This window comes from Vibrio sp. Vb1729, assembly GCF_033338655.1.
In the GTDB taxonomy this organism is placed as follows: Bacteria; Pseudomonadota; Gammaproteobacteria; order Enterobacterales; family Vibrionaceae; genus Vibrio; species Vibrio alginolyticus.
The window spans coordinates 230,687-430,760 of the sequence record NZ_JAWOTB010000011.1 but is presented as its reverse complement, the minus strand read 5'-3'; the positions used below and the strand labels follow the sequence as shown (position 1 = coordinate 430,760).

The 200,074-nt window shown below is 44.2% G+C and carries 164 protein-coding genes, 3 pseudogenes and 2 riboswitches (1 of these 169 only partly in view); of the genes and pseudogenes, 86 read left to right on the top strand and 81 right to left on the bottom strand.

Going from position 1 to position 200,074, the window contains the following annotated elements; genetic code table 11:
• A partial coding sequence (locus R7E29_RS06765; RefSeq protein ID WP_318082595.1) for a hypothetical protein occupies window positions 1-7,934 on the bottom strand: 7,934 nt, incomplete at its 3' end.
• A 253-nt stretch (window positions 7,935-8,187) separates the two neighbouring features.
• On the opposite strand from R7E29_RS06765, the gene R7E29_RS06760 reads away from it, so the two are divergent.
• Window positions 8,188-9,162 (top strand): peptidoglycan DD-metalloendopeptidase family protein, encoded by a 975-nt coding sequence (locus R7E29_RS06760; RefSeq protein ID WP_053304503.1) that lies wholly within the window; start codon window positions 8,188-8,190, stop codon window positions 9,160-9,162.
• Between the two features lie 335 nt (window positions 9,163-9,497).
• On the opposite strand, the gene R7E29_RS06755 is transcribed toward R7E29_RS06760, so the two are convergent.
• Together R7E29_RS06755 and ampC are read right to left on the bottom strand one after the other, a co-directional pair.
• Window positions 9,498-10,142 (bottom strand): CatB-related O-acetyltransferase, encoded by a 645-nt coding sequence (locus R7E29_RS06755; protein WP_085569132.1) that lies wholly within the window; start codon window positions 10,140-10,142, stop codon window positions 9,498-9,500.
• A 94-nt stretch (window positions 10,143-10,236) separates the two neighbouring features.
• The gene (gene ampC / locus R7E29_RS06750) at window positions 10,237-11,388 is read right to left on the bottom strand and encodes a class C beta-lactamase (protein WP_005373435.1); all 1,152 of its coding nucleotides are present in this window, start codon (window positions 11,386-11,388) and stop codon (window positions 10,237-10,239) included.
• 360 nt (window positions 11,389-11,748) lie between these two features.
• Here ampC and R7E29_RS06745 point away from each other — a divergent pair, with 360 nt between their 5' ends.
• Window positions 11,749-13,152: a PLP-dependent aminotransferase family protein gene (locus tag R7E29_RS06745; RefSeq protein ID WP_054574689.1), complete on the top strand. Its 1,404-nt coding sequence runs from the start codon at window positions 11,749-11,751 to the stop codon at window positions 13,150-13,152.
• 514 nt (window positions 13,153-13,666) lie between these two features.
• Here R7E29_RS06745 and R7E29_RS06740 read toward each other — a convergent pair.
• The 4 genes from R7E29_RS06740 to R7E29_RS06725 all read right to left on the bottom strand — a co-directional run bounded on the left by R7E29_RS06740 (window position 13,667) and on the right by R7E29_RS06725 (window position 26,434).
• Window positions 13,667-23,104, bottom strand: coding sequence for an Ig-like domain-containing protein (locus tag R7E29_RS06740; RefSeq protein WP_374041328.1), 9,438 nt, complete (start codon window positions 23,102-23,104; stop codon window positions 13,667-13,669).
• Between the two features lie 315 nt (window positions 23,105-23,419).
• Entirely contained in the window at window positions 23,420-24,034 is a 615-nt protein-coding gene (locus R7E29_RS06735; RefSeq protein WP_054576103.1) for a phage tail protein, read from the bottom strand.
• Between the two features lie 146 nt (window positions 24,035-24,180).
• A complete protein-coding gene (locus R7E29_RS06730) occupies window positions 24,181-25,128 on the bottom strand; it encodes a formyltransferase family protein (RefSeq protein ID WP_224721233.1) in 948 nt (315 codons plus the stop codon).
• 7 nt (window positions 25,129-25,135) lie between these two features.
• Window positions 25,136-26,434, bottom strand: a complete 1,299-nt coding sequence (locus tag R7E29_RS06725; protein WP_054576104.1) for a hypothetical protein — start codon at window positions 26,432-26,434, stop codon at window positions 25,136-25,138.
• An 871-nt stretch (window positions 26,435-27,305) separates the two neighbouring features.
• Here R7E29_RS06725 and R7E29_RS06720 point away from each other — a divergent pair.
• The gene (locus R7E29_RS06720) at window positions 27,306-30,479 is read left to right on the top strand and encodes an AAA family ATPase (protein WP_054576105.1); all 3,174 of its coding nucleotides are present in this window, start codon (window positions 27,306-27,308) and stop codon (window positions 30,477-30,479) included.
• 134 nt (window positions 30,480-30,613) lie between these two features.
• Here R7E29_RS06720 and R7E29_RS06715 read toward each other — a convergent pair whose 3' ends face one another.
• Window positions 30,614-31,087, bottom strand: coding sequence for a DUF1842 domain-containing protein (locus tag R7E29_RS06715; protein ID WP_017635215.1), 474 nt, complete (start codon window positions 31,085-31,087; stop codon window positions 30,614-30,616).
• A 283-nt stretch (window positions 31,088-31,370) separates the two neighbouring features.
• Here R7E29_RS06715 and R7E29_RS06710 point away from each other — a divergent pair, with 283 nt between their 5' ends.
• From R7E29_RS06710 to R7E29_RS06700, 3 genes are all read left to right on the top strand, one after another.
• Window positions 31,371-33,062 carry an FAD-binding oxidoreductase gene (locus R7E29_RS06710; protein ID WP_005373452.1) on the top strand — a complete coding sequence of 564 codons (1,692 nt, stop codon included), beginning with the start codon at window positions 31,371-31,373 and terminating at the stop codon, window positions 33,060-33,062.
• 87 nt (window positions 33,063-33,149) lie between these two features.
• Window positions 33,150-33,476 carry a hypothetical protein gene (locus tag R7E29_RS06705; protein ID WP_005373454.1) on the top strand — a complete coding sequence of 109 codons (327 nt, stop codon included), beginning with the start codon at window positions 33,150-33,152 and terminating at the stop codon, window positions 33,474-33,476.
• A gap of 470 nt (window positions 33,477-33,946) precedes the next feature.
• A complete protein-coding gene (locus tag R7E29_RS06700) occupies window positions 33,947-35,236 on the top strand; it encodes a linear amide C-N hydrolase (protein ID WP_017635214.1) in 1,290 nt (429 codons plus the stop codon).
• A 146-nt stretch (window positions 35,237-35,382) separates the two neighbouring features.
• Here the strand turns inward: R7E29_RS06700 and R7E29_RS06695 are convergent, their stop codons facing one another.
• The 5 genes from R7E29_RS06695 to R7E29_RS06675 all read right to left on the bottom strand — a co-directional run bounded on the left by R7E29_RS06695 (window position 35,383) and on the right by R7E29_RS06675 (window position 41,208).
• On the bottom strand, window positions 35,383-36,426 hold the full coding sequence (locus R7E29_RS06695) for a GMP reductase (RefSeq protein WP_005373458.1): 1,044 nt from the start codon (window positions 36,424-36,426) through the stop codon (window positions 35,383-35,385).
• 436 nt (window positions 36,427-36,862) lie between these two features.
• On the bottom strand, window positions 36,863-38,404 hold the full coding sequence (locus R7E29_RS06690) for a bifunctional ADP-dependent NAD(P)H-hydrate dehydratase/NAD(P)H-hydrate epimerase (protein WP_054576106.1): 1,542 nt from the start codon (window positions 38,402-38,404) through the stop codon (window positions 36,863-36,865).
• Between the two features lie 86 nt (window positions 38,405-38,490).
• On the bottom strand, window positions 38,491-38,928 hold the full coding sequence (locus tag R7E29_RS06685; protein ID WP_005373463.1) for a PAS domain-containing protein: 438 nt from the start codon (window positions 38,926-38,928) through the stop codon (window positions 38,491-38,493).
• A complete protein-coding gene (locus R7E29_RS06680; protein ID WP_054576107.1) occupies window positions 38,928-39,932 on the bottom strand; it encodes a response regulator in 1,005 nt (334 codons plus the stop codon). Before R7E29_RS06680 ends, R7E29_RS06685 begins: the two co-directional genes overlap by 1 nt.
• 367 nt (window positions 39,933-40,299) lie before the next feature.
• Window positions 40,300-41,208, bottom strand: a complete 909-nt coding sequence (locus R7E29_RS06675) for an aldo/keto reductase family oxidoreductase (RefSeq protein WP_054576108.1) — start codon at window positions 41,206-41,208, stop codon at window positions 40,300-40,302.
• Window positions 41,209-41,303: 95 nt separating this feature from the next.
• Between R7E29_RS06675 and R7E29_RS06670 the strand changes: the two genes are divergently transcribed.
• Window positions 41,304-41,717 (top strand): helix-turn-helix domain-containing protein, encoded by a 414-nt coding sequence (locus R7E29_RS06670; protein ID WP_005387686.1) that lies wholly within the window; start codon window positions 41,304-41,306, stop codon window positions 41,715-41,717.
• Here the strand turns inward: R7E29_RS06670 and R7E29_RS06665 are convergent.
• Entirely contained in the window at window positions 41,698-42,276 is a 579-nt protein-coding gene (locus R7E29_RS06665; protein ID WP_054576109.1) for a hypothetical protein, read from the bottom strand. The genes R7E29_RS06670 and R7E29_RS06665 overlap by 20 nt on opposite strands.
• Window positions 42,277-42,767: 491 nt before the next feature.
• Here R7E29_RS06665 and clcA point away from each other — a divergent pair, with 491 nt between their 5' ends.
• Complete coding sequence (gene clcA / locus R7E29_RS06660) at window positions 42,768-44,171, top strand: H(+)/Cl(-) exchange transporter ClcA (protein ID WP_005373473.1); 1,404 nt, start codon at window positions 42,768-42,770, stop codon at window positions 44,169-44,171.
• Window positions 44,172-44,432: 261 nt separating this feature from the next.
• Complete coding sequence (locus R7E29_RS06655; RefSeq protein ID WP_005373475.1) at window positions 44,433-45,380, top strand: TDT family transporter; 948 nt, start codon at window positions 44,433-44,435, stop codon at window positions 45,378-45,380.
• 45 nt (window positions 45,381-45,425) lie between these two features.
• Here the strand turns inward: R7E29_RS06655 and folE are convergent, their stop codons facing one another.
• Window positions 45,426-46,079 (bottom strand): GTP cyclohydrolase I FolE, encoded by a 654-nt coding sequence (gene folE, locus R7E29_RS06650; RefSeq protein ID WP_005373478.1) that lies wholly within the window; start codon window positions 46,077-46,079, stop codon window positions 45,426-45,428.
• Window positions 46,080-46,366: 287 nt separating this feature from the next.
• Between folE and moeA the strand changes: the two genes are divergently transcribed.
• The 5 genes from moeA (at window position 46,367) to R7E29_RS06625 (ending at window position 52,111) form a co-directional block, all read left to right on the top strand.
• Window positions 46,367-47,602 (top strand): molybdopterin molybdotransferase MoeA, encoded by a 1,236-nt coding sequence (moeA, locus tag R7E29_RS06645; protein ID WP_054576110.1) that lies wholly within the window; start codon window positions 46,367-46,369, stop codon window positions 47,600-47,602.
• A gap of 9 nt (window positions 47,603-47,611) precedes the next feature.
• The gene (gene moeB, locus R7E29_RS06640) at window positions 47,612-48,361 is read left to right on the top strand and encodes a molybdopterin-synthase adenylyltransferase MoeB (RefSeq protein ID WP_054576111.1); all 750 of its coding nucleotides are present in this window, start codon (window positions 47,612-47,614) and stop codon (window positions 48,359-48,361) included.
• A 177-nt stretch (window positions 48,362-48,538) separates the two neighbouring features.
• Window positions 48,539-50,644 (top strand): LruC domain-containing protein, encoded by a 2,106-nt coding sequence (locus R7E29_RS06635; protein WP_213906753.1) that lies wholly within the window; start codon window positions 48,539-48,541, stop codon window positions 50,642-50,644.
• A 12-nt stretch (window positions 50,645-50,656) separates the two neighbouring features.
• Window positions 50,657-51,151, top strand: coding sequence for a hypothetical protein (locus tag R7E29_RS06630; protein WP_054576113.1), 495 nt, complete (start codon window positions 50,657-50,659; stop codon window positions 51,149-51,151).
• Between the two features lie 129 nt (window positions 51,152-51,280).
• The gene (locus tag R7E29_RS06625; protein WP_042522665.1) at window positions 51,281-52,111 is read left to right on the top strand and encodes a sulfurtransferase; all 831 of its coding nucleotides are present in this window, start codon (window positions 51,281-51,283) and stop codon (window positions 52,109-52,111) included.
• A gap of 165 nt (window positions 52,112-52,276) precedes the next feature.
• Here R7E29_RS06625 and R7E29_RS06620 read toward each other — a convergent pair whose 3' ends face one another.
• On the bottom strand, window positions 52,277-53,278 hold the full coding sequence (locus tag R7E29_RS06620; protein ID WP_042522666.1) for a sugar-binding transcriptional regulator: 1,002 nt from the start codon (window positions 53,276-53,278) through the stop codon (window positions 52,277-52,279).
• Window positions 53,279-53,744: 466 nt separating this feature from the next.
• On the opposite strand from R7E29_RS06620, the gene tal reads away from it, so the two are divergent.
• Both tal and tkt read left to right on the top strand, forming a co-directional pair.
• Window positions 53,745-54,695 carry a transaldolase gene (gene tal / locus R7E29_RS06615; protein WP_005373488.1) on the top strand — a complete coding sequence of 317 codons (951 nt, stop codon included), beginning with the start codon at window positions 53,745-53,747 and terminating at the stop codon, window positions 54,693-54,695.
• Between the two features lie 125 nt (window positions 54,696-54,820).
• The gene (tkt, locus tag R7E29_RS06610; protein ID WP_042522667.1) at window positions 54,821-56,812 is read left to right on the top strand and encodes a transketolase; all 1,992 of its coding nucleotides are present in this window, start codon (window positions 54,821-54,823) and stop codon (window positions 56,810-56,812) included.
• Between the two features lie 141 nt (window positions 56,813-56,953).
• Here tkt and R7E29_RS06605 read toward each other — a convergent pair whose 3' ends face one another.
• The 3 genes from R7E29_RS06605 to aroG all read right to left on the bottom strand — a co-directional run bounded on the left by R7E29_RS06605 (window position 56,954) and on the right by aroG (window position 61,110).
• Window positions 56,954-58,516, bottom strand: coding sequence for a methyl-accepting chemotaxis protein (locus tag R7E29_RS06605; protein WP_005389027.1), 1,563 nt, complete (start codon window positions 58,514-58,516; stop codon window positions 56,954-56,956).
• 209 nt (window positions 58,517-58,725) lie between these two features.
• Entirely contained in the window at window positions 58,726-59,898 is a 1,173-nt protein-coding gene (locus R7E29_RS06600) for an MFS transporter (protein ID WP_025767923.1), read from the bottom strand.
• 159 nt (window positions 59,899-60,057) lie between these two features.
• Entirely contained in the window at window positions 60,058-61,110 is a 1,053-nt protein-coding gene (gene aroG, locus R7E29_RS06595; RefSeq protein ID WP_005389030.1) for a 3-deoxy-7-phosphoheptulonate synthase AroG, read from the bottom strand.
• A 459-nt stretch (window positions 61,111-61,569) separates the two neighbouring features.
• Between aroG and R7E29_RS06590 the strand changes: the two genes are divergently transcribed.
• Window positions 61,570-62,562: an OmpA family protein gene (locus tag R7E29_RS06590; protein WP_042522668.1), complete on the top strand. Its 993-nt coding sequence runs from the start codon at window positions 61,570-61,572 to the stop codon at window positions 62,560-62,562.
• A gap of 88 nt (window positions 62,563-62,650) precedes the next feature.
• On the opposite strand, the gene R7E29_RS06585 is transcribed toward R7E29_RS06590, so the two are convergent.
• Window positions 62,651-63,253, bottom strand: coding sequence for a beta-phosphoglucomutase family hydrolase (locus tag R7E29_RS06585; RefSeq protein ID WP_005389034.1), 603 nt, complete (start codon window positions 63,251-63,253; stop codon window positions 62,651-62,653).
• A 76-nt stretch (window positions 63,254-63,329) separates the two neighbouring features.
• On the opposite strand from R7E29_RS06585, the gene arfB reads away from it, so the two are divergent.
• Both arfB and R7E29_RS06575 read left to right on the top strand, forming a co-directional pair.
• Complete coding sequence (arfB, locus tag R7E29_RS06580) at window positions 63,330-63,743, top strand: alternative ribosome rescue aminoacyl-tRNA hydrolase ArfB (protein ID WP_318082497.1); 414 nt, start codon at window positions 63,330-63,332, stop codon at window positions 63,741-63,743.
• Between the two features lie 100 nt (window positions 63,744-63,843).
• Window positions 63,844-65,613: a methyl-accepting chemotaxis protein gene (locus tag R7E29_RS06575; protein ID WP_025767924.1), complete on the top strand. Its 1,770-nt coding sequence runs from the start codon at window positions 63,844-63,846 to the stop codon at window positions 65,611-65,613.
• An 89-nt stretch (window positions 65,614-65,702) separates the two neighbouring features.
• Here R7E29_RS06575 and vmeZ read toward each other — a convergent pair whose 3' ends face one another.
• Together vmeZ and vmeY are read right to left on the bottom strand one after the other, a co-directional pair.
• Window positions 65,703-68,855 (bottom strand): multidrug efflux RND transporter permease subunit VmeZ, encoded by a 3,153-nt coding sequence (vmeZ, locus tag R7E29_RS06570; RefSeq protein ID WP_086047498.1) that lies wholly within the window; start codon window positions 68,853-68,855, stop codon window positions 65,703-65,705.
• Between the two features lie 8 nt (window positions 68,856-68,863).
• Window positions 68,864-69,991 carry a multidrug efflux RND transporter periplasmic adaptor subunit VmeY gene (gene vmeY, locus R7E29_RS06565; RefSeq protein WP_042522670.1) on the bottom strand — a complete coding sequence of 376 codons (1,128 nt, stop codon included), beginning with the start codon at window positions 69,989-69,991 and terminating at the stop codon, window positions 68,864-68,866.
• Between the two features lie 419 nt (window positions 69,992-70,410).
• Between vmeY and R7E29_RS06560 the strand changes: the two genes are divergently transcribed.
• Entirely contained in the window at window positions 70,411-70,875 is a 465-nt protein-coding gene (locus R7E29_RS06560; protein ID WP_005373515.1) for a dCMP deaminase family protein, read from the top strand.
• Window positions 70,876-70,957: 82 nt separating this feature from the next.
• On the opposite strand, the gene pepT is transcribed toward R7E29_RS06560, so the two are convergent.
• On the bottom strand, window positions 70,958-72,187 hold the full coding sequence (gene pepT / locus R7E29_RS06555; RefSeq protein WP_042522671.1) for a peptidase T: 1,230 nt from the start codon (window positions 72,185-72,187) through the stop codon (window positions 70,958-70,960).
• Window positions 72,188-72,357: 170 nt separating this feature from the next.
• A complete protein-coding gene (locus R7E29_RS06550) occupies window positions 72,358-73,221 on the bottom strand; it encodes a DUF6279 family lipoprotein (protein WP_042522672.1) in 864 nt (287 codons plus the stop codon).
• Window positions 73,222-73,482: 261 nt separating this feature from the next.
• Between R7E29_RS06550 and R7E29_RS06545 the strand changes: the two genes are divergently transcribed.
• Window positions 73,483-73,656, top strand: a complete 174-nt coding sequence (locus tag R7E29_RS06545; protein WP_005373524.1) for a hypothetical protein — start codon at window positions 73,483-73,485, stop codon at window positions 73,654-73,656.
• Window positions 73,657-73,746: 90 nt separating this feature from the next.
• On the opposite strand, the gene R7E29_RS06540 is transcribed toward R7E29_RS06545, so the two are convergent.
• Both R7E29_RS06540 and narQ read right to left on the bottom strand, forming a co-directional pair.
• Entirely contained in the window at window positions 73,747-74,361 is a 615-nt protein-coding gene (locus tag R7E29_RS06540) for a response regulator (protein WP_031777156.1), read from the bottom strand.
• A 4-nt stretch (window positions 74,362-74,365) separates the two neighbouring features.
• Entirely contained in the window at window positions 74,366-76,102 is a 1,737-nt protein-coding gene (gene narQ, locus R7E29_RS06535) for a nitrate/nitrite two-component system sensor histidine kinase NarQ (protein WP_042522694.1), read from the bottom strand.
• A gap of 247 nt (window positions 76,103-76,349) precedes the next feature.
• Between narQ and napF the strand changes: the two genes are divergently transcribed.
• The 6 genes from napF to R7E29_RS06505 all read left to right on the top strand — a co-directional run bounded on the left by napF (window position 76,350) and on the right by R7E29_RS06505 (window position 80,964).
• Window positions 76,350-76,835: a ferredoxin-type protein NapF gene (gene napF, locus R7E29_RS06530; protein WP_005373529.1), complete on the top strand. Its 486-nt coding sequence runs from the start codon at window positions 76,350-76,352 to the stop codon at window positions 76,833-76,835.
• 47 nt (window positions 76,836-76,882) lie between these two features.
• Window positions 76,883-77,191 (top strand): chaperone NapD, encoded by a 309-nt coding sequence (locus tag R7E29_RS06525; RefSeq protein WP_005373535.1) that lies wholly within the window; start codon window positions 76,883-76,885, stop codon window positions 77,189-77,191.
• Window positions 77,188-79,677, top strand: coding sequence for a periplasmic nitrate reductase subunit alpha (gene napA, locus R7E29_RS06520; RefSeq protein ID WP_005389060.1), 2,490 nt, complete (start codon window positions 77,188-77,190; stop codon window positions 79,675-79,677). The genes R7E29_RS06525 and napA overlap by 4 nt, the downstream gene beginning before the upstream one ends.
• A gap of 78 nt (window positions 79,678-79,755) precedes the next feature.
• Window positions 79,756-80,211 (top strand): nitrate reductase cytochrome c-type subunit, encoded by a 456-nt coding sequence (locus R7E29_RS06515; RefSeq protein WP_005389061.1) that lies wholly within the window; start codon window positions 79,756-79,758, stop codon window positions 80,209-80,211.
• A 28-nt stretch (window positions 80,212-80,239) separates the two neighbouring features.
• On the top strand, window positions 80,240-80,818 hold the full coding sequence (locus R7E29_RS06510) for a NapC/NirT family cytochrome c (protein ID WP_005373542.1): 579 nt from the start codon (window positions 80,240-80,242) through the stop codon (window positions 80,816-80,818).
• 11 nt (window positions 80,819-80,829) lie between these two features.
• The gene (locus tag R7E29_RS06505) at window positions 80,830-80,964 is read left to right on the top strand and encodes a TIGR02808 family protein (RefSeq protein WP_005373546.1); all 135 of its coding nucleotides are present in this window, start codon (window positions 80,830-80,832) and stop codon (window positions 80,962-80,964) included.
• A gap of 170 nt (window positions 80,965-81,134) precedes the next feature.
• On the opposite strand, the gene phaC is transcribed toward R7E29_RS06505, so the two are convergent.
• From phaC to R7E29_RS06485, 4 genes are all read right to left on the bottom strand, one after another.
• Window positions 81,135-82,910, bottom strand: a complete 1,776-nt coding sequence (phaC, locus tag R7E29_RS06500) for a class I poly(R)-hydroxyalkanoic acid synthase (RefSeq protein ID WP_017819891.1) — start codon at window positions 82,908-82,910, stop codon at window positions 81,135-81,137.
• Between the two features lie 66 nt (window positions 82,911-82,976).
• Window positions 82,977-83,324, bottom strand: coding sequence for a phasin family protein (locus R7E29_RS06495; RefSeq protein WP_005373550.1), 348 nt, complete (start codon window positions 83,322-83,324; stop codon window positions 82,977-82,979).
• 44 nt (window positions 83,325-83,368) lie between these two features.
• Window positions 83,369-84,577, bottom strand: a complete 1,209-nt coding sequence (locus R7E29_RS06490) for an acetyl-CoA C-acetyltransferase (RefSeq protein ID WP_042522695.1) — start codon at window positions 84,575-84,577, stop codon at window positions 83,369-83,371.
• A 12-nt stretch (window positions 84,578-84,589) separates the two neighbouring features.
• Window positions 84,590-85,330, bottom strand: a complete 741-nt coding sequence (locus tag R7E29_RS06485) for an SDR family oxidoreductase (RefSeq protein ID WP_005373555.1) — start codon at window positions 85,328-85,330, stop codon at window positions 84,590-84,592.
• A 739-nt stretch (window positions 85,331-86,069) separates the two neighbouring features.
• On the opposite strand from R7E29_RS06485, the gene R7E29_RS06480 reads away from it, so the two are divergent.
• On the top strand, window positions 86,070-86,690 hold the full coding sequence (locus R7E29_RS06480) for a LysE family translocator (protein ID WP_021035942.1): 621 nt from the start codon (window positions 86,070-86,072) through the stop codon (window positions 86,688-86,690).
• 15 nt (window positions 86,691-86,705) lie between these two features.
• On the top strand, window positions 86,706-86,972 hold the full coding sequence (locus R7E29_RS06475; RefSeq protein ID WP_005373566.1) for a hypothetical protein: 267 nt from the start codon (window positions 86,706-86,708) through the stop codon (window positions 86,970-86,972).
• 58 nt (window positions 86,973-87,030) lie between these two features.
• On the opposite strand, the gene secF is transcribed toward R7E29_RS06475, so the two are convergent.
• From secF to R7E29_RS06455, 4 genes are all read right to left on the bottom strand, one after another.
• On the bottom strand, window positions 87,031-87,933 hold the full coding sequence (gene secF, locus R7E29_RS06470; RefSeq protein WP_054576116.1) for a protein translocase subunit SecF: 903 nt from the start codon (window positions 87,931-87,933) through the stop codon (window positions 87,031-87,033).
• A gap of 2 nt (window positions 87,934-87,935) precedes the next feature.
• A complete protein-coding gene (gene secD / locus R7E29_RS06465) occupies window positions 87,936-89,774 on the bottom strand; it encodes a protein translocase subunit SecD (RefSeq protein WP_017635185.1) in 1,839 nt (612 codons plus the stop codon).
• Window positions 89,775-89,938: 164 nt separating this feature from the next.
• Window positions 89,939-90,418 carry a hypothetical protein gene (locus R7E29_RS06460; protein WP_005373572.1) on the bottom strand — a complete coding sequence of 160 codons (480 nt, stop codon included), beginning with the start codon at window positions 90,416-90,418 and terminating at the stop codon, window positions 89,939-89,941.
• Window positions 90,419-90,586: 168 nt separating this feature from the next.
• Window positions 90,587-91,255, bottom strand: a complete 669-nt coding sequence (locus R7E29_RS06455) for an SH3 domain-containing protein (protein ID WP_017635184.1) — start codon at window positions 91,253-91,255, stop codon at window positions 90,587-90,589.
• Window positions 91,256-91,358: 103 nt separating this feature from the next.
• Between R7E29_RS06455 and R7E29_RS06450 the strand changes: the two genes are divergently transcribed.
• Window positions 91,359-91,907, top strand: coding sequence for a hypothetical protein (locus R7E29_RS06450; RefSeq protein ID WP_017635183.1), 549 nt, complete (start codon window positions 91,359-91,361; stop codon window positions 91,905-91,907).
• A 526-nt stretch (window positions 91,908-92,433) separates the two neighbouring features.
• Here R7E29_RS06450 and R7E29_RS06440 read toward each other — a convergent pair.
• Window positions 92,434-93,057: a class I SAM-dependent methyltransferase gene (locus tag R7E29_RS06440; protein WP_054576117.1), complete on the bottom strand. Its 624-nt coding sequence runs from the start codon at window positions 93,055-93,057 to the stop codon at window positions 92,434-92,436.
• 5 nt (window positions 93,058-93,062) lie between these two features.
• The gene (locus R7E29_RS06435) at window positions 93,063-93,518 is read right to left on the bottom strand and encodes an Lrp/AsnC family transcriptional regulator (protein ID WP_005373581.1); all 456 of its coding nucleotides are present in this window, start codon (window positions 93,516-93,518) and stop codon (window positions 93,063-93,065) included.
• 148 nt (window positions 93,519-93,666) lie between these two features.
• Here R7E29_RS06435 and R7E29_RS06430 point away from each other — a divergent pair, with 148 nt between their 5' ends.
• A complete protein-coding gene (locus R7E29_RS06430) occupies window positions 93,667-94,593 on the top strand; it encodes a DMT family transporter (RefSeq protein ID WP_017635181.1) in 927 nt (308 codons plus the stop codon).
• A gap of 94 nt (window positions 94,594-94,687) precedes the next feature.
• A complete protein-coding gene (locus R7E29_RS06425; RefSeq protein ID WP_054576118.1) occupies window positions 94,688-95,350 on the top strand; it encodes a flagellar brake protein in 663 nt (220 codons plus the stop codon).
• A 2-nt stretch (window positions 95,351-95,352) separates the two neighbouring features.
• Here the strand turns inward: R7E29_RS06425 and R7E29_RS06420 are convergent, their stop codons facing one another.
• From R7E29_RS06420 to R7E29_RS06385, 8 genes are all read right to left on the bottom strand, one after another.
• Window positions 95,353-96,390: a DUF2955 domain-containing protein gene (locus R7E29_RS06420; protein ID WP_017635179.1), complete on the bottom strand. Its 1,038-nt coding sequence runs from the start codon at window positions 96,388-96,390 to the stop codon at window positions 95,353-95,355.
• A 12-nt stretch (window positions 96,391-96,402) separates the two neighbouring features.
• Window positions 96,403-97,461 carry an HlyD family secretion protein gene (locus R7E29_RS06415; protein WP_005373588.1) on the bottom strand — a complete coding sequence of 353 codons (1,059 nt, stop codon included), beginning with the start codon at window positions 97,459-97,461 and terminating at the stop codon, window positions 96,403-96,405.
• Window positions 97,462-97,496: 35 nt separating this feature from the next.
• The gene (slyA, locus tag R7E29_RS06410; protein WP_017635177.1) at window positions 97,497-97,952 is read right to left on the bottom strand and encodes a transcriptional regulator SlyA; all 456 of its coding nucleotides are present in this window, start codon (window positions 97,950-97,952) and stop codon (window positions 97,497-97,499) included.
• A 295-nt stretch (window positions 97,953-98,247) separates the two neighbouring features.
• Window positions 98,248-100,824 carry a quorum-sensing autoinducer 2 sensor kinase/phosphatase LuxQ gene (gene luxQ / locus R7E29_RS06405; RefSeq protein WP_017635176.1) on the bottom strand — a complete coding sequence of 859 codons (2,577 nt, stop codon included), beginning with the start codon at window positions 100,822-100,824 and terminating at the stop codon, window positions 98,248-98,250.
• Complete coding sequence (locus R7E29_RS06400) at window positions 100,824-101,921, bottom strand: autoinducer 2-binding periplasmic protein LuxP (RefSeq protein ID WP_005385634.1); 1,098 nt, start codon at window positions 101,919-101,921, stop codon at window positions 100,824-100,826. Before R7E29_RS06400 ends, luxQ begins: the two co-directional genes overlap by 1 nt.
• 330 nt (window positions 101,922-102,251) lie before the next feature.
• Window positions 102,252-102,569: a GIY-YIG nuclease family protein gene (locus R7E29_RS06395; protein ID WP_053304534.1), complete on the bottom strand. Its 318-nt coding sequence runs from the start codon at window positions 102,567-102,569 to the stop codon at window positions 102,252-102,254.
• On the bottom strand, window positions 102,566-103,216 hold the full coding sequence (locus R7E29_RS06390) for a YceH family protein (RefSeq protein WP_005373594.1): 651 nt from the start codon (window positions 103,214-103,216) through the stop codon (window positions 102,566-102,568). The genes R7E29_RS06395 and R7E29_RS06390 overlap by 4 nt, the downstream gene beginning before the upstream one ends.
• Before the next feature lie 165 nt (window positions 103,217-103,381).
• Window positions 103,382-103,606, bottom strand: coding sequence for a hypothetical protein (locus R7E29_RS06385; RefSeq protein ID WP_005385630.1), 225 nt, complete (start codon window positions 103,604-103,606; stop codon window positions 103,382-103,384).
• 220 nt (window positions 103,607-103,826) lie between these two features.
• On the opposite strand from R7E29_RS06385, the gene R7E29_RS06380 reads away from it, so the two are divergent.
• Both R7E29_RS06380 and R7E29_RS06375 read left to right on the top strand, forming a co-directional pair.
• Window positions 103,827-104,141 carry a DUF496 family protein gene (locus tag R7E29_RS06380; RefSeq protein WP_005373603.1) on the top strand — a complete coding sequence of 105 codons (315 nt, stop codon included), beginning with the start codon at window positions 103,827-103,829 and terminating at the stop codon, window positions 104,139-104,141.
• Between the two features lie 121 nt (window positions 104,142-104,262).
• Window positions 104,263-105,606: an MATE family efflux transporter gene (locus R7E29_RS06375; protein ID WP_025767935.1), complete on the top strand. Its 1,344-nt coding sequence runs from the start codon at window positions 104,263-104,265 to the stop codon at window positions 105,604-105,606.
• Window positions 105,607-105,674: 68 nt separating this feature from the next.
• Here R7E29_RS06375 and R7E29_RS06370 read toward each other — a convergent pair whose 3' ends face one another.
• Window positions 105,675-108,311: an ATP-binding protein gene (locus R7E29_RS06370; protein ID WP_170896919.1), complete on the bottom strand. Its 2,637-nt coding sequence runs from the start codon at window positions 108,309-108,311 to the stop codon at window positions 105,675-105,677.
• Window positions 108,312-108,926: 615 nt separating this feature from the next.
• Here R7E29_RS06370 and R7E29_RS06365 point away from each other — a divergent pair.
• Together R7E29_RS06365 and R7E29_RS06360 are read left to right on the top strand one after the other, a co-directional pair.
• Window positions 108,927-110,360: a glyceraldehyde-3-phosphate dehydrogenase gene (locus R7E29_RS06365; protein WP_025767937.1), complete on the top strand. Its 1,434-nt coding sequence runs from the start codon at window positions 108,927-108,929 to the stop codon at window positions 110,358-110,360.
• A gap of 240 nt (window positions 110,361-110,600) precedes the next feature.
• Entirely contained in the window at window positions 110,601-110,822 is a 222-nt protein-coding gene (locus R7E29_RS06360; protein WP_021035939.1) for a hypothetical protein, read from the top strand.
• 142 nt (window positions 110,823-110,964) lie between these two features.
• On the opposite strand, the gene R7E29_RS06355 is transcribed toward R7E29_RS06360, so the two are convergent.
• The 3 genes from R7E29_RS06355 to R7E29_RS06345 form a co-directional block, all read right to left on the bottom strand.
• Window positions 110,965-111,579 (bottom strand): LysE family translocator, encoded by a 615-nt coding sequence (locus R7E29_RS06355; protein ID WP_005373611.1) that lies wholly within the window; start codon window positions 111,577-111,579, stop codon window positions 110,965-110,967.
• A gap of 109 nt (window positions 111,580-111,688) precedes the next feature.
• Window positions 111,689-112,603, bottom strand: coding sequence for a LysR family transcriptional regulator (locus R7E29_RS06350; protein WP_017819875.1), 915 nt, complete (start codon window positions 112,601-112,603; stop codon window positions 111,689-111,691).
• A gap of 40 nt (window positions 112,604-112,643) precedes the next feature.
• Entirely contained in the window at window positions 112,644-113,099 is a 456-nt protein-coding gene (locus R7E29_RS06345) for an Lrp/AsnC family transcriptional regulator (protein ID WP_005373615.1), read from the bottom strand.
• Window positions 113,100-113,426: 327 nt separating this feature from the next.
• Between R7E29_RS06345 and yjeH the strand changes: the two genes are divergently transcribed.
• Window positions 113,427-114,689, top strand: coding sequence for an L-methionine/branched-chain amino acid transporter (yjeH, locus tag R7E29_RS06340; RefSeq protein ID WP_017635168.1), 1,263 nt, complete (start codon window positions 113,427-113,429; stop codon window positions 114,687-114,689).
• On the opposite strand, the gene R7E29_RS06335 is transcribed toward yjeH, so the two are convergent.
• Complete coding sequence (locus R7E29_RS06335; protein ID WP_318082494.1) at window positions 114,690-116,135, bottom strand: PLP-dependent aminotransferase family protein; 1,446 nt, start codon at window positions 116,133-116,135, stop codon at window positions 114,690-114,692.
• A gap of 100 nt (window positions 116,136-116,235) precedes the next feature.
• Here R7E29_RS06335 and R7E29_RS06330 point away from each other — a divergent pair, with 100 nt between their 5' ends.
• Complete coding sequence (locus tag R7E29_RS06330) at window positions 116,236-116,892, top strand: pyridoxamine 5'-phosphate oxidase family protein (protein ID WP_017635166.1); 657 nt, start codon at window positions 116,236-116,238, stop codon at window positions 116,890-116,892.
• On the opposite strand, the gene R7E29_RS06325 is transcribed toward R7E29_RS06330, so the two are convergent.
• Together R7E29_RS06325 and R7E29_RS06320 are read right to left on the bottom strand one after the other, a co-directional pair.
• Window positions 116,873-118,195, bottom strand: a complete 1,323-nt coding sequence (locus R7E29_RS06325) for an ATP-binding protein (protein ID WP_047101179.1) — start codon at window positions 118,193-118,195, stop codon at window positions 116,873-116,875. The two genes, R7E29_RS06330 and R7E29_RS06325, sit on opposite strands and share 20 nt — an antisense overlap.
• Window positions 118,196-118,198: 3 nt before the next feature.
• Entirely contained in the window at window positions 118,199-118,891 is a 693-nt protein-coding gene (locus R7E29_RS06320) for a response regulator transcription factor (RefSeq protein ID WP_005373624.1), read from the bottom strand.
• A 366-nt stretch (window positions 118,892-119,257) separates the two neighbouring features.
• Here R7E29_RS06320 and R7E29_RS06315 point away from each other — a divergent pair, with 366 nt between their 5' ends.
• Window positions 119,258-120,799, top strand: coding sequence for a hypothetical protein (locus R7E29_RS06315; protein WP_318082491.1), 1,542 nt, complete (start codon window positions 119,258-119,260; stop codon window positions 120,797-120,799).
• Between the two features lie 12 nt (window positions 120,800-120,811).
• The gene (locus R7E29_RS06310) at window positions 120,812-121,501 is read left to right on the top strand and encodes a hypothetical protein (RefSeq protein ID WP_017635164.1); all 690 of its coding nucleotides are present in this window, start codon (window positions 120,812-120,814) and stop codon (window positions 121,499-121,501) included.
• Window positions 121,502-121,591: 90 nt separating this feature from the next.
• Here R7E29_RS06310 and R7E29_RS06305 read toward each other — a convergent pair whose 3' ends face one another.
• Window positions 121,592-122,593: an AraC family transcriptional regulator gene (locus tag R7E29_RS06305; RefSeq protein ID WP_017635163.1), complete on the bottom strand. Its 1,002-nt coding sequence runs from the start codon at window positions 122,591-122,593 to the stop codon at window positions 121,592-121,594.
• 107 nt (window positions 122,594-122,700) lie between these two features.
• Here R7E29_RS06305 and R7E29_RS06300 point away from each other — a divergent pair, with 107 nt between their 5' ends.
• From R7E29_RS06300 to R7E29_RS06235, 14 genes are all read left to right on the top strand, one after another.
• Window positions 122,701-123,027, top strand: coding sequence for an MFS transporter (locus R7E29_RS06300; RefSeq protein ID WP_017635162.1), 327 nt, complete (start codon window positions 122,701-122,703; stop codon window positions 123,025-123,027).
• Window positions 123,027-124,250, top strand: a complete 1,224-nt coding sequence (locus tag R7E29_RS06295; RefSeq protein ID WP_017635161.1) for an HlyD family secretion protein — start codon at window positions 123,027-123,029, stop codon at window positions 124,248-124,250. Before R7E29_RS06300 ends, R7E29_RS06295 begins: the two co-directional genes overlap by 1 nt.
• Before the next feature lie 101 nt (window positions 124,251-124,351).
• A complete protein-coding gene (locus R7E29_RS06290) occupies window positions 124,352-125,674 on the top strand; it encodes an ABC1 kinase family protein (RefSeq protein ID WP_017635160.1) in 1,323 nt (440 codons plus the stop codon).
• Window positions 125,675-125,786: 112 nt separating this feature from the next.
• Entirely contained in the window at window positions 125,787-127,133 is a 1,347-nt protein-coding gene (locus tag R7E29_RS06285) for a magnesium transporter (protein ID WP_017635159.1), read from the top strand.
• Window positions 127,134-127,939: 806 nt separating this feature from the next.
• The gene (gene codB / locus R7E29_RS06280; RefSeq protein WP_258631836.1) at window positions 127,940-129,178 is read left to right on the top strand and encodes a cytosine permease; all 1,239 of its coding nucleotides are present in this window, start codon (window positions 127,940-127,942) and stop codon (window positions 129,176-129,178) included.
• A gap of 9 nt (window positions 129,179-129,187) precedes the next feature.
• The gene (locus R7E29_RS06275; protein ID WP_258631834.1) at window positions 129,188-130,465 is read left to right on the top strand and encodes a cytosine deaminase; all 1,278 of its coding nucleotides are present in this window, start codon (window positions 129,188-129,190) and stop codon (window positions 130,463-130,465) included.
• A 248-nt stretch (window positions 130,466-130,713) separates the two neighbouring features.
• Entirely contained in the window at window positions 130,714-131,352 is a 639-nt protein-coding gene (locus tag R7E29_RS06270; RefSeq protein ID WP_017819864.1) for an HD domain-containing protein, read from the top strand.
• Window positions 131,353-132,111 (top strand): helix-turn-helix domain-containing protein, encoded by a 759-nt coding sequence (locus R7E29_RS06265; RefSeq protein ID WP_053304542.1) that lies wholly within the window; start codon window positions 131,353-131,355, stop codon window positions 132,109-132,111.
• A gap of 146 nt (window positions 132,112-132,257) precedes the next feature.
• Window positions 132,258-134,111 (top strand): MFS transporter, encoded by a 1,854-nt coding sequence (locus tag R7E29_RS06260; RefSeq protein ID WP_170893120.1) that lies wholly within the window; start codon window positions 132,258-132,260, stop codon window positions 134,109-134,111.
• Window positions 134,112-134,228: 117 nt separating this feature from the next.
• Complete coding sequence (locus R7E29_RS06255; protein ID WP_005373653.1) at window positions 134,229-134,846, top strand: hypothetical protein; 618 nt, start codon at window positions 134,229-134,231, stop codon at window positions 134,844-134,846.
• Between the two features lie 104 nt (window positions 134,847-134,950).
• A riboswitch (FMN riboswitch) is annotated at window positions 134,951-135,091 on the top strand.
• 113 nt (window positions 135,092-135,204) lie between these two features.
• Window positions 135,205-135,861: a 3,4-dihydroxy-2-butanone-4-phosphate synthase gene (gene ribB / locus R7E29_RS06250; RefSeq protein ID WP_005385579.1), complete on the top strand. Its 657-nt coding sequence runs from the start codon at window positions 135,205-135,207 to the stop codon at window positions 135,859-135,861.
• A gap of 105 nt (window positions 135,862-135,966) precedes the next feature.
• Window positions 135,967-136,512 (top strand): glutathione peroxidase, encoded by a 546-nt coding sequence (locus R7E29_RS06245; RefSeq protein WP_033906358.1) that lies wholly within the window; start codon window positions 135,967-135,969, stop codon window positions 136,510-136,512.
• 10 nt (window positions 136,513-136,522) lie between these two features.
• Window positions 136,523-136,966: a DUF3429 domain-containing protein gene (locus R7E29_RS06240; protein WP_017819861.1), complete on the top strand. Its 444-nt coding sequence runs from the start codon at window positions 136,523-136,525 to the stop codon at window positions 136,964-136,966.
• Window positions 136,967-137,118: 152 nt separating this feature from the next.
• The gene (locus R7E29_RS06235; RefSeq protein WP_005373664.1) at window positions 137,119-137,364 is read left to right on the top strand and encodes a hypothetical protein; all 246 of its coding nucleotides are present in this window, start codon (window positions 137,119-137,121) and stop codon (window positions 137,362-137,364) included.
• Window positions 137,365-137,434: 70 nt separating this feature from the next.
• Here R7E29_RS06235 and R7E29_RS06230 read toward each other — a convergent pair whose 3' ends face one another.
• Window positions 137,435-138,034 carry a thiol:disulfide interchange protein DsbA/DsbL gene (locus tag R7E29_RS06230; RefSeq protein ID WP_238855354.1) on the bottom strand — a complete coding sequence of 200 codons (600 nt, stop codon included), beginning with the start codon at window positions 138,032-138,034 and terminating at the stop codon, window positions 137,435-137,437.
• A gap of 83 nt (window positions 138,035-138,117) precedes the next feature.
• Window positions 138,118-138,498 carry a hypothetical protein gene (locus R7E29_RS06225; RefSeq protein ID WP_017635152.1) on the bottom strand — a complete coding sequence of 127 codons (381 nt, stop codon included), beginning with the start codon at window positions 138,496-138,498 and terminating at the stop codon, window positions 138,118-138,120.
• A 278-nt stretch (window positions 138,499-138,776) separates the two neighbouring features.
• Between R7E29_RS06225 and R7E29_RS06220 the strand changes: the two genes are divergently transcribed.
• The 10 genes from R7E29_RS06220 (at window position 138,777) to R7E29_RS06175 (ending at window position 147,813) form a co-directional block, all read left to right on the top strand.
• A complete protein-coding gene (locus tag R7E29_RS06220) occupies window positions 138,777-139,073 on the top strand; it encodes an isoamylase early set domain-containing protein (RefSeq protein WP_017635151.1) in 297 nt (98 codons plus the stop codon).
• 213 nt (window positions 139,074-139,286) lie between these two features.
• Entirely contained in the window at window positions 139,287-140,000 is a 714-nt protein-coding gene (locus R7E29_RS06215) for a response regulator (RefSeq protein ID WP_005373673.1), read from the top strand.
• Window positions 140,000-141,298, top strand: coding sequence for an ATP-binding protein (locus tag R7E29_RS06210; protein WP_005373675.1), 1,299 nt, complete (start codon window positions 140,000-140,002; stop codon window positions 141,296-141,298). Before R7E29_RS06215 ends, R7E29_RS06210 begins: the two co-directional genes overlap by 1 nt.
• Window positions 141,299-141,417: 119 nt before the next feature.
• Window positions 141,418-141,810, top strand: a complete 393-nt coding sequence (locus tag R7E29_RS06205) for a hypothetical protein (protein WP_053304549.1) — start codon at window positions 141,418-141,420, stop codon at window positions 141,808-141,810.
• Window positions 141,811-141,937: 127 nt separating this feature from the next.
• A complete protein-coding gene (locus R7E29_RS06200) occupies window positions 141,938-142,294 on the top strand; it encodes a diacylglycerol kinase (RefSeq protein ID WP_309474432.1) in 357 nt (118 codons plus the stop codon).
• A gap of 21 nt (window positions 142,295-142,315) precedes the next feature.
• Window positions 142,316-143,971: a phosphoethanolamine transferase gene (locus R7E29_RS06195; RefSeq protein WP_053304551.1), complete on the top strand. Its 1,656-nt coding sequence runs from the start codon at window positions 142,316-142,318 to the stop codon at window positions 143,969-143,971.
• A 123-nt stretch (window positions 143,972-144,094) separates the two neighbouring features.
• On the top strand, window positions 144,095-145,027 hold the full coding sequence (locus R7E29_RS06190) for a Gfo/Idh/MocA family protein (protein ID WP_053304552.1): 933 nt from the start codon (window positions 144,095-144,097) through the stop codon (window positions 145,025-145,027).
• A 218-nt stretch (window positions 145,028-145,245) separates the two neighbouring features.
• Complete coding sequence (locus R7E29_RS06185) at window positions 145,246-145,677, top strand: YccF domain-containing protein (protein ID WP_005373685.1); 432 nt, start codon at window positions 145,246-145,248, stop codon at window positions 145,675-145,677.
• 691 nt (window positions 145,678-146,368) lie between these two features.
• Window positions 146,369-146,707 (top strand): hypothetical protein, encoded by a 339-nt coding sequence (locus R7E29_RS06180; protein ID WP_053304554.1) that lies wholly within the window; start codon window positions 146,369-146,371, stop codon window positions 146,705-146,707.
• 257 nt (window positions 146,708-146,964) lie between these two features.
• Window positions 146,965-147,813, top strand: a complete 849-nt coding sequence (locus tag R7E29_RS06175) for a patatin family protein (protein WP_054576131.1) — start codon at window positions 146,965-146,967, stop codon at window positions 147,811-147,813.
• A 142-nt stretch (window positions 147,814-147,955) separates the two neighbouring features.
• Here the strand turns inward: R7E29_RS06175 and R7E29_RS06170 are convergent, their stop codons facing one another.
• Window positions 147,956-148,804: a pirin family protein gene (locus R7E29_RS06170; protein WP_017635146.1), complete on the bottom strand. Its 849-nt coding sequence runs from the start codon at window positions 148,802-148,804 to the stop codon at window positions 147,956-147,958.
• A 401-nt stretch (window positions 148,805-149,205) separates the two neighbouring features.
• Between R7E29_RS06170 and R7E29_RS06165 the strand changes: the two genes are divergently transcribed.
• The 5 genes from R7E29_RS06165 (at window position 149,206) to R7E29_RS06145 (ending at window position 152,099) form a co-directional block, all read left to right on the top strand.
• Window positions 149,206-149,415, top strand: coding sequence for a cold-shock protein (locus tag R7E29_RS06165; protein WP_005373691.1), 210 nt, complete (start codon window positions 149,206-149,208; stop codon window positions 149,413-149,415).
• 240 nt (window positions 149,416-149,655) lie between these two features.
• Entirely contained in the window at window positions 149,656-149,865 is a 210-nt protein-coding gene (locus R7E29_RS06160) for a hypothetical protein (RefSeq protein ID WP_005373692.1), read from the top strand.
• A gap of 50 nt (window positions 149,866-149,915) precedes the next feature.
• Window positions 149,916-150,056, top strand: coding sequence for a PA3496 family putative envelope integrity protein (locus R7E29_RS06155; protein ID WP_005373694.1), 141 nt, complete (start codon window positions 149,916-149,918; stop codon window positions 150,054-150,056).
• A gap of 237 nt (window positions 150,057-150,293) precedes the next feature.
• Window positions 150,294-150,393, top strand: a riboswitch (purine riboswitch).
• A gap of 89 nt (window positions 150,394-150,482) precedes the next feature.
• Window positions 150,483-151,499 carry an adenosine deaminase gene (locus R7E29_RS06150; protein ID WP_017819853.1) on the top strand — a complete coding sequence of 339 codons (1,017 nt, stop codon included), beginning with the start codon at window positions 150,483-150,485 and terminating at the stop codon, window positions 151,497-151,499.
• A 126-nt stretch (window positions 151,500-151,625) separates the two neighbouring features.
• Window positions 151,626-152,099 (top strand): peroxiredoxin, encoded by a 474-nt coding sequence (locus R7E29_RS06145; protein WP_005373699.1) that lies wholly within the window; start codon window positions 151,626-151,628, stop codon window positions 152,097-152,099.
• Window positions 152,100-152,149: 50 nt separating this feature from the next.
• Here R7E29_RS06145 and R7E29_RS06140 read toward each other — a convergent pair whose 3' ends face one another.
• The 3 genes from R7E29_RS06140 to yghU form a co-directional block, all read right to left on the bottom strand.
• On the bottom strand, window positions 152,150-152,557 hold the full coding sequence (locus R7E29_RS06140; protein WP_005373701.1) for an SPOR domain-containing protein: 408 nt from the start codon (window positions 152,555-152,557) through the stop codon (window positions 152,150-152,152).
• A 212-nt stretch (window positions 152,558-152,769) separates the two neighbouring features.
• Window positions 152,770-153,939, bottom strand: coding sequence for a D-alanyl-D-alanine carboxypeptidase family protein (locus tag R7E29_RS06135; RefSeq protein ID WP_017819852.1), 1,170 nt, complete (start codon window positions 153,937-153,939; stop codon window positions 152,770-152,772).
• A gap of 1,184 nt (window positions 153,940-155,123) precedes the next feature.
• On the bottom strand, window positions 155,124-155,981 hold the full coding sequence (yghU, locus tag R7E29_RS06130; protein ID WP_053349291.1) for a glutathione-dependent disulfide-bond oxidoreductase: 858 nt from the start codon (window positions 155,979-155,981) through the stop codon (window positions 155,124-155,126).
• A 253-nt stretch (window positions 155,982-156,234) separates the two neighbouring features.
• On the opposite strand from yghU, the pseudogene R7E29_RS06125 reads away from it, so the two are divergent.
• Window positions 156,235-156,354 (top strand): annotated as a pseudogene (locus R7E29_RS06125) (dihydrofolate reductase); the annotation flags it as partial.
• 64 nt (window positions 156,355-156,418) lie between these two features.
• Here the strand turns inward: R7E29_RS06125 and R7E29_RS06120 are convergent.
• The 3 genes from R7E29_RS06120 to R7E29_RS06110 all read right to left on the bottom strand — a co-directional run bounded on the left by R7E29_RS06120 (window position 156,419) and on the right by R7E29_RS06110 (window position 160,433).
• The gene (locus R7E29_RS06120) at window positions 156,419-157,873 is read right to left on the bottom strand and encodes a sucrose-6-phosphate hydrolase (protein WP_213906688.1); all 1,455 of its coding nucleotides are present in this window, start codon (window positions 157,871-157,873) and stop codon (window positions 156,419-156,421) included.
• A gap of 31 nt (window positions 157,874-157,904) precedes the next feature.
• Window positions 157,905-158,828, bottom strand: coding sequence for an aminoimidazole riboside kinase (locus R7E29_RS06115; RefSeq protein ID WP_053349293.1), 924 nt, complete (start codon window positions 158,826-158,828; stop codon window positions 157,905-157,907).
• A gap of 165 nt (window positions 158,829-158,993) precedes the next feature.
• Complete coding sequence (locus tag R7E29_RS06110) at window positions 158,994-160,433, bottom strand: sucrose-specific PTS transporter subunit IIBC (protein ID WP_213906689.1); 1,440 nt, start codon at window positions 160,431-160,433, stop codon at window positions 158,994-158,996.
• 235 nt (window positions 160,434-160,668) lie between these two features.
• Between R7E29_RS06110 and R7E29_RS06105 the strand changes: the two genes are divergently transcribed.
• Window positions 160,669-161,655, top strand: coding sequence for a LacI family DNA-binding transcriptional regulator (locus R7E29_RS06105; RefSeq protein WP_170890199.1), 987 nt, complete (start codon window positions 160,669-160,671; stop codon window positions 161,653-161,655).
• 63 nt (window positions 161,656-161,718) lie between these two features.
• On the opposite strand, the gene R7E29_RS06100 is transcribed toward R7E29_RS06105, so the two are convergent.
• From R7E29_RS06100 to R7E29_RS06080, 5 genes and pseudogenes are all read right to left on the bottom strand, one after another.
• Entirely contained in the window at window positions 161,719-163,092 is a 1,374-nt protein-coding gene (locus R7E29_RS06100) for a carbohydrate porin (RefSeq protein WP_136976638.1), read from the bottom strand.
• Between the two features lie 739 nt (window positions 163,093-163,831).
• Window positions 163,832-164,710, bottom strand: coding sequence for an alpha/beta hydrolase (locus tag R7E29_RS06095; protein ID WP_017819845.1), 879 nt, complete (start codon window positions 164,708-164,710; stop codon window positions 163,832-163,834).
• Window positions 164,711-164,742: 32 nt separating this feature from the next.
• Window positions 164,743-166,686: a TonB-dependent receptor domain-containing protein gene (locus R7E29_RS06090; RefSeq protein ID WP_213906690.1), complete on the bottom strand. Its 1,944-nt coding sequence runs from the start codon at window positions 166,684-166,686 to the stop codon at window positions 164,743-164,745.
• 151 nt (window positions 166,687-166,837) lie between these two features.
• Window positions 166,838-167,791, bottom strand: a complete 954-nt coding sequence (locus tag R7E29_RS06085; RefSeq protein WP_017819843.1) for a LysR family transcriptional regulator — start codon at window positions 167,789-167,791, stop codon at window positions 166,838-166,840.
• A 197-nt stretch (window positions 167,792-167,988) separates the two neighbouring features.
• Window positions 167,989-168,312: pseudogene (locus R7E29_RS06080) on the bottom strand (IS1-like element transposase); the annotation flags it as partial.
• Window positions 168,313-168,706: 394 nt separating this feature from the next.
• Between R7E29_RS06080 and R7E29_RS06075 the strand changes: the two are divergent.
• Window positions 168,707-170,311, top strand: a complete 1,605-nt coding sequence (locus tag R7E29_RS06075) for a S8 family peptidase (RefSeq protein ID WP_213906691.1) — start codon at window positions 168,707-168,709, stop codon at window positions 170,309-170,311.
• A 260-nt stretch (window positions 170,312-170,571) separates the two neighbouring features.
• Here the strand turns inward: R7E29_RS06075 and fabG are convergent, their stop codons facing one another.
• The 4 genes from fabG to R7E29_RS06055 form a co-directional block, all read right to left on the bottom strand.
• A complete protein-coding gene (fabG, locus tag R7E29_RS06070) occupies window positions 170,572-171,291 on the bottom strand; it encodes a 3-oxoacyl-ACP reductase FabG (RefSeq protein WP_042523233.1) in 720 nt (239 codons plus the stop codon).
• Window positions 171,292-171,591: 300 nt separating this feature from the next.
• Complete coding sequence (locus tag R7E29_RS06065; protein WP_005373725.1) at window positions 171,592-172,386, bottom strand: metal ABC transporter permease; 795 nt, start codon at window positions 172,384-172,386, stop codon at window positions 171,592-171,594.
• Between the two features lie 2 nt (window positions 172,387-172,388).
• Window positions 172,389-173,342: a metal ABC transporter solute-binding protein, Zn/Mn family gene (locus tag R7E29_RS06060; RefSeq protein WP_318082476.1), complete on the bottom strand. Its 954-nt coding sequence runs from the start codon at window positions 173,340-173,342 to the stop codon at window positions 172,389-172,391.
• Complete coding sequence (locus tag R7E29_RS06055; RefSeq protein ID WP_017633595.1) at window positions 173,332-174,474, bottom strand: hypothetical protein; 1,143 nt, start codon at window positions 174,472-174,474, stop codon at window positions 173,332-173,334. The genes R7E29_RS06060 and R7E29_RS06055 overlap by 11 nt, the downstream gene beginning before the upstream one ends.
• A gap of 208 nt (window positions 174,475-174,682) precedes the next feature.
• Between R7E29_RS06055 and R7E29_RS06050 the strand changes: the two genes are divergently transcribed.
• On the top strand, window positions 174,683-175,354 hold the full coding sequence (locus R7E29_RS06050; RefSeq protein WP_054574565.1) for a cupin domain-containing protein: 672 nt from the start codon (window positions 174,683-174,685) through the stop codon (window positions 175,352-175,354).
• A 73-nt stretch (window positions 175,355-175,427) separates the two neighbouring features.
• Here the strand turns inward: R7E29_RS06050 and R7E29_RS06045 are convergent, their stop codons facing one another.
• Window positions 175,428-175,667, bottom strand: coding sequence for a YdcH family protein (locus R7E29_RS06045; protein WP_005373737.1), 240 nt, complete (start codon window positions 175,665-175,667; stop codon window positions 175,428-175,430).
• Between the two features lie 228 nt (window positions 175,668-175,895).
• Here R7E29_RS06045 and R7E29_RS06040 point away from each other — a divergent pair, with 228 nt between their 5' ends.
• On the top strand, window positions 175,896-176,699 hold the full coding sequence (locus R7E29_RS06040) for an SDR family NAD(P)-dependent oxidoreductase (protein ID WP_213906693.1): 804 nt from the start codon (window positions 175,896-175,898) through the stop codon (window positions 176,697-176,699).
• A 77-nt stretch (window positions 176,700-176,776) separates the two neighbouring features.
• On the opposite strand, the gene R7E29_RS06035 is transcribed toward R7E29_RS06040, so the two are convergent.
• Together R7E29_RS06035 and R7E29_RS06030 are read right to left on the bottom strand one after the other, a co-directional pair.
• The gene (locus R7E29_RS06035; RefSeq protein WP_017633593.1) at window positions 176,777-177,679 is read right to left on the bottom strand and encodes a LysR family transcriptional regulator; all 903 of its coding nucleotides are present in this window, start codon (window positions 177,677-177,679) and stop codon (window positions 176,777-176,779) included.
• A 113-nt stretch (window positions 177,680-177,792) separates the two neighbouring features.
• Window positions 177,793-178,662, bottom strand: coding sequence for a GyrI-like domain-containing protein (locus R7E29_RS06030; RefSeq protein WP_025767964.1), 870 nt, complete (start codon window positions 178,660-178,662; stop codon window positions 177,793-177,795).
• Window positions 178,663-178,786: 124 nt separating this feature from the next.
• Between R7E29_RS06030 and R7E29_RS06025 the strand changes: the two genes are divergently transcribed.
• Together R7E29_RS06025 and R7E29_RS06020 are read left to right on the top strand one after the other, a co-directional pair.
• Window positions 178,787-179,935, top strand: coding sequence for a PLP-dependent aminotransferase family protein (locus tag R7E29_RS06025; RefSeq protein ID WP_017819834.1), 1,149 nt, complete (start codon window positions 178,787-178,789; stop codon window positions 179,933-179,935).
• 411 nt (window positions 179,936-180,346) lie between these two features.
• Window positions 180,347-181,375, top strand: a complete 1,029-nt coding sequence (locus tag R7E29_RS06020; protein ID WP_213906694.1) for a hypothetical protein — start codon at window positions 180,347-180,349, stop codon at window positions 181,373-181,375.
• A gap of 79 nt (window positions 181,376-181,454) precedes the next feature.
• Here R7E29_RS06020 and R7E29_RS06015 read toward each other — a convergent pair whose 3' ends face one another.
• Window positions 181,455-181,781: a DUF4156 domain-containing protein gene (locus R7E29_RS06015; protein ID WP_025767966.1), complete on the bottom strand. Its 327-nt coding sequence runs from the start codon at window positions 181,779-181,781 to the stop codon at window positions 181,455-181,457.
• A 225-nt stretch (window positions 181,782-182,006) separates the two neighbouring features.
• On the opposite strand from R7E29_RS06015, the gene R7E29_RS06010 reads away from it, so the two are divergent.
• The gene (locus tag R7E29_RS06010; RefSeq protein ID WP_213906695.1) at window positions 182,007-182,714 is read left to right on the top strand and encodes a biotin/lipoate A/B protein ligase family protein; all 708 of its coding nucleotides are present in this window, start codon (window positions 182,007-182,009) and stop codon (window positions 182,712-182,714) included.
• A 63-nt stretch (window positions 182,715-182,777) separates the two neighbouring features.
• Here R7E29_RS06010 and R7E29_RS06005 read toward each other — a convergent pair.
• Window positions 182,778-182,855: pseudogene (locus tag R7E29_RS06005) on the bottom strand (VOC family protein); the annotation flags it as partial.
• Window positions 182,856-183,003: 148 nt separating this feature from the next.
• Between R7E29_RS06005 and R7E29_RS06000 the strand changes: the two are divergent.
• A complete protein-coding gene (locus tag R7E29_RS06000; RefSeq protein WP_115386517.1) occupies window positions 183,004-184,572 on the top strand; it encodes a DEAD/DEAH box helicase in 1,569 nt (522 codons plus the stop codon).
• A 106-nt stretch (window positions 184,573-184,678) separates the two neighbouring features.
• On the opposite strand, the gene R7E29_RS05995 is transcribed toward R7E29_RS06000, so the two are convergent.
• Entirely contained in the window at window positions 184,679-187,558 is a 2,880-nt protein-coding gene (locus R7E29_RS05995) for an amylo-alpha-1,6-glucosidase (protein ID WP_213906696.1), read from the bottom strand.
• 220 nt (window positions 187,559-187,778) lie between these two features.
• Here R7E29_RS05995 and R7E29_RS05990 point away from each other — a divergent pair, with 220 nt between their 5' ends.
• Window positions 187,779-188,690, top strand: coding sequence for a LysR family transcriptional regulator (locus tag R7E29_RS05990; protein ID WP_069494270.1), 912 nt, complete (start codon window positions 187,779-187,781; stop codon window positions 188,688-188,690).
• On the opposite strand, the gene R7E29_RS05985 is transcribed toward R7E29_RS05990, so the two are convergent.
• Window positions 188,643-189,578, bottom strand: a complete 936-nt coding sequence (locus R7E29_RS05985) for a LysR family transcriptional regulator (protein WP_213906697.1) — start codon at window positions 189,576-189,578, stop codon at window positions 188,643-188,645. The two genes, R7E29_RS05990 and R7E29_RS05985, sit on opposite strands and share 48 nt — an antisense overlap.
• Window positions 189,579-189,776: 198 nt before the next feature.
• On the opposite strand from R7E29_RS05985, the gene grxB reads away from it, so the two are divergent.
• Window positions 189,777-190,406, top strand: a complete 630-nt coding sequence (gene grxB / locus R7E29_RS05980) for a glutaredoxin 2 (protein WP_137282799.1) — start codon at window positions 189,777-189,779, stop codon at window positions 190,404-190,406.
• Between the two features lie 10 nt (window positions 190,407-190,416).
• Entirely contained in the window at window positions 190,417-191,541 is a 1,125-nt protein-coding gene (locus R7E29_RS05975; protein ID WP_047008063.1) for an alkene reductase, read from the top strand.
• A gap of 83 nt (window positions 191,542-191,624) precedes the next feature.
• Here the strand turns inward: R7E29_RS05975 and R7E29_RS05970 are convergent, their stop codons facing one another.
• From R7E29_RS05970 to R7E29_RS05960, 3 genes are read right to left on the bottom strand one after another with little or no spacing between them, the layout of a single operon-like run.
• Window positions 191,625-192,683: a zinc-binding dehydrogenase gene (locus R7E29_RS05970; protein WP_017633585.1), complete on the bottom strand. Its 1,059-nt coding sequence runs from the start codon at window positions 192,681-192,683 to the stop codon at window positions 191,625-191,627.
• Window positions 192,684-192,687: 4 nt separating this feature from the next.
• Window positions 192,688-193,200, bottom strand: a complete 513-nt coding sequence (locus R7E29_RS05965; protein ID WP_064376198.1) for a 2,4'-dihydroxyacetophenone dioxygenase family protein — start codon at window positions 193,198-193,200, stop codon at window positions 192,688-192,690.
• A gap of 40 nt (window positions 193,201-193,240) precedes the next feature.
• Entirely contained in the window at window positions 193,241-194,002 is a 762-nt protein-coding gene (locus R7E29_RS05960) for an SDR family NAD(P)-dependent oxidoreductase (protein ID WP_179001530.1), read from the bottom strand.
• A gap of 131 nt (window positions 194,003-194,133) precedes the next feature.
• Here R7E29_RS05960 and R7E29_RS05955 point away from each other — a divergent pair, with 131 nt between their 5' ends.
• A complete protein-coding gene (locus tag R7E29_RS05955; protein WP_213906698.1) occupies window positions 194,134-195,156 on the top strand; it encodes an AraC family transcriptional regulator in 1,023 nt (340 codons plus the stop codon).
• 20 nt (window positions 195,157-195,176) lie between these two features.
• On the opposite strand, the gene R7E29_RS05950 is transcribed toward R7E29_RS05955, so the two are convergent.
• The gene (locus R7E29_RS05950) at window positions 195,177-196,610 is read right to left on the bottom strand and encodes a PLP-dependent aminotransferase family protein (RefSeq protein ID WP_080996812.1); all 1,434 of its coding nucleotides are present in this window, start codon (window positions 196,608-196,610) and stop codon (window positions 195,177-195,179) included.
• A gap of 271 nt (window positions 196,611-196,881) precedes the next feature.
• Between R7E29_RS05950 and doeA the strand changes: the two genes are divergently transcribed.
• The 4 genes from doeA to R7E29_RS05930 form a co-directional block, all read left to right on the top strand.
• On the top strand, window positions 196,882-198,069 hold the full coding sequence (gene doeA / locus R7E29_RS05945) for an ectoine hydrolase DoeA (protein WP_005373780.1): 1,188 nt from the start codon (window positions 196,882-196,884) through the stop codon (window positions 198,067-198,069).
• A 54-nt stretch (window positions 198,070-198,123) separates the two neighbouring features.
• Window positions 198,124-199,131, top strand: coding sequence for a N(2)-acetyl-L-2,4-diaminobutanoate deacetylase DoeB (gene doeB / locus R7E29_RS05940; protein ID WP_017819818.1), 1,008 nt, complete (start codon window positions 198,124-198,126; stop codon window positions 199,129-199,131).
• Between the two features lie 123 nt (window positions 199,132-199,254).
• Window positions 199,255-199,734, top strand: a complete 480-nt coding sequence (locus R7E29_RS05935) for an Lrp/AsnC family transcriptional regulator (protein WP_005387046.1) — start codon at window positions 199,255-199,257, stop codon at window positions 199,732-199,734.
• Window positions 199,735-199,889: 155 nt separating this feature from the next.
• Window positions 199,890-200,074, top strand: partial view of an NAD-dependent succinate-semialdehyde dehydrogenase gene (locus tag R7E29_RS05930; protein WP_213906699.1) — the start only. The gene runs 1,336 nt beyond the window's last position; only the first 185 of its 1,521 coding nucleotides appear in the window; the start codon lies at window positions 199,890-199,892; the stop codon falls past the right edge of the window.

Below are 200,074 nucleotides of genomic sequence, written 5' to 3'. Positions count from 1 at the left end.
CCTTCGAATTGTAGCGTGGCGGCATGCGTTTCATCCACATTGCCCACTGGCGTGATGGCTAAGGTTGGCGTGATCGGTAATTCGTGAGCGGTGTTATCCTCACCTATGTTGCCAGTCAAATCTTTAAATTGACTAACAACCAAGTCGACACTTAACAGCGCGGTGCTCGGAACTTGTACATCACCAACCCAGACCTTTTTATCTGCCGTTGCTGACAGAGAACTAATGCGATTGCCGCCAAGCGTAGCGGTCGCCTCTTGGAGCTCTTTATCAAACTCAAGCGATACATTCACGCTTTGACCCACACTCTGATGCTCGGGGTTAAATGTCACATTGGTTAGTTTTGGTAAGATTCCTTCAACCGCGATACTTAAGCTGCTTCCTTTTCCAGGAATTGTGTTGGTACTTTGATAGCTATTGTCTTCTACCTGAATAGTGATATTTTTATCTTGTTTTTCTGGGCTGACATAGTTAACCGTCCACGTAATATTGTCTGAAGTCGACCAAGTATCTTGTTTTAACGTTCCTGTTGCACCGCTATCACTAGCGACAAGATGGACATCTGAGATATCAAAGTTCGTAACTTCTTCTGTAAAGTTAAACGCAAGCGTAATCTCTTCGCCTCCAAAAAGAGGGGCGCTTGAGGCGGTAGAGATACTTAGCCCGGGAACGGTTGCCGCTTCCACATGCGCGTCAATAGAACTTTCACTCTTGTTATCCACCTTGTCTGTTGCTGCCACCGTGATCGTATGATCGCCTTTCGGTAACAAATAGCTTATGACATAAGGCCCCGCTTCGGTTGTCGGCTCAGTAATCGCTTGAGGAGCCACAGTGCTGCCACCACTCACCGCTTTTGACGTGACGAGATTTAAATTTTTATCTGTAATGTATGCACTAATTTCTAGTTGATACTTATCGTTTGTCGGCACCTTAGAGGTTTGATTAGCACTTAAGCCGGAAATACTTGGAGCGTCATAATCAACAATAGACTCGATAACCTTTCCATCATAACTTTTTCCTAGTAATTCAAAGCTTGTATTCTCTCTTCCAACTGAGTCCGTCACTGTCACTTTAAGGGTATATGCCCCTTGGTTATCGACGGCAAAGTTCATCATTCCATTGCCACTGGATGAAACAATATCACCAGAGTAACGTAAGGAATCACCGAGACTTGGAATAAGCTCCACAGAGTATTGTGAAGCTTTCACTCTTTCTCCTTCCACCGTAGATACCGTAAACGGCTGGCTCGCCTTGGTTAAAAACAGTTTCCCACCCTGCAAACTCGTAATTCCATCGAAATCAATCGTGACTTTAGGAACACTAATATCAATGACTTTTCTGATGTCTGAATATAGCCCAACACTATCTGTTGCTTTGATATCAACTGTGATTGAACCACGCCCCTCTAACTGAGATTTTGATAGTTCAAAGTACGTAGATGAACCGTTCCCATCCTCTACTCTTTCTTCTTGATAGCTTGGGTTTAAAACCGAATAGTTTACTTTTGCCAGGCTGCTACCAGTGTCCGTTATGTCGAAACGAAAACGAACATTATCTGGATTTGTTGGCGATTCAGTTACGATAATCTCATCGCCAACACTTGGAGATGTATTGTCAACTTTAATATCAACGGTCGCTTCACCGACTCTCGACCAAACATCCGTTGCTGTAATCGTTGTCCTGATCGTTTTTCCATCCGCATCGCTAGGAAGTTCACTTGTAAATGTTGAACACTTGTAGGTTGGATCATCTGCACACACCTCTAATTGTGCAAACTTCTCCGGATTATCTTTATAGTTGTAGGATTCCGTTCCAAATCTGGCCATCACATTGTCTAGCCTAGAGTTTTCATACAGCTTAATTCTGAACTTGGCGACAAGCTGCTGACCATTAATGGTTGTGTTTCCAACCGGATCAGTAATTTCAACGACTACCGAACCTTTAGGTAATTCAAGCAATAGATCGTGCTCTGGCGTCAAGTTTCCTGCTAAATCAGATAAGTTCTTGATTTTGTATTCTTGAGTTGTACTCAGGCCATCAATAATATCGGCATAGGATTCAGAATACGTACACTTGATATTTCCAACACCTTTGGCACAAGTCGTTGGTGTATAAGCTTTGTTGCCAAGATTACGAACCAACTTTGGATATTCATCTGAACTTTCGGTATTCACGCCTGATAAAGCATCATTAAAAGAGAGCTCAAATGTGAGCATCTTCTTCTTCAAAGCTTCATCAAACCAAACATCACTTCCTTTAAAACTGTATGAGTTACCATCTACGACTGTCGGTGCATCAATATCCACCATCGAGAAATTGAACTTGTTGATCGTTTCACGCCCATTTGTACCCAAGGTTTTAGTGATCAAAGTAACAGGTGCTTTCGTCATGTTTTGCCCAACATTGACACTACAACTGTAAGGTTCTTGCGATACGTTGATAACACCAGAAGTTGGTTGCTCATTAGTTGGTGGCGCATCCAGAGAGTTGTATTCTTCACGAACCCAACACTCTAACGTTTTGGCCTTGACCGCACTCAATGTAGTAAAGGTGACATCAAGAACACCATCAGATAAGTAATTTTGGAAGTCCAGCGGGCTTTCAACTGTTAGAACCACGCCTTCACGCTGTACGCTAAAGGTTTGGTTTACTTTTCCAACCTTTCGGTCTTTTTCATCAAGGTAACGAACTTTGTTATAAACTTTGATATCAAGTTCATAATTACCATCTTTGGCAATTTGTGTAGAAAGCAACGTTGCAGTCCAAGTGCCATCTGCGGTTTCTGAGAACGTAAAGTTAGTCCCGTTTTGCTCTCCAGAGAATCTATACGTTGAGTCAATTCGATCAACGCCACTATCATCAACAATATCAAGCGTAAGTACGATATTCCCATCTTGATAGATGGTGTTGTTTGTAATTGGCGTTCCATCCGTGTAACTCATCGCCAGCGTCACCTGCGGGATTGAGTTGTACACTTTGACGGTAAAATCTTGCTCATCACTGGTTAAGGTTGTGTTGCCACGAACATCAGACCCTTTTAAACGAATCTTGTGTGTACCCGTACCTAAATCACCAAGGCTCACTTTGAGATCCTCATTGATTTTTGTACCAGGAGAGCCAGGTAATGGTTCCAGATCGCTAAACGTCCAATACACTAGGCTTTCTCTATTTACGCCATTAATTGAAACATCACCGTTAGCATTTAGGTCTAGCGCCGTTAGGTCAAAGACATAGTTACCTAAGTAGTAGTCATTCGCATTGAAACCACTTAATCCTAATGTTGGCCCATCACGATCAAGAATAACCTTGTGCGTGTTAGAACTAGACTCAAAACCATATATATCGGTTGCTTTTACATACAATGACGTTGTTTTTTCATCTTCAGAAATGTCTATTTTATCTGTGTCACTCTTGATAAGAGACATGACAAACTCTTTAGATGAATCCGTTGGCACAATTGTCTTAATTGGCGAATCTTTACCACTTTGATACAGCGAGACTTGCTCAAGGTCTGAATCGTCTATTACGGATTTAAATCGCACATTGAACTCACGCCCTATGACATAGTTCTCTTTAGACAATGTGTCTTCAACCCAAGGCGTGTTTAGGATGATTTCAGGGCCTTTGTTATCGACTTGGAAGGTAAATTTCCCTGTTGTACTAACATTGGCAGGGTAAGCGTTGTCCGTCGCAGTGACGTAAAACTCATTCCATTCATCGTAATCAAATGCTTTTGAAACCAGTTGGACTTTGACGTCAGGCTGTTCACCAACTAGGTATGGTACGTCACACTCCTCTGTTAGAGGGTCACAGCTTTCTAATGTCAGAGCCTGACCAGATCCGCGGCGCAAATCTATTTTTACGTTATTGCCAGAGCTTAACGTCCCCCAATCAATGACAGGTGTCCATTGGTTATTACCACCTAAACGGCTTTGAACCTGCTCACTTTTTACAATAGGAGCTTCAGAGTCGATACGAATATTGAATCTCGGAGCGGTGCTAGTTAACTCTGAAACGGAGTTACCTAAGTTGTCCTCTGCTGCGGCAACAACTAACCAATCTCCATCACCAGGATAAATCGTAGAGCCTTGATTTGAACAAATCTCTCCCGTACATAGTTTGACTTTAAACGCGTCTTTCGAGTTACTTGCAAAGTTTTCTGGTGTGTATGTTACTTTTTCACCGGTTTGCTGGTAGAAAACAAGGCCCCTCGAGGCAAGCTTATCACCAACAATATCCTCAACCTTGAAGGTTAATTCATGAGTATTGTTCGCATTTAAATAAATACCGTTTTCTACAGGTTTACCATCGACATCATTCGGTGGAAGGTAACTGGCCTTAGGGAAGTCGTTATCAATAAACACCGATTCTATAAACGGAGATTTACCATTGTAACCATACGCATTGCCATGTGGGTCCATAGCACTGGTCTCCACGGCAAACTCTATAATATCTTTTAGTTCACTAGACTGGGAGTTAAGGGTGAAGAAGTACTCTTTTCGATAAGCATTGCTGCTGTCTGAGTTTTCTACGATGTTGATGTCCAGTGGTATTTCAATATTTGGCTCATTAGCTTGATACCACATCGTGCTAAACTTCGGACCGTAAGCGTCGGTTCCTACAATACCAGAAGGATCGTCTAGGACAATTTTAGAAACAACCTCGCCAGCGATATAAAGCCTATTACCAACCATCGTCTCTCTACCGCTTTCAATGGTTAATTTTGGCTGCGGCGGCAAGGTATCGATACTGCTACCCTCTGTATCAAAAATGTTCTTACCATTTAAGTCAGGATTAGCCATCGAAATATCATCAGCATAGAGCTGCGCGATATTGGTCTCAATACCGTATTTGCTCGCCATGATTTCATAATAGGATTGCGCCAGATCTTTTCGGTAAGTTTCAGCGCCAAACGTGTAAGAATCGAGCGTAACTTGACTTCCTCCGGCCCCTATACCATTTGCTTTTCCATCGTAGCTAAAATCATCGTAAATAGCAGATGCAAAATCTAATGAGTTATTTCTTGGCATTCTCTCGGCAATACTATCAATTGCTTCAACAAGGAATCGGTGTAGATAGTCATTTGATGGCTTGTCTGGAATCGCTTTAGTCGTAAGCATTTCATTGGTTGCATAAGACACAACCGTTGGATCAAACCCAAAGAATGAGTTGTTATTCGTACCTGATAACGCGTAGCGCACCTCATCAAGAATTTGAATCGCACGTTCTGAAGTTTTCTCTCCCGCTGTCACTTGATCCCACTGGAAATCAAACAAACCAGTCTGATATGTCGATAGTTCAGTAATATAGTAAGTTTGAGAACCTTTGAGCTTAAAATACACACCAATATTGGCCTTGTTTAAGTCAACCGTTACTTTCTTGGTCCCTGGATCTCTTTTCCATTGGTAATAGTATGGCTCACTACCTTCGATACCAATTAAACGAACACGCATGAAATCATAATTCACTACGTCAGTTGTGGTTTCACAGCTCGCTACGTCAAGAGCCATAGACTGGTCACTTTCCAGTTGCTGGATAGTGGTACAACTTGCAAGTGAAGTGAATTCACCACTTGGGCTCAACCCTTCAAGTTGAGCTCGCGCACCAATAAATGGTGTCACCACTTTTATGGTTGGTAGGTCAAAGCTACTTCTAAAATATACTTCTCTTGGAGTGCTTTCGTTATCAGACTCATCGACGGTTTGAATGACTAACTTTTGACTACTGTTTTCTGATACCGATTTAAAGCTGTCACCCAAAATATCTCTTACAAAAGGAATGTAATAGATGACATCCTCTACTCGCCCATTGCTATCTAACAGCGTTTCGTGCGGAATTTTTGCGATGTAATCGTCATCGGATGCGGTTGTGTCAATAACTTGCTGAAGTGAGTAGTTGTTATCGTTGTTTTGGCTTACGAAGTACTTGACGACGAGCTTAAGCTTATTAGCGTTGGAGCCTAAAACCGTATCGGTGTTTACGTCTGAAACTTTCACACGAACATAAGGGATTTTATTCTCTTTCAATAAATTAGCGTTGAAGTTACTAAAATCTATCCCTTTTAATGAGTTCTGAATCCCTAAACTTGCGTACGCATAATCAATCTTCAGGAAATCGCGGCTTGCTTGAACATTGTCTGGGGTGTACGTATCTTGAGAGTAGATACCATCGTAAGTGGTTCGTTCACCATCTAAACCCACATTTACGTACGTCATTGAGGTACCTTCAGGATAGGTTATCGTCTGTGCTGGCGCTTGATCGTCACGACTTACTGCATGCTGCGCAGAGCCCGTATTGCCTTTGCTATCCCTCGCTCGAACCTCAAAGACCGTCGTAGATAGGAATTCATCAGTTGGGTAAGCCTTACTAAACTCACAAGCATTTCCAGACTCTACAGTGACAGGAGAACATGTGACGCCCTCATGTAAGCCATCTTTAAATGAAATACTGACCGAACTAATCTCTTGCGAGCTTTCTTTTACAACCCCTTTCAGAACGTATTCTTTAAGTTGGTTATTAATTGCACTCGCCGATGTAATATCGATAACAGGCGCATCGTTATCCCATTCAAAGTTGATATGAAGACCCGAATGGCTGCCTGGAATTAACTCATTACCCAGTACATCCGCTGTATATAAGACTAACCGTGCTGCTGTTACGTTTGAGAGCCCTGTGGCAGGGTTCATATCTACACTATCGATCTCTTTGGTATTAATGTTAACTTTAACGTTGGTCTCTCGAAGGCCAACTTCAAAATCATCAAATTCAACCGAACAGAATGTGCTTCCAAAATCTTGTATGTCGTTACATTGAAATTCACCAGACCAAGAGCCATTAATCTGATACTGAATAAAGGCGGATACGTCTTCTACACCGATGTCATCAACAATTTTTAGATCAACTTTATCGGTGCCAGCAAGTACATCACGGTCAATGCGTGTCACGATAGGCGCTGTGGTATCGATCTCCGTCCCATCTCGCGGTGGAATGACGCCATCTGTACTGCCATATGTACCTAAGTCATTAAGCTTCTTACTAAAGTCGACATAGTCGGCAGCATCAGTACCAGAAATATTGATACTTGGGTCGTTTACCACGATCAAAACATGTTGAGATAAGTCACGTGTATAAACGTCGCTGTTTATCTTTTTCTGTCCAAAGCTGAGGGGAGTCACTGCTCCGGAAGTCTGGCTCACTTCAAGACCATCAAGAACACCATCTGCAATAACATCCCGATATTGGATGTCAGCGAAGTGCATCGAAGTGTAGACGTTATCGCTGTTGCCGTATTTTTTAATAAGATCGTAAGAGTAAGACGAGTATGCTGTTAATAAAGCGCCGTATTGATGCCCTACACTAGCAAAGCTGCTTTGCCCACCTTTGGTAATATCAATAGGTTTGGTCTCATTTACGTCAAAGCCATACATGCTATTGATACTATCCAAAGCAGTTGAAAAGGCACTTTCATCTGTGGCCCCCTGAGAAATTTTGTACTTTGCCAAGCCTGCTGCCAAGTTCGACAGCGGAGTAAGCATTAACTTTTGCTCACTCCCCTCTTTAAAGTTCACAACACCTTCAAATTTAAGTGTCTTCGCATTACTCACAGATACCGTTTCATTTGTAAACGGATCGGTATAACTCCCCTCTTTTGCAACAACAAAAAGAGGCATTGACGACGATTCAAACTCTAGCAGATAGTTTCCGAAGGCATCAGACGTCGTGTTAGCCAACTTCCGACCTAAGTTTCCATTTTTGAACTCGAAAACCTCAATCTTGGCGCCATTGACTGGGGCGTCAAACACCATACCGGAAATGCTTCCTTTGCTTCTAGCTGGAGGTGTGTTGTCTCCTCCATCACCACCACCACATGCACTCAATAAAAGAGATGTAAGCGTAAGACCTAATGTTAATTTCAGCGTATTTTTAGCGAACATAGTAATTTGGCAAAATATATTTTCCCGAGATTATATTATTGAAAAATATTTTCTCAACGTGACATTAACACCAACAAAATAGGCATAAACACCAAGCCAACCGTCACTTTGACTGAATTATTAAAATTATTATCACATCCTATAATTATTAACTTAGTTAAAACAGAGGAATTACTCATGCTTTAATGCTAGTTTTTATTTAAAATATTATACTCTACGCACAACTGTCAGTATTGATAAATCAACAAAACTAATGACTATTTTAATAATAAAAAGGAGTGTGCAAGCTCCTACCGTAGCCCTTATCACTACTGCGTTAATCATATTGATTAGCGTATCGCTTTCTCACTACTTCCTCACTCCTGTGGATAGGCTACCTACCATCAAGCCTTTAGAATTCGAAAGTGAGAATGTGCAGCCACCAATTAAAAAGAATACTCGTAGGCAAAAAATCACTATCGGTGTGGTTGAATACTCTTTTGTCGCTTCATTATTAAAATCAGGAGTGAGTCAAAAAGAGATCAACTTGCTATTAGCACTGATCAAAAGCAAGTTTAATATTATTGACTCTATTAAAAGAGGTGATAACTTTATCTTAAGAACTAAATTAAATAGTAAAAATGAAACTTACATTAGTTCTTTTTACTATTTAGGCAGTAAAACTGATTTATTTATTATCAATGATGGTCACGGCAACGTATTTGATGAGCATGGTGTGTCGATAAATAATCAGTTCATGTTTTCTTCACCCTTTGATAAAAACTACAGAGTGAGCTCTGACTATGACTTAAAGCGAACACATCCAGTGACCAATATAACGACTCCGCACTTAGGCACTGATTATGCCACACCTGTAGGTACACCGATTCGTAGTATTGCTGATGGCATCGTTTTAAAGTCCCGCTACAACCGTTTTGCCGGCAACTACATTAATATCCGCCACACAAATGGCTCTGTATCACGCTATCTACACTTATCTCAGCGCAACGTCCATGTTGGTGAGAAGATCAGCCGAGGACAAGTGATAGGGAAAACGGGTAACACAGGAAGAACAACAGGGCCGCATTTACATCTTGAACTGCACATCAATGGTGTTCCGGTTGATTACGAGCGATACATTCAAAGGCACCCAAACACTGACGTAAATATAGAAATGCTGATTGCAGCGAGAAAAGAAAAAGCAGAGTTAACAGCGGAATGGCAACGGTATGAGCAGTCAAATAGGTAACAACATCCACTTCGATTCGCTCTTTCTTCATTTATCTGAAGCGAGTCCTCGTAACCCTCTGAGCGCTTCGTAGTCTGTCGCCACTAACCAATTTCAGGATCAAAAAGAGCCGCTACATGCGGCTCTTAATAATTATAGTTTCCCGATATTCCATCGGTTTCCCCTTTACCAAGCACGTTGTCCTCTTGTTCTTGAACGCAAGTGGTACGCGCCGTTATCATATTCACATAAAAAATCAATAAAAGAATAAAATGATTACTCATTGTATTGGCTAGATATTTAATACAAAGAGGCCCAACAATGGCCTCTTTCTGACCTTTTAAATGGTGACGTTGTCATGATGCTGAATGGTTTCTATCATATTCAGCGCTTGCCTTTCTCAGCCCTTCTAAATCGTCTGAACATAAAAATCTCTTCAGGCTGTCGATTTTCTTATCAGGCCAATCATATATCCTAAGAGCAAGCAGTTCGTCTATCGTCTCTCGAGAAAAGCGATATTTGACATGCTTAGCTGGTGACCCCGCAACCATGCTGTAAGGCTCAACATCTTTCGTCACCACACTGTTTGCCGCAACGATTGCTCCTTCTCCGATAGTCACACCCGGCATTATCATGGATCGCATACCGAGCCAGGCGCCATCGCCAATATGAGTATCTCCTTTCCCGACGTACGCTTCTTCAATAAAGTCCATAAATGGGTACAAGGAGAACCAATCAGCTCTATGTGTACTGTTTCCCCCCATAACAATCACAACTTCCGCTGCAATACAGACAAAGTCACCTATATGTAACTTATCAATCTTCCATTTTGGTTCCCAATCTCGGCTGAACTCATCGCCTTGTAGATATCTTACAACAGACTCCTCAAAACCGGCGTCCCAACAATCACTGTAATAACTATGTTTACCTTTAATCGTTATATTTGGGTTCGTAACAGCTTCATGTAGCAAAGTCACCTTAGACCAATGCTTAGTTTTCATGAATACTCCTATAAATACTATCGAATAAAACACTGCAGATAGTATGTATCTAAATAAGCTCTAATAATTACGTAGTGCCTATTACCACTAAAATTTACTTCACCACTGAGCTAATAATATGGTAAGCAGCCTCTACTCTTTCTGCATTAGGGTAGTTTTTATTCGCCAGAATCACTATGCCTATTTTTTCAGAGGGTACATACGCGACATATGCCCCAAAGCCACCTGTTGAGCCCGTTTTGTTATACCAAACGTCACGACCGAGAGTACCAGATACACTTGCTTGAACCGGTTTAGCTTTGAGAATTACATCGCTGGAGTTACCCTTCAATAATTGCGAAAGTGAAACGGGGTAATCATAACCCTCCCATCCTACGGCTTGTGTAAACGTGTCGGTATCAAAATACTTAGTATGAGTTCTCTCTAGCGCATTTTCTATATCAGTATTAAGTTGCGCTTGACCCATATTTGCTTCGATATATTGAAGCATATCTAAGCTTGTTGATTTAATACCATAGGCTTGTGCATCAAGAATACCTGGATTAACTCTAACGGGTTTTCCCTCAGAACTATAACCAAAAGCATAGTTGTTAAGCTTATCCTTTGGTACATCGACAAAGGTATTGGTCATACCGAGCTCAGGCAGGATGACGGTTTCCATCATTTCCGTATAGTCTGACTTCATACTCAAGGCACCGATGTAGCCAAATAGACCAATACTAGGGTTTGAGTACTTCCTCTTAGTACCGGCTTCGTACTCCGGTTTCCACGTTTTGTAGTACTGCATCATTTCAGCGTCGTTCGTTACTTCGCTAGGGAATTGCAATGGTAGACCACCTGCAGTGTAGGTGGCGACATTAACTAGCTTGGTATTACCCAGAGCACTATTCTCTAATTCTGGAATATAATCTTTGACCTTGTCATCCATGTCTAGCTTACCTTTTTCTTGGGCGTACCCAGTCAAAGTAGCAGCAAAAGTTTTACTGATAGAGCCGAGTTCAAAAATTGTGTCGTTGGTGACTAAACTCCCCTTACTTACGTCAGCCAAACCGTAATTATAAAAATAACGTTTACCATCAATCGTTACTGCAACAGCCAACCCCGGAATGTCGTATTCGTTGATTAATCCTTTAGCGCATTCATCAACTACGCTCTTTAATTGACTGCTAACCGTTAACTCCGTTTTCGCAAACGTGACGAAAGAAGTGAGCGATAAAATGGCCAGCAAGGCATTGTTTAACTTCATTGAACCCTCAATTTTTTAATTTTAACTTATAATTAATTTCTAGTTTATTCCAAGGCTTTTAACTTTTTATATAAAAGTAATCCTGACTTGAAGAACTCCAATCGTTAACCCTCGATGAATAACACTGTGTCTTCAAATTTTTAGTGCGATATAAACAGGTCTAAACCTGATCACCGTTGATAGGTAGGCCGGTTAGATACGAATGTAAGTAACATCCGTTTCCAAAATGGGGAAATAGTGTACTCAATTACGCTTTCTCCATATCACGATAACGGTATACTAGGTAGATATACTTGGTATATACAGATCCACATCCTCACAACGCTTTAGAACCACTTTTCAACGTCTACAGAGAAAACGATGCCATTTTCACTACACTTCGAAACTGGAAAAGTCACCAGCCAACAACTTTACTCCGAGATATACCAAGGGATATTAGAAGGCAGATTACGATCAAATGAGAGATTACCATCAACTCGCATGCTGTCGAAAAAGTTAGGCATAGCAAGAAACACTGTCATTTCGGTGTATGAGCGACTTCAGTTCGAGGGGTGGATAGTAAAAAAGGCAGGGTCTGGCACGTACGTAAGTAATGCTCTAGAACAAACGGTGAATCAAGATAAGAGACCAATAAAACACTACCAACTAGGGGTGTTTGGCACTAACGCAGCGAAGAAGCCAGAGATCATCGCACCAAAGAATCTAGACTATGACTTCACTTTAGGCGTTCCTGATCATCAGAGAATAGCAAAGCATATTTGGCGACACTCAAGACTGAGTAGGCTCAATGCATTAACTCCAGAGTTTGCACATGGCGGTGATTTGCAAGGGTTAGCTTGTTTACGAGAGTCTATCTGCGAGTATGTGAGACACTCGAGAGGCGTAATCTGTGACCCTGAAGACATCATCATTACTCAAGGGTGCCAGCAGGCAATAATGACGACTCTCCTTACATTACTCTCTCCCGGGGATCTCGTGTCGACGGAAGATCCAGGATATCCTGTTTTTCGAAATCAAGCTCGATTACTTGGCGCGCAAATAGGCTCCGTGCCGATGGACGACCAAGGTGTTGTCGTTGAATCAATCCCTTCTAATGCCAAAATTATTTATACAACGCCTAGTCATCAGTTCCCTTTAGGCTTTAGCTACTCAGCTGACAGGAAGTTAGAACTGCTGAGATGGGCAGAAGTTAATAACGCAATCATTATCGAAGATGATTATGATTCGGAATATCACTATCTCAATACCAGTAAGAAAGCTCTCAAGTCACAAGACAAAAATGACTGCGTCGTTATGATAGGCAGTTTCTCTAAAATACTATTTCCCGGCATACGCATTGGCTATATGATTCCGCCAAAGTCTTTAATAGAGCCAATTTCAAATATGTTATGGCACTTGGGAAGAAGTACATCTGTAGTGTCTCAAATCCTACTTGACGAATTCATGCGTGACGGTCATTTCTCTCACCATTTACTCAATATGAATAAAATCTACAGCGAAAGGTATAATAAGCTAACTCAATTAATTGACAACATAGATTGCTTACAACGTATTCCAAGCCAAGGTGGATTGCATATAGCAGCTGAAGTATCGGGATGCGCGACACAAATGATGAATAAATTTGCTTCATCAAATGTAGCGGTTTACCCATCATCGCATTTTTCTATCAACAATCATTCTAATGCCCTCTTATTTGGATTTGGCATTATTCCTACCCAAAAAATAGAAAAAGCATTTGATATTATTCAATCAATATTGGATTAAAACAGATATAAAATTATCGTTTTGCTCGGTATCAATTTATCGTCGCAGTTATCAGCATCAGGGCGACAGCCAGCGTGGAACGCTTTTCAACCCAATAAGGGTTCAATACGAACTGTGTCGCTCTGACACGCTTGGTTTGGCTTCAGCCCCAACACTATATTTCTTCGCCTGTAAACGTACTAGGTTCAAAGTAAAGCGACGTATCACGCTGACATTTGCAGCACTACCAACAACCCTATTGCGTAAATCATCTTCTTTTAAGTTAAGTTCACATCGAGCATTCAATGAACCTTATTTTTCTAATATCGAACCGTAAGTTCTGTTTAACACTCTATCAAAACACTATCTTTCGCTAGATGTTAAAGAAGAAAAGACTTCAAGGTAATTAAGGATTTGTTATAGACTATTGACCTACATAATAAAGAGCACAATCACGACATTAATCTCCAGTGATTTACCATACCGCTTCATGAGCAATTGGGATATAAATTATCGAAAAATACCAAACCATAAGTTAATACGCTGCTAACGGCTCAAAAAAATAACGAAGTTGTAGCGCAATTATATCAACATCATTTTCATGTAAAAAATAACGAGCGCCTTGGACACCGATCTCCCAATTATCTGAGAAGTTGTAGCCAACTTCTGCACCAATATATCCATCAAAACCATCCACTTCCGTCGTTATCTTGCTGCCTTGATACGTACTTTCAATATCGGTTTCCCAGAACAAGCCCCCCAAACTCAGTTTTGCGGACCATGAATTGTATTGCCAGAACTTATAACCGATGTCGAAGCCCATGCCCTTAACAAGGAGTGGTGCTATCGATGCGACATTGGCGTGATAGTCTTCTGGTGAAGTAGTAGCACTACGCAATGTAGCACTACCTTCACCCATATCAATATAACGAATAGTTCCAGACCATTGCTCAGAAAAAGTATATCCAAACCCGACAGAGCGATAGAGCCCGGTGTTGTCAGTAGAGATTACGTTATCACCTTTAACAGCATCACGCTCATCTGCATGGCTTGACCCCATTTGAACATCAACATACCAACCCGCTTGACTACTAAAACTAAACACAGCAATTAGTGCTAAAGCACTGTTTCTTCCATAACGTTGCATGGCTCCTAACAAAATCAAAAGCATCAACACTATGCCACCCAATGATCCTGCTGAAGTATTTTCAACCTTTACATCTCTTACCAACTTAACGGTCACTATAACTTTCCCCGCGTCTTGCAGGCCTTGGCTATCCTGAATGATATATGTCAACACATCATTGCCTTCAAACCCTGAGGTAGGGGTATAGGTCACGCTCTGATCTGCATTCATGACCGACTGCCCATACTGCGCTTGGACTGAAACCAACTTCAATGTGTCGTTATCCGGATCGGTATCGTTAGCAAGGACATAAACCGTGACAGGGGTACGATCATCGGTGGTAATATTATCGTCCACCGCATTCGGATTCTGACTGTTTACCACATTTACCGTCACCTTCGCCGATCCCGTTCCACCATTACCATCCGTTACGCTATAAGTGATCAAAGCCTCCCCGTAGTACTGTGGTTGAGTGACATAACTTAGTTTGTTATCAACCACACTAACACTACCAATATCTACAGAAGCGCGACTTACCTTCAGCCCATCACCATCAGCATCGGTATCATTGCTCAATACATCGATCGTCACCGTACCATTGAGACTAACAAACGCATTGTCGTCAATCGCTTGAGGGAGTGTATTATTGCTTACACGAGCGGCAACGACGCCAGGGTCAACGACACTGCCATTAGCCAATCCGTCATCATCGTTCGGGCCACCGTCTTCAATGGTAAGTTGTACACACCAGTCACCTTCAGTCAGACCCTGTGACCATGAACTGTGCCCTGGTGGCGGACAATAACCAGCCTCGCCAGCACTAGAAGAAACTGTGTTTTGAGCATCCTCAATAAAGTCTATCCACCCCTGTTCAGCGTTATACTTTCGGTACACTGCATTTGCTGGAACAGGTAAACGCTGAGGCAAAACTAATTGATAGCTTTGGCCGGGCAGCGGCAAATTAGTTACTACAAAATCAAAGATTCCCCCTATGCTCTTCATGTTGATATCTTTAGGAAGCTCCTCATCCAGCAATAAAGCTCCTCCTGTTGCGTTAGTCAGAATGGTTATTCCTTTGCGTAAACAGACACCTGGCTGCCCCTCAATGAGGAAGCGATCTTTTTCTGACACAACCTGTTGAATTACGTTACAGTCAGAAATTGCATCAAGATAATCAGGAATACCATCACCATCACTATCATTATGACCTTCTTGATCATCCGGGATTAAGTCGCCATCACTGTCTTCACTCCCGAGCTCCGCCAATGTTTCTACCACTTCTAAATAGACATTCCGTGTCACTGATAATGGTGGAGTGCCATTGTCAGTAACTGTCAATTGCAAATTGTAAATCGCTGAACTCAGTAATTGCGGAGAGAAAGTCAATGTTTCGCTGTACATCTGCCCCGCAATCGCTTGGTTAAGTACATCGCTATCACTACTCCATCTGAAACTGTGTATATCGGACATATTGGCATCACTAACACTGCTCGTGATTGTGACCGGTTCAACACCATTTTCAATTTGGCTCCGCTGCTCCCCCGCCTGAGATACACTTACCATGACCTTCGGAGCCACATTCTCTTCAAAGATTGTCAAGGTGTAACGACGCTTACTACCTAGATTAAGGGTGCTGTCCAGATCAATCACTAAGGTTTCAACGCCCTCATTTTGTCCATCATTAAGTAGTTCGAACGAAAGTTTGCCTTCGGTACCACTAGGTATCACCACTTCACCAGAGGTGAGCGTGTGGTCATCACTGTCCGTGCTTCCTGAAACCGTATAAGGTATGATTACTGGGTAGCTCGGCGAAGGACCGTTAAGGTGTATCGATACGCTATGATTGGTGCCTTCCGTGGTTTGCGCATCTTTGGAGATACTTATCAGTGGATACACTGTTACCGTTTGACTAGCCTCAGCGACGTTTCCATCAGAGTCTTGAGTGCGCCAATAGACCGTATTAGTTCCAGGTCGGAAAAAGGTCGTGCTGTCGACCAATGAAACAGGTAATAGCTTGCCTGTACTATCTCGTGCCACAGCAGAGCCTAATGCAACTTTAGTAAAGAGCGAAGTTGCGTTCACTTCGATATCTGAAGGTGCGACTATTGTTGGTGCGTCCAATTGCGCACTTTTAATTGTCACGATTGCTTTCGCGGTGGCCTTTCCACCATTACCATCTTTCACACTGTATTGCACTGCCACTGTACCAATTGAGGTCGTTACCAATTGGATTTGACTGCCCACAATCGTTGCCGTTCCAGATGTAGGTTTAACCCATTCCAGTTGTAATGTATCTAGGTCAATATCGCTGTCGTTGCTGAGTACATCCAATAAGTAGCTACCATCGTTACTCTCGGTAAAGACATAGGTATCATTAACCGCCACTGGCTCATCATTGACGTTGATTACCGTGATGCTAAACGCTGCTAGAGATGTGCTTAGCTCACCGTCTGAGACACTAATAACAATATTATTGGTGCTGCCAACATGCTCATTTGCCGGCGTACCACTTAGCAACCCAGTTACTCTATCAAAGGTTGCCCATGATGGTTTATTGCGGATTGAAAAGCTCAAGCTACTACTATCAACATCCGATGCCTGCAGTGCAAAGCGATACGTACTGCCTTCGTTGACGGTAAGAGCAGGAGTGCCACTGATCATCGGCGCGTCATTGACATTGTTAACCACAATACTGAATCTATTGAGCATTGTTGTCGTGAGACCATCAGAAACCGAGATAACAATGCCCTGATATTTGCCAACATCACCATTATCTGGAGTACCACTGAGCGTGCCTGTTGATGCATCAAAGCTAGCCCAAGATGGCTTGTTCACGATACTGAAGGTGAAGGCTTGGCTGTCAACATCTGACACTTGTGGCGTGAACAAATAGGTGCTGTCTTCATTCACTTGTGTTGCTGGTGAGCCAGAGATAACGGGTGCATCGTTAACGTTATTCACAGTAATCGAAAACGCTGACAATGAGGAAGAAATAGTGCCATCGGATACGCTAATCACGATATCTGGATAAGTCCCCACATAACGGTTACTTGGCGTGCCAGAAAGCGCTCCTGTTGTATTGTCAAATGTAGCCCAAGGTGGCTTGTTAGCTATCAAGTAGGTCAGAGTATCCGCTGGGTCATTATCCAATGCGGCGGGCACAAACTGATACACACTATCTTCATCCACTTGCGCCGATGGAGTACCCGTAATCACTGGCGAGTCATTAACGTTATTCACTGTGATGGTCACTAACGCCACTACAGAGGTAAGCTCTCCGTCACTTACGCTGTAAGTGAAACTGTCCTGACCAAAGAAGTTACTGTTACCCGTATAAACCGCGTGATTGCCTGTGACGGTAACATTACCGTTGACTGGCGATTTTACAATTTGATAGCTCAAAGATGAGCCTTCTGCATCGTTACCATTTAAAGTAATGGTCAGCGGTATTTCTTCCTCTCCCGTAGCACTGACACTGGTCGCGGTTGGTGTATCGTTGACTGCATTAACCGTCAAATCGACACGAACCTCTGTCGAGTCGAGATCACCGTCGTTGACCTTGAACAAGAAGAAGTCGGAGCCATTGAAGTCCGCTTCTGGTGTATAGCGCCAACGATTATTGGTCAACTGCTCTAGCACGCCATGACTGACTTGCTCAGTGATAAGATACTGCAGAGTGTCATCATCGTTATCAATATCTGAACCAACCAGCGTGATCACCAAACTATTGTCTTCATCAAGCGTTTGTGACTGTGCTTGCGCCATTGGTGCGTCGTTGACTGGTGTTACTGTCATGGTCACTGTTGCGGCGTTAGATACAGCACCTGCTAAGTCTGCCACCGTATAGGTGAAGCTATCTTCACCGAAGTAGTTCTCATTGGGGTTGTAAACAATCGCTCCTGACGCCGTCACGTTCACACTGCCATGTGCTGGCGTATCGACGACTGTGACACTAGTGAGTTCAAAACTGTCTCCAACATCGGCATCACTATCATTGCCTAATACATTGACCTCGAAGGAGCCTCCCTCTAGTAGTTGTGCACTGTTATCAACAGCAACGGGGGCATCATTCACTGGCGTAATATTGAGCGTGACGGTTGCAGGCATTGAGGCTGCTTGACCACTATCGGTTAGCATGTAGGTAAAGCTATGTTGACCATTAACGTTCGCTGTTGGCACAATCTTTAAGGTCCCATCGACATTGACACTGACCGTGGCAAAACTGTATACCCCCTCTCCTTGACCAAGATCTTGCAGGGTAATACTACTCGGGGTGAATGACCCATCTTCAATATCACTGTCGTTACTTAAAATATCGAGTGTCGATGTGATATCTTCATCAAAAGTAAAACTGTCTTCCTCCGCTACTGGTGAGTCATTGACGGAACCGATATTGACGCTGACCGTGGCCGCAAGAGAAACGCCGCCTTCACTGTCTGCGATCGTGTAAGTAAAGCTATCGCTACCATTTTCATTCGGATTCGGCGTATATACAAAAGTGCCTACAGTTTGATCAATGGCTACTTGTCCTTTTTGAGGCAAACTAACTAACGATAAATCACCCGTTGGGATGCCATCTTCAACATCCTCCGCTTGACTACGCGCGCTGACTGCTGCGCTTGCGGTATCTTCGTCGGTGTTGATGGTCAGCGCTTTAGCGACTGGCGCATCATTTATAGCCATGATAGTGACGGTCACTGTCGCCTCTTGCGACTCCTGCAGCAGGGCATCTTTCACGGTATAGGTAAAGCTATCTGTGCCTGTCTCATTATTATTTGGCGTATAGGTAACAACGCCGTTGCTGATCGACACCTGACCTTTAATTGGTTGCGTTTTAATCGTTGTAGAAGAAGCGACCATGTCATCATTAACATCGGAATCGTTGGCTAACAGATTAAATTGTTTCGCCGTATCTTCCTCAGTCGAGAAGCTATCATCAACTACCGTTGGCGCGACATCGTAGCGTTTGGTCACAGTATCCGTCACTGCATCAGATGCGTTGCCTGCGGCATCGGTTACCACCACGCTTACTGTCAACGTCCCCTCTTGCAAAATAGTGACGTCAATGCCCGTTACTTGCATGGTCTCCGAAGAAATTGTTTGACTAGCACCGTCAATGGTCGTGGTACCGTCGGTCACGCTATAAGTGAACATCGCGTTCACTTCAGCTGCTGCGAAGGTAAAGCTCATCGCCTGTTCGTTGGTTTTGTTAATGCTCTCCTGATCAATGCTGATGCTATGTCCAGTCGGGATCCCCGTATCCACTGAGATCAACAACTGAGTCGCTGCTGTATTGAGGTTGCCAGCTGCGTCGCTAAATTTCTCGGCTGCAACATCAATAGTTGCATCCTCAGTGCTTTCTTCTGCAGGTGTAAAGGTAGCCGTGTAACTGGCGCTACTGCCCGCAAAGTTAGAAAGAGTTCCTCCAGCCACGGTCACATCGGCTTCGGAAAAATCAGTTGCGGCTTCACTCAAGGTAAACGTGAGTGTTGCCGTTTCACCCGCTTTCAACGCAGCGCTGGAGCTAGTGATACTAACGGTTGGAAGCACAGTATCGACGCTGATGGAAAGTGGTGTAGCTGCACTATTGGTGTTACCAGAGGCATCGGTAAATGTGCCTGTGGCAACTTCAATAGTACCGCTCGTCGCACTCTCTTCCGTTGGTGTAAAGGTCGCAGTGTAGCTGCTACTACTGCCAGCAAAACCAGACAAAGTACCGCCACTAACCGTGATATCCGCCTCGGTAAAATCGCTCGACGCTTCACTTAAGGTAAAGGTAATGGTCGCCGTTTCGTCCGCTTTCAGCGCCAATTTATCACTGGAGATAGTCACACTCGGCACTAAACTATCAACGGTTATAGACAGTTGAGGCGCAGCAGTGTTGCTATTCCCGGCAGCATCGGTAAAGAAATCTGCCGCCACGTTAATCGTCGCTGTACTTGTACTGTCTCTATCCGGCGTAAAGGTGGCCGTGTAATTGTCACCGCTGCCCGCAAAGTTAGACAAACTGCCGCCAGTGACGGTGACATCTGACTCAGTAAAGTCACTTGAGGACTCACTTAAGGTGAACGTGATACTCGCCGTTTCGCCAGAGATCAAATCAAGGTCTGAGCTGCTCAAAGAAACAGTTGGCCTCACGTTATCTAACGTAATTGTTGTGCTATCTATACTGGAGGTGTTGCCCGCCGCATCGCTCTGGCTCGCCGCGACCGTCAGGGTGCCGTTGTTAAACGCACTTACATCAAACTCACTGCCAATAGTCGTCCAAGCCCCGGTATTGTCGGCCGTCACCGTACGACTGACTGAGTTGTTATTGTCCGTGATGGTCACGGTCACACTATTGCCAGCCTCCGCGCCGGAGCCAGCAATCAGCACATCATTGTCTTCTGCCGCATTGACGATACCGTCGATTGCAATCGGCGTGGAAATGGTAACAGCGGATGGCGCTGCGTTATCTAGGGTTACGCTCTGGGTGGCTACGGTGGAGATATTACCTGCTATATCAGCTTGGGTTGCAGACACAGTCAGGGTGCCATTGCTCAAGCCACTGATATCCAGCTCGCTGCCGCTCAACGTCCAGTTGCCTGAGTTGTCGGTCGTCACCGTACGACTGACAGAGCTGTTGTTATCCGTGATAGTCACGGTCACGCTGTTGCCTGCTTCCGCGCCGGAGCCAGCAATCAACACATCGTTATCTTCCACTGCATTAACAATACCATCGGTTTCAATCGGTGTAGTGATGGTCACAGCTGATGGTGCGGCGTTATCTAAGGTAATGCTCTGGGTGGTCACTCTGGAGGTATTACCCGCCGTATCCGATTGCGTCACAGCAACTATGAGTGTGCCGTTGTTCAGGCCACTGACATCAAGCTCAATGCCGCTCAACGTCCAGCTGCCTGAGTTGTCGGCCGTCACCGTACGGCTGACAGAGCTGTTATTGTCCGTGATAGTCACGGTCACGCTATTGCCTGCTTCCGCACTGAAGCCAGCGATCAGTACGTCGTTGTCTTCTGCCGCATTGACGACCCCATCAGTTTCAATCGGCGTATTGATGATTACAGCAGATGGGTCTGCATTGTCCAGAGTAATACTCTGGGTGGCTGCGGTAGAAGTATTACCTGCTATATCTGCTTGGGTTGCAGACACAGTCAGGGTGCCGTTGTTAAACGCACTTACATCAAGCTCACTGCCGCTCAACGTCCAGTTGCCTGAGTTATCGGCCGTCACCGTACGACTGACAGAACTGTTATTGTCCGTGATAGTCACGGTCACGCTGTTGCCTACTTCCGCGCCGGAGCCAGCAATCAGTACGTCGTTGTCTTCTGCCGCATTGACAATACCATCGGTTTCAATCGGCGTGGTGATGGTCACTGCTGATGGGGCTGCATTGTCTAGGGTAACACTCTGGCTAGCTGCGGTGGAGATATTACCTGCTATATCTGCTTGGGTTGCAGACACCGTCAGGGTGCCATTGTTCAGGCCACTGACATCCAGCTCGCTGCCGCTCAGCGTCCAGTTGCCTGAGTTGTCGGCCGTCACCGTACGACTGACAGAGCTGTTATTGTCTGTGATAGTCACGGTCACGCTGTTGCCTGCTTCCGCGCCGGAGCCAGCGATCAACACATCGTTGTCTTCTGCAGCGTTGACGATACTGTCAGCCTCAATCGGCGTGGTAATGCTCACTACGGATGGTGCTATTGTATCAATGGTGACACTTAACGCGTTGGATGCCGAGCTAACATTATCATCGCTATCAGACGCTTTAGCACTTATTGCATGTGTAATACCAGACGCCAACTCATTGGTTGTTATCTGCCAGTTTCCTCCAGTAGCAGTGCCTGTGCCAATAACCGTTGCACCTCCACCGACTTGATCACTGTATAAAGTAACGATCGATCCACTCTCAGAAGTCCCACTAAACGTTGGTGTAGTGTCACTGGTAATATTATCAGTATTTAATGACCCGGTATCCGAACTAGCATCTAAATCGGGTGTAGATGGCGCATTTGGCGTAGTATCGACTGTCGTAAAGTTAAATGTGGCATCATCGCTGATCCCAGCGAAGCTATTATTTGCGCTGTCAGCCACGGCACTGGATTCAATATGAATGGCGTAGGTCCGGTTCCCTGCCAGATCACTGGTTGGGTTTAAGTAAACTTTATTGTTGGTAACACTGATGCGACCAGCGCCTGGTGATGTTGTTTTGCCATCGCTTTCGGTGGCAACATTAAATACTTCAAAGTCGCGACTGTCGGTAACATTACGAATGGTAATATTGCCGCTCTTCAGCTCAATATTTTCATCGAAGGCAATCTCGATGTTGTTGCTAACAGAAACATTGGTTGCATCATCAGTGGGGGTTGAGCTCGCACTGACAAAAGTAGGCGCGGTAGAGTCTGAAACCGCAGCGTCATCAATCTTGATACTTCTGATAAGATAACGAGAGTCAGCACCCGGACTTCGGGTAAACGCCATAGTCACTGTATCAACGTCCTGCCATGCCGAATCATTAAAATCTGTACCACGGGTCAGGGTAAACAAGTCCTGTAACCCTGAGTTTGCTTCACCACCTTTTGGCAAGGTGACAGTTTCGGTCACTGTTTGAGTATCATTAGAGAAGCCAGTTAACACAAGTTGATACGTTTTATCTGAGTCTCGCGCCGACCCCTGCATAAAGGTAATTTCGTCGAAACTGAAGTTAGTACTTGATTTCTCAAAAAAGCGGAAGCCACGATTGTTGAACTCATTAATCATGGTATTTGAGTAAAGAACACCAGCTACAAATCCGAGGTCATTTAGGCCAGTAAACGGAGTGCTATCAGTGCTATTGCCGGCATCTAATACCATAGACACAGCACCTGCATTGGTAAGAGTGACCGAGGGCATACCCCCAGTGACGCCGGTCTCCACCTCACTAAAACTGGAACCTGAACCATTAGAGTAGTTAATCGTTTGCTGTGCAGCCCAGGCTTCATCGGAAAAAAACGCTGAGGACACCCATGCTGTTGTAATTGCGATCGCTACCTGACGACGTAATCTCATTTTCCTCTCCTGAAGATGACGGCCTTATCAACATAGCCGGGTTATCATAATCAACTTAAATGTTTAATTTTTTTATAGGAAAGGATTAGCGATAGTTTCAGCCAATTCTTTCTTGGTTGATTAGCTGCGTGGTGGGTATACTCCCGCAGTGGCAATTAACCAATTAATCGGCAATACCGGGCTCAAAATATTAAGTGGCATTGAACCGCCTGTTTCAGTCACAGCTACAGTACCTCCGCCCGAGCCACCACCAGACACACTTAAGCCTTCGATCTCGGTCAAATCTGGTTGCTGAAACGTCGGTTTATAGAACCCGGGGGTAGAGTTTTGCGCTATATACGAATTACTATCGGGTACCTGTGTATTTGCAGCATTGGTAGCAACCTTCATCCTGCCTGTTACAGGTGCAGAAGTGCCAAGAGGGGTAAAAATTGCCGTATGTAAGTGTGCTGGCATTTGAGTTATATCAATAGTTACCAGTTCAGTACCCAATCTTTCTCCCTGATGATAATCCATCCCCCCAGGTCGTGTGCCTACACCAACTGGACTGCGGCCACGCAAATCAGGTAAACCAAAGGTAGTTCGGGCGTCACCTCCGTATAGAGTGCTAACTAGAGAGAAGAGCGCTGGATTATCTTCAATTGCCTGCATTTGCCCCGAGCACATTGCCCAATTTCTAATTGCAAAATTGCCACCAAATGCGGTTAGTGTCCCAAGATACGGTTCTGTAGCCATACTGTTCTTCCTTTCAACGTATACACTTAAGTTAAAACCAGCCCATAACGAAATTGGTGTGGTTGGTTAAAACTTTCCAATCTCGCATTACTAAATACCGTTACGGGCTTCATCACTGCCGCAAAGAGCCGTATTGAGATATTTATTTACTCACAAGCAGAAGCGTGCTGGAGCAATGACATCCCAGCATCTAGCCCAGCCATTTGCGCATAGCGATAACCCGAAAACACGCCTTGCGGTGTAGCAATAACATCTATTGATATGGCGCTATCTAACGTTTTCACTTGTAACCCATGTTGTGGGCTGATCTCGAGAATTCTCCCCGCCTCAACACCGACTAAAGAAGTCTCCATTGCGCTTGCTTGCAAAACATTGGCGACACCACTTGGCAAGCTCAACATCGCACCACCGAAGTCATGATTGCCTGCTCGCACTAAGTTGACGATTTCGCGACTCGTTTGCACGTTCCAACGAAGGTGCAGATCATGTTGGTTTACTGCTCGTGCCACTTCGTTGGGGTTTGATACTTGTTCACGCCAAACCAGCCCTTGCTTTTGTTGCGCGATGAGGAAGTCATACATCAGCTTAGCCGTCATTTGTGACGCTTTTTGCTGAGCACTGGTTAAGGTCTCAAACGGGTGAAATGGTACCTCTAACTCCATTCCTATAGCGCCGGAATCAGCCGATGCCTCAAGACGATGCAGGGTGAGGCTAAAGGTGTCTAAACCCTCTCTTAATTGCCAATAGAGAGGCATCGGGCCTCGATACTCGGGCAGCTTTCCCGGATGAATGTTGTACAAGTTTCCGTTGAAAAACTGACACAGCGAGGAATGAACTATGTGCCTGAACAAATAGATAACGCCATCCGTGACTCGCCAAACATCGAGTTGCGCTATCAAAGCACTGCTGTCATTGGCGGTATACTGAGCAATATGAATCGATTGAGCGCTCAGATAGCTCTGTAGCTGCTGTAAGTCGGGATTTAGTTCTCCTTCCGGTACTACCACGCCCGCCAATTTATGCTGTTGTGCCAACAACTGAATGATGGGCAAGGCGTAACAACTTCCTGTAAAAACGACGTATTTTTGCTGCATATCGAAATCATCCATGGGTGGCGACAAAACCTGGCAATCCGGTTAACTGATAATAGAAACTGACCTTATCCCCTCCCTTCGCTTCAAAGTAATGGTGTTCAACAGCTTTGGGCTTGGCATCCACATAAAAAGTCATGTCGGGTTTAGGATGGGTAATACCAGAGTCGTATTGTCCGACCATCGCATCTCCGTAAGTATCGATATGGCTGTAAATGGCGAGGATACGTTTTGCCATATCTGGCACATCTTTCGGCAGCTCAATGGTGTTGCCTTGCAGCATTTTTATTCCACCATCTAGCTCAAAAATCTCGCTTCTGAGCAACATGGCTTTATTGACGTTAAGAATTTCTCCCAGATCAATTCGATCATCGATCGCTTCCGGCTGGCAATGGTTGGAATGTGCATACTCTGCTTTTTCCCATTGTTGATTAAATTCCGTCTCCCCGATGACCATCATGGCGCGCACAGATACCTGATTGGGGATCATTTCGCCTTGAATATGTAAATATTGAACCAAATGTTTCGCGATGCTGAGGAACCCTTCCCGACTAAAGCCATGCTGCATCGCTTCAAGTATCAGGAGATCAAACGTTTGAGTTGGCGAAAATTGGGTAGCATCTTCTTCCACTAAGGCTTCAATGTAGTCTGCGATATCGAGATCCGCGATCAATTGATTGAGTGCTTTAATGGCTCCGGGGTGAATATCTACTAGTGTCACCTGAAGCTGCTCTGCGCTAATTCGATCACTTTGTTTGTAGTGAGCAAGTAAAGGCAGCAGCAATGGTGCAAAGGGGCCGCAAGCTGGATAAAGCACTTTAACCTGTGACTTGTTGGCAAGCATATGTTGGATAGCTTTGTTTATACCACACGCAAAGCCTTTAATTCGGTACACATCTTTGATGGTGTGTTTACAGTTAAGTGGGGACATCACCAGCCCAGACGTGGAAATGTACTGTCGGGTCAGTTCCTCTTGAGTGAGTTTAGCCAGAGAAAGAGATTGGCAAGCGTTGCCATACATGGTCTGAAAGGCTTGCACCAGTGTTCGGTGCTCAACTTTCGTCTCCTTCAATACGAGCTCAACTGCCGCAGCGAAACTCTCTTTCAGTTGTCGTCGGCGTTCAGCCGTGCTGAGTTGGGTTTGGAGCATAGCCTCAAGTTGAGTCCGTAATGAGTACTTAAGCAGCTCATCCATTTCGGGTTCAGCAAAACCAAACTGTTGAGTTTGTTGCTGCACTTCTTCAACACCGATCGTCTCACGAGATTGAGGACGTTGCTGGTAGAATTCTATAGGTGAGCCCTTTTGCATAATTCATGAACCTCAATTGCCGCTTTAGCAGTAGTGAATGATGTAAACAAGCCTGTACTTGAGAAAAACATACGCCATAAGCTCGGCGTTATAATATCTGAGCTCACGGATCTAATTTCATAAACCGTACTGACAAAATTGGGCAGAAAAATTGAGATAAAAACAGTTCCAATCCTGTAAATTCAGAGAGTAGTAAATAGTTAGGGTAATAGGCCTTTCGATATGATTCTTCTAAGGCAAGCGCTTGCCAATCCCCTCGATGACAAGATCGTTTGACATATGGCAGCCACGCAGTCTCCTTAATAGAGGTAAGCGCGGCACTCAAGTGTGGTGTAATATGAGAGCCATTTAACAGGCAGAAAAAGCCAATATCCATTGTATAAAGCCAACTATTTATAATATTGAAATTAAAATAATTTTGTCGGCAGTTATTTTGAAATTGCCGATATTTGATTTATAGACTAGAAAAAATTAGTTAGCCAGAATAGAGATCAAAAAAAACACTAAAAATAAGATTGTCAATTTATATCTCTAAAATTAAAGGATTTAATTTTTAAAGCTTAATGCCGTCCAATATAAGTTGAAAGTGTGCAATCTTTTAAAAGATATAAGTTTAAAGATATTTCAAAAAACTTATTAAGAAAAACATGAACTCACAACGATAAATATCAAAATTATTAATAACAAAAACACCACTAATACAACAATGAATTAAGGTGGTCTGAAGATTAAAATGCCCATTTCATTTTCGTGTATAACATTTTAACTACTAGTATTATATATGTGGTGAAATAAGATAAATTTATTCACTCAACATATCCAATCGATTCAGGTTTACTGGGAAAAGCTATACGTTACAACGGAGTGAAATATGGCAAATAGGGATGGAAGAATTCCACTCAACGTATTACGACTCAAAGAACTGAGAAAGAAATTAGGACTGAGCCAAGAAAAACTGGCGGAAGAATGCTTTCAACAGGGTTTTGTCGTATCTATTGCTTCTATAAAGCGAGCAGAGTCTGGGGCGAATGTGCTGTATCGTACCGCATCCAATCTCGCGGAATACTTTTCTGTCCCCGTAGAGGACCTTTTAATAGATCGGGCCTCAGAACCATTATTTACAAATGTATCTTCATCACCACCATATTTTTTTATTTTTGCAATCGAAGCAAAGTGTGATTTGACCGCAAAGGCTCTGCAAACCTTACTTCTCAGCCAAAACACTACACCCATAATACAAAACCGAACGTTTGTTCTTACTTGGTCTTTACAGGAATCGGACGAATATATTTTTGAGCGAATTCGACAACTAGCCCTTCAATTAAAGGTTGCTCTTTCGGCTTCGATTCGGTCTTTTATCAATGTGAAATACATGCATCGAATCACTGAGCTATCGGAACATCCGAATGCGATAACCCCAATCAATGAAATCCTAGTTAAAATCCCTTGGGGAGAAATAGCTGCTTGTCCTTGCTTTATCTCGTCCAATTGTGCCAGACCAATAAAACCTTTTCTAACAGGAGAGCCAGACTTCAACAACTGGCATTTTGTATCCTTACACCAAAACCATACTGACTGTTTCGTAGGGCGTAAACTTGAACTAGAAACATTGAATAGCGGAATCAAGCGATGGCAAAAACAAGAAGCAGGCCAAACGTATTGTATTACTGGTACCGCAGGGATAGGAAAGACCAGCCTACTCAACCAGGTCATTTCGTCTTTGAGTCGTTCTTCGTGTTTAACCACAGAGATTCAAATCCTGAATCATGGCAGTGCTGATCTCTTGTCCCCTCAAAATATATTCACTCGGGCAATTTGTTCATTTACTCGTGAAGATACCGATGATTCTATTCGTCAGCAGACTGTCGAGTCATCAATTCCCTCTTCTTTCCATCTCTGCCTTTATTGGTTAATGGGGGTAACACTCAACGAATCAGAAAAACAGCTGCTGAACTTAATGGAGTTCCAAACGCTGAAACAAACGATAGAGCAATCTATCCCTTTCTTAATTCAACAACGGCAGACCAGCAAACCGCATTTGATTATTGTTGAAGATGTCCATTGGGCCGACGAGGTAATGTTGGCATTTCTTGAGACACTGCTACCTTATATTACAAACACCAATATTTTACTCTTTCTGACGTTTAGGCAGCAAAAACGACTTAGTTCCAAACAATCTTGGTTTGCCAACGTGAATCTAATCGAACTTAGGGAGTTATCATCTGAAGAGTCTTACGAGTTAGCTTGCTCAATCACATGCCAACAGAATAAACATATCAATGACTGTATAAAGCTTGCGAAAGGCCATCCTCTATACTTACGCCAAACACTACTTTGTTCTCAGTTTGATAAAGACGTTCCGGAGTCATTGGAACATTTAGTTTCGATACAATTAGCTCAACTTCCAGCCCAAGATCGCCAAGCACTCTGTACTGCATCTGTGTTGGGGCAGTACTTTCAACTGGAGCAACTGCGTGAAATCACTCGAATTCCCGGCTACGTACCAGATAAGTTAGTCGACGCTGGCTTAGTAAAACTCAATGGCGATCAATACCTTTTCCATCATGATTTGATTTGTAATGCTGTTTTCCGTCAAATAGACAAGTCACAGTGTTCAAAAATACACATGGCCTGCGCAAAATGGTATGAGAACCGAGATCGGTTCTTATATGCAGTCCATATCAATCATGCCAAGGGCGAAGGTGTATTTACTGTTCTTGACCAGACCGCCAAACATTACCTGAGCAATTATCAATTTGAAAAAGCACTGACTCTTATTGAATACGCTATTAAAGAGTCACCTAAAGCACAGATGGCGTATGCACTAAATATGAAAGGAAACTGCCTGTATTCGATGGGACGCATCAAAGAGAGTATTGAGGTTCTTGAGCAAGCGATTCATCACACAGAAAATGATTCTGAACGTGTTCAATACTATTTAGACCTCATTAACCCCTACCGTTTAACCGACAACTTTGTACAAGCGATGTCGATTTTAGACCAAGCCCAAGCCCTGTGCGAAAAGCTGACGTTAAATAAATCTTTGTGTGAAATTCACTCGATGAGAGGTAATATGCTGTTCCCCACTGGGCAGCTAGACGAATGTGAGAAAGAACATTTACTTGCATTAGATTACAGTCAACGAGCAAACTGTTTTCGCGCGAAAGCAAAATCGCTTGGCGGCCTCGGTGATTGTGCCTACGCACAAGGAAAAATGGCTCGCTCATACGAGTACTTAACCGAGTGTTTGCAACTGTGTGAAGAGCATCAGTTGCTTTCGATTGAAACTGCCAATCGCTACATGCTGGCAACAGTGATGATCTATCAACTGCAATCTGACGAAGCACTAAAGCAGGCTCAGCATGCCTCGAATCTTGCCTATCTCACGGCAAACCGCCGAGCAGAAATTGTTTCTAGGCTTACGGCTGCATGGATCTTTCTCGACCGTAATGTCTTGGTGCAAGCTGAAAACGAAATCTCGACCGCTCTACAACTTTCAAAACAGCTTAATGCTCATCGATTTGTCGCTTTTCTTTTGGAGTCCAGTGCAAGATTGCACTGGTATCAGGGAAAAGAGGAGAAAGCCCTTTCGGACATCGACACGGCTCTAGATCTTGTTCATATCAATAAGCTACACAATTTTATTGGTCCTTGGCTCGTATCTACCAAGGCACTTATTTGTGGCGATGAATCAACGGCCCTCTCCGCTTTGCGCACTGGTGAGGCTTGGCTAGAATCTACCTGTGTTGGTCATAATTATTTACGCTTTTACCAACAAGGAATCCAAGTAGCGTGGCAGTATAAGCAGCCTACACTACTTCGAAAATATCGCGATAAGCTGTCTAACTTCACCCAAGAAGATCCGCATCCATGGGGTGATTTTTATATTGAACAAGCGAATCTGATGCTTGCCTTACTCGACCAGTCCAGCTCCGTCTCTGAGTTGTTAAACTTCAATCAGGCCGCGCGTAAGCATCAACTGAATCAGGCTCAAATAAGTGTTGATGAGCTCGACCATTGGCTCTCCACATCTACTCAACCATGAAATATTCAATAAACGAAGAAAGTCGATTAATTGCACCTTCAAGTCATCGTGTTTACTCGATTTACCTCGTCAAACACAGATATTCGAAACCATCGAATATCTGTGTTTTGGCACAGTGTCATCGCTGATGAGATTTATGCTGGCGCAAGATCATTTTGCTCCACCTTAAAGTTCTCGATGCTAGGAACATGCTCAGGCAAAAGTAGAGTAACGCGTTGATTTGCTGCTTCAATCCATTTACCTGAACTATTTTTATATCGATAGAATGCCACGCCTGACTTCCAATCATCATTAAGTAGGAGGTTGAGCGTTACGTTATGAAGATCAGCTCCTAAAGGAGCAATGCCTAGATAAGGCTGGTAGCCCTGCAACGTCACCATGATATGACAATCACCCATCGTGCATTGATAGTTGAAACTACCATTGAGATCAGACACCACATTTAACGGTGGGTTAACGGCCTGAAAGATATGTCCTTTACCCACTATTGATTTGTCTTCGCTGGCCACGAGTAGATTAACATCGAAGCTCACTCCTCCAGGTAAGCCGTTACCAATTTGATAATGAGCAGTAAAAATTGCTTGTGATTCTTTTGAGTCCATTTTCATTGTGTTCTCCAACTGAATTTATTGTCGTTAGTGACCCATTCAATGTAGATAACACGTCATTCTGGTTCAGTATCAATTTAGGCTCAGATCTACTTGACTACATAAATTATCCACGGTCACGCAGATGCCGATCGTTCTTTTCATCAACCAGATATTGTTGCTCTCTCGCTGATGCTTTTGGCGATTTGTACAGAACAACTGATACCAAACTGATATGGTGAATGTATGCATTTGGTTTAATATTTGAACAACTATTCAATACATAAGCCAAATGGAAAAAATAATGGAACATGAATGGATGCAGGGAACGAAAGAAAACCAAGTGGTAGAACAGCACCCTAACCCTCAAATACAACGCCTCGCTGTACTTAGCGCGTACTCAATCTCAGTCAATAATGCCAAACTGTTTATTCAGAAAATGGATAAGTGCGGTTTTCCTAAAGAACGATTACTGACACCTCTTGAAAACACGGTTTCACCGGTTCCCGGTTTGAACCAATATCAAGTCGAGTCACTCATCTTCAATACTCGCTATCAACACCAACCCTTTGTCATTGTCATGTGCGAAAGTACGCAAGAAGTTCAGCAAGCCTATCTAACAGCAACTCAATTCAATCTCCCGATTCGTGTTCGCTCAGGAGGGCATGATCACGCAGGTGAATGCAGTGGTGACAACGTCATTTTGATTGACGTGAGCAGAATTAAGACCTTCCAATTGTGTGACAATATTGCCACCATTGGTGCTGGCTATCGCTTCTATCAACTGACACCAAAACTTGCAGAGCATGATCGAATGATTGCACATGGAACCTGTGCCACAGTTGGGTTGACTGGCTATATTCAAGGCGGAGGATGGGGCCCTTGGACGCGAAAATACGGCATGTGTTGTGAGCACCTAGTGAGTGCAACCGTGGTATTGGGTGATGGTACGATCACAGAAGTCTCAGCAGAGTCCAACCCTCACCTATTTTGGGCACTAAGAGGCGGCGGAGGCATGAGCTATGGCATTGTTACCGAGCTACGCGTAAAAACATTCCCTTTACCCAAAGAGATCCACCGCTTCGAGCTTCAGTGGAACCTCTATCCAAAAATCAACGGTATGCTTCAGCCAATACCAACGCACCCTACCATAGATGTGCTAAAAAATTGGGAGCAGGCTATAAAAAGCCTCGATACGCCTAAACTTCTTGGCACCAACTTGCAAATTGATGCTCTGCCTGAATCATCTAACCACTGTGATATTGAAACCATCAGCCATCACTGCACCATGTATGGCTACTGGGAAGGAACAGAACAAGATCTTCACCAATTTATAGCCGTTCAATTTGGCGCTTGCTTCCCTGATTTAGTTCAAGTCTATGAAGCACATGGCACTGACTTTGACGGGAAGAAATACGATCACTCCCTGATGAGCACATGGGGGCGCGATTCTTTGTGTCAAAACGGTTCTCCTTTCCCTCCCGATTATGACGCCCCAGCACCTCACAAAATCACTTCGCGATTGGTGTCAGAGCGAGGTCTTAAACCAGAAGGCTATACTGCACTTTTGCAAAGCTTAACTTCACCTTTGATAAAGCCAGAAAACCGCGATCAAGGGCTATTTAGTTACGTAACCTTAGGGGCGATCACTGGCGGTTTTTATCATCACTCAGACGACCTTGAAGACATATCTTTCCCCTACCGCCAGTGTCAATATACAGTCCAATACCAAACCTGGTGGAATGAAGAGATAAAGCAAAAACTAGAACTACAAAATAACCCAGTACTTGTTGATGTAAACAGAGCCATGGACTGGATTGATAAAGCCAGAGAAGCTGATATACCGGGAACCTATGGTGCCTTCATCAGCTTTAAAGATCCGGCAATTCCGACAAGCGTTTATTTTGATCGAAGCTACCGCGACTTAATCGGTATAAAAGAAAAATACGCTAAGGATAAGTTTAATCACCTTAGAACTAATAAGACCATCATTTAACATCAATATGCATCTTAAAAAGCATATATTAACAGAACGTCATTTGGCCGTTCTATCACGTATAGAAATTAAAAAAGAGGAAAAATTATGACAACTAAGGGTTCATTTTACGTTAAAAATAACTCCAACGATAAAATCACCGGATATGTGAGATTTAAAGACTCTCCGGAAATGGAGGTTCATTTCGACTTGAATATTGGCGAACAATCTGAATCTGCTAGTTTTGAATCCGGTGCCGCTACCCATGACTCCTGGTATTACAGTTTCAAAAAGGCAGGTAAAACCTATACTGGGGACAAGTCCTGTGCATACTATGCAAAAGATGAAAATAAAGGCCCCGTCGTTGTAGAAATCTTTAATGATAATTTAAAAATATCTCCACCACTTAGCGGTTCTTGTGAGAAAACTTTATAGCTGCTCACCTGATTCATCACTTCGCCCGAGACAGTTGCACAACTTCTCGGGCAGTTTCATTTCTCGGTATTTGGATTGAAGACTCTCCCCATTTTCAATCACAATCTGAAATTGTTAACTTTATGTTCTCACTTTATATCACCACTGCAAGATAATCGAATAAATACAAATCACTTTTAAAATAAACTTTAAATCTAGAGTAACCAAGATTGAAAAAATAAATATATTATTAATTTCTAAGATCAAAGAGTTTTACTTAATACATCACTTTTTATTTTAACTCTATCAACTGATACTAAACTGCTACTGACGTTTTTTTATTGAATGCTTAACTTAATAGCATGCGCTTATCTCAATGGCTAAAACCATTATTAAAGCGCAATTCATCTATATCCACGTAATCTCTAAGCATTTGATTCAGAGGGTTTCTTGGATATTCATCATTCAGATAAACAACGGAAAGCATGGCTATGTGTACAGATGTTAATATCAATTATGGTTGCAACAACCAAACCTTATCCGCTAGAACCATGGAGTTTGCAGTTAACCTTCAGACCGAGATTTGGTTTAGAGCCCAACAAACTTACCAAATTACGACCTTTACTTCCGACGGAAAAGCCGACCGTGTTTTCAATGGTCAGCCGCCAAAACGTCACAGTAAAGAATGTGAGTTTCGAGCAAATTGGCAGGGAGAGTTGAGCTTCATACACTGCAATGCCATTACCCGGTATAATAACCCTCTTTTAACAGCTGATGGCATTAATGAATCTGGCCTTTCTGTTGGGTCACTGTACTTGCCCATTCTCAATCAAAATGTATCGACCTCTCACATCCCTGATGATGCCTTTGCATTAGGCAGCGGCCTGTTTGGTACTTTTATCTTGTCTACGTTTAATACTGTGGACGAGATGGTGACCTACTTCACCACCCACCCCGTTTACGTGTTTAACTCGACTATTTCAACTGGTGAAACAGAGAGTGACAACATGGCTTTGGACCAGCATTTCGTGATTCACGATGCAAATAATGACAGTGCCGTCATTGAGTTTCTTAACGGTAATATGCATATCTATCGAGCATTCAAAGAAAGCGATATGTTCAGCAAAGAGGAAAATCAGCAAGCACGCTATCAATGTACCGAATACGACTTTGATGATTATAAAGTGGTTGTGGACCACTCCTATGTTGGAGTAATGACTAACTGCCCAAATTACCATTGGCATGTCAATCACCTCTCTTATTTTTCCAATTTGCGCAACTACAACCCAGAACCGAACAATGAAGCAACCATGCAACGTCATGTCCAAGTGCCTGGCCCACTTCAATCAATCAATGGCGCTGGCTTGATGGGTCTACCCGCCGACCCAACACCGCCGTCTCGATTTGTACAAACCTATGCAATTAAGCAGTTAAGCGAACAACCAACTAACTTCGACGAAGCCTTCTCACTCGGACAAAAGCTACTTAATCGCGTTGATATACCTTTGGGCATCATGGCGAATGAGTTTGAGACATCCGATAACCCTGAAGTCTTTTTTAGTGATATTACCCAATGGAGCGTTATTAGACATAACAGTCATCAATCACCCGCGTTCTATCTGCGTACTTACGGAGACATGACTTGGCGAGTCGCTAATGTCAAAGACTATATTGGGTTAAATAGAGACTGTCAGATTTCAAGCGTTTTACAGCTCATGCCAGTTACAACATCATTACCGTTTGAACAAGTCGAATCTCGACCAACTATTAAAATCGCTTAGAGTTAATTTTGAAGCGCAAACAAATGAGAAGCAAAAAGCCAGAGTAAGAAATCAATCTCACTCTGGCTCATAGCTGCATATAGTATAGTTTTATCTGCTATAGATATAACGTATGGTTGCTTTTACACTTGTTACATTCAGTCGATTTACTCTTTACCGAACACGTTGTTCTCTTGTTCTTGAACGCGGATGAATGTAGTACGCTTGGTTAGCTCTTTAAGCTTTGCTGCACCCACGTATGTACAAGTTGAGCGAACGCCGCCAAGGATGTCTTGAATAGTGCCGTGAACGCTACCGCGGTATGGCAATAATACGGTTTTACCTTCGGCCGCACGGTAGCCAGCGACACCACCTGAGTGCTTATCCATCGCGCTCTTCGACGACATGCCATAGAATTTCATGAACTTCTCGCCGTCTTTCTCGATCACTTCGCCGCCTGACTCTTCGTGACCCGCTAGCATCCCGCCTAGCATTACGAAATCCGCGCCACCACCGAATGCTTTCGCTACGTCACCCGCACAAGAACAGCCACCGTCACCGACGATCATGCCACCAAGGCCGTGCGCTGCATCACCACACTCGATGATTGCAGAAAGCTGCGGGTAACCAACACCCGTTTTTACACGAGTTGTACATACAGAGCCTGGGCCGATACCCACTTTAACGATGTCTGCACCAGCTAGGATTAGCTCTTCACACATATCACCAGTAACCACGTTGCCTGCAGAAATGACCTTGTCTGGGAACTCAGCTCGCACGCGTTCAACATACTCGACCAAATGCTCTGAGTAACCATTAGCAATGTCGATACAAATGAAAATAAATTCATCTGAAAGCGCCATGATGTCTTTGGTTTTTTGGAAGTCTGCGTCAGATGTTCCCGTAGACACCATAACGTTATTCATGGTTACTTTATCTGCTGATTTAGCAAACTCAGCCCAATCTTCTACCGTGTAATGTTTGTGAACAGCGGTCATTACACCATGCTCAGCCAGCGCTTTAGCCATTGCAAAGCTACCAACCGAATCCATGTTTGCTGCGATTACTGGCACACCAGACCATTGACGACCACTATGCTTGAATGTAAAATCGCGGGTTAAATTTACTTGAGAACGGCTCTTAAGGGTAGAACGTTTCGGGCGAAACAGTACATCTTTAAAACCTAACTTAAGTTCTTGTTCGATACGCATTGTGTAATTCCTTGATTCATATGTATATGTGTCATTCCAGAGTGCGTAGTGATTTCGTTGGCAGACGAGTTCACTGTTCTTCGGACACAAAAAAACCGGAGCGTTGGCAGACGCTCCGGTTTTCAGCATTATAGGCTGTGATTTATTTCCTACAAGTCTGATATTTGAATTTTTTTTGTGATACCATCTTGAAAATCGCATATCAAAAACGCTCCCCAAGTCACCAAAACCTCTTATTATTTATAACTATCAACAACTTGAGAAAGCACTTGAGTTAACCTATTGCGCAAACCTTTGCGTCATATCTTAAAAATTAAAACGCATCACCTCTCAAACCTGCCTAAAACTCAATCACCTAATACTAAGATGCCCCGCTAATTCGTAAAACAGTACTCAAAAAAATCGACCAATTTTCTCAGCAATGCATGAAATCTAATTAATTTCGATAGAGCTCTTGGGTGATAGCGGTACGAAGAGTGCTAACGACATCACTTGCCAAAAGACCAATTTGACCATTCTGACTCACGTTTATATCAGCAGCATGACTGTGAAGTACCACACCTAAACGTGCGGCAACAGAAATTGGTAAACCTTTGGCTAGTAATGCACCAATGACTCCAGATAACACATCTCCCATTCCCCCCGTCGCCATTCCGGCGTTACCCGCTAGACAGACGTACATTCTCGTTCCATCGTAAATAAGTGTCCCCGCGCCTTTTAAAACCACTACACCGCCATAACGCTCTTGCAGTTGTCTTGCAGCAGAGTATCGGTCACTTTCTATTTGTTGAATGGTTACATTTAGTAGTCGAGCAGCCTCTCCAGGATGCGGCGTGATCACTCGATGGTTGTCGTACACCAGAGTGCCATCGCATCGCTGGCTCAGCATCGCTAGAATATTGAGGCCATCAGCATCAACAACTTTAGGTTTCTGCTCTTGAGCCAGATATTGATAGGCTTGATAAGCCCACTCATCATCTCCAAAGCCAGGACCAAACACGAATACGTCAGCCCAGCGAATGCGTTTAGTTAAGTCGTTCTCAGTATCCCTGAGTAAGTCAGCGGTGATGCTCTGGCTCATTACTTCTGGGCAACCAACCTGCAGTGGAATAAGGCTACTCGTGTGAGTAATTGCGGCAGTTAAACCCGCTCCGGCTCTAATCGCAGCGGAGGAACATAAACGAATCGCTCCAGACATCCCTTGGTTGCCACCAACACAAAGCAACTTCCCGTTGTCACCTTTATGGACCGTTGGATTTGGCTTGGGCATTAATCTTGAAACAACCTGATGATCAATACCTAATGCACTTTCTACTTCGATAGTATCAAACTTAGTATTGACACCTAAACCACAAAAGTAGAGCTCGCCAACGCGATCTCTCGCTTGTCCAGTGCATAAGCCTTGCTTAACCCCAATGAAGGTTACAGTATGCTCGGCACGAATAGCATCACCTAAAACTGCACCTGTATTAGCACACAGACCAGAAGGAACGTCGACTGCAATCACAGGGGCATGAATTTGATTAATTTGGTCAATATAGCGACGATACTCCGAACGAACCTCACCGCTTAAACCAGTACCTAACATGGCATCAATGATCACATCCGCCTCTAGCAATGCGGTATTCCATTCATCCCAATCATTGTTAACACCGTCGATTGACTGCCAATCTTGGTATGCGCGCAAAGCATCACCTTTTAGCGCAGATACACCACCAATTTGGAAAACATGTACATTGAGTTGAGCTTGTTTCGCAAGAGATGCAAATACGTAACCATCGCCACCGTTATTCCCTTTACCGCAAATCACTAAGATATTTTTTGATTTAGGATACAGATGTAAAAAGCGCTCATACACGGCCATACCAGCGCGTTGCATTAAGCTATACATAGAAACACCAGCCATTTGCGCAGCCAGCGTTTCACCGTTTTTTACTTGCTCTGCGGTGTAGAGTTTTAGGGCGAGATTAAAGTCCATATTCACGTTCTACGCATTGGGAAACACAATTATAAGTATACAAAAAAGCCAAGGCGGACCTTGGCTTTTGAGAAAGTTTTTTATCGCTATTGATTCTGAGACATCAGAGCTTCAGCCGTCGCGTCTTGTATAGACAAAAACAACGAGTTGATTTTTCCAGTCGGTGTGCGCATTGGGTTCAACGTAACATTCTGGTACATAAACTCCGCTTGCTGCGTGACTGGTCGAACATTGCGACAGCAAAATAAGTAAGGTCGTTGTCGCCATGTGATGAAGCTGCGACAGCCTAGGTCATACACTGGTTTTGTTTTTAATTTAAACCACTCCTGTGGGATTTCAGGGAAGATATCAAATATAGAACGACCTATCGCATCATGAGACTGCAAACCACTGTGATGAGTCATAAACCCATTCCAGACCTGTACATTGTAATCTCGATCAATGACCACTAAGCCCATGTCGACGTTTTGTACCATATCCACCATCCAATGGAATTGTTCAAACTCTGCTGGCATATTCAACATTAGAACTCCTCCATTAGATAAGACAGTTTGTTATCAAGCAGCGGCAAGGATTCATCCACAAACATAAACAACAAGTCACAACGAATCGACGTCCCTTCAATGTTGTAGCTCACTTCGAATGTCATCGTGCGGCTGAATGCTCCAGTTGTAGATTCAATGATCGAGTCAATTGAGATATGCTGACCAAGGAGTACTGGTGGACTTTGGAAGAATCGGACTTCAGACTGCTCGCCTAAACCATTTAAGAACGACCCCACCAAAATATTAGAAATATCCATTAGCAGCTCAAGCTCTTCTAACTCTTCGCTGTCTGCTGGTACTTTCATCAACTTTTTGAGATCAGATACGCTTGAGTCACTCAAGATCACTAGCGCTTCGCCAGCAATACCTTCGCCACAAAATCCCTGACAAACACCCGATACGTTGTCATGCGACGCCAAGTCGCGTAGGGCCATGTGAAGTTCGCTCACTTCAAAGATATTGACGTTCGGCAAAGGTAGTTGCACAAACACATCAAAGTGACGCGCCAACGCATCGGCTGCTCGACCAATTGAAACGTTAGCCACTTCCATGTAAATATCGCGACGACGTAAAATCGGTAACTCAATAGAGACAGGCGTGATAATTTGAGGACGAGGTTCTGGCTCGACCAACTCTTTAAGCACCTTCTTGAGTTCATCTTTGGCGATCGGTTTTTGAATAAACGCTTTTGCACCCAGTGCGAACACGCGCTCTTTCGCTTTAGGTTGGATATCCCCCGACACCACAACCACCGGAGTTTTATCCCCCAACCGTTGCATGTGCTCTAGTGTTTCAAAGCCATCCATTTCTGGCATGGTCAAATCAAGAAACATCAATTTAAACTCGTTTTTTTCGAGTTCTTCTAGCGCGTTTTTTCCGTGGATAGCAAACGTAATATCGGCATTCAATGTGGCTGGTAGTGATCTCGCCATCTGTTTGCGTGCTAACGCTGAATCATCACAGATGAGTACGGGAAAAGACATTCAATCACCTTTTTATATTCCACAATCTGCGCCGGAGTCTAACAGATTGTTACAGCATGTAATACGAGAAAACTGACGAGTTTTTTATTTCTTTATTATTCGATAAGCATACGCAATATGAATGAATGAGTGAACAAAATGACTAAAAAGCAAGCATCACATTCGCTGTTTAGTGACATAAAACAAACATGGGTAAAACTCCTCCACCCAAAGTAAGCAAAAAGTTGCAGCTAACATCCAAAGCCCATTTTTGCTCGAATTTCATTCTTTCCATTTCCATAATGGGTAAACAGTAACGCGCTAAAACTAAAAAGGCACCCTACTAGAGGATGCCTTTAATAATAATTTCATCGATAAGATATCAATTCTATGGCACACCATGACCTTTAGAAGCCACCCATACGCGATACCATTGCTCTCGAGTAAGTTCGATGTTCAATGCATTAACTGCAGTTTGCACACGCTCGATTTTACCAGAGCCAATGATTGGAATAGGGTTAGATGGCAAACGACGTACCCAGGCATAAATTACTTGGTCAATACTCGCTGCGCCCACTTCTTCACGAATTGCTTCTAATTCGTTACGGACACGAACAGCTTGCTCACTGTCACCACTAAAAATTGAACCACCACCGAGGCAAGACCAAGCCATTGGTCGCGTGCGCAACATTTGCATTTGATCAAGCGTTCCATCGTGTGCAACCTCAAAGTTAAATGAGTTGATTTCTACTTGGTTAGTAACCAACGGCTTACCTAAGCGAGATTGCAGCAGTTCAAACTGGCGTGGAGTGAAGTTAGACACGCCAAAGTGCTTCACTTTGCCGACTTTGTGAAGCTCAGAAAATGCTTCTGCAACCTCGTCTGCATCCATTAACACGTCAGGACGATGAATTAAAAGTACGTCGATTTCATCCACATTCAAACGTTCTAGCGAGTTATTCACCGATTGGTAGATATGTGCTGAGCTCGTGTCGTAGTGATTGATCTTACGCTCTGGCGTTTTATCGCCACACAAATTGATGTCGCATTTCGTCACGATCTGAATTTGCTCACGAACACTCTTGTCTAAAGCTAACGCTTCACCAAACAACGCCTCACACTCGTAATTACCGTAGATGTCGGCGTGATCGACTGTCGTAATGCCTAACTCAACGTGTTGCTTAAGAAATGACAAACGCTCTTGAGCCGTCATTCCCCACTCAACTGCACGCCAATATCCTTGAACCAGCTCTGAGAACTCTGGGCCTTTTGGTGCAGTTACTACTTTTGCAACCATGGGTTTTCTCCTTCAATTGATCTGCATTCATCGTAGTCTTGTTTTCGTACCGGCTCAACGGGTAAACTTTCGCAATTCGAACTGGAGTACGAAATATGTCTTTTGCCCAACGCCTAGCCACCCTGATCGGAGAAGAAAGCATCAGCGGGTTCGCACGACGCGTCGATGTGTCTGAAGCTTTAATACGCAAATACCTTAAAGGCAGTGAACCTAGCCTAACTAAAGCAAATCAAATTGCAATGCGCGCCAATTGCTCTCTTGAATGGTTAGCAACGGGATGTGGTTATTTATATCGCCGTGCTGAAGTCGTGGATATGGATGCGTACAAACTTGCCTTTCAACACGTTATGAATCAGCCGTTGTCAGACGATGCAGAAGAGCTACACCGCAAGCTAATCGCAGGCTATCAATACCTGCGCGCTCACAAAAAATCGGATGGTTTTTTGGATGAATCAGCAATGGCGACCTTCCTATCTCTCCATAAAGAATCTAAAAACGAGTCACTTTGACCTCGATAATTTCGCCATCACTGCGCAATTGCACATTTAAGGACGGTGATGGCGTCAGAAACTCGTCCGGTTTTACCCAAAGCAAACTTCGAATCGTTTCTTGTGGATAGCGGTTCATCAACAAAATAACTTCTTTATCGACAAGTTCGGAAGATTTCTTTTCCAGAGCTTCAACGACATCATAGTGTTCTTGTCCGATAGTAACTCTACGTAAAACTAACCCATCCTTTCTTAAGTTGAGAAGTAAGTCATTCAGACGCTGCCACTCGTATTCAGTGAGAAACGAGAACTGAGCACTTTCTCTTCTCAAAATCACTTCACCATACAAGTGCTGGTGGTAGTACGAAAAATCATCCAAACAAAATGCGCTGATAAACGTTGAGTTGTCTCGCAGCTGCACTTCGCAACCATACCAGCTTCCACTTTTTTCTATACGTTCTTTTAGATTGGAATATGGCATTGCTGACAACGTGTCTTGCCACCAGCTCGGCGTTGAAAGTGCCGGAAACGTTACCGAACAACAACATAAAGAAAGTAAGAGTCGAAGATAAAAGCGCATGCACTGCTCTAGTTGGTTGACATCGAACTAAGACATTACTAACTGCAAGAAAATGTTCAAGAGAAAAATAGTTGTAGGTGGTGATGAAAGTTATGACGCAGAAATTAAGAAGGCGCACATGTGCGTGCGCCTCTACCTCGTTACTCAATCGTGAGTGTGCGAATCGGCGATGTCTATTGATGCATCCCGAACATAAAACGAGGACTTACCGTAGGGTTTGAATCCATCCAAATTGTGTGTAAAACCTCACATCCCTCCTTCTGAAGCAGTCATGTTGCTTTACATTTAAAGCATGGTTCATTTTTCTCAAAAAACAAGTTTTTTACCCTAAATTATGAGAGCAATAGCACAATCTGAGTGAATGAATAATATCGCGACACTTCAAACACTCAATAGTGAAAAGCTAAATTGCATCTTTATTGATTAGGTCTAGACTCTGCGAAGCGTATACTTTCTTTCGTCCCTTCCCCCAGCAACAGGAGAGCTTGTTAATGACCAAACGCGAGAGAATTGTGAAATCTGTGTTGGCGCACGTACCGAAAGATGCGATTAACCAGTTTGTCTCTCGAGGGTCAACACCATTTTCTGTTCTCATTATGGCCGCCATTGTGGGTACGTTGGCTGGTTTTGTCGGTACGTATTTCGAGCTTGCCGTTCATTTCGTTTCTGAAACACGAACAGAATGGTTAAGAAGCGAAATTGGTAATGTTCTACCGTTGTGGCTGGCAGCGGTTCTCATTAGCGCACTTTTAGCTTTTATTGGCTATTTTCTTGTGCACCGCTTTGCGCCAGAAGCGGCAGGTTCTGGTATTCCTGAAATCGAAGGGGCAATGGATAATATTCGTCCAGTGCGCTGGTGGCGAGTTCTACCAGTAAAATTCTTCGGCGGCATGGGCGCACTTGGCTCAGGTATGGTGCTGGGTCGTGAAGGCCCAACCGTTCAAATGGGTGGTGCTGTAGGTCGAATGGTGACCGATATATTCCGGGTAAAGGATGACGATACCCGCCACTCCCTGCTCGCTTCTGGTGCTGCTGGCGGTTTGGCTGCGGCTTTTAATGCCCCACTCGCAGGCATTATGTTCGTTGTGGAGGAAATGCGACCTCAGTTTCGCTACTCTTTGATCTCAATTCGCGCAGTGATCATTTCTGCCATTATGGCGAACATAGTGTTTCGCGCCATCAACGGGCAAGACGCCGTTATCACTATGCCGCAATACCAGTCGCCAGAGCTTCAAACCCTATGGCTGTTTTTATTGCTTGGCGCATTGTTTGGCGTGTTTGGCGTGATCTTCAATAAACTGATTACCGTGGCACAAGACAGTTTTGTCGCAATTCACAAAAACGATCGTAAGCGCTACTTGATTGTGGGTTCGCTACTGGGAGGCGTGTTTGGTTTGCTTCTTTTGTACGTACCCCAACTAACTGGTGGTGGTATCGGCCTTATTCCTGACATTACTAACGGTAACTACTCGGTATCTATTTTAGTTTTGCTTTTCTTTGGTCGTGTAATTACAACCCTGCTCTGTTTTGGTTCTGGTGCGCCGGGAGGCATCTTTGCACCTATGCTTGCTCTGGGAACCTTATTTGGCTATGCGTTCGGAGCAAGTGCTGATGTCTTGCTCCCTGCGCTTGATATCGAGCCTGGTGTATTTGCGATTGCGGGCATGGGTGCCCTGTTTGCTGCAACGGTACGTGCACCGATTACAGGTATTCTGTTAGTGATTGAAATGACGAATAACTACTACTTAATCCTGCCATTGATCATTACTTGTTTGGGCGCTGTGATTATTGCTCAATTGTTGGGTGGACAACCTATTTACAGCCAGTTGCTGCATCGCACAATCAAAAACGAAAAGTTACGCCAACAGGATCTACCGGAGAATCAATCAACATAACATTCTCTTTGTTATCACTTCGCTCCAGACTATCGAAGGGTTTGGAGCGATAAACTCTGCATTTTTACATCTTTTCCCAAATATTCGATACCAAACTCACAAAATTATCATTCTCTGATATTTGCTCACCACCTTTCATGAGAAACCCCTCTCCATACTTGTTAGTATTCGCTACTTAAATAGAGCATTTCATCCAAATCGTCATGTTTTGTTTCATTCAGGCAAAAATCAAATGGAGTAGATTTGAACTGGAGAAGACTTGTGCAGTTTTATAGTGTCCCGCCGTCTCAAGCCGCGTTGGCACTAGGTATGATAGGTTTAGGGCAAGCTTGGGCACTCTATGTTCCTGAGATTGGTGAACCGATACGCCCATTTTTGGCGTCACTCGGCGCACTTTTACTCGCCCCTGTACTCATAAAATATGCCGCGAATCCACGATTATTCATGGTCGACATTCGTCACCCACTGAGTGGTAGTTTAATGGCACCAATGAGTATGGCGTTACTGATCCTTGCAGATTATCTTGCCGCTGTAGCACCTATCATCGCTTATCCACTTTGGTTTATGGCGCTTTTGCTGCATTTTACTATGATGGTGCTGTTTTTTAGCTTTCAGCTAATGAACTTCAAAATGTCCAATATCGTACCGAGTTGGTTTCTTTATCCGGTGGGGCTAATCAGTAGTTCACTAGCCGGTTCTCAACTAGGTCACAACTTATTCTCCGAAACATTAGCGATGATGTGCATCGGCATTTATTTCTTCATGCTGCCACTCGTGTTGTATCGCTTAGTGTTTTTCGGCTCTCTACCAAGGCGAGCAAGACCGACCCTCGCGATTATGGCCGCGCCGGTAAACTTGTCATTAGCAGCATACTTGGTGAACTTTCCCTTACCTGATCCGATACTAACAGGCGCATTGGCAGGGATCGCCATCACTATGACTTTATTGATCTACTTATGTTACTTCCGCTTACTTCGCTTGAAGTTTCAACCTTCTATCGCGGCAGTAACCTTTCCTTCCGTGATCAGCGCTATCGCAATGCATCGCTTAACCTCTTTTTTTGCCGAATCGCACCCTCACTGGCACTGGCTGCACGACTTTGGTTTTCTAGAGCTCAGTATCGCGACTGTATTGGTTGTTTGGGTATCGGCAGGTTACGTCAAAATGTATTGGCCAGAAATCATGAAGTCATTTTCTAAACAAGCATAAAAAAAGGATGGCGTTTGCCATCCTCTTAGAATAGTGCTTGGTTACCTAACGTAAACCGTGCAGAAACTCGGCACGCGTTGCTGGGTTGCTTTTGAAGATACCGCCCAATGCTGTTGTCGTGGTTTCGCTGGTTGCATCCATCACACCGCGAGATTTTACGCAGTAGTGTGTTGCGTCAATCGTCACTGCCACATCATCGGACTCAAGCAATGTTTGAAGTGCAACAAGAATTTGCTGAGTCATACGCTCTTGAACTTGTGGACGCTGGGCAAAGAAGCGAACGATACGGTTGATCTTTGACAGGCCAATGATCTTGCCACGTGGAATGTAAGCCACAGCAGCCTTGCCATCGATGGTCACAAGGTGGTGTTCACAAGTACTGGTCACTGTGATGTCCTTCACGCGAACCATCTCGCTCACGTTCATCTTGTTCTCAATCACCGTGATTTTAGGAAAGTTGGAGTAATCCAGACCAGAGAAGATTTCGTCAACGTACATCTTAGCAATGCGGTGAGGGGTTTCTTCTAGGCTATCGTCAGTGAGGTCAAGTTGAAGCAGACCTAAGATCTCACGCATGTGGTGTTCGATCTTCTCTTTCTTCTCTTCACGACTTACGTTGTTTGGACGCATTGGCGTTTCCAAACCGCGTTGCTCTAGCGCTTCTTTTACTAACTTCGCTGACTCGCTAAGACCTGACATTCCACTTCCTCTTTTGTTTTACTTCAGCCTTCGTACAAACCCAATCAAAATTGCATTCATACTTTTCGCTTTGAGTTGCTCAGTTCGTGTCTTTACACCAAGTCACATCAGATGAAGGTACTGAGCTGATTTTCTTGAGCTCCGCAGGTTTTTTACCCCTTTTGGATGGCTGACAAGGATACTCGGATTTTTGAATAATTACACCCATATTTTATAGGTGGACATTCTTACTCAGTCCCCTTTTATGGTAAAGTTGCCACAAAACAAAAGAACACAGGATTTTCTCAATGGGCTGCTGCGACGCACCTGGCTTGATGCCAATTGAAGAAGCGATGGACAAAATGTTATCGCGAATCAAACCTATCCAAACAACGCTTTCTCTTCCACTTGCTGAAGCACTCGGTTTTGTACTGGCAGAAGATATCTTGTCTCCTATCCACGTACCGCCGTTCGATAACTCAGCAATGGATGGCTACGCTATTCGCATTCAAGATCTTGAGTCATCTTCTGTATTGCCTCTGGCAGGTAAATCATTTGCAGGACAACCTTTTGAAGGTGAATGGCCTCAAGGTACCTGTGTTCGCATCATGACTGGCGCAAAAATCCCACAGGGTTGTGATGCCGTTATCATGCAAGAAAACACTGAAGTAACAGATGCTGGCATTCAGTTCAACCAAACCGACGTGAAGCCACAAAACAACATCCGCCCAACAGGTGACGACATCAAACAAGGCGACATCGTACTGGCAAAAGGTGCACGTTTAACACCTCGCGATATTCCGATGATTGCGTCTCTTGGTATAAGCCATGTGACAGTAGTGCGTAAACCCAAAGTTGCGTTCTTCTCTACTGGTGATGAACTTAAACCACTAGGCGAACCGTTAGACAAAGGTCAAATCTACGACAGCAACCGTTACGGCATCAAACCGTTGATTGAAAACTTTGGTTGTGAAGCCGTCGATTTAGGCATCATCCCCGACTGCCCAGAAACGCTCAAAGCGACCTTTGAACAAGCACAAACGTTGGCTGATGTCGTTGTTACCTCTGGTGGAGTCAGCGTTGGCGAAGCGGATTACACAAAAGACATTCTTGAAGAACTTGGTGAGATCGGTTTCTGGAAGCTAGCAATCAAGCCGGGTAAACCTTTCGCGTTTGGTAAGCTAAGCACTGCTTGGTTCTGTGGTCTTCCGGGTAACCCTGTTTCTGCAGTTCTTACTATGTACGTGCTTGTTCAACCAATGCTGGCAAAACTTGCAGGCCACACCGAATGGAAAGCACCCGAGTCTATTCCAGCAACAACCAAAACCGCCTTTAAGAAAGCGCCAGGTCGTACCGATTACCAACGTGGTATCTACACATTGGAAGATGGCAAGTTTGTGGTTGAAACAACCGGTAACCAAAGCTCTGGCGCATTCCGCTCAATGAGCCTAGCGAACTGTTTTGTTGTCTTGGAACGTGAACGCGGCCGAGTTGAAGTGGGCGAAACGGTTCAGATTCAACTATTCAACTCAACCCTTTACTAGGAAGTCGTTGTGGATATTCTTTCCGATCAGGAAATGTTGCGTTACAACCGCCAAATCATTCTTCGTCAGTTTGACTTTGAAGGACAAGAAGCACTCAAACAAGCATCGGTATTAATGCTTGGTGCTGGCGGTTTAGGCTGCGCATCAAGCCAATATTTGGCGACTGCTGGTGTAGGTAAAATCACGCTGATTGATGATGATATCGTCGAGCTGTCTAACCTTCAGCGCCAAGTGCTGCACCACGATGCGGATATTGGTTGTAAGAAGGTAGACTCGGCGGCCGATGCACTACGCGAGCTTAACCCGCACATTATCGTAGGTACCATCGCAAAACGTCTTGATGATACAGCGTTAGAAAGCCTGATTAAGCAGCACACTATTGTTGTCGATGCATCAGATAACGTCGATACGCGTAATCAACTTAACCGCCTATGTTTTGCGACCAAAACACCGCTAATTTCAGGCGCGGCCATTCGCATGGAAGGCCAAGTGAGTGTGTTTACTTATGATGACCCAGCGCAACCATGTTACCAGTGCTTAAGTGCCCTCTTCGGCAGCGGTGCGTTAAGTTGTGTCGAAGCCGGAGTCATGGCGCCTGTTGTGGGTATTGTTGGCGCAGTACAAGCGATGGAAGCGATTAAAGTGATTGCTGATTACGGCCAACCAAAGAAAGGCAAAATTCTGATTTTGGACGCGCTCAGCATGTCTTGGCGAGAAATGAATCTGATGAAAATGCCCACCTGTCCGGTTTGTAGCTAGTTCTAAACCTCTAATCATTCCCAAAAAAGCCCAACTCGATGCTGGGCTTTTTTCTCATTTTGACAATCAGATTTAAAACCCTTCTTCTTACAAATATTAACCCAATAAAATTCAACAACTTAAAAGTTGGCACATTCCTTTCATTGCATATATCACGAACCAATGAGAGGGCGAATTATGAAAAGGACATCACTACTACTTGGGTCTCTAATAGCGAGCGCTTATGCACAAGCGGCGCCATTTGACACATGCCCAAGCAAAGCATACCTGTTCCAATCAACCCCGGTTCAAATCTATGGCGTCAATTTGGTTACAGGCTCTACGACTCTTTTAGAGGACGACACAGGTTTGGCTTCGGGCATCAACGGTGTAGGCTTTAACTTCACTGACCGTTATATCTACGGCTACGACACCACAAACAAAAAGATTGTTCGTCTTGGTAAAGACTTCCAAGCAGAGACGCTTGATGTTTCGGGCCTTCCTACCGACCACACGTTTTACGTAGGTGACGTTTACAACCACGTCTACTACTTGTACCGCAAAGGCAAAGGACTTTTCTCCATTGACCTTTCTCCGCTCGATTCTGATCCAAATGCGACATTGAGCATCGTGAAAATTAGCTCAACAGCGACAGTGAACCTAACCGACTTTGCATTCCATCCAGGTGATGGCTCCCTTTACGGCATCGACAACAACTCTGGTGTGCTATATCAGTTCAACCCATCAAACGGTAGCGCAACTGCGATAGGTGACACAGGTGAGAAAGGCACATTTGGTGCTGGCTACTTCGATGTAAACGGCAACTACTACGTGTCACGTAACCAAGATGGCAAAATCTATCGCGTTGACCTTTCGGAAGGTAACGCAGCCAATATCGCAGCAGGTATCGTTCCTGCGGTTGAGTTTGTATCCAACGGTCCAAGCTCAAGCCAAAATGACGGTGCACGTTGTGCAAATGCTCCGGTGATTAACGAAGACGAGCCAATTGATTTCGGTGATGCTCCAGACAGCTACCACACAACACTTGCGTCAAACGGTCCTCGTCACGAAGTGGACGGTGTAACTTGGCTTGGTTCCGTCGCTCCAGATGGTGATGCCGACGGACAGGCAAACGATAACTCTGTGGGCACAGCCGATGAAGATGGTGTTGGTTTTGTATCCGCACTTGATCCAGGCTTAAGCTCAATTGTGAATGTGACAGCTTCTACTTCTGGCTACCTATCAGCATGGTTTGACTGGAACCGCGATGGTGACTTTGATGATGAAGGCGAACAAGTCTTCACCGACCAACTACTGTCTGCGGGCAATAATCCCCTACCGTTTGTCGTTTCAACCGCTGCAACGGAAGGTTCAAGCTGGAGCCGATTCCGCTTTAGCCAACAAACCGGATTAAACTACGATGGTGGTTCGACATCTGGTGAGGTGGAAGATTACCCAATTACCATCACTGGTAATGGCTACTCAGTGGAATATTTCCCGAGTGCAGAAGATTACGCCACCGTCGCTTACGAAGATAACTGGCCATACACCGCAGACTACGATATGAACGATGTGGTCGTGAAATTCCGCATCACTGAAACCAGTCTTGCTGGTCATGTTGAGAATATCCAGATTACAGGTGACCTAGCGGCCTACGGCGCAAGTTACAAAAATGGCTTCGCAATCCGACTACCGGGTGTATTGAGAAGCTCGATTGAAAACGGATTAACAACGCTATCCTTCAATGGTGTAGAACAAGCATCTAATGGTTTGGAAAGTATTTCTGATGAAGCAATTTTCATCATCAGTGAAGACTTAAGCACACACGCGGCGAGCAGCTGTAGCTACTTCCGTACCGAGTCTGGCTGTGATGATAACGTTTCACTCACCTTTACCTTGAATGTGTACTTCACCGAAGGCTCTGACCGTTCAGCCATTCAAGCCATGCCATACGACCCGTTCATCTTCGCAACGCCGGGGACTTACCATGGCGACGGGATTACCTTCCAACCAGGTCGTAAATGGGAAGTTCACTTAGCAGACCAAGCACCAACAGAACAGTTTGATGACCAAAACCTCTTCGGTGTCGGCGTCGATGCAAGTGACCCTGCACAAGGAGTGTACTTCAAAACAGCAAACAACTTACCTTGGGCACTGTTGATAGTAGAAGATTGGGATTGGCCGCTAGAGCGTGTAGACATGGTCGATGCATACCCTCAATTCCAAACTTGGGCTGAGTCTGGTGGCGAACTAAGCACAGATTGGCACACCGCTCCAACACCTAACAAATGCTACATTCCATAGGGAGATAACATTATGAAAGCACTTATCACAATCATCATGGGATTAGCACTAACAGCTTGTGGCGGAGGCGGCGGAGGTGGTAACAGTACACCACCTTCACCAACCCAAACCACCATTGCAGAGGAAGAGACTACCCAACAGGAAGAAACAACTGAAGAAGAGACAACGGTAACAGTGGAAGATGCAACCATGCAGGATCTAGTAGTACCAGATGGCTTTAGCTACAACCCAGTGACGGAAGGTACGCTCAATGTAGACATCAGTGGTTTCTCTTCACAACGAGCACACCTAAGCGTGTACAAAGAGTTTGTCGAGAACAGTTCAGGTAACTACGATGCAAAATACCCAAGCAAAGTCGCATCGGTTCCACTCAACAATGGTACAGCAAATGTCGACTTTAATGTTTCTGATAGCCAAGGTAGCCTACTTGTTGAAATTTGGTTCTATGACGGTAGTGACCCAATTCAGAAAGTGATTACTTCTGGAGACAACACTTGGACCATGTAACTGGGTAAATCGAAAGCTGTCTTTCAGAACAAATCTTCAATCTTTAACTTAAAAATCGCATCGTTCTTTTGAACATGCGATTTTTTTGTTGTAAAACAGTAAGATTATCCACCTAGCAAACTAAAGACAATGCAAGCACTGATTAGTACTGATGAACTCAATAGCCTTCTCGGCCAACCTAACGTCAAGCTCCTCGACGCTAGTATTGCGTTTCAAATCCCTTCTGAAGGCAAAAAGATTCAAGATAAGTGGATTCCAAATACTTTACGCTTTGATTACGACAATGACTTTTGCTTACCCGGTTCTTCTCTGCCGCATATGATGCCAACAGAAGAAGGCTTCAACCAAAGTGCGAAACAACTCGGTTTGAACAACGAAGATTTGATTGTGGTTTACGACAACTCTGGCACTTTAGCCGCGCCAAGAGCTTGGTGGATGTTCAAAGCTATGGGACATGATAATGTTCGAGTCTTAAACGGCGGTCTTCCTGCTTGGATTGAAGCCGGATTTCCTGTCGAAAGTGCCCTATCGCAACCAAGCGAAAAAGGTAACTTTGCGGGTAAGCTCAATCAAAATGCCTTTTTGAGTGCACAAGATGTTCTTGCTCATTCCACCAATAAAAGTGCAAATATCATCGATGCCAGAGCCAAAGCACGCTTCCTTGGTGAAGTGCCTGAGCCACGAGAAGGTCTACGTAGTGGGCACATTCCAAATTCGGTTTGCTTACCGTTTCAAGAACTCTTAACCAACGGTCACATTAAACCAAATTCAGAGTTGCAACAGATATTTAGCGCACTAACGATAGATAGTGACACTTCAATTATTTTTAGTTGCGGCTCCGGTGTGACCGCATGCATTTTATTACTCGCGGCGTATCAAATTGGTCTGGACAATCTGTCGGTGTACGACGGTTCTTGGACCGAATGGGGTGCAGACCACTCTCTACCTATCGAGCGTTAAGACAAGTGTCTGTTTAACAAAGTATCTTACGTTTATCTAAAGATGATGTGTTCCAATATACTAAACGCAGCTTCTAAACCAAACTTGTCATTTCGAAATAGAAACTGGCTATGAGTGATTTGTCACCCCTCATAGCCTGACTACATCAAAAGCCGACTATTTCCGTTAGCGTTCAGATTTCGCGTTGCCGTGCATTTGCTCATCTAAGTTGAGCACGGTTAATGCGTTGCTAACGCTCGTGGCGATCACGTCTATCGCTCCAGTTCTTAATGCTCCGAGTAGAGCGAGTGGCTTGCTGTTCTCAGCTGCGATCGCAATGACTTCCGAGATCGGCCGAAACTCTTCAATACCAAGTCCAATTACTCGGTCACTCATTACCGTGTTCGCTACATTACCGTGAATATCAAAGAAGTCATAACCTGCAAAATCCCCTACCACACCTTGTTGAAGTCTCGACTGAACCACTTCATCAGGCGTAAACCAACCTAAGTCGACCATGTAACTGTTTTCGCTCATGTCACCAATACCAACCAAAGCGACATCGGCTTTACGTGCTAGGTCGAGCGTTTGTTTCACGGTTGCATTTTGCATAAAGGCCAACTTCTGTTCTCTGTTTTCTGCGTAAGCCGGCGCATAAAGTGTTTCAGAGGTCCCCCCATATTTCTTCGCCAACTGACGACAAATATGGTCGGCGTTATACATACCGCCACGCGGATGAATACCACCAATGCCACACACAAATTTACAATCACGCGGCGTAATAACACCAATATGGTGAGCGACAGACGACACGTTGCGCCCTTGTCCGACCGTCACCACCATGCCGTTTTTGAGCGTGCTAGTGAGATAATTGGACACCAATCCCGATACCTGTAGTCGTTGCGCTTCTTCATTCGGTTGATCAAGAGCAACAAGCGCGCGCTTAACGCCGAATCGCTCGATCAAACGTTGTTCAATCTTGGCGCTGAACACCGGATGGTATTTAACGGTAATTTCAACAATGCCTTCATCACGCGCCTGCTTGAGCATTCGCCCGACCTTTGCGCGTGATATGGCAAATTTTCTCGATATCTCTTCCTGAGTCGCACCGTCTTGATAATACGCGACGGAAATCTCTGTCAACAAATCCGTGTTTTCAATGGAAATATCTTGATTAGAACTGCTCATGGTTTCTCTCGCCCTTTAAGAGGATCGATATTGTATGCAATAAGTGAACATATGCTCATTGACTTAGCATATGTTCTTTATCAATTTAAACGCTACATTTGCTCATCGCAATAACATTTTCTCACTACAATTTTTTACCCTCTTGGACAACGCTCAAGCTTTGAACAATAAGGGCAAACGTTTATTTGGGTTAACCACTAAACACACAGTAAAAAAACGTTGATGAAGTTCACTATAAGTCCATTTCAGCGATTGACTTTCAGCATAGATAGGATAAATATGGACACATCATTTACTCAGCTATCGATCAAATGTTCATAGCATTTGTTCGGTAACGAAATTTTCCGTAGTTGGCTGAGCAGATGTCTCATTAAATGCGATGAGACGGTTAGCTAACTCGCTTGCAAATGCACAAGCTGTGATAACAAAAATCACGCTTAAGCCCATTTAAATAGGATGATCGATTATGAGCAACAAGTTAGAGCAACTTCGTAAACTAACGACTGTAGTAGCAGACACTGGCGAGATTGATGCAATTAAAAAGTATCAGCCAGAAGACGCAACAACTAACCCTTCTCTTATCCTTAAAGCCGCTCAAATCGCAGAGTACGCACCTCTAATCGATGCTTCAATCGAATACGCTAAAGCACAGAGCAACGACAAAGCTCAACAAGTTCAAGATACTTGTGACATGCTTGCAGTAAACATCGGTAAAGAAATCCTAAAAACTATCCCAGGTCGTATCTCTACAGAAGTAGACGCTCGTCTATCTTACGATATGGAAGGCAGCGTAGCGAAAGCTCGTCAACTAGTGAAAATGTACAACGATGCTGGCATCACTAACGACCGTATCCTTATCAAACTGGCTTCAACTTGGGAAGGCATTCGCGCAGCTGAGATCCTAGAAAAAGAAGGCATCAACTGTAACCTAACGCTTCTATTCTCGTTCGCTCAAGCACGTGCTTGTGCAGAAGCGGGTGTATTCCTAATCTCGCCATTCGTTGGTCGTATCATGGACTGGTACAAAGCGAAAGAAGGCCGTGACTTCGAAGCTCAAGAAGATCCAGGCGTACTATCTGTAACTAAGATCTACAACTACTACAAAGAATACGGCTACAAAACTGTAGTTATGGGCGCAAGCTTCCGTAACATCGGTGAGATCTTAGAACTAGCTGGTTGTGACCGTCTAACTATCGCTCCTGCTCTACTTGCAGAACTAGAAGCAGCTGAGGGTGAAGTAGTTGAGAAACTAGTTGATTCTAAAGGCGCAGCTGAGCGTCCAGCACCAATGACTCACGCAGAGTTCCTATGGGAACATAACCAAGACCCAATGGCTGTTGAGAAGCTGGCTGAAGGTATCCGCAACTTCGCCGTTGACCAAGGCAAACTAGAAGCGATGATCGAAGCTAAGCTTTAATTGCTTACCAAAAGCGAGTAGCCCGTCTACTCGCTTTTACCATCAGCACTATTTTCAAAAAATTCTATTTGAACTTGTTTCGGCGAGTTCCCTCTATTTAAATCAAATATCGAGAAGTAATCACTATGGATCGTAAACATCTAGCAAATGCAATCCGTGCGCTAAGCATGGATGGTGTTCAACAAGCTAACTCTGGTCACCCAGGTGCACCTATGGGTATGGCTGACATCGCTGAAGTTCTTTGGCGCTCTCATCTAAACCACAACCCATCAAACCCTGAGTGGGCAGACCGCGACCGTTTCGTACTGTCTAACGGCCACGGCTCAATGCTGATTTACTCTCTACTGCACCTTGCAGGTTACGAGTTGTCTATCGACGATCTGAAAAACTTCCGTCAGCTTCACTCTAAAACTCCTGGTCACCCAGAGTATGGTTACGCGCCAGGTATCGAGACCACAACGGGTCCGCTAGGTCAAGGCATCACTAACGCGGTTGGTATGGCTCTAGCTGAAAAAGCGCTAGCAGCACAGTTCAACAAAGAAGGCCACGACATCGTTGACCACTTCACTTACGTGTTCATGGGCGACGGCTGTCTGATGGAAGGTATTTCGCACGAGGCATGTTCTCTCGCAGGTACTCTAGGTCTAGGCAAGCTGATCGCGTTCTGGGATGACAACGGCATCTCTATCGACGGTCACGTTGAAGGTTGGTTCTCTGACGACACACCTAAGCGTTTCGAAGCTTACGGTTGGCACGTAATCCCTGCAGTCGATGGTCACGATGCTGACGCAATCAACGCAGCAATTGAAGCGGCGAAAGCGGATCCACGTCCTACACTTATCTGTACTAAGACTATCATCGGTTTTGGTTCACCAAACAAATCTGGTTCACACGATTGTCACGGTGCGCCACTAGGTGCAGAAGAAATCGCAGCAACACGCAAAGAACTAGGTTGGGAGCACGGTCCTTTTGAAATTCCGCAAGAAGTCTACGCAGAATGGTCAGCGAAAGAAACAGGCGCAGCTAAGGAAGCAGCGTGGAACGAGAAATTTGCAGCTTATGAAGCAGCGTACCCTGAGCTGGCAGCTGAATTTAAACGCCGCGTAAACGGTGAGCTTCCTGCACAGTGGGAAGAGAAAGCAAGCCAAATCATTGCTGATCTTCAAGCTAACCCAGCAAACATTGCATCACGTAAAGCGTCTCAAAATGCTCTAGAAGCATTTGGTGCTCTACTACCAGAGTTCATGGGTGGTTCTGCTGACCTAGCACCTTCTAACCTAACAATGTGGTCTGGTTCTAAGTCTCTAGAAGCAAGCGACTTCTCTGGTAACTACATCCACTACGGCGTACGTGAATTCGGTATGACAGCGATCATGAACGGTATCGCGCTACACGGTGGTTTCGTTCCTTACGGCGCAACATTCCTAATGTTCATGGAGTACGCACGTAACGCAATGCGTATGGCTGCGCTGATGAAAATTCAGAACATCCAAGTGTACACGCATGACTCTATCGGTCTTGGCGAAGATGGTCCAACTCACCAACCAGTTGAGCAAATGGCATCGCTACGCCTAACACCAAACATGAGCACATGGCGTCCATGTGACCAAGTTGAGTCCGCTGTAGCTTGGAAACTAGCGATTGAACGTAAAGATGCACCGACAGCACTTATCTTCTCTCGTCAAAACCTTGCGCAACAAGAGCGCACAGCAGAACAAGTAGCAGACATCGCGAAAGGTGCTTACATTCTGAAAGATTGCGAAGGCAAGCCAGAGCTAATCCTTATCGCAACAGGTTCTGAAGTTGAACTAGCAGTAGAAGCAGCAGCACAGCTAACTGCTGAAGGTAAGAAAGTACGCGTTGTTTCAATGCCATCAACAGACGCATTCGACAAACAAGACGCCGCTTACCGTGAAGCTGTACTGCCATCAGACGTAACAGCACGTATCGCAATTGAAGCAGGTATTGCTGACTTCTGGTACAAGTACGTAGGCTTCGACGGTCGCATCATCGGTATGACTTCATTCGGTGAATCTGCACCAGCTGGCGAACTATTCAAAATGTTTGGTTTCACGACTGAAAACGTAGTGAACACAGCAAAAGAGCTACTCGCGTAATTGCAGTAAAAAGATAGTCAGTTTTCTCTATTGCGAATGTGAAAACTGAAAAGCCCCACCAGCAATGGCGGGGCTTTCTTTTATCTGGCTCCTATTCGCATAAACGCAGCCAGGACATAAACATCACAACTTTCGTTACGACTATTTGTCTTCAAATCGAAGTGCGAGCTGATAGAAATCTTGTACTTGGTCTTTCAACTGTCGGCTGTTTTGTTCAACTGAATGTGTTGCTGCCAAGTTTTGTTCTGCGGTCGAAGCGATAGAATGAATGTGCTGGTTTACATCACTAGATAGCTTTAACTGGTTATTCGCCGCTTCTGCTACATCAACCATCAGCCCACTCATGGTTTGCATCATCTGTTCAACTTCAGACAAACGCAACGCGCTTTGTTCTGCTACTTGAGAACAGGCATCGGTTTGCTCTTTGTTTGCCAGAATATCTTTCTGCCAACTTTGAATCGTTGCCAACATAGTGGAGATAGAAGCTTGGATTTGTTCAGTTGCATTGGATGTACGCCCAGAAAGCGCGCGGACCTCATCAGCTACAACAGCAAAACCACGACCTTGCTCCCCTGCCCTTGCTGCTTCAATCGCCGCGTTAAGTGCCAGTAAATTGGTTTGCTCTGCGATTCCACCAATCTCTTCCATCAAATGGTTCACCTTCTGCGCCTGATCACTCAGTTGATACGTCGTTTCCGTCGCTTTTTCAGCTTGAAGGCTTAATTGCGCTAGATTGGTGTGCGTTTGATCAATGGTCTCCTTCGCCATCAAGCATGACTTCAATGTATCATCAATCAACATATGGGCATCATTGGTACTCGAAGAAACCGAATTTGCCGACGACTCCACCTCTTGGGTAGCATCTCGTACACGATGAATATCGGTATTTTGCTGATTTAATGCAGCCGAGACTTCTGCCGTTGTTTGACTGAGCTCTTCGGCGCAATGCTGCAAAGGCAATGCGGAGTCAGTCATTCTTCCTAACACGGTTCGAATTCTTGCGGATAGCATTTTGATATGGAAATCGGCAATCGAAAATGCCGTGTTACCGGAATAGATCAAGCGACTTACGCTGTCATATTGCTTTTGTAACTTTTTAAGTTGCTGAGGTGTATCAATTAACTCTTGGCGGAATAACAGAGCCAGAACACTTGCAGGTAACGCACTTGCAAGCCAAGCCAACGGCCCTTCAACAGACAACGCATATGCGGTTGCAGGTGCGGTTAGTGCACCAAGTAGAATCGCATAGCGAATGGTTTCATTGATTTTCAACGACCAAGTTCGACCAGACTTCTCTGCAGCACGCATGCTTTTGTAGGCTTTTGTCGCAATATCAACCCACTCTCGCTTTGGTTTCACGCGCACTGATTGATACCCAACAACATGGTTGTCTTCGTAGATAGGGGTGACATAAGCATCAACCCAATAGTAACCGCCAGACTTAGTGGCATTCTTAACCATTCCACGCCAGGCTTTACCTTGTTTAAGGCGTGCCCACATGTCACCGAAAGCGGCTTTAGGCATATCATTATGACGAACTATATTGTGGTTCTGACCGACAAGTTCTTCGTGAGTGTATTCAGCAACGCGGCAAAAGGCTTCATTACAATATGTAATAACACCTTGTAAGTTCGTTGTTGAGACGAGTTCCTCAGACTCCCTCACGAGAGTTTCTTGAGCTTTATGAGAAATATTGGCTGACATAGACGAAACTTCTTTAGTTTTTATTGATTTTCGGCAAGATATATACAGGATTTTTATTTTTATTACAAAAAGTTAGATAAAAAGTCTTATCAAATCGACATTTTTATTGTGGGAATTCACATTATCGATAAAAACATAAAGAAGAGATTGTTGATTTGAGCTAATAAACAAACCCGACACGATCGGCCGGGTTATATATTAAGCCTTAATTAAGCGGTTTGTGATTCTGGCTTTTTATTCGTTTTTAACGCAAACATCGCGATAACGAGTAACACAAATGGAAGAACATACAAATTAAGATTCTGCCAACCTACGGTAGACTCAAGCCAACCAGATAGTAATGCGGTGATGGTGACACAACTGAACACGAAGAATTCATTAAACGCTTGAGCCTTGCTTCTGTTTTTCGCTTCATAGCTTTGACTAAACAGCCCGGTTGCTGCGATAAACATAAAGTTCCACCCTATTCCTAACAGGATTAAAGCAAGACTAAAATGCCAGATAGACACTCCATGTATATTAATTCCAATACAAGCAACAAATAGCAATCCACCCGCCAAAATCATATTCTTAGCGCCAAACCGTTCTATCAGACGGCCCGTGACAAACGCAGGTGCAAACATACCCAACACGTGCCATTCGATCACTCCCGCCGCTTTATCAAAATCAAAGCCACAACCAATCATCGCTAAAGGAGTTGCTGTCATTAAAATGTTCATCACCGCGTACGCAACCATTGCCGCGATAACTGCCAGCATGAAATTAGGTCGACGAATAATCAGTCTCAGCTTATCCGCCTTAGCGTGTAGCGCCTGCGTGTGTGCAGGTGGAAAACGAATGGTTTGTAGCACAACCAACGCGGTTATATAAAGCACGACAAGCACAGCAAATGCACTAATGTATAAGCCATCACCTGACCACTGCTGCGAGTACACGGCCAGATTAGGCCCAAGGATCGCCGCTAACACCCCACCCGCCATAGATATCGAAATCGCCCTATGTCTTGCCGACTCTTCACACACTTCAATGGCAGCAAACCTGTATAGAGTACCGAAACCTATACCAACACCAAGCAAAAACGTAGACATGCAGAACAGATAGAAGTTTTGTTGACTTAATGCATACGTCGCTAGACTAGCACCCAAAATGCCAATGACATTACCAAGGCTAAAACCAAGGCGACGCCCTAACTTGCCCATAATTAGCGACGCGGGAATTGTCGCGGCCATCAGTCCCAAAAACTGCAGTGCAACTGGTAATGTGATAAAACTTGATGACGGCGCAAGTGTTTTGCCAATAAGGGCAATAACAGATATGAGTAAAATATTCCCTGTCATTAATAAGGCTTGGCAGAGGGATAGAAGCCATACATTACGATTCAATTCCAAATTCCTTTTGGTTACAACGTATACAGATAACATATAGGAAAGCAGAAACAATAGAAAGATATGAGAGTAATTCTCAACAAAAAGAGCCAGAGGCATAGTACCTCTGGCTCTTCACTATTCACTTTTCGCTTTTAAAAAGTTTTTCTGTTGAGCTTACTTGTTGCGGCGCGCTTTTACTGCATCAGAAAGCTGACGAAGTACCGTTTCCGTATCTTCCCAACCAATACATGCATCAGTGATCGACTGACCATAAGTGGCTGCTTTGCCATCCACTAAGTCTTGGCGACCTTCAACTAAATGAGACTCGATCATCACTCCAAAAATGGCTTCTTCGCCACCAGAGATTTGCTCGGATACATCATCAGACACCAGCATTTGACGCTTGAACTGCTTCGAGCTGTTAGCATGGCTAAAATCAATCATCACTTTTTTCGGCAGACCTGCGGTGTCCAGCTCATCTTTAATTTGAGCTACATGTGCTGCACTGTAGTTTGGTTCTTTACCGCCACGTAGAATAATATGGCAGTCTGGATTACCAGCGGTTTCTACGATCGCGGAATGACCGTATTTTGTTACTGAAAGGAAGTGATGGGAAGCGCTTGCAGAACGAATCGCGTCGCTCGCTATTTTAATATTCCCATCTGTACCGTTTTTGAAACCTACAGGACAAGAAAGACCAGAAGCAAGCTCGCGGTGAACCTGAGATTCTGTCGTACGAGCACCGATAGCTCCCCAACTGATCAAATCCGCCACGTACTGAGGTGTAATCATATCTAAGAATTCACTTGCCGTCGGCAAGCCCATATCGGTTAGATCAAGAAGAAGTTTACGTCCGATACGTAGACCATCATTTAGCTTATAGGTGTCATTTAAGTAAGGGTCATTGATAAGGCCTTTCCAACCAACGGTCGTACGCGGCTTTTCAAAATAAACTCGCATAACAACCTCAAGCTGCTCGCCCAGTTCATCACGTAATACTTTTAGCTTTTTACCGTACTCAACCGCGGCAGCCGGATCGTGAATAGAACACGGGCCAACGATCACGAGTAATCGATCGTCTTTTCCTTCAAGAATATTGTGAATGGCGTTACGGCAATCAAAAGTGGTCGAAGAAGCGGTTTCAGTCGCTGGGAACTTCTCTAATACTGCAACAGGTGGCAATAACTCTTTTACTCTATTTATTCTTACATCATCAGTTTGAAACATTACTTCTACTTCCTGGTTTTATTTCCGACCCCATTTTTACCAACTGAACTCATTGCAACATTGTTCACAAAGCGAGCAGCATCAAGGGCTGTGGTCATTTTCTGTCTAGCGTTTAAGTAACTTATCGGCTTAGGCGTAGACTTGCAATCAGTTTTTGCAAATAAATGCAAATAAAAACCACCTGTTAACCACCGCGCACAATGTAAAGTAAAGTTTACGAAAAAAAGTTCAAAATAATCATCAATTTTCTTATGCACCAAAAAATCTTTACTACAATGTAAGAAATATCAGAAGTTTGTGAGGTATTTTTGGGTAGTAAATGTTGATCAAGTTCAAATATATTGTTGCTTGATATGAAATGATTAGAATATTAAACTAATTTCTTATAAACGCTGGTTTTTTCTAATTTTTTGATAAAACGAAGTAGAAGTTAATATGCAATCAATACAAGGAAACATTATGAACAAAGTAGCAATTGCAGTAGCAGCAGTGGTAGCTGGTAGTAGCGCGCTTTTAAACTCTGCTCAAGCTGAAATGTACATCGGGGGCAAAGTGGGCATGACTACACTTGACGACGCTTGCTATCTAAATAGCCCTTGTGATGATGAAGCGTTCGGTGCAGGACTACATATCGGTTATGACTTTACCGATATCATCGGGCTAGAGTACGGCGTAGACTTCTTAGGCGACTATGAAGGAAACTCTAGGTCAGGGGCTAATACGATTAATACGATTGACGGCAATCTAACGGCTTTAACACTTGCACCTAAATTCAACTGGCACTTAAACGACTCTTGGAATCTATTTGCTAAGATCGGTGGTGCTTACATGATGTCTGATGACGAAACAGACTTTGTCCCAACAGGTTCTTTGGGTGCTGAATACTCGATCGATAGAAACTGGAGTGTTCGCGCTGAATACCAACGCTACCAAGACATGTCTGACGACGTGTGGGACGACATGGATGCTAACTTCTTTGGTATCGGTGTTAACTACAAATTCGCAGCAGCTCCAGTTGTTGCAGCAGTTGTAACGGAAGAAGTGATCGAGCCAGATCCAGAACCAGTGATGATGAGCAAGGTGCACAAAGAAGAGTACGGTACAGGTACGTTTGAATTCGATAGTGCTAAGTTAACAGATTCCGTTTCTGAACGTCTGGACAACTTTGTTTCATTCTTGAACGAATATCCTCAAGCTCAAGTAGAGATTACTGGTTACACGGATAGCTCAGGCCCTGCGGCATACAACCAAAAACTGTCTGAGCGTCGTGCTCAATCTGTTGCTGATTACCTAACCGCAGCTGGCATTGGTTCAGATCGTTTGACAGTTAAAGGGATGGGTGAAGAAAACCCAGTTGCTGACAACAGCACTCGCGAAGGTCGTGAGAAAAACCGTCGCGTAGAAGTTGTGGTACCTTCATTTGAATACCAAGAGCTAGTTCAGCCAGAATAAGTATCTATGATTCATGATCGATGATGTGGTAAAAATTAATGGGGTGCATTTGCACCCCGTTTTGATCTCATATTAAGGGATATTGCCACTATGGTTTTGGGAAAAAGATCAACTCATTATCTTGCACCATAACGCAATCCATACCAGCTGCATGCGCCGCTCGCTTCCCCAGCTCAGTATCCTCGAACACAAGACACTGTGACACCTCCAAGTCGAGTTGTTTCGCGGCCACCAAAAAGGTATCTGGAAAGGGTTTATGGTTCTCTACATCACTCGCGGTTACTACAACATCCAACTTGTCTAATAAACCTGCATGGCTTAATAAGCGCATGGCACTTTCTCGTTGGCTGCCAGTCCCGACTGCAATTTTCTTATGGCCTAAATATTCCTCTAACACGATGTTCGTGCAAGGAATAACGTCACCATGAAGCTCCATAGCAGCGAATGTTTCCATTTTAAATGTCGCGACAGTTTTAGGATCTAACGAAAGCTCATGCACACGATTTAGTTCCTCAACAATTTTAAAGCTCGGCATCCCTCCCAAACTGTGAAACCATTCCTGGCAAAACGGAAAATCAAAACGCTCAGCAGTTGCTTGCCAAGCTGCCAAGTGGGCTGGCATGGTATCGATTAGAGTACCATCCATATCAAATATGAATCCCTCATAGGGTCTAAAATCAATCGTGCTCATGTCTTTTCTTCTATTTGTGCATCTGTAATGTTAATTTATCAGCTCTTTCAATCGTCCTTACCGGCATTTACTTATCATGCTCAAAATTTCGAACTCCGTCACAATTCAAGAGTGGGAAATTCAATTATCCCCAATTAGAGCTCAAGGAAATGGTGGCCAGAACGTTAACAAGGTAGCGTCCGCTATACACCTGCGCTTTGATATCCGGCATTCAAGCTTACCTGACTTTTACAAAGAGCGATTACTTGCACTTTCTGATAGTCGTATAAGTAAAGATGGCGTGATCATCATCAAAGCGCAACAATTTCGGACACAAGAACAAAATAACGAAGACGCCCTAAATCGGCTTCAAGCATTGATAAAAGCTGCCGCTTTACAGGAGAAGAAGCGTATTAAAACGAAACCAACCCGCGCTTCTCAACGCCGACGACTTGATACAAAAAACAAGCACGGAGCGAAAAAACAGCAACGTAAAAAAGTGCTGTATTAGTGCATGTCGTTTTCTCGACATGTTAGTTGAACAACGTTTGCTAGCCCTTGGAAATCTCATTGGATTTCTCTTTTTAGTTACTTATTCAGGAAACAACAATATGACTATTAGGCAAAAACTCTACTTCCTCGGAGTTATCGCCATTTTAGGCATCGTGGCCCTTTTGGGTACGTCATCCCATTTTGAAAATAAGAGCAATGATCTTAATCACGCCATCAAACTCGTTGGTGATCTAGAAATACGCTTACTCAACTTACGCAGAAATGAAAAAGATTTCCTACTGCGTAGTAATGACAAATATCTAAATAAGTTTGACGCCAATGTTGACAAGTTTATAGACACAGAAAAAGAGCTTGCGAACATACTCAAGAGTAATGAATTACCTTCCAGTCAACAATTTAAGCAAGACTTGCTCGCATACCAAAGGGGCTTTCAGAATCTGGTCAGCGCTTACCAACGATACGGGCTTGATTCAAAGAGTGGGCTTCTCGCCGGTTACGAACAAGCACTATTAGAAGCTAAACAACGTTCAGACCACCAGCAGTTATTGGCATTAGTCCGTTTTGACTCTGCGGTAAAAGCAGGACTATTCAATAGTGACTTGCTTGAGGGGCAATATGCTCCGGAGCTTATCAAAACAGGTAAGCAATTGGCGGCCCAAAAGCAAGTTGTTGGGGTTGCTTATGACAAAGGCCTACTCGGTGAAACTCGCGCATTATCCCATGCCGTAGAAGAGCAATTTGAAACCTTTTCCACAGCCCTTAGCTCTGCTGCCGCACAACGTGATGAACAAATGTCGACCATCAAGCAGGTCATTACAGCTCTGATCTTAGTCGTTATTTTCGCATTGATTTGGCAAATTTCACGTTCAATCAATACGCGAGTGAATAGCTTACTTGGCACCATTCGAAGTATCAGCGAAACGAACAACATGGGACTTCGATCTGATTTGAAAGGTCAAGACGAGCTATTTGATATCAGTCATCACCTCAATGACCTATTGGATAAGCTTGAGCATCTAATTAGTAGTACCCAAGAAAAATCGGCGCAACTCACTGCAAGTACCGATAATATGCATCGTGAGTTAGAAGGCGTTATGGAGCAATTCCACACTCAAACTGACCACACAGCATCAATGGCGACGGCAGTTCAGCAAATGGTTGCCACAATAGGTGAAATCTCTGAGAGCACATCAGTTGCGGTAGAAGGCGTACATCAGGCAGCGAATAATGCCGAACAAGGTCGAGGAGTTGTTGAGGCGACGGTAACCAACATCGGTCAACTAACCACGATTTTATCAAACAGCCAGCAGTCGATTGGCTCGCTGAATCAGCATGTAGATAAAATTGGTGGTGCCGTGAACATCATCCAAGAGATTGCAGAGCAAACCAACCTACTAGCTCTCAACGCAGCAATTGAAGCCGCGCGAGCAGGCGAACAAGGCCGCGGGTTTGCAGTTGTTGCCGATGAAGTACGCGCCCTAGCTAGCCGAACTCATCAATCCACTGAGGAAATCACGCGGGTCGTTGCAGATATTCAAACTCAAATGTCTACAGTTGTTGCTGATATTGATCAATGTAACGATCAAGGGCAACAAACACTTAATGCTTCTGAAAAACTGGATTCTAGCCTGCAACAGATCATTACTGACATGCATTCAATTCAAGGTAATTCGGAGCGCATAGCTTCAGCAATTGAAGAACAAGGTATCGTGATGAACCAAGTTAGCGGTTCAATCACCGAGCTAAACGCCATATCTGAGAATAACATGCAATCCGCTCAGGAATGCTTGCATGAAGTGAACTCTGTCTCTGCTCAAGCTCATGATATGGATGAAGCCGTTGCACAATTCAAAACTGCGCTAAAATAACCCTTTTCAAAATAGAAAGCCCGAGGCAATCATTGCTTCGGGCTTTTTTTCAATTGTCACTTCGTGCTTACTGCGCACTTCGGATGTGATTATTCATCATCAAGAGGAACCAGCTTGGTGTTGCCGCCATGAACTTTCTCACGCTGTCTTTGCACCAGGGCGTAGAAGCCTGGGATCAAGAATGTACCTGCTAGAAGCACACACAATAGACCACCAATCAGCGACACGCCGAGTGAGTTTTGACTCACGTGCCCCGCACCAGCGGCAAAGATAAGCGGGAAGATACCCAGGATAAATGACCAAGATGTCATATTCACAGCGCGGAAACGTAACGTGCCTCCTTTAACCGCTGCACTATCGATATCAGCATTTTTTTCTTCACGCTCTTGCTTGGCGAACTCCACAATCAAAATTGCGTTTTTCGCCGCCAAGGCTATGAGCAAGACAAGACCAATTTGGGCATACAAGTTAAGCGGCGTGCCAGTTAGATTCAACGCAAGGAAGGAACCTAACGTTGCTACTGGGACCACCAAAATAATAGCCAGTGGAATACTCCAACTCTCATACTGAGCCACCATAAACAAGTAAATGAATATCAAAGCCAGCGCAAACGCATAAATGGCTTGGTTGCCCGCAAGCACTTCCTGATAAGCCATACCTGTCCATTCATACGTGTACCCTTGCGGAAGAACTTCAGCAGCAACGCGTTCCATTGCTGCAATCGCATCACCACTAGAGTAACCCGGAGCTGGTTGGCCTTGAATGATAGCACTGCGGTACATGTTGTAACGCCACGCCACATCAGGCTCAAACACTTGCTCGTAGCTCACTAGCGTACTTAACGGGACCATATCACCGTTCGAAGAACGAACATGGAAACGCTCTAGATCTTCCATGCTGCTACGGTGCTGGCTATCAGCTTGCATGGTTACGCGGAAGTTCTTACCAAACATGGTGAAGTCATTCACATAAAGCGAACCTAAGTTGCCTTGCAAGGTTTGGAAAATAGACGACAGCGAAATACCTAATTGCTGCGCTTTCTCACGATCGATATCAACGTAGTAGTGCGGAACATTCGCGCGGAACGTGCTAAACGTGTAGGCAATTTCAGGCGCTTGGTTAGCCGCTTGGATCATTTCTCCCATGACCATCGACAAGTCGGTACGACTTCGCCCTAGCGTGTCTTCAAGCACAAACTCAAAACCAGACGCAGCGCCCATACCTGGAACCGCCGGTGGTCCCATCGCAAAAACAACCGCTTGAGGTAACTCTGTCGCCGCTCGCCCGTTAATACGTGCCGCGATAGCATTAGCAGAGTGCTCTCCTTGCAGCGAGTTACGAGTATCCCAGTCATGCAATTTGATAAATACAGAAGCACCGTTTGATGCTGCTGCGCCTGTCATAAACGAGTAACCGTTCGCAACCGTCACACCATCCACACCAGGCTCTTCACCGATCATTTTCATTAAATCATTGGTGACTTCTTCAGTACGTGATAAAGAGGCTGAATCTGGTAGCTGTACGTTAACCAGCAAAATGCCTTTATCTTCTTGAGGAACAAACGCTGTAGAGGTGGTTTTCGCAAAGAAAGTGACCGCTGCGATAGCAACTATAAAGAACGTCACGAGCAGTAAAGACTTCTTCACCAAGAAACCAGCGATCTGGCCATAACGCGTAGTGATGCGCTCTAAGCCTCTGTTGAAAGCCTGGAACCAGTTAGCGGTATTGCCCCCACCCTGCTTCAATACCAGAGAACAAAGTGCTGGAGACAGCGTCAATGCATTGATGGATGAAATCACAACCGAAATACAGATGGTCAAAGCGAACTGGCGATACATGATACCGGTGATACCTGGCAGCATGGCGACGGGTATGAATACCGCAAGTAGAACCAAGGTCGACGTGATGATTGGTCCCGTTACTTCTTTCATCGCTAGCAACGTCGCTTTACGCGGTGAAATGCTTGGGTCTTTCGCCATGGTAGTATCGACGTTTTCGATAACCAGAATCGCATCGTCCACCACGATACCAATCGCAAGGATCAAGCCAAACAAAGTAACCGTATTAATGGTGAAGCCCGTTGCCTGCATGATGGCAAACGTACCAATCAGAGAAACGGGGATCGCGACAACAGGAATCAACGTTGCACGCGCACTACCCAAGAACAAGTAAGTTACAGCAATCACCAATAGAATCGCTTCAATCAGTGTTTTTACTACCCCTTTGATCGATTCAGATACGAACACGGTTGTATCGTAGCTGGTCTCGTATTCCATTCCCTCTGGGAAGTTTTTGCTCAAGCCTTCAAGGAGCTCCATGACGGCCTGACCACTTTCTAACGCATTCGCATCCGATTGAAGAGACAACGCAACGATTGACGCGTCCTGGCCACGGAACTTACCGTTACCATCGTAGAACTTTTTGCCTAGTTCAACGCGAGCAACATCTTTCAGATAAACCGTAGAGCCATTGGGATTAGCTCGAAGGACTACGTTCTCAAACTCACTCACGCTTTCCAAGCGACCTTTGGTCACAAGGTTAAACTGAACTTCTTGCGGATTGTTGTATGGTGCTGCACCTACACGCCCTGCCGCAACTTGAACGTTCTGTTCAGCCAAAGCGGCGTATACGTCTGACGTGGTTAGCTTAAGGTTGGCCATTTTTTCAGGATCTAACCAAACACGCATTGCGTATTCGCCACCACCAATCACGTTAACTTCACTGATACCTTTCGCACGAGCCAACTGATCTTTTACATTCAAGTTAATGTAGTTAATCAAGAACTGATCATCGTATTTGCCATCAGGTGAATAGAAGTTAAGTACCATCAGCAAGTCAGGTGAACGCTTTTTCACCGTCACACCAACCATGCGAACTTCTTGAGGCAGTTTTGACTCAATCTGTGACACGCGGTTTTGCACGTTAACTTGCGCCATATCTGGATCGGTGCCAACATCGAACGTGACGTTTAGGCTGTAAGAGCCATCGTTCGCGCTCTTTGAAGACATGTATATCATATCCTCAACGCCGTTGACTGAGGTCTCTATGGGGTCCGCAATGGCCTGCTCGACAACTTCCGCACTCGCGCCAGTGTAGTAAGCCGAAACGCTTACTGATGGCGGGCTTATCTGTGGATACTCAGCCACTGGCAAAATCGCCAGTGAGATCGCGCCGGCTAGCGTTAATATGATCGAAATAACCAGCGCGAATTTAGGTCTCTGAATAAAGAAACGACTTAACATAGTGCCCCCTACTGCTTATCTTCAGCAGGTGCTTGAAGGCGCACTTCTACACCATTACGCACACGTTGTAGGCCTTGTGTAATAACCGTATCTTCCTGATCGAGCCCTTCTCGAATGATAATGCCTTGTTCAACCTGAGGGCCAAGCTCGACGTTACGACGCTCTGCCACACTTCCCTCAGCCATCACCATCACAAAGTCACCTTCTAAGTCAGTCTGTACGGCACGTCGTGGGATAACAATAACGTCTTTCGTGTTCTTATCTCTCAAGTTCACTTTGATGTGTTGACCCGGAAGTAACTTCTGCTCTGGGTTTGGCACTAGCGCGCGCATAGCAATCGTACCCGTTTTGGTGTCAATACGATTACCTAAGAAATCAAGCTTACCAAGATGCTCAAAAAACTGTCCATTTTCCAGTTCAAGCTGAACTTCAACGCGGTTTGATTCAGCCGAGCCATCACCTTTTACTTGATCCATACCCATAGCTAAACGCTCACGCTCACTCACACTAAATGAGGTATGAACTGGATCTAAACTCACCAGAGTTGTCAGCACGCCAGATGACGGAGAAACCAGATCACCCGTACTCACTTTGGTATCACTAATACGTCCGCTAAAAGGTGCTCGGATTTGAGTATAGGAAAGGTTAACTTCAGCAAGTTTAAGTTGAGCATTTTCCGCTTCTAGCTCTGCTCTCGCACCAAGAAGTGCCGCAGTTAAAGCATCAAACTCAGATTGAGAGATACTACCGCGAGGCAACAAGTTTTTACCTCGAGTATGATCTAATTCGGCTTTTTTTAGCGCCGCTTTAGCTTGTGCAAGTGCGGCTTTAGCACTCGCGACTTGGGCTTCAAAAGAAGATGGCTCGATAGAGTAAAGGAGCTGCCCTTTTTCTACCATTTGCCCCTCTTCAAAGTGACGAGCTTTTAAGTAGCCAGAAATCTGCGCGGTAATATTGGTATCTTCTACTGCTTCAATGCGACCGATATAAGACTTGCTCGGTTGGTAGTCGATAACCGTGACATCCTGAGTCACTACGAGAGGCGCTTGACCTTTCGTTTGGGCATTATTAGCTTCCCCGCATCCAGCGAGGATTGCTGTAGCCGCCATTAGTGCGACAAGTGGTTTCTTTTGCATGTATTTACCGTCTTTATAGAACAGGATATTGTTGAATTCCTATCAACCTTACTCCTTGCTGCCACTGAAAACTTCACTGAAAAGCGTCCAAGGTGTTTCTAAATGTAAACATGAGAAACAAAAGGAAAATAAAGTAATTTAGTTAACAGTGGTATTCAATGAGCAATATACATACAACTCAATCATAACTATTTAATATACGCCTTAGGAGATCGCGAATTTTAGCGTGTGCTTGGAAACACTAACGGGAGTATTGTATTCGGGCGTAAAGTGAGATTCAGTGCTCAAGATAAGAACGTTTTGTGGCTAAAAAGGTAAAAAGTGACGCCTTCATACTCAAGACCCCGATTTTGACTATTTTTTTAATATAAATGGGTTATCATTCAATTAATTCAACGCCTTCGACAGAGAGGATGACTATGATTTCTAAATGGGCGAAACGCTTTTACCAGATGGCAGAACTAGTGGCGTCTTGGAGTAAGGACCCATCAACACAAGTCGGTGCCGTTATTACTAAACAGAATCGCATTGTATCTGTTGGATTTAATGGCTATCCGCATGGTGTTTCTGACAGTGTCGACACCGATGAGCGCGAGTTGAAATACCTTAAAACACTGCACGCGGAAGAGAACGCAATTTTGTTCTCAAAACGTGACTTAGACGGATGTGATATTTGGGTAACGCATTTTCCTTGCCCTAACTGCGCGGCAAAGATCATTCAAACAGGGATCTCACACGTACACTGCCCTGAGCAGTCTGAAGACTTTTTATCTCGCTGGGGAGATAAAATCCAAGTCAGTCAAGATATGTTCGATCAAGCGGGTGTGAAAGTCGACTGGTTACCGCTAGAAGACATTGAAATTGAAGACAAAGACGTGCGCTAGTATCCCATCTTAATAGTTAAATAGCCCAGAGAGATCTGGGCTATTTTGTTATTAAATCTGCAAGAGGTCTCGACGTAGTCTTTTAACTGTGTTTTTTCGCTGTGAGCTCAGCAATTTTGACAATAACGAGTACTGATTTTTCCATCATTTCAACAGAAATAAACTCATGAATTCCGTGGAAGTTAAAACCACCGGTGAAGATATTCGGGCACGGCAAACCCATAAAAGATAAACGAGCACCATCTGTACCACCACGAATAGGTTTTATAATCGGTTCCACATCACACGCTTCCATCGCTTGCTTTGCCAGCTCAATGATATGAGGGTAAGGCTCAACCATTTCTCTCATATTGTAATAGCTGTCTTTTATTTTTAGCTCTACAGAACCATGGCGTAAACCCGTGTTCATTTCATCGACGAGTTTCTGCATAAAGGCTTTTCGATCCTCAAGTCTTTGACGGTCAAAGTCTCTAATAATGTAACCTAGCTCGCTTCGTGCAACGCCCATTTCTGCCGATTTTAGATGGAAGAACCCTTCGTAACCTTCGGTTGTTTCCGGAGTTTGATCTTGGGGCATTTGAACTTGAAATTTCGCAGCCAAGTTCATCGCATTGACCATTTTACCTTTTGCAGTACCTGGATGAACGCTAACACCATGAAAAATTACATCAGCGTTTGCTGCATTAAAGTTTTCGTATTCCAACTCACCTTGCGGGCCACCATCTATAGTGTATGCCCATTTCGCGCCAAATTTTTTAACATTAAACAAATCTGCACCACGACCGATTTCTTCATCCGGAGTAAAGCCGATACAAATGTCGCCGTGTGGAATGTCTGGGTTTTCCAGTAGCAGAGCTACCGCGGAAAGAATCTCTGCGATACCAGCTTTGTTATCCGCGCCAAGTAATGTAGTGCCATCGGTAGTAATAAGATTGTGGCCATGTAGGTGATGTAAATCTGGGTATTGCACGGGAGATAACACTTCATCCCCCAACCCTAATGCAATATCGCCGCCCTGGTAATCTTCGATGAATTGCGGCTTTACGTTTTTGCCAGATGCATCCGGCGCGGTATCCATATGGGCAATGAAGCCGATAGGAGGAACCTCATAATCAACATTGGCTGGCAGTTTAGCCATCAAGTAGCCATTTTTATCCAAAGTCACGTCACTTAAACCAAGCTCGATCATCTCTTTTTTAAGTAACTCAGCAAACACAAGCTGACCAGGTGAACTTGGGCAAAGCGTCACATGTGGATTGGATTGGGTATCAAACGTGACGTATCGAAGAAATCTTTCAACTAAATGTTTCATATTTATTCTCATTGTTTTGTACGATGAGGCCTTATCACGCATTGATAAGCTGACGTTGCCTCATCAAACCTCACGCTATGTTACGCTCTTAGCTCAATAAGAATTTGCTTTGAATCATTTTTTGATAAGAAAGGCTTTTGCGCTTTGCTTTCGCTCATTGAAGCATGAATTTAATCTAAAAGTTCCTCAGCCAGTACTCGCCACTCTTTAACCTTTTCACGAAAATGACGCCATTGCTTATCGGTCATCGAACGAGAAACATCTAATGTCAGTTGATCAACCAATGCAAAGTTAGAGTCAATATTCAGAGAAAGCTGTTCACTATAATAACTCTCTGGCTCGAACAAGAGTCGCATAAATATATCTTGATAAGTCACAACATTAGATTTGTTGTCGAACAAGTATTCGAGCTCTTGATATACCGTGGCTCGATAATCTCTCCATAAAGGGCTGTTTAAAATAACTTGCTGAGAAAATCTTTGAGCTAATTGACGCTGATTTCCTGATAGATTCCCTAGCCATTCTTCCATCCACTCTTCAGTGTTATCCAGAATAATTTCACGCACTTCGTCTTCTGTCTTATCGGCATATTTTGCGTTTCGCTCTTGATAATGTTCTTGTACATTACTCAAAAACTCGCGTTCTTGCTCTTTCGTTAACTGCAAACTTAACGCAAAAAGATCTGGTGCTGCTTTGCTTACCACTCTATCGTAATGCGCTCGCGTTCTATCTCGATTTTGTTGTAAGTAATTTAAGGTGATATCGCTCGCTTTTAATCTCTCAAGGTCTTTTAAATGTTCGATATATAATGGTAACTCCTCTTTCTTGTGCCAGTCTGCCAACAATAATAAACGCTCTTCCACTAGGACTTTTTGTTCCCCTTGCAACGAGACATAGTCCTCTAAGTAATCGAGCACGAACCAATCGATATTGCTGTATAAAAACTTTTTCGCACAACCGGCAAGCAGAAATACGAAACAAAATAGAAGGCCATAACGAAGCGCCTTATTAGATACACCCTTTAATTTAGTCACTTATTCGTATTCCCTTTTATGTTGATTAAGTTCTATACTCAACCTGTATCACTTAGTATTGCGGCAAACTTACACCAGTGTGACAAATATTGATTGCCACCTTAATAATATATAGAGTTTGAAATTAACTTTTTGATCACAGCTATCCGCAAAAAAGTGAGTTAGAGCGCAATTATCGGCTAAAAAACGTACCGAACGACGCTCCCTATAACGGCATATAATTTGCATGGATGTTTTTTGGATGGTTTATGGAGGCGAAGTATGGCAGCCGCTGAGCAACTTGATACCAGTGTAGAATATGAGATTCGATATTTTGAACAGGGGAAAATGCACTGCATGAGAGTCATTGCTGAAAGCAAAAAAGTGGCTTATCAGTACTATTTGGAGTGTGGTAAGCACAACAGTGACTTGTACTCTATTCGCCCAGACAAGTAAAAAAACCGCCTAAAAGGCGGTTTTTTTATTCGTCAGAATCCATATAACTATTTGATTTTATTTATTATTATAGATTAAAATCCAACAATGTTATTTGATGTCGCCAAAGCGCTCAAGATAAAGGACGGTTGCTGCAGTACGAGAAGGAACTTGAAGCTTTTTAAGTAAACTCTTCATATGTACTTTAACCGTAGACTCAGAGATAAAAAGACGATCGGCAATTTGCTTGTTGCGGAAACCTCTTGCCACCTCTCTTAAGATCTGCGATTCACGATCGGTCAGTGTATCAAACACGTCCTCTTGCTCTGAACGTTCACTCAAATACTTAGAAACTTCTTGGCTGTATGCCTTGTCCCCTTGGTGCGCTTGTTTTAGCAACTCAACCAACTCATCAGGCTCAGTGTCTTTCAATAAATAGCCATCGGCACCACTTCGAACTATTGCTTCTATATCTGCTGGGCTATCTGAAACGGTTAGAATGACAATTCTGGCTTCACAGCCATCTGCACGCAGTGCTTGCAAAGTATCAAGGCCAGACATGCCTTTCATATTAAGATCAAGAAGTACAAGATCCAGTTCTAGCTCATGCGCTTTCGCTACTGCATCCGCGCCATTACTTGCTTCTGCAATGACCTCAAACTCAGGCTCAAAGCTTAAAAGCTGGTGGATACCTCTTCGCATGAGTGGATGATCATCCACCAGCATTACTTTACACACTGTCACTGTTTACTTCCTTACTATGTTGGAATTCTAATTTTACGGTACAACCTTTGTTTATCGATGCTTCGATGTGCAGATCGGCATGCAGTCTAGCGGCCCGCTCTTGCATGATACTCATACCGTAATGATTTAATTTTTCGTCTTGATGTTCAAAGCCTATTCCATCGTCGCTAACGGTTACTGTGACTTTTCCATCATTATCGAGACATTGAATGTGAATATTATCTGCTTGCGCATGTTTGATTGCATTAATTGCCGCTTCTCTTATCAACTGTAGTAAATGAACCTGCTGATGTGCATCCAGTTCAGTTGATGAAAGTCTATTTTTTAGCGTAATGTCCGCAGCAGTTTGTTCACTGAGCGTTTCAACCATGTCTTGCAATGCTTGGCCAAAACTGCCCTCTTTAATCGTAAGACGAAACGTCGTCAGTAACTCGCGTAACTGCGTATACGCGGCAGATAAGCCCGTATCTAGCTCAGCAATAACTTGATTAGCCTGCGCGATCGCCTTTTCGTCAGGCAAGTTCTTTACGCTTCTCTTTAACAAAGCGACCTGAATTTTTAAGTAAGAGAGTGCTTGAGCCAATGAATCATGCAACTCCCGAGCAATAGTGGCTCGCTCTTCCATCAGCAGAATTTGTTCTGCTTGGCGCTGCGCCCGATTGTAATACACGGCGCGTGATAAAATCTGCACGAAGTTGTCAATAAGAGCCTCGTTCGGACAAGGTAACCCTGCTTTCCAATATAAATAGCCCAAGTGCTCATCATCTAGCATCAGGGCTTTACCGTGGCAATCTTCATCACAATCTTGGCAGCATTCTTCTCCTTCCATCAATATCCAGCTCGGTTCTCCTAGCTGCTCGATTTCAAGTTTGACCGCTTTAATGCCCTCAAGACTGACGATATGCTGCAAAATCGCCTGGAAATTGTCTTGATTAATACGCGACGCCGTGAGTTCTTTTGACGAGTCGTACAGCACTTCTAAAGACTGGTTGGCATGCTGCAATTTACGTGTTTTCTCATCAACCGCTTGTTCTAATCCTCGGTACAACTTACCAAGGTCTGTCGCCATCCGGTTAAAGGTTCGAGTCAGTATTCCCATTTCATTATCGCTGGATACATTGAGCGATATATTGAATGAGCGATTTTTAATTTGCTCGCTAGCAAAAACTAAGGCACGCAGAGGCCGAACAACTTCGAGGCGCACAAAATGAACGACAAACATACTGACACAAAGAATGCCACCCAACCCTAACCCGCCGATCCAGGCTAAGTTAATCAGTTTTTGCTCCGAAAAGCTTTGTAGCTTAAATACAAACTCATCGATTTGTTCAACAAAACCGGCCACTAGGAGTTGATATTCTGCCGGGTTGTCTCCTCTAAGCACCGCCTTGAGTTCATGCCATCTGATAATAAGACGGTAGTAATCGTGAGTGATGTCTTCTGGCACAGACCAATGCTGAAGCGCTTTCATTGAAGGTGAATATATCGAATGTTCAAATGCGTCAATATGTGAAGAATAGTCAACAGATTTAACCTGAATATCATTCGCCAGACGGTAGCTTTGCATTCGCATCGAGCCAGCAACATTGACGGCTTCAGCATCGTTCAAACTGGACGCTAACGTAAAAATCGCAAAACCAGTCGTAGCGACTGAGAGCAGCAAAATAAGAAGCATCGCGGACGCAATCGTGCGCGTCACCGACTTTTTCACATTTTTAAACAATCTGAGTTCCTCGCCCATTAACAATCCTATTTTTACGTGCAATGAACCCATTACCTTTCAACTTTATCAATATGTGATCACCTGCGACGGAATTTATTGATCCAAAACAATATTGCATACCATTTACCCCCTAAGAGGTATTTATACAAATATGTCAAAAACTACAATTTCGTTAGTTTAAATGACAGTTTATTAATGAAAATTGTGGACTATGCTTAGTTTGGGTTCCAAGTTTCGAGGTGACTAAGTGGTAGACCTTTCCAGAAGAAGACTCTTTGCAAGAAAAGCGCACCCCGACAACGCCGTACGTTTGCCTTGGTTAACTAAACCGCAACAGTTTACGGACGATTGCACTCGCTGCGGTAAATGCATTGAGGCCTGTGAAACAAAGATTATAACCAAAAGTGATGGCGGATTCCCCTCGGTCGATTTTTCCATCGATGAATGCACATTTTGCTATCAATGTGCAAACGCCTGTCCTGAGCCCCTTTTCTTGCCAGAAACAGAACAACCTTGGCAAGCAAAAGCAAGTATCAACGATAACTGCTTAGCAAAACAAAATGTCGAATGCCGAAGTTGTGGGGATATGTGCGACCCGATGGCAATTCAGTTCAAATTAGAACTGGGGAAAGTAGCACAACCCAATTTAGACCTTGATGAGTGTAACGGCTGCGGCGCCTGTGTTTCAGTGTGCCCGACTTCATCCATCAATGTGAGCAATACAACAGCCTAAGCCGAATGTCGTCGGCCAAAGGCAATAAAAATAAATGAGAGAGCTATATGTCACTAAATGAAGTGCATATTTCAAGTTTGGTAGTACATGTGCTGCCGGAACATTTGGACGAAATCAAACAAAAGATAGAAGCACACGAAAATGCGGAAATCTATGGTGACAGTCCTGAAGGCAAGATTATCGTCGTACTTGAAACTGAGAACCAAGGTTTCATCACAGACACTATCGATGCCATTAACAATTTACCGAACGTCTTAAGCACGGTATTGGTTTATCACCAAATCGAAACTGGGCTTGAAGAAACGGATGAAGAAGACACTGGAACACAACATTCCCAAATCGAGGGTGAAGTATGAAAATGACAAGACGTGCGTTTGTGAAAGCAAACGCGGCTGCATCAGCTGCTGCTGTCGCAGGTGTGACACTACCAGCATCTGCAGCCAACCTGATTGCAAGCTCTGATCAAACCAAAATCACATGGGACAAAGCACCTTGTCGTTTCTGTGGTACAGGCTGTTCTGTTCTTGTTGGCACTCAAAACGGCAAAGTGGTAGCAACACAGGGTGACCCAGAAGCACCAGTAAACAAAGGTCTGAACTGCATCAAAGGTTACTTCCTTTCTAAGATCATGTACGGTCAAGACCGTCTAACTCAACCGATGCTACGAATGAAAGATGGCAAATTCCACAAAGATGGTGAATTTACACCTATCTCTTGGGATGACGCTTTCGACATCATGGCTGAGAAATGGAAAGCTTCCCTCGAGAAAAAAGGCCCAACAAGCGTAGGTATGTTTGGCTCAGGCCAATGGACAGTAATGGAAGGCTACGCTGCATCAAAGTTAATGAAAGCAGGCTTCCGATCAAACAACATTGATCCAAACGCTCGCCACTGTATGGCTTCTGCCGTTGTAGGTTTCATGCGCGCATTCGGTATCGATGAGCCAATGGGTTGTTACGATGACTTTGAGAACGCAGACGCTTTCGTTCTTTGGGGCTCAAACATGGCAGAGATGCACCCGGTTCTATGGACTCGCATTACTGACCGCCGCCTAAGCCACCCTCACGTTAAAGTGAACGTGCTTTCTACTTACTACCATCGTTCATTTGAGTTGGCAGACCACGGCTACATTTTCAATCCTCAGTCTGACCTTGCAATTGCTAACTTCATCGCAAACTACATCATCGAAAACGATGCAGTAAACTGGGACTTCGTGAACAAACACACGAACTTCACTCAAGCAGACACTGACATCGGCTACGGTCTACGTGACGATGATCCGCTACAAAAAGCAGCGAAGAACCCGAACTCTGGCAAACTCACTTCTATCTCATTCGAAGAGTACAAGAAATCAGTAGCGCCATACACAGTAGAGAAAGCATCTGAAATCTCTGGTGTTGAGAAAGAGAAGCTTATCGAGCTTGCGAAGCAATACGCGGATCCAAACACGAAAGTGATGTCTCTATGGACGATGGGTATGAACCAGCATACTCGTGGTGTATGGATGAATAACTTGGTTTACAACATCCACCTACTAACCGGTAAGATCTCGACTCCGGGGAACAGCCCATTCTCACTAACGGGCCAACCATCAGCATGTGGTACCGCTCGTGAGGTTGGTACGTTTGCTCACCGCCTACCAGCGGATATGGTGGTTGCTAACCCTAAACACCGTAAGATTGCAGAAGACATCTGGAAACTGCCAGAAGGTACGATTCCACCAAAACCTGGCTTCCACGCCGTATTGCAAGACCGTATGCTGAATGACGGCGTTCTGAACTGTTACTGGGTTCAATGTAACAACAACATGCAAGCCGGTCCAAACATCAACACAGAACGTCTTCCAGGTTACCGCAACCCAGAAAACTTCATCGTTGTGTCTGACCCATACCCGACAGCAACAGCACAAGCAGCAGACCTTATTCTTCCTACCGCAATGTGGATTGAAAAAGAAGGTGCTTACGGTAACGCAGAGCGTCGTACCCAAGCTTGGTACCAACAAGTGGGCACAGTCGGTCAAGCAAAATCGGACCTTTGGCAACTAATGGAGTTCTCGAAACGCTTCAAAATGGAAGAAGTGTGGCCTGAAGAGCTTCTAGCGAAAGCGCCTCAATACCGTGGTAAAACAATGTACGACGTACTTTACCGCAATGGTAACGTCGACAAATTCCCTATCGAAGAAGCTCGTGAACTGAATGACGATGCTCACCACTTCGGTTTCTATGTTCAAAAAGGTCTGTTTGAGGAATACGCAACATTTGGCCGTGGTCACGGGCATGATTTGGCTCCATACGACCGCTACCACCAAGTACGTGGTCTACGTTGGCCTGTTGTTGATGGTAAGGAAACACAGTGGCGCTTTAAAGAAGGTTCAGACCCATACGCGAAAGAAGGTTCTGGTTGGGACTTCTACGGCAATGCTGACGGCAAAGCGAAGATCATTTCCGCGCCATACGAAGCGCCACCAGAAGTACCGAACGATGAATTTGATATGTGGTTATGTACTGGTCGTGTTCTTGAACATTGGCACACAGGCACCATGACTCGTCGTGTACCTGAATTATACAAAGCAGTACCAGACGCAGTGTGTTACATGCACCCAGAAGACGCAAAAGCACGCAATGTTCGTCGTGGTGAAGAAGTACTCATGGCAAACAAACGCGGTGAAGTACGCGTTCGTGTTGAAACTCGCGGTCGTAACCGTCCGCCAAAAGGTTTGGTATTCGTACCGTTCTTTGATGCACGTATTTTGATTAACAAGCTTATCCTAGATGCGACTGATCCACTGTCTAAACAGACAGACTTTAAGAAGTGCCCAGTCAAAATCACTAAGATTGCTTAACCTTCAGATACTGAATGCTACGGCCGTCATTATGGCGGCCTAATAAAGAATTTAAGCCACAAAGGCGGAGATGAAATGATGAAAAAATTACTTGTCGCAGTTTTATCTGTAGGTGCGTTAGTGACAGGCATTGCGCAAGCTGAGTTGGATAATCCAGGTGGTATTGGAGGTCTAGAATCTTTACGTGGAATGTCTCAATTGGAAGATACGCGTCCAGCAGACGAGTTCAAAGACTTCCCTAAAGATCAAATTGTTGAAGACAGCTATGTTTATCAACCACCGTTGATCCCACACAGCATTCGTCACTACGAAATTTCGTTAAATGCTAACAAGTGTCTTGCATGCCATAGCTGGAAAAATGCAAAAGAGTCAGGTGCGACTAAAATTAGCGTAACGCACTATGTAAACAGAGAAGATGCGGTACTGGCAGATATGTCTCCTCGTCGTTACTTCTGTTTGCAATGTCACGTTCCACAAACGGATGCAAAACCACTAGTGGAAAACGAGTTTAAGGCAGTCGATTCGCTTCAGTAATTGAAACGCGAGTACTAAGAGGTTACTTATGAAAATACTTAAAGCGTTTTGGAAGAGACTGTCGAGCCCGAGTAAAGCTGCCGCTGGTGTGGTTTTATTTCTAGGCTTCGCTGGTGGCCTTCTATTTTGGGGCGCATTCAACACAGGTATGGAAGCAACCAACACAGAAGAATTCTGTTCTGGCTGTCACGCGCCGATCGTTGCTGAAATTCAAGAAACAATTCACTACTCCAACCGTTCTGGTGTTCGTGCGATTTGTTCAGACTGTCACGTTCCTCATGAATGGACGGATAAGATCGTTCGTAAAGTACAGGCATCTAAAGAGCTATTTGCACACTTCGTAACGAAGACGATCGATACGCCAGAGAAGTTCCAAGAGCGTCGTGGACACCTCGCAGAGCGAGAGTGGGCACGTATGAAAAAGAATGACTCTCTTGAATGTCGTAACTGTCATGAGTTTGATTTCATGGATTACTCTCAGCAAGGATCACGTGCGGCAGAACAGCACTCCACCGCTCTAGCCTCAGGCGAGAAAACATGTGTAGACTGTCACAAAGGTATTGCGCACAAACTACCAGACATGAGCGGCGTTGAAGGCTGGCACTAAGGAGACTTACCATGAGTACATTAGAATCTGTAATTTGGCATATCCTTGGCTACAGTGCTATGCCAGTGATTATTCTTTCCGGCTTTGTGGCGGTAGCAGCAATCTCTCTCTGGCTGCTGTCATTTGGTAAGGATAAAGAGGTGTAACGTAACGCATCTCTACTCGTCAACTAGCCTATTTGTTGACACTGAGCGCCGAGCAAATGCTCGGCGCTTTTTATTTATTAATCAATGGTACTTGCCAACAACAAACAAGCAATCATACATAAAAAAAGCGACCATAAAGGCCGCTAAGATTTACTGCTATAGGGAGTCGTTTAAGATTCTTTTACTGGCAGAACCTGTTTGACGTATTGTCCTGGCGCCTCATCAATAACCGGATGGTTTTCTGAGCCAATAGGGAAAGGCTCAACTTGCTCTTTAGGGTTGAATTGGAGTAACCACTCGTTCCAGTGTGTCCACCACGATCCCTCTTTGTGTTCCGCGTTATTCAACCACTCATCAGCAGAGTCATCCAAATTATCGTTCAACCAATAACCATACTTATTTTTAGCTGGAGGGTTCACGATGCCCGCAATATGACCAGATTCACCGAGGACAAACGTTTTGTTACCACCCGTGTTCAGCGCACCACGGTAAGTTCCCTGCCATAACGCAATGTGGTCTTCTTTCGTTGACACAAAATAGCTAGGAATTTTGATCTTATTTAGATCAATCCATACTCCACCAATTTTGACGCCTTTATCTTGCACCAGCTTGTTCTCTAAATAGAGCTCGCGAAGCAAGAAATTGTGAGATGCAGCGCTGACGTTGGTGCTATCGCTATTCCAGTACAACAAGTCGAAATCAACCGGACTGTTACCCTTCAAGTAATTGTCGACGTAGTAGTTCCAGTACAAGCTGTTTTCACGCAGTAAACTAAACGTCACGCTTAAGGAACGGCCGTCCATATACCCTTTTGCGTTATTTTGCGCTTCAATTGCACTAACAATGGTGTCATTGATATACGCGCCGACTTCACCTGGTTGAGAGAAGTCGAGCAACGTGGTGAAGAAAGTGGCAGACTTAATGCGCTTCTTCATACGTTTTGCAGCGTAGTAGGCAACCGTGCTTGCTAAAACAGTACCACCGATACAATAACCAGCAGCATTGATTTGCTCTTGTCCTGTTATATCTTCAATTGCAGCGACGGCTTTCACTACGCCTTCTGTCACGTAGTCACCAAACTCTATGTGCGCTTGTGCCTTGCCTGGATTGCGCCAAGACATCATAAATACACTATGCCCCTGCTCTAACAACCATCGAACCATTGAGTTCTTTGCTGTTAAATCAAGGATGTAGTATTTATTGATGAAAGGTGGGACGATGAGCAGCGGCGTCGCATTCACTTTCTCTGTTAAAGGTCGATATTGAATCAACTCAAACAATTCGTTTTGAAAAACCACATTGCCCTGTGTCGTCGCAACGTCATCTCCCACGCGGAATGCATTGTTATTCGTCATACGAATTTTTAAAATGTCTGCGCTCGACTCAACGTCTTCTTTCAACTGCTCTAAGCCTGCCAGTAAGTTTTGACCGTTTTGCTCAAGTGTCAGCTTCAAAAGCTCTGGGTTAGTGGCGATGAAGTTGGAAGGAGAAAGGGCGTTAATGGCTTGGCGAGAGAAAAAAATAATACGTTCTTTCGTCTTTTCATCTAAGCCTTCCAAAGACTCGATGGTGTCCAGATAGGTCTTACTAAATAAAAGGTAGGATTGTTTGATGAAGCTATACATGGCTTCATTTTGCCACGCTTCGTTTGAGAAACGCTTATCCCCTTTTTCAGCTTCGACGATTTGTGCTTGGTTCCCTGCCAATGCAACATTCTGCCAAATTTGCAGCTGCTGTTCCCACCACTGTGCTTGCAGCTTTAAAATCGCAGCAGGCTGATTCGCAGCTTGTTCGAACAGTTTGGCAGTATCCTCAAAGTTCACTTCTTGCATGGCCTTGTTTAAAGGAGAGTTCACGACTGCCTTGTTCACTTCGAAATCATGCCACCACTGATGATTGGTTTCCTGAAGCTTCACAAGATAGTCCGAAAAGAAGTGTTGAAACATAGTCTTACTCCTATATTCGGAAAAAACAACGCCGCCCAAATCTAGGGGCGGCGAGAATCGGACAAATTACGCTGGAGTAACAGTCTTTAGATTTTCCGAAGTCATTTTCTCAACGTCTTCTTTGAACTCTTTTGCAATCGCTTGAAGCTTGTTGCTGTCATCCATCATTTGTTGAGAAAGTTTAGTAAGTACGCTTAGTTGCTGACTGTTGAAAGCAGTCAATGACGTTACGTCTTTGATTTCTGTCGCTGCTTTCATCTGGTTTAGACCCACTTCACTGTATGTGCGAATGGCGTTCAATTGAAGCTCGGTCAACACTTCTACGTTTTTTGTCACTAGCTTGTTGAACTTCAAGTAAGGTTCTAGATTTTTTTCAGTTTGATCGCTAAATGTTTTGAAGAAATCTGTGTACATGGTTTGTCTCCTAGAGAAAGAATTAAAAATGTCCGTTTAAATAATTACTTAACTGTCTTTACAACCACAGCCGTGCCCATGCCGCCGCCCACACAAAGTGAAGCAACGCCATATTGACCATTTTGTTTATGAAGCTCGTGAACCAGCGTGACTAAGATTCGGTTTCCAGATGCACCAAGCGGGTGTCCTAGCGCGATAGCACCACCGTTAAAGTTCGCTTTATCTTGAATCGCGTTAACTGGAACTTGGTTTGTTTCCGCCAACTGATGAATCACGCCAAGTGCTTGCGCTGCAAATGCTTCGTTTAACTCGTAAACGTCGATATCATTTACTGTGAGTTCTGCTTTTTCGAGTGCTTTATTGACCGACTCAACAGGACCTAGGCCCATGATCTTCGGATCAAGACCCGATTGCGCGTAGCTTACGATCTCAGCAAGCGGCGTTAATCCATGCGCTTTAACTGCGCTTTCAGACGCCACGATAATCGCACTCGCTCCATCGTTAATGCCTGATGCATTACCCGCAGTCACAGTGCCTTCGCGGTCAAAAGCAGGACGTAGCTTGCTTAAGGCTTCCATTGTCGCGTTCGCTTTTGGGTATTCATCCGTATCAAACATCACGGCTTCACGGCGTTGCTTTACTTCCACTGGCACAATTTCGTCTTGAAATTTGCCAGCTTCGATAGCGGCTACCGCTTTCTGTTGGCTAGACAGCGCGTATTCGTCTTGCTGCTGGCGAGTTAAGCCGATTTGTTTTGCTACGTTTTCTGCCGTCACACCCATGTGATATTGGTTGTAAACATCGGTTAAACCGTCCGCTACGAGCAGATCTTTTAGCTCCAGATTGCCCATTTTGTTGCCATCACGAATGCTGCTTGGTGCAGCAAACGGAATCTGAGACATGACTTCAACACCCGCTGCTACAACGATCTCAGCATCGCCACTACGGATATGGGACACGGCATCCATGACCGTTTTCATGCCACTACCGCAAACCATGTTTACGCCATATGCAGGAACAGATTCAGGAATCCCCGCAAACAGTGCCGCTTGGCGGCCAACACCCATTCCTTGACCTGCACCAACAACGTTGCCAACAATCACTTCGTCAACCTTGTCGCCAAGCAACTTTGCCGCTTCCAACGCGCCTTTAATCGCTACTGCTGCCAGATCGCCAGCAGAAGTATTTTTCAGGCTGCCACCAAAAGCGCCGATTGGGGTACGCTTCGCCGCTACGATAAATACTTTTTCCATCATCTTATCTCCTTAGTGCATGTATAGGCCGCCGTTCACCGACAAAGTCTCTCCGGTGATATAGGCGCCCGCATCGCTGACCAAGAAGCTCACTGATGCTGCAATTTCTTCTGGTGTCGCAAGACGTTTCATTGGAATTTGGTTCGTGATAGATTCCAGCACTTCTGGCTTCATTTGCTCAACCATTGGCGTACCCGTGTAACCCGGCGCGATAACATTAACTGTTACACCCGAGCGAGCACCTTCGTATGCTAAGGCTTTAGAGAAACCGATCATCCCAGCTTTCGCCGCCGAGTAGTTTGCTTGACCAAACTGCCCTTTAAGACCATTGACTGAAGAGATATTGATGACACGACCACCGCCTTTTTCGCACATTGCAGCAAAGAGGGGCTGCGTAACGTTGAATAAACTATTGAGGTTGGTATTGATGACATCATTCCAAGCTTGCGCAGTCATCTTTTTAAACACGCCATCACGTGTAATTCCTGCGTTGTTGACAACAACATCAATGGTTCCTTCCTCCCCAAGCAATTGCGCCAATTTCTCTGCACACTCTGTCGTGTTTGTTACATCCAACTCAAAAAGGCGAACCTGATCTTTGGTAAACCCTTTGCTGTTGAACCACTCCAGCGCACATTCGTAGTTACCTGTGAAATAAGTAGCGATTACACGGTAACCGTCATTGACTAATTGAGAGGAAATAGCAGAACCAATTCCGCCTTTTGATCCAGTGATCAAAGCGACTTTCTTCATTGAAGACTCCATTCTTAACGGCATTTAAAAAGCAAACTTAATACACTGATGAAATAGTTCATCAACTGACGTGTTTATTTATTCTTTTGACAACCAATCCCGTGCTGCCTTTATTTTAAGTTAACCTAGAAATATTACATTTCAAATAAAAAACTCACCCAATTGCATAAGATTGATTTAGATCTCATTACTCGTGAAATGTTATAAAATGGTTAATTTTATATAAGCCATTGTTTTAAATCACACTTCCACAAAAGCCACACCAACAGAAATAGAAACATAATTATTAAATATCATGCACTTACATACAGAATGGTAGACGTTACATTATGTCATGATTTAAGATCTGAATTTTAAGCCTATATGATTACAACAAACTTGAGATTAGAATAATAATTCAATTATCTGTAAAAATAATTATCAAACATATCATTTAATTACTGCATTTAATGATAATTTAGTTATCAATTCGATTATTTTAATACAGTGATGATTAATACCGATAAAATATAATAAGTTAAATATATTTAATCTAAAAATGATATAAGAGCTTGTCTCATACTGGTGCAATACGCACTATTATGACGCATAGATTAAAATATAATTTCATTTTAAATTTATATATTCGAAGAACATCAACTAGCTACTAGTGAAAGTAATCGTTCGCTTTGTAGTAGCATCCTTTTCCACTTTGCACTATCTTTGTGGCTTCTCTTTAATCACTAAATCATCAACAGATATGAATCTTGCATTGCTCAGTATGTTCATCCCTACTTTCTTTTTTGTCTCAATCACGCCTGGTATGTGCATGACTCTCGCCCTAACGTTAGGTATGAGTATCGGTTATCGTCGCACGTTATGGATGATGATAGGAGAGCTTCTCGGTGTTGCGCTGGTGTCAGTCTCTGCGGTGTTAGGTATCGCTGCGATTATGCTCAATTATCCTTGGATGTTTATCGCGTTAAAGTTCATTGGTGGCGGTTATTTACTCTATCTTGGAGTTGAAATGTGGCGATCGCGAGGGAAACTTGCGATTAATGTCGACAACTTAGAAACACCAAAGAGTGACAATATCGCACTGATCATGCAAGGCTTCGTTACCGCAATCGCAAACCCAAAAGGCTGGGCATTTATGATTTCTCTTTTACCGCCTTTTATAGACCAAAACGCAGCGCTTGCACCGCAACTGATCATACTTGTCTCCATTATTTTACTGTTTGAGTTCATTTGCATGTCTCTGTACGCTACTGGTGGTAAAGGGTTGAAACACGTATTAGGTCAGTCTAAGAATGTACGTCTAATGAACCGTATCGCAGGCACTTTAATGATGGGAGTTGGTGTCTGGTTGCTACTAAGCTAAGGCAAACTGGAAACAATGAAAAATATTCTGAATAAAATAGCTAAAGTCATGGGTGAAGTATTGGACTTTCAAGCCCGAGTTTGGGTTGTGAACGTCTATAGCGGTGAGCATAAAGGCGAGTCTTATGTCGTTAATGAAGATGCTTTCTCTGTACCTCTTCAGTGGATGAAGAAGAAAGGCTACCAAGAGCCAATGTTGAATAAAGTCGAAGCAATGAAGCGCTCACAAGTCTTAGAGTTCGACTTGGGACTTGTGAAACATCGCTTGATGCGCGTGAAATAAGCACAAAAAAGCGCCACTCAAGATGAGTGGCGCAAGCACTTTTACCTTAAAAATAATGCTACGGCGCAGCGTCGATCTCAACTGGAAGATAATGTTTCGGCTCCAGTTTCAACCACTCAGGCAGCACAGTACCAATCGAAATCGAAGACCATGTCCCCGACAGAACGCCAATAAACATGGCGGTTGAGAAACCAGCCAAAGGCGCTCCTCCCATAATCCATAATGCACCAACAGTGATCAATGTCGTACCAGATGTCACCATAGTGCGTGAAAACGTCGCGATAACAGCTTGGTCATTGATGTCTTCTGTTTTCCAACTCTGTTTCGCAATCAACAGCTCACGGATTCGGTCTGCAATGATGATCGAGTCATTCAATGAGTAACCTAAAATCGCCAGCACAGCAGCAAAAACGGTTAAGTTGAACTCCATTTGAGTAATTGCAAAGAAACCAAGCACTAAGATCACATCATGGGCCAAAGCAAACAGTGAACCACTGGCCAAACGCCACTCAAAACGGAAACACAAGTAACCGAGAATACTCAACACACAAATCAACAATGCTAAGCCACCTTGTTCAAACAAGTCTTGGCCAACTTGAGCGCCAACTATACTGTTGCTGACAACATCAACTTGGTGAGAGATTGGCTTCAACATCTCTTCTACACTTGGCAACGTTTGTCCATCTTCCGGCGCAGAGTAACGAATCACCCAACGGCCATCTTCACCAGAGCGTGTCACTGACGCAGATTCACCAAGCTTTGGTTGCAGAACGTCAAGCAGATCATGGTTAGTTAGCTGCTTATCTACCTTTACTTCTGTCACCATACCACCAGTGAAGTCCAAACCTAGGTTCAACCCTTTAAAGCCTAGAGCGACGATCGCGATCACCGTTAAAATGATGGAAACTAGCGTAGTAAAGTAGCGAATTTTACGAATATTTTGTTTTAGCATTTCGACCATGATTAAACCCTCACATCACGACGGGCATCGCGGCCCCAAATTAAATTGATCATTGCTCGAGAGGCAAATACGCCTGTAAACATACTGGTTAACAAACCTAATCCGAGTGTTAAGGCAAAGCCTTGGATTGGGCCATTACCGATGGCGTACAAAATCACGGCGGTGATCATAGTAGTAATGTTGGCATCAAGGATGGTCGAGAACGCGCTGTCAAAGCCAAGATCAATCGCTTGAGCGAAGCTGCGGCCTTCACGCATTTTGTCCTTAATACGTTCAAAGATAATAACGTTGGTGTCTACTGCCATACCGACGGTTAACACTAAACCGGCAATACCCGGAAGCGTTAGAACCGCTCCTGGTAACAAGGCGATTAAGCCAAGCAAACAAAGCATGTTGGCGCAAAGCGCCACGTTCGCTACCCAACCTAAGCGGCGGTACCAAAGTGCCATAAAGGTCAGTGTTAGTCCCATACCTAAAGCCAGTGCTGCAAAACCGTTTTCAATGTTTTCTGCACCCAGAGAAGCACCGATTGTTCGCTCTTCCACAATAGTAACCGGCGCGGTCAGTGACCCCGCGCGAAGCAATAGCGCCAACTGCTGCGCATCGTCCATGCTACCTGCCCCAGTAATACGGAACTGGCTACCAAGCTGAGATTGAATAGTCGCGACGCTGATAACGCGCTCACTACGCTCAGTTACACCGCGATCGTTTGTTTTGTATTCACGGTAAACGGTCGCCATTGGCTTGCCGATGTGAGTTGCTGAGAAGTCACTCATTTTCTTACCACCAGCGTGGTCAAGAGAAATATTGACTTCTGACATGCCCATTTTGTCGACACCAGCACGAGCGTTCACGATGTGCTCGCCCGTTAGAACTGGTCGTTTTGCCAAAATCACAGTACGACCATCATTATCTTGAAGAACAAGATCTTGGCTGCTGTGTGCTTGGCTCGCATCTTTCACTTCATAAAACGCCAAGCTTGCTGTTGCACCAATAACGTTTTTCGCTTGAGCAGGATCTTGTACACCAGGGAGTTCAATTCGAATACTCTCTTTACCTTGGCGTTGCACTAGTGCTTCTGTGATACCAAGTTCTTCAATACGACCACGCATGATCTTCAGGTTTTGTTGAAGAGTCGACGATTGAAATTCTTGGATATTTTGTTCACTCGGTTCAAGCACAAAGCCACGAGATGAACTTTTTGAAATCCAGCCCGGGTAATTTTGACGCAAGAACTTGTTCACTTCCGACAATGCTTGCTCGCTGTCACTGTTTACCGTAATTCGGTTGCCGCTTTCTGCTCGAACTTGCACACCACGAACACGTTGATCACGTAGGTTCGCTTTGATTTCATCAATCAATGCATCACGTTGTTCTTCAAACGCTTTATTCACATCAACATTCAACAAGAACTGAACGCCACCACGAAGGTCAAGACCGAGCTTAATTGGGCTAAAGCCCATCTCATTCAACCATTCTGGCGCAACCGATACGTATGAGAAAGTGATGCTGTCGTCTTTATTTAGCTCTTTGTTTAACAACACACGAGCTTTACTTTGCGCATCTTCACCATCGAATACAATGGTTGTTTTGCCGTCTTTTTCGATGATTTTGTCGGCTGAAATATGGTTGGTTTTTAGCAGTTGATTCAGATGAACAACCGACATTTCACTGTTGTTTTGCTCCGAAAACGTCAACTGGATAGAAGGCTGTTCGCCAAACCAAGTTGGTATAGCACTTAGGGTTAAAATAATGACCGTCGTGATTAATACTACATATTTCCAAGCTGAGTAGTGATTCATCAGCTTTCTGTTCTTTTGCTGCTTTGGTGTTTTTTTCATGTAAACATCATCCCTTCACGATGAAGTGAAGCTTTTAATAACAAGGCTTAACACACGACAGATGCTCCCAGAATAAATTCAGGGTATGAAATGCTCAGAACGCTCACGTCCTGTCGAATACAATCGTCGTGTTAAGAGTGCACAATGGTGCAAATAAATGGTGTTTAGGCAGAAAACTGACTATTGAGTGCGACGTACATGGCATTGGTCTCTTTCCAACCAGAAATGCGATGATCGCTTGTGAAATGATAAAATGTGGACTGGTTGTGACGCCAGTTAATGTCCATCAAGCTGTATGCGTAACCCGCATCAGCGTAAAACGGAGTAGTGAGATCGCCGACAAAATCTACGTGCTCGTCATCAAGCCCTTCCCGTAAGTAAGACGTCCAGCGCTGAGAGTTAAACAAAGCAACGGAATCGAGACTTGCATGGCCTTCAGATACTGGAGATTGAGAGCTTTCTTCTGAAACTTCAGAAAAATCGACGGAAGAGTTTGGCGATACACTTACGGCTACAAAAGGTTGTAGCTTAGAAAAGTGCGGTACGTGAGCCTTGTGGTCGATTTGCGCAGCAGATACATGCACTGGTAGCAATACCATTGCAAATAGCAGCAAAATCAACTTTCTAAGGTAAATCCAAGGCATAGGAACTCACTAAAAACACAAAGAGCCAAGTTAGGTCACTTGACTCGTTGATAGTATTCCTATTGATTATGGTTCACAACTAAAAAGTTATAAATCTCTGATTTCAGGTTTGCATCGTTATTGCATTTATCAAAACGTCTTTAGAAAACTAGTGTAATTGGTGGTGAGTTATCGATAAAAAATATCGCCCTTATCAACATCTAAGTAGATCTTGTTCTCTTGCTCCAAACCGCCACAATAGATGAAGTAAACGTTGCGCTTTTTGAACGTCACAGAACGAACCCAGCCTCCGAGCTCCTCAAAATCACTCGGATCACAGGTTTCATCGTCTAACAATTGCTGTGTTTTCTTACGGAAAATATCCAAGTGAACTTTTAAATCATCCGACTTCTGTAGGTATTCATCCAATATCTCTAAGCGCTCTTGCTCTTTAATAACTGGCTCTGCATCCGATAACCCTTCAGCATTCAACCATTCGGCTTTTTCTTCTCCACCCTCTTCATAGACAAGATAGCCGGAGATTCGGTACCACCCATCTACTTTTTCTAACACCGATACTTTTTCTCCCTTATAGAGCGTATCGACAACTAAAGCATTAGGGTTAGGCTTGTTGTAAACATTGACACGACGCTCAATAACGTAGTACTCGGTAACTTCCGGGGGAACGGCTTCTAAATCCAGAATCGGTTTGGATGTTTCTTTTTGCAGTGACGATTGCTCGACTTGTGTAGCCTTTGGTGCTTCAGGTTCATCTTTCTGCATAAAGAAGAAATAGTATCCAGTCCCCGCTCCGCCGAGCAACAGCATGACAATCAATGCGACGAGAATTTTCTTCATGCCCTTTTCCTTTTCATTCTTTATTCTTATCCCACCAGCAGCACGCATGTCGTAGAAATTTGGGTATATACTCAAAAGAGCAGGTCAACTAACGCGAGCAATAATGATCAACAGACTCAATTGGATACTACTATTTCTTCTGTTCCCGATAACGGGGCACGCCAATATTCAATGTAACCCATCGTCGTGGAATGACAATCTTACCCAATTCAATCGTTTAGAGTCCAATTACAATCAGCATGTTGAGGTATTCAATACACTTTTGACCGAACATAAACAGCGTCAGTTATTGTCCGAAACCTTTTCACTGCATGAGCTCGTGCTACTTTGGCGTGCCAAGTCGAACCAAAATGTGTTCAAAGCGCAATTAAAAGCATCGATTCAATACAAAGAAGAGCTCACAACTAAAGCGAATCAGCTGCTTAAATTGAGCACACAATCCCAATGGTCAGCAAATGGGTGGGAGATACTGGCCCAGAAGTGCCGCGAGTCAAACAAAACAGCCAATCAAATAACTGCGGAATGGTATAACACCAACGCTTTGGAACTTGCTGAAGATTACAAGCGCCTCTCTTCACAATATCAAACTCTGTCACAAGTCTATGATAAAGAAGCCCGAGCGCTTCAATACGCTCAAGATGTTTCGAAGTAAAAACAGAGCCAGTTTTGAATAGACGATGTTGGTTTTTCACTCCAATATTGGACGTTATTCGTGCTTTTTATCTTTCCTTAGTCGTGAATGATATCAAATGTAAATAATGGGATTGTTCCCTTTGACAAACTTGACTAAACCATGACCAAGACAATCAATTTATAGAGACATACGTCACATTAATGCTTTACTTATGGACATTTTTTGGTTAGTTTAGCCATTAATAAAATTTAATAAAAAGTCACATTTGGCTGGAGATGATGCTACAAACATGGTTATCAATCGATTAAGTAACAGGGAGTGTCCTAATGCTACCAAAGCCAAGTTTTTGTCAGTAGTTAGGCACGTAAAAGAGTTCGGTTCAATCAGTGATTTGGATCTTTGTAAAATCTTCGGAGAAACAATATGGAGTGATGGGAGGGAATACCATTCAGCCGCTTTCTCATTCAAGGTTGATAGATACACAGGTAACTGTGAAATCTCACAATACAAAAACCAATAAGGCTTAAGAATTTATAAGGCGGAGTCAGGAAACGGACTTCGCTTTTTTGATCATGGCAATCGTAAAGTCGTGCTCGGAGTATCCCTCAATCAATCGTGTATTCGGACACAGCAACCGACAATAGCGAAAGACACCTTCTTTATTGTGCGACGCTAACATTTTCATGCTGGGTAGTTTGGATTCATCCAACAAGTTAAACACACAACCTTTCTCTGTCGCTCGGTACATTTTATCAATCATTTCAATGGTATGATTTGGGTTGGTGGATTGATAGTTCAATGATCCGGAAGCAAAAACAAAGTCGCAACGAGGCAATACCAACGTTGAAAAGTCGCCACATATAAACTTACTTTGCGTACGAAAATCTCGTTTTCTGGCTTCAGAGATAAACTGTTTTTGCTGATCAATGCCAATATAGCTTTGAGGAAGCCCCCCCGTAAGTTCGATAAACGCTAACAAGTCTCCGTAGCCGCACCCAATATCTAAAATACTTGAACCGTCTAACGTTAACCCTCGGCACAACGCCTCAAAACGGCTGATCTGACTATACTTATCTGCCCATCCCAGAGTTCGGGCTCTGTCTTTACCAAACTGTCTATATCGCTTTCGATGATAGTGGGCAATCTTAAGTCTATCGAAAAATTTCATCTTTCTTATGCATAAATCGGCAAACTGCCATTTCCTTTCACTTGTCTAATCGCCAGGTGGGTATGAATATCTTTCACATTTTCTAATCGCTGTAACTTTCTAGTAAATGTTTCATAACCAGCGAGATCTTTACTGACCACCTCTAACAGGTAATCATAGGCCCCTGATACGACATGGCATGAGATCACTTCATCCATCTCAACAACGGCATGTTCAAACTCATCAATCGAAGAAGCTTGGTGGTTATTTAAACTCACTTCAACAAATACAGTCATCGCGATGCCTACAGTGTCTCTGGACACAATAGCTCGATAACCACTAATTACACCTTCCTGCTCCAAACGCTTAATGCGCCTTGCACAAGGTGATGCCGATAGCCCTACTTGGTCAGCAAGTTCTGCCGTTGTCAGAGTGGCATCCTTCTGCATTAGGTTGATAAGTTGCCTGTCAATTTTATCCATTTATTCTTCCATGCCTTTAATCACCAACAATTAACACTTATACGCAATTTATCACCAATATCAAGCCTAATTACGTCAAACTTTGCCTCCCTTTGGCAAGAGTTTTATTCAACAATTAACACATCATTTACAAATGGACATGTCGATAATGATCTTGGGATACGCTGCTATATTAACGACCTTACTGCTTTGGTCTGGTTTCTTTATTTCTTTAAAAGGGGGCGCAATTTCTGCCTTGCAGCCAGCCGATATCGCGTTAGTTCGCTTTCTAATCCCAAGTATAATTTTATTACCATTTGTGATTAAGCATAAACAGTCGCTGCGCGTAGTGCCTAAACGCTACCTGGTTGGTGTTGTGGTTGGAAGCGGCCTTCCCTATCTTCTGGTCGTCGGAACGGCTATGCATTTCGCTCCCGTGGCTCACGGCAGTGCATTAGTACCTGGCACTTTGCCATTGTTTGTTTCTGCTATCGCGGTACTTTGTTATCAACAGTCGCTGAGTGCTCACCGCTTAATCGGGCTTTCTACGGTGTTGTTAGGGATTTTCGTATTCCTTCTTTCTAATAGCGGCGCAGAGTACAACTGGTCTCAGTTGCAAGGGCATATCCTGTTTCTAACTGGCAGCATCATGTGGGCTGCTTTCACCATCAGCGCTCGTGTCGCCAATCTTAATGCACACGTCTGTGCAGGATTCGTTGCAATCGCGTCTTTGGCTCTACTCATCATCGCCGTTGGTTTCGGGTGGGTAGACAGTTATTTGGTGGTAACACCGTTCAGCCAGTGGCCATGGGAGGAGTTATTTGGCCACGCGATGCTACAAGGTGTTGGCGCAGGTTTAATCGCTTCTTTCACTTTCATTTATGCAATTAGGATCATCGGTGCCGAAGCCAGCGCTGCTTTTGGTTCATTAACTCCAGTCGTCGCGACACTTCTTGCCGTTCCAATTTTTGGTGAACAACCAGATTCTCTCACTTGGTTAGCGCTGATGTTGGTCACATGCGGCAGTATTGTGGCAAGCCAAATCTTTATGAAAGGTGGAATGAGCCAAACTTATCGCCCACCACTTCACAGATAGCGATGATTTTACAAAAACTTATGCCTTACTATCTTGAATAACAAAATGGCGTTTTGATAGCCTCAGCTTAACTAAAAATTAAAACGCCAATGTGATGCCAGCCACTCATACTAAAGATGAACTGCATAGGTTTCTCAAACCGGGAATGAAACTTTCTACTAATTTCGAATTTGGGCCTAAGGATCAATATACGTATTCCACCACTTATCTTGGGATGAAAGAAAATGCTTATTTGATTCTTGATATACCAATGCGTTTGCTTGAAGAGCAAGTGATGAGAAAACTCCCCAACGCCGATATCATCGTGCGTGGAGTATCAGATACGGAGTTAGGCCATGTCATTGCGTTTAAGTCCAGCGTGCTGACGACGACCGTTCGACCATCCCCCCTTTTGTTTATCCGCATTCCAGGAACATTTGCAACCAAACCAGTTCGGGAACATGAGCGTTACAAGTTGCAAATGGACTGTAACGTTATTCATGCAGGGAATGTCTACGACGGTAGCCTTATCGATTTCTCTCTAGCAGGTGTTGGTATATCAACCTTGATTGAGCCCGAATTCAACGTGGGTGAGAGTGTTACCATCGAATGCCCGTTAAGCCACTATATCGGAGAAGAAAATCGATGTGTCATTGCCAACATTAAGAAATTGGTGAAGGGATGGGTAGTTGGAATTAAGTTTGCCAGTCCCATTGCGATGACTCACGAACTAAAAACAGAGTTACTGGAGCAATCCTTTCTAACCAGTAACGTCTGAACTTACTGCTCGCTAAAGCGCGTCGCCTCAAAGCTGTTGAGTATTCTGTGAACCGTATAGGTCACAAGCAGCGTCGCAACAATAGCAAACAAAATACTGCTCACGCGATACAGCGCACTGAACATTAAGTCACCATCCGGAGTAAGATATTGGCCGAACAAAATGCCTAATGTGGTTAAACCGCCAAATCCGGCTCCCGAACCGCTAGACTCTTTCACGTGCATATAACTGAACATCATTGCACCAATCCAAAGCAATGGGACGATAAACAATAAGGTATCCGACCAATCGTATAATACAAGTTGTCCGACAATACCAAAGGTCACCCCCATCAAGGTCCCCATTGCTCTTTTTCGCGCATACCCTAAAGCACCGTTCCAATGCATAGGAAACAATAAAAGTAAGGTTGTCGCCTGAGCAGACATAGAGTCACTGAGGTCAAATAGCTGGAATACAAGGAAAGACATTGTAGCGATACTCGCCCCCATAAGGGCTTCATGACGCATTCGATGACTCTGTTTAGGCTGCGACGGTTTCGCTGGTGGCTGACGAGGTTCCGCATCGGGAATCAAAAATGTCACCACATAAGCAACGATCACTGAAATAACATTCGCTTGCAGGTTGCTAAATATTAGGTCATTTAAGTCAGTGGTTGGATAACTAGCAAAATGCAGCATGATGCTTAAGCTCAGTACGCTGTTCGCTCCAAATAAGAACAAGCTCCCTTTTGACATACAGGCGAATTTATATAGGAACAACCCGAATGCAATGATTGTCATCATGCCTGGGTGCCCACCAAACAATCCACCAAGCACCCCAACTTCTAATCCACACACAACCGCTGAAAAAATCAGTTGTCGTGCGGCATGTAGACTCATGACTGGCACCATTCCAAGTAACAGCATCGGGGTTACAGTAAAGAATACGCCATAGTTCCAACCAAATACTTTACATAAAGTGAAACCAATAGTCGCACCAGTTGCAATGCGCAAACACTGACGGAAGTCGTTTTCCGACATGGGGTGGTCCCATAACTTCATATCGCCTCCTCGTTAATAAATATAATGAAGAAGACTCAAGAATTGGATCTGGCATCTCGCTAACCAGCCAGATAATGCGTTTTCTGGCAACAACTGCACGGTTGCTCGTGCCCCTGCTGGAAATGCACGCTGCTGAGGCTCATCGATAGCTAAATGTAAACGTAAGCGCTGCGCGTCTCTCACCCAACGGTTTGAGTCAGTTGGTGTTGCTAAGCGACCATCCGCATCGAATTGACCCGAGCTGACCCCGGCATCCACACTCGTAATACGAGCTTCAAATACATCACCAGGTAAGCTATCAAAAGCCACTAACGCACGGCTGTTCTGATTAAAGTGTCGTAAACTCTTTTCACGAAAGTCGGCAATGATATCCACGTCATCGGAGACTAAAGCGACAAGAGGTGTACCAGCTGCCGCATAGGCCCCCGTCTCCAGCTGCAAGTTAGCGACAACGCCATCATGTTCCGCCGAGACTTGAGTGTAAGACAGATTAAGTTCCGCTTGTTTTAGCTGGTTTTGCGCTACGCGGATATTCACATTCGTCGCGCCTAAATCACCGCGGTTTACTTCCAACTCTTTTAAACGTGCACGTGCGGCCAGTAAGTTCGCTTTAGCTGCCGTTGCACTGCTCTGTGCGTCATCGCGCTGCTGTTGCGAAGTACCATTACGGTGAAACAGGGTATTAAGACGTTTTGCTTCGCGAACTTTTTGTTCCGCCACGATTTTGCTCGCTTCAACGTCTGCTTTTGCCGCAGCAATAGAAGCATCAAGTTGTTCGTTGTTTTGAATCACACGCTCAAGGTTAAGTTGAGCCTTTTCTACGGCGAGCTGATAAGGCTGGGGATCAATCTGAAATAGTAGATCGCCTTGGCTTATTTCTTGGTTGTTGGCAACATAAAGATGCGTAATCTGCCCACTCACACGGGGGGCCACTTTAGTTACCACACGCGTTGCCATTGCCTGAGGCGTCAACGGCATGGCGAGATCTGCAACTAGAAAATAGGCAAAGACAAGGACAAACGCGACGCAAGAATATTTGATCCAACGTGCGAATTTTTGATCTGGAGTCATAGGCGTTTACTTCTCTTTTTATTCGGTTTTCTGACTTATTCGCTAAGTGAATCAAGCGCATTGTGAGCAATCTGATCAAGAATCAATGAAAGCTGCTGAAGTTCCTGGTCGTTGATGTCCGTTAGGAGCTTGCTTCGAACTTGAAGAATTCGAGCCTCCATTTGCTTTAGTAGGGTTTTCCCCTCTTCTGTGAGGCTAACAATACGTGCTCGCTTATCGTGTTCACAGCAATGGCGAACGATCAGAGATTGCTCTTCTAATAATTTTAATGTTCGCATCAACGACGCTAACTCGATCTCAAGCGCTTCAGCCAAATGCTTCTGACTGATGTTGTCACCCATTCGATAAAGCTTCCATAACGCAGTCCAACGCGGATACGTTAGGTTTAAAGGCTCTAACTCGCGATCTGCAACCATTTTCCACAAACGAGCAACACGAGATAATTTTTCAGCCAGAGAAAGGTCTCGCAAACTGTTGATGTCTTGAATCATAAGATCTACTCAATTACTTAGCGTGCTAAGTAATATAAAATAGTTAGCACGCTAAGTAAATATCTTTTTGTGATTGAAATCACGTTGGGTGTGTCAGTGAAGGGGCAGAAATCTAAGTAACACAACACTATGTTTGAACTTGAAATGCAGCGATGTACACAACAAACGTCGAGACCAATAAAGTCTGATTTGTATAAGAGTAAAAGGGTCAGATACAAAAAAGCACAACCCACAGTCATGGTGTTGTGCTTTTCAGATAATGAATAATTGGGTTATCTCGTAGTGAGCCAATTATTCATGTTCGCTCGACTAAGAACCGCTGTTTAAAATCCACAAATGCTTCATGGAGCGCATTTTCTTTAATCGGCTTGAGAAGCACGTAATTTGCACCCGATTCCATAAAGGCGTCACTGGTTTCTTTCGCGGTGTCAGCAGTACACGCATAAATTGGCGTGCCTAGTTTTAGCTTTTGTCGGATCTCTTTGGTCGTTTCAATTCCACCAAGATGCGGAAGTTGGTTGTCCATCAGTATCAAATCGTAAGTATGATCTTTTAAGAATTCCATTGCTTCTAACCCATCTTTCGCCCAATCAACCTGCATTTTGTACTTGTTACAAAACGCTTTTAGAATGAATGCGTTAGTATGGTTATCCTCTACCAACAACACTTTGAGACTCTCTGCAAATAGTTCACCTGGCTTAACTCGCAAACTCGAATCAAGAGGGGTGAGTACTCGCTCACGATCTTTCACTGGCATTGTAATGACAAAAGTCGTTCCTAAACCTTTCTGACTGCGGACTTGAACATCACCTTCCAGCATGTCGACAAGGCTCTTCACAATGGTCAGCCCTAAGCCACTACCACCGTATTCTCGAGTCGTTGTTGCTTCTTCTTGAACAAAAGGTTCGAACATTTGGTCGAGTTTGTCAGACTCGATGCCGATACCTGTATCCGTAATTTCCACGACCAGCACGCTATTGTCAGCACCATAGAACTGCTCCAGTTCCGCATGCAAGCGCACGCTACCCGAGGGCGTAAACTTCACAGAATTACTGACTAGGTTGAATAAAATTTGGTTCAGACGAACTTGGTCAGTAAAGATTTCAACATTGGGATCTATTTTGTTTTCAATGACAAGGTTGACGCCTTTACTTTCACAAATAGGACGATAAATGTTTTCTAACGTTCGAATTGTATCAGTGAAAGAAAACGGGTGCTTTTGGATATTAAACTTACCCTGCTCAATCTTCGAAAAGTCCAAAATATCATTCAAAACAGCAAGTAAGTGCTCACCACTATGCCGAAGTACGTCAATTTGGTTATTCTGCTCTTCTGTTTCCACAGAGTCTTTTAGCAATTGAGCAACCCCTAAAATTCCATTGATTGGCGTTCGGATCTCATGGCTCATTTTAGCCAGAAAGTCGGCACGGGCTTGAGCAGATTTCTCTGCTTCTTTGCGCGCCAAGTTACTCTGTTTTTCCGCCTCAATAAGCGTGGTTATATCCTGACCTTGAACAATAATACCGCTAATATCTCCATCAACTCGAATCGGCGATAAGTTCCAGCGATATACTTTGTCTCCAATTGGCACATTAACGCCTGTCAACGTAGCTCCCTGAGCCGCCATGCGAAGGTGTGGCATCAACTTTTCTTTGAAACCTTTGAACACTGGGTGCATGGTTTCAACATCGTTTTCCATGACTAACTCTTTGCGTGCTGCCGGATTGATTTGGACAAGTACACCCGATTCAGACCACACCATAATAGGTGATAACGCAAAGTTAAACAGGTCGCGGAAAGACCGCTTTTGTGCTTCAAGCTCTTCAAAAGTGTTTTCTAGTGTCGAACCAATATGATCGAATTCCTCAATATCTGACCCCTCAAAACGCTCAAATCCTTTTTCTTCACGAGCCGAGCGAGTATATGCCATCAGGGATCCTAACTCTTCAACTACACGATTCTCGATCCATTCTTTAGTCATTAGCGCAATCATGACCATACCGATAACTGAGGCTAGCATTGCTAGCAGGTGTTGGATTTGCAATGTCACCACGCTCTGATTGTCTTGCACAGTAAGCAAGCACAAGTCAGTCTCGGCGGCATTTACCTCAATAGGGGTTTTGATGATCAATAATTGGTCAAGCTTGTGCTGGGACTCTCGTCGTTTGAGTACGTCAAATATTTGATAAGCCTCATCTCCTACTAATGAACTTGCCAATGGTGTGTTGTTAGCGACCAACACAACATTGTCGACGTTGCCTTCATTTTTTAGCCTTTCCATCAACCCAAAGTTATTATCTAAAACAACAACATTGTAAGAGTACCCCATCACTTCACCGGTTTTAGGTTGTAAAACGGGTACGCGACGAAGTAACAGATGGCGAGTTCCCATCGGGGTCTGTGAGGGTAGATAATACCAGTTGTTGCTAAAGGTCACCTGACTGGCAAGTCGGCTAAGTATCAGATTGTTGATGCCATAGAAATGCGCGTTGCCATCGTCCCAAATAATACCTTGATGATCGGTTAGGAAACGAAACTCTGGTGTATGGGAAGGATCACTCTGGTCAATACTCATGAAAAAGTAATTGAGTGCCTCTTCATCACGTTCTGTATAAAAATCCAATACAACATCACTTTTCGAATTGCTGTTGTGATGAATCTGAATCGCTGCAAAATGGCTATCAAAAATGTTCAGGATCAGGGCAGAGGTCTGCTGCTTGGTTCGGTCGACTTCCTGCCAAATAATCTGCTTCGAGAAGTAATAACTCTGAACAAAGATGCCTAGAATGATCGGAGCAAGTACGAGAATAATTATTTTGGTAATAAGCGTCGACAGTGAGCGACGCTTTCTTGTTTTTGATGTAGTTGTCATCAATTATCTGAGTATCTAAATGCACGTTTTCTTAATGCTTCAATTCTTTCTGGAGAGTCCGATTTGGTAACGACTTCAAAATCACCAGAGTAAACAGTGGGAACTGGCTTTCCTTCTAAATCCCACTTAATGGCCTCAGCCATTGCAATACCTGTATCATCGTTCATACGCATAACGGTAACGTCTAACTCCCCTTTAGAAAGCGCCTCTAACTCTGCTGAACCGCCGCCCCAACCATTGATCATGACATCATCACGACCTAACTCTTTAAGAGCGTCAACAGCACCTAATGCTACATCGGTAGAACACGCGTAAATGAAGTCAACGTCCGGATACTTCTCCAAACTGGCTTTTGCAGCTTCATACCCAGATTGCTTTGTTGCTTTGGTGTAGTAAGCAGATTGTAGTTCAAATTGATTATCGCGGTTCACTTGGTTGATAAAAGTGTTGCCTCTGATGTCACTAATGTAGCCCTCTGAGAAGTAGAGAACACTATAGTGGCTATGTTTAGGGAAACGCTTGCCAAACTCAACGGCCAATTCACGACTTCCTTCTGCGTGGTCGAAACCAACATAAAGAAACGGCTGATGATGTTCCCAATCCCTAACAGGTGTGGTGATATTTTGTAAAATTAACTTGGTTTTCTTTGAATCTAAGACATGCTCAACAAACTTACGATGTCTTGTGGTATCTAGAGTAAAGATCAAGTAATCGGAGTTGCTTTTCAGCGCCTCCATTAAAGACAAACTTTGCTGCTTTATATCTGCATTAGGACGAGTAAACACCTGATTTAGTTGATAGTCGATATCAAGCTTATCTAGGCGTTTTTCAAACGCATCGATGTTTCGAATCCAATAATCAGAGATCTGCTGCCCTGGATAAACAACAGAAATTTTCAGTGGACGCTTCTTGTCTTTTGCTACGGGTACAGGGGTTTCTCTTACCACTTCAGCCAACGCACTAGTTAGCTGCTTCTGTTGTGGAAACTGGTCTAAAAACTCTTGATATGCCCAATACCCATTAAGAACTTGGGTGGCCTGCACATTCGGCGCAAAAGCGGCCATTGAAATCAGGGAGAATACTAACGCTTTTTTCATCTACTGCTCTTTTAGCTTTTTTATGAGCCTAATTCAGCTCTATTCATTACCTAGCCGAGTCATCCTATACTCTTGTAATCTACCTTCCTCTTAGTGCCTGTTTCAATAGTAAATTGGTTCTTGGTCTGAGTGGATGCAAATAAAGTACATTGAGTCGCTTCCTTTGTCTCGATGACGTAGAGACATTTCGCGCTTTTCATACTCAGGACCTGTAAACAGAACACCAGCCCATTATGCGTCAGTTTATTCCTACATGGTACTCCAAAAACAAAAAGAAACCGCCAATGTGACATAGGCGGTTTCCGTGTATCTTTGCGTAGCAAGGGCTTATCAGAGTGCCACTATCTCTAACATCATTTGTTGATGTTCGTCGACGACAATATTTGCTTTTGACATAACGAGCAGCTCTTTTTTCGCTTTAGTTAGTTGCTTAATATAGTACTCTGCTCGCATGGCAAGCGTCTTTGACTCAAAATCCGATGACCATTCCAATACCAAAGGGCCTTTTCCCTTCAAAGCTTTCGCTCCTTTTCCGGTTTGGTGCTGATTGAATCTTCGTTCAACATCATTGGTAACACCACAATACAACGCGTTGCGATTATTTCGTATCAGATAGACACTCCAACGCTGCGTTGTATTTTCCATCATGAAAGCAGTGACTCAACCTTAGCTTTTAATTCATCCAGCTCTTCTTTCAGCTGAGCGACTTCGAGCTCTAGCTGACTTACTCGATCGGAGCTCGAGCTTGCAGCAGACACAGGCGCTGCAAGTTCGGACGCATCAACATCACCACAGAACAAATGCATATAACGCGACTCCCGCTTACCAGCCTCACGTGGTAATTTGACCACTAATGGTCCTTTCTCTTCGCTTGCTAAATGCTCAAGGACCGTTTCCACTTCTTTTACATCATGAAATGTCGCGAGACGATTAGTACGAGTACGAATTTCCCCAGGTGTTTGAGCACCGCGCAAAAGCATACAGCATACAATGCCCTTCTCCTGCTCTGTCAGCTTTAAATCACCAAATTCCGTATTACAGAAACGGTGTTGATACTTGCTGACGCGGCTGTTGAACGCACTTTCGTCACTGACGAGCCTGCGCTCAATAAGAGCATCAACGGCATCGAGTACGTCTGACTCAGAGAGTGACATCACGGGATCACGGTTGCTTTTTTGATTACACGCGTTGGTTAATGCGTTCAGGCTGAGGGGGTAAAGATCTGGGGTAGTGACTTCTTTTTCGATCAAGCAACCAATAACTCGTGCTTCAATTGCCGTTAGCTCAACTTTCATAATGCATTTCCTTATTATTTTTGCATTTGACTTTGTACCTAAATCGCTTCGAAATCATACGCCATAAATTCACACAGCAGTGCAAGAAGCGTTAGCGGTTCAGGTGTTGGTGTCAGGCTAAAGCATAGCGTAAGACCTGACACCCCTTACGAATAGGGTCAGGTATCAATGCTCCGAGAGAATCGGCACTCTCGTCAAATTGCCATCTTGGTCGACCATCATTATTTTTGAACGATTAAGCTCAACTTCGATGATTTCGAGTTGCTCGCGTGCGTTGATATACGCCGTTTTTAACTTTTCAGCCACAGAGCGAGTGACTTGCTCATTATCTTGACTATTTACTTGCTCCGCAGTGTTACCAGAGTCCATATCAAGTTCATCATTTTGCATTCAATAGTGTTGATAATATAGTGAAGGCCACGTTATGACAATGAATCGATGGATTCTACGATGTTGGCCAAAACTCGAAGAAAGCAGCACGATTATATGGACACAGCGCAATTGGTTGAGAAATGTTCAACTCTGCATTGCTATTGATCTAAAGACTGTTATGCCACTGGATGTTGTGCTTTAATCGAGGAAGATATTCATAAAATTAGGAAAGAGAACTATGAGTAGCGTATTTGAAATCGTTAACCAAGCTCGTCGTAAAAACAAACTAAAACGTGAGCTTCTTGATAACGAGAAGAAAGTTCGTGATAACCGTAAACGTGTTGATCTTCTAGAAAACCTTCTAGACTACATCAAACCAGAAATGACTCACGATGAAATCGTCGCAATCATCAAAAATATGAAAGCAGACTATGAAGATCGTGTTGATGACCACATCATTAAAAGCGCTGAGATCTCTAAAGCACGTCGTGACATCAGCCGTCGCATTCGTGAGCTGACTGAAGAAGACAAGCAAACTAGCGGCAAAAAATAAACGCGTAAGCTAGATTTTCGAACCCCGAGCAAGAATATCTTCCTCGGGGTTTATTTTTGTCTCTAAACTAACCGCCGTGTACAATCAATCTAACTCTTATTCCTAACGCATTCAGCTTTCTATGTCTTCAACTACGACAAGTACACAACCAACGCTTGCAAAACAATTATTTACAATGACCTGGCCAATGCTTTTTGGCGTTCTGTCTTTAATGAGCTTTCAGCTTGTGGATAGCGCGTTTATCGGTCAGCTCGGCGTTTTACCGTTAGCCGCTCAAGGTTTCACTCTGCCTTTGCAAATGGTCATTATCGGCATTCAAGTCGGTCTAGGGATCGCAACGACAGCGGTCATTTCTAAAGCTCTTGGGGCGAATGAAAGTCGGTATGCCAAACAACTTGGCGGATTGGTATTGATGATCGGCTCAATTGGTGTCGCTATTTTTGGCGGGCTAATTTGGCTTTTGCGCTACCCCATTTTAGCTCTATTAAGCGCTCCAGAATCTGTTATGCCGATAATCGACAGTTACTGGCCTTGGTGGTTATTAAGCTCATGGACTGGTGCGGTTTTGTATTTTTATTACAGTATCTGCCGAGCTAATGGCAATACAATGTTACCTGGCACAATGATGATGATAACCAGCGGCGTGAACCTTGTACTCGATCCGCTATTTATTTTCACGTTTGACTTGGGTATTAACGGAGCGGCAATAGCAACCATCGTCGCTTTTGGGTTTGGTATTTTAGTCGTCGCTCCTCGCGTGAAAAAGAATCACTGGGCAACGACACAATGGCAAGATCTTAACGTAGCCAAAAGTGTTGCATCTATCGGTAACATTATGGGCCCTGCGATGATTAGCCAACTGCTGCCACCGTTGTCTTCCATGCTAGCAACAAAATTATTGGCAAGCTTTGGAACCGCAGCAGTCGCCGCTTGGGCGCTTGGTTCACGCTATGAGTTCTTTGCTATCGTTTCGGTCTTGGCGCTGACAATGTCTATGCCTCCAATGGTTGGACGCTTACTTGGAGCAAAGAACTATGAAGATATCCAAAGGCTCGTCAGTATTGCCGTAAAATTCATTCTAGGTTTCCAACTTTTGATTGCTGCCATTACATTTGCCGTCGCAAACCCACTCGCATTATTGATGACAAGTGATGTGCAAGTGGAGCAAGTCTTGGAGATGCATTTACTGATAGTGCCGATCAGTTTGGGTTCATTAGGGGTTTGTATGCTAATGGTTTCTCTTTGTAATGCATTAGGCAAATCTTACACCGCGCTCACTATTTCAGCGCTGCGCTTGTTTGTCTTTTTCCTACCGTGCTTGTGGGTTGGCGCTCAAATGGATGGAATCCGAGGTTTACTCTTAGGCGCTTGTATCGGCAACCTGTTAGCTGGTGTTTCCGCATACCTAACCTATCGCCAAACCATACGCAAACTCGCAGGCGCTCAAGCCAACGCACAACAATGAATAATCAGAACTAAGCCCCTGAAGTGGGGCTTTATCGTTTTGACGCCTTGTCTAAGTTGAAATGTTAGCTAGGCGAGTTTTAATTCACTAAAGAGCTCAAATAACTGGTTCGATTTATACGGCTTAGGTAAATAAGCATCCATGCCTGCCGCAAAACAGTTGTGGATGTCTTCTTCCAAAACACTCGCAGTGAGTGCGATAATCATCGTTTTTTCACGTCCTGCTTTCTTTTCCCAACGACGAATTTCTTTCGTCGCGGTCAGTCCATCCATCACGGGCATCATGCAGTCCATTAAAATTGCATCGAATTCTTCTCCCTTTGTGATGGCTTCTAACGCTTCTTGACCGTTGCTTGTTATCAAATAGTCATAACCTGCTTTATCCAGAAAGAAACTCGCTATTTTCTGGTTCATCAAGTTATCCTCCGCAATTAAGATCCTCCGATGAGAGCGCGACGCTCGATATTCAGAGCTGACAACATTATTGGTGACATTGTCACTTGATATAGTCTTTTCAACCTTAGCTAAATCATCAATGACATGCTTAAATCGATTGCCAAGGAAAGGTAATGTGAGTACGGCATGTACTTTTTCTGCATTTTCGTAGGGAGTGGATAAATGATGCTGGCAAATAATCACACGGCGAAGATCGTAATTAAATGATAGATTATCCAAGATTTCATCGGTATTAGCGTCGTTACTGTGGCACAGAAATATGACATCAAAGTCATCATTTATCGCTTGCACTTCATTCACATTATTAACACCAAAGAGATTGATTTTCGCTAAGCGACACTCTTTTAATACTTGGTCGGCGTAGTCGTAATTTGAGCAGATCAAAAGCCCTTTATTAATCACCTCAGAACGCCAGCCAAACACCGGAATTGCTTCAACCTCAATCGAGAATTCAAAGCATGTGCCCACTCCTTTTGTAGATGTTGCTACGAGCTTGCCCCCCATCATCGACACAAGCTGACAACAAATTGCCAAACCCAACCCTGTGCCGCCAAATTGCCTCGACACTCCTTCATCTTCCTGAGTAAAGGGTTCAAAAATCGTGGTTAACTTATCTTGATCAATGCCTATTCCGGTATCTTCTACTTTAAACGTCAGCACTCCACGTTCTTTCTCAGGTAACTCTTCATAACTAACATCAACGCATACATGCCCACTTTCGGTAAACTTAACCGCATTCGATACCAGATTCGTAACTACCTGTTTGACACGATGATCATCGACCATCACGCGAATGGGGATATTTTCAGCTAAATTAATACCTAACTTTAGCTGTTTAGATGTTGCTTTGGATTGGAATAAAATCATCGACTGATACACGACTTCTCGGATATCCGCTTCTACTAGTGACAGCTCCAATCGTCCAGACTCGATTTTAGAGAGATCCAATATATCGTTAAGTAAAGTAAGCAGCGTTTGAGATGATGAGTCAATGTCATCAACAACTTCTTGTTGATGCGAAGACAACTCACTTTGAGAGAGTATTTCTGTCATGCCCATGATCCCGTTAAGGGGCGTGCGTATTTCATGTGACATGTTGGCAAGAAACACAGATTTTGCACGATTAGCCGACACTGCTGACTCTTTTGCATGCAGTATTTCTTCAGTTTGTCTCTGCATTTCTTCAACCACTCGATTCACTTGCTGAGCAAAAATGGTCAGTTCATCACTTCCATCAACTTTGACTTTTGTTTGCTTCTCTTCGGAGTTGATCAACGCGTTTAAAGTATGAATGATCGCATCGAGTTTGCTGTTAACTCGGAACCAAGTACTAAATCCGAGCCAACAAAGCAGGATAACCACTAAGGCGACGCCAAAACTGATCATCGCTATATTGGCCTTTTGTTCATGAACCTGCGTGAGAAGCGACTGCTCAGTTTGTTTGGTGAACCCATCAATGAGCACTTGTAAGCGCTGCACACGAAAATCGAGTTCTTTTAAATACGCGGCGTAGTCACTTTGTGACATGTCTCCTGACATTAATTGTCCGCGAGACGCCAAGTTTCTCTGATATCTCGGCGAAGTAAACAAGCCAAGCAATTTATCCACTTGCTCGTATGACCCACCTAAGTTTAAAAACGCATCCAAATTTTGCTGCTGTCTGTCAATCGCCTGATAAAACATACTTTGACTTAGCCGACTCTTAGGGTCTTGGACTAAACGGTTCGTCAGCCAAGCTTCTTTCTGTGTCCAAAAAGAGAGCTGAGCAAGGTAGGCAATAAAATTTTGCATGCGAATGCCATCGTCACTGCCATACCATTGATGATTTTGCAACAAAGAGCGCGACATATTTTGGAGCTGTTGAAATGCCCAATCACCCAGATCGTCCATCTCACTCAATCTACCTGACAATACCCCCAGCATGGCTTCTTTCAGTTCATCAGCATACTCAGCAGTATTAGGGTTACTCACAAACTTTTGATGCAAAGAAGAAATAACTTCACCTTGTTCTTCAATATTAATGGCTGCAGAGACTTGAAGATCAGGCTGTCGGCGTACTTTCTCTATGGAGTAAATAAAGTGGGAGGCCTTGGATATAAATTGGAAACCTTGAATATTGCTAACCGTTTGATTGAGACGGCTCACGCGCAACGCATTATCAGAAAACTGCTGAACTGCAAACACCACTATTACCACAGCGGGTAATAGTGCGAGGAGTGCTAAGCGTGTTTTTATTGATAATCTCAACATCCATCAGCCTAATGGTTGATTTCATCCGTTTATTTAATATTAGACTAGTTTCTTGCATTGAAAGGCATATACGACATTGTTACTTTCAAACAACATTCACCTACCTAGATTATGGTTATTGTGAGTGTTTTATCATCGGCTAATGAAGTGGCAATTGTGATTCAAGTCATATTTTTTGATCTTAAAGTTGGATGCAAACAATAAAGTTTCACTCACAACTAAGATTCGCATCACTTTTCAGGAAATCATCTATTGTATGTTTACCTATTGAGTTGCCTTATCGAGTTAAATCACACAAAAATGCAAAATATCCATTTTTGTCAACAAAACTAATTTGAAAGCAAACGTTATCATCGCAAAAAAAGTAAGTTACTTTCTAAATGTCAATACGTGAAAACCACTGCTTTAGTCACATTAATCCACCACTAACGTCCCCTTAAGTAGTGTTTTACACTGGATTTAATTTTCCTAGCAGAATAAGGACTCCGACCTTAGAATCCGCACACATAACTATTACAACCCGATTACATAACCCACCACACTCTTGCACGCTGCCGAAGAGGCAACAGCAGAGAGTATGGTTAGCCCCCAAAACGTGAAAGGTCTAATACAACAATGAGTCCAGAGAAATATCTCCAAGACTGGCAAACTAGCCAAACGATTGCTGAATCTATTTCCCCTCTAATTGGTAAGCTATATCGTCAAAAAGGAATCGAAGTGGTTCTGTTTGGTAAAACGCTTATTAATGCTACTACTATAGACATTCTCAAAACTCATCGCGTTGCAAGACGTTATACCGGTAACCCACTTTCGCTTGAGCACACGATGCCTATTATTCAAGCGCTTTGTGAAATGAGCATTTCTTCATGCCGTGTCGATGTTGGCCAATTGGCAACTATGTACTGGAATGAACATGACGATACAAGCTCTCTAAACGATTTCCTTATCACTGCACTTGATGGCGCTCGCGACGCAGATTCTTCATTGAAAGCGCGTGATGTGGTTCTTTACGGGTTCGGTCGCATTGGTCGACTACTTACTCGCCTTCTCATTGAGAAAAGTGGTCCAGGTTACCCACTAAGACTACGTGCGATTGTGGTTCGTGGCGGTAAAAAAGGCGATTTGGAGAAGCGTGCTAGCTTGTTGCGTCGTGACTCAGTTCACGGTCAGTTCAACGGTAGCATTGTTATCGATGAAGAGCGTAAAGCACTGATCGTTAACGGCAACTACATCCAAATCATCTACGCAAATAACCCAAGCGAAGTGGATTACTCAGCTTTCGGTATCAATAACGCGCTAGTTGTTGATAACACAGGTGTTTGGCGTGATTCTGAAGGCCTGAGCCAACACTTAGCGTGTAAAGGCGCAGAGAAAGTACTGCTAACAGCACCAGGTAAAGGTGACATCAAAAACGTTGTATTCGGTGTAAATGAGTCGGTAATTAAAGAAGATGACACCATCATCTCTGCGGCAAGCTGTACAACAAATGCAATCACGCCAGTCCTTAAGGCTCTGAACGATAAATATGGTGTTCTTTCTGGCCATATTGAAACCGTGCACTCATACACAAACGACCAAAATTTGATCGACAACTTCCACTCTGGTGACCGTCGCGGACGTAGTGCTTCACTAAACATGGTTCTGACTTCAACAGGTGCGGCAAAAGCAGTTGCTAAAGCATTGCCAGAGCTTGCAGGCAAGCTAACAGGCAACGCGATTCGCGTACCGACACCAAACGTATCTATGGCAGTCGCTAATCTAAACTTAGGTGAAGACGTAGACCGTGATTCACTGAACGATTACTTGCGTGAAATGGCGTTGAACTCTGAGCTTTCGGCACAGATTGACTACACCGATTCAACAGAAATTGTATCAACTGACTTAGTTGGTTCTCGTCATGCAGGCGTCGTAGATGGTCAAGCGACTATCGCACAAGACAAGCGTTGTGTACTTTACATCTGGTACGACAACGAATTCGGTTACAGCTGCCAAGTTGTGCACTGTATGGAACAAATGATGGGTGTTCGTTACCAAACATTCCCTCGATAGGTGAACTTTGCTCCACAACGTTAACCACATAGCGTAACGGACAATATCTCATATTTGTTCTAAATAATAAGCGCCATGCGCATTACTAATATTTTTCCCCGTTTATACGCCTGATCACTCTCAGGCGTTTTTTCGTTTCATTCATTTGACACTCTCCGGACAAAGTAAACGTCAGCATTCATGTTTTGTTCATGTTCACAGCATTAATCTGAGCACATAAATTACAGAGAGGTCATGATTATGAATCGGATTATTGTAACTGCACTAGCACTGATTACCGGCTTTTTTACGTTAGTATTTAGCTTGATCATTGCGATTCCGTTGACCATCGCAGCATTAATTACCGGCAAGCGTATTGAAAATCGCGTCAAGAAAATGCAGAGAGAAATGCACGAAGAATATGAATTTAATACAGGTAAAGCAGATGCGATTGAAGGTGAATTTGAAGAGGTTCGACGGTAAGTAAATAAGATTTAGATGAGTTTCTCTCCCCAGACCGCTCCTGAGAAACTTCTTGCTTTCACCCTGTCCTTAAAATGGCAGGGTGCTTTTTTGAAAAGCAGCCACACGGGCTGCTTTTAGTATTTCTGTCTTGCGAGCTTGTCTATACCGTTACGACCACTCTAAGAGCCAGCAGCATGAGTACTACCCCTGACAAACGATCAATCAACACTGCCTTAGAGCGAATTCTGTCAACGACTTTAGAGCTCGATAGCACTAGGGTAATAAAGGTGTACCAAAGCCCATCCACAACAAACGGCGTGGCAACAATGATCATCTGATTACTCAAATCATTACCGAGCGCGACAAACTGACTGAATAATGCGATAAAAAACAAAGCAATTTTGGGACTTAAAATCGAGATAAAAAAGCCTTCTCGCGCAGACTGGATTACCGTTGTTTCCTCACCTGACTCCAACTTCGCAGCCACACCACCTTTTGAACGCAAAGCATTAAACCCTAAATACGCAAGATATGCCGCACCCACAAGGCTAATCGTCTTGAACAGCATCGGGCTTTGCTGCAAAACAACAGCGAGCCCAATCAAGGTAATAAACGCATATATACCAATGCCAAACGCATGAGCCCAAGCCGTAGCTAATCCATTGATACGTCCACCAGCCAACGAGTGCTTAGCGACAATAGCTAAACTGGGACCTGGTGACATAGCCCCTAATAAACACACGGTAAAAAGTGATAACCAAACTGTTAGTGTCATAAGAATCTCCCCTCTTTGACGCTCACTCTATCAACGGAAGAGGTATAATTAGAAATCAAAGTTATTCATACTAATCATGACTTCAAGTCATAGCTAAACGGTGTACGTATTAGCGAATGGAATATTCAGAAATTTGCATTACTGAGCGAATCTCTTCTCGCACCCATTTATGCGCAGGATCCGTGTCGTATTTGGGGTGCCACATTAACCAATATTGATGAATAGGTGTTTCGAGTGGTAATGCTTTATGGGTTAAGTCCCAATGCTTAGCGAGGTTAACGGCAATATGTTCAGGAGCCACCATCAGGTGCTCACTTGCAACTAAGCGATTGATCGCAGCAGAGAAGAATGGAACCTTAAAGGTAACGTGGCGGGTGTGCCCTAGCTCTTTCAATGCTAAATCAGTGTAGGAATCTTTGTCTCCGCCGCCAGTCACTTTGATGTGTGAATATGAAATCAAGTCTTCAATACTGATCTGGTCCTGCTTTGCTAACGGATGAGAAGATTTCATCAAACAAACTGATGAATCCTCACCAATTTTAACGCTCGACACACTCTGTGGTTTTTCTGGATACATAGAAGACGCGATATGGATGCCCGTCTCATGAAGTTTATCAAGAAAGTTGGGTTGCCACAGTCGGTACGCCATATCTAACTGTGGCGCTTGTTCACCCAAGTGAGAGGCAATATCGGGCAATACGTATTGCGCCACGTAGTCACTAGAAGCAATAACAAGCTCACCTTGCCACTGCCGCGGCTCAAAAGGTTGGTCATCGAGTAAATGGTCAAACTCAGCCAGTAATGCATCAAGCTTTGATTTTAACGCTATTGCTCGTGGCGTTGGTATCAGTTGATTACCTTGACGAATAAGCAGTGGGTCACCACACAGATCGCGCAATTGTGCAAGCTGTCGACTGACGGCAGACTGCGTAATGTGCAAACGGTCTGCGGTCCGGCTGACATGACACTCCTCTAAAAGTACATGCAAGGATCTAAGTAGATTCAAATTAATGTTGTTTAACATATTCGCTCTGAAGGGTTTTCAACATGGCATCCATTCATGGTCACTTCACAAACAGGTTCCCAGTCGTGTTAAAGAATTCAGCTAAGACGGTATGAGTCATCAGGTTTCGAAGCTCTGGATATCGTTGAATTTGATCTCTGATTTCGTTCAAGCGAGCCATCGTAGGCACTTCGACAAAAACCATCATGTCCGTCTCACCGCTGATCGCATGACACCATTTTACGCCATCAATTTTGTATAACTCGTCCGCGTATGATTCGCAATAATACGTAGAGGTTGATTTATCGAACTTTAAGGCAAAATAGGCGCAAATCGAATCCCCACCCGAAGGCGCAATTTCAGCGTGATACCCTAGAATCACTTTGTCATGCTCTAGCTTACGAATACGGGCCGTTACCGCAGAACGAGAAAGGTTTACTTTATCCGCAATTTCAGTCACCGACAGCCGAGCGTTGTGCCTGAGCAGATCCACAATCTTATGATCAAACTTGTCCATACCGTTACCAAGCTTTCCTTATTTTTCTCATTCTATACCGATTCTAACTGCATAAGAAACCAACATTTTGTTGGAATTATTTAAAACAACCGTCATATTGACGGTTTAGTAAATCATTTTGTTATTAACATTTTGGATATGCTATTTGGCGGGCATGAGATGAGTGCTGTTATCCATTTCAACAGAAAATAGATAACACATTGAAATCAAATTCCCAACTTAAGTACTCAGCACATAAATAGCATCGCTTAAACACATAAAACGAAATAACCAGAAGCCACAAGCTTTTTCGTAATAAACCTCATAACATTGGATGAATCAATTCGCATGGAAGAGCTCAAAAAAGACATTTCACTCACATCAGGTATCGCACAGTTATCCACCACATTAATGGGAACGGGGCTGTTTATGATCCCGGCTATCGCAGCAGGTATAGCTGGCCATTTTTCACTATGGGCTTGGATTTTATTGTTCATCGCGATTTGTCCTATTGCGCTGACTTTTGCTCAACTGGGTAAACGATACCCCAACGCGGGCGGAACAGCCTTTTTTGTACGCAAAGCCTTTAACGCCAAACTGGAAAGTAGTGTCGCTTGGCTATTTGTTAGTGTCATTCCGGTAGGGGTTCCGGCCGCGATTGCACTCGCCGCAGGCTTCCTACAACAAATATTGCCAGAGCCTATTAGCAACAATCTGTTTGCACAAGTTCTCACGGTAGTACTTCTTGTGTTCGTCAACTTGATGGGCACAAAATCATCAGGTCATTTACAAACTCTTATTGCTTTGAGTGTCTTCGCACTTGTTGGCGCATTTTTATGGAAAGGCGACGTTAACAGCGCCGATCTTGTGATGCCCGCCATCACACAAGAGTCAATTTGGCCTATTACCGCAGCGTTAGGCGTGATGTTCTGGTGTTTTGTTGGCATAGAGGCTTTTGCCCATATGGGGGAAGAGTTCAAAAACCCTCAAAGAGATTTCCCTATTGCCATTGTGGTCGGTTGTTTTGTAGCAGGGGCTACCTATTGGGCATGCTCTGTCGTTATTTTAAAATTTGGCGCGTATGGTAACGCTCAATTTGATAACGCATCCATCCCCTGGCTTAGTGCCCAACTACTAGGCGATGGAGCCAAATGGATAATCAGCTTGATAGGTTTCTCCGCTTGTTTCGCGAGCGTTAACTTATACACACAGAGCCTAGCGCGAATGGTCTGGGCTCAAGCTCGGGAACATCGTCCTTCTAGTCCACTAGCCAAGATTTCGCGTCGTGGTGTCCCTTTCTCAGCCACCATATTAGTTGGCGGTATATTATTGATATCTTGTGTGATAGGAACCCTATCACAGCTCGATCTGGAGTTTTTCCTAAAACTCGCAAACAGTGTATTCGTTCTGGTTTACATGTTGGCGATGTTAGCCGCTTTTAAATTGCTTCGAGGATTTGGTAAAACACTTGCGGGACTGTCCCTACTGCTTTGTACCGGTGTTTTTATATGTTTAGGCTGGTCAATGTTTTATGCACTTGGCATTTTTACTCTACTTTTACTGCCTTGGAAACAGTGGCGACATAAGCGACAAACACGTGTAGTTGAATAGTCATCGCTTCCCATTTCGAAATATGTGAGCTAAACGTTGGATACCAGCGTCTATGTTCTCTAACGCGATATTGCCGTAACCAAGCACGGCACCATGCCAGTGACGTGCTTGAAAATCTGGGTGTTCATAATAGCTCAAAGGTCGCAAGATGATCCCTTCATGCTCTGCTAGTTTTATAAAACGCTGCTCATCCATACCGTCTTGCCATTTCAACGTAACATGAAGCCCCGCCGCTTGGCTAACGACGCAAACACGGTCGCCAAAATGCTGTTGAATGGATACATGCATCTGTTCATGCTTAGTTTTGTACAGTCGACGCATTTTTCGAATATGACGTAATAACCCACCTTCAGTAATAAAGTCTGCCAATGCTTCTTGTGTATGCGTCGGCGAATCACCACTTAACGCATCCTTAACCACTAAGCATTGCTCTACTAAACGTTCAGGAACTACAAGGTAGCCAAGCCGCAATCCGTTAAACATCACTTTACTGAAGGAACCCACATACAACACACGATCATCTCGACCCATTTGAGCTGCTAGCCCCTGTAAGCTGGTATAGGGACGATGAGCAAACTGGAATTCGCTGTCATAATCGTCTTCGATGATCCAACGTGACTGTTCGACTGCCCAGTTGATGATCTTCCCTCTTTGCTCAGTATTGAGTGTGGTGCCCATCGGATATTGATTGCTTGGGGTGATATACAGGGCATCGGCATCGCTTGTGGTCACAGCTTCCACATCAAAGCCTAGTTTCTCTCGGACGAATAAAGGCTCAAATTTATACTGCGGGAATTGAATCAACTTCCGCATTTGCGCGTAACCTGGTTGCTCCATCAGAACCTTATCACCTTGTTTGAGCACTACCATCGTCGCAATCGACAACGCTTGCTGCGCCCCAGAGGTAATAATGATGCGCTCTGGAGAACAATTCACTGAACGGCTAGATGCAAGGTAGTCAGCTAAAGCACAGCGTAATGTCCAACTGCCCTGAATATCTTGGTTCCCCAACAAGCAAGTACGAGACATATGGCGAGTGAGTAACTTTTGCCATTGCGCCATCGGAAATGCGTCCAAATCCGGCACACCCGGTGCAAATGCGCGGTTGATATCAAAGTGAGCTTTCGGTGATGAGTCTCTCTGAACTGAACTAGGTTCAGGCAAGTACTGCTCTGGCAGTTCTACGGCAACATAAAAGCCAGAACCTTTTTGGCTGTTCAAGTACCCTTCCGCCACTAACTGTTCGTAGGCAGAAATCACGGTATTCCTACTTAGATTAAGCTCTTGTGAAAGCTTCCGCGTAGAAGGCAGCTTCCCATTCTTCACCCACAGTCCTTGAACAATTTTCTTGCGAATAGCCAAAAACAACGCTTGCTGACGCGTTCCTTCACTGTCTTTTAAATGCAGGTCACCGATATCAATCAAAGACAAACTGGATCCATCCATTAGTTAAAACTGGCTCTCTTTAAGCTACCAGTTAAACGCTACATTGCAATCAAAGAATGAGGATCAATCGCTCGTAATCGTGAGCAAACAAGGAGAGAAAATGCTATCCAACACCAATAGAACGGAAATTAAGAAAGGCGCACATAAAGCCGTCTCTGATGTTAGCAAACTGCACGCCATCATAGATGACAGCCTAATCGCTCATATTGCGATAACCAACGAGTCAGGCCCTGTGGTCATCCCTATGCTGGCATGGCGTGTCGATGATTACGTGTATATCCATGGTGCCAACAACAGTCGACTGTTACGCTCACTCAAACAAGGAGTGCAAACGTGCTTAACCTTTACTTTGTTTGATGGTTGGGTATTGGCTCGAAGTGCGTTTCACCACAGTGCGCATTATCGCAGTGCTGTGGTCTTTGGCCAGTTTGAGGTGGTGGAAGATAACCAAGAGAAAGACAGGTTGCTGAATCACTTTATTGAACAGATCGCTCCGGGGAGAACAGAACAAGTCCGTTTGAGTAATGAAAAAGAACTCAAAGCCACCATGCTGCTGCGTATTCCACTCACAGAAGCATCGGTGAAAATCAGCAATTTTGGCGTCAACGACGATGCGGAAGACATGGACATCCCTGTTTGGGCAGGTGTCCTACCCTACCAAACCGTCGTAGGTCCGCTGCAAGCTTGTGACGATTTGTATGAAGGTATCGCAGAGCCAGACTACCGCAGTGCCTACTCTAACCGTTGGCAGGAATAAGCACCGTAAAACGTGCGCCGCCTAAGTAACTCTCGCCGACAGAAAGCTCCCACCCCAGTTGCCGCGCTGCACTGGTAGCGATGGCAAGCCCTAAACCAAAGCCTTTCATGTCGGCGTTGCGGCTTTTGTCTAAGCGCGAAAATGGCATAAATACTTCTTCTCGCATCGCCTCAGGGATGCCCGGACCATCGTCCTCAATATCGATGCTCCAGCAATCCGCTACCGTTCGAATCGTCACCTCAACGCAGGACTCACCATAACGCTTGGCGTTTTGCAGTAAATTATCGAGGACAAGGTTACCCAAAGTAGGCTGAAAGTGAATCAATTGGTTCGCGAGTTTATTTTCTGCTCTCAACATGGCGGACTCTAAGCCTAGGTAATTCATGCGGCTTTTACACCAAAGTGGCAGTTCCATGGTTTCAACAGAATCGATCCATGAGTGGTTTTTCACACTCAAGCGAGACAGCATGACAATGTCGGACGTTAAATCCGTCACGACATCAACGTATCGTTCAATATCGTCATGTAACTCTGCCTGCATTTCACCACTCGTGCGTCGAGCTAAATCCGTCGCTAGCTGAATACGACTCAGCGGAGTGCGCACTTCATGAGGAATAGCTTGAGTAAAGATGTGTGTTTGGCGCACTCGTCTCTCAATCTCTTCAGACATGCAGTTGAAGCCTTGGGCGAGCTCTTTCACGGGTTGCGAAAATTGCTTTAGCTCGACTCGCGTATTCAACTCACCAGAACCAAATTGTTGTTGCGCAGCCGTTAGTTGCCGAATTTGGCGGTCAAGACGTCGTACAGGTATGTAAACCATAATGCCTAAACTGCATACAACAACCAAAAGTAGAGTAAGTATAAATACAATCTCAGAATCTTCATTCCAATCAACGTGTGGGCTAAAGAAATCCGTTTTTTCTTTGAAAACTAAACTCTTCGAAGTGTTAGGCAAAGGGAATACCGCAGCATAGGTACTGCCATCAATAAGATAAACAGGTATCCCTTGCATACGGTACAGCAGATTACAATCTCGACAAGGCGGTGATCCGTCCCAGTTTTCAACCAATGTTAAATCAAAGATAAAGAAATCTTGCTTGCCGTTTTCGGTTAACTTCTTGTAGAGAGAATCCGGAGTGCCTCGTTGCTCAATGTATTGATCGACAAAATAAGCACCGTCACTCAAAAAAACACCGACTTCTGTTTTGCGCATGTACTCTTCCCCCATAAAGAGAAACAAAGCAACAGTCAGCGCAAGGCCAGTTACTAACCCCACATATAGACGAGTAAACAGGGAAAACATGCGTCATTTACCTGTCAGCATGTAGCCGTGGTGACGTATGGTTTTAATGGTAGCCGTATGGATATGAGCCTTAGAGAATTTCTTCCTTAGTGAGGATATACGCATATCAATCGAACGATCAGTAATACAGTATTCAATGCCTCGGGCAAGACGGCAACATGATTCACGAGATACTGGCTTATCGACATTCAGCATCAGGAGCTCTAAAATTTCAAACTCAGAACTCGTTAAACCAATATCTTTTTGCAAATAAAATGCTTGGGAGCGACGAAGACAAAGACTAATGCCATATCGGCTCAGCTTTTCTTCTTCAACGATATCAACTTGACGACAATAGCGACGCAACGCTGCTTCAATACGGGCGAGAAGGATATTGCCTTTTATCGGTTTGGTAAGGTAATCATCAGCACCAAACTTAAATAAGCTCACCTCGCTCATTTCATCATCGGTCGCAGTCAAAACAATGATAATACCATGATAAAACTTACGCGCCTCTTGACATATTTCTGCGCCATTTTTTCCTGGTAACATCAAATCTAACAGCACTAGGTCCGGCTTGAGCCCCTTAATCGTTTCTAATGCATTTTGACCGTTATCGATGACAGTTACCGTATATCCTTCGGCTTCGAGGTACATTTTGGTTAATCGAGCAATCTCTGAGTCGTCTTCTACCAGTAAGATTGTATTACCCACCATGAATCATTTACTCCACCAATATGATGGAGGGAGTATATCGCTCGTCCTATACTGCGCAACCTACTTAAATGATAATTTTAATAAAACGCAGGCTTACATACGCTTACAAACCATACATATACGATAATCCTAATCATTCTATACCCCTAAAGCCATGCAATAACCTGAGGTTTTATTCATTATCAGAATATAGCTTCACATAGAAAATAAAATTCGGAATAAAAATCCACTATATTTTCAAATGTATCGAATAATAGGTCTTACCAAAAAACAATACCAACATATATGACTTAGTTTGCTTATATAGACAGGACTTTATGTTGCTTCTAAGTTTCTTGCTCTAATAAAGTCTACGAGTAACATGAAATGAGATATTCCAAATTAACACCTTTAGCCATATTTTGCGCGATAAGTCTAACTGCTTGTGGCGGCAGTGAATCTAATTCGAAACCATCGACAACGACACCTCCAACACCACCAGTGCCAACATTGAGCACTGTCACAATCCCAACTGTCGTTTCTACAGAGTTTCCGGCCAAGTTAAAAGTGGCTGCTGATGCGGGCTTCACCCACTATGTGAAAATCTCCCTTTCCGAAGCAAACAACAACGATACATTTCACATTGTGGCCGTTGATGACGGTGCGAATAATGAAAAAATCTTTCGTGCAGCCAAAATCATCCAACACCTTCTAACAAACCAACCAGACTCTAAGTACGGTGCTGACAAGTCTCTTATCGCTAAGACATTAGCCGAGCGTGATGCCACATTAATGCTGACCGAAAACGACGAACAGAATGATGAGATGTTAACCAAAATCTTTATCAACGAACTGATTCGCCAAGACAAATTGAACGATGCAGTTACAAACTCGGGCTTAGCACACTCTTTTGATACGAGTTCTCTAGAAAAGTTTGTTGTAAGCATGATCGTACTTAACGAAGATGATATGGATACACTTGTCACATCTATCGCGTCAACATTAGTAACTAGTGAAGAAACACCAAACTGGCTAAGGAATAGCCAATCTTTAATGTATCGAGAACTGACAGTTGAAGGCGATTGCCATTACATGAGTAATTTTGCCGATTACTGCGCCAATCTTGGTAAAAAAGCCGAACGAGACGCCGCTTTTGAAGAAATTTTACACTTGGTCCAAGCGCAAGGTATTGCACCTAACACGGCGACTGCGGCACTGCATAATGACATTCAAGCTCATGCGTTAAGCATCTATAACGATATTCAATCGGGCAAACCGACGGTGTGGCGCCCTACTCAGTATGACTGGGACGATTGGAAATCGGACGACTTCGATCCTGAAAGTGTGAAACAAACGGGCCCTTCATATTCTCACGAATATTTTGCTGCCGCTTTTGAAGCGTACATGGGCGTAGCAAAAGCAAACGGACATGGTTTAGATGGCTACCAAGCGTTAACGCGTGAAGAAATGCAAACCCAAGATCCACAAGCCGTTGATTGGATCAGTGGCTTATTCCACGGATACTTGCAATATACCGCGAATATCGACTCTGCGGGCGTCAAGCTCTACACCGAAAAGACAAATCCAGGCACAGTACCTACCTTCCGTATGGCTCCCAACAAAGACGGTTTGATAGAAGCGTACACCTACAAATCTCAGTGGCTAACAAAAGTGAAGATCATTGGCGACGACGCGATGAATGTGATCGGTAATGATCAAAACAATACTTTTGAAGGCAACAGCAAAGACAACAGCATTTATGGTGAAGGCGGTATCAACACCTATATCGTGCCACACAAACTGGCGGAATGTACTGTTATCAAAGCAAAGAGTGTTTCTGTTGAGTGCCCAAATACAGGCACTGACGAGTTGTACGACATTCAGAACATCCAATTCACCGACCAAACCCTAGATGTAACCAAGCTATAAACAATGAAAAACATGAAGAAACTTATTCTATTCGCTCCCTTGCTCCTTGTTGGTTGTGGTGGCCTAGCCGTCATGGATCGTACTGATGCCGTAAAAGCACAACCAGAAATGCTGATCAAAACCGACGGTGATTTTTGGGGATTCGGTGCAGATGGCCATTTTGATTTTGCTGGTAAGTACAAAGGCAAGTATTCACGCAGTGCTTCTAACTCAAGTTGGTTTAACCGTATCTCTTTCAAAGAAGGTTCAATGGGCGCAGAAGTGACTCGTATCGACAGCGGGGAAACTTGGCTTTTGAACTGCACCGGAGGCGGTATGTCGGTTAACTACATGGGCGTCGATTTTGGTGGGAATGATCCTTACACCTGTGACATTACTCAAGATGGTAAAAAAGTCGGTGAGTTTGCGATGGAGCCAAAATCGGCTCTCATCGACATCAGCTTTGAGAAAAAAGAGACAGGCATAGTGCGTATTGGTAGCACCCACTTTAATGTAGAAACTGTACATACTAGTCCTGACGCCATGATGGCGGTAGACATTCCATTGGGTTATAGCTTTAAGGAAGGCACACAAGAAATTGCCGCTGTGCAGACGAACGGTACCATTGCGGTACAGATGCTCCCTGAACTTAGCGAACAAAAAAAGGATGTAGTTGCCATCGGCGCTGTTGCAAGTGCACTAAGTTGGCGCCCTAAAAAATAGCCATTACATAAAACAACAACACACAAAAAACAAAGCCCTCTACTTTTTTGAGGGCTTTTATTGCTTGTACTCATAGAAATAAGTGGAGCACTACTTCTCTAATCTTCCCATATACTGCTTGGGCGTTAATCCACGATGTTTCTTAAACATACGATTGCAGCTCGCCACATTGGTGTAACCAAGGCGCGTGGCAATGTCATCAATACTCACGCGCTTACTCAACAAACCAGCTGCAATATTACTCAATACATAGCCAGAAACCGTCGAAAAATTGAGCCCTAATTTATGCAAACGACGTTGAAACTGCTGTTCAGATAAATCAAGCAGAGAAGACACGCGCTCTAACGTTGGCAATCCATAATGGCTGCTGTAATTCACCACTTCATAAATCACTTTCAACTCATCTTCTGGGTCGGGCATATTAAGCAAATCATCCAAATCGGAAAAACTCATCGCTAGACGGCTGTCTTCTCGATGGCTCACTTGGCGAGAAGCTAGTCGGTCATCTCCCGGGATCCATATCTCTGTTTTTGGCTGACTCCATTCCACCTCGCAGCCGAAATATTCCCGGTATCGCTCAGTATTTTTTCTCGAGCCTGAAACCTTGACACGTAAAGGCTGGTAATCTTTGCCAAGAAATTCGCGTAACACCTTAATCATAAATACCGCACAGCGGATACTATCGTGCACCTTTACTGACGTTTCTATAAACGGGTTGTGGTAAGTCCATTTGATGATTTTACCCGACTGTTCGCCAGCAAAAAACGCCCCTGATTGTAGGTTGCTCACACCATAATTCACTCGCCGAATGGTACTGGCTAAATCATTGCCGGAGAATAACCAGCGTCCCACTGGCCCTAGCTTTTGCAGTTCAATACCTCGGCTGAGACTCAACACCACATCCGGGTCACCACTGGCTTGTTCAACACAACGGTACCATTCCGCAACGGCTTTTAGCGGGATCAGTGTCATTGGGTTACGAAACACCGATGCTGGGATCCCTAACTCATCCGAGTCCAAATTGTATTTAGATAACGCGAGGTTATGCATGTTTAGAATGCCCATCGCGCGAATAAACCGAACCGTTTTCATAACCAATCACATCAAATTTAATCCTGTAGTGATTGAATCTGTCACAAAGAAAGCCGCAAATCAAATTCAGATCACAATACGCCAACAGTTTGATAGAGGAGTGTTTAATGAGTTTACTGAGTGTCCCGTTTGTCGGTACAGGCGCAGATACGGCGTTACATGTTGTCGCTGCTGTCGTTTTAATTGCGAGTGTCGCGGGCGCGTGTTACGGCTTTTGGAAAATCCATGAATTGCCTATCAATAAAGCACACAGCAAAGACCATCATCAGATAGGGCTCATCACTGCGCTGACCTGGATAGGGTTTGTCTGGCACTGGGTTTGGGTGCTAGCCGTGATCTTTGCATTCGTTGATATGGAAAAAGCCATCATCAATCTGCGTGATACATGGAAAAGTAAACCGCAAACAGAAACACAGCCAAAAGAGGAAGCATAATGTTAGAAGGTTTAGCGGTATGGGCACTCTTCATCTATCTGTTGCGTTTGGTTGGCATGCCTTGGAACAAAGCAACCAAATCGTTCGCTTATCTTGGCGGCTTGGGTTGGCTAATGTTCGTCTGGGTAGGTTTGATTAACTTCACCCCGATGGATTTATCCGGCGGTTCTGTCGTGCAGTCGCCACACATCCAATTGCGTCCAGATTCAACCAATGTAAAAGGTAAAGTTGACCACATTTACATTGAGCCGAATCAGCAAGTTAAAGAAGGTCAGCTCATTTATGAACTTGACCCAACGCAATACAACATCGCATTAAATCAAGCGAACGTATCCGCTGATTCTGCTCGCGTTGCATTAGCTACAGCAATAGGCGACATCGAGATTGAAGAAGCTAACCACGAAGCGCTAGTGCAAGATCTAGAAACATCAAAGAGCCAGTTGGAAGCGGCGAAAGTTGACTACAAATTGCAGAAAAAGATGCTAGTTCGCTATGTTGAGCAAAACCGAGTGGTGCAAAACACCATCACGGAAAGCGACATCGACAAACAGTCGAGCACAGTAGACATGGCTCGCCACAATGTGTTGACTCTTGAATCTCAAATCAAGAAGAAACAAGTCGATATTTCACGTGCGAAGCTGGCGATTCATAAAGCGGAGTTAGCGGTTGAAACGAAGCAGGCTGAATTGCGTCAAGCGGAAGAGCAAATTGCAAAAGCACAATGGGATTTGAACAGCACCAAAGTGCATGCACCTAGTGATGGCTTTGTAACTAACTTTATCCTGCGTGAAGGTCAGCGCGTATCAGCGATGCCACGTATTAATATGTACACCAACGAGAAGTACGTACTGATGCGAGTGAACCACCAAGCGATTCGTAACATCAAACCGGGTCAGCCAGCGGAATTCTCTTCGTCCGTTTACCCAGGTAAGATCTTCTCAGCGACCGTCGAAGGCATTGTTGAAGCAACAGGTGAGTCACAAGGTAATCTACTGGGTTTCGATGATTCCGTACGTGTCACCACTGGAAAGAACTTACAGAACAAACACCACTTTGTTCGTCTTAAGATTGATGAGCCAGAAGGCTACGACATCCCTGTTGGCTCTGTTGGCCTCGCATGGGTCAGCGGTGAAAAACCGATAGGCTTCATGGCCTTCTTAGATGTGATTCGCGGGATCATCATCCGAATGAAGTCTCAACTGTACTTCTTCTACTCTATCTAAACTCGCAAACCGCCAGTTACGCTGGCGGTTTTCTTTTCATTTGTATCCAAACATATCCTTTTCCCGTATAACAATTAGTTAGTAAATAGCGGAGAAGATTCATGTCGGCAAAGGAAAGAAGCCTACCTACCCATCGCATCTCAAGATTCAGCAAGTTCGCTTCACTTGCTACCCGTGTCGCAGGCAATGTGATTGCAGAAGGCACGAAGCAGATAGCCAAAGGCAACAAACCAAAAGCGAAAGACCTCTTGCTGACGCCACAGAACATCGCGCGCTTAACTGACCAACTTGCTCACCTGCGTGGCGCTGCAATGAAGCTTGGTCAAATGCTATCAATGGATGCTGGTGATGTTTTAGAACCTGAACTTGCCGATATTCTTTCCCGTCTTCGTTCCAACGCAGACCCAATGCCTGCAAAACAACTCAACGCAGTAATGGAAAGTTCGCTAGGAACGAATTGGAAAGCTGAGTTTCTGTCATTTAACTTCAAACCAATCGCCAGTGCATCAATAGGACAAGTGCACCAAGCCTACAGCGATGCGGGCGATAACCTAGCCGTCAAAGTGCAATATCCGGGCATACGGAAAAGTATCGATAGCGACGTCGATAATGTCGGTACACTGCTCAAGGTCGTTGGGTTGATTCCCGAGTCTGTCGACTACAAAGGATTGCTCGAAGAAGCGAAAAAGCAGCTACATGACGAGGCCGATTACGCACGAGAGGCACAATTTGCCATTCGTTATCATGACGCTTTGAAGGAGCACCCTCATTTTGTGGTGCCCAAGATTCATACTGAAAGTTGCTCAGACTCCGTTCTCGCGATGGAATTCATTGATGGTAGCCCGATTGAGCAAATCGAACATTATGATCAGAGTACGCGAGATTTTGTCATGCACAGCCTACTCGAATTACTGTTCAGGGAGCTGTTCGAATTTAAGATGGTACAAACCGACCCAAATTTCGCCAACTACTTATATATCGAAAACACTCGTCAAATCGGCTTGCTAGATTTCGGGGCCACTCGAGAGTACAGCGAGCGGTTCAGCACTGGTTATCGCCAAGCTTTCGCATCTGTCGTTAACAATGACGAACAAGGCTTGAATAATGCGCTTGAACAAATAGGCTTCTTCAGCCAAACCATCCTTCCAGACCAACGCCAAGCGATTCTCGATCTAGTGAAAATGGCATGTGAACCGATGTTAGTTGATGAGCCTTATGACTTTAAAGCCAGCGGCTTAGCACAAAAGCTTCGCGAGGCTGGCACCATTCTAAGCATGGAGCAAGAATACTGGCATACTCCACCAGCAGATGCCCTATTTTTACACAGAAAAATCGGCGGAATGTACTTGCTGGCAGCCCGTATTGGCGCAAAAGTGAACATTCGCCAATTGGTACAGCCATATCTCACCATCAACAGCGAATAGCCTATTGTTTTTCTGTTACTTTCAAGTACCTTGAGCAAGGTTAAGGTGCATAGTTGTGCATCTCAATAACATGCCATACTTCCATAAAACGAATTAACTATCGGGGTACTCGGTGAGCAAGTTTCAAGATCTCTCCACTCTAATCCAGCAAATTGGCCAAGCCGAAGAAGCGGATCAAGTCGCAACGCTCAATGAATCTATTGAAGCGGGCCTCGAGCCCGGCGCGGTTGCCCTGATTCTAGAAGCCTTTCCAATCGACGATCGTGTTCGCTTATGGCGAGCTTTACCACTAGAGCTACATATCGACGTGTTAACGGAAATGCGTGCGGACGTACGTTTCTCTATCATCAACGCGTTATCTGAAGTCGAGCTAAAACTCACTCTCGCTAAACTCGACAACTTATCGCTCATCGAATGGGCCGATTCGTTACCAGAGTCGATCATAAACGAAGCGCTCTCGTTGATAGAAAAAGATGAGTTGGAACTTTACGATCAAGCAAACGAGTATGCTGATGAAGAACTCGGCCACTGGGCTGAACGTAAGATCATCACCCTTCCCTTCAACATTACGATTGGGACAGCTAAGCAGTTAATGGAGCGCTATAGCTACGACACGCCTCAACAGGTATATCTGATTAATCGTAATAAACAGTATCGTGGAACGGTCAATTACTTCGATATCTTACGTGGTGACCCCGATATTCGCTTAAAAACACTCGTTATTGAGGCAGTGACGGTTCTAGACAGTAAAATGATGCTTCCTGAAGCGGTAGAGGCATTAGAACACAGCACACTGCCCGCTCTCCCTGTAACTGATGCAGACCAAACACTGATCGGTGAAGTCGATTGGCAGTTTGCATTGAGTACACAGCGTGAAATCTACGAAGCACGTTTGATGGCCGGTACAGGTATGGATGAAGGCGATGACTTGTTTGCACCAGTATTAAAAAGCTCGCAAAAGCGCGGTGTTTGGTTAGGCATCAATCTGCTTACTGCGATTTTGGCGTCTGTCACTATCGGACTATTTGAAGATGTAATTGCGCAGGTGGTGGCTTTGGCGGTGCTCATGCCAATTGTTGCATCCATGGGGGGCATTGCTGGCAGCCAAACGCTCACTCTAATGATTCGTGCGATGGCGCTTAATCAGATCACCCCAGGTAACCGCTTCAAGCTTTTGAAAAATGAGTTGGGTATTGGCTCTCTGAACGGCATTGCTTGGGCGTTAATCATCGGCGGGCTCGCCGGATTGTGGTTTCAATCTCCGGTTCTTGGGGGAACCATCGCGCTGGCCATTATCGTCAATATTATTACCGCAGCTTTATTTGGTGTGCTGATTCCCATTATTCTGGATAAGTTTAAATTGGACCCCGCTTTGGCTGGCTCGGTGATTCTAACAACAGTGACAGATGTCGTTGGTTTTTTCGCCTTTTTAGGAACGGCGAGTTTAGTCATGCTTTAAAAGGTTCATTGTTTATTAATCAATCATTAGCATAATAGAGTCAAATTGCATAACGCAGTTGCAAATTGCAAACATTACTCAAACTTTAAGCAACGCATGTCACAGAAACTACGTATTTTAGGGCATATTAAAGTTGGCACAGTAACTGCATTATATAAATCGACCCTTCTTAAGCCGAGGGTCACCTAGCCAACTGACGTTGTTAGTGAACTTGATTTTGTTCACATGTATATAAGCCAATCGCACTCTTTGCGGTTGGCTATTTTTTTATGTGGCTATTGCCCTCTTATCCTCTGACCGAGCTCGGTTGTACTTTTCTTACCCACAACAGATTGTTTACTGTTTATAAAATTCAAATATTCGCCCACTAAGCCATTAGAAATACCAGCTTCAACAAAAATAAATCACCAAAACAAAATAAAACCAAGAAAACACACCCAAGAAAAGAACAAATAACGTCCAAACCAAAAACCTCATCATGAAATCGTTTTCTTTTCATAGAAATCGACTGAACAATCCAGAGTTATAGATAAATTTAATCCATAAAAACAAATAGCAATTCAAAACATTCATTTCACATGGAAAACCTGTCTATAAATCATAGAAAATACGTAAAATCAAAATTTCCACCTTTAGAATTTAAAAATCAAACCATTGTTATTAAAAGAAAAAATACACATAAAAAACAAAGCAAACGTTTAAATTGCAATTTTATCATTGACTATTAAATTTACATCACGATAATACGCGCCGTTTGCCTGAAAATCAGGTGCTATAATTTAATATTTCAATGTGCGGAGGTAATAATGGCTGGAGACAATAACTACAGTCTTGGACCAGTTCCTAACACGGCCAGAAAAGGCGTGGCGTCACTTACAATGGTGATGTTAGGACTCACTTTTTTCTCCGCAAGTATGTGGACTGGGGGTTCTCTCGGTACTGGGCTCTCCTTTAATGATTTTTTCCTCGCTGTTCTCATCGGTAACCTAATCCTCGGTATTTACACTTCTTTCCTCGGTTACATCGGCGCTTCTACTGGTCTCTCTACTCACCTTCTTGCTCGTTTCTCTTTTGGTTCTAAAGGCTCTTGGCTTCCTTCTGCTCTTCTTGGCGGTACTCAAGTTGGGTGGTTTGGAGTTGGTGTCGCGATGTTTGCGATTCCGGTGCACAAAGCAACGGGCATCGATACCAATACTTTGATCCTCGTCTCCGGTTTGCTCATGACCGCGACCGTTTACTTTGGCATCTCCGCACTGATGGTGTTGTCAGCAATTGCCGTTCCTGCCATTGCGCTACTTGGCGGCTACTCTGTCATCGAGGCAGTAAATAGTGTTGGCGGTATAAGCGAACTACAACAGGTTCAACCAACCGAGCCACTCGATTTTTCAATAGCTCTCGCGATGGTTGTCGGCTCTTTTGTCAGTGCTGGTACATTAACGGCGGATTTCGTACGCTTTGGTAAAAAGCCGCGCAGCGCCGTGATGATCACCATGGTGGCATTTTTCATCGGTAACTCGTTAATGTTTATCTTTGGCGCGGCAGGTGCGTCGGTGACGGGTCAATCAGACATCTCTGAAGTGATGATCGCGCAAGGTCTTCTTATTCCAGCTATCATCGTTCTTGGCTTGAACATCTGGACGACCAACGACAACGCGCTCTACGCATCGGGTCTTGGATTTTCCAACATCACAGGCTTACCAAGTAAATACATCTCAATGGCGAACGGTCTTGTTGGCACACTTTGCGCTCTCTGGCTCTACAATAACTTTGTTGGCTGGCTGACCTTCTTATCTTTGGCAATTCCACCGATTGGCGGTGTGATCATCGCTGACTTCTTCACGAACCGTAAACGCTACGCAAACTTTGAAGCCACCCAATTCCAAAACGTTAACTGGGCTGGCATTATCGCTGTCGTGATTGGCGTTGGTGCGGGACACTTCCTGCCTGGCGTAGTGCCGATTAACGCTGTACTTGGCGGCGCAATTAGCTTCCTGATTCTTAATCCTATTCTTAACAAAAAAGCACTGGCTACACAGCCAGCGTAAGGAACCATCATGACAACACTACTGATCAAAAACGTAATGCTAAAAGGACAAGAAGGTCTGCAGCAAATTTTGATTGAAGATGGTCAATTCAAGCGCATTGAAAGCAACGATGTGGAGCTTAGTCATAACGGTGACATCATCGATGCTGAAGGCGGTATGGCGGTTGCGCCTTTCTGCGAGCCACACATTCACTTAGATACAACTCAAACCGCAGGCGAGCCAAACTGGAACATCTCTGGCACATTGTTTGAGGGTATTGAACGTTGGGCTGAGCGCAAAGAAATGCTGTCGATTGAAGACGTGAAAGCGCGCGCAAAACAAACCTTAAAATGGCAGATAGCAAACGGCGTACAACACGTTCGTACCCACGTCGATGTTTCAGACCCTACCCTAATTGCCCTAAAAGCGATGATAGAAGTGCGTGAAGAGATGAAAGAATGGGTAGATATCCAAATCGTCGCCTTCCCGCAGGAAGGAATTCTCTCTTACCCAAATGGCAAAGAGCTGCTAGAAGAAGCCGTCAAATTAGGTGCGGACGTGATTGGCGCGATTCCACACTTTGAATTCACACGCGAATATGGCATTGAATCGCTGCACTACGTATTCGAGTTAGCGCAAAAATACGACCGCCTGATCGACGTGCATTGTGATGAAATCGATGACGAACAATCTCGCTTCGTTGAAACACTGGCAGCATTAGCGCACAAGTCTGATATGGGGAATAAAGTCACGGCCAGTCACACAACAGCGATGGGTTCCTACAACGGTGCATACGCATCTCGCCTGTTCCGTTTATTACGCATGTCCGGTATCAACTTCGTGGCAAATCCATTGGTGAACATTCACTTACAAGGCCGTTTTGATGATTACCCAAAACGTCGCGGCGTAACACGAGTGAAAGAGATGCTGAATGCCAACATCAACGTCTGCTTTGGACACGATGATGTATTTGACCCTTGGTACCCACTAGGCACTGCAAACATGCTGCAAGTGCTGCATATGGGTCTGCACGTGTGCCAGGTGATGGGTTACGACCAAATCAACAACTCACTGGATCTGATCAGCACCAATTCAGCACGTACACTGAACATTCAAGATAAGCACGGCATTGAAGAAGACAAACCTGGTAGTTTACTGATTCTTCCCGCAGAAAATGGTTTTGACGCAGTACGTCGCCAAGTGCCGGTTCGTTACTCTGTTCGTCACGGTAAAGTGATTGCAGAAACACAGCCTGCGACGACTCATATTCATCTTGAACAAGCAGAGCAAGTAACGTTCAAACGCTAAAAAGATCGGCGTGACGAAAAAGGCCTGACGACATCGTCAGGCCTTTTTTCTACTGGTAAACATCACTGCTCGCTCTGTCTATTCTTGTCTCATAAACCACTGAACACATTGAAAGGCCATATAAAACGGCTCAGTACCAAACGTTGCACAAGGTTCTGGTGGCTGAATCTCAATTACACCATCGCACTTGGAAATTATTCTAAGCGTTGGGCATACTTCTGACTTCATTTTAGTTGTAGATATGAACCATGACGTCATTAAGCCAGATAGAACCGCAATTTTTGGAATTTATGCAGCAAGAGATGCAAGTAGATGCAGCTCATGATCTTAAACACGTAAAACGCGTGGTCAAAACAGCGAAACAGCTCTGCAAAGAAGAAAATGCAGACATCGCGATTGTATTACCGGCTGCCTATTTGCATGATTGCTTTACTTACCCGAAAGATCACCCAAATCGCAAAGAGAGCTCAATCATCGCAGCCAAAAAAGCGGTCGCATTTTTAGAGAGTATCGATTATCCGCAGCAATATCATGATGCCATTGCTCATGCGATAGAGGCACACAGCTTTAGCGCAAACATCAGGCCAAATACGTTGGAAGCTAAAATCGTCCAAGATGCCGACCGTCTGGACGCTTTAGGCGCAATTGGCGTGACGCGATGCATTCAAGTCAGCACTCAATTTAACGCGCAACTTTACAACGACAGCGATATATTTGCCGAAGAACGTGAACTTAACGATAAACAATTCACTCTGGATCACTTTCAAACCAAGTTATTCAAAATCGCTGAAACCATGAACACAGAGTCAGCAAGACGCGAAGCGCAAAAACGCAAAACCTTTATGCAAACGTACCTAGAGCAGTTACACGACGAGGTAACAGCGTAAATGTCAGAAAGCTATACGTTAATTAAAGAGCTTAAACGCCAACTAAAGTTAGCTGGGCTGCATTATGCCGATGTTGCACAACACCTTGATTTAAGTGAAGGAAGCGTCAAACGTTTACTCGCTGAAGGTCAACACATTAGTCTTGAACGCTTAGAACGCATTTGCCAATTGATTGGTTTAGAAATGGCGGAACTGTTTAAGATCGCGGCTGCGCACAATAAAGGTCTAGAGTCGCTAACGTTAGAGCAAGAAAAGCAGTTGGTTGATGATAAAGCCCTGCTACTCGTGGCAATCTGTGTTGTAAATGGCTATCAGTTTGAGCAAATCGTTCAGCAATACACCTTCAATGAGTTTGAACTGGTGCAAAAGCTTGCTCATTTGGATCGTCTGAACATCATCGACTTGCAGCCAAATAACAAAATTCGTTTGCGTATATCTCCGACATTTAAGTGGCAGATGGGCGGCCCTATTCAACGGTTCTTCCAACAGCAAGTTCAAGACGCCTTTTTCCAAAGCTACTTTTCTGGTGAAGATGAAAAGTTCTCCATGGCAACAGGATTGATGAGTGTACCAACCAACAAGAAGCTACAACAGAAACTGCAAAAGGTCATCGATGAGTTTTATCAGGCTTGCCAAAATGATAGCTCTCTCGATATGGACGAAAAACACGGCACCTCTCTGATTATTGCGATGCGTCGTTGGACGTTCCCTCTGTTTGAACCATGGGAAAGAAAACCTACTCAGAAGTCTCGGAATTAGTAACTCAATAAACGAATGGAAATGAAAGTAACGAATTTCGTTACTTTTGGTGGCATACAACGTCACTTGAAAGAGAAAGCTGGTTTAATCGTTCATTGAGCATAAAGTGCTCCCATCTCATTCGACTTTGTTTAATCGGGGCCCGTATGTTTTTCTCAAAACGCTTTTTTCCTTACTTTGTGACGCAATGCCTTGGCGCACTCAATGACAACATCTACAAAAACGTTCTGTTATTGATGGTGACATACAGCCAAATTGATAACCTACCAATATCCGTCAATCTATTCGTTAATTTGGCGGCAGGCTTATTCATCCTACCTTTCTTTCTATTCTCAGCGCATGCTGGTGCCGTCGCTGACAGCATGGACAAAGCCAAATTAATCCGACGTCTAAAGCTCATCGAACTAGCTATCATGTCTTGCGCAGCAACCGCTATTGCCACCCAAAGTGCCATGCTGATGCTGGTTCTGCTGTTTATGACAGGCACTCAATCGGCCTATTTTGGTCCCGTGAAATACGCCTTGTTACCACAAGCGCTCAAACCAAATGAGCTTGTTAAAGGAAATGCTTGGGTTGAAATGGGCACGTTTCTTTCGATTCTTATAGGTACGCTTAGCGCAGGCCTGCTGCTAGCCATTCCTAATGGTACCTTGATTGCTTCTTGTACCGTGATTGCCTTGTCTTTGCTTGGGTTCATGAGCAGCGTGAATATTCCAACGATGCCTAGCCAATCGAATGACAAAGCGAAATTTGAACCGATTTCTGGTTTAAAGAACACGTTAAAAGTGGCAAAAAAACAGAGAGGCATCTGGATGTCTATTCTTGCCATCAGTTGGTTCTGGTTCATGGGTGCGACTTACCTAACTCAATTCCCTAACTTCGCACGCGAACATTTGTTCGCAGATAGCACTGTCGTTTCTTTACTGTTGGCATTGTTTTCGATTGGTATCGCGACAGGCTCTTGGTTGTGTGAAAAACTTTCTTTCAACCACGTTGAGCTTGGTATTTTGCCATTCGGTATCCTTGGACTGACAGTGTTTGGCGTCGACTTGCTATGGGCAGTCCCAAGTTATCCATCACTTCCGGTGCACTTTTATGATGTGCAAAGCTTCGTTGCTGAATCCAAACATCTGCGCGTCATGATTGACCTGTTCCTTGTTGGTGTAAGCGGCGGTGTCTTTATTGTTCCTCTTTATGCGTTCATCCAGTCGCGTTCAAACAAAGGGGAGTGTGCACGTGCCATTGCTGCTAACAACATCATGAATGCGTTGTTTATGGTGGTGTCTGCTTTGGTTTCGATCGTTGTACTCAGCGTACTAGAGCTTTCTATTGTGGAACTGTTTACCATGATGGCAATAAGTAACTTTTTCGTGGCGATCTATGTCTATCGCCAAGTACCGGAATTTACACAACGCTTTATCAGTTATTTACTCAGCCATTGTATGTATCGTGTGTCAGTAAAGGGGCGCCAACATATTCCTGAACAAGGTGCTGCGTTAATCGTGGCTAACCATGTTAGCTATGTCGATGCATTGATTTTGATGGGAACCTCTACTCGCCCGGTTCGTTTTGTGATGGACAAGTCCATCAGCGAGCTACCTGTTCTTAAATATGTATTCCGTCATGCCGGTGTTATCCCGATCTGTTCTCCACGTAAGTGTGCCGACACTTACCGACGAGCATTTGAGGAGATTGAACAAGCACTTTACGACGGTGAGGTTGTCTGTATCTTCCCTGAGGGTCGTTTAACGTCTAACGGTCAATTGGGTGAGTTTCGCCCTGGTGTAGAGAAAATCCTTGAACGTAACCCTGTTCCTGTCATCCCTATGGCGTTAAAAGGGCTTTGGGGTTCTTTTTTCAGCCATAAAGGCGGACATGCTCTCACAAAACGACCGACTCGTTTTTGGTCAAAAGTGGATGTTGTTATCGGTGAAGTGTTAAGTCCTGCGTCTTTAAATCGTCATCAATTGCAACAACAAGTACAGGATTTACTGGGCTGAGTCGCTTGCTACAGCAGTCAAACTTTGCAGCAAAACGTAAATAGGCACCACAAAGCACAAGTAGTTTCTTGTCAATTAGAGTAGGATATCTACGACGTCATAAATCTAGGAGGTATTATGAAAATCATCATCTTACATGGTCTTTATATGCATGGGCTGGTCATGCAGCCTCTTAGCCAAAAGCTGAGAAAACTCGGATACGAAACGCAAGTACTCAGCTATAACACTGTTGCTATCGATGAGTCTTCACTGTTTGATTCTATTGATCATTCGCTTAATCCACTGACCACAAACGTGCTCGTGGGACACAGCTTGGGGGGCTTGATGATTAAGCGCTATCTCGCCAACAGAAAACCGAGCACTAACTTAATCTCTCATGTTGTCGCTATCGGTTCGCCTCTTAAAGGCGCGTCCATTGTAGGTCGAATTCAAGATCTCGGATTGGGTGCAATTTTAGGCAATTCGCCACACCACGGATTAAACAAACATGATGACGCCTGGGATTTCCCTCAAAAACTCGGCAGTATCGCAGGAACGATGCCGATTGGCGCTCGCCCATTGTTGATCCGTAATGACAACACCATGTCGGACGGTACCGTTACCGTAGAAGAGACAAGACTGGACGGTATGCAAGATCATATCGAAGTGAAGCAAACGCATACGAGCCTGATTTACAACACCTTCGTGCCGCAGCAGATTGATCACTTTATTCGCACAGATTATTTCCGTCGATAGCACACTTTTCCATCATACAGATGGAATCGACTTTCCAAGCTATTCAGTTCGCAGTACTATCCTAGCTCCACTTCTTCACAACTTGGATGAAGTGGTACATTTTTAATTGTTCTCAGGGCGGGGCGAAATTCCCCACCGGCGGTATACTTTTTCAAGTGAGCCCGCGAGCGCTCGATTCGTCGAGGTCAGCAGATCTGGTGAGATGCCAGAGCCGACGGTTATAGTCCGGATGAAAGAGAATAAGAATACACCAGCATAGCGAGTCAGATCGCTAAGAATGCTGGTGCACTTCTTTTTGATCGTATTTTACGGCGATCTCTCATACCGCCCTGATTCTGGTGAAATTTAGGAGTTAACCATGAATCAGTCATCACTACTTGCCGAATTCGGCGACCCAATTACTCGCGTTGAAAACGCACTTATCGCTTTAAAAGAAGGCCGTGGCGTACTGCTTCTTGATGATGAAGATCGCGAAAACGAAGGCGATATCATTTATTCAGTCGAGCACCTCACTAACGAGCAAATGGCATTGATGATCCGCGAATGTAGCGGCATCGTTTGTTTGTGCTTAACAGATGTTCAAGCAGACAAACTGGAACTGCCTCCAATGGTGGTAAACAACAACAGCGCAAACCAAACCGCATTTACGGTTTCTATTGAAGCGAAAGTTGGTGTAACAACGGGTGTTTCAGCAGCAGACCGCGTAACGACCATTAAAACGGCGGCAAACCCGCACGCAAAACCGGAAGATCTTGCTCGCCCGGGTCACGTATTCCCTCTGCGTGCACGTCCAGGTGGTGTAATGACTCGCCGTGGTCACACAGAAGGTACGATTGATCTGATGCAAATGGCAGGGCTTCAACCCGCTGGCGTACTGTGTGAAGTGACCAATCCAGATGGCACGATGGCAAAGGCACCGGAGATCGTAGCATTCGGTCGCCTGCACAACATGCCGGTACTGACGATTGAAGACATGGTAATGTACCTGAACCAGTTCGAGTTGAAACTGGCATAGTCAGATCTCAGCTCTTGAAAAAAGCCGCGCATTTGTGCGGCTTTTTTGATCGATCCTCTTTGCACTTGAGTAGTTATACTTATTGAAAACAAGGGGAACAACACCATGAAAGGATTACTGAAACTCGCCGCTCTCGTTAGCTTTCTCTCCATGAATTCGCTTGCTCTTGCATCTGAGTGCCCTGATATTCTTCAAGGTAAGCAAAGGTTGTTAAACTCAACGGAAGAAGTCGATCTATGCGAAAGCTTTAAGGGAAAGACACTACTAGTCGTCAATACAGCAAGCCAGTGCGGCTTCACTCCTCAGTTCGAACAGTTAGAAACCCTCTATCAAACTTACAAAGACCAAAACTTCACCGTTATCGGTTTCCCGAGCAATGACTTTCGACAAGATAGAGGAAGCGAAACAAACACTGCGAAAGTCTGTTATCTCGATTACGGGGTAACCTTTCCAATGATGGCTCGCTCTTCAGTATTAGGTGTAGATGCGAACCCAGTCTTCAACCAAATTACTAACCAAGCAGGCATAAAACCAAAATGGAACTTCTACAAGTTTCTGATTAGCTCTGAAGGTAAAGTTATTGCTACTTTTCCAAGCTCCACATCACCGACAAGTACTACGCTTACCAATATGATAGAGCAACAATTGTAAGGTGACGACCATGACAACACGCTCAACCATGCTACAACTCGGTTACTTAGGCCTGGTTCCATTTGTGTTTAGTTTAGGGCTGATTTTCACTGACATCTCACTCTTCAATTTAAGTGGTCAGCAATTTTTCATCGCATATAGCGCCGTTATATTAAGTTTTTTATCTGGCATCCTTTGGGGTAATGGCATTGAGCATTACTACCACCGCCTTAGCCGAAATGTATTAATTCTCAGCAACCTTTTTGTCTTACTGGCTTGGGGCGCATTACTGCAGGGCCACAAACATTACGCGGTCGCTACCCTACTCTTAGCAATTGGGTATCTTGCTGTTTGGTATGCAGAAAAGCTCGTGAGGAAAGTCGAACAAGACGCCGAGCCCAAGGGATATCAAGGAATGAGGAGCAAACTGACCTTCGGCGTAATCGTAATGCACGGATTGGCTTTAGTTTCATAACCTGGTCTGTCCAGTACTAAGATCACAAAAAAACGTCTTTTTATAAAACAATGTTCATTTCGTGAATGCACACATATTTTGAACACTGTTTTGTTTCATTTATGAATCAATCCACATATAAGTAATTCAAAGCATTCACAAAGGATATGAATATGTTTTTTCGCAAACTTTTGTTTAGCACTGCGATGATCAATGCAACGACAGGTTGCGTGTCTTACCAGGCACAACAAGCCGCCGCTCAAACAGTAAATAATACAGGCGCTGTGCTTACCAATGTGATTAAAACCACGATTGCTCAGCCATGTAATGTTGCAATCACTGCTGCTAGCTTGTTTTATCCGCATGCCATATTTATGACTAGTGTTCCGACTCAAGCATGTACAAGCGTTCTTAGATAATACGAAAGTGATAAGCATAAAAAATGGCGACTCTACCGTCGCCATTTTTAAGTATCGATGCTATTTATAGTTACAGCGTCAATAAGTAATTAACTAATTGATTGTACTCGTCGTAAGTACGAATTTCGTTGGCCAAAACAATGTATTTATTGTTCACAACCACACCCGGAACCCCTCTCAACGTGCTAGCAGAGAATTGCTTATCAAAACCTTTCTGCATTGAGTTTACGGCGAAACTATTGTACGCCGCATCAAACTTCTTACCTTCTACGCCATTATCAACGAACAGCTGTTTCAGCTCAGCTTCGTCTTTTGGCGCTTGTCGCTTTTGATGAATTTGGGCAAACATGGCAGGAATCATTGTATCTTCAACTCCTAGCGACACCATCGTCGCGTAGGACTTGGCCATCGGAATCGCCATATCTCCGCCCATGAACCCCACATGTACCTTTTCAAACTTTGCCTCTTTTGGCAGAGCAGGTTTTAAACGCTCAATAAGCGACTCAAACTTGTAGCAATGTGGGCAATAAAAAGAAAAGAATTCCGTCACAACAGGTTTCGATGCTTTCTTAACATCCAGAACTTTGTAGTGCTTCCCTTCTTCAAATTGCGCTGCATGAGTGGTAAAAGTCAGTAAAAGTGCACTACATAAGGCAAGTAGTTTTTTCATTGTTTATTTCCTTGTGGCATTCAAATGCCAAATCATTTCATTTGGTAAAAAGGAGTAAACCCCAAGTAATTTGAGATGAGGAATTAAACAATCGGAGGACGATAAAGCTTGGTGATCACTGTCACTACTTTTTCGACTAGAGGCCTATCAATCAAGGCAAGGCTATAAGGAAGAAGCAGTAAGTCGTTTTGAGATAAGTTGGCGGGAATTTTGACCATGCAGGAAGAGCTACAACTCGTGTGAGATTGTTGTGCCTTATTGATGGCTAACTCATCGTGATGTGATTCTACGCAGTCGTCATTGACGCCAAGTTGTTTGTGCAGAGAAGCCTGTTGAACAATAAGATCGCGTACTTCAATTGTTTTCATCGGAGCGGAAGCCTGCGCCACAGGAGCGACACTACTCAAAAGCATAGCAACTAAGCAAACTATCGCAGTGAACAATGTACGGTTAAACTTCAACATAGCTACATCAAGGAAAATGGTGATTTAAGATAATACATGATAACGGTTTGACTTCAAGATACGGACTCTCGGCTCGCTAACAAACTCTGTTCTTTGACTATTTTAGGCTAGTGAATTTTCTCTCTAACGCTCCCTCAGTACACGAAACCAGCACAACGAGCTATTCACCGTTCGGATACTCCCCTCATCAGATACCAGCAACAATTCGATAAAACTTGAAATCATTATGAAACACGAGTAATAGTTAGAACAGTTTTTGTACGAACAAGGAGAGATCAATGCTTAAAAAGAGATTCTTTAAGACAAAAGATGAAGTCGAAGTCACGTTCGAGCTAGATAAAGATCAGTGGGACTCTGTCCAAATTGCTGGAGACTTCAACAACTGGCAGCCAGAACCGATGAAATTAGTGAAGAAAAGTCGTCAGTTTAAATTTAAAACCCGCTTACCTAAAGCGCAGAATGTTCAGTTCCGTTACTTGCTCGATGATGCGAAGTGGGAAAATGACCCACAAGCTGATGCTTACGTTCCAAATGTTTTTGGCAGCGACAACAGCGTCGTGTGTACCACCGAATAAGCGGTAATTTCGCTTTAAGATTCCATACCTAGGCGCAAACGTTGCGCCTTTTTGCATCTCTCTAAATGTGATAGGTGATTAGATTTAAATTATTAATTGGCAATTTTATCCAATTAACTCATCCGATAACCTTATTCTGAGAAAGCTTTATTTGAAATAATTCGTAAATTTGTTTAAGTTCCATTGATATTAAATATTGTATACATCACTTAAATGAACGCACAACAAATCAAACCATCTCTAATCATTGTGGAAGACGATCCCAAATTACAAACTATGTTGGGTGAGTATTTTGTTGAACAAGGTTTTCAGGTCAAATGTATCGACAATGGGACGGACGCACCCAATGCGATTATTGACACACAACCAGACGTGGTGCTGTTAGATTTGATGCTACCCGGGCAAGATGGTCTGAGTGTATGTCGTCAAATCCGAGAATGCTACAAAGGCAAAGTGTTGATGCTGACAGCAAGTGATGATGACTTCGATCATGTCGCCGCATTAGAAATAGGCGCAGATGACTTTGTTACTAAACCCATCAAACCTCGCGTATTGCTGGCTCGTATTCGCATGCTATTAAGAAGAAAAGAGGCGGCGCCTACCGAGTCCGAAAACGGCCTACAAATTGGTGTTCTGTGTTTAAACCGATTGCGTAAATCGTGCGTAATGAACCAAGAAGAAATTGCGCTGACAGACGGCGAGTTCGATTTGTTGTGGGTTCTTGCTACGCATGCTGAAAAAACACTATCACGTGAGTGGCTGACCAAAACACTACGTGGTATTGAATACGATGGAACAGACCGCACCATTGATAATCGCATAGTGACACTGAGAAAGAAGCTAGGCGATGCTTCTTGCTCACCACAAAAAATCATTACCGTTCGCGGCAAAGGCTACCTATTTATGCCTGATGCATGGAATGAATAATGAGACGGATTTATCTGGAAAGCTTTGTTGGCCTTATCATTCTGTTTATGGCTAGCTTGTGGGGATACGAGTTCTTAGTTTATGAGATCAACACAGATTATGACTACCTATTACAAGAGCATGAGGGTCAAGCTTTTCACGATCTGATCTACCCTATCTATAAAGAACACGGATTAGAATATACTCAACAACAGTTGGAACAATTTGCCACATCAAGCCATCGTTTGTTGGTGCCTCATACGCTTGAAGAGCTTCCAACAGACATCAAAAAGGCGTTTGAAAGTGATACCTCCGTTAACGTCGCTTACGATGAAGAAAGGGATATCTGGTTCCGCCTAGATGCGAGCACGCCTATCTTTAAAATGAGCGATAATCCGAATAGTCCTGTGGTTAAAGCAGCCAACTTTGATGACAATATCGTTTGGTTGTTCTTTTTAGCTGGATTTGCTCTGTATTGCATATTGTTGATCTGGTTCTTAAGCCGTCGGATTCGAGAGCTAGAGAGAGTGACCGTTGAGTTTGCCTCAGGTAACTTCAAGGCTCGAGCTAGTACCTCAAGCGCTAAGTCTGTTGGGACGTTAAACAAAAGCTTTAACACGATGGCCGATAAAGTATCTCGCTTGATCACTAGCAATAAAATGCTAACTAACGCCGTTGCACATGAATTGCGTACCCCAATCTTCCGCTTACAATGGCAAGCAGATTTGTTATCGGATTCAACCTTAACTGAACAACAGAAAAAGTATGTTTACAGTATCGTCGAAGACATTGACGAGATGGAAGAAATGGTTGAAGAATTGCTTTACTACGCAAAGATGGAGCGTCCTGACACAGCATTACAAACTCAAGAAGAAGTCGTCCTATTCAACTTAGTCAAAGAATTACGACAGAGATGGCAAAAAGAGACTACGCTCGCTATCTCGCTTCAAGAAGTAAACTCAGAAAACGTTCTCGCGTTTGCTGACCCAAAATTGTTAAAGCGAGCCTTAGATAACTTGCTGCGCAATGCAATGCGGTACGCGGATAAGCAGATTTTAGTAGAGATAAAACACGATCAGCACCGCTGCTTCATCAATGTTCATGATGATGGCATAGGTATTGAAGAAAAGCATTGGCCTCATCTATTCGAACCATTTTACAGTGCGGATGAATCTCGCAACAAAAAGACGAGCGGGTTTGGGCTCGGCTTGGCGATTGTCAGACAGATAATGGAGCTTCAACGTGGAGAAGTTTCGATTTGCCATAGCCCACTTGGAGGAGCTTGCTTCACACTTAGCCTCAAAAAATCAGACAGTTAACTTAACCTTCCTACCCCATTTACAGAAGACGACACTTCAATACACTCAAGCGACAGAGCCCAACAATAAAACAGTGTACATTTAATCCATAAGATTCACACACTAAATGGATAGTACTCATGTATAAATCTTTTATCCTGATTATGGCGCTTACTCCTACGCTTACAGCTTGCGCCTACAATCAAAAACCTGTCGTCGACATGACCAATGTCGACCCTAGTACATATGAACAAGACTTTCTTTACTGCCAAGGCTATGCAGAAAATGTCGACAAATCAGAGGCAGCGAAATCTGAAGCCACTAATGGGGCGGTTACAGGCGCATTGATCGGCGCAGCTGCTGGTGCGCTAGAAGACGGATTAGGTGGAGCGGCTGTCGGTGCTGCTGCCGGCGGAGCTGTAGGAGCTGGAGCTGGTGCTTTGAGTGGAACAAATGATTCAACCAAAACCCAATCTCTCGTATTGCGTAAATGTCTCCAGAACAAAGGCTATACCGTCTACGATCTTGATTAAATAAGCACTTTTCTTAAATTATCGCGCGATGGATTCTATTCACAAATGTTTCACGCTGTAACGATTAATCTCGTTACCTCTCTGGGATATGTGTTCCATCCCAATGCTTAAATAGTAAGGTCATATTTTGAAGCCAGGTAAAACAGGTATACGCCGTGTCATGGATGCGACCGGCTATTCATTTCAAGGATTGAAAGCCGCATGGACACACGAAGCCGCTTTTAGACAAGAATTGATTCTCGCCTTGGTGCTTTCCGTCTGTGCTTTTTTCCTTCCTGTCACCACATATGAAAGAGTGCTGATAATCAGTAGCCTGTTCTTGGTATTGATCGTCGAACTCATTAATTCCGCCGTAGAAGCGGTTGTCGACCGTGTTAGCGATGACTGGCACGAGCTCAGTGGTAGAGCCAAAGATATTGGCTCAGCAGCAGTATTTGTTGCGTTAACTCTTGCCCTTTTTATTTGGGCTTCGTTCTTGCTCTAATTTTTATTCAAGACACTCATTATGAAGACACATGATTTACAACAGAGAGGTATCTCTTACGTTACCTTTACTTTCCTGTTGGCGCTGTATTTCGCTCTCGTCGTAAATATCCCTATTTATAAAGAACTGATCGGCATCTTTACACACTTAGATAATGTCAAAATTGGATTTATTATCACAATACCAATTTTCTTTCTTGCCGCGCTCAATTTCCTTTTTAATTTATTTAGTTGGCCTTGGATCGGCAAGCCGTTCTTTATAATTTTAATTATTGTTTCAAGTATGGTGAGCTACGCAAGCTATAACTATGGCACACTTTTCGATTCTGGAATGATTGCCAATATTGTTGAAACCGATTCGAGCGAGGCGAGTTCTTACCTGAGTGCTCACTCTGTAATTTGGACGCTGATTATGGGAGTTATCCCAGCGATAATTGTCTTTAAGGTCAAGCTGCAATCTCAACGTCACCAATTACTGTACTTCTCTGTTACCAAATTAGTATCGATGCTGTCGTCGCTAGCTGTCATCGCCGTCATTGCCAGCGTGTACTATCAAGACTACGCATCTGTAGGGCGCAACAATAGCCACCTAAAAAAAATCATCATACCCACCCAGTTCGTTTACAGCGCGACCGGGTATGTGAAGGAAAAATATTTCACCACGCCAGAGCCATATCGAGAAATCGGCACAGATGCAAAGCAGTCAAATAGCGCCGTACAGCAAGCACAGAGCAAACCAACACTACTGGTTTTTGTCGTAGGAGAAACCGCTCGAACTCAGAACTACCAACTCAATGGCTATACACGAGAGACAAACCCTTATACTAGTAAACTGGATGTTATCTCATTTCAAGACGTCGCGTCTTGTGGCACCGCGACTGCTGTATCTGTGCCTTGTATGTTTTCACAGCTCACGCGAAACGAGTTTGAACGCGCCAAAGCGGATAACCAGGACAATGCTCTCGATATAATGCAGCGCGCCGGGGTTGACCTCATTTGGAAAGAAAATGACGGTGGGGATAAAGAAGTAGCCCACAAGATCAAGAAAATCGAAGTGGATCGAAAGCAAGTAAGCCCTATGTGTAATGGCCAAACTTGTTACGACATGGCGCTATTAGATCATTTTGATCAGGAAGTCGCGGATATGCACGGTAACCGAGTGGTCGCCATGCACCTTATAGGAAGCCACGGTCCGACCTACTTTCAGCGTTACCCAAGAGACAACGCCTTCTTTAAACCAGACTGTCCACGTGCAGATATCGAAAACTGTAGCATCGAACAAATAGTGAACACATATGACAATACAATACGCTACACCGATCTTGTATTGGCAGAAACCATCAAAAAACTTAAAGCGTTAGAGTCTGAGTATAATACCGCGCTAATTTACATATCGGATCACGGTGAGTCACTAGGCGAAAACGGATTGTTCTTACATGGTATGCCTTATGGCCTTGCACCAGATTTCCAAAAACGCGTTCCTTTGATTATGTGGCTGTCTTCGGGCTTTAAACAAGCGAAGCAGATCAATACCGACTGTTTGTATATACAAGCACAGAATGCAGGCCAATACTCACATGATAACGTGTTCCACTCTTTATTAGGCATTATGGATGTACAAACTCAAGCCTACGATAGCAAGTTAGATATATTCAAAGCCTGCCGAGCCGTTTCCTAAATCATTCAATAAAGCCTGGCTCAAAGTGTGAATCAGGCTTTTTCTAACAAGGTATTTAAACTCATCGCCGCGCCAAGCGTTATACTGACAGTCCGCGATCCATACATCGAGATAAGGACTAGGATGAAAATTGGTATTATTGGTCTAGGGGATATCGCTCAGAAAGCATACCTTCCTGTTATCACTCAGCTTCCAAATATCGAACTTGTATTTTGTACCCGCAACCCAAACACACTTGAGAGCCTGGCTAAGCAGTATCGAATCTCAGAGATCTGCCAGGACTACCAACAACTTCTGCACTTTGGCGTCGATGCCGTCATGATTCATGCGGCAACAAGCGTACACCTTCAAATAGCGGCATTTTTTCTGCAACATGGAATCCCAACCTTTGTCGACAAACCATTAGCGAACAGTGCTGATGACGTCGAAAAGCTGTACGATATTGCCGAAAAAGAGAGACAGCCACTCTATGTGGGCTTTAACCGTCGTCACATTCCACTTTATAACCAACATATGCCACAAGTGCAGCAAGGCAACATATCTGACTTAAAGTCGCTACGCTGGGAAAAGAACCGTCACCAACTACCGGGGGATGTTCGTACCTTTATATTTGATGATTTTATTCACCCATTAGACAGCGTTAACGTCACAGCCAAAGCAGATCTAAAAGATGCTTATGTAACTCATCAACTTGAAGGTGGTCAGTTGGCGCGTTTAGATATTCAGTGGCAACATGGAGATACTTTGCTCCACGCCTCGATGAATCGCCACTTCGGTATCACTACAGAGCGCGTTCAAGCTTGTTATGCAAACAAGGCAGTTGAGTTCGACTCCTTCGTTGAAGGCAAACTATGGCAAGCTAACCAAGAGCAAAAAATCAATTTGAAAGACTGGACGCCAATGCTGACGAGTAAAGGTTTCCACTCGATGTTGCTCGATTGGTTTGGCGTCGTTGAGTCTGGAAATATTGCTGATGAAGTAGTAACACGCAACATTGCCAGCCATCGATTGGCAGAGCAAATTTGTCAATATCTCGAGAAAGTTGTCTCTAGATAATGCGATTCTTGGCTATATGCTTGATTGAGTATTACGCTCTATACTAAAAAGACTTGCCTTAAGGAAGGCATTCATTCTCTGTTAAGACTACTGCGATTATTCTATCAATCAGGTGAATGAGGGCACAAAAGCACACATCGACAAAACAGACGGTTTAGATTTGTTTTACGGTGCTCTCAGGTATCTGAATCATCACATTCAAGAATAAAGGAAATAGAATGAGAACACTTGGTAACATCATTTGGTTTGTATTTGGTGGCGTATTTATGGGGTTGCTATGGTGGTTTTTTGGTATTTTGGCCTTTATTAGCATCATCGGAATACCTTGGGGGCGTGCGTGTATCGTTATGGGTAATTTTTCCTTTTTCCCATTCGGTAAAGAGGCCATCTCACGCGATGAATTGACCAATGAAATGGACATTGGCACGAGTCCGCTCGGCGTTATTGGTAACGTCCTTTGGTTTGTATTTGCAGGCCTTTGGTTAGCTATCGGTCACGTACTTTCTGCCGCAGCATGCTTTGTCACCATAATCGGCATTCCGTTTGCGCTCCAACACCTCAAGCTAGCGGTTATTTCACTCGCACCAATTGGTAAAACGGTTGTATCGTCAGAAGAAGCTGCAATGGCTCGATACAACATCAATCGTTAGCAAAAAGCTAATGCGCTTTCTATCCTCTGGGCAGTCATGCTCAGAGGGTAACGCCCGTCAAAAGTAAGCCTATAATCGCTATCGCATATTCAATAATGGCTGATTGTATATTCATACCGTCACCTTTACGTTGAAGTTTATCCTAGCTCAGCACTGCTTTACTTTTATAATTAATCAATACACCCAAGTGAGTTCAAGATGCTAGACTCATAGCGTCGTCACTGATTCAAACTCCAAGAACGACGTAACGAAAAAGCGAGCTATCCTATGCTCGAAATATGGGTTCTTTCCCCCTCGAAGTAGAGTTCAACAACAAAAAAGACGAACTATAAGCATAGCCAAAATTAATGCTTTTCGACCTAAAATATCTCACATCAATCAAAGAAAGCTTCTAAGATTTTCTCTTTTTGAGTAAATATAGACAGTTACAGTAGCGAAATTCTTCTCGGTAAAACTCCCCACTCAATCTCATGATCAGTTTTTTTAAAAAACAACAAAAATTCGTTGTTATCTAGAGTAATTATTTTATTTGTCGCAGAGCAATTCCATCAATATCATTTGCGACATCGGAGTGCTAGAGCATTGAACTTTTTAGCATTTATCACAGGTATAGAACGTAAAAAACCTTTTATTACTTATTTTTCTTTTTACATATGTTCTAACTCAACGTCTATTCAGACAGGAATATACCGTGGATAAATATCAAGCAGCTTATGCTAAGCGTCTAGAGAAACTAAATGGGGATCCATCTCCTAAAACGATAGCCCGCCTTTCGGCTTGGGATGCGTTTTTTAACAAGGAGTACGAGCTCCAAGACTTGGAATACCAGCTATCGGACGCTGCGCACCAGCACTATGAACAGTCGCATGCGAAGAGCGACATTAGCTTCAAAGAATTCAAACGAGCGTTCTATTATGAATCCATCAAAATTTACAATTTAACTGATGGCGCTTCTATCCAGAAAGTATTCACCCCATTACTTTTGCTTACAACGCTCTGGATAGTGTTCGTATGCCTATTTAACAAGTGATCATCAAACTATTCCAACAACGATCAGTATGGGACTACAGGTATGGCTCTATGTAAGGGGGCTAATTGGCTCGGTCTCCTTCACTAAATTAGCGACTCAATTACCCGCAATTCCATAGGCTAAAAGTGACAAGGGCATCCGTTGATGCCCTTTTTATTCAAAGGAACGCAACCTAGACCTTTGGCCCACTTGGGTATAAAACCATTATGCGTTAAGCTGCACGCTATTATCCGATTGATAAAGAGTGGAGCGAAGTGATGGAAAAAGTAGGCTCTCGAGCATTGATTGTCGAAGGTGGAGCCATGCGAGGCGTATTTTCATGCGGCATACTCGATCATTTTCTTGCTAGCGAGTTCTCTCCATTTGATAGCTTTTGGGGAGTGTCTGCGGGTGCTAGCAACTTGGCTGCCTACTTAGCTAAAATGCCCGGACGTAACTTAAAAATCTACCTCGATTACAGCTTAAGAAAAGAATTTATCTCTCCATCTCAACTTCTACGTGGTGGTGATATGATGAACTTAGACTGGATGTGGAATGTCACCCTCGAAGAACTTGGCATCGATAAATCTGCGCTCAAAGCCGATTCACGACCCTTCTTTTTAGGCGTGACGCGTCAAGACAATGGGCAAGCGGAGTACCACCTTCCTGATGTCGACGACTTGGCAGAAACAATGAAAGCCAGCAGCGCACTGCCTGTACTTTACCGAAATGGCGTATCACTGAACGGAATTCAATACGTTGATGGTGGCGTCTCAGACGCACTTCCTGTTGCAGAAGCAATAAAGCGAGGAGCCAAAAAGATTATGGTTTTACGCAGTCAGCCCGCAAGCTATCAAAAGCCAAGAGGAAGATTCAGCGCCCTAACTAGGAAGATGTTGAAAGAAACGCCCGGATTAATTGAACCGATGTTGACACGTGAAGTTCGCTACAATCAGACCTTAGCGCTGATCAACAACCCACCACCTGGTATCGAAATCATTCAAGTGTGTCCTCCTGAAACATTCAAGTTGAAACGGCTGAGTCGATCGCCAGCACCACTGCGTCATGCTTATGAGTTAGGAATTGAAGCAGGAAAGGAAGCCATCATACGATGGAGTCAGAAGTAGAAAAAAGCCACGTGGATTAAACGTGGCTAACGCAAATTCGATGGCAGTGGATTATCGTATTTGCTTCTGGTCGAGCCCAATATTCAGGCTCAAAACTGTTTTAATTTGCTCGCTAACTGAAAAAGCGAGTAGGCAGTCCAAACTAGTAAGTTTCAAACAACCCAGAGTTGTAGTCTTGGATGGCTTGTTCTATCTCTTCCATGCTATTCATGACAAAAGGGCCATAATGCACCACGGGTTCATTAATTGGCTCACCTATAAAGATCAGTGCACCACTCTCTTTTTCGGCCTGCAATTCAACCCATTCACCTTTCGATAAAATGGCCATTTCGCCTTGATTGATCTCACGACCTTTTAATTGAATACGACCTTTATAGACATAGAGCATCATGTTGTTGTCTTGATCCGTGTTCAAATTCAAAGCTTGACCACCCATCGCTCTCCAATCGGCTACCGTGGCAGCAACACCTGTCTCTGTTAGCGGCCCCTGAATTCGTTCGTTGTTTATAGTCATATGACCCGCAATCAAACGTACAACCCCCGTATTCGGAGTATCAAACTCAGTGATCGTTTCAGGTTGAAAGTCATGATATTGAGCTGGCTGCATCTTATTTTTCGCAGGCTGGTTAATCCAAATTTGGAAACCATGCAGTTCGCCTTCCTTCATAATAGGCATTTCGCTATGGATGACGCCTCTTCCTGCTGCCATCCACTGTGCACCACCGGAACGAAGCTCGCCAACATTATCCATATGATCACGATGCTGGAAATGACCTTTCAACATATAAGTAAGCGTCTCGATACCGCGGTGCGGATGCGGAGGGAAACCGCCGATATAGTCAGCACGGTCTTCTGATTTGAGTTCATCCATCATCAAAAATGGAGAAAAGCTAGCATGATTGAAACCCGCTACACGGCGAATTTTCACTCCATCACCATCAGCAGTAGGTTGCGCAGGAATAAGCTGACGAATTTCTCTGAATGTACTCATACTAGTTCTCCTAGTTTATCTTTGTGACCGCTTGCAAGTCGCATGTTCAATCTATGGCTATCGATAAGGTTCTATTTTAGGTTGATGAGCTAAAATTATGAGCCATACTATTCGTTCTACTTATTCAACTTTTTCGAACAATACAATTTATCGAGTTAATAATGAGCACATTTAATTTATCTAAAATAAATGTAGCTATTTTCTAAACAAGGTGTATAGTGTGCCTTGGCTCTTAGAAGAGAGCTGTTAATGCAACATTTAGTTTAAGTTTCCTCTCAGTAAAATCTTGAATCCCCAATTCAGACACCTGCGTACAACTTCCTCTTGATTGAACATTCAATAGCTTAGAAAAGATCCACAAAACAAATCATAATTTTAATGTTTAATTCAAAGGTATTTTTATGTCTAAAGTAACTGGTTCAGTAAAATGGTTTAACGAAACTAAAGGCTTCGGTTTTCTATCTCAAGACAACGGCGGCCAAGATGTATTCGTACACTTTAACGCTATCGTTTCTGACGGTTTCAAAACACTGACTGAAGGTCAGAAAGTAAGCTTCAATGTAGAGCAAGGTAAAAAAGGTCCTCAAGCGACTGAAGTAACTCCTCTATAAGACTGCTTTTCTTGGTGTAGCATGCCCATGCTGCACCAAACCTCTCTCCTTCAAAAATATTCTTTCATCAATCACTCAGCCTAATTTTAGGCATTGCTTTGTGCTATCTAAAATAAACTGAATAGTACTGCTTAATTTATTATTTATAGGAAAAATCATGTCCTCAAAAAGAACTGGCCGTCAAAGGCATTGGTATCAATTACTTAACAAAGAGAAAATCACTAAAAAACAGGAGAATAAATGTTAGAAATTGAATTTAATTTAGAACAACCTCAAACCTCTTGGAACGCTAAAATACATCAATTAAATGGTGATATTTTACGAAGACACGTATTACCGAAACTTCTTTCTCATAGCTTTATGATCGATTTTGAATATTGTGAGAAAACGCAATCTGGAACTATTCTCTGTGATTCAGGTTCAAAGTTAGGAAGTTTTACTGTTAACTGATTCAGTTTTCATGCATTAATGGATAATGCAACTAATTTGTAAGGTATCCAATGGCTAGAAAAAGTAAGAAGCAGTCAGAAAAAGACAAAAAAGAGTCTGAACAAAACGCGGCGGCGATAAAGCAGAAAACTCGACGCCGCATAGAAGACATTATGGAACAAAGAGAATTTGATAAGTTATTCGATCTATAAATGCTCTCTAGTGCTTTCTCTGCCTTTATCGTTGTGCAAGGTACCGCCACCTACCTGTGCTCAAACGAATCTCCACTCTTTTAGACTACTCTTCTAATTACACGTGCCTCTCACACACGCAAAAACAACTGGCTCCTCTATACTCAAGTGACTTGCAAATAGTCGTTTCGCTCACAGGAAACCCCGTGACTAATGACAGCTAGGTTATTTGCGTATAGCCAAAGCGATATTTTTGCGTATAATCCCTCTCGTTTGCTTCGTATAACCCCAATGATATGGTTTGGGGGTCTCTACCAGTTCCCGCAAAGTGCTGATTACGAAGAGTTGAGATCATCGTGGGTCTTACTCTTTGTGATAGCGTTCGATTTATTTCTATCTATACCTATTCTTAGAGTAACTGCATCCACAATACACATAAGGTGGAATATGAACGCATTTATTCAAGGTCTTCCAAAAGTAGAGCTGCACTTACATATCGAAGGTTCACTTGAGCCGGAACTCTTATTCAAATTAGCAAAACGAAACGGCATCGAGATCCCTTACTCTTCTCCGAGTGAACTACGCAGCGCATATCAGTTCACAGACTTACAATCATTTCTCGACCTCTATTACCAAGGAGCGGGAGTTCTGCGTACGGAGCAAGATTTTTACGATCTCACTTGGGAATACTTACTGCACTGTAAAGAAGACAACGTTATTCATACCGAAATCTTTTTTGACCCTCAAACACACACAGAACGCGGCATAGACTTTGACACTGTTATCAATGGAATCGCTCGTGCGCTAAAAGATGGTCACGAAAAACTTGGCATTACTTCGCAAATTATTGCGTGTTTTCTCCGTCACCTTTCAGAAGAGAGCGCCATAGAGACCCTGCAGGCTATTCTGAAACACCGTGATAAGATCATTGGTGTTGGGCTAGATTCTTCAGAACAAGGTCATCCGCCAGCTAAATTCAAGCGCGTATTTAAACAAGCAGTAGAAGAAGGCTTACTTACCGTTGCTCACGCAGGTGAAGAAGGCCCCGCACAAAATATTAGCGATGCAATTGAAATGCTTTACGTGAGCCGCGTGGATCACGGTGTTCGCTGTGTTGATGATGAAGCATTAGTTGAATCCTTAATCGAAAGCCAAATGCCACTGACAGTGTGTCCGTTATCGAATCTTAAGCTATGTGTATTCGACGATATGAAAGATCACAATATTGTGGATTTGCTACGAAAAGGTGTCGCCGTAACGATTAACTCAGACGATCCTGTGTACTTTGGTGGCTACATGACGGATAACTTTCTGGCCGTCAACAACGCACATCCAATGAGTAAGAGTGAACTTGCCCAATTTACAATGAACGCGATTGATGCCAGCTTTATCGATAACGAGTTAAAGGCGAAATATCGTCACCTTGTTAGCCAATACGTAAACCAGCACGAAGCTTTGCAATAAAGGCATCAGTGCCACGCCTTAGGTCAAACGCGTAGGTATTAAAACCCTACAAAAACTCTGTGGTTAACCGCATTTATAAACGCTAGACTGAGAAAGCTAAACTAGCACACAAAAAGGAATAGAATCATGATTCAACAAGGCCAAGCTCTACCAGTTGCAACTCTAAGTGAGTTGACTGCCGATGGTATGGTGAACCACGACGTTACAGAACTGTTTGCGAACAAGAAAGTCGTACTCTTTGCTGTACCTGGCGCATTCACCCCTACCTGTTCAGAAGCCCATCTACCAGGCTATGTGGTATTAGCTGATGAGCTAAAGGCAAAAGGTGTTGATTTAATTGCGTGCGTTTCTGTAAACGATGCATTTGTGATGCAAGCGTGGGGCGAAGCTCAAAACGCTTCTGAGATTTTGATGTTGGGTGATGGCGACGCTAGCTTTACTAAAGCATTAGGTCTTGAAATGGATACAGGCGGCTTTGGTGGTATTCGCTCACAACGTTACGCAATGATCATTGAAAACGGCACAGTGACTAAGCTAAACGTTGAAGAGCCAAAAGAGTTTGAAGCAAGCAAAGCAGAAACGATTTTAGCGGCGCTTTAAGCTTACTCCTAAATACAAAAACGGAAGCCATCGCTTCCGTTTTTTGTTGGTTAACGCATTCTCACAACACTCGTTTGTTGCTTACGCTGCATTTCCGCAAAAGTCAGCACAAACGGGGATGACTGCTTTACACGGCTTGGTAATGAAGAAAGCGCATTGTAGGCATCCTGCTTCGTTTTAAAATCACCAACAGTTACCGTATACCAACGCGTGCCTCGGCTGTTTTTCCAGTTAACCCAAACCGGATGCTTAGGATCGATATAGCGAATATAATCTTTCACATCTTTTTCTTGCTTTAGCGCGAGTACCTGCATCGTGTAATGGTTTGGGTTTAAATAACCATATGCATCCTGAGAGGTCATGACTCCAACACATTGGCCGCTATCGACCTCCTGCTGGTAAGGCATAGCGCAGCCCATGAGCGATAAAATCAATGTCAAAGATAAAATCTTGTGCACGTGTCACTCCATTCTTGTTCTAGTTTCTTTTCTCTCGCACCCAAAAACACAAAACGCTCTTGGTCAGGTAAAAACACACCCTTACAAGAGGGCCTGTGTTTTAACGCAACGAGTATTCCAAAAACGTAAGGCGACCACGTTGGTCGCCTTAGTAAATTGATTTAATAGAACATTAACAAGATAGAGTGATATAGACAGAAGTTCGCTACTGTTTAGAACCAGCTAGCGACCAATTGCTTAAACCAGTCTAAAATTCGCTTGAATAAACTGCCTTCCTCCACGGACTCCAATGCAACGAGCTCGGCTTCATTTACGACCTTACCGTCGACTTTGTAAAGCACTTTACCAACCACTTGTTGCTCAGAAATTGGCGCAACTAAATCACCGTTGTATTCAACTTCCGCTTGCAGATTTTTTACATCTCCTTTTGGCAAAGTGAGATAAACATCGTTAGCTACGCCGACAGTAAGCTCGTCTTTTTCGCCCATCCAAACTCGAGCTTTCGCAAGTTCCGCACCCGCCTCAGTCGGCATTACCGTATCGTAAAAGCGGAAGCCATAACTTAACAGCTGCTTGCTTTCTGATTCACGAACATTCTCGCTCTTCGCTCCCATTACTACGGCAATCAGACGCATATCACCTTGTGTTGCAGAAGTCGCTAGACTATAACCCGCACCGCTTGTATATCCAGTTTTCATGCCATCGACATTCATACTACGATCACGAAGCAAGCCATTACGGTTGTATTGAGTGATGCCATTGTAAGTAAACGAGGTTTCGCTATACAGCGGATAGATATCAGGTAAGTCACGAATAATCGCTTGGCCCAACTTGGCAATATCATAAGGTGTCGAATATAAACCGTCACTGTCTAGGCCGTGAGGGTTGGTGAATGCCGTGTTAGACAATTCAAGCTTGGCGGCCCAACTATTCATCAAACTCACAAACCCTGATTCACTTCCCGCAACATGCTCAGCAATAGCAACACTGGCATCGTTACCAGATTGAACAATCAGACCACGGTATAAGTCAGACAAAGAAACGGAAGTATTGACTTCAATAAACATTTTTGAAGAATCTGGGAAATTTTTTGCCCAAGCATTTCGGCTGATGACAACCTCATCATTCAACGTAATATTGCCTGTATTAATTTCTTGACCAGCTACATAAGCAGTCATCAACTTCGTTAAACTCGCGGGGTTTAAACGTTTGTGGGCATCACGTTCAACCAGTACTTTCCCCGTATGGAAGTCCATCAAAACATAACCACGAGAACTGAGTTCCGGCGCATTTGGCACAACTGAAGGCGCAGCATAAGCCAACGAGGATACAGCAGCGAACCCTGTAATTAACACTGTGTGTAATATAGTACTTTTTCTCATCATGACATCTTATCTTAGTAGCATTTAAGGCTTACAAACGGTACCCGAATGAATTCAAAGCGCGGGATTACCTAGTTAAAAAACGAGTATATTGAAACGGCGCTCAGTTACAGCCACCTTGTTACGATTGGTTACTTTTACTCAATGTTTGTCGAAAATAATGAGAGGTAGGTAGAGCTTTCGTCTTGAAGAATGAAACAGGAGCGAAAATAATTCCGTAACGCTATGTTTTTTTGAGAGGAGAGAAAAAGCGCGCAAGTCAATTCAGGGAGTAAGTTGGTATAGGAAAAGTAGTTGAGCTTTTATCCATATCTAAATAGGAAACAACAAAAACAACCAACAATAAGTCCAGTTAATTACTTACCAAGAGAACATATTGAAAACGCATCATAAAATTGTAATTAATTATCGATAAATTTAAAAACCTAATATTATAATTTATGTAAATTTCATTTATTATTAAATCGGAGAAAAATACAGCTTTCCTTTCTTAAAACTAAGAGACGATTTTTTCGATGTTTTTAGGTTTATCTCATCAGAGAACTTGGTATAACAGTGAGGAATAAGGCATCCGGACTTAGCGCGAAAGGATAACCCACTGTTATTTAAGTTCACACGCTGCTTTTTAATGACTAGAGACTTTAAACTGCGGTTACCTTCGGTTTGTTCGGCTATTCTTTGACGTATCCCAACCCAGTACGACTCAAACGACGACATCATACATATCCTCTTTCATGATATAAGCATTAATAATTAAACATCGCTAAAAGCTAAGCTTGTCTTAAATAAAAGTACTAGAAATTAATTTTATTTCTTCAAAACAAATCAACCCGCATATTCCACATAAATTTAGTGGTTATGTCAAATATTAATTATCATTAATTTTATTTATAATGGATATAAAATCGGTTTATAATTTTTAAATAGTTTAATTATTAGAAAGAAGTATAACCAGTCCATATTTAACATGGAAATATGAGCTTTGTTTTGCATCATAACATATAAATACATTAAAGATTCATCTACGAACTAAATGCTCTTCAATAGGTGATATAAATTAGAATTTCGAGACTAAATGAGAATAAAAATAGCGCACCGTATATGGTGCGCTATAGATTTGATTAAGGTCACTGTATAAGCATAGATAAAACTAAACTCATTTGACGTAGCTAGGCCAAGATTGCTTATGGTTTAAGTTTCAATACTTTATCAATATCTTCTGCGCTGTGGCGCTCAGGTAACTGCTCCCATTCTTCACCCCATGAACGGTTCACAATTCGACCACGTTTTACCGCTTCACGCTCATCAATTACTTTTGCCCAACGCACAACGTTTTTGTAGCTTTCTACGTCTAAGAATTCAGCCGCATCGTAAGCACGACCCAACACAAGGTTGCCGTACCATGGCCATGTTGCGATATCAGCGATGCTGTACTCATCGCCACCTAGGAATTCATTGTTCGCAAGACGCTTGTCTAATACATCTAACTGACGTTTTGCTTCCATTGTAAAGCGGTTGATTGGGTACTCGAACTTCTCTGGTGCGTACGCGTAGAAGTGACCAAAACCACCGCCTAGGTATGGCGCAGAACCTTGCAGCCAGAATAACCAGTTCATTACCTCAGCACGCTTAGCGCCTTCTTTTGGTAAGAAATGATCAAATTTCTCTGCTAGATAAAACAAGATGTTGCCAGATTCAAACACGTTCACTGGCTCAGAACCCGAACGGTCAACCAATGCCGGAATTTTTGAGTTTGGGTTAACAGCTACAAAGCCAGAGCCAAACTGGTCACCATCGCCAATCTTAATCAGGTATGCATCGTATTCTGCTGCCGTTACGCCAGCCGCCAAAAGCTCTTCAAACATGATCGTCACTTTCTGACCATTTGGGGTACCCATTGAGTAAAGTTGGAATGGGTGCTCACCAATTGGAAGCTCTTGCTCATGACGTGCGCCAGAATCCGGACGGTTGATGCTCGCCCACTGACCGCCGTTTTCATTATCGTTTGTCCAAACTTTTGGTGGAATGTATTCGTTAGCCATTGTTTTCCCTTATTGTGTTTGAATGCATCTTCAAACTGACGGGTCTTACGCGCCAGCAAGCATTATTAACATCACCTCTTCGCCAACTGCGATTAGGCATACTCAAGATATTAGGTCGAATTCGCTAAATAAAAGTCCTGCAATCTCTTTTAGTTAGAACCTTTGGTTATGGGATTTTCTTTCACGCTATAAGTAAAAACGTCGCGATAATGTGAACTAGGTTCGAGATGCCAACGATGAGTAAGCTACACTCGGCGGCGCACCTCTATTTGGGGATTTAGAACAACCGCTAAACTTCAAAGTCACCAAGAATGAAGTTGTTCTGGATACCTTAGTTCAAACAACTTACGTGCGTGATAGGCAGTTAAGTTAGATAGTTAGAAAGAAAAACGCCCTTCACTAAATCAATGAAGGGCGTTTTAATGTATTCGAAACCGTTACTTAGCTGATTCAAACAAACCAGAAATACCTTTCAAAGGGAAAAGCCTTGCTTGCTCCAACCCTCTCAACGTTACCGTATTCAGGTCATCAATAAAGAAACGACTGGTCATCGTGTGTTTGCCACCATTAATGAAAATCTCGATGACAGAATTGTCGATATATATATCAATCGTCTGCTTAGCGTCCAATCTTGGTGCTTTTCGAATGCTACCAAATTCTTCTGCGTACAAATGAGACATGTGACGACGGTCCAGCATAAACTCGTGCTTTGTCGCACTAAAGACGATGTTGTCACCTTTGAGGTTACTCAGCTCAAGTTCAAAGCCATCGCCCTCAAGGTCTAATTGGATCAAACAACTTGTGCTTTCCAGTGTATGGGACTGTGCAAAGACTACCTCTTCTTTTCTTAAACTCTCCAATTCAGGGAGTGGAGTTTGAATAAGAAAACCATCTTTCAACGTTAGTTCTCTAGGAAGAGACAACATTCCTGCCCACTGGTGTGTGACCGATGGCGTGTCGATTTCTGGCAACCCTATCCATGCAATAAGAATGCGACGCCCATTCTCATCTAAATAGGTTTGTGGGGCGTAGAAATCAAACCCATAATCTGGCTGTAAAATATCTTGGTGGTTTTCTAAAGTCATCGACTCTAGGTTCAACTGATCACCCACGATATACGCGACAGAATAGATGTTTTTGAAATCATAAGGATTACTACTGCTCACGCCCTGTGGAGAAAACAGCATCACCGATTGACCATTAATCTCAAATAAATCAGGACACTCCCACATGTACCCAAGGTCAGAGAACTTGGTCTTGATAGGACCTTTATGCTGCCACGTTTTCAAATCTTTGCTTTGATAGAGCGCCATAGAACCATGCTCGGTTTTGGTTTGAGCACCCACCACCATCAAATAGTCGTCGCCTTTCTTCCAAACTTTTGGGTCACGAAAGTGCTCCGTGTAATGTTCGTTCTCAATGACTACACCGTGCTTTTCAATGCTGCCGTCTGAATCCATGGTGGCAAAACACTGTGTTGGGATTCGATTCCAGTTTTGGTCACGCTTGTTGCCAGTAAAAAACAGCAAAGCCTTGTTGTTTTCCACCAAAGCGCCGCCCGAATAGACACCATGTGAATCGTAGTCTTGGTCGGGATGAAGACCCACGCCATGATCAGTAAAATGGATGAAGTCTTTAGTAGAAAGGTGATACCAATACTTCATTCCATGGACTGGTCCCACAGGCGTCCACTGGTAAAAGATGTGGTGCTCACCATTGAAATAGCACAACCCATTTGGGTCATTTAACAGCCCAAATCTAGGGGCGATATGAAAACTAGGAAAGCCTTTATCTTGCTGACGTGAAAGTGTCATTTCTTCGATATCACACTGAGGGATTTGCTCAAGTCGGCGATATCTTTGCTCTACAGTCCAACGGTTGTTTAAGCTCATAATTTTTCTCAACTGAAATTGGATCTGAAGATCATTGCCCAATAAATTGCAGCAACTCTGTCTGGGTCGGAAGCGCGGTCATTGCGCCTTTTTGCGTCGTCGCTAATGCACCACAGCCATTTGCCCATTGAATCGCAGAGCTAACAACAGGATGATTTTTCCAATCGTCATGCCGAGACAGGCATGCCAGTAGCCCTCCGACAAAAGCATCACCCGCACCTGTGGTGTCAATCGGACTAACGACTTGACCTGTGATCAGTTCACTCTGACTTTCAAAGACGCGCCAAACACCTTTCGCACCTTGTGTCACCAAGACCAAAGCAATATTCAAAGAGGCTATTTGTTGTAAACCTTGCGCCATCGACGTTGAGTCAGTTAAGAACAAAAGCTCTTCTTCAGAGAACTTAACCACATCGGCCATCGCTACAGCCTTCATCACGACAGCTTGGATTTCTGATTGATCTTGCCACACTTCATCACGCAAGTTAGGGTCAAAGCTAATGAAACCACCAGCGGCTTTTGCTCTTTTGATCGCCTCAAATGTGCTGCTTCTACTTGGCTCATTTGCCAGTGAAATTGAGCAAACGTGTAGCCAGTCACCTTGCTTAAAGTTTGGGATGTCTTCAACAGACATAAACTGATCAGCGCTCGGTTTTACCATAAACGTAAAGCTGCGTTCACCTTGATCATCTAAATCCACCACCACTGTTGATGTTCTTTGCTCTGGGTCTTTAACGAGAAACTCCGTGCTCACGCCCTCTTGATCGAGCGTTGATTGCATGAAGCGACCAAATGGGTCATCACCTACACGTCCAAAAAACGCACTCTTACCAGATAGACGAGCAATTGCTACGGCGACATTCGCTGGTGCACCACCGGGACATTTGAGTAAAGAAGTCTCAGATTCCGGTATTAGATCGACAACAGCATCACCAGTTACCCACACTTGATTCATCTTGCTTACCTTGAAATTAAAGCCCTGATAGTCCAACGTGTTGAACACCTTCACTACCAAGTAAAAATTGAAAAAGGCTAGCCAAGCCATTAGTGCTTGGCTAGCACCCCAAACATTTAGGAAAAGAAGTGGATTTTGGGGGACTCCACCCTTAAGGAGTTCAGATTAAGCCGCTGCTTTTCTACCGGCTTTAGCGCGGTCACGCATACCAAGAACAATGGTGAGAACAAATGCGGTCAAGAACGCGATCACCATACCCGCGATGTAGTACCCAATCTTCTCTGGCGTAATAGAAATGATGCCTGGAAGACCTGCTGCACCCAATGCCTGAGCTTTCACATTAAACATTGTAATGAACGCGCTCGATAACGCCGCAGCGCAAACTGCCGCAATAAATGGGTAACGTAGTTTTAGATTAACACCAAACATGGCTGGCTCTGTAATACCCAGCAAACCCGTAACACCCGATGGAATCGCAATACCTTTCATCTTCTTATCTTTGCTCATCACGCCCACCGCCAACGCTGCCGCTCCTTGAGAAACGTTAGACATCGCCGCAATAGGAAAGATAAAGGTGCCGCCCGTCGTCGCAATATCCGCAAGAAGTTGAGTTTCAATCGCAATGAAGCTGTGATGCATACCAGTAATAACAAACGGAGCATAAATAAGACCAAATACCGCACCACCAACAAAGCCAGCAGTGTTGTATAGCCAGTTCAGACCATCACCCAATAGGAAACCGATATCACGCGTGAACGGACCGACGACAGTAAACGTCAGCAAACCCGCTATGAAAATCGCCAGTAATGGCGTTAAAAGGTTGTCTAAAACAGAAGGTATGACTTTACGTAAGCCTAGCTCAACCTTCGCAAGAATGAATGCCGATACCAAAACCGGTAACACCGAACCTTGGTAACCCACTTTTTGGATTTCAAAGCCAAGAATATTCCAAACCGGAATGTTGCCAGACACAGATGCGCCGCCGAATCCCCAACCATTCAGCAAGTCAGGGTGAACCATCAACATACCTAGCGCCGCCCCTAAATATGGGTTACCGCCAAACTTCTTACTGGCTGAAAATGCCAGCAGAATAGGCAGGTAAACAAACGGCGCGTTCGCAAACGTGTTGATCATGTTCGCCAAGTCTGTCAGTCCTGGGTTGGCATCAATCAAAGATTTGCCATCAATGAACAAGCCTTGAGCAGTCAATAGGTTATAGATACCCATCAACAAACCACCAGCGACGATTGCTGGAATGATTGGAACGAAAATATCAGACAGCCCTTTCACCGCGCGCTGAACAATGTTTTGTTTCTCTGCGCCAGCAGACGCAACGTCGTTGGTGGACATTTCACTCATCCCCGTCAACTTCGCCATTTCTGCATAAACTTGGTTTACGATGCCAGATCCAAAAATGATTTGGTACTGACCCGCAACTTTGAACTGCCCTTTTACTCCTTCAAGGCTATCAATCGCTTGTTCATCTATTTTTTGCTCATCTGCAACGGCAAGGCGTAAGCGTGTCGCACAATGCGCAAGTGCGGTGATGTTGCTTTTACCACCTAATAGAGTTAACAACTCTTTTGCTACTGCCGGATAATTCATTTCATACCCCATTGGATTATTATCTGAGCTTGCGAAATTTTCGGGAACGTTTGCAAAACAGATTTTTGCTCAATAAAACCAAATGATCAAAGATAAAGCAGAGAGAATGTGAGAATGATCGTCAAATTCTCTCCCTAAGAGCAGTATAGGAGGTTAGAATCGCTACTTATCAAAGAGCTTTTCATCTTCTCTTTGCAAACAATCCCAAAAACGAAAAACAGAATGGATAGGAACAATGGCGAGTCTGCATGATGTCGCCCGTCTGGCTGGCGTATCAAAATCAACAGTGTCACGGGTTATAAACGATGAATATGGCGTAAAAGAAGCGACAAAACTGAAGGTCCGCCAAGCAGTAGCGGAATGTGGCTATGTGCCGAACCAAGTCGCTAAAGATCTAAAATCTCAAAAGACCAATCTGGTTGGTGTCATTGTTCCTCGGGTTTCCTCTCATGCCACATCCCAAGGTGTCGATGGATTAACCGATGTCCTTGAAAAAGCCGGGAAACATGTCTTACTTGCTAGCACTCACCAAGCCCACGAAAAAGAACTGGAATACATTCAGATCTTTAACCAAAAACGGGTTGAAGGGATCATTCTTTACGCCACCCACCTCGATTCCAAGCTGGTAAAAGCAATTCAAAACTCAGCCGTCCCAGTTGTGCTCGTCGGTCAAGATGGTTCCATGTTTAACATTCCAAGCATCATTCATGATGACGCACGAGTAGGGTTTGAAGCGGGAAATAGACTGGTTGCAAAAGGTTGCCAAACTATGGGTTTTATTGGTGTGCAAGGTGACGATATCGCGGTAGATAAGCAACGCTCTGAAGGATTTGTTCAAGCGCTGCAACACCATGGTTTTGAGATCGACTTCCATGCTCGTGGTGACTTTACCATCGATTCTGGCTATTCATTGGCAAAACAACACTTAACAAAGAACCCTAAGCTAGATGGCTTGTTCTGTGCGACAGACCGTATTGCTATCGGTGCGATGAGAGCGATTCAAGAGCTCGGGTTAACACCGGGTAAAGACGTTTTAGTGCTAGGCGTTGGTGATGATGAGCTCGCATCAGTGTGCACCCCAACCTTATCAACATTTAACTATGCATTTGATAAAGCAGGGGAAAATGGTGCGAAACTGTTACTAGATAGAATTGCCAACAGAAGTTTTGAAATGAGTAAGATGGTACTAACCTTCAAAACTATTGAGCGTCAGTCCTGTTAATGAAAAAGCGCCAACTGAAATCAGTTGGCGCTTTTCTTATTACTCTTTGTAGGTTAGGTCCCTTTAGAACCAAGTTTCCATTTGCAGTGCAAACAGAACTTCACCACCATCACCCATCGTTGCAGCACCCGCATCCTGGCTAATCGAGTAGCCATTCAAGTCTTCGCTCCAATCAACGTAGCTAACTGCAAAACGTAGCTCCGGACGGTCAAAGAAACCTGCAGCGGTAGACATCTTAAGCGTTGGTGCAATTGTCGCTTTGTAAAAACTGCCACTTGCTTTATCAATCGCATTGTCTAGGTCCATGTATTGGTATGAGCCTTCATAAACCATCTCAAAGTTCTGCGTAAACTCTTGCGCTAAGCGGATGTTGAACGATGCCCACGTAAATTCATCATTTTTAGCAAAGCGATCTTGGCTGTGTTCTGCGAGCAACGCAGGTGCTACACGCCAGTTGTCGCCGATGCGTGTTACACCATAGCTAAACAAGCGTACGGCTTTTGCGTCTTCTAACAAATCTCCGTTTGAACCGATGCCTTTAAGTTCCGCACCCAATCCATCACCCATCAAAATACCAGTTTTAGAAAAGCCTTCACTCATGCCAAAGAAGGTATCGCCATGGTAGGCAAACATCGCATGTAAACCTTTGTCCGCTGCGCCTTCTACGCGATCATTGTTATCAGCTGACGTCATGCCGCTCAGCATCAATTGCCAATTACCGAAGCGGTTGTTCATTGTCGCGATATAGTTTTCAACATCCGTTGACGAGCTATCAATCTCACCAAAATCACGACCATAGATCGAGAAGTTTGCTTTCCATGATTCGCTCATTTGGACGTCATACACACCAGCACCAGTGCCAGATAAGAAAACAATATCCGAGTCAAAGAAGTGAATGTCAAAGTTATCACGGTCAAATCGTTTACCAGCCCAAAACGTCGCGTCAGCAAACGCACTTGATTCAGAGAACATGCTCAACTTGTTTAGCTCAGCATATACCTGACGAACGTTTAATTGACTCTCACTCGCTGTCCATTCGTTATTGGTTTCCGTACTATCTGCCAACATGATTCGGAACAATGCGCTGGAACCATCATCTGCAAAGCGTTTGTGAATAAGGTTTGCTTCCACATAATGATCATCCTCAACCCCTAATCGTCCAATTGGCGCGCCAATAGCACCAGCTGCCGTCATGTAAGGACCAGTACCCACTGCACCATTCAGATCGTCATTAATCAGTAGCCCGGAACGAGCGTAGCCATGAAACTCAAAGCTTGAGGCTTTCTCATTTGCTTCTGTGGATGCTTTTTCCGTCTGTTCAAGTCTCTGTTCTAATTCATTAATTCGCTTTTCAAGAGCGTCAACATCTGTTGCTGCGAATACAGGTGCAGTAACCAGTCCAAGCGCTACTGCCATCGTCAAAGTGTGTAGTTTCATTTCCATAGTCTCACGTAAATTTATACTTAGGCATACTGCAAACGTTCCCAATAAAAGTCGCAAACTTATGGTGACTTTAAATGTCCATCTAAAGCCTGAATTTCAGAGCGCTCGGACTCAGAGCGTCTCTACTACTTGTATCAATGAGAGCGATAATATATAAACTTTTCGGGAACGTTACCGCTAAGAGGTAATTTTGTTACTTCTATCACGTTCAATTGTGTTACTTACAGAAAAATCATTAGCCAGCGCACATTTGAATTAATTGTTAGCGCTAGAGGAAGTAGTTTGAAGGTGACAGGCTACAAAGAAGGAGTTTAATGTTCATTTGAGAGAATACTCCCTCGCTTCCCTATGCTACTTGATGGTAACTCATCTCTATTTATTGATGAAAAGTAGCAGCTAAGGTTGAACGTAACTAAGAGCGAAGCGGATCTCGATACCTCATTTCAAACAACTTGAAAGGCTGTTAAGACGAGATAAACGACCTTCATTTTCTGTGAAGAGCGCTTTGTTGTTCTAATTCAAGCTAACGAAACACTTTTTTGGACAGAAGTACGTTAGAATACATACCCTAAAGTAGTCATAGATTTATTCAACCACTGCCTGAAAATGAGCCAGCCGCTCCCATTAATCAGAATGATAAAATGCCCAATAGAGATACATGAAAAAGCCAACTGTAATCACAGTTGGCTCAGTATTTCCCCTTGAACTTTTAAGCCTTATATTGACTAGAGCGTTAGTTCGGAAAGTGTTTATTTAAGAAGTCCAAAACATGAGTAACGTACTTCTCGGTATCAAAGACAGGTGCACTGTGTCCTACACCTTCTTCAATGAAAAGTTGGTTGGTAACTCCATGCTCATCAAGCTTAGCCTTAAGTATCTCACTTTGAGATAGAGGCACTCGCTTATCCAAGGTGCCGTGTAACTGTATATATGGTGGAGTATTTTCATTCACATAACTCGTCGTTGATGCTTTCTTGGCAAGCTTTGGAATATTGTTTGGAATATCTCCTAAGAAACGAGATACAGACGATTTTTTGCTGGTTTTCTTGCCACCTTTATTACTTAACTCAAGTAAATCGGTAGGGCCAAAAAAGCTTACTACGGCTGAGACCTTGTACTTTGGTGGCTCATAGAAATCTACTTGGTTGTATGCCGAGTTAGTCGCACCAATAAAGCCAGCGAGGTGCCCGCCAGCAGAGCGTCCCATTATCACAACATTGTCCGCTTTAATACCGAGCTTTTCAGCATTGTCGTACAAATAGTTCAGTGCATCATTAATGTCTTGTACTGGTTGAGGAAAGATCGCTTCTCCACTTAAACGATAATCAACTGAAGCTAGCGCATAACCTTCATTCAACACAGACTGAAGTAATAATGGGTTCTTTTCTGGGATGGCGTCTTTGCTCCCACGTTTCCATGCACCACCATGTACCCAGACTAATAACGGGTACTGAGTATTTGATTCAACCGAAGGAGTATAAAGATCGAGTTTAATCTCTCTTTCACCTACAGTTTTGAACAAGATATCCTTCTCTACATTGAACTCCCCAGCCAAACAGACAAAGGGCATAAGTAGCAGAGAGGTCATCGCAGACTTAATTTTCGTATTCATTGTTTTGTTATTCGCTTAAAAAAGTAAGTAGATTAGAAAGTCGCTTCAGCAGCTAACCAGTAGCGTCGGCCATCTTCAATGTAGCCAAACTCTTCCTCTGTGATTTGCTCATCGAACAAGTTATAAACCGCTGCCATTAACTTCACATTCTTAGTTACACGCCAGTTCACACCGAGATCCACGTAAGTAATAGAAGGTGCCAACGTTCTTGTGCTATCACTAGTGATGTTGTTTTTCTCTTTGCCTTGATAGTTCATGCGGGCCCATGAAGCAACATCATCACGCACTGCCCAATCACCATTAAGTGAGAAGATATGTTCAGGTGCTTGTACAAGAGGCAAGCCATCATCATCGTCATTAGTGTTCTTTTCACTACGAGTATACGAGTAGGTTGCACTTAGTGTAATTGACTCTGTAATACCCTTAGATACGGAACTTTCTGCACCATAGCTGTTCGCATCATCAATGTTGACGTAAGTGCGGTCGCAACTTCTGCTATCAGTACACGTCGGATCGACAAACTCACTTTCGATCTTGTCTTTGAAGTCGCTGTAAAACAAAGTAATGTTTGCAGAAAGGTCTCGCTCATTAACGTAATACAGTCCCATCTCTGTATTGATGGAGGTTTCTGCTGTTAAGTCTGGATTACCGTAAATAGAACAACGCCCTCTACAGCTCTCTTGAACCCACTCTTCGTCCATTTGTGCCAAACTAGGTGCTCGATAACCCGTAGACACACCACCTTTTAGCGTCCAACTAGGGTCAATAGACCAGACCCCGTAAGCTCTTGGGCTAAATTGCCCGTCAAAGATCTCATTGTCGTCGTAACGTAAACCAAGGGTGAGAGCGAATGTATCCGTGAGATACCACTCGTCCTCAGCAAATACTGCCCATTGCTTGTTTTTAGAGGTCAATGACAGTTTATTATCAGTCAGATCCTTTTGCTCGAAAGATGCGCCCAGTGTTAAGTAGTGAGCATTAAGAGGCAGACCCCATTGCGTATTAATTTGACTATTCTCGACTTCTTTATCTGCACCGATATTTTTTACTGTTTCATTACTGATAAATGAAGAACTTGTACCCCAAGAGTAGTTTCCGTCGTGGCTAAAACCAATAGATTGGCGTTCATATTCTCGTACTGCAACTTGAGACTCTCGCTCCACTGATTTACCTAGAGTGGTCTCTCGCTCATGGTTATGATTGGTGAACTCCAGAGTAAAAGTGTCATCCGAGGTAGGTGTGAGGTACAAAGAAGCTCGATAGTTGTCGAGTGTCTTACCTGCATAACCACCTTCAATTTCATCTTCTTTTCTTTCCTGATACAGTCCAGTCAAAGAAGTACTCAACAGACCATCAATGACAGGGCCAGCAAGGTAAAGCTGCCCTTGATAGCTATTTCCAGATTTTGAATTTTCTTGAAGCGTCGTTTCTGCACGCAAGCTTCCGTGCCACTCTTGATAATTTTTACGCGTAATAATATTAATCACACCCCCCAAAGCATCAGACCCATAAAGGGTTGACATAGGGCCACGTACAACTTCAATACGTTCAATTGCACTCAACGGGGGAAGCCAGTCTTGTTCAGTAAACGTACTACCATTAGTTTGAGTTTCTCGACCAGACTGCTTCCTGCCATCAACAAGAATGGCCGTATATTGAGCAGGCATACCTCGAATTGAGATATCTTGGCCATCACCACCTCCTGTAACGGTTACCCCAGGTATATCACTTAAAGCATCAGTCAAATCTTTATATGAGCGATTTTCAAGTTGCTCTCGGGTGAGAACACTTATTGTTGCTGGCGCTTCTGTGACATTCTGTTCGTAACCAGAGGCTGTAACCACTACGGTTTCCATTGCTGTTGTATTGATACCAGTCTCAGGTAACTGGTCATTTGCAACAACGACCATAGGTACAGTAATACAAGCAGAAACAACTGATGTAGAAAATAGAGAGTATGTGAAAAGAGGCTTCATATTGAATAGGCTTAAAATGTAATTGCATTTAATAATTATTATCAATTAAACCTGATTATCATAATCACTGACAAGTTAATCACTATCGAGAAAAGAGAATATCACTATCCAATATACGAATAGTTAACCACGAATTACCCGATATAAGCATTTAAGCTAAAGTATCGGTTCCAACATAGAGCTGTTTAAAGATCTCTCGTACCCATTCACACATAGGATCATCGTTAAAGCGTTTGTGCCAATATAGGAAGACTTCTTGAAAGTCCAACTGTAGCTCGGCAGGTACTTCTCGAACGATCAAGCGAGGGTCTTGACAAGCTGCCTCTGCAAAAGGTGTCGGTAGATGAAATATAATCTCAGTCTCCGCAGCGATACTTGGAGCAGAACTAAAGTTATTCAGTTGCACTGGCGCTGATAAACGCTTTTTTTTGTTCGCTAACCCTAGCTCTTGGTATTTATGCTCAAACGACAATCGCTTCTCACCCTGCAAAGAGACTTGTCCAAAGTCAAATTCGGCCAAACGCTCTGGAGTTAGCTCTAAATCGGCCAGTGGATGATAGCGGCTCATAAGCAAACGGAAAGTACGCTTAGCAACAACCATTCGATAGATATTTTGCTCAGAGCTTGGCGGTTGATGAGAGGAAAGTGCGAAATGAACATCTCCAGCCACCAACGCATCAAAATGACGTTTTGGTGCTGAGTCCAAACTGACCTTAAGGTTTGGAGCCTCTTGCCGAATCTTAGCGATAACCTTAGGCATTAAGGTATTAATCTGAGGAAGAAGGCCGTAAACCTTAACGGTGCTTGATACAGTGCTCGGATCAAACGAGTCTCTATGGGCAAGTTTTTCTAAACTGGTAATCACATTATTGATGTCTTGCCTTACTGACTCTGCTTTTGGAGTCAGTTCATAGCCGTATTTCTTGCGCACCAGTAATTCGTCATTAAAGAAAACTCTCATTTTTTGCAGTGCTCGACTTACCGCAGACTGGCTCATATTTAAAGCCATAGCGGTGTTAGATACATGCTTCTCTTCGAGCAAGTGCTTTAAAACAAAGAGCAAATTCAGATCAATTTGAGATAAGTTCACGTCAATACCACCCATCAAGCTTCCAGTAGGTGGTATAGTACATAAATCTCTAGAGTTTGTGGTAAGTGTTTTCGATACTACAAGGCACTATTGAAACACAAGTCTGGTAGCAGGACAGTTTCCGTGCTAACACGAAAAGGGGGCAAAAGTGTGTTTCAGTTCTTAAATGGGGAAGTGTTTTCCTCATATACCTCAACCAATACAGCTAGCCTTTCAAGTTTACAAATTAGTCTTATATTTGCTTTATCGAAAGGCATTGAGGTTACTTACCTTGGCGAGATTTTTTAAAGTACTCAATACTGTGTTGTATACGACATTCAACACTTGTACTGTTTCCCTAACGCCAGAGCTATTCATTGACATATCAACAGTTTTTTCTTTTACATCTGGCTTGCGGGCTTCGTAAACGTAATCGAGTTAAAGCTCTTTCGACACTCGATACATCTGGAGCGAGGAGAGCCAGAATGCCCTTTTCCATGTTCACGAACGGGCTCTGTTTTATTACAGAAACGATATTGAACTTGGATAGTAACCATGAGTTAAAAACATCAGAAATCAGGTGGCTATATTAACATCTATCAACCGATTTGAGTTATGACCAATAAAAGGATAGTTAGGTTTTTATTGCGTAAATTATCGGTAAGATGAAGTCATATAACAGGCAATATTTCAGGTGTGTAGAATTATTCTATTTTAGGGATTTTGCTCTAAGTCTAAATGAATCTTTGCATTTCAATTTCAATAAAGCTTGGTTATTGATCATGTTTCTGAGTATGCGAATTATTATCAGTTATGCATATGATTGCTCATTGTCTAGTTTGACTTGTGTAACGTCACTTCAGCACGCACTACGCTGATTGTCTGTGTTTTCGTGTTGACAGTTTGGTACTAGGTAAAAATCAACAAGACTATGATTTCGAGGAACATTTTATGTTAAAGAAACTACTAAGTTGTTGTATCACCTCCGCACTCTGTTTTCATTCTTCTCTCGCTTTTTCGCAACCCAATGAGATTGCGGACAGTGCAGAGTTACAACAAGCTCCGGACATATTACCAGCCACATTAATGCTCGCACCGGACGAGATCGCCATTGCAGATCGCTACATAGTGGTATTTCAACAACCGCAAATGATGGCGAGCAACTCAACGGAATTCGAGCAATTCACGCAACAATCCGTAGACCGCATGTCTGGTTTGTATTCGGTAAAAGTGGAGTCGGTTTTTGACCACTCGATAAGTGGATTTGTCGCTAACTTGAGTCCTGAGCAACTAAAAGATCTGCGTTCTGATCCTCGTGTGGACTACATTGAGCAAGACAGAATCCTATCGCTTGACCCAATAGTCTCGGCAGACGCAAATCAAACCAATGCCATTTGGGGACTAGACCGAATCGACCAACGAAACTTGCCACTCGATAACAACTACAGTGCCAACTTTGATGGGACTGGGGTAACGGCTTATGTCATCGATACTGGTGTGAATAACGCGCATGTTGAGTTCGGTGGTCGCTCAGTTTCAGGGTATGACTTTGTCGATAACGATGCAGATGCAAGTGACTGTAATGGACACGGCACACACGTAGCGGGCACCATTGGCGGCAGCTTGTATGGTGTTGCGAAAAACGTCAACCTTGTCGGCGTGAGAGTATTGAGCTGTACCGGATCGGGTTCTACTTCTGGTGTTATTGCCGGTGTGGACTGGGTGGCTGCGAACGCTTCCGGACCTTCAGTCGCCAACATGAGTTTAGGCGGCGGTCAATCCGTCGCTCTGGATAGTGCGGTGCAAAGTGCGGTTCAGTCAGGTGTCAGCTTTATGCTAGCAGCAGGTAACTCCAACGCCGATGCGTGTAACTATTCTCCAGCACGCGTTGCTTCCGGAGTAACTGTCGGATCGACCACTAGCACGGATGCACGTTCGAGTTTTTCAAACTGGGGCAGTTGTGTGGATGTATTTGCGCCAGGTTCACAAATCAAATCTGCATGGTATGACGGTGGCTACAAAACCATTAGTGGCACTTCGATGGCGACGCCACATGTGGCGGGTGTAGCAGCATTGTATCTTCAAGAAAACAGTTCACTGTCTCCAAGCCAAGTAGAGGCCTTGATCGTTAGCCGCGCAACTAGCGGAAAAGTGACGGACACAAGAGGCAGCGTGAACAAGCTACTTTATAGCTTAACGGATGCAGATTGTGGCCAAGACTGCGGTGGCCCAGACCCAACACCGGACCCAGAAGGCAAATTAACCTCGGGCGTGCCAGTAAGTGGTTTAAGTGGTTCAACTGGTCAAGTAGCGTATTACTATGTTGATGTAGAAGCTGGGCAGCGTTTAACCGTACAAATGTATGGTGGAAGTGGTGATGCGGATTTGTATCTCCGTTTTGGAGCAAAACCAGCACTGAATGCATGGGACTGCCGACCTTTCAAATACGGTAACAATGAAACATGTACGGTCAGTGCGACACAAAGTGGACGTTATCACGTCATGATTCAAGGTTACTCAAACTATAGCGGTGTCAGCATTCAAGCGAGCTACTAGTTATTCTTCTCGTTACTAAAAGAGAGCAAAGCCCGCTTTTCGGTGGGCTTTTCTTTTGGGAATACTGTGCTTTAGGGAATGCAGTGTTTAAGAGGAGACGCCCGACGCTATTCAAACGTATTGGCCTTTTGCTTCAAAAACTCAACTCGAAGCGAAATCGAAGCTTTCTATTAGTAGTACTCACATAAGTCGGGTTCCTCAAACAAAAACGCCCTTCATATAAGTAAAAGGCGTTTTTATTTTGGGTTTTGATTAACGAGCTATAATACCAACCCACCGTCAATCTTGAGCACTTGGCCTGTGATGTAGGCGCTCTTGTCTGAGGTTAGGAAAGAGACGCCATTGGCAATATCTTGAACTGAGCCCATGCGCCCTAATGGGGTTTTGCCTTTCATCATTTGAATGACTTTCTCTGGCAGGTTCTTGGTCATGTCGGTGGCGATAAAGCCTGGCGCGACACAGTTGACGCGTATCTGTGCACCCTTTCTTGAAAGTTCTTTCGCCCAGCCTTTGCTCATTGAGATGACGCCGCCTTTACTTGCGCCGTAGTTGCTCTGGCCGATATTACCATCCGTTCCCACTATAGAAGAAATGCTAACAATACTGCCTGTGCCCTGCTCTAGCATGACAGGAGCAACACGTTGGGTGAGTAAGAACACCGCTTTTAGGTTCACGTCGATCACGCTGTCCCAGTCTTGCTCTAACATGTCTGGCAACAGTGCATCTCGAGTGATGCCCGCGTTGTTAACCAGAGCATCGATTCTTCCGTGCTGCTCTACAACACTTTCTACCACTTCACTGACAGCTTCGGCATCACACAAGTTGACTTGATAACTGCTTAGCTGCGCCGACTGGCTCCATTCCACGGGCGATATGTCTAGCCCGATTACGTGGAATCCATCCTCCAGTAATTGCTCACAAATCGCTTGGCCAATACCACGAGCCGCACCAGTGACTACTGCTACTTTTTCCGGTTTCATCTTGGTCTTCCTTAAATGTTGAGATTACAAATTCGCTTGTATCCCTAGCGTTTTTTGTTTTTATGCCTAGTCGCGTTACAGCTGCGCTTCTCATACGCAGGGTCTTTTATATCTTATAAAAACTATAGAAACAGTCTGGGAGTCGAATGTGAACTAATCAAGGCAACTTGATGACTATGGCAAGATCAACGTAAGAAAGTGTGTTGGAAGGCGCAAAGTTACACGATTGGAGGACTTGGATAGAAAAGTATTGGTCTGATTAATCAAATACTACTTCATCAGACCAATATTACTTGTCTCTTAATCTCTTACAAAAGCTGGTTTTGTTATTTTCACCAGAAAAGGCTGAAGCAAGAGATTAAACAACATGCCAGCAATAAACAGGGTGATCACAATACTCGCACCACTCGGTAAGTCATAGCGAGCCGATGCGGCAATACCCGATAAGATCCCAACAATACCAATGCTGATACTAGCGACAAAGAATCGAGTTCCCTTCAATGCTGCCGCACATAAAGCTGGAATAACCAACAAAGCAAATTCTAAATAAATGCCGGTTAACTTGACCGTAATGGGCATCAGGATTGCAAAGATCAGATAAAAACCACTACCGCGCATAAACGCAGGTTTTAACCAAACCAATAGCAACATCGCAGCGGTAATGAGTGCCAGAGGCCAAACGTCTGCCCAAGTCGCCCATAACAATTGCCCATTAAGAATGCCTTGAATAAAGTCTCCGCCGTGTGGGTCTTTACTCACCAGCAGGATTGCCAGCGATGCAGACACGACAAACAAGCTGCCAATCATGGGCTCTAAATGTTGCTGGTATCGTTTCTCCATTAAGGCAATCAAACCGCAAAGCATCAAAGACATCACCCAAGGGCCAATCATTTCGCCAAAGAATGAGCCTGAGAACAGCGCGTATTGGCTCAACCAGTAGTGGCTTAGTGCTGCCCCCAATGCCGCAACTTGCGCCACCGCCAAATCTATAAAGATGATCTGACGATTAAGAACTTGTTGCCCCAGAACGATGTTGCCGACCAACGCAATTAAACCACACAAAACCGCAGGTAAAAGCCATGCATAATCCGCCATACTTAGATCCTCACAGGAACGGGCGGCACTAACACATCCAGTAAATCATCAATGACCTGATCGTACATCTCATCCAAGCTTTCACCCTCAGAAACGGTCAATGGCAGTTGAATCACAGGTTTGTCAGTATGATCTTGCAACCAGTTCGCTGGACGCTGATCCTGATGAGAGGAGTAAACAATCGCATCAAAACTGTCGGCATTTAACTTGGTGAGTGATTGCAGGTGAGATGTGGTCGGTGAAATGCCCGGTTTAGGTTCGAGATCGGCAATCTGCTTCATTCCGAGCCAATCGTACAAATAACGATACGTCGCGTGATAACCGACAACTTGCTTACCCTTTAAAGCAGCCCCTTTCTCATTCCATTCTTTAAGCTTTTTACGCCAATGAGCACGAAACTTCATACCATTCACTTGGTAACTTTGTGCGTTGTCGGGATCAATCGCTTTTAGGCGCTCCGTGACTTTACGAGATAATGGAATCATGTCATTTGCCGCAAATTGAACATGTGGGTTACCGTGAGCGTGTATATCTCCCATGCTACGGTCAACGTGAGCATGAGTATCTAACATGCGCACGAAGTCCGTCGCGTAGATCATGCTCGGCGCACCATTTTGCACCGCCGCATTGCTGCTACGAACTTGCAGCATAGGTAACCACCCCACCTCTAGCTCTGCGCCCGAACACATTGCCATGTCCGCTTGGCGCATCTTCGCAATCAAAGAAGGACGAGCTTGTACGTAATGTGGGTCTTGCTTAGCCGTTGTCGCTGAATAAATACTGGCATCTGGCGCGTGGCTTTCAAGAAAGGCTTTCCATTCTGGCTCACAAACGAAAATGTTTAGAGCCGAAGCAGGCGAAGCAGGCGAAGCAGGCGAAGCAGGCGAAGCAATGATGGCAGCTCCTGCCGCCATCATCACCAAACTGCATTTATTTAATGTCAGCTTAGAACGCATGAGCACCGTGCGCTCCAAATGTCATCACGTATTGCAGAGTGAACACGTTGTCTGTCTCACTGTCTTGGTTATCAATGCGAGTGTATTGCGCACGGATAGTACCGAAGTGAGAAGAATCCCATGCGATCATCGCATCCATTTCTTTATCATTCAGCTCAGTAAAATGCATGTGGTCGCCATGTGCATGACCATCGTAGCTTTCTGCTTCGCCGTAACGTAGACCTGCTGACCAGCTTGGGTTGAAGCGATAAACACCCGAAACATAGTAAGCGCTTAAGTTGTCTGGTGACTCTGCATCGTTTTTATATTTGCTATCTACCACACCGTCTAACAGCATGTATTCAGCCGATAGCGTGAAGTTGCTGTATTTGTAATTACCGTCTGGTGCCCATTTCCAAACAAAATCAGCACCGTAAAGGTTCGCACCTGTCACTGCTGCGCCATGATGGTGATCGTGCTCATGCTCTTCTTCATGACCGTGGTCGTGATCTTCGAATTCTTTAACCTTGCCGTTTTCGTTACGCAGGTAACTTAAACCAAACTGCCAACTTGAAGATTCGGAGAAGTCACTACCAAGCTTCAGCGTCGTGGTGTACACGCCAACTTCAGAACCATCTTCGACAGAAGACATTTTGCTACCACTGAGCGCTTCTACACCAAGTTTTACATAAAGGTCGGTTGGCAACACGATGTTTGCACGTACACCATCATCGTAGTAGTGCGAGCCAAGGAAAGTACGATAAGCAATTGGACGCTCAACAAAGCTATCGGTGTGCATGTGTTGGTTGTTCAGGTAACCAAAGTCAGATAGGAATCGGCCAGCGCGCACGTTTACACCATATGGCAATGCCAAAGTTTCGATGAATGCCTCTTCAAGCTCTAATTCTGTCTCATCACCATGACTTTCAAGAACCGCGGTCAATGCGCCGTAAAACTTGTCGTCGATATTTGATGAGAAGTTTAATTCCGTATGGCCTAGACCAAAGCCTTCTTCGCGCTCAGAATTATGACGTTGGCCATCTTGGTAGTAGCCATCAACAACAACACCAATCTGTGGGTTCGATAGTGTGTCGGCAAAAACAGGGGATGCAAAAATGCTACCGATCACGAGAGACACCAATTTCTTATTCACTACTTTTTCCTTTTTGTTATGTTATAACATTTAATTTTGCGATGTTATAATATAACAATTCTCATTACACAAGCAGAAATTTAAATTAGGCTCCGATTTCATGTTCGTACTCAATCCATGAATTGGGCTATCAACAAATGAATCAATTGATGTTTTTTATACGTATACTAATGAGAATTAGTAATTAAATAAGTAACGGAATTTCAATATGTTGAATATGGATTTTTCAAAAAGAATCGTGATAGATACTGCTCAACAGGAGTGGATCGCCAGCCCTTCCAAAGGTGTGTGGCGCAAACCTTTGGAACGAGAAGCCAAAGAATCAGGGCATACCACCAGCGTCGTTAAATACGAGCCAAATTCGCAGTTTTCGACTCATCCTCACCCTCAAGGAGAAGAAATATTGGTGCTCGAGGGAGTATTCTCTGACGAATACGGTGACTACCCTGCCGGCACTTACCTTCGTAACCCTCCAGGAAGTCAACACGCACCATTTAGCAAAGAAGGCTGTGTGATTTTAGTTAAACTAAATCAGTTCGAATCTGAGGATCTTGAAACAGTTCGCATTAATACAAACCAAGCGAGCTGGCAGAGTGGTGTCGGTGGGTTGCAAGTCATGCCTCTACATAATTTTGAGCACGAACATGTCGCGTTGGTTAAGTGGCCAAAAGGTGAGAAATTTCAACCACACCGTCACTTTGGTGGTGAAGAGATTTTCGTATTGTCAGGAGAGTTTAGAGACGAGCTAGGTACCTATCCCGCTCTCTCTTGGATCCGAAGCCCACATATGAGCGAGCATTTTCCTTTTGTAGAGCAAGAAACGATCATTTGGGTAAAAACTGGTCACCTGCCGCTCCAAGCTCCTGCTCAGCACTCCTAATGTTTGCACACTTGGCATCGTCCATTGGAACTAAAATCGGCCCGCTATTTACGAGCCGATGATCATTTCGTCACTAAGAACCCATTATTCGCGAGTGGAGCCAGTCTTTGAGCTCAGCCCGGTTATGTTTTAACACGTTCATTTCGTGATCATCAATCGGGCTTCCTTGAAGTTCTAGTACGCGGATTTCCTTATCTAAAGCATTGTAGTTTTTAACGGTTTCAGCAAATGATGCATCGTTTTCGGTAAGCTGAGTAATGGTATCCAAATGTTCTGGGAATTCATGAGTTAATGAGTGATTTTCACCTAACATAGAGACCTCTTGGCTATTATTTGAGTACAAAATAGTGCCTAATTTTTGAGCACCACATGTATAACCGTAGCATCTAATGAGACGTTAATTCGTCGCACCGTCCACAAAAAGAACAACAAAGTTATTTTCAATTTTTCCTAGAAAGTGTTTTCTTTTTAGTCTCAATAGTCGAATGCAAAAGATGCCACTATGATCGTTCTATATTAACCTTCAACAATGAGAGCGATCATGCGAAAGACAATTCTAGTTACTGGATCTACTGACGGTATTGGTTTAGAAACCGCGAAAATGTTAATTAACCGTGAACAACACGTAATAATCCATGGCCGGAATATAGAGAAAGTTCAACAAGTTGAGCAAAGTTTGAGGGAGATGAAAAGTGGTAAAGTTGAAAGCCTTGTTGCTGATTTATCCTCTCCCAATGCGGTAAAACAGATAGTGATGGAGATAACAGAACGGTTCAATCATTTAGACGTCATCATTAACAATGCTGGTGTGTACGCAACACCAAATCCAAGAACTAAAGAGGGTCTTGATGTACGCTTCGCAGTCAACACCATTGCTCCCTACTTACTCACTAGAGAGCTATTGCCGTTGCTCGGAGATACGGGTCGTGTGGTTAATTTGTCTTCAGCTGCACAAACAACAGTAAACACTAGCGCTTTACTCGGTAACAAACCATTGTCAGATGGCGAAGCATATGCCCAAAGCAAATTGGCATTAACGATGTGGTCACGAGCAATCGGACTAAAGCTTAAGAACACTGGCCCTATGTTGGTATCAGTAAACCCAAAATCATTCCTAGGTAGCAAGATGGTTAAAGATGCTTATGGGGTTGCTGGTGGTGATATCCGCTTAGGAGCAGATATTCTAACTCGCGCTGCGCTATCAGAAGAGTTTGCTCAAGTGCATGGTATGTACTTCGATAATGACATTGAAGCATTCGCGCCCCCACACCCTGATGCATTAGATCAAAGCAAAACACAGCAGATAATTGATACTATTGAATTAATCTTAAGCAAACTCTATTAATAACAATTAAGAATTATCTTGAGGTTCGTTTTTATTCGGACCTTAAAAACAATGTATTCGATAAGTGAAACTTGTTATCACTTTTCCGCAAACTCCCAATAAGGTGGCGTGCCATAGTATTCAGCAAAGTAATCAATAAAGGCACGCACCTTAGGCGCAATTAAACGAGAGCTTGGGTACACAGCCCAAATCCCAGCATCCATCGCTAAAGGGTGATCTTCGAGTACTTCCACTAGCTGACCACTTTGTAATTCTTGATAAACACTCCAAACCGAGTTGATAGAAATACCTAACCCGTTTACCGTCGCGTCTCTCATCGCATCACCATTATCAGTTTTAAAACGACCAGAAGTTCTTACATTGACCATTCCATCTTTTGTATTGAATGACCAATTATTCATTCCAACTAAGTTAATACATTGATGATTCGTCAAGTCTTGGGGCTTGTTAGGTCTCCCAAATTGTTCAATATAATCTGGTGATGCAACGATAATACGACGATCTGGCGCAAGCTTTCTTGCGACCAATGAAGAATCTTTCAACTCAGCGACACGAATGGCGACATCGAAACCTCCCTCAACCAGATCAATAATGGAATCAGAAAATCGGCAGTCCACGGTTAACCCTGGGTAACGCGCCATAAAACCTTTTAATGCGGGCACAATATGCAAGCGACCAAAAGTTGCAGAGGCGGTTATACGTAATACTCCCGTTGGCGCACTCTGCCCTGAGCCAACAGCTCCCCTTGCTGCCTCCACTGTTGCAAGGACCTCCTCCGCGTGAGGTAAAAAAGCCTGCCCCTCTTCAGTTAAGGAAACTTTGCGTGTGGTGCGATGAACTAAACGAACTCCTAAGCTGTCCTCAAGTTTATTGATGTGTGCGCTAGCGACAGCAGGAGAAAGTCCAAGCTCCTGACCAGCCATGCTGATGTTGTGTGTCGAAGCCAAACGGACAAATAGCTTTACATGATCGATGTTCATTTAATTTTCAATTATTTGTAAAAAATCACCATATAGAGCTTAGCATTTTCTTCCTTACGGATAGTAAATAAATACTCCAGTTAGAAAAAACTGATGGGCAGATAGAAGTCCAGTTAGAAAAAACTGATGGGCAGATAGAAGTCCAGCTCAAACACCTCATCATGGCTAAGGAAATGGTTTTTATGATAGTGAACATAAGCGGGAGTAGAACGCTGCTTAAAGCCTGAATTCGGCAACCACTTCTCTAACACCATACTCAATTGAGGAAGAAGCTCTCCATATACCCCTGTTAAGCGAAAAACAGCATGCAAACCACCCGGAATCGTCATTTGATTTACGACACCGCGTACTTTAAGCGGCTTATCAATCGCCATACAAGCCACATAGCGACACTTATCGAGCTCGACCCAAGCGGGGTTGGAGTGATGCAAACCGTATTGAACCGAAAAGTCCCGATTCTCAGAGCTTGCCCACGCCTTCAAAATCAGCCACGCATTGCGAATGGAACGGCTATAACCCTCATGCCGCACATAAGCCGCGAAGCGTTGTGGAACCTCCATAATTTTAGGTTCTGGCAACTCGCGTTTCGCAACCCGATGGTAACCCGCAGCCACTTCCGGATCTTTTAGATACGGCTTTTCTGCGACTTGTAAATCATGCTTTCGCCACGCGCCAGGAGACATAGCGAACGTTGCTTTAAACGCTCGGCTAAAAGAAGATACCGAGCTAAAGCCGCACTTGTTAGCAATGTCTAACACCGACGAGCTGGTATCAAACATCAGTTGATTGGCGGCGTATTCCATTCTTGTTCGACGGATATATTGATGGACAGACTCCCCTACCACATCTTTAAAAATACGATGGAAGTGCTGTTCAGAATAGGCTGCTACATCTGCTAGCTCTTTAGCCGATAAATCTCTGTTAATGTCCTGGTGAATGTAAAACAGCACGTCATTGATTCTGGAAACTTGTTGATGGCTCACGGAGTAAACTTTCGCTTAAATAGCATAAATGGACATGTTTAACAGCATAAATGGACACACCAAGCTTGGCAATTTACCTATACTATTTCTGACATAAAAAAGACAATTACGAGAAGCACAGCACATGGAAATCGCACAGTCATTACAACAAACTAAGTCATCCTACATCCGAGAGATCCTCGCAGCAGCGAGCGATAAGAACGTCATTTCTCTTGCAGGTGGCTTGCCGGACGAAAAAACCTTCCCGATCGACTTAATGAAACCGACGCTCGAAAACCTCGCTAATATGCCAGAGGTGTTTCAATACGGCGCAACAGCAGGCTACGCCCCGCTACTTAACTTTTTGACCGATTATTACCAGCTGCCGGAATCTCATTTGGCTATGATCACAACGGGCTCTCAGCAAGGGCTAGATTTGATTGCGCGTGCGTACGTAAATCCGGGCGATAAAGTGGTAATGGAAGCACCGAGCTACCTTGGTGCTATGCAAGTATTCGGTCTAGTGCAAGCCAACATCGTGACTGTTTCACAAACCGAGTGTGGTCCAAACCTTGAAGAACTTGAACAATGCTTTGCCACGCAGCAACCGAAAATGTTCTATGCCGTGCCCGATTTTCACAACCCAACGGGCGTGTGCTGGGCGCTAGAGACTCGCCAAAAAGTTGCCGAGCTTTGTATACAATACGACGTGGCATTCATTGAAGACGCACCATACCGCGAGCTGCGTTTTTCTGGTGAAGCGCTTCCACTGGTTTCGGACTTCTGCCCACAGCACTCCATCGTATTGCGCTCTTTCTCCAAAATAGCTTCACCAGGCTTGCGTATTGGTGTAGTTACGGGCAAAAGCAGCTACCTTGAGCCACTTATCAAAATTAAACAAGGTGCCGATCTGCACTCTAGTATTCCTATGCAAGCTTTGCTGCATGGCCTGCTCCAACATGACAACTTCGAAACGCACATTTCAACCATCTGTGCGCTTTACAAATCACGTTACGATGTCATGTTTGCTGAACTGCAAAAACAGCTGCCAGAAAGTTGCGTACTCAAACCCGTCGATGGTGGCATGTTCGTTTGGGTCGAGATTCCAGAGTGCGACACCTTCGAACTGGCGAAAAACCTTCTCGCAAACTGGGTTGCCGTAGTGCCGAGCCCGGTCTTTTATCCAGAAGGTTCAAAGGTAAAAGCCGCTCTGCGTCTTAACTTTACCAATGCCACACCAGAAGAACTGACGACAGCTGTCTCTCGACTCGCGGATGTCCTCAACACGTTGTAATTGAACGCGAGTGTAAGAACCTGCCTTTGAGATTCAAAAAAAGTCTCAAAGGCAGCATCAAAAAAGTTCCCCAAAAAAATTTATATTTTTCCTTCAAATCAACTCTCTACAGTAAGTGCCTGTTTTCTCTTGAACCTCTCACTCATATAAAAATGAGAACTCAATCACGTATTTGATGGTTAGAAAAGTTACGTCTATCTTTCAGTCAAAGACATCAACTTCGCAGCGTTAATGCTCTCAATTTCAGACACTTTATCAATCGTGGCTTAGCGGTTGATAAACGACTAAAAAAGCATCTGTGGGCATACCCACTACGAAGGGTTGACCAGAACCATTCTGAATGTCGCGAGCCAATCTTTTGATTGGCAATTACGTCAGTGAATCGCACCAAATGACAGAGGGGTTATCAGGATGAATACTCGAATCACGACAGGACTTGTCACCATCGGCTGGTCCGTTACACTTTCACTTTTTACCGCATTCGCCGCATATGCCAATACGTCGCCAAACTGTAGTGACGTATTAGCGGGCAACACAACCGCCGCATCGCAAAAAATGATGGTTTTATTGGGCGAAGACATCACCAAATCCAACCGTATCACTACGGTGATTCCTGCCGAAAACAATCCATTTGTGACCGAAGAACTGGTTTCGGTTTCTAACGACGTATCGCCAAACGGTCGTCTTTCACAAAAGAGTTTGGACGAGATTCGGAAAGTCCGCTCAAATCTAGAGAAAGCAGCACAGGAAGTAAGCCGATTACAGGGCACTTTTGAAGTGGCTTTCATCAGTTTGATTGATGGTTACTGCCAATTCTCTAATCATAAACGTACTCAACATGCCAAAATCGACTTTGACCATTTGGAAGGCCTCACTTTGTATTCAATCCCCGCTTTAATAGCAATGGTCGATCAGTCGTACTCCATGGCAAAGAATCGAATCGCTAATGAGCAGAAACAGTTAAGCGACATTGAAAAAGAGAAACAGAGGCAGAAACAACAAGCAACTGCGGCAGCAGCCGCTCGTTACCAAGACGGTAACGTACTCGTAAGAGTCGAGAACTTTGATGGCGCTAATGTGACATTTTCCGTTACTAACATTGGTTCACAAGGATCATTGCAACCAAATTTCAACTCGTTTAATGCATATCGCACAGAAAGTGGAGAATTAATCTACAAGTCAGAATCTTTACTACACCTGGCGGATACTGCCGGTAACACACTTGAAACAATGGGTATCGCTGAGCTCTCATCACAAGGTGGAAGTGACATATCGATCTCTCCTGGAGAAACCCGAAAATTCGTTACTAGCATTGCTTCAGAAGTCGCGCCACATACGCAGTTGAGCTTAGAGTTTCCAGCCAAAGTGCTTAATACCGAGCGAGACTTTACATTGTCGTTCTCTGATACATCAGCGGTGGCGACAGCAAACGTCAATTAACGCAAAGTCGCCAGTATTTGTAGAACGCATCAAAGACAGGCGAGCAGCGCCTGTCTTTCAATTATGAGCAAGAAAATCGCTACTGTTTGCACTTGTAAGCATTTGCAAACATCGTCACTGACGTAGAAAAGCTCAACGGTTGATACAAGTACAAGGTATCTGCGCCTAAATCCGCCGCCTTGATGCGCATTTGGTTTAGCGTCCCCCAAACCATGTCTTTATCTGCGTGAAGCCAGTAGTCGTAAAAGTGTCCTTCTGAGCCGATCACGGTACCCATTAGTTCACAGTTTTCAATCGCATTCACATTGTCCCAAAGCACCTGTACTTGCTCAGATTCTTGAGTTGGGAACGTCACACATCCCGTTAATGATGCCGCTAACGCGAGAGTCATCACTCGCTTTTTCATACTTATATCGCCAAAATTTTTCATAGATGGCAGATTTTATGAATGGCTGATGTGATGACTAGCAAAAACTTTTTATCGCGTGTTCAAGCAGAATTAATGGACAACGGAAAAGACTCAAAAGGTGATCATGCAGCTAGCGAGCAAAAACCTAATAATCACAGACCTAGCAATAAAGCTGTATCTGAGATACAACAGTAATGATTAAATAGCCGCGAGGGATAGAGTTTGGTTGCTAAAAATAAGCTAATTCGCTATACAGCTACGGAAGTCGCTGATGCATTTGACAAAGAAGATGAGCTCATTAAACAAGTTCAGTCCAACCAACTCTCGCAAGTGCTATTGCTTTGGCAAGTAAAAAACCCAACGCTCGTGCTTCCCGCGGGTAAGAAATGGCCAGTGTCTAATGAGTTAGAACATGCGTTAAATACGTCTGGCTGGAAGCTCTTTTCTCGTAAAACCGGTGGTGCCCCAGTCCCTCAGGTGCCAGGTATTATCAATCTATCCCACATTTACCACTGGCCAGAAGGCGAGCCTTACAGCATCAAAAAAGCGTATCTCGATTTATGTGCGATATTAACGGTTTTCTTTAAACAGCTCGGCGTGAAAGTGGATGTTCATGCTACGCCTTATTCCTACTGCGATGGCGAGTACAACCTCAACATTGGCGGGCAAAAAGTCGTGGGAACCGCGCAGCGCGTTTTACTGAAAAAAGGCGGTGGGCAAGTGGTGTTATCACAAGCATGCATTCTGATTGATGCCGACGTCGAGAAGATTGTCGAACCAGTACGAATGTGTAATCAGTTTTGTGGTCATGACGATGATATTCGTGGTGATGTCCACACACCACTCTTCTATCATATATCCGACCGCCCGTCGGTAGATTCACTCTTTCAGCAATTGACGAGTGCGTTTTTAACGCATGCAAAAAGCTGAGTAATGAAAGGAGCAAGCCTCCCCCACACTCCGAACAGCATTTGATAAACTAAAACTGCATACCGTGATAGCGATGTAAGAATGGGCATCGCCAACGTAAAACCATTCAATCGCTCGACCAAACCAGTTATCAGTTTTGCCTGCCCAAAAGAAATGAGATCCAGTTCAAATATTTCTCCATGACGGAATTAGTTGAAGCCTGCGCGTAAAAGCTTCAGAATGTCGCACTTTTCGCACCGATTTATTTTCGGCGCGTTTTTATCTAACTCTACAATTGAGAATCATACATATGGGTTTTACCTCGTTAGGTCTATCTGCTCCAATCCTTAAAGCTATTCAAGAGAAAGGCTACGACACCCCTTCGCCAATTCAGGCAAAAGCAATTCCTGCTATTTTGGAAGGGAAAGACGTAATGGCAGCAGCGCAGACTGGTACAGGTAAAACCGCAGGCTTTACGCTACCGATTCTTGAGCGTTTATCGAACGGCCCTCGCGTTCGTGCTAACCAAGTTCGTGCACTTATCCTGACGCCAACGCGTGAACTGGCGGCTCAGGTGCAAGAAAACGTGTTTATGTACGGCCGTCATCTTCCACTAAGCAGTGCGGTTGTTTTTGGTGGTGTGAAGATCAACCCGCAAATGCTGCGTCTTCGCAAAGGTGCGGATGTGTTGGTTGCGACACCAGGCCGCCTGATGGATTTGTACAACCAAAATGCAGTGAAGTTCGACCAACTAGAAGTTCTGGTACTGGATGAAGCAGACCGCATGTTGGATATGGGCTTTATCCGTGACATTCGTAAGATCCTAGCTCTGCTACCAAAACAACGTCAGAACCTACTGTTCTCGGCGACTTTCTCGGATGAGATCCGCGATCTTGCGAAAGGCTTGGTGAACAACCCAGTTGAGATTTCAGTGAATCCGGCAAACTCGACAGCGAGAACGGTTGAGCAAAGCATCTACCCAGCAGACGTTAAGAAGAAAGCACCGATGTTGGTTAAATTGATCAAAGACGGCGATTGGAAGCAAGTGCTGGTGTTTACGAAAACGAAACACGGCGCAAACCGTCTGGCGAAGTTCCTGATCGAACAAAATCTACCGGCTGCTGCCATCCACGGCAACAAGAGCCAAGGCGCGCGTACCAAAGCACTGGCGGATTTTAAATCGGGTGAAATTCGTGTGTTGGTCGCGACGGACATTGCTGCGCGCGGTATCGATATTCCGCAATTACCGCAAGTGGTGAACTTTGAGCTACCGAAAGTGGCAGAAGACTACGTTCACCGTATTGGTCGTACTGGCCGCGCGGGCGAAGTAGGTAAAGCGATTTCACTGGTGTGTGCGCTAGAAGCATCTGAGTTGTTTGCGATTGAACGTTTGATTCAAGAAGTACTACCACGTAAAGAGTTGGAAGGTTTTGCGCCAACCAATGTGGTGCCAGAATCTAAACTGGATACGCGCCCAATCAAACCGAAAAAACCTAAGAAGCCGAAAAAACCAAAAGCGCCAAATGCTGCAAGTGAAAATGCCCCAGCAGCCGAAAAGAAAGCAGGCAATGGTGCAAACAAACCTAAACGTCGCTTCAACGGTGGTAGCAACGGCAACAAAAACAGCACCAACCAAGGCGGTGCAGGCAAGCCTAAAGGCAACCGTGAAGGCCAAAGTCGTGCAAACAGTAAACCAGATGACCGCAAACCTAACGGCAACAAGCCAAATGGTAATAAACCGAATGGTAATAAACCAAACGGTAATAAGAGTGGCAACGCTGGTAAACCGTCTGGTAACCGCAAGCCAAACAATGCTAAGCCTGCAGGAAACAAACCGTCAGGTCAGCGCCGTAAGCCTCGTCCGCAAGCTGCAAACTAACCTGTAAACGGCCCCCGATAGCAAATACAACAAAGCCGCTGATAATCTCAGCGGCTTTGTCTTTCTTAGAACACAGTTTTCTAGAACACTGCTTTGTTAAAACAGCCTACATTAAAGGTGTGATTCGAATATCTGCGATTTGCGCTTCGTTCTTTTCACCCTCAATACCACCTGCGTAGATGTAGGTTTCATTCGATTTGAGGTAACTCATATTGAAGTGGTCCTTCAGCGCGACCTGATAGGTTTTTCCCTGCTCCAACGTCACCTCAATTGGCGTTGAGTAACGCATACCTTGGTTTTCACCAATATGGCCCATCTGCAAGTAACCTTGACCAACCACTTTACCTGCATCATCCAATACCTCTAACAATTTCACGGTGTTCGTGATGCCAGTATTAAGTTGCCCTAGGTTATTGTTGTACCAAGCATCGAACTGGTAAGTGCCCGTTACAGGGGCTGTAAACGACTCTGCACCTTTTACGATGCCACTGTCTTTACTCACCGTAACCACTGAGACATTGTCTTTGAGTGGCTGATATTCGCCATCAAGTTTGATGCGGATCTCTTCACCGACACAAACAGGTTGGCTTGGGTTAGAACGGAAGCCTTTATCGTTAATGCTTTCAGCCAAATAACAAGCAAAACCTGTTGGCGTATCGGAATAAGATTGAGCAATCACGTTCTTTTGAATCAGCTCGCCATTGCGATACAAGTTCACGTTGTACTTACTCGTCACGTCAATCGAAACCGAATTATCAACGCTTTTTACCACCAATGTTGGCTCTTGCGGAGAATAAACGCGACTATCTTCACTTGCGTACGGTTTCACACCAGAAACTAAAGTAATGCTGCTATCTACATTCACAAGCGCGCCCAATGTCACGTGGAAATGCCCCTCATCGTCCATCGTGACATTTTCAACTGGGTAGTAACCTGTGTCATCTTTGCTTACTTCAGGCAAGTCAATCGTTACCGAGTAGTTCTTTCCTTTGAAGGCAAAGTTTTCCAACGTGATTTGTTCAGACTGAGCCAACAAGTTATTGCGCACCCAACTTGTGATAAACGGCTTCACTTCCAACTTGCCCGTTTCGGTATGGATGCCGAATAGGGTCTCTACCACCATGTTCAAGTAGCCACCCACAGACCAAAGCTGACGCTGAGAGTTAATAACTGGGCCATCCATGCTTGGATCTTCACCATGATCACTATGGATGATGAATGACTTACCAGAAAGCCACTCTAAGTTTTCCATGTTGGATAAATTAGTTGCCGTACCACGAACCAACGATTGAATGGCATTGTTCGCTGCTGCCACATTTTGTGTTTGATGCGCGGCGCGCAAGCTGTACGCGGTAACAAATGGCCAAATTGCGCGATTATGGTACACAGGCACGTCCGGTTGTTGAGGGAAGTAAACCGGCACGCCAAACTCACTGTGTGGGTAATTGGCCATGATTTGTTTCGCCTGCGCATCACTTGCCACGCCACTGATGATCGCCAACGCTTCGCCCAACATGTCGTATTTGTCGACCGCGATGTCTTTGCCATTGTCAAACAAATAGCTTACGTACATACCGCGTTCGGCATTCCAAAACTGCTCGTTGATAGCGGTTTTTAACTGCTCAGCCCAATCGGTGTATTTGACCGCGTTGGTTGAATCGTACTTCTCTGCCAACTTAGCCGCGAGCTGAATCGCGCGGTAGTGAGCCACGTTTGTCGATAACGCTTTGCTGCTCCCAATCGTATTGACATCGTTTGGCGTCCACGTTGAATACGTTTGCTCACGCCAATCGAGGAATGATTGCTCACCAGTGTATAAACCGGATTTCGCATCAAAAGCCGCCAGGCGATCGGCTTCAAGTGTATTGCTGATCGCTTTGTAAGCGCGCTCAGAAAATTGGTTGTACTCTTCCCCATCTAATGCCGAAAGTAAGCGTTCAGCACCAAGCGCCCAAGTCGTGCGGTCGGTACTGATTGGCCAACTGCCGCCAGTGCCCGTGTCTTGCACAATCTGCTCGCCATCGTATTGCTGATCGGTCGTGTCGCGGAAAGCAGACAATTTGAAATTCAAACCATTTTGCACGCGAGTTGGATTCATCAATGCAAGCGAAAGGTCTGCTGCGTACGCCAAATCACGCGTCCATACATAATGCCACTTCGCGCCCGTCTCAAAAACTTCCGCTTTGATTGGGTTGTTGTAGTTGTAATTGCCGTCTTTGATTTCAGAAACGGCAAGCTGGTCTAGCTCTTTCATCGTCAACGCAAACAACGCATCAAACGCGACATCGCCCGACACCACTCGCGGCCCTGTTTGTTCATTAATCACTAAGCCTTGGTCGAGCGCATCACGCAATTCTGTCGTCGTTGAAATACCAAATTCACGCAGCTCAGCTTTAGGATCTTTCACCGAGAAAATCACGGTATCACTCGAGTCATCGTAATTGGCGAACAGTTTCACTTCTTTATTCTGATGCCCTTCATGCACCATTGCAGGGTCGAGAATCGCATCAGAGTAGTATTTTTCCGCTTCTTCTTGCGTTGCTTTCGTCACAGTCATTGTCGCACGACTTTCATCGGCAAAGCTCACAGAAAACTTGTAATACCCTTTGTCTTCAAACGTGATCTCAGAGTTGCAATCATCGTTCATACACGCTTCATTCGTGTCTGGTTTTGGTAGGTACTCCTGAGCTTTATCGAACGCCGCGGGCTCCTCAAAATAGGTGTATTGGATCTGCCAACCCGGATCAGCAATCTTGAACTGATTGCTACCTCGAGCGACGCGCAGTACGGTTTCGTACTCGTTATTACCCAAATAGTTTAGCTTGACATGCTCTGCCGTGCCCCAATCCCCATTTAAACCACGTAAATATAAGTCGGCTGAAATAATTGGTTTGTCGACCGGCACAGGCGCATCAGAAGAATCTGATCCACATCCAGCAAGACCAATACAAGACGCGACAGCAAGCGCAATAAAACTCGGTTTCATGTTCATCCCTTAGATTGTTGTTTTGGCGACAGTCTAAAGAACACCTTTTTGAGGGGAAAATAGGAAGTCAGGAGCGAGCTATAGATAACATCTATACGTCAGACTCCAACAGTGATGTAGATCTATGAAATGCGCATAATTTCAATCAAATGAGATTACAGATTTGTGATTTATAAATGAAATTGTGCAAAATACCCCTCATTCTTAGAGGGGAAAGAAAATGGACAAATCTCTGCAGCAATTTTTACTGGTTGCACGCTGCCAAAGCATCAGCGCTGCGGCAAGAATGGCAGGGTTAAGCCAGCCAACGGTAACAAGCAATTTAAAGAAGCTGGAAGAGAATCTCGGCGTGACGCTGTTTGAACGTCACCCTAATGGCATGGTGTTGACCGAATACGGACGCATCCTCTATCGCCATAGCAACGCGATGCAGCATGAATACAACCAAATGATGCAAAGCATTGATGAACGGAAACAATACCAAGTCGGAAAAATTAAAATGGGTACTGGCGATGCGTGGTGGCCGCTGTTCGTCAAACAAGCACTCAATGAACATCTGACCAAGCAGCCTTCGGCATCTACGCACGTCGAATTTGGCAACCACTTAGGCTTGATGGATTCATTAATCAACGAACAGATTGAATTCTTCATCGGCCACGAGATTGTCGGTTTGTCGTCTAAATGCGATGTTACGTTTATTCCGCTATTTCAAACGGTTGATGCCTATTTTGTTTCCCCAAACCACCCACTGCTAGGGAAAACCGTCACCGAAGATATGCTGCACGAATACCCCGCTCTTTCGGTCACTTATGACGCTAAGAAATTCGCTCACGTCATCGATAACCCAATCCCGAAGCAAAATGAACGCGAAAGGCAGCAACTGGATGACAGACCGACTTACGAAGTGGATTCTCTGCTCGCCAGTATTGATGTACTGAAAGAAAGCGTCGCGGTGATGTCTTATACCGGCCACCTCAAACCGTATTTGGAATCCTTTGGCTTACGATGCTTAACCATGGAAAACGAACCAAACCCTGGCACCGTCGGGATTTATCGCCACCGCCGAGAAACCTCTGAATCGCATCTAGATCTGATTGCTGGCATCACTCAGCGCGCTAAATTGCTCAACTAGAAAGTCCAAAAACAGGCGAACTCTTTTCGGTTGATATTGGCGGCTTTGATAAATGACATGTAGATCCGCTTCAGCGCCTTGCGAAAAGGCGCTGAAGTTTTTCATATACCCATCCAAAACCGTTACTAAACGTTGTTTTTTGAGGTCTTGCTGAATATCTAAAATCGATTTCAATGCAATCCCCGCACCGTCCAACGCCCATTGTCGAATCACTTCACCATCATCAGAAAATCGCTTTGGCGTGACCGTGATCGTTTGGTGAGACTCTTCATCTTTAAAGTGCCACGTTTTTAATTCTTCATTGCTGCGCACCATCGCTAAGCAGCGATGATCCGCGAGATCTTGTGGGCAGTTTGGGACACCTTGCTTCGACAAATAATCAGGTGACGCACACAGCACACGTTGACTCGATGCCAGCTTGCGCGAGATGAGATTACTGTCCGCTAACTCACCGTAACGAATCACTAAATCGAGCCCCGATTCAGCCAAGTTCGATAAATTGTCATTAAGATAAAGATAAGGCGTCACATCCGGATATTGCTCAGAAAAAGCCGACACCATCGGCGAAATAATTTGTTTGCCAATATCTCGTGGAGCTGAAATTTTCAACGTTCCGCGCACTTCCGAAATACCCGTTTGCAGTAAGTTTTCCGTCTCTTTCACGCTATCAATGATGTTCAGACAAGCTTGATGGTACATTGCCCCTGCGTCCGTGAGTGATACGTGGCGTGTGCTTCGGTTGAGCAGCTTTACGCCATAGCGTTCTTCTATCGCTTGCAGCCTTGCCGTTACCGTCGCCGGAGACAAACCTAACTCCCTTCCCGCCGCTGCCAGACCTTGATGTTTAACGATGGCGACAAACAACGTCATATCCGAAAACTTATCCACCTTCGCGCCCTTATTATTTGGAAAAACTGAATAATCAATTCAGATATAACCCAATTATCAAATTAAGTCGAATCCATATACTGACCCTATCGACATTGTTTAGACCCAGAACGTTATGTGACAGGGCAAAGTTAAACGCCGTAACGCTGTTCAACGCACAACAACACGCCCTGCCCAGCCAAGAGATAGGAAACAAAAATGAAACTGTACATTTATGAACATTGCCCCTTTAGCGCCCGCGTCCGTTTTGTTGCAGGCATGCTGAATATTCAGCTCGATGTCATCAACATTGCTTATGACGACGAGAGCACCACCACAAACCTCATCGGCGCAAAACAAGTTCCTCTTTTGATCAAAGACGATGGTGAAGCCATGGCGGAAAGCTTAGACATCATCAACTACTTCCTTGAATTGGCATCTTCCAATGAAAGCAGCCAACCCTCAGCACCGGTTTTAGACTGGCAAAAACAAGCGTTTTTACCGCTACAAAAAGTCGGGTATCCGCGTTGGTCAAACATGACGTTACCGGAATTTGCAACAGAAACCGCTAAACAAGCATGGCGTGCAAAAAAAGAAACCGAAGCGTTAAATTTTGAAGCCTTGATTAACGATACACCTGCGATTGCGAAAGAAGTCGCCGCTTTGATAGAACAAACCAAACCCTTGCTCAACCTAAGTTCAGAAAAGCAAACGTCACTGGTTGATCAGGCCATTATGTTCTCCATTCTACGCGGTTTTTTCAGTGCGCCCGAAGTGCAATGGGATCCAGCCGTACTTCACTGGATGGCAACCGCTCGTAAAGCGACCAACGTGCCAGTACTTATCTGAGGAGCGCAACATGAAACAAAGAACAAATAAGCTGTTTGAACCAGCTCAACTGAAAGCGTTGTCACTACAAAACCGTATTGTCATGGCACCAATGACTCGCGCACGCACCACTCAGCCGGGCAACATCCCAAATGAGATGATGGCAACGTATTATCAACAGCGCGCTTCTGCCGGGCTGATCATTTCCGAAGCCACGCAAATTTCGGACGATTCTCAAGGCTATTCGTTCACCCCTGGCGTTTACACCGATGCGCAAGTGGCGGGCTGGCAGGGTGTGACCCAAGCGGTCAAATCACAAGGCTCAGCGATGTTTTGTCAGCTATGGCATGTGGGCAGAGTGTCTCACCCAACATTCCAAAATGGTGAACAGCCTATCGCACCATCTGCGCTCGCTCCGGTAGAGACGCAAGTTTGGATTGCAGATGAACAAGGCAACGGCAATATGGTCGATTGTGTTGAGCCTCGCGCCATGACACAAGCGGATATCAACCGAGTTGTCGGTGATTTCGCGAACGCAGCCAAACGCGCCATTGAATCGGGTTTTGATGGTGTAGAAATCCACGGCGGGAATGGGTATCTGATCGATCAGTTCTTAAGGACCAACTCAAACCATCGAATAGACAACTACGGCGGTTCACGAGAAAATCGTATCCGTTTTCTTATCGAAGTAGTGGATGCAGTTATCGCCGCTATTGGTGCGCATCGAGTTGGGGTGAGATTGGCACCATTCATTACGTTTAAAGATATGGACTGCCCAGATATCGTGCAAACGATCTTAGAGGCATCAAAACAGCTACAGGAGCGCGACATTGCCTACTTGCACTTGTCCGAGGCCGATTGGGCCGATGCACCAACGATTCCTGAGACGTTTCGAATCGAACTTAGAAAGCGCTTTCGCAACGCTATTATTGTTGCCGGTCGCTACGATCCTCAACGAGCAAACGAAGTATTAGAGAAAGGCTACGCGGATCTTGTCGCATTCGGACGGCCATTCGTAGCAAACCCAGACTTAGTCTCTCGCTTGCAACATCACCATCCGTTGGCAGAACTCGATGGCTCAACGTTGTTTGGCGGAAACGAACGAGGCTACACCGATTACCCTGCTCTGCAACAGGAATACGCAGAACAGGCCTAACAAAAAAAGCCCCAACCTAGCTGCTACGGTTGGGGCTGTCACCAAACTAAAATTGGTTTTAGCTAGCTTAATCTGGCTAAGAGTTAAATCACTTCTAACGCGCCGCTGCGCCAAGGTTCGATAACGACTTTGATGTGATCATTTGGCGTCATTAACTTTGTAAATGCGTCTTCGACACCATCGATTCCCACTTTGGCGGTGAGCATTTTCTGCCAAGGCAACTTATGTTCGGCAATCGCTTGTAGGCATTGCTCAAACTCGTGCGGTTGGTAGTAGTAAGAGAATCTCAAATCGAGCTCTTTTACCGTCGCGTACGCGTAGTTGATGATTGCAGGTGTAGTATGGATACCCGAGATGACGATTCGCGCTCGGGCAGGAGCACGGCGCAGAAAATCGTCAATCAAGGTATGCTTGCCCACACACTCATAAATGACCAGACGTGAGTTCATCGCGTACTGCTCACCAACGGCGATCTCGTCTTCCTTGGTCGGGTTGATCAATCGATTTGCGCCAAACTCACTAGCAAGTTGCAGTTTCTCTTCCTGAAGATCGACCGCAAGAATATTGCTCACGCTACGTTGTTTCAGTGCAGCAATCACCGCCAGCCCTATAGGGCCGCAACCGACAACCAGCGCGGTTTCTTCCGTTTCGATTTCACTGCGATTGACCGCGTGCAAACCGACCGCCAGCGGCTCGGTTAACGCCGCCGCCTCAGACGGCATTTCGTCTGGGACAGGCAGCAATAACGCTTCATCAAGCAGGAAGTACTCAGAGTAAGCACCATAAGTACCCGGAGTAACACCAACGCCTGCGCCATTTTGACTGAGCAACATCGGCACAGAGGTGACTCGGCTACCAACGGACAACGTTTGCTGCGTACCGGCACCGTATTCGACAATTTCCGCACAGAACTCGTGCCCTAACATCACTTGAGCGTGCTCACCGGATTCATCAGGTATCAACCCGAGCTGGTGGAATACATCAAATACCTCATCCGCGTGTCGAGTAATGTGAAGGTCGGAGCCACAAATGCCACAGGCAAGGCTGCGAACCAACACTTGTCCTGCTTCGGGTTGAGGGATTTCGACTTGCTGCAGGCGGACTCGGCCATCCTGCATTACAATACTGTTCATCTGTTGCATGGGGTTACTCCGCTAGCTCATCGCTTAGGCCAGCAATCGCACCCGGTTTGATATAGCGCGCAGTGAAGCCTTGCGCTTTGGCAGCGGCAACCACCACTTGCTCAATCCAACCTGCATCCATAATGTTGATGAAGTTACCCTCTTCGTCAAAGTTAATGTTCGCACCTTGGATCACCATAAAGCCATCAGCACCACCCGACTCTTCTGGACAGTGAAAGGTATGAATCGAACCACCTGGCTCATACAAATAACTACCAGCGGTTTGGACTTGGTCTGGGTATTCAATGTAGTGCCAAGCGCCACTCAGTGTATAGAAATGCACCACACCAGTATGGAAGTGCTTAGGTAAAGTCACGCCCGGCTTGAATTTGGCACGAATCACCCAAGTACCGTTTTCTGGATCAAGAAACAATGGGTAAACATCCACACCCGGTAGCGCGTCTTTGATGATCGACTCTTCATTGGTATTAAGAGTTAATAAGAAATCTTGGTGCTGAATAACTTCTGGTAATGACATAACTTACATCCTCGCTATTGCTGTAATGTGGCGTACTCGCCTATCCCATAAGTGGGTACTTAAAATTCTCGAAACCGTCAGATGCGCTGATGGTACAACCGTTGATACAGTTGGCTTTCTCGCTGACCAGAAACGCCACCACATCAGCAATCTCTTCTGGTTGTGTGAAGTTTTGACGCATCTGTTCTTTGCGGATGTGGTCCCACAGGCCAACCTCTTCGTATTGCCTTAACATCGGAGTATCAACGCGTCCCGGAGCGACAGCGCAAACACGAATACCCAATGGTGCGAGTTCTAATGCGGCGCATTTGGTCATCATATCGACTGCGGCTTTACTGACGTTGTAGGTAAAGGTCATCTCAGACGCCATTCGTGCGTAAACAGAAGAAGTATTGAGGATCACGCCCGGCGTGCCTTGCGCTTGGAATTGTCTTCCAGAGGCAAGAATGCCGTAGTAGACACCATTTTGGTTGACCTTTGAGATCGGCTCAAAATCGGCAATTGGGTCGTGGTCAAGCAGAGGTTTCGGCGCGCCAATGCCTGCGTTGTTGACCATGATGTCAAGCGAGCCAAACTGTTCGACCGCGCACTTCACCATAGCTTCAACTTGTTGGTAATCGGTGACGTCCGCGACAAAGGTTCCCAACTGCTTTGGGTCAAAACTTGTGTACATTTGCAGTGATTGTTCCGAAATATCGACAGCAAGCACTTTGGCTCCTTGCTCTCTCAGCTTTGCAATGATGGCTTGGCCAATTCCACCAGCCGCCCCAGTCACAATGGCCGTTTTATTGATAAGTTCCATACTGCTTCTCATCCATGCGTTGTTGTTATCAAAATGTAACTTAAATCAACTCACTGACACTCACTTGACCTTTTGCGAAGTAAATTTGATATATTGCGATTTACAACTTGTTAACATTTAAAAATCGAGACATGCATATCGTAAGAAGTGGCGCCGCCGATAAATTTGATAGCTTGGTTTCCGAACTAGGGCAGAATCCGGTTGAGATTATGGCTGCTGTCGGGCTGTCTACGGCGCAATTTCGCGATCCCGATACTTATCTCGCTTATTCAAGGTTGGCTGAATTGCTGGAGGAAGCAGCTGCTCGTTGTAAGCAACCGTTGTTTGGCGCGTTACTCGCCGAGCGCCAAAACCTGCAAAGTTTGGGTGATTTGCCGATGCTGGTTTCTCGCGCGGAAACGGTCGGTGACGCCTTGGTGCGGGTGAATGATTTCCTCTATCTGCATTCATCAGGTGTAACTCTCAACACGACTCCACAAGATGATTGGGTACGGTTGTCGCTCAGTATTGATGTGCACAGCGAACGCGGTATCGCGCAGTTGATGCAGTTGAGTGTGTCGCATCTGGCGATGTTTATTGCCAGTCTGCTTGATATTGAAGCGAGCCATTTCTCTTTACACCTGACCCAACACGCAAGCTTCGAGGCAGAACAGAGCGAATTTGCCCAGCAGAACAAACTGCGTTTTGGTGATAAGTTTGACGGTATCCTACTTAAAGCGAGTCTACTTAACGCTAAGAACCACCAAGATGAAGACGCACTAGAGCGCCACTTTCAACAGCACCTCAAAGAGCTGCAAACCCGTTACCCAAACAATCTCAGTGACCAAGCGGCAAACATGATTGGTCGTTTGCTATCGACTGGAGAATGCAGCGTGGAGCGTGTCGCCAGAGCATTGGATTTACACCCGAGAATGCTGCAAAGCAAGCTAAAGCAGCAGGGCACGAGTTATCGACAGCTATTGCAGCAAGTGCGTCAGGATTTCGCCGAGCAGCGTTTAAGTGAGAATATTCAGAGTATTACCGATATCGCGTTGCAACTGGGCTATGCAGAAACTGCGGTCTTCAGCCGCCACTTTCGTCGCTGGACGGGAAAATCGCCAAGGCAATGGCGACAAGAAAAAACTCAGTTACAAACGTTTAAGCCCATCAGTTAAAAGCATAAATAACCTATCGTTCAAACCAAAAAGTGTGAGGTGGGAGGGTTGGTATCGAGAATTTCAGCAATCACAGATAACCCGTGTTTGATGTAGCCTCGGTTTGTTTCTGCTCCCAAGCTGATTCGCACGTAAGGCATTGGCTGATTTGTATCGAGAACAAACGGTTTATATCCCGTGATCTGCACCCCTGAACGCTTTGCCGAAGCAACCAGGTCATCGCTATTCCACTGCTCGGGTAGTCTCAACCAAATGTGCTGTCCATTCGGGTGCGAGCTATAAACATGCCCTTCTAAAGCGGCTTTTGCTATTCGTTGTCGCTTAGCAAACTCATTGACTTGAAAGCGAATAAGTCGATTTAACGTACCGTTCTCGATCCACAAATGAGCAACTTCAAATGGTAATGGAGTCGCAGACCAACTCGTTGCGGCTAAACGACCAATCGCGTGCTGCAAAAAATGACGTGGGACCGTCAGATAGCCAGTGCGCATGCCTGGCGCTACAACTTTGGTTAAACTGGTTACATAGAAAGCTTGTTCGGGTAACAATGTGGCAAGGGGTGGGACACGGTTAGGTTCTAGTGCTCCATACACGTCATCTTCAATTACATAGATGTCGTATTGCTGCGCAATATTCGCTATCGCCTCTCGGCGTGCAAGATCCATATGCGCACTAGTCGGGTTAGCCATGCTAGGTGTGCAACACAATACCTTGATTGGTTTGTGTTTACATGCCCATTCAAATGCATCCGGCGTTATACCAAACTCATCCATTTCAAGTGGTTGCAACTTAAATCCAAGCATTCTCGAGCGAGAGATCAAGCCATGATCAACCAAGTGACCACAAGCAACTAAATCACCGTGTTCAACAACTGTGCTTAAAGCCAACGTTAAACCATGGCATGCCCCATTTGTGAGTAATATTTGATCGGCACCCACATCCAGCCCTTGGCTACTTAGAAATCGTGCTCCTGACTCAATATGATGAGGCTGACCTGTTACCGGCTTTGCTTTACTGATCAAACCACGATTGTTTGTTTGCCCAGCAATCTCCATTAACGCCTGATTAAAAAGCGTAATGTGGCGATCGGTCACCACTGGATGTGCAATCGACATATCAATTTCATCCGGCGTTTCTTTCATCTCTTGTGTCAGCATGAACTCCGTGTCCGTACTTTCATCCACAAAACCTGATTTGACAAAAGTACCATTCCCAACCCAAGACTCGATCGCCCCTTTTTTCTCTGCATAACCATATGCATGGCTCACCGTTTGTACGCTGACGCCAATTTGTTCTGCAAACTCACGATGTGTGGGTAATCGAGTCCCCGGTTTTAGATAACCACTGCGGACACATTCGACAAGATAGTTACCAATGGAGATGTATTTAGCGGTGCCTGGCCGAATGATCGGGTTCAAAGAAATTGTCATGACACAATATTTTAATTGATTCATTTTTAATGCTCATTGTAACTTCCATTTAACAAATGGCGAACTTTAACTCACAAAACGAGGTGAAATGCACAAAAATAAACCACAATTGTAATGATTGACATGAAATGTATGGGTTAAACAAACATGTTAAACAGCATCGTTTAATCCAAATACAACCCCAGAGGTAAATTGCAATCATTTTTAACGCAGATCTGGCTAGCTGGTAGAAGGTAGAAATACCTCAGCGTCTCCGAAGGCCCATAAGGCGTCGGATTTCTAACAAGGAGAAAATATGAGAGGCGTTGCTTTGCATTTTACACTGGATGAGTTCCAGGATCGGTTAACGAAAGTTCGGCAATCGATGGAAGAAAGAGAATTGGATGTCCTTATCATTCATGACCCTTCTAACATGGCGTGGCTGACAGGCTATGATGGGTGGTCTTTTTACGTGCCACAATGTGTCGTTGTTGGTCCATCTGATGAGCCAGTTTGGTTTGGACGCTGCCAAGATGCCAACGGAGCATACAGGACTGCGTATATGTCGGCAGAAAACATCACCTACTATCCAGACCATTATGTAATGAATCCGCCGCTACACCCGATGGATTTCCTGGTCGAAGCCGTACTGGCTCCGCGCCTTTGGGATCGTGGTCGTATCGGTGTAGAAAAAGATAACTATTACTTTAGCGCCACCGCTTACGAATCACTCACTACGCACCTACCGAATGCTCAACTTCTCGATGCAACTGGACTAGTCAACTGGTGCCGCGCCGTTAAATCCGATCAAGAACTGGCGTACATGTACCGTGCCGCTCGCATTGTTGAAAATATGCACCGCGTCGCGTTCGACATGATTGAACCAGGATTACCGAAACACCACCTTGTTGCCGAGATTAACCGCCAAGCCGTGCTCGGGCATGAAGACCACTTTGGCGATTACACCGCGATTGTGCCGCTTTTGCCATCAGGTTCTGATGCTTCCGCACCTCACCTGACTTGGGATGACAGACCCTTCAAGAAAGGCGAAGGGACGTTTTTTGAAATCGCAGGGGCGCACCGCCGTTACCATTGCCCACTCTCACGCACTATTTTTCTTGGCGAGCCTGACGACAAGTTCAAACGAGCCGACGAAGCCCTAACTTTAGGACTTGAAGCAGGCCTAAAAGTGGCAAAGCCCGGAAATACCTGCGCCGACATCGCCAATGCACTAAACCAGGTTCTCGATAAAGCGGGATTCTCACGCGAAGGCGCCCGTTGTGGCTATCCAATAGGTTTGAGCTACCCGCCAGATTGGGGGGAACGAACCATGAGTTTGCGAGACACCGATAAAACCATCTTGAGAGAAGGCATGACATTCCATTTTATGCCGGGACTGTGGTTCAAAGATTGGGGGTTAGAAACAACGGAAAGTATCGTCATTACCCATGATGGAGCAAAAACGCTGTGTGACTTTCCACGCCACTTATTTGTTAAACACTAATTTTTCAAACCTCAAGCTCTGTTGAGCTAGATCTGAGAACTAAAAGGACTTGATATGCAAAAAAGCTCGATCACAGCCACCATAGACTTTGACCGAGAAGGTGTACAGCACGGCTTTTTAACGCTGCCCTATTCACATGACGACTCCGCTTGGGGCAGTATTATGATACCTATCACCGTGATCAAAAATGGTCACGGACCAACCGCACTGCTTACTGGCGGTAATCACGGAGACGAATACGAAGGCATCACCAGCCTGCTAAAATTGACGAACTCGCTTCAGGCAGATCAAATCCAAGGTCGTGTCATTATTGTACCCATGATGAACTTACCTGCGGTACAAAATGCCTCACGTACGTCGTTTATCGATAAAGGGAATTTAAATCGCAGCTTTCCCGGCAACCCCATAGGCACAGTGACCGAGAAAATTGCGGATTATTTTACTCGTTACCTAGTTCCTAAGTGCGATTTTGCGTTAGACATTCACTCAGGTGGTAAAACGTTAGATATCGTGCCGTTCGCCGCTGCCCATCGTCTCGACAATCTCGATCAAGAAGAAGCCTGCATATTAGGTGCAAAACTGTTTGGCGCACCTTACACCATGATCTTGCTCGAAATGGACGCCACCAGCCTGTATGACACTGCCGTGGAGTCTCAGGGAAAAATCTTTGTTACCACCGAACTAAGAGGAGGCGGAACCAGCACTCCAGAAACCATCGCTTGTTCCGACCGTGGCATTCGCAACTTCTTGCGCTTCTCAGGCAACTTGCCCGGTGACTACGAACAACCAACCCAACCAACTAAGTTATTAGATATGCCTGATGCAAGTTGTTATGTGCAAAGCCAGCACCACGGCATCACAGAATACTTATTTGATCTTGGCGATACCGTCAAAAAGGGAGATGTATTAGTGAGAATCTTCTCGACCGAGCGCACAGGTACCGCCCCCGTTGAGTACAAGTCACAGCGCAATGGTATTTTCGCGGCACGTCGTTTTCCTGCTATGGTGAATATCGGTGACACTATCGCAGTTATAGCCGAAGACTGCGGCGAGATAGGCTGATTGAAAAGCCAACTAAAGAAATCAAAACAAATGGCATACTAGAAGCAAACTGGAAAGCACCTTATAACAGCGACCAGTCATCAGCCTTTATGAAATGATTAGTATTCAACAGGGAGACTCATAATGCGCCTCGATCGCTACGACGTAAAAATTCTACAAATACTTCATGATAATGGTCGTATCACCAAATCTCACCTTGCCGAGGCCATCAACCTATCCGTGAGCCCTTGCTGGGAGCGCGTCAAAAAACTGGAAGAAGCAGGCATCATTGAAGGTTACGGAGCAAAAGTAAATACCGATATTTTGTTCAAACGAACGTCGGTTATGGTTGAAGTTACGCTCAAAGAACACAACGCCCAAGCGTTCAAACGCTTCGAGCAACTGGTTCAACATTCACCAGAAGTCACTGATTGCTATGCCACGGGCGGTGGTATCGATTACATCCTTAAAATTCAGTCAGAAGATATCGACCAATATCAGCGGCTTATCGACAACTGGTTAGACTCGGATGTGGGCATTGAGCGCTACTTTACTTACATTGTGACAAAAACAATCAAACGTGATGCGGGCACATTCGAAGTAAACCAAAACGCTTTGTTATAAAAGGGAAAATGCGTATCAGGCGTGAACAGAAAAAACACCATATTTAACTGCACTAAAAAGAAAGTTCTGACGTTTTAAACCTCGGTATCAGAAATTATTTCGGTCACTTCTCCATTACAGTTTCATTATGGACAACGATGCTGGGAGAAGGACTCATGGCAGCACTGCACAGCTTACACACTGAAGAATTAAAAGCCTCACACGACATGATGGCGATAATGAAAGACGTACGTTTGGTGAGAGGTTTAGCGTACGTGAATGGCAAATGGGTAAGTGGTGATCAATTTCATCCGGTGGATAATCCAGCAGATGGCACGGTCATCGGTTACATCACTAAGCT

Coding starts and splice junctions, on each gene's coding strand:
- R7E29_RS06240 (WP_017819861.1), top strand. CDS start 136,523: ATGACAACACGCTCAACCATGCTACAACTCGGTTACTTAGGCCTGGTT.
- R7E29_RS06455 (WP_017635184.1), bottom strand. CDS start 91,255: ATGAAGAAAATTCTCGTCGCATTGATTGTCATGCTGTTGCTCGGCGGA.
- R7E29_RS06515 (WP_005389061.1), top strand. CDS start 79,756: ATGAAAAAATTACTTGTCGCAGTTTTATCTGTAGGTGCGTTAGTGACA.
- R7E29_RS06245 (WP_033906358.1), top strand. CDS start 135,967: ATGAAAGGATTACTGAAACTCGCCGCTCTCGTTAGCTTTCTCTCCATG.
- R7E29_RS06150 (WP_017819853.1), top strand. CDS start 150,483: ATGAACGCATTTATTCAAGGTCTTCCAAAAGTAGAGCTGCACTTACAT.
- R7E29_RS06165 (WP_005373691.1), top strand. CDS start 149,206: ATGTCTAAAGTAACTGGTTCAGTAAAATGGTTTAACGAAACTAAAGGC.
- R7E29_RS06590 (WP_042522668.1), top strand. CDS start 61,570: ATGAACAAAGTAGCAATTGCAGTAGCAGCAGTGGTAGCTGGTAGTAGC.
- R7E29_RS06360 (WP_021035939.1), top strand. CDS start 110,601: ATGAATCGGATTATTGTAACTGCACTAGCACTGATTACCGGCTTTTTT.
- R7E29_RS05955 (WP_213906698.1), top strand. CDS start 194,134: ATGCATATCGTAAGAAGTGGCGCCGCCGATAAATTTGATAGCTTGGTT.
- R7E29_RS06545 (WP_005373524.1), top strand. CDS start 73,483: ATGGCAGCCGCTGAGCAACTTGATACCAGTGTAGAATATGAGATTCGA.
- R7E29_RS06475 (WP_005373566.1), top strand. CDS start 86,706: ATGAAAAATATTCTGAATAAAATAGCTAAAGTCATGGGTGAAGTATTG.
- R7E29_RS06330 (WP_017635166.1), top strand. CDS start 116,236: ATGCTATCCAACACCAATAGAACGGAAATTAAGAAAGGCGCACATAAA.
- R7E29_RS06345 (WP_005373615.1), bottom strand. CDS start 113,099: ATGGACAAGTTTGATCATAAGATTGTGGATCTGCTCAGGCACAACGCT.
- R7E29_RS05990 (WP_069494270.1), top strand. CDS start 187,779: ATGGACAAATCTCTGCAGCAATTTTTACTGGTTGCACGCTGCCAAAGC.
- R7E29_RS06395 (WP_053304534.1), bottom strand. CDS start 102,569: ATGATGGAAAATACAACGCAGCGTTGGAGTGTCTATCTGATACGAAAT.
- R7E29_RS06440 (WP_054576117.1), bottom strand. CDS start 93,057: ATGAAATTTTTCGATAGACTTAAGATTGCCCACTATCATCGAAAGCGA.
- R7E29_RS06225 (WP_017635152.1), bottom strand. CDS start 138,498: ATGTTGAAGTTTAACCGTACATTGTTCACTGCGATAGTTTGCTTAGTT.
- R7E29_RS06275 (WP_258631834.1), top strand. CDS start 129,188: ATGACAACACTACTGATCAAAAACGTAATGCTAAAAGGACAAGAAGGT.
- R7E29_RS06255 (WP_005373653.1), top strand. CDS start 134,229: ATGAAAATCATCATCTTACATGGTCTTTATATGCATGGGCTGGTCATG.
- napA (WP_005389060.1), top strand. CDS start 77,188: ATGAAAATGACAAGACGTGCGTTTGTGAAAGCAAACGCGGCTGCATCA.
- moeA (WP_054576110.1), top strand. CDS start 46,367: ATGGGCTGCTGCGACGCACCTGGCTTGATGCCAATTGAAGAAGCGATG.
- R7E29_RS06745 (WP_054574689.1), top strand. CDS start 11,749: ATGCCATTTTCACTACACTTCGAAACTGGAAAAGTCACCAGCCAACAA.
- R7E29_RS06380 (WP_005373603.1), top strand. CDS start 103,827: ATGAGTAGCGTATTTGAAATCGTTAACCAAGCTCGTCGTAAAAACAAA.
- yghU (WP_053349291.1), bottom strand. CDS start 155,981: ATGGCTAACGAATACATTCCACCAAAAGTTTGGACAAACGATAATGAA.
- R7E29_RS05935 (WP_005387046.1), top strand. CDS start 199,255: ATGCGCCTCGATCGCTACGACGTAAAAATTCTACAAATACTTCATGAT.
- ribB (WP_005385579.1), top strand. CDS start 135,205: ATGAATCAGTCATCACTACTTGCCGAATTCGGCGACCCAATTACTCGC.
- R7E29_RS06450 (WP_017635183.1), top strand. CDS start 91,359: ATGATCAACAGACTCAATTGGATACTACTATTTCTTCTGTTCCCGATA.
- R7E29_RS05965 (WP_064376198.1), bottom strand. CDS start 193,200: ATGTCATTACCAGAAGTTATTCAGCACCAAGATTTCTTATTAACTCTT.
- clcA (WP_005373473.1), top strand. CDS start 42,768: ATGACCAAACGCGAGAGAATTGTGAAATCTGTGTTGGCGCACGTACCG.
- R7E29_RS06730 (WP_224721233.1), bottom strand. CDS start 25,128: ATGCAGCAAAAATACGTCGTTTTTACAGGAAGTTGTTACGCCTTGCCC.
- R7E29_RS06015 (WP_025767966.1), bottom strand. CDS start 181,781: ATGAAAAAGCGAGTGATGACTCTCGCGTTAGCGGCATCATTAACGGGA.
- R7E29_RS06095 (WP_017819845.1), bottom strand. CDS start 164,710: ATGAATACGAAAATTAAGTCTGCGATGACCTCTCTGCTACTTATGCCC.
- R7E29_RS06025 (WP_017819834.1), top strand. CDS start 178,787: ATGGAAATCGCACAGTCATTACAACAAACTAAGTCATCCTACATCCGA.
- R7E29_RS06685 (WP_005373463.1), bottom strand. CDS start 38,928: ATGTTGAATATGCCAGCAGAGTTTGAACAATTCCATTGGATGGTGGAT.
- tkt (WP_042522667.1), top strand. CDS start 54,821: ATGGATCGTAAACATCTAGCAAATGCAATCCGTGCGCTAAGCATGGAT.
- folE (WP_005373478.1), bottom strand. CDS start 46,079: ATGTCAGGTCTTAGCGAGTCAGCGAAGTTAGTAAAAGAAGCGCTAGAG.
- R7E29_RS06695 (WP_005373458.1), bottom strand. CDS start 36,426: ATGCGTATCGAACAAGAACTTAAGTTAGGTTTTAAAGATGTACTGTTT.
- R7E29_RS06135 (WP_017819852.1), bottom strand. CDS start 153,939: ATGAGAAAAAGTACTATATTACACACAGTGTTAATTACAGGGTTCGCT.
- R7E29_RS06230 (WP_238855354.1), bottom strand. CDS start 138,034: ATGAAAAAACTACTTGCCTTATGTAGTGCACTTTTACTGACTTTTACC.
- R7E29_RS06020 (WP_213906694.1), top strand. CDS start 180,347: ATGAATACTCGAATCACGACAGGACTTGTCACCATCGGCTGGTCCGTT.
- fabG (WP_042523233.1), bottom strand. CDS start 171,291: ATGAAACCGGAAAAAGTAGCAGTAGTCACTGGTGCGGCTCGTGGTATT.
- R7E29_RS06060 (WP_318082476.1), bottom strand. CDS start 173,342: ATGCGTTCTAAGCTGACATTAAATAAATGCAGTTTGGTGATGATGGCG.
- R7E29_RS06740 (WP_374041328.1), bottom strand. CDS start 23,104: ATGGTATTAGATGCCGGCAATAGCACTGATAGCACTCCGTTTACTGGC.
- R7E29_RS06510 (WP_005373542.1), top strand. CDS start 80,240: ATGAAAATACTTAAAGCGTTTTGGAAGAGACTGTCGAGCCCGAGTAAA.
- R7E29_RS06045 (WP_005373737.1), bottom strand. CDS start 175,667: ATGTTAGGTGAAAATCACTCATTAACTCATGAATTCCCAGAACATTTG.
- R7E29_RS06035 (WP_017633593.1), bottom strand. CDS start 177,679: ATGAACATCGATCATGTAAAGCTATTTGTCCGTTTGGCTTCGACACAC.
- R7E29_RS06625 (WP_042522665.1), top strand. CDS start 51,281: ATGCAAGCACTGATTAGTACTGATGAACTCAATAGCCTTCTCGGCCAA.
- R7E29_RS06105 (WP_170890199.1), top strand. CDS start 160,669: ATGGCGAGTCTGCATGATGTCGCCCGTCTGGCTGGCGTATCAAAATCA.
- R7E29_RS06760 (WP_053304503.1), top strand. CDS start 8,188: ATGACTATTTTAATAATAAAAAGGAGTGTGCAAGCTCCTACCGTAGCC.
- R7E29_RS06575 (WP_025767924.1), top strand. CDS start 63,844: ATGACTATTAGGCAAAAACTCTACTTCCTCGGAGTTATCGCCATTTTA.
- R7E29_RS06175 (WP_054576131.1), top strand. CDS start 146,965: ATGGAAAAAGTAGGCTCTCGAGCATTGATTGTCGAAGGTGGAGCCATG.
- phaC (WP_017819891.1), bottom strand. CDS start 82,910: ATGTTTCAACACTTCTTTTCGGACTATCTTGTGAAGCTTCAGGAAACC.
- R7E29_RS06715 (WP_017635215.1), bottom strand. CDS start 31,087: ATGAAAATGGACTCAAAAGAATCACAAGCAATTTTTACTGCTCATTAT.
- vmeZ (WP_086047498.1), bottom strand. CDS start 68,855: ATGTTAAGTCGTTTCTTTATTCAGAGACCTAAATTCGCGCTGGTTATT.
- R7E29_RS06705 (WP_005373454.1), top strand. CDS start 33,150: ATGACAACTAAGGGTTCATTTTACGTTAAAAATAACTCCAACGATAAA.
- R7E29_RS06185 (WP_005373685.1), top strand. CDS start 145,246: ATGAGAACACTTGGTAACATCATTTGGTTTGTATTTGGTGGCGTATTT.
- ampC (WP_005373435.1), bottom strand. CDS start 11,388: ATGAAGTTAAACAATGCCTTGCTGGCCATTTTATCGCTCACTTCTTTC.
- R7E29_RS06620 (WP_042522666.1), bottom strand. CDS start 53,278: ATGAGCAGTTCTAATCAAGATATTTCCATTGAAAACACGGATTTGTTG.
- R7E29_RS06220 (WP_017635151.1), top strand. CDS start 138,777: ATGCTTAAAAAGAGATTCTTTAAGACAAAAGATGAAGTCGAAGTCACG.
- doeA (WP_005373780.1), top strand. CDS start 196,882: ATGAGAGGCGTTGCTTTGCATTTTACACTGGATGAGTTCCAGGATCGG.
- R7E29_RS06585 (WP_005389034.1), bottom strand. CDS start 63,253: ATGAGCACGATTGATTTTAGACCCTATGAGGGATTCATATTTGATATG.
- R7E29_RS06435 (WP_005373581.1), bottom strand. CDS start 93,518: ATGGATAAAATTGACAGGCAACTTATCAACCTAATGCAGAAGGATGCC.
- R7E29_RS06235 (WP_005373664.1), top strand. CDS start 137,119: ATGTTTTTTCGCAAACTTTTGTTTAGCACTGCGATGATCAATGCAACG.
- R7E29_RS05970 (WP_017633585.1), bottom strand. CDS start 192,683: ATGCAACAGATGAACAGTATTGTAATGCAGGATGGCCGAGTCCGCCTG.
- R7E29_RS06335 (WP_318082494.1), bottom strand. CDS start 116,135: ATGGATGGATCCAGTTTGTCTTTGATTGATATCGGTGACCTGCATTTA.
- R7E29_RS06320 (WP_005373624.1), bottom strand. CDS start 118,891: ATGGTGGGTAATACAATCTTACTGGTAGAAGACGACTCAGAGATTGCT.
- R7E29_RS06425 (WP_054576118.1), top strand. CDS start 94,688: ATGCCAGCCACTCATACTAAAGATGAACTGCATAGGTTTCTCAAACCG.
- R7E29_RS06720 (WP_054576105.1), top strand. CDS start 27,306: ATGGCAAATAGGGATGGAAGAATTCCACTCAACGTATTACGACTCAAA.
- R7E29_RS06735 (WP_054576103.1), bottom strand. CDS start 24,034: ATGGCTACAGAACCGTATCTTGGGACACTAACCGCATTTGGTGGCAAT.
- R7E29_RS06350 (WP_017819875.1), bottom strand. CDS start 112,603: ATGTTAAACAACATTAATTTGAATCTACTTAGATCCTTGCATGTACTT.
- R7E29_RS06670 (WP_005387686.1), top strand. CDS start 41,304: ATGTCTTTTGCCCAACGCCTAGCCACCCTGATCGGAGAAGAAAGCATC.
- R7E29_RS06495 (WP_005373550.1), bottom strand. CDS start 83,324: ATGTACACAGATTTCTTCAAAACATTTAGCGATCAAACTGAAAAAAAT.
- R7E29_RS06050 (WP_054574565.1), top strand. CDS start 174,683: ATGTTGAATATGGATTTTTCAAAAAGAATCGTGATAGATACTGCTCAA.
- R7E29_RS06325 (WP_047101179.1), bottom strand. CDS start 118,195: ATGTTTTCCCTGTTTACTCGTCTATATGTGGGGTTAGTAACTGGCCTT.
- R7E29_RS06195 (WP_053304551.1), top strand. CDS start 142,316: ATGAAGACACATGATTTACAACAGAGAGGTATCTCTTACGTTACCTTT.
- aroG (WP_005389030.1), bottom strand. CDS start 61,110: ATGTTTCAAACTGATGATGTAAGAATAAATAGAGTAAAAGAGTTATTG.
- R7E29_RS06560 (WP_005373515.1), top strand. CDS start 70,411: ATGATTTCTAAATGGGCGAAACGCTTTTACCAGATGGCAGAACTAGTG.
- R7E29_RS06480 (WP_021035942.1), top strand. CDS start 86,070: ATGAATCTTGCATTGCTCAGTATGTTCATCCCTACTTTCTTTTTTGTC.
- R7E29_RS05995 (WP_213906696.1), bottom strand. CDS start 187,558: ATGAAACCGAGTTTTATTGCGCTTGCTGTCGCGTCTTGTATTGGTCTT.
- R7E29_RS06110 (WP_213906689.1), bottom strand. CDS start 160,433: ATGAATTATCCGGCAGTAGCAAAAGAGTTGTTAACTCTATTAGGTGGT.
- R7E29_RS06120 (WP_213906688.1), bottom strand. CDS start 157,873: ATGAGCTTAAACAACCGTTGGACTGTAGAGCAAAGATATCGCCGACTT.
- R7E29_RS06605 (WP_005389027.1), bottom strand. CDS start 58,516: ATGTCAGCCAATATTTCTCATAAAGCTCAAGAAACTCTCGTGAGGGAG.
- R7E29_RS06190 (WP_053304552.1), top strand. CDS start 144,095: ATGAAAATTGGTATTATTGGTCTAGGGGATATCGCTCAGAAAGCATAC.
- R7E29_RS06485 (WP_005373555.1), bottom strand. CDS start 85,330: ATGAAGAAAGTCGCTTTGATCACTGGATCAAAAGGCGGAATTGGTTCT.
- R7E29_RS06100 (WP_136976638.1), bottom strand. CDS start 163,092: ATGAAACTACACACTTTGACGATGGCAGTAGCGCTTGGACTGGTTACT.
- R7E29_RS06700 (WP_017635214.1), top strand. CDS start 33,947: ATGTGTACAGATGTTAATATCAATTATGGTTGCAACAACCAAACCTTA.
- codB (WP_258631836.1), top strand. CDS start 127,940: ATGGCTGGAGACAATAACTACAGTCTTGGACCAGTTCCTAACACGGCC.
- pepT (WP_042522671.1), bottom strand. CDS start 72,187: ATGAAACATTTAGTTGAAAGATTTCTTCGATACGTCACGTTTGATACC.
- R7E29_RS06075 (WP_213906691.1), top strand. CDS start 168,707: ATGTTAAAGAAACTACTAAGTTGTTGTATCACCTCCGCACTCTGTTTT.
- R7E29_RS06430 (WP_017635181.1), top strand. CDS start 93,667: ATGATCTTGGGATACGCTGCTATATTAACGACCTTACTGCTTTGGTCT.
- R7E29_RS06085 (WP_017819843.1), bottom strand. CDS start 167,791: ATGGGTGGTATTGACGTGAACTTATCTCAAATTGATCTGAATTTGCTC.
- grxB (WP_137282799.1), top strand. CDS start 189,777: ATGAAACTGTACATTTATGAACATTGCCCCTTTAGCGCCCGCGTCCGT.
- tal (WP_005373488.1), top strand. CDS start 53,745: ATGAGCAACAAGTTAGAGCAACTTCGTAAACTAACGACTGTAGTAGCA.
- R7E29_RS06115 (WP_053349293.1), bottom strand. CDS start 158,828: ATGAATCAAGTGTGGGTAACTGGTGATGCTGTTGTCGATCTAATACCG.
- R7E29_RS06630 (WP_054576113.1), top strand. CDS start 50,657: ATGAAAGCACTTATCACAATCATCATGGGATTAGCACTAACAGCTTGT.
- R7E29_RS06725 (WP_054576104.1), bottom strand. CDS start 26,434: ATGCAAAAGGGCTCACCTATAGAATTCTACCAGCAACGTCCTCAATCT.
- arfB (WP_318082497.1), top strand. CDS start 63,330: ATGCTCAAAATTTCGAACTCCGTCACAATTCAAGAGTGGGAAATTCAA.
- R7E29_RS06490 (WP_042522695.1), bottom strand. CDS start 84,577: ATGGAAAAAGTATTTATCGTAGCGGCGAAGCGTACCCCAATCGGCGCT.
- R7E29_RS06305 (WP_017635163.1), bottom strand. CDS start 122,593: ATGAAAACGGTTCGGTTTATTCGCGCGATGGGCATTCTAAACATGCAT.
- R7E29_RS06065 (WP_005373725.1), bottom strand. CDS start 172,386: ATGGCGGATTATGCATGGCTTTTACCTGCGGTTTTGTGTGGTTTAATT.
- R7E29_RS06290 (WP_017635160.1), top strand. CDS start 124,352: ATGTCGGCAAAGGAAAGAAGCCTACCTACCCATCGCATCTCAAGATTC.
- R7E29_RS05975 (WP_047008063.1), top strand. CDS start 190,417: ATGAAACAAAGAACAAATAAGCTGTTTGAACCAGCTCAACTGAAAGCG.
- R7E29_RS06210 (WP_005373675.1), top strand. CDS start 140,000: ATGAGACGGATTTATCTGGAAAGCTTTGTTGGCCTTATCATTCTGTTT.
- R7E29_RS06215 (WP_005373673.1), top strand. CDS start 139,287: ATGAACGCACAACAAATCAAACCATCTCTAATCATTGTGGAAGACGAT.
- R7E29_RS06295 (WP_017635161.1), top strand. CDS start 123,027: ATGTTAGAAGGTTTAGCGGTATGGGCACTCTTCATCTATCTGTTGCGT.
- R7E29_RS06525 (WP_005373535.1), top strand. CDS start 76,883: ATGTCACTAAATGAAGTGCATATTTCAAGTTTGGTAGTACATGTGCTG.
- R7E29_RS06205 (WP_053304549.1), top strand. CDS start 141,418: ATGTATAAATCTTTTATCCTGATTATGGCGCTTACTCCTACGCTTACA.
- R7E29_RS06170 (WP_017635146.1), bottom strand. CDS start 148,804: ATGAGTACATTCAGAGAAATTCGTCAGCTTATTCCTGCGCAACCTACT.
- R7E29_RS06505 (WP_005373546.1), top strand. CDS start 80,830: ATGAGTACATTAGAATCTGTAATTTGGCATATCCTTGGCTACAGTGCT.
- R7E29_RS06155 (WP_005373694.1), top strand. CDS start 149,916: ATGGCTAGAAAAAGTAAGAAGCAGTCAGAAAAAGACAAAAAAGAGTCT.
- R7E29_RS06260 (WP_170893120.1), top strand. CDS start 132,258: ATGTTTTTCTCAAAACGCTTTTTTCCTTACTTTGTGACGCAATGCCTT.
- R7E29_RS06635 (WP_213906753.1), top strand. CDS start 48,539: ATGAAAAGGACATCACTACTACTTGGGTCTCTAATAGCGAGCGCTTAT.
- yjeH (WP_017635168.1), top strand. CDS start 113,427: ATGGAAGAGCTCAAAAAAGACATTTCACTCACATCAGGTATCGCACAG.
- R7E29_RS06300 (WP_017635162.1), top strand. CDS start 122,701: ATGAGTTTACTGAGTGTCCCGTTTGTCGGTACAGGCGCAGATACGGCG.
- R7E29_RS06420 (WP_017635179.1), bottom strand. CDS start 96,390: ATGAAGTTATGGGACCACCCCATGTCGGAAAACGACTTCCGTCAGTGT.
- R7E29_RS06265 (WP_053304542.1), top strand. CDS start 131,353: ATGTCAGAAAGCTATACGTTAATTAAAGAGCTTAAACGCCAACTAAAG.
- R7E29_RS06460 (WP_005373572.1), bottom strand. CDS start 90,418: ATGCCTTGGATTTACCTTAGAAAGTTGATTTTGCTGCTATTTGCAATG.
- R7E29_RS06665 (WP_054576109.1), bottom strand. CDS start 42,276: ATGCGCTTTTATCTTCGACTCTTACTTTCTTTATGTTGTTGTTCGGTA.
- R7E29_RS06310 (WP_017635164.1), top strand. CDS start 120,812: ATGAAGAAACTTATTCTATTCGCTCCCTTGCTCCTTGTTGGTTGTGGT.
- R7E29_RS06755 (WP_085569132.1), bottom strand. CDS start 10,142: ATGAAAACTAAGCATTGGTCTAAGGTGACTTTGCTACATGAAGCTGTT.
- slyA (WP_017635177.1), bottom strand. CDS start 97,952: ATGATTCAAGACATCAACAGTTTGCGAGACCTTTCTCTGGCTGAAAAA.
- R7E29_RS06040 (WP_213906693.1), top strand. CDS start 175,896: ATGCGAAAGACAATTCTAGTTACTGGATCTACTGACGGTATTGGTTTA.
- R7E29_RS05950 (WP_080996812.1), bottom strand. CDS start 196,610: ATGAATCAATTAAAATATTGTGTCATGACAATTTCTTTGAACCCGATC.
- R7E29_RS06385 (WP_005385630.1), bottom strand. CDS start 103,606: ATGCAAAATGATGAACTTGATATGGACTCTGGTAACACTGCGGAGCAA.
- R7E29_RS05960 (WP_179001530.1), bottom strand. CDS start 194,002: ATGGAACTTATCAATAAAACGGCCATTGTGACTGGGGCGGCTGGTGGA.
- doeB (WP_017819818.1), top strand. CDS start 198,124: ATGCAAAAAAGCTCGATCACAGCCACCATAGACTTTGACCGAGAAGGT.
- R7E29_RS06365 (WP_025767937.1), top strand. CDS start 108,927: ATGAGTCCAGAGAAATATCTCCAAGACTGGCAAACTAGCCAAACGATT.
- R7E29_RS06390 (WP_005373594.1), bottom strand. CDS start 103,216: ATGAAAGTTGAGCTAACGGCAATTGAAGCACGAGTTATTGGTTGCTTG.
- R7E29_RS06675 (WP_054576108.1), bottom strand. CDS start 41,208: ATGGTTGCAAAAGTAGTAACTGCACCAAAAGGCCCAGAGTTCTCAGAG.
- vmeY (WP_042522670.1), bottom strand. CDS start 69,991: ATGCAAAAGAAACCACTTGTCGCACTAATGGCGGCTACAGCAATCCTC.
- R7E29_RS06315 (WP_318082491.1), top strand. CDS start 119,258: ATGAGATATTCCAAATTAACACCTTTAGCCATATTTTGCGCGATAAGT.
- R7E29_RS06710 (WP_005373452.1), top strand. CDS start 31,371: ATGGAACATGAATGGATGCAGGGAACGAAAGAAAACCAAGTGGTAGAA.
- R7E29_RS06375 (WP_025767935.1), top strand. CDS start 104,263: ATGTCTTCAACTACGACAAGTACACAACCAACGCTTGCAAAACAATTA.
- R7E29_RS06415 (WP_005373588.1), bottom strand. CDS start 97,461: ATGACTCCAGATCAAAAATTCGCACGTTGGATCAAATATTCTTGCGTC.
- R7E29_RS06090 (WP_213906690.1), bottom strand. CDS start 166,686: ATGAAGCCTCTTTTCACATACTCTCTATTTTCTACATCAGTTGTTTCT.
- R7E29_RS06160 (WP_005373692.1), top strand. CDS start 149,656: ATGTTAGAAATTGAATTTAATTTAGAACAACCTCAAACCTCTTGGAAC.
- R7E29_RS06680 (WP_054576107.1), bottom strand. CDS start 39,932: ATGTCTTTTCCCGTACTCATCTGTGATGATTCAGCGTTAGCACGCAAA.
- luxQ (WP_017635176.1), bottom strand. CDS start 100,824: ATGACAACTACATCAAAAACAAGAAAGCGTCGCTCACTGTCGACGCTT.
- secD (WP_017635185.1), bottom strand. CDS start 89,774: ATGAAAAAAACACCAAAGCAGCAAAAGAACAGAAAGCTGATGAATCAC.
- R7E29_RS06690 (WP_054576106.1), bottom strand. CDS start 38,404: ATGGACTTTAATCTCGCCCTAAAACTCTACACCGCAGAGCAAGTAAAA.
- R7E29_RS06370 (WP_170896919.1), bottom strand. CDS start 108,311: ATGTTGAGATTATCAATAAAAACACGCTTAGCACTCCTCGCACTATTA.
- R7E29_RS06145 (WP_005373699.1), top strand. CDS start 151,626: ATGATTCAACAAGGCCAAGCTCTACCAGTTGCAACTCTAAGTGAGTTG.
- R7E29_RS06000 (WP_115386517.1), top strand. CDS start 183,004: ATGGGTTTTACCTCGTTAGGTCTATCTGCTCCAATCCTTAAAGCTATT.
- R7E29_RS06540 (WP_031777156.1), bottom strand. CDS start 74,361: ATGCTGGTGGATGATCATCCACTCATGCGAAGAGGTATCCACCAGCTT.
- R7E29_RS06400 (WP_005385634.1), bottom strand. CDS start 101,921: ATGAAAAAAGCGTTAGTATTCTCCCTGATTTCAATGGCCGCTTTTGCG.
- secF (WP_054576116.1), bottom strand. CDS start 87,933: ATGGTCGAAATGCTAAAACAAAATATTCGTAAAATTCGCTACTTTACT.
- R7E29_RS06270 (WP_017819864.1), top strand. CDS start 130,714: ATGACGTCATTAAGCCAGATAGAACCGCAATTTTTGGAATTTATGCAG.
- R7E29_RS06355 (WP_005373611.1), bottom strand. CDS start 111,579: ATGACACTAACAGTTTGGTTATCACTTTTTACCGTGTGTTTATTAGGG.